Raw genomic sequence first — 209230 nt, 5'->3', positions numbered from 1 at the left:
TTGCGTCTCGGTGGGCACCGGTGCCGGGTCCACCCCGGACTCCGGGGGAAGCTCGGCACCGATCTCGAGGAGGACGTCGAAGGACGCTTCACGCGGCTCGACGTTGGCGCGGTTGCCCGAGACAGCCTCGGCGGGCAGCTCGTACCCCACCGTGAGGGGCACCTCCCGGCCCTTGGCGAGCTCGACCTCCAGGACGGGGGTCACCCCGTTCGCGTCGAGCTCGGTGAAGGAGGCTGAGCCTCCCGGCCAGCGCAGGACGAGGTCGTCGTAGAAGCTGCCCAGGTCCTCGCCGCCCGCGTGGTGCACGTCCGGGGCCGCCGGGTCGAGCAGGTCGACGTTGACGATGCTGGCGCGCAGGGTGCCCGTCGCCGGGCCGTCGTTGCGCACGAGCACCGTCCGGCTCGCGGAGTCGCCCGGCACCGCGACCGGCGTGCCGAGGAAGCTCTCGGTCGTCACCCCCGTGTAGGTGGTGCCGTCCCACGACATGTGGATCGCCTCGTCGAAGGGCGTGCCCGCGTGCGCTGCGCCCGCGCTGAGGCCGACGGCGAGCGCCGCCACGGCGACGGTGCTGAGAACTCGGCTCACGGCTGCTCCCCGGGACGGAAGGTGGTGGAGGTGAAGGTGATGGCGTGGACCGGCTCGGCGGCCGGGTCGAGCCGGGCGACGACGACGGCGTCCCACGTGTCCTCCGCCTCGACGACCGGCCCCTCGGGGGGACGGGCGCTCACCCGTGCCGTGTTGGCGTACTCGCCCACCTCCGGCGCGCCGTCGTGGCTGGCGTACAGGCACCAGTGCTCGGTCACCGGTCCGGTGCTCGTGGAGTACGTGCTCGGGACGGGGGTGGACTCGAGGCCGCTCGGTTCGGGCAGGCTCTGCGGGGAGAGCACCTCGGTGCGACAGTCGCGCGGTGAGGCGACCGGGAAGAGGGCGATGTCGGCGCTGCCGAACACCCCGCTGCCCCAGTCCTCCGGTGGGCTGACGACGTAGTGCAGGCCCTTGTTGCCCTGGCTGACGGAGTCGACCTGGACGGGGACGGCGAGCTCGCCGTCACGGACGAGCTTGGCAGCCTCCTGCGGGCCGACGGTGCGCACCGCGGTTCCGGTGGGGGCCGGCACGGTGGCGCCGGGCGCCCCGACGGCGAAGGACTGGTAGCCGGCGGCGACGGTGCCGCCGAGCGTCGCCGAGTCGCTCCACAGGGCGAGGGAGACCCCGCCGACGCCGAGGCAGGCGCCGGCGACGCCGGCGACCGCGGCCGTCAGTGCCGTGCGGTGTCGTGTCGTGGTCATGAGGCGAAGCCCTCCCCGGACCGGACCTGCTCGAGGTCGACGACGACGGTCCCGAGGTCGGTGAGCTGTGCGGCCGCGTCCGCCCCGACCCGGTCCTTCGTGCCCTCACCCAGGGTGATGGCGACCTCGACGGTGAGGACACGTCCGTCGTCGTCCAGAGCGACGAGCCGATCCTCGCCGAGCGGGACGTCGGAGACGAGAGGGTCACCGGCCGCGTCGCGCACGGAGTAGGTGGCGCGCACGCCCTCGGGCAGCACGGGCTCCCGCTCCCAGCCGACGGTGAGCCGACCGCGCATGTTGTCGCCCTCGAGCTCGGTGGTGAGCCGCTGGCTCGCGAGGAGCGAGTCGCCGGGGCGGGCGAGGAAGCTGGCGGGATCGATGCGCCGCGGCGTCCCCGGCACGTCCGGTGAGGTGTCGTGCCAGACGGTCTCACCGACCGTGTCGATGTCGAGGTTGCCGGCGGTGATGGCGCCCAGGGGCAGGTCCGCTGCGGCCTGCCAGAGGGCGACGGTGCCGCCTGCGCCGGCGGCGCCCGCGAGGAGTGCGGCGCCGGCGACGAGCAAGAGCGACCCCCGGCGCCCGCGGGCTCTGCGTGGGGTGGGACGAGTGGTCACGACTCTCCTGTGGTGATCTGCCCGGGGCCGCGGCGGCGGCCGGCACGGGAGTCTGCGATGACGAGGTAGCTGCCGTACCCGATGAGGAGGCAGGCGACCGCGGTGACGACGGCGCCGCGGTTGGGGCCCACCGCACCCGCGAGGTGGCCGACGTAGGGGACGTGGTAGACGACCCGGCCCATGACCTGCTCGGGCGAGACAGGGTCGTCGTCGGCGCCGTTCGCGTCGCCGCGGGTGATGTAGGCGGGCTCGGCGCCGAGGGTGGCACCGACGACGCGGTGCGTGACGAGCGTCGGGTCCCCCGCGACGGGCTGGAAGGTGACGACGTCACCGACCTCGTACTCCGCCTGCGGGACCGCCACGACCATGTCGCCGGGCGAGTAGGTCGGCTCCATGGAGCCGGTGAGGACCGTCAGCGCCGCACCGCCGAGCACGCGGGGGACGACGGCGACGGCGGCGGCGAGGAGGAGCAGCGCGACGAGCAGGACGGCGGTCGTCCCGCTGAGGACCGCCCGCCAGAACGTGCCGGTGGGGGCCTGCTCGGGAGCCGGGGTCGTGCCGGGGGCCGCGACGGTCGTGGCCATGGTGCTCCTTCCTCGGGGGTGGGGCGGGGGAACGGGTGGGGGCGCGCCGGGGGGTGCGTGCCCCCACCCGGGTGCGCTCAGAAGCCGCCGACGCCTCCGTCACGCACCTGCGTGAGGGTCACGTCGAAGGCCTTGAGCGCGGCCTTGGCCTCGACGAGGTCGCGCTCGGCGACGTCCTCGTCGAAGGTGACGCTGAGGACGACCTCGAGGTTCGGGGCGTCGGTCAGCGCGGCGGGCAGCGTGTGGAGCGCGGCCACGTTCTGGGAGTTGTCCGCCGAGGCGAACCGCAGCGGCTGCGCCGCGGCCAGCGGGGTGGCGTCGACGATGGTCTCGCCGTCGAGGCGCACCTCGTAGGTGGCGTGCTCGGCGAGCTCGGCGAGGAGCCGGCCGTCGCCGGTGACACCGAGCTTGTCGAGGGAGAGCTCGGCGGCGAGGTTGTCACCCTCGAGGGCCGCGCTGAGGGGCAGGGTGCCCTCGACGGTGTCACCGGGGACGATGCGGAAGGTGTCGAGGTTGATCTCGTGGTCGCCCTGGGTGCGGTCCGCCGACACGTCCTGCCACGACACGGTGCCGGCCTCGACGTCGAGGTTGCCCGCCGTGATGGCGCCACCGGCGACCTCTGCGCTGTCGTTCCACAGCGCGAAGGTCGCGCCGCCCATGAGGAGGGCCGCGCCAGCGGCTCCGGCGACGATGCCCGTGGTCTTCTTGTTCATGTTCATGTCCTTGGCTAGGTGTGATCGAACTGGAGGTTCGGTGACGGCGCGTGCGCGCCGGCACCTGACCGAGCGGAGGGCCCGGGCAGCTGGGGGGAGGGTCAGGGACGCGGGTTGACGGGCCCTGAGCCCGTGCAGACCATGTGGTCGCCGACGGCGAGGTCTGCTCGTGGGCACCGGACGACCACGCCCTGGTCGTCGGTGACGACGACGTCGGAGAGGGGGGTCTGGCCGGTGTTACGGACGGTGTAGGTCCACGTGACGGTCGAGCCGCTCGTCACCGCGGAGCCGGGACTCAGCTCGCGGGCGCCGGCGAGCTCCGCGGCGGAGGGGGCGTCCCACGCCTGCTTGAGGATCTCGACGCCCGGCTCGCGGGTCTGGGTGTTGGTGAAGGTGCACGTGACGTCGTCGCCGACGGCCACGCGGACGGTGGTGCCGTCCCCGGTGCGCGTGACGGTGAGGGGCCGTCCGTTGGCCGTGCACGTGAGGCCGGACAGGTCCCAGCCCTCGGAACGCTGTGCGGGCGAGATCCGCTCCTCGAGGCGGACGGTCGCCGCGGTCGCGTCGGGGCGGGTGAACTGCACCGTGTAGCCGACGGTGCCGGTGGGTCCGGTGACCTGCGGGCCGTTCGCCGTGAGGGTCCCGCTGCCGGCGGTGCGCGTGGCGGCGAAGGTCCACCCGGCGCCGGGCCCGGGCGTGCCGCCGTAGGGCTCGGCGACCTTGTCGACCGTGATGGTCGCCTGGCAGGTGGCCCCCTTGGCGAGCGTCTCGAGCAGGCCGGCGAGCTCGCGCCACCCGGTCTGGACGTGGTCGGCCGCGCCGGCGGGCGTGCCGGGGACGTAGGCGGTGGGCCCGGAGACGGCACGCAGGTTGAGAGCCTCGCCCTCCATCCCGTCACCGACCCCGACGGCGAGGACGCGGGTGCCCCTCGCCTTGAGCGCGTTGGCGGAGAAGATCGCCTGCTCGGTCTCGACGAGGCGGGTGACGTTGCCCGGCCCCGCGGCGGGACTGCCGGAGTAGGTGGCCATGCCGTCGGTGATGACGATGGCGAGGTCGAAGGACTGGCCGTCCTGGGCGACCTGGTGGATGCCGCGGTCCCAGTTCGTGCCGCCGGAGGCGGTGTAGGAGCTGATCCTGCTGCGGATCGTGGCGAGGTTGCCGTCGACGGGCATGAGCTCGGGGTAGTTCCTGCCCGCGGCGGACGAGGAGCGGGGCGCGTTCTGCGCGAAGGTGAACAGCGACAGACGTGAGCCCGTGCCCTCGAGCGCCTCGGCGAAGGCGATGGCGGAGGCCTTGAGGTCGCCGACGGCGCCGGCCTCGGCCACGGAGCCGGACAGGTCGAGGACGAGCGCGACGTCGATGCCCGCGTCGCAGGTCTGCGGGAGGCGGGGGTTGGCACGGGAGACCTGCCAGCGCCCGCCCGTGGCGGTGAGGTTGTCACCGGAGCTGCCGTCCATGGTGGTGGTCGCCGCGGCGTACGTGGAGCCGGCGCGCAGCTCGCGGCCCGTGCGGGCGACGTACGGGGTGGACCGGAGGGAGCCGGGGACGCCCGTGACGAGAGCGGGGTTGCTGTACCAGCCGGCGGGGGCCGACTCCTGCACCACCCAGAACTGGCGGTCCCGGTTGACGCCCGCCGGGGAGACGAGCACCTGCTCGTACGACCAGCACCCGAGGAACCAGACGGTGCACTCACCGTTGCGGTAGACGGCCTGCTGCGTCTGGGGGACGACGAAGCTGCACTCACCCTGCGCGTCGGACACGCACGTCGCCCAGCTCCCCGAGACCGGCGAGGCCGGCCCCGCGGCACCACCGTCGTGGAGGCGCAGGCGCACGCCGGCGAGCGGCCCCACGGTGGCGGCGGCGGTCCGGTCGCCGCCCACCTGGACGGTGATGACGGCCGATGTGCCACTCGCGCCCGGCACGGCGGACGGCGCGACGGACCGTGCCGTTGCGCCGGCGGTGCCCGCACCGGTGGCCGGCACGGGGGCGACCGGTGCCCGCTCGGCCGTGGGCGCCGTCGGGTCCGCAGCAGGCACCTGCTGCTCGACGGTGGGCGCCTGCTCCTCGACGGTGGGCGCCTGCTCCTCGAGCACCGACGCCGGCTCCTCGAGGGCGGGCACCTCCTCCTCGACGGCAGGCGCGGGGGCCTCGTCCGGCCCGTCCTGCTCGGGGAGCTGGACGGTCGCCGGCGTGGGCGTGACCTGCTCGGCAGCATCACCGGGCTCGCCGCTCGCGACGGATCCCGTCCCGCTGACGACGAGCGCCAGGGTGACGAGGGCCGTCAGGCCGAGGCGCGAGGTGCGCCCGGCCCGGCTGCCGGTTGTGGCTCGGTGCTTCATGGTGTCGTGCTCCGCCCGTGATCGATGATGAGGGGAAGCACACCAGCCGGGCGGACCGCTGCGGGGGCAGGCGGCGAGTGACAGGGAGAGGACCGCCGAGGGACGCGCGGGCTAGCCGCGGGGAGCCCGGGGTGCCTCGGGGTGAGAGATATGGAAGCGCACCCACGGCGCGCTCCACCAGGAAATGGCGTCATCCCGCCCAAGGAGGAGGGTGGGGCATGCTTTCGTAGGACTCACCCTCCGCTCACCCCCACCTTTGGAGGAGCGCTCTCCCGCGGCGCTCGGCAGCACGGACACCGCGCCACGGGTCGGCCCGATGTCCACATGCCGAGCAGGGATGCGCGAACGGGGCCGTCCCGAAGGACGACCCCGTTCGCCGGCCACCGAGCCGGTACGGGACTCACGCCTGGCGCCGATCACAAACGCCGTGCGATCCCGGCGGCCATGGGGGGCCGCCCGCGTCCCCACCTGCCGGGCGGAGCTGGTGGGGACGCGGTGCGGGAGGTGGTGGTCGAGTCAACGACCGCCACCAGCTGTGTCAGGCCTCCTTCCGGCGCCTGGTCGTGCCGAGGGCGAGACCGCCCGCGGACAGGAGGACCGCCAGCAGCACGGCGCCGGCGACGGCAGCGCCGGTCGGCGGCAGTCCGGGCGTACGCGGCGGGGTGATCGGACCGCAGTCCTCGGCCACGATGGTGTCGTTGCCCGTGGTGAGCTCGGCCCGGTTGAAGAACCCGCGGCCGGGGCCCTCGGGGCCGCAGACGAGGTTCCCCGCAGGGATGTCCGCATCGACCTCGACGACGAAGGTGAGCTCGTACCGCTGGACCTCCCCGGCCCCGATGGCGGCCTGCTCGAGGATCGGCCCTTCACCGTCCCACTCGAGGTCCTGCGGGTCCTGCGGGTCGGTGACGTCCCAGGCCTCCTGCTCCCGGATGGTCACGCCCTGCGCGAAGCGCGGGGTGTCCTCGAGCCGGTAGTACTTGCTCCACGGGCTGTGGGAGTTGTCGACGACCAGCGTGTAGCCCACCTCCCACCTGCCGTCGGCCCGCTCGACCGCCGAGTCGAACACCTTCTCGAGGCGCTCGTGGGTGGGCGGCACGCAGTCGCGCTCCGTGCTCTCCTCACCGTGCGCCGTGAGGGTGGCGGCGTTGAGGAACCCGCCGCCGTCGGTGCCCTCGTCGCCGGTGCACTGCGCCTCCTCGGTGCCGACGACCCCGGCGGCGACGTCCGACACGACCGTGACGACGTAGGTGTGGCTCGACTCCCCCGCCAGGGGGCGGTCGTTGGCCAGCACCGTCGTGACGTCGTCGGGCAGGGCGGTCCACTCCCCGGCGACGTCCGTGCCCTCGAGCACCCACTCGGCGGTCAGCGGCGTGATGCCCTCACCGAACTCGAGGGTGTCGGTGAGGTCGTACATGCCGCCGAGGGCCGAGTCGTTGGTGACGACGACCTCGTAGACGACCTCCCAGTCACCGTCGATCCGACCCACGGCCGAGACGACCGTCTTCTCGTGCGAAAGCTCGGGGCCGGGCACGGGGAGGCAGGCGTCGTCGTCGTAGTCGTCCGCACCGGAGGTGACGACGACCCCGTTGAACAGGCCCTGGCCGGGACCGTCCCCGCACTCGCGAGCGTCGTCCGGGACGGACGTCTCGGTGAGCCCCACCGTCACGGTGACCGTGTACGTGTGGGTGGTGGCGGGTGGCAGCGTCACGCCCGTGACGACCTCCGTCTGCGTCGTCCCGTCCCAGTCGCCGTAGACGGTGCCGTCGCGCTCGATGGTCGCGTCGACGATGTCGACCCCCTCGGCGAGGCCGAGCTCGTCGGTGAGGTCGTAGACCACCGCCTGGTCGGCGTCGGGGTTGGCGACGTCGACCGTGTAGGAGACGTCCCAGGTACCGCCGTCGCCGGCGACGAGGTCACCGGCCGTCTTCTCGACGGTCGGGGCGACCGGCTCGGCGCAGTCGCGGTCGGTGGTCTCCTCGCCGTGCGCGGCGAGGGTGGCGGCGTTGAGGAACCCGCCGCCCTCGGTGCCGTCGTCGCCGGAGCACTGCCCGGCCTCGCCGCCCACGACGCCCTCGGCGACCGCGGCCGTCACGGTGACGACGTAGCTGTCGCTGTCGCCACCGGCGAGCGGGCGGTCGCTGGCGAGGGTCGCCGTGAGCTCGTCGGGCAGGTCGCCCCACTCCCCCGCGACGCCGGTGCCCTCGAGTGCCCACTCGGCGGTCAGCGGCGTGATGCCGTCGCTGTACTCGAGGGTGTCGCTGAGGTCGTAGGCCCCGCCGACTGCCGAGTCGTTGGAGGCGACGACCTCGTAGACGACCTCCCAGGTGCCGTCGGGCAGCTGGTTCGCCGAGACGGCGGTCTTGTCGACCGACATGTCCGGGTCGGGGATCGGGACGCACGCGTCGTCGTCGTACTCGTCGTTGCCCGAGGTGATGGTGGCCAGGTTGAACAGGCCGTGCCCGGCGTCGGAGCCGTTGAGCCCGCACTCCCGCAGCCCGCCGTCGTCGGTCTCGACGACGTCGGAGAGGCTGACGGTCACGGTGACCGTGTAGGTGTGGGTCGTGGCGGCCGGCAGGAGGACGCCGGTGACGACCTCCGTCTCCGTCACGCCGTCCCAGTCCCCGTACACGGTCCCGTCGCGCTCGATGCTCGCGTCGAGGATGTCGACACCCTCGACGAAGTCGAGCTCGTCGGACAGGTCGTAGCTGAGCGTCTGGTCGGCGTCGGGGTTGGCGACGTCGATCGTGTAGCTGACGTCCCAGGTGCCGTCGTCGCCTGCGACGAGCTCACCCGCCGTCTTCTCGACCGTCGGGGCCACCGGCTCGGCGCAGGCGCGGACGGTCTCGTCCTCGCCCAGGACAGTGAGGGTGGCGGCGTTGAGGAAGCCGCCGCCCTCGCTCAGCTCCTCGTCGTCGCACAGGCCGGCCTCGGTGCCGACGACGCCTTCGGGGACGTCGGCGGTGACGACGACGACGTAGGTGTCCGTCGTGCCGGCAGCGATCTCGACGTCGGTGGCGAGCACCGTCGTCGGGTTGTCGGCCACGGGCTCGGTCCACTCGCCGCCGGCGTCGGGCTCGCCCGCCGGGAACCAGAGAGCCGCCGTCGGCGTGATCCCACCGCCGTACTCCAGCGTGTCGCTCAGGCTGTAGACGCCCGCGTAGGCCTCGGGGTTGACGACGTCGATCTCGTAGGTGACGAGCCAGCCCCCGCCCGGCAGCTGGTCCGCCGAGACCGACCGCTTGGCGACCTCGAGCTCCGGCACGCAGACCTCGACGACCTCCTCCGCGGACTGCTGCGTCTGCGCGATCCACGCCGTGTTCGTGTACTCGACGCAGGCTCCCGGTGCGCCCTCGAGCTCGAGGGAGTAGGTGAAGACTGTCGGCGTCCCGTCCGCGTTCCACGTCGCCGGCCCGAGCTCCACCGGACTGGCGGGGTCGGTCTGGTCGTCGACGACGGTGATCGTCTCGTTGATCGGCGTCTGCGCCCAGTCGCCGGGCTCGACGTCCGCGGTCCCGGTGGCCGAGGTACCCGGGGTCGGCACGGTGTCCGCCCACGTGGCGGTCGCCGTGTTGGTGCCCGAGTAGGACGGCTGGGTGACGAAGGTGCACGTGTAGCTGAGGTCGACGGTCGCGCCGGCCGCGACGAGCACGTCGTCCCCGCCCGCGACGGTGCACACCGCCCCACCGCCGACGTCGACGGTGTCGGTGACGTCAGCGGTGATGTCGAGCCACTCGTTCGGGTTGGTCACCGTGACGGTGCCCTGCATGGCCCATCCGGCGTCACTGCTCCCCGTGGGGGTCGCCGTGACGGTGTAAGCGGCGGTCGCGGTCCCGGTGGCAGGGTCGACGGTGACCGTGGTCTCGTCGGCCTCCTTGTCGATCTCCCACAGGTACATGCGGTCGAAGGACACGACGACGTTCTTCTCGACCTCCAGGTCCAGGCCGGCGCAGAGCGTGACGACCTCGGTGCTCGACTCGTTGACGACGAGGGGCGCGAACATCGGCTCGGGCGAGTTGACGATCGTGGCGGTGTTCTCGAACTCCACGCACTGGCCGGCGGTGCTCGGCCACTCGAGGTCGTAGGTGAGAACGGCCTCACCGTCGGTGGCGTCCAAGGCGTTGCCACCGGGGTAGTCGGACAGGTCGTACTCGGAGTCGGTGACGGTGACGTACCGGTCGGTCTCCGCCACGGACGCCGCCGCGAAGTCGAAGTCCGCGGTCGCCGCGCTGCTGCCGTCGGTCCCGGGGAACGCGGCGGCGTCCCAGGTCACGGTGGCGGTGTTGGTCCCCGCCGTCGTCGGCGTCGCGCCGGTCAGGTCGCAGGTGTAGTTCAGCGTGACGGAGTCACCCGCGGGAACCGTGACGTTCGTCCCCCCGGGCACGGAGCACGTCGAGCTCGGGAGGCTGTCGAGAACGGTGACCCCGGTGAAGGGGACGTCGTTGGGGTTGGTCACCACGACGGTGCCGCTCACCGTGAAGCCGGAGTCGACCGGCCCCTCGGGCGTGACCGTGACGTCGTAGGTGAAGGTGCCGTCCTCACCGGCGGGGACCTCCAGGCGGTCCTCCTCGGCCACCTTGGTGATGTCCCAGTCCCAGTCGCGGGTGAAGCTCGGCACGGCCGTCTTCGTCACGACGAGGTCGTCGTAGTCCGGCGGGACGAGGGCGTTGCGGACGGTACAGCTGACACTGTCGGCGGCGGCGACGTCGACGGTGAAGCCGAGCTCGCCGCTGTTGGTCACCGGCAGCTCCTCACCGCTCCCCGTCAGGACGCAGCGCGCGTTGTCGCCGTCGACCGGGACGAGCTCGTAGCCCGCCTGCTGCGTCTCGGTGACCGTCACGCTGCGGCTCAGCACCGTTGTGTAGTCGACCGCGAAGTTGACGGCGCTCGAGTCGCCGGTCGTCGCCGTCGTGGGCGTGACACCGTCGGTCTCGGTGCTGAAGGTCCAGCCCGCCCCACCGTCCACGACGTCGCCGTCCGCGTCCACGACCTCCTTGACGACCGTGAGCGTCCCGGCGCAGTCGGCGCTGGCGATCTCCTCGAGGGTCGCAGAGAGGTCCTCGAGGTCCGTGCGGTAGAAGTCCTCACCCTCGGTCGGGCCGGAGACGAGCGGGATGCGGACGCTCGCGCCGGGCAGGAAGGCCTCGGGCCCGAAGCCGACGAGGACGACCTGTGCACCGGTCGCCTTGACCGCGTTGGCGGAGAGGATCGCCTCGTTCACCTCGGCGATCGTCGCGACGTCGCCGGGGCCCTGGCGGTCACGGTGGAAGGTGGGCTGGCCGTCGGTGAGGAACAGCACGACGTCGTACTGCACCCCGGACTCGGCCACCTGGTGGAACGCGCGGTCCCAGTTCGTCCCGCCACCGCCGCTCGGAGTCGCCCGGTAGCCGTTGATCCGGTTGACGATCTGCTCCGCGCCGCCCGGCGTCGCGACGCTGGTCAGCGGCAGGCCGCCGTTGGTCGGGCCTTCCGCGGGCGCCTGGCTCCCGAAGGTGTAGAGCGCCACCTGCGACGGCGTACCGGTGATGGAGGCGATGAAGTCGTTGGCGGCCGTCTTGTGCTCGTCGAGGATCTCCTCGGTCTCGGTGACCGAGTTCGACAGGTCCAGGACCATCGCCATGTCGAGACCACACTGTGCCGGGGCGACGTTGTTCGCCCGGATGCTGGCCCAGGTGGGCTCCTGGACGGTGTCGCTGTAGGCGGGCGGGAGCTCGATGGTCCGGTCGTCGACCGAGTCGGCCGCGGAGACGGGACCGGCACCGAAGATGTAGGGGGTGTCGGCACTCCACTGCTGCGGCGCGGTCCAGCCCGCTGGAGCGTCGGCCTGGACGGCATAGAAGACGTCCTCCCCGCCGAGCACGCCGACGAGGTCGGCGAAGATGCCGCACTCGCCCGTGCCGTCGGTGGTGCACGAGCCGACGAGGTCTCCCTCGGGCTGCCCGCCCGGCGGGAGGTCGGTCACGCGGTAGAACTCGTAGGTGACCCCGGCCAGCGGCGTGGCCGTGGTGCTCTCGTTACCCGTCCCGGTGCGGTCGCCGCCCGACCTCACGATGAGCTTGACCTGGTCCGGACCGGGCTCACCCGGCGGCACGAGGAAGGGCGTGACCTCGAGGTCCGGCTCCTCGGCGGCCGGCTCCTCGGCGGCCGGCTCCTCGGCGGCCGGCTCCTCCGCGGCCGGCTCCTCCGCGGCGGGCTCCTCCGCGGCGGGCTCCTCGGCAGCGGGCTCCTCCGCGGCGGGCTCCTCCGCCTCGTCTGCGGTGGCCTCGTCCGTGGTCTCCTCGAGGGCGGCGTCGGCGGTCTCGACGGCGTCCGAGCTGAGCTCGCTCAGCAGCTCGGCCACCTCGGCGTCGTCCTGCGGAGCGGCCAGGGTCGCGGTGCCGCTGATGACAAGGGTCAGGCTGGTGAGGCCGACGAGAAGGGCGCGCGACCCGCGCCGCCAGAGAGGTGGTGTTCGACGGTGACGAGTAGGCATGGCGACGCTCCTTGTGATCGGTAGGGCGCTGCCAGCCCACCACCGCGTCGGCGCGCGGGCGGGGGTGAGTCAGGATGATCGTCGGCTGATCCCTGTCCGGCCAAGGGTGAGTGGCCTGTGTCACATCCCGTGTGGTTCCGCGTCGCTCCGCGGATCTGGTCTGCCGGACGGACGGAGGGCCGGGAGACGGGTGGACGTGAACGTCCACGACACACCTCGCCCGTGCCCCACACTGAGGTCGTGCACGCACAGCCACGGGTGTCGGTGGTGGTCCCCGTCCGGGACGACCCCCGGTTGTCGGCCTGCCTCGAGGCGCTGAGCCGGCAGAGCTACCCCGCCGAGCTCGTCGAGGTGATCGTCGCGGACAACGGTGACGACCCCGCCGTCCGTGCGCTCGTCGACGCGCAGCCGGGTGTCCGGTACGTCGCCGAGCCGGAGGGCGGCTCCTACACCGCCCGCAACGCGGCCGTGCTCGTGAGCACCGGTGAGGTGCTCGCCTTCACCGACGCCGACTGCCTCCCCGAGCCGCAGTGGCTCACCCACGCGGTCCGCGCCCTGGCGGACGGTGCGGACATCGTCGCCGGACGCGTCCGTGTCTACGCCCGCGACGCCGCACGCCCGCACCCCGTCGAGGCCTACGAGCTCGTCCACGCCTTCCCGCAGGAGACCTACGTGTCCCGCAGCGGCGCCTCGGTCACGGCCAACATGTGCACGACACGCGCCGCCTTCGACGCCGCCGGCCCGTTCCGCTCCGAGCTGCTCTCGGGCGCCGACATCGAGTGGGCCCAGCGGGCCAACGGACTGGGGCTGCGGACGGTCTACTGCGCACACGCCGTCGTCCACCACCCGGCGCGTGACTCCTACGCTGCCCTGCGCACCAAGCTGCGCCGGGTCATCGCCGGTCGGCACGAGCGGAACGTGCTCGACGGCCACGACGCGCCGCCCCCCTGGCCGGCCCCGCGCGCGCTCGTCCCGCCCCTGGGGGCCGTGCGACGAGCACGGCAGGCACCACAGCTGCCCACCGCCCGCGCCCGCGCCGCCTTCCTCGTCGGCGAGGTGTACCACCGCTACGTCGCCGCCTGGGTCGCCACCGAGCTCGCGTTCCGCGACCGCCTCAGGCGCCGGCGCGCGCGCGCAGCCGCTCCCGGGTGAGTGGCGTCGTCACGCTACCGGCTGGGCTCACACCCGTCGGGCTGCCGACGGCTCGGTGTAGACCTCGAGGAGGCGTCGCCCTGCGGCCGCCCACGTCACGTCCTGCGCCGTCCGTAGCGCGTTGCCGCGGAGGCGTTCGAGCATCGGGCGGTCGCGGGCCATCCGGGTGAGGTGGTCCCTCAGCTGAGGGACGTCGCCCGCGCGGTGCACGAGAGCGTTCTCCTCGTGTCGGCAGAGCTCCGTGCACGCGTCCGACACCACCGGCACGCTCCCGGACGCCATCGCCTCGATGCACACCAGCCCGAACCCCTCCTCCAGGCTCGGCAGCAGGGTGACGTCGGCGTCCGCCATGAGCGCGGGCAGGTCGTCGCGGTGACCGAGCACGTGCACGCTGGGGTGCGCGAGCCCGTCGCGGAGCACGGCGGCGTACTCGGGCATGATCCCGCCTGCGACGAGCAGCACGCCCTCCTCGGCCAGCGGGGAGTCCAGCCACGCGTCCAGTGCGAGGTGCAGCCCCTTCCGGACGGCCGCGTAGCCCGCGAAGAGCGCGGTGAACGGCCGCCCGGTGCGCTCGCGGGGCCGGGGGCCGAAGCGGTCGAGGTCCACCCCGTACGTGTGGCGGACCAGCTTGGCGGGCAGGGTGCCCTGGTCGAGGAACGTCTGGGCGACGAAGTCGGACGGGCACAGCAGCCAGTCAGCGAGGGCGAACTCCGCCTCCTCGATGCGGAGGACGTCGGCGTCGTAGGCGTGCTCGGAGCCCTTCGGCAGGACGATCCCGAGTCGCTCGCTCTCCTCGGCCACCGTCTCATAGGCGAAACGGGTGTGGGCGTTGGGGCGCTCGAGGAACGTGGGGATCCCGAGCGCACGTGCAGCCGCCAGGGTGTGCCGTGCCCCCCGGGGCCAGACGTGGACGACGTCGACCTGCTCTGCCAACCGAGGCAGCTGACGCGCGACGAGCCGGTCGTGCAGCTCACACGCCCGTGTCATCCCGAGCAGGCGGTACGGCAGCCGCACCTTCCCCCGGCTCAGCGTGGTCCTGACCTCGACAGACGGAGGGAGCGGCCGCGCGACGGAGCCGGTCAGGACGGTGACCTGCGCGCCGGCGTCGTGCAGCCCGAGCACCTGCTGCCACGCGGTGTAGCAGACGCGCCCCGCGCCCAACCGCTGCGGAAAGCTGTACAGGACCCGCAGCGCCGTGTCGCTCATGGAGCCACCTTCTGCGTCGATGCGGCCTCGCTGCGACTCCTCTCCCCCGCAGGACGCAGTCGTCCGGCGACGTCGAAGAACAGTGGCGTGGCTACGTACGGTCCCCCGTGACCCTGGACCGGTCCTCTCCGTGCGATCCCCTCGAGTCTCCACAGTGCGCCCACGGCGCCGACACAGATGAAGGTCGTCCCGACGAAAGTCGCGAAGCCGAAGGAGTCGAACGTGCCGCTCGCGAGCACTCCGGCGGGAAAGACCGCCGCGAGCGCCTGCCCGAGATGCCTGGCTTCCTCACTCGTGGCGCGGAGCCGGACACTACGAGCCAGGAAGTACGGGACGACGAAGAGGGCTAGGAGCGCCACCACACCCAGCACTCCGCCACCTACCAGCGTCCCGTAGAGCTGGTTGTCCAGCAGGATGTACCGCTCGGGAATGACCGTCCCGGCTCCGCGCCCGAGCCAGGGTCGGGCCTCGAACATGCGCTGGACGAAGCCCTGGTCGGCGATACGGTTCTGAACGCTGGGATCGTTGTCCAGATTGGTGAACAGCGAGCGGATGGTGCCGAGCACCCCGCGGTTGACGAGGTGGAAGACCGCGGTGCCGACGAGGGCGACGACCAGGACGTTGTACCTCCGCCGCCACGGCCACACCACGCCGAGCAGGATCATCGAGGCCGCGACCGTCAGCATCGCTGAGCGGGAGATCGACAGCGGGATCGCGGACGCGATGAGCACCACGGACCCCCAGTGCAGGACGCGTGCCCGGCCGGGCGGCGCGAAGAAGGCGTAGTGGAGGGCGAGCGGCAGGACGAGAGCCAGGACGACGCCGAACTCGATGTAGTGGTTGGCCGTGCCGGCCACGCGTGCGAACTCGCCGTCGCCGCGTGCGCCGACACCGATGAGTGCGGAGTTGTGCCGCAGCCCCGGGATACGGATGTACCGGGTGAGGTCGACGATCCGGAAGAACTGCAGGATGCCGACGCTCGCCATGGCGGCGGCCAGGCCCACGAGGGTGTGCAGCAACGTGTCGAGCTGCCGCCGAGAGACGAGCCCGTCCGTCACCGCGAGCGCCACCCCGACCATCGCGATGGAGAAGATCAGCCAACGGCCGGCGGCGTTCGCCTCGACCTGCGGGAGGAGCCGGTCGTAGCCGACCGCGTAACCGATGAGCTGGACGACGAGGTAGGCCGCGAGTAACCAGCGGACGGGCTGCCGACCTCCGGGCAACCGCTGAGGGCGCCGCATCCAGACGCACCAGAGGAAGGCCAGGAGGATGCCGACGGCGACGGACGGGCGCCCCACCGACCCGAGGCCGCCGATGACGAGCCGTGCGGGGATGAGGAACTGCAGAACGAGGAAGACGACGAGAAGGCCGAGGGTGCTGATCCGGCGACGCCGCAGCAGTACCGGCCGCCACTCCCCCGCGCCGGCCGGCCGGCGCAGCAGCACCGGCTCGAAGTCGAGGCTCTCAGGCCGGCGCGTACCTCGCAACGATCGCATGCTAGGCGTGGGCGTGGTCGCGGTCCCGACGCAGCTTCACCGCTTGCTCCGCGTCCTCGGGCCAGTCCGGAAGCCCCTCGGAGGTCGGTACGGACGGCAGCGCCGCGCGTGCGCGCCTGCGGGCACGACGACGGCGGACGATCCCGACGATGTCGTCGAAGAGCACTGCGACGACGAGTGCCACACTGGCTCCGAGCAGCCCAGTGACGGCCTGCACCTGGAGCTTGCCGTCGTAGACGACGGCTTGGAGGGAGGGAGCCGCGAGGACATCGAGCCCGTACTGGGCAGCGGGCGGGATCCCGGCGCTCGACTGACGCGTCTCGAGCTCCTCGACCGCGAGCCCGAAGACGTACCCGGCCGTCGCCACGGCCTGCTCGGCGTCGCCACCGCGCACGGTCACGTTCATGATCGTGCTCCGTGACTGGTTGGCCACCTCGTAGGTGGGGAGCAGCCCCTCGGCCTGCGCCCGGGCTCGCATCTCGCCGCTGTTGAGGACGATCGCGACCGCCGCGTTGGCTTGCGACTCCCCGCCGTAGGGGTTGGGCACGGGCGCCGGCGCGCTGCCGGGCGTGATGAGAGCAGTGCCGGCCACCTCGTACTCAGGCGCCACCCCTGCGCCGACGACCTGGACCGCCCCGGCCGTGAGTGCGAGGAGAGGCAGAAATATGTACCACCGGCGCAGGGTCGCCACCGTGATCCGCCAGACATCCACTGTGGCCTCCGTTGTGCGTGGTCGAGGTGGGGACGGGTGGGGACTGATGTCCCCACCCGTCGGCCACCCGGTCGGGCCAGACGGCCCTGCCGATCACGGGCGTCGGTCCGTCATCGACCCGTGGGCGGCCCTCAGCCTGTCGCTGACCGGGCGGTGCCAACGACGGGCCGAGCCATGCGGGCGCCATCCACGTCGGGAGTGGTGCCCGTCACGTGACAAGCACAGCATCCAGCCCGCCGCTCCCGCCGCGTCCCGCAGGATGACGACGAGCTGATCGGGCGGCGGAGGGTGGGGTGAGCACCAGGGTGAGCTGAGGCCGAGGGCACGAGGACGCCGGCAGCCCAGTCACCCTCGCGGCACACCTCATCCCCGTGGCGTCACCCGGCGGTCATCCTTAACGGCCCTCAACCCTCGTGCCATGTTGAGACGGCTGCTCGGGCGAGCCAACGTCGTCCCGTCCGACCGGCTCAGACTGCGACGAGCGACGGAGGGCGAACTTCTCACGTGAACATCCCTCCCCACGCCCAGCGGCCCGCCACCTCCACGCCTGCACCGGCCCAGCCGCTCTCCCGTCCCTCCCTCCTTGCGGGGTGGTCACGATGACCTTGCGCACCGACCGCTACCACGACGACGACCAGGCGCTCCCGCCCACCGCCGTGACCCGCGAGCCGCTGCGTGCGGCCCGGTCGGGCATGCCGTGGCGCTCCGCGGTCACCCGATACCTCGCCGTCCTCGCCGTGGCGGACCTCGGCCTCACCGCGCTCGCGGTCGCGCTCCGTGTCCGGCAGGAGCACGAGCCCGGCATGGTGGCGGCCCTCGCCGTCGCTGCGGGCGTGGGCTTCGTCCTGACCGTGCTGGCGTGCCGCGGCTACCGAGCGGCGTGCGCGGCCTCGACGGCCGAGGGTCTTTCCAGCGTCGTGCGCGCGGCCGGGGTCCTCGCTCTCGTCTCGCTGGTCGTCCACTACCTCGGCGTCGTGCAGGTGCCCCGGTCGCTCTTCTTCGAGGCACTCGCCCTCTCGGTCTCACTGGCCGCGCTTGCCCGCCTCCTGGCCCGTCCTGTCCTGCGGCGGCTGCGCGCGCGCGGCACCTTCCTGCGTCGCACACTCGTCGTCGGCCCGCTGGACGGTCTCAGCCACCTCTTCGACGTCCTCGACGAGGCGCAGTCCCACGGGCTCGTCGTCGTCGGGGTGTGCACGCCGACGACCGACGACATCGCCAGCCGCAGCCCCGTCCTCGGACGCTACGCCGACATCCCCGACCTCGTGCGGACCCTCGACATCGACGCCGTCGTCGTCTCGGGCGGGGCGATGGAGGCGGCCGACCTGCGCCGCCTCGGCTGGCAGCTGGCACCGCTCTCCGCCGAGCTCCTCGTGCTGCCCGCGATCGCCGAGGTGGTGCCGCGTCGGCTGCGGCTCGAGTCGCTGGGCGGGACCCCGCTGCTCGGCGTTGCGCTCACGCCTCCCCGTCCTTCGCTGTGGTCCAAGGCGGTCTTCGACCGTGTGCTCGGCGGTCTGCTCCTGCTCGCGGCCCTTCTCATCGTCGTGCCCGCCGCTGTCGCCGTGCGGCTCACCTCCCCCGGGCCTGCCTTCTTCGCGCAGACCCGCGTCGGTCTGAACGGTCGCCCCTTCACCATGTACAAGCTCCGCTCGATGTACACCGACGCCGAGGCACGCCTGGCCGAGCTGTCCGACCGCAACGAGGGCAACGGCATGCTCTTCAAGGTCCGCGAGGACCCTCGTGTGACCCGGGTCGGGCGGGTGCTGCGGCGCCTGTCGATCGACGAGCTGCCTCAGCTGTGGAACGTCGTCCGGGGTGACATGTCCCTCGTGGGGCCGCGGCCGGCGCTGCAGTCCGAGGTCGACCGCTTCACCGGGGACGTGCACCAGCGCATGCGTGTCAAGCCCGGCCTCACCGGGCTGTGGCAGGTCAGTGGCCGCTCCAACCTCTCGGTCGAGCACTCGGTGCGCCTCGACCTTCGGTACACCGACAACTGGTCGGTCCGGATGGACATCCTCATCCTGTGGCGCACGGCCCACGCCGTGCTGAGCGGCCATGGCGCGTACTGACAGCCCTCGCACCATCCCCGCGGGCACGGGGGTGGCAGGGCTCGGGTGTGTCGTCGTGCCCGCCCATGACGAGGCGGCCGTCATCGGCCGGCTCCTCCGGGCGCTCACCGCCGGCGGCGTCGACCTCGAGGTCGTCGTCGTGGCGAACGGCTGCACGGATGCCACCGCAGAGGTCGCGCGGGCGTTCCCGGGTGTCCGGGTCCTCGAGACACCGGTGCCCTCGAAGATGCACGCGCTCGCCCTCGGCGACCGGCACGTCTCCAGGTTCCCCCGCTTCTACGTGGACGCCGACGTCGTCATCGGCACCCGGGACCTGTCCGCGCTCGGCGCCGCGCTGAGTGAGCCGGGTGTCCACGCCGCGGGACCCGAGCGCAGCCTCGACCTCGCCGCCTCCAGCTGGCCGGTACGCGCGTACTACTCGGTGTGGTGCCGACTCCCCGGGGTCGAGCGCGAGCTCTACGGCCGCGGCGTCATCGCGGTGGACGAGGCCGGCCACCGGCGCATCGCCGGCTGGCGCGACACGATGGCCGACGACCTCGTCGCGGCGATGAGCTTCACCCCCGAGGAGCTGCGCGTCGTCCCCGGTGCGCACGTCCTCATCCGGCCCCCGCGAACGTACGGGGACCTGCTGCGCCGCCGGGTGCGGGCGATGACGGGCAACCGGCAGCTCGCCGGCGACCCGGACGCGCCACCGCTCCGCGGCGCCGGAGGTGGCGTGCGCACCGTGGTCGCCCTCGTCCGCCGAGACCCCGCGCTCCTGCCCGCGGTCACCGTCTTCCTCGGTACCGCAGTTCTCGCACGGGCCCGTGCCCGGTGGGCCGTGGCACGCGGCAGCACCGTCTGGCTGCGCGACGAGAGCAGCCGGCGGGTGGACCCGCCCGCCGGCCCACGCAGCACCCCCACACCCGCCGCCTCCACATCCCGAGCGGAGCGTTCCTCATGACCCGCACCACGGCCCGCAGCTGGGCTGGCGTCATCGTCCTCACCCTCCTCGCAAGCCTGGTCGGCACCCTGCCCGCAGCATCGGCCGACGACCCGCAGATCTCCTTCAGCCTCGAGCAGAAGCGCAGGTCCCCCCAGCTGCTCGACGGCGCGACCGTCGACGGTGTCATCCACCCCTTCCTCACCGCTGACGCCGGCGTCACCGCGGTCAGCTGGTGGCTCGACGACCCGACTGCCGCCGGCCAGCCGGTGCGGACGGACACGACCTCGCCCTTCGACTACGCGCCGGGTTCCACGTCCCACGCCTCGGCCCCCTTCGACACCGCGGCGTTGCCCGACGGCGAGCACACCATCACCGCACAGGTGACGACCGGCGCCGGCGTCGTGACGCGCGAGGCCACCTTCACCACGGACAACGACGTCGCTGCCCTCCTCACCACGTCGCGGTCCGATGTCGCGCTCACGAGCGTGGAAGGCGGAGCTGACACCGGCACGACCGTCGACGTGACCACCTCCGACGGCACCGCTCGCCCCTTCACCGCCACCGCCTCGGCCGACTGGTTGGCGGTGGCCCCCTCGAGCGGGACGACGCCCGCAACCGTCTCGCTCACCGCCGCGACCGGTCTCCCGGTCGGTACGCACACGGCCGAGGTCACCCTCGAGAGCCCGGACCTGCCCAGCACGGCCGTCACCGTGACGCTCACGGTGTCGGCCGCACCCCTGGAGGACTTCACGGTGATGCACGGGCAGGACGCCAAGCGCTCCAGCCCCAGCCCCCTCGAGGGCGCCGAGGTCTCGGGAGACATCTATCCCCTGCTCGCCCCGGAGACGGACGTCACCTCCACCACGTGGTGGCTGGACGACCCGCTCATGGGCGGCGCCCCCGTGCGCACCGACGGCGCGGCGCCCTTCGACTTCGCCCCCGGCTCCGTGCGGCACCGCGCCGAGCCGCTCGACACCACCACGCTGGCCGACGGTGAGCACACGATCACGGCGCGCGTGACGACGACGGACGGCGCCCAGCACGTCACGACGGCCACCTTCGTCACCAGCAACGGCTCCAACGCCCTCGTCTGGGACCCTGACTCGCTCGTCGTCGAGGCCGCTGAGGGACCGGGGGTCCAGAGCGTCGCCCTCACGGCCACCGAGGCGGGCACCGTCGCCTCGCTCAGCAGCGACGCGCCGTGGCTGTCGGTGACGTCGTCGACGGTGTCCCTCCCGGGCACCGTCGAGGTGCGGGTCGACCCCTCAGGCCTGGCTGGCGGCACGCACACCGGACGCCTCACCGCCACGGCAGACGGCGCGGTCTCCGCCGTGCTCACGGTCTCCTTCCTCGTCGACGCCGCCCCCGGCCTCGTCGTCGACCCGGGCGCCCTCTCCGTCACGGCACTCGCCGACGGCGCTCCGGTGGACGCGTCCGTGGTGGTCTCGGCCAGCGACGACTCGGCCCTGCCGCTCACGGTCTCGGCCTCCGTGCCGTGGCTGAGTGCCGACCCGTCCACGACCGCCACCCCCGCCCAGCTCACGGCCACTGCCGACCCCACGGGACTCTCGCCGGGCACGCACACCGGCGAGCTCGTGCTGTCCTCACCGGACCTGCCCGACGTCACGGTGCCGGTGACTCTCACCGTCCAGGACGACTCCCCGTTCCACGTGGTGACGGGAGTCGATGCGAAACGGCGCTCCCCCGAGGCGCTCGCCGGCCGTACGGTCAGCGGTGACATCTACGCCTTCCTCGCCCAGACCGAGGGTGTGTCGTCGACCTCGTGGTGGGTCGACGACCCCGACCGCACCGGGGCACCGCTCCGCACCGACTCGACAGCGCCCTTCGACCTCGCCCCCGGCTCCGTCACCCACGCCGCCGCACCCTTCGACACGACCCTCGTCCCCGACGGCGAGCACACGGTCACCGTCGAGGTGCTCACCGCCGACGGCACGACCCACGTGGTCCACACCGCCTTCACCACGGTCAATGACACGAACGCCCTCACGTGGGCACCGGAGGCCCTGGAGGTGCCGGCCACCGAGGGCGGTCAGGTGCAGGAACGCGAGGTCGCCCTCGAGGCCACGACGCCCGGCACCGTGGCCCAGGTCGTGAGCACCGCGCCCTGGCTCAGTGCCACGACGAGCCAGGAGACCACCCCGGCGACGGTGGACGTCCTCGTCAACCCGGCGGGGCTGTCCGCGGGGGTCTGGCACGGTGAGCTCGTCGCCACCTCGGCCGGCGCGTTCACCGCCGTCCTGCCCGTGACGCTCGTCGTCGGGGAGCCGGGCGGCTGTGCCCCCGTCTCCTGCGAGCTCATCAAGGTCGACACCCCCTACAACCTCGGCTTCCGGTACGAGGCCAAGGGCATCATCGACGTCGACGGCGTCGGCACGGGCTTCACCACCCTCCTGCCGCGGCCGGACGGTACCGAGTACCTCCGGGACCGCCTGGAGGTCGACCTCGGCGAGGGCACCCTGGACATCACGGGAACTCCAGGCTCGGTCAAGGAGAACACCCTCGACAACGCCCTCGGTGTCGGCTTCGACGGTCCGACTGCCACCACCGTCCTCACGGCCACCATCGCAGGCCCGCCCGCCACCACCCGGAAGTACGAGCAGGCCGGAATCTGGTTCGGCTACGACCAGAACCACGTCGACCGCGTCGCGCTCGTCAGCACCCCGCAGGGGTGGCGGGTGGAGCACGTCCTCGAGGTGGACGGCACCGAGGTCTCGCGGCGCAACTCCCCCTACCTCACCATCCCCTCCGACGTCCCGGTCGAGCTGTCGATCCGCGTGGACCCCGGCACCCGGCAGGCGACGGGCTACTACCGGGTGGGCGACGGCGGCCAGTCCGCCCTGCGCAGCTTCGACGTGCCGGGCGAGTTCTTCAGCTTCGACGCCGCCGGCATCGACCCGCTCATCGGCACCCGGAGCTTCGGCGGGGTCTTCGCCAGCAGCCGGAGCGCCGCGGAGCACACGGAGTTCCGCTTCTCCCAGTTCTCGGTGACCGGGGAGCACGATCCCGCGGACGTCGCCGACTACCCCTTCGACCGGTACTCCGTGCCAGTCCCCTTCCCCACGTCGATGGCCTACGGACCGGACGGCAAGCTGTACGTGCAGTCGATGTTCGGCAAGATCTACATCCTGTCCTTCGCGCCGGACGGCACCGTGAGCGACACCCAGGTGGTCTCCACGCTCGGGGCACGTCTCGCGCTCGGTCTGGCCGTCGACCCTGCCTCCACCCCGAGCAACGTCATCGTGTGGGCGGGGCACTCCTCCCCCTCGGCCGACGACGGCGAGGCGGACTCGAGCATCGTCTCGCGCCTGTCGGGGCCGGGGCTGAGCTACCGCAGTGACGTCATCACCGGACTGCCACGGTCGATCGCCAACCACGGCACCAACGCCCTGCACTTCGGTGGCGACGGGCGTCTCTACATCGCCCAGGGAGGCAACACCGGCGCCGGGGCACCGAACACGGCCAACACCGAGTTCGGTGACCGCGCCGAGCAGCCGCTGTCCGCCGCCCTCCTCGTGGCCGACGTCAAGGTGCCCGGCTTCGACGGCGACTGCGCCGACCTCAGCGACATCTACCAGTCCGGGGACTGCGACGTCGCCGTCTTCGCCTCGGGCCTGCGCAACACCTACGACTTCGTCGAGCACTCCAACGGGCACGTCTACGGGCCTAACAACGGGCTCGGCGTCGTGGGGAGCTACCCGCCCACCGCCCAGGCCCCCTGCACCGGCATGGGTGACACGCGTCCGTGGACCCAGGGCGGTCACAACCCCGGCAACCAGAACGACGTCCTCAACCTCATCGAGGAGGGGCGCTACTACGGTCACCCCAACCCCTCGCGCGGGGAGTGCGTCTTCACGGACGGCAGCTATCAGGACACCGAGCCGCTGCCTACCTACACACCGCCCATCGGCGACCTCGGGGCGAACCGGTCGGCCAACGGCATCATCGAGTTCAGCGGTGGCGCCTTCTGCGGGGCGCTGGACCACCACCTCCTCATCACCAACTACTCCGTGGGCGACGACATCACCGCGGTGACGCTCTCTGCGGACGGCCGGTCCGTGGTACGCACGCAGAGCATCGTCGGTGGCTTCACCGACCCTCTGCCCATCGCCCAGGCTCCCGACGGCCGGATCGTCGTGGGTGAGTTCGCCGGCTCCGGTGGCCGGATCACCTTCCTCACCCCGCGCGACATCGGCTGCTGGGCGGAGGAGGCACCCCTCCCCGTCGAGGTCCTCGACGCCGGGGGCGTGGCGATCGGTGACGCCCTCTACGTCGTCGGCGGCAAGGGAGCAGCCGGTCACTCCACGCGCGCCTACCGCTACGACGCGCCCGAGGGCACGTGGACCCGGGTGGCCGACCTGCCCGGGCCGGGCGTGGAGAACCCCGCCGTCACGACCGACGGCACGCACCTCCTCGTGGTCGGTGGCTCCACCGCCCCGTTCTCCGGCGCCGTTGCGACGGCCTGGTCCTACGACCCGGCGACCGACACGTGGTCGCCACTGCCGTCCATGCCCACCGCTCGCGGCGGAGCGACCGCCCAGGTGGTCGACGGCCAGGTGTACGTCGCCGGCGGCATGACCGCCGACGGCGGCTCCACCGCCGTCGTCGAGCGGCTCGACCTCGCGAGCGGGACCTGGCACGCCGCCCCGCCGCTCACCACGGCGCGGGACAACCCGGGCTCCGCCGTCGTCGACGGCGTGCTCTACGTCTTCGGTGGCCGCACGCGCCTGTCCAACGGGCAGACACCGATGGGGACGCTCGGGTCCATGGAGGCTCTCCACCCCGCGAGCGGCGGAGGCTGGGTCCCCCGATCCTCGATGCCCACGGCCCGGCGCACGATGGCAACAGGTGTCATCGACGGCCGGATCGTCGCTGTCGGCGGTGAGGCGCGACCCGACGGCCTGCCCTTCGACGCGACCGAGGTCTACGACCCGGCGACCGACGAGTGGACCACGGCACGCCGCGTCCCGACCGCCCGGCACGGCGCGGCTGCGGGCGTCATCGACGGACACCTGCACGTCGTCGCGGGCGCACAGTTCGCAGGCGCCGCCGCGAGCGCCCTGCACGAGGTCCTCACCCTGCCCTGACCCACGAGACCGAGACCGCCCACCAGGGCGCACCACACCGCACGGAAGGCGACGCATGACCACCCACAGCACGACGTCGACGAACGCCCGGCCCTCCGCGAGAGGGACACGCCTCGTCGTCGCGGGCGCCCCCCTCGACAACGACAACCGCGGTGTCGAGGCTCTCGGGACCTCTGTCGTCGCCCACCTCGCCTCCGCCGCCTCCGTCGACAGCGTGAGCGTCCTCGGTGACGGCTGGGGGGTGAGCGCCGACAGCTCATGGCCGGGAGACGCTCGGGTGGACAGGCTCGGCGTGCGCAACTCCCGACGCTGGCACCGGCGTGAGAGCTGGGCCCGCATCCGGGTCGACCGGGCGCTCGGCGGGCTCGGCAACCCGGTCGTCGCCCGGCTCGGGGCTGCCGATGCGGTCCTGGACATCAGCGGTGGGGACAGCTTCACCGATCTGTACGGTCCCCGCCGTCTCGCGACGATCTGCGCACCCAAGGAGGCCGCGGTGCGCTCAGGGCGGCCACTCGTCCTCCTGCCGCAGACGTTCGGCCCTTTCACCACGGCGGAGGGAAGGCGCCGGGCGGAGGGACTCGTGCGCCACTCGGCCCTGGCGTACGCGCGTGACGCCTGGAGCCATGAGCAGCTGCTCGACCTCGCCGGGCCGTCTGCGGACGCGACCAGGCTGCGGGAGGGCGTGGACGTCGCGTTCGCGCTGCCCGCACGCGAGCCCGCAGCGTCCGTCGTCGAGCAGCTCGACAGCCTGACCGGCGAGGTCGTCGTCGGGGTGAACGTCAGCGGACTCCTGCGTGAGGAGTCAGCGGTCGCCCGGTTCGGCCTCGCCGGGCCCTACCTCGCCACCATGACGAGCCTCGTCCGCGAGCTCGTGCGGGCAGGCGCTGTCGTCGTGCTCGTCTCCCACGTGCACGGGGTCGGCCGGAGCGAGAGCGACGACACCGCGCACGGGGCCGTGCTCGACGCCCTCGACGCCGTCGAGCGCACGCGGGTGCATCGACTCTCACCTCTGCTCCGAGCGGCCGAGCTCAAGTGGTGCATCGGACGCCTCGACTGGTTCGCAGGCTCGCGGATGCACGCGACGATCGCCGCTCTCAGTTCCCAGGTACCGGCCTTCGGGTACGCCTACAGCGACAAGACCCGCGGGGTCTTCGGCACCTGCGCCGTGGCGGAGGACGTGGTCGATGCCAGGGCGGTGGCCGGGCAGGAGGCCGTCGAGCAGGCTCTCGCGTCCTTCGCCCGCCGGGACGCCACCCGCGAGGTGCTCCGGCGCCGGGTGCCAGATGTCGTCGCGCAGGCTCGGGGGCAGCTCGACGATGTCCTCGGCGCCGTCTCGTCGTGGCGTGACGGATCCGCGGGCACGGTCGCATGATCGGCCGTGTCGCCGGGTCCATCCCGGAGGTCGTCAGCGCGCACCTGTGCACCGGTTGCGGGGCGTGCGCGCACGTCGCCGGGGACGTCCTCACCATGCACGACGTCCCCGGCGTCGGGCGCCGTCCCCTGCCGATCGCGGCCGTCAACGGCTCGCTCACCGGTGATGCGCTCACGGTGTGCCCGGGCCGGCGGCTCGAGCACCGTCCGGAGGCGCTGGAGGGGGCGCCGCTGAACGGGGAGTGGGGGCCGGTGCTCGCGCTGTACGAGTGCTGGTCCACCGACCCGGACGTGCGTCACCGCGGCTCCTCGGGCGGCGTGACCACGGCCCTCGCCGCCCACGCCGTCACCAGCGGGCGAGCGAGCGGCGCGCTCCAGGTCCAGGCCGACCCGCAGGACCCGCTGCGCAACGTCACGGTCCGCAACACCACCTACGCGACGATCACGGCGGCCACCGGCTCGCGGTACGCCCCGGCCAGTCCGTGCGAGCGCCTCGACCTCGTCGAGGAGGCCGAGGGACGCACGGTCTTCGTCGGCAAGCCCTGCGACGTCGCGGCCGTCCGGAACGTCGCGGCCCTCCGTCCTGCACTCGCGGACCGGCTCGACCTCACCGTGGCGATCTTCTGTGCAGGTACCCCGTCGACCGCGGCGACCGAGGAGCTCGTCCGCGCCCTGGGTGTGGAGACGGAGGACGTCACGTCTGTCGACTACCGAGGTGAGGGGTGGCCGGGGAACTTCCGGGTGCGGTCCGGCTCCGGTGAGGTCCGCAGCATGACGTACGCCGAGGCGTGGAACGGCACCCTGACCAAGAACCGTCAGTGGCGCTGCCTCATCTGCCCGGACCACACCGGTGAGTTCGCCGACCTGTCCGTCGGGGACCCGTGGTACCGGGAGATCGGTCCGGACGAGCCCGGCCGGTCCCTCGTCGTCGTGCGGACCGAGGCGGGCCGCGCCGCGCTGCTCGCGGCCCTCGCCGACGGCGCCCTCGACGGTGGCCCGATCCCGCTCGAACGCCTCGAGCAGAGCCAGCCGAGCCTGGCCGCCACCCGCGGTGCGGTGTGGGGCCGGGTGCTCACCATGGGGCTCATGGGCCTGCGCGTGCCGCGCTACCGGAACGTGCCGGCGTTCCGGCTCTGGCTGCGGCTGCCGCTGCGCGGGAAGGTCACCTCGATCGCCGGCACCTACCGCCGCGCCCGCCGGCGCGGCCTGCACCGACCGGAAGTGAGCGCACCATGACGCACCGCGCCGACGTCCTCATGATCACCTACCGCAGCGCCGGGTACCTCCACCTGAGCCTCCCCCGCCTGCTCGAGACCCTCGGTGAACGTGACCGCGTGTGGCTCTGGCACAACGGTGACGACGAGGCCACGCTCGAGGCGCTGCGGCCCTTCCGAGAGGACCCGCGGGTGCACCGCTTCCACCACAGCCGGGAGAACGTCCGGCTGCGTGAGCCGACCAACTGGCTGTGGCAGGAGTCCCGCGCCACCTACGTCTCCAAGGTGGACGACGACTGCCGCGTGAGCCCCGGCTGGCTCGACATCTTCGCCGCCGCGCACGAAGCAAACCCGCAGCTCGGGGTGGTCGGCAGCTGGCGCCACCCGCAGGAGGACTTCCTCCCGGACCTCGCCTCGCGCAAGACCGTCGACCTGGCCGGTGGCCACCGGCTCATGCGCAACCTCTGGGTGCAGGGCAGCGGCTACCTGCTCCCGCGAGCGCTCACGTCCTGCCACGGTGGCATCGGGGAGACCGAGTCCTTCACCGGTTACTGCCTCCGCCTCGCGCGCGCCGGCGCCGTCAACGGCTTCTACTACCCCTTCGTGCCCGAGGACCACATGGACGACCCCCGCTCGCCCCACACCCTCATCCACACCGATGCCGATCTTCAGGACCGGATGCCGCTCTCTGCCAGGGCGAACGGCGTCACCACCGTCGCCGACTGGACGGCACAGCTCGTTCAGAGTGCTCGCGTGCTCCAGACGGCGTCCCTGGACGTCCGCGCGCACTCCGGATGGAGACGCAAACTCACCTCAGTGCGCAAGCGGACCCGCCGCGTCGTCGGGAAGCCGGCTCGGTGGTGAGCGCGGAGCACATCCCCGGGCCGCCGGCTCCGGCTCCCGGTGAGGAGCCGGACATCCTGGTAGCGGTCGTCACCTACAACAGCGCCGCGATCATCGGCCCCTTCCTGCGCGCGATGCCGGCCGCCCTCCAGGGCGCGGGGCCCGCGACGGTCGTCATCGTGGACAACGACTCCCGTGACGGGACGGTGGACCTGGTGAGAGCGCTGGCTCCGTGGGCCACCGTCCTGGAACCGGGAGCCAACCTCGGGTACGGCGCGGGGATCAACCTGGCCTTACGTCGGGCTCGGCCCCGGCGAGGCGCCTACGTCCTCAACCCGGACGCTGTCCCGTCGCCCGGCAGCGTCGTCCGCCTCGTCCACGCTGTCGAGGGTGTCGACGACGTCGGAATCGCGGTCCCCCGCATCCTCGACGGACAGGGACGGCTCAAGTACTCGCTGCGCCGGGAGCCGACGATCCGCCGAGCGCTCGGCGAAGCAGTGCTCGGTGGACACCGCGCAGCCCGCTACCCCGCGTGGGGGGACATGATCCGAGATCCCGCGTACTACGTCGACGGCGCCACCGCGGACTGGGCGACGGGTGCGGCAATGTTCCTCTCCCGCCGCACCATCGACGCGGTGGGCAGCTGGGCGGAGGACTTCTTCCTGTACTCCGAGGAGACCGACTACGCCCTGCGGGCCCGGGACGCCGGCCTCCTCCTCCGATACGTCGCCTCCGCGGACGTCGTCCACCCGGGTGGTGACATGCAGGTGTCCCCGTGGCTGTGGAGCCTCGTGGCGCTCAACCGGACGCGGCTGTACCGCCGGCGGCACGGCGGCGTCCCCGGCGCCGTCTTCTGGTTCGTCGTCCTGCTCAACGAGGCGAGCCGCGCCCTTCTCGGGCGCCCCAGGCACCGGGAGGCAGCCCGGGCGCTCCTGCGGGGTCAGGTGCGTCCTGCAGCTCAGGCGCCTGCCGGCACCCGGGTGAGAGCCCGGCTCTCGTAGTCCGACAGCCAGACTCCGGCCGCCGCCACCCTGCCGAGGAGGAGGGCGGGGGCGGTGGGACCACCACTGCCGATGGCGCTCAGCTGCGCCGCCACGGCAGCCTCGTCGATGAGCCGGTGGCCGCCGGCCATGAGCAGCTCGCACAGCCGCTGCCCGTAGCGAGGCTCGGTGCGCAGCCACACGTCAGCCGGGAACACCGAGCGGCGTCGCTCGCTGCGTTCGGCGGGGCCGTCCACACCGGCGACGTCGCGAAGCGTCGCCCGCGCCAGGTGACCGCCCAGCCGGGCAGCGCGTCGCACGCCGGAGACCGGGTGGCGCCGGCTGAGGCCCACGAGCTGGTTGACGTAGGACGTCTCACCGGACCAGTACACGTGGTCCAGCGCGGCCGGTGCGTTGCCGTCGTCGCTCCTGGGGATGCGGGCGGTTCGAGGGAACAGCTCGCGGTGGACCCGCAGGTAGAGGTTGCCGTTGCGGCGCTGCTGCGGGGACAGACGCGCGGCGAGCTGGAGGAAGCGGGAGTCGAGGAACGGCGCCTCCGCGCGTATTCCGGACCGCCGGAGGGCGTTGGTGAGCATGTTGCCCCAGCGGAACTGCCGGTTGGCAATCTTCCAGTACAGGACCATGTCATCACGCGCCCCGAGGTCCCAGCGCCCCAGGGAGTCGGCGAGCGAGTCGCGCAGGAGCTCCGGTGCTCGCTGGGCGAGGTCGCCGCCGAGGAACCCGGCAGAGATTCGCGCGTCAGCGGCGTAGCGCTGCCACTGGCGGTCGAGCACTGCCCGCGGGTCGGTGAGCCCGACAGCCTTGTCGTCCCCCCACAGGGGGCCTCCGGCGAGCCCGTTGACGACAGTGCCGGTCAGCGAGCGCAGGGTGTCGACGAACCACAGCTCGTACATCTCACTTGCACTGTGCGCCCCGTCCAGTCGGTGCAACGCCTGTGCGCCTCCGGCGAGAACGGCCTCAGCCGTGACCGGTATGGCGACGTGGTCCAGGTCGAGGGCCGCGGCCACCCGCGCCGCGACCACTGGCTCGTGGGTGGGCGGAGTCCCGTAGGTGTACGTGCTGGGTCGGATGCCGATCTGCACCGCAGCCTCGACGATGGCCCTGCTGTCAAGGCCACCGCTCAGCCCGAGGGCTGTCTCCCCGGACCCACCGAAGGCGTCCGCCACGACCTCGGGCCACAGCTCGGCGAAGGAGGCGATGACGGCGTCGTCCGTCAGAGACTCGGTGGTCGGCACGAAGAGCGGGACGGCGCTGACCGACACCTCTGCGCCAGGGGCCCAGCGCAGCCGTCCCCCCGCCGGGAGCATCTGCGCGTCCCGCAGCAACGTCCGCGTCCCCAGCGGGTGGTGCATCGCGAGGTACTCCACCACTCCTTGCTCGTCCGGCTCGGGGCTCGCGCCAAGGCTGACGAGGGTCGCCAGGTGCGTCGACACAGCCACGCCGCCCGGAACGGCCGACCAGTAGCACGGGAGGAACCCCACACCGTCCGTCGTCAGCTCGACCTCGCCGTCGGCACACAGGAGGAGGCTGACGTGCCCGGCCTCGGCTCCCACCTCGCGGGCGCCTCCGGCGGCAGCGAGGCCACGCGGTGAGGTCGCGACCGTGAGGCGCGTCGACCTGCCCGCGGATCGGTCCTCCGCGAAGGTGCCTCCGGCCGGCTCCGTCGCAACGAAGGCGGCACACGCCGTCCGGCTCTCGTGCACAGTCCACCGAGTCGCTCCGGGGACTGCCGCAGCAGCGCGCTCCACCACATCCCGGCGCTGGGCGCTCAACCCCGGGCTGACGGGTCCCATGACTGCAAGAAGCTCATACGACATGTGGCACCAGCTCCGGTGGCTCAGGGACGGACGTGGCAAGGCGCAGCGTCGAGGAGACGAGGACGTCGAGGGCGTCCACGACGGGGACGGGGACCGGCAGCTTCCCGGCGACGAGGGAGATCTCGGTGCACCCCACGACGACGTGGTCCGCGCCGGCCCCCACGAGCGAGAGGGCCGCAGCGGCCAGGGCCCCGATGACGCGGTCACCGACGTCGCCTGCCTTGACCGCCTCGATCGCGGCCATCACTCCGTCCTGGGCCGGTGCCTCCAGGGGGACGACTCGAAGGCCCGCGTTCTCCAGCTCCGCCTGGTACAGGCCTGTGGCCACCGTCCCAGTCGTGGCGAGCAGCCCGACCTGACGAGCACCGAGGGCAGCGACACGGGCTGCAGTCTCCCGGAGCATGTGCACGATGGGCACGGGCACCCGCCGCTGCAGCCACTCGTGGTAGGCGTGCGCGGTGTTGCACGGGATGCACAGTACCTCGGCACCCGCGGTGACGAGGCGCTGCGCCCCGGCGTCCAGGAGCGGGCGTGGGTCCTCCCCTCCGAGGAGAAGAGCTGCAGTGCGGTCCGGGACGGCCGGGTTCGAGTCGATGACGATGTGGAGATGATCCTGGTCGCGCCGGGCCGGCGTGGAAGCGACGATGCGGCGGAACGTCTCGACCGTCGCCGCAGGCCCCATCCCTCCGAGGACACCGACCGTCCGGCCGCGCTGTGCCTCCCGCGTACCGCTCCGCTCACGCACGGCTGCCTCCGTCGTTCGTCGCGCCACGGGAGGAGTCGCTCTTCCTGCGCTTGCCGGCGATCGCCAGCAGCTCTCTCACCTCTCCACGGGCGCGCGGCCAGACAGCGAGACACAGGATCCACACCACGGCCGCCGCACCGCACGTCACGACGAGATTCCCGATGGCCGGCAGGTCGACGTTCGCGCGCACGGTGACGCTGACCAGCAGGACGGCCGTCGAGACGACGACCGGACGTGCCATCGCCCGGAACGGGTCGCCCGGCGACAGCGGGGTGTCCCGGCATGCGACGACGAAGGCCGGGACCAGGAGGAGCAGCTGCGTCACCGCGTACGAGACGGCGACCCCCGTGACCCCCCACTGGACGCCGACGACGAAGCCACCGATCGTCACAGTCCCGTTGACGACCGCCCAACCTGCGTATGCGGAGCCGCGGCCGGTACTGGTGAAGATCCATCCCGTCGTCGTCGAGACGAGCTGGACGAAGCCGGCCACGGCGAGGACCTGGAAGATCGGCGCTGCACCCGCCCACTGCTCACCGAGGACGACCAGCACGAGCTCGCGGGAGGTCACGGCCATGACGACGACGGCCGGCATGCCGGCGTGGCTGAGTCCGCTGACGGCCCGCCGGTACGCGTGCCGGTACCGCTCCGGCTGTCCTTGCAGGGAGGCCAGAGCGGGCACCATGACCGCCTGGACAGGAGTCTTGAGCTGTCGGAGGGGCAGCATGAGAAGGCTGTAGGCGCGGCTGTACAGGCCGAGGGCACTCGCGTCGAGGACCCGGCCGATGATGACGTTGTCGGCTTGGCGCGAGAGCGTGTAGCAGAGGTTCGCCACCGAGACATGAGCGCCGAATGCGAGGAGGGGCAGCGCCTCGCGCAGGCTGGACGGGCGACTCGGACGCCAGGGCACGGCCCACCAGTTCAGCGCCGTCGCGATGACGAGGGCGCTGACGTTCTGCACGACGAGCGACCACACCCCCATGCCGAGGAGTGCCGCGACCACCGCGGCCACGCTCGACAGGATGCCGGCCGCCATGTTGCGCGTGGCGATCCGGCGGAACTGCATCGCCCGGTTGAGGAGCGCGCCGTGCTGGACCGCGAGCCCCGAGAACACGAAGCCGGCGCCGAGCGCGGCGCACAGCGGGACAACCGCGGGCTCGCCGTAGAAGGCAGCGAGCGGCACGCCCGCGGCCGCCACGACCAGAGCGAGCAGCACGCCTGCGGCGGCGTTGACCCAGAACAACGCATTGACCTGCGCCCACGTGAGGTTCTCCCGCTGGACGACCGCCTGGCTCAGGCCGAGCTGCCGGAACTGCGTGACGACGACTGTGAGAGTCAGCGCCATCGCCATGAGCCCGAAGTCTGCGGGCGTGAGGAGCCGGGCGAGCACGACTGTGGTGGCGATCTGCAGCCCTGCGGACACCCAGTTGCTCATCAGCGTCCAGCTGATCCCGCGGGTCACGGTGCGCCCCAGGTCGTCACGGCGCACCGACCGGTCGAGCCACCCGTCGAGCGAGGAGGGACTGTCCGCCTGCTTCCGGTGCACGAGGAGCCGCAACAGACACCTCCTTACCTCACGACGACGACCTCCAGCGTGGGGTGTCGCTGCTACTGCCGACTAGACCGACGAGCGGGTGACAGACCGGTTCCGGCGGGGTGAGGAGGGTGGTGGTCCCGGGCGCCCACGAGCGAGCGGGCCGCCTCGAGGTGTCTCGAGGCGGCCCGCCGCGTGTGTCCGTGACGAGTGGTCGGCGCTAGCCGGCCGGGATGGGCTCGCCGGTCTCGTGCCAGACATTGCCCTTCCACATGTTCCCGCGCACACCGTCGTCGAAGCCGCTGACGACCCCGTAGCGGCCGCACGAGTCGAAGTACTCCGAGGAGAAGTGGTTGTCGATGAACCTGATGTTCCGGCCGTTGGGGTACGGCTTGGAGTCGAGGCTCCCGCCGTACGCGCAGTACGAACCCGTCGTGGCGAGGAGGTTCCCCTCGATGCGGTAGCCGTCGATCGTCCGGAAGTCGCCGTACATGGGCAGGGCCGCCGAGCAGCCGGTGCCCTCGCACTTGATGACGTTGTTCAGCAGCGCGTTGTTCGTCCCACCGTTGTTCCCGACGCCGCCGCGGTGCGCCCCGGAGTCACCGGTCCGGTCGGAGATGATGTAGGAGTTGCTGATCGTCGTGTCGTGGACGACACGCGATGCCCGTCCGACGTTGTGGATGTGGCCGCGGTCGAAGGTGTAGCCGCAGTCCGGGGAGTAGAGCGGGATGTCGTTCTCCGCGGCCCTTGCGCCGTCGATCTCGACATGCTCGAAGCGCACGTTCTCGGGGCATCGGCCGTCCGCGCCCTCCTTCACCTGCACCATGTAGGTGCCGGTGCCGTTGACGGTGACGTCCCGGACGGTGACGTTGTCGTGCGTCACGGTCAGGCGCCCGTCGATCTCGAGGCGCTCGATGACCTGACCGTCCCGGGAGCTCTCGAAGCCGCCGGTGACCCGTCGCTCGGCGTCGTAGCGCGGACCGGTCGTCTCGGGCGTGGGCCATGCTCCGTCCGTGTCTCCGGGCTCCGGCTCCGGGGTCGGCTCCGGCTCGGGCTCGGGCTCCGGCTCGGGCTCGGGCTCGGGCTCGGGCGTGGGCTCGGGCTCGGGCGTGGGCTCGGGGCTCGGCTCGGGCGTGGGCTCGGGCTTCGGCGTGGGCTTCGGCGTGGGCTTCGGACCGGGATGCTCGTCGGCGTTGAGGCTGAAGTCCTCACCGTCGACGGTGCTGTCGACGACGACGGCCGGCTTGCCCTTCTGCGACATGAAGTCGTTGCGGCAGCCCTCGAGGGCAACGCGCTCGGCGTAGTAGTTGCCGAAGGTGATGCCGTTGGTCTTGCTCGGGTTCCCGCACTCGACCGTCGTGTCGAGGATGCGGGTGTTCTTCACGTCGGAGTCGACGCGGATGCTGTGGTAACCGCCGTAGGTGACCTTGGTGTTCTTGATGGTGACGTCGTCGGCGAGGACGTGGATCATGCCGTCGACGTGGAGACCGTCGACGACGGTCCCCGGCTCGGTGATCGTCAGGCTGCCCGACGGTGCCAGCCGGACGTCGTCGGGAACCCCGACCGTCGTGGCTGCTGCCGGGCCGGACACGAGACCGATGCCGCCGACGGCGACGACCAGGCTCATGAGCGCGTGTGAAACTCGCATGTAGTAGCTCGCTCTTTCTCGGTTGCGGGACAGCGACGCGAAGGCGCCAGCCATCGGGGAAATCCGCCCGAGTCCCCCCCATGGACGTGGACCATCGTAACCAGACCGTTACCGGTCTCCGGTGGACACGTCGGCACAAAGGCCCTAATGAGGGGTGAACTGCCTGGTCAGTGCGGTGTCGTGGACCTCCTCACACTGCCCCCAGCACGAAGGTCTGCGGGGTCACGGCCGCCTGCACACGCCGCGCCATCGCGGCCCGCAGGTCCTGCGCCGTGAGCTCTCCCGGCAGTCGGCGGACCGCGAGGCCGCGGCGGTCCAGCTCGTGTGCGATGAGCTCCTGGTGGTTGTCGACGTGCTCGCCGTGCTCCTGCCGGCGCGGCAGCACGACGGGGCAGCGACCGGCGTCCAGCGCGGTCAGGCACGAGCCGATGCCGGCGTGGGCGACGACGAGGTCGGCCTCCTCGATCGCGGCATGCAGCTCCGCGGCCGGCACGTCGACCCTCGCGTCGACCGGCAGCCCGGAGGCGTCGGTGACACCCACCTGCCACAGCACCTCGGCGCCGGGCGCGAGGACCTCCGGAAGGACCCGGCACACGGCGTCGAGGGCTCGGCGGAAGCCGTAGGTCTTCATCGTGCCGAGCGTGACGACGACGCGGTCGGCCGTCGTGACCGGACGGTCCCCGACGACGTCGTAACCGTCGAAGAGCGAGCCGCGGTACTGCCACCGCTCGTCCGCCCACCGCGGGTACTGGCTGTAGGTCTGGGTCCCCGGGACCCGCGAGACGATCCTCCCGGTGAGGCTCGGCCCGTCCGCCCGGGCGGCACTCTCGATGTAGTGCGTGCGGATCCCCAGGGCGCGGGCGACGGGGAGGAAGGCAAGCGCGATCCCCGAGCCGGTGCTCACCACCCTGTCGAAGCGCCCGGTACGCAGGATCCGCCGTGCCTCCGGCATGACCCGCACGACCTCGCCGTAGCCGCGGGGCGGGATGTAGGGGACGTGGTGGACCACCTCGCCGGCAAGGAGGGAGCGGGACTGTGCCTCGTCGAACGTGGCCCACTCGACGTCGCTCAGCACCGGCCGCAGCCTGCTGCGCAGGCGCCACAGCTGCTCGAGGTGGCCACCGGTGGACGCGACGAGCAGCGTCCTGCCCGCCGGCACGCCGTCGGCCGACAGGGCGGCGCGCGCTGCCTCGGTGGGACTCACGACGACCTCCCTGGTGGATGTTCCCGTCAACCCCACCACCCACGACCTGCGCGGCGGCACGCGAGATCGGGTGATCAGCACCCGACTCTCGGGCTCGCCGGGGGTGAGAGCGCCCGGTCAGTCGTCGTCGAGCAGGGACAGCTCGCGGGCCCGCTCCAGCGCGTGCGTCCTGTCCGACACGCCGAGCTTGCGGTAGATGCGCCGCACGTGGGTCTTGACGGTGGACTCCGACAGGTACAGCCGCCGCCCGATGTGGGCGAGCGGGACGTCGGACCGCAGCTCGCGCAGCACCCGCAGCTCCGCGACGCTGAGCTGGCCGGCGCGCAGCGGCTCGGGGAACACGGTGTCGGTGTGGGCGAGACGGGGCTCGTCGAGGAACTGGCGCGCCCAGGACCCGTCGGGCGCGATCGCCTCGAGGTCGGTGCGCGGAACCGTGAGGAAGGGCAGCAGCACCTCCGTGTCGGCCGCCAGGCCCACCGCGGTGGCGAGGTCGTCAACCGCCGTCTCCCGCTGCCCGGTGCGCCAGGACGCGCACGCGTGGAGCAGGAGGAGCTCGAGCCCGACCCGGGGACGCGTGCCGGCGAAGGTGGCGCCGTTCTCGGTCAGACGCAGGGTCTCGGCGTAGGCACCTACGTAGAACGCGTGGCGCGCACGGCTCGCGTGGGTCCAGGCGCCGTCGTCGTGCGTGCCGGCGAGGAGCACGCCCGCACGGTCGAGCCGGCCCTCGGCGAGCGCGAGGTCGACCTGCAGCGCCGCCACCGAGGCCCGGACCAGCTCGGCCTGGTCCTGGCCGTGGTCGGTGGCGTGGCGCTGGAGGACGACGCGGGCGCGCTCGAAGCGCCCGTGGAGGATCTCGGCGAAGGCCGCCGCGACGCGCGTGAGCTCGAGGAGCGGGGCCAGCCCGTGCTCCCCGGTGATCGTCGGCACGGTGGGCCACGTGCTGCGCGCCAGCCGCATGCCCGCCAGCACCGTGCGGGCGAGCGGCCGGGCCACCACCTCGAGCCGGGTGGGCGTGGCGGCGAGGCCGTCGCCGTAGGTGCTCCAGGCGTCGGCGCTGCGGGTGTGGCCCAGCAGCGCCATCGCCAGCGCGGTGCCGTGCGCGGCCTCCCGCGCCGCCGCGGAGTTCCCCAGCCGCACCGCCTCCTGGCAGGCGAGTGCGAAGCCGTAGGCGGCGCGCACGCCGTCGTTGGCGTGGAGCATGGACAGCGCCCACTGCGTGAGGAGCTCGGGGATGGCCCGCTCGACGTCGGGCGGGTGCCGGGGGTGGCCGTCGTCGGCCAGCGTGCTGTCCAGCCGCCCCAGCAGGATCTGCGCGGCACCGAACGTCGGGGTGCCGTCGAAGCGCAGGGCCAGGCGCTGCGTCGTGGTCAGCGAGCGCACCGGCATCGGGCCGCCGGGGGTGAGGAGCCCACTGCGCAGCGCGGCCTCTGCCTGGTGCCCCGTGTCCCGGTCGAGCACGTAGTCATGGGCGACGACGAGCCGGGCGCTCGAGGCGACCAGCTCGCGCGGCATCGTCCGCACGGCGGCCTGGACGGCGTCGGGGTGACGGTCGAGCAGCTCGGCCCAGTGGTCCTCGAGGATCCCCAGGACGAGCGGCCACGCCTCGGCGCGCATCGCGTAGGTGAGAGCCTCCCCCGCCAGCTGCTGCTCGCGCCGGCGACGGGCGAGGAGGTCGTTGACCTCGCGGAAGCGCTCGGGGCTGTCGGACCGCAGGTTCTCCAGCAGGGCCTGGCGCAACCCCCGGGGGTAGGCGGACGTACCGTTCGCCCGGCGGTCCGTGTAGGAGCTCTGGATGACGACGTCCGCCAGCGGGAGCTGTGCCGGGTCCTCGACGAGCACCTCGAGGTCCCCCGGGCGCAGGGGGTCCGGAACGGCCAGCGTCATCAGGACGTCACGCCACTTCGCCTGCTCCTGGTCCTTGATCACCAGAGCGGTGTAGCGGGCGATGGCCGCGGAATCCGTGACGAGCCTGCCGTCGCTCGCCCGCCGGGTCTCGAGGAGCGCCGCTCGCACGAGCGCGGGCCAGCCCGCGTACTCGGCGAGAAGCTGGCTGATCTCCTCCGGGGACAGGGACAGGCCCAGGCGCCCGGCGAGGAGCGTGGTCTCCGCGGCCGTGAGGCTCAGCTCGGCGACGTCGAGCACGGCGGCGTCGACCGTCGCGGGGCCGATGCTCAGGATCGGCCGCGCCAGACGCGTCGTGACGACGAGGTGGAGCAGCTCGTGCACCTGGGCGAGCTCGACGAGCTCGGCGTCGACGTCGACGTCGGTCACCTGGTGCAGCCCGTCGATGACGAGGACGAGCCGACGGGTGAGCCGGCGCAGCTCCTGGTCGACGGTGTCGAGGTCGGGCTCGGAGGCGGGGGACGCCACGCCGGCGGCGACGAGCGCGTCGTGGACGGCCGTCCACAGCTCGGCGACACCGGTGCGCTCCGAGAGCGTGAGCCAGGCGACGGCCCTGTCGTCGAACTCACCGCTGCGCAGCCAGTAGGCGACCGTGCTCGTCTTCCCGTACCCGCGGGGCGCACGCAGCAGGACGAGCGCGGGCAGGTGGCGCACGACCGCGTCGGCGGCCGGGGTGGGGCAGAAGACGCTCGGGACTCGCGGCAGCCGGGTCCGGTGGACGCGCTCCCTCACCGCTACCGCCGCTCGCCGCTGAGGCCGCGGCTGAGGACGAGCGCCTCGTCCCTGCTCGAGGCGCCGAGCTTGCGGTAGACGTGGCGCAGGTGGGTCTTGGCGGTGTTGACCGACATACCGAGCGCTGCGGCCACCCCGGCCGGGCCCGCGCTGTCCTGGAGCGCGGCGAGCACCTGCAGCTCACGGGCGCTGAGCTCGGTCGGCACGGCGGGCGTGGACGGCACGGCGTGGGGCCGCTGGGCGTCGGTCGTGGACGCGAGGGGGCGCAGGGCGAACAGGTCGGGGTCGTTGCCGGCGAGCGCGGCGAAGATGTCCGCGTCGATGAGCGCGAAGGGACGTCGCTGCCCGGTCTCGTAGGCGATCCGCACGCCGCGGGTGAAACGGCGTCGGGCGGCGGTGCCCTGCCCGAGCCGGTAGAGCGCCGCGGCGATGATGAGCTCGTTGATGAGCCGGCTGCGTGCCGTCATGCGCCGGTCCCCGAGGTCGCGGGCGGCGACGTCGATGGCCTCCTGCTCCCGCCCCTGGGCATGGAGCAGGTAGGCGCGGGTGGAGCTGGACACGAAGCCGTCGACGAGCCGGTCGAGCACCTGCTCGGCGACGTCGACCATCCCCCCGGCCACGAGGAGCTCGACCAGCTGGGTACCGATGGTCGACTCCGCGATGCCGCCGGGCTCCAGGTGCCGCAGCGCGGCACGCAGCTGGCCGACCGCCCGCGCCTGGTCCTCCTCGTTGCCGTACACGGAGGCGTACAGGCCGCGTGCGTGGATGGCCAGCGCCCACAGCTCGTCGCGCCGGCCCGGCTCGACGATCGCCGCCACAGCCTCGTGCGCCTCCGGACGCATCCCGTCGACGGTGGCGATCGCGCGCATGATCCGACTGCCCACCCGGACGAGGCGGCTCACCTCGTCGTCGTCGCCGCCGGAGATGACGTCGGCGAGCTCGGCGTCCTCCAGGAGCCGCAGGGCGAGGTCGGTCTCCCCGTGGAAGGTCTTGGCGGTGAGCATGCCGCCGATGCCGAGCAGCCGCGCGGTGCGGTCGTCCTGCCGCATGCCGTGGTCACGGACGCGCTCGAAGGCGTACGCGGCCGCCTCCTGCTCGCCCGCGAAGACCGCGGCAAGACCGGACTGGATGAGGATGTGCACCTCGTCGGTGGTCTCCCGCATCTCCTGCCAGCGCTGCTTGACGGCCGCGTCGACGAAGTGGGCGCCCGTGGGCGTCCACTCGCTGACCTCCTCCTCGGCCGCCGGCGCCATCCGGGGCAGGTGGCGCCGGACCACCTGGAGGCGGGGGTCACCGTCGGCGATCTCGCGGGGGAAGCTGCCGGCGAGCTCGATGAGCCGGTGGGGGTGCTGCGTGAGGAGGGCGGACCACTCCTCGGCGATGATCCGCAGGGCCGTGTCCCACTCCTGGGCCCGGACCGCGTGGCGAAGCACCCCGATCGGTCCCTCCTCCTGAGCCGCGAGGGCCATGAGGGCGATGTGCACCTCCCGCTCCAGGTGCGGGTGGAGCTCGAAGGACACCCGGCGCAGCGCGTCGCGGATCGCGGGCGGGTAGGAGTACCTCAGCCCCTCCACCGTCTCGCGCTCGCGCAGCAGACCACCGACGCGCAGGTTGCGCAGCTCCCGCAGGGCGGTGCCGTCCGGGACGATCGCGCGGGCCGCCGCCGCGGAGAACTCGTCCGGCACGGCGGTGCGCATGAGGAACTCGCGCAGCGCAGTCGAGCGCACGTCCGCCAGGAGTGCCTCGATGAAGCCGTCGACCGTGCCGGCGTCGACGGCCGCCTGGTGCCCACCGACCGCGGCAGCCGCGATGCACGCGCGGACGGCGGCCGGCCAGCCCCCGAGCTCCATCGCGAGCTCGCTCGCGTCGTCCTGCGTCATCGCGACGCCGTGGAGCTCGGCCAGCGCGGCGACGTCCTCGGCCTGCATGGCGAGGTCGGCGGGGCGCACGACAGTGAGGTCGACCGAGAGCGCACCGGTGGTCTCCAGGGCCCGCAGCGAGCGGGTGGAGACGACGAGCTCGAGCGCGGCGCTGGATCGGACGAGCTCGAGGAGCTGGTCGTCGATCTCGCTGCGGCCGTCGAGGTGCCCGGCCTCGTGGTAATTGTCGACGACGAGCCGCAGCGGGTCCTCGTGCCGCAGGAGCGCACCGAGCACCGCGACGCGGTCCGGGTCCTCCCCGTCCACGTCGGGCGCCTGCCCGTCGAGGTCGGCGGCGGCCAGGGCGGCGTGCATCGTGGACCAGAACCCCGGCGCGAGGCGGGAGCCCTCGTCGAGGGGGACGTAGACGGTGGGGACACCGTCGTCCATGCCGCTGAGCCAGTCCACGAGCGCGGTGGTCTTGCCGAAGCCGCGCGGGCCGCGCAGCACTGTCAGCGGCGCGCGCGATCCCAACGCGTCCAGGATGCGCGGCGCCACGTAGGCCGCGCGACTGGCGCGTGGGAGGGGTCCGTGAACCCGCCGCCCCAGGCGATTCATGTCCTTATCATGACAGAGGCGACACGCGCACGTTCCGTGTTTCGAGCTCGGCCGTCCCGCCGTCCTCCGCGGTGAGGACCCAGACGCCGTGCTCGGTGAGCGCCACGGAGTGCTCCCAGTGCGCCGCGCGGGCGCCGTCGGCCGTGACGACTGTCCAGTCGTCGGCCAGCACGCGGGTCTCGATGGTGCCCCGGCTGAGCATCGGCTCGATCGCCAGGCACATCCCCGGGCGCAGTCGCGGACCGCGCCGCGAGGCGCGGTAGTTGAGGACGTCGGGGGGCTGGTGCATGGCACTGCCGATGCCGTGGCCCACGTAGTCCTCGATGATGCCGAGCGGCTCGTTCCCGGCCGCGACGTGCGCGGAGACGGCGTCCTCCACGGCCTCCCCGACGACGTCGAGGCGGGTACCGCCGGCCAGTGCGGCGATGGCGTCCCACATGGCCGTCCGGGTCGCCTCGCTCAGCGCGTGGTCGCGCGGGTCCCCCTCGCCGAGCACGACGGTGAAGGCGGCGTCCCCGTGCCAGCCGTCGACGACGGCGCCGCAGTCGAAGGAGACGACGTCGCCGTCGGCGAGCACCCGCTCCCCCGGGATGCCGTGGACGACCTCGTCGTTGACGGAGATGCACACGTGCGCCGGGTAGCCGTGGTACCCGAGGAAGTTCGACCGGGACCCGGCGTCGTCGAGGACCTGCCGGGCGACGTCGTCCAGCTCGGCGGTGGTCCGACCGGGCGCCGCGGCCTCCCGGAGCGCCGCGTGGATCTCGGCGACGACGAGACCCGCGCGTCGCATGACCCGGATCTGCTCCGGCGTCTTGTACTCGATGCGCTCGCGCATCAGCCGGCGTTCAGCGCGCCGAGCAGGCGCTCGGTGACCTCCTCGACGGACCCGATCCCGTCGACCCGCACGAGCAGCTCGCGCTGGGCGTAGTGGTCCGCCAGCGGCGCCGTCTGGTCGTGGTAGACCTCGAGACGACGGCGGATGACCACGTCGGTGTCGTCCGCGCGGTTCTGCTCGGCCGCCCGGCCCAGGAGACGCTGCACGACGACCTCGTCGTCGGCGGTGAGCTCGACGACCGCGTCCAGCGCCGTCCCGCTCGCCTCGAGCATCGCGTCGAGCTCGCGGACCTGGTCGAGCGTGCGGGGGTAGCCGTCCAGGAGGAACCCGTCCGTGGCGTCCTCCCGGGCGAGGCGGTCCCGGACCATGTCGTTGGTGATCTCGTCGGGCACGTACTCCCCGGCGTCCATGTACCGCTGGGCACGCCGGCCGAGCTCGGTGCGCTCGGCGACGTTGCTGCGGAAGATGTCGCCGGTGGAGATCGCGGGGATGCCGAGCGTCGAGCTCAGGCGGGTGGCCTGGGTGCCCTTGCCCGCGCCGGGCGGGCCGAGGAGGACGAGACGGCGGCTCATCGGAGGAACCCTTCGTAGTGACGCTGCTGGAGCTGGGAGTCGATCTCCTTGACGGTCTGCAGACCGACGCCCACGACGATGAGGATCGAGGTCCCGCCCAGGGCGAAGCCGACGGTGTCGGGCAGGTTGAGCGCCGCGAAGACGATGACCGGGAAGATCGCGATGAGCGCGAGGTACAGTGCGCCCGCGGTCGTGATGCGGGTGATGACGTACTGGAGGTACTCCGCCGTCGGGCGCCCGGCGCGGATGCCGGGGATGAAGCCGCCGTAGCGCTTCATGTTGTCCGCCACGTCGTCGGGGTTGAAGGTGATCGACGTGTAGAAGAACGCGAAGAACAGGACGAGGACGAAGTAGATCGCCATGTAGAGCGGCGCCGTGGGAGACAGGAGGTTGAGACTCACCCACTGCACCCAGCCCTCGCTCTGGTCGCCGAACTGGGAGAACAGGCCCGGCAGCGCGAGCAGCGAGGAGGCGAAGATGACCGGGATGACACCGGCCATGTTGATCTTGATCGGGATGTAGGTGCTCGACCCGCCGTACATGCGCCGGCCCACCATGCGCTTGGCGTACTGGACGGGCACCCGGCGCTGGGACTGCTCGACGAAGACGACGAGCAGGGTGATGACGAGGAGCAGGGCGATCACGATCGTCACGTTCGCGACACCGTTCGCGGCGCCGCCGACCGACCACAGCGCCGACGGGAAGCCGGCCGCGATCGAGGTGAAGATGAGCAGCGACATGCCGTTGCCGACACCGCGCTCGGTGATGAGCTCGCCGAGCCACATGATCAGGCCGGTGCCCGCCGTCATGACGATGATCATGATGACGATCGTCATGACCGAGTCGTTGGGGATGAGCGGGACGGAGCAGCCCGGGATGAGGTTGCCGCTGCGGGCCATCGTGATCATCGTCGTCGACTGGAGGACGGCGAGGAAGATCGTGAGGTAGCGGGTGTACTGCGTGAGCTTGGCCTGCCCCTGCTGGCCCTCCTTCTGCAGCGCCTCGAAGCGCGGGATGACCACGCGCAGGAGCTGGGTGATGATGCTCGCGGTGATGTAGGGCATGATGCCCAGCGCGAAGATCGACAGCTGCAGCAGGGCGCCGCCGGAGAAGAGGTTGACGAGGCCGAGGAGGTCGTTCGTGCTGCCGACGGCCTCGAGGCACTGCTGCACGTTCGGGTAGGACACCCCTGGGGTGGGGATGACGGACCCGAGGCGGAAGATCGCCATGATCCCCAGCGTGAAGAGCAGCTTGCGCCGCAGGTCCGGCGTACGGAACGCCTGGGCGAATGCGCTGAGCAATCTTCCTCCTGCAATGTGACGACGGCGGGCGACGTAGCTCGCGTCGGCGGTCTGGACCGCAACGTACTGTACCTGTTCCACGACGTGGCCTGTGCCACGTCCCGGGAGCGCGAACGGGCGGCCCGGTGTCCGGACCGCCCGCTCGTCGGCAGCTCAGGCCTGGGTCAGGGACCCGCCTGCTGCCTCGATCTTCTCCTGCGCCGAGGCCGACCACGCGTTGGCCACGATGTCGAGCTTGACGGTGACCTCACCGCTGCCCAGCACCTTGACCAGCTGGCCGGAGCGCACGGCGCCCTTGGCGACGAGGTCGTCGACCGTCACGGAGCCACCCTCGGGGAAGAGGGCGGAGAGACGGTCGAGGTTGACGACCTGGTACTCGACGCGGAAGGGGTTCTTGAAGCCGCGGAGCTTGGGCAGCCGCATGTGCAGCGGCATCTGCCCGCCCTCGAAGCCGGCCGGCACCTGGTAGCGGGCCTTGGTGCCCTTGGTGCCGCGACCCGCGGTCTTGCCGCGCTTGCCGCCCTCACCGCGTCCGACGCGGATCTTGGCGCTCTTGGCGCCGGGGGCGGGACGCAGGTGGTGCACCTTGAGGGTGCGCGCCTGCTCGGGAGTCTGCTTGGACTCTGCCATGGTTACTTGACCTCCTCGACGGAGACCAGGTGGGCCACCGTCGTGATCATGCCGCGAACCTCGGGACGGTCCTCACGCACGACGCTCCGGCCGATCCGGCCCAGACCGAGCGTGCGCAGGGTCTGGCGCTGGTTCTCCTTGCCGCCGATCGCGGACTTCGTCTGCGTGACCTTGAGCTGTGCCATCACGCACCGACCTTCCCGGACGCCTCGGCCTGCTTCTCCTCGCGCGCCTGGGCCTCGCCCGCCGCGCGGTTGCGCAGCATGACGGCCGGGGCGACACGCTCGAGGGGCAGACCGCGGCGGGCCGCGACGGACTCGGGCTGCTCGAGGTTGCGCAGCGCCTGAGCGGTGGCGTGCACGATGTTGATCGCGTTCTCCGAGCCGAGCGACTTGCTCAGCACGTCGTGGATGCCGGCGCAGTCGAGGACGGCGCGGACCGGACCGCCGGCGATGACGCCGGTACCCGGGGCTGCGGGGCGCAGGAAGACCACGCCGGCCGCTGCCTCGCCGGTGACGGCGTGCGGGATCGTCTTCTGGATCATCGGGACGCGGAAGAAGTTCTTCTTCGCCTCCTCGACACCCTTCGCGATCGCGGCCGGCACCTCCTTGGCCTTGCCGTAGCCGACGCCGACCGTCCCGTTGCCGTCCCCGACGACGACGAGAGCGGTGAAGCTGAAGCGACGACCACCCTTGACGACCTTGGAGACGCGGTTGATCGTGACGACGCGCTCGACGAACTCGTTCCTCGGCTCGGCGGCGCCGCGACGGCCCTCGCCCCGGCGACCGCCGGAGCGCTCGCCGCCGGCGGGGCCGGCACCGGTACCGGAACCGGTCCTGCTTCGCTGCGGTGCAGCCATCAGATGTTCCTTTGCTCTCGTACGTTCACGCTGGTCACAGGGCGAGCCCGCCCTCACGGGCGCCGTCGGCGACGGCGGCCACGCGGCCGTGGTACCGGTTGCCGCCGCGGTCGAACACCGCGACCTCGACACCGGCAGCCTTGGCCCGCTCGGCGACGAGCTCGCCGACGCGACGCGCCTTGGCGACCTTCTCGTCGTCAGACGCCCGCAGGTCGGCCTCGAGGGTCGAGGCGGACGCGATGGTGGTGCCGCTCGTGTCGTCGACCAGCTGCGCGACCATGTGGCGCGAGGAGCGGGTGACGACGAGGCGCGGACGCTCCGACGTGCCGGAGACCTTCTTGCGGACACGGAGGTGACGGCGCCCGCGAGCGGCGTTCTTGCCCTTGCCCTTGACGGACAGTGCCATCACTTACCTGCCTTTCCGGCCTTGCGGCGCACCTGCTCGCCGGCGTAGCGCACACCCTTGCCCTTGTAGGGCTCGGGCTTGCGGATCTTGCGGATGTTCGCGGCCAGCTCGCCGACCTGCTGCTTGTCGATCCCGGACACCGTGAGCTTGGTGGGGGCGTCGACGGTGAGCGTCACGCCCTCCGGCGGCTCGATGACGACCGGGTGGGAGAAGCCGAGCGCCAGCTCGACGGAGGAGCCCTTGGCGACGGCGCGGTAACCCGTGCCGACGATCTCGAGCTTGCGCTCGTAGCCCTGGGTCACTCCGGTGACGAGGTTGGCGATGAGCGTGCGGGTGAGGCCGTGCAGCGAACGCGACTCGCGCTCGTCGTCCGGCCGGGTCACGACGATCGCACCCTCGTCGTCGCGAGCGACGGTGATGGGGGCGGCGACGGTGTGGCTGAGGGTGCCCTTGGGCCCCTTGACGGTCACGACCGAGCCCTCGATGGTGACGTCGACACCTGCGGGGACCGGGACGGGGACCTTTCCGATTCGGGACATGTCTCTACTCCTTCCCGATCACCAGACGTAGGCGAGGACTTCCCCGCCAACGCCCTTGGTCTGTGCCTCGCGGTCCGTGAGGAGGCCGGAGGAGGTGGACAGGATCGCCACGCCCAGGCCGCCGAGGACTCGGGGCAGGTTGGTGGACTTGGCGTACACGCGCAGTCCGGGCTTGGACACGCGACGCACACCGGCGAGCGAGCGCTCGCGCTGGGGGCCGAACTTCAGCTGGAGCGTGAGGTTCTTGCCCACCGGGGCGTCCTCGACGTCCCAGCCGGCGATGTAACCCTCGGTCTTGAGGATCTCGGCGATGTTCTGCTTGAGCTTCGAGTACGGCATGGTCACCGACTCGTGGTACGCCGAGTTGGCGTTACGCAGACGCGTGAGCATGTCTGCGATGGGGTCAGTCATTGTCATCGGGCCTCGGCCCTTCCTCGTCGGGGTTTCCTACGGGACCTACGACGTAGTCGTTTACCAGCTGCTCTTCGTGATGCCGGGGAGCTGGCCGGCAAGGGCCATCTCGCGCAGGCAGATCCGGCACAGGCCGAACTTGCGGTAGACCGAGTGCGGACGGCCGCACCGCTGGCACCGGGTGTAGGCGCGCACCGCGAACTTGGGCTTGCGGTTCGCCTTCTGGATCAGGGCGGTCTTCGCCACGTCAGTTCTCCTTGAACGGGAAGCCGAGGTGCTTGAGCAGCGAGCGGGCCTCGTCGTCGGTCTTGGCCGTGGTGACGACCGTGATGTCCATGCCGCGCACGCGGTCGATCTTGTCCTGGTCGATCTCGTGGAACATCGACTGCTCGTTGAGACCGAAGGTGTAGTTCCCGTTGCCGTCGAACTGCTTGGGCGAGAGCCCACGGAAGTCGCGGATGCGGGGCAGGGCGATCGACAGCAGTCGGTCGAGGAACTCCCACATGCGGTCGCCGCGCAGCGTGACGTGGGCGCCGATGGGCTGACCCTCACGCAGCTTGAACTGGGCGATCGACTTGCGGGCCTTCGTCACCTGCGGCTTCTGGCCGGTGATGAGAGCCAGGTCGCGGATCGCGCCCTCGATGAGCTTGGAGTCGCGTGCCGCGTCCCCCACGCCCATGTTGACGACGATCTTGGTCAGACCGGCGACCTGGTTGACGTTCGGGTGCTGGAACTCCTCGCGCAGGGCGGTGAGGATCTCCTCGCGGTAGCGCTGCTTGAGGCGCGGGCTCGTTGCGGTGGTGGTCTCGCTCATGTCAGATGTCCTTACCGGAGCGCTTGGCGACGCGGACACGCTGCGTGCGCTCCACGCCGTCGCGCTCGACCGTCTCGGTGCGGATCCCGACCCGGGTGCCCTTCTTGGTCTCCGGGTCGACGACCATGACGTTGCTCGAGTGGATCGCGGCCTCGATGGTCTCGATGCCACCGGTCTTGGCGCCGCGGCCGGACTGGCCGACCTTGGTGTGGCGCTTCATGCGCTGGACACCCTCGACGACGACGCGGTCACGCTCGACGTCGACCTCGAGGACACGGCCCTGCTTGCCCTTGTCGCGGCCTGCGATGACGACCACGAGGTCGCCCTTCTTGATCCGAGCCATCTCAGATCACCTCCGGAGCCAGGGAGACGATGCGCATGAACTTCTTGTCGCGCAGCTCGCGGCCCACGGGGCCGAAGATGCGGGTTCCGCGCGGCTCGCCGTCAGCCTTGAGGATGACGGCGGCGTTCTCGTCGAAGCGGATGTAGGAACCGTCGGGGCGACGACGCTGCTTGGCAGCGCGCACGACGACAGCCTTGACGACGTCGCCCTTCTTGACGTTGCCGCCGGGGATGGCGTCCTTGACGGTGGCGACGATGACGTCACCGATACCGGCGTAGCGCCGGCCGGAGCCTCCGAGCACACGGATGCACAAGATCTCCTTGGCACCGGTGTTGTCGGCGACCTTCAGTCGCGACTCCTGCTGGATCATTCGATGTACTCCTGTCGTCGAGCCGGTTCTCAGCCGGGGCTGAGCCTTGCCGAACGGATGGGGGGCTGGTGGGCTACTTGGCCTTCTCGACGATGTCGAGAAGTCGCCAGCGCTTGGTCGCGCTCAGCGGCCGCGTCTCCATGATGCGGACGAGGTCGCCGACACCGGCCGTGTTGGCCTCGTCGTGCGCCTTGACCTTGCTCGTGCGACGGATGACCTTGCCGTACAGCGGGTGCTTGACGCGGTCCTCCACCTCGACGACGACGGTCTTGTCCATCTTGTCGGACACCACGTAGCCACGGCGCACCTTGCGGTCGTTGCGCTCCTGCGTGGTGGTCTCTTCGGTGTTCTCGCTCATGGCCTCGATCACTTCTCGCTGCTGGGCGCGGTGCGGATGCCGAGCTCGCGCTCGTGCACGATGGTGTAGATGCGGGCGATGTCGCGACGCACGGCCTTGAGCCGACCGTGGTCCTCGAGCTGCCCGGTGGCCGAGGAGAAGCGCAGCTTGAACAGCTCCTCCTTGGCCTTCGCGAGCTCTTCAGCCAGGGTCTCGTCGGTCATCCCGTCCAGGTCGAACGGAGTCAGGCCCTTGGAACCGATAGCCATCAGCCTTCACCACCCTCACGGCTCACGAAACGAGTCTTCATGGGGAGCTTGTGCTGCGCGCGGGACAGCGCCTCGCGTGCCAGCTCCTCGGGGACACCGGCCAGCTCGAAGAGCACGCGGCCGGGCTTGACGTTGGCGACCCACCACTCGGGCGAGCCCTTGCCGGAACCCATGCGGGTCTCGGCCGGCTTCTTGGTCAGCGGGCGGTCGGGGTAGATGTTGATCCACACCTTTCCACCACGCTTGATGTGCCGGGTCATGGCGATACGGGCCGCCTCGATCTGCCGGTTGGTGACGTACGCGGGCTCGAGAGCCTGGATCGCGAACTCACCGAAGGCGATCTCGGTGCCACCCTTGGCCACGCCGGAGCGCTTGGGGTGGTGCTGCTTGCGGAACTTGGTCCGCCGGGGGATGAGCATCTCGCTCAGGCCTCCGTTCCTGACTCGGCGGGGGCTGCGGCCTGCTCGGCAGGCGCGCCCTCGGTCTGCTCGGCCTGGCGAGGACCACGTCCCTCGGGCCGGCGGCCACGGGGACGGTCGGCGCCGCCACGCTCGCCGGCGGGGCCACGACCGCGGCCACGGGGGGTGGCGTCGGCCTGCTCGCGGGCGAACTCGCGCTCGGTCTGGTCGCCCTTGTAGATCCACACCTTGACGCCGATGCGCCCGAAGGTGGTGCGGGCCTCGAAGAAGCCGTAGTCGATGTTCGCGCGCAGGGTGTGCAGCGGCACGCGACCCTCGCGGTAGAACTCCGAGCGCGACATCTCGGCGCCGCCGAGACGGCCGGAGCACTGCACCCGGATCCCCTTCGCGCCGGCGCGCTGGGCGGACTGCATGCCCTTGCGCATGGCGCGGCGGAAGGACACGCGGCTCGCGAGCTGCTCGGCGATGCCCTGGGCGACGAGCTGAGCGTCGATCTCGGGGTTCTTCACCTCGAGGATGTTCAGCTGCACCTGCTTGCCCGTGAGCTTCTCCAGCTCGCCGCGCAGGCGGTCGGCCTCGGCGCCGCGGCGGCCGATGACGATGCCCGGACGTGCGGTGTGGAGGTCGACGCGGACCCGGTCACGGGTGCGCTCGATGTCGACCTTGGAGATCCCGGCGCGCTCGAGCCCGGAAGCCATGAGCTTGCGGATCGCGACGTCCTCGCGGACGTAGTCGCGGTAGCGCTGGCCCGGCTTGGTGCTGTCTGCGAACCACCGCGAGCGGTGGTCAGTCGTGATGCCGAGCCGGAACCCGGTCGGGTTGACCTTCTGACCCACTATCGGGTCCTCCCCTTCGTTCCAGCGGCGGATGAGCTCGCGCCGACCTTGCTGTCGTCGCCCACGACCACGGTGATGTGGCTCGTGCGCTTGAGGATCCGGCTCGCGCTGCCCTTGGCCCGGGGCCGGAAGCGCTTGAGCGTCGGGCCCTCGTCCACGAATGCCGCGCTGATGACGAGCGCGTTCTCGTCGAACGCCTCGCCGGCCTGGTCGGCCTTGACGCGAGCATTGGCGATCGCGCTCTCCACGACCTTACGCACCGTCTCGGCTGCCGCCTGAGGGGCGAACCGCAGCACGGTCACGGCCTCGGAGGCGCGCTGACCGCGGATGGTGTCCACGACGCGCCGAGCCTTGAGGGGCGTGACGCGCACGTATCGCGCCTGCGCCTTGGCTTCCATCATTCCTGCCTTACTTGTCGGATGTGCGGGTTGCTGGGTCACCAGACGCCTCAGCGGCGTCGGGCCTTGCGGTCGTCCTTGTCGTGCCCGCGATAGGTGCGGGTCGGGGCGAACTCCCCCAGCTTGTGGCCGACCATCGACTCGGTGATGAAGACCGGGACGTGCTTGCGGCCGTCGTGCACCGCAAAGGTGTGGCCCAGGAAGTCGGGCGTGATGACCGACCGGCGGGACCAGGTCTTGATGACGTTCTTGGAGCCCGTCTCGTTGGCCGTGTCCACCTTCTTGAGCAGGTGGCCGTCGACGAAGGGACCCTTCTTGAGGCTGCGAGGCATCTCGTCGCTCTCCTACTCTCAGCGCTTCTTGCCGGTGCGCCGGCGGCGCACGATGAGCTGGTCGCTCGGCTTGTTCGGACGGCGGGTCCGGCCCTCGGGCTGACCCCAGGGGCTGACCGGGTGGCGACCACCGGAGGTCTTACCCTCACCACCACCGTGGGGGTGGTCGACGGGGTTCATCGCGACACCGCGGACGGTCGGGCGCTTGCCCTTCCACCGCATGCGGCCGGCCTTGCCCCAGTTGATGTTCGACTGCTCGGCGTTGCCGACCTCGCCGATGGTGGCGCGGCAGCGGGAGTCGACGTTGCGGATCTCACCGGAGGGCATCCGCAGCTGGGCCATCGTGCCCTCACGGGCGACGAGCTGGACCGACGCACCGGCCGAGCGGGCGATCTTCGCGCCGCCACCGGGCTTGAGCTCGATGGCGTGGATGACCGTACCGACGGGGATGTTGCGCAGCGGCATGTTGTTGCCCGGCTTGATGTCGGCGCCCGGACCGTTCTCGATGACCGTGCCCACGCTCAGCTTGTTCGGCGCGATGATGTAGCGCTTCTCGCCGTCGGCGTAGTGCAGGAGCGCGATGCGCGCCGTGCGGTTGGGGTCGTACTCGATGTGCGCGACCTTCGCGGGGACGCCGTCCTTGTCGTGGCGACGGAAGTCGATGACGCGGTAGGCACGCTTGTGGCCACCACCCTTGTGACGGGTGGTGATGCGACCGGTGCTGTTGCGACCACCGCTCTTGCTCAGCGGACGGACCAGCGACTTCTCGGGCTGCGACCGGGTGATCTCGACGAAGTCGGCCACGCTCGAGCCACGACGGCCCGGCGTCGTCGGCTTGTACTTACGGATTGCCATGGGTGTCGATCCTCAATCTCTCCAGCGCGCGGCGTCAGCCGGCAACTTCACCGAAGATGTCGATGGTGCCCTCGCGCAGCGTGACGATCGCGCGCTTGGTGTCCTTACGCTTGCCGAGGCCGGTGCGGGTCCGTCGGGTCTTGCCCTGACGGTTCGCCGTGTTCACCGAGCTCACCTTGACCTGGAAGATCGCCTCGACGGCGTTCTTGATCTCGGTCTTGTTCGAGCGCGGGTCGACGAGGAAGGTGTACTTCCCCTCGTCGATGAGGCTGTAGCTCTTCTCGGAGACCACCGGGGCGATGATGACGTCCCGGGGGTTCTTGTTGTGCTCGATGCTCACTTGCCATCCTCCTCGCGCGGCGCGGCGGTCCCGAGGAACTCCTCGAGGGCGGCGGCCGTGAACACGACGTCGTCGTTGACGAGGACGTCGTAGGTGTTGAGCTGGTCGACCCAGATGAGGTGGGTGCTGGGGACGTTGCGCAGCGACTTGAGCGTGAGCTCGTCACCGCGGGCCAGCACGACCAGCGCGCTCCGCTCGGCGACGACGTTGCGCAGCGCGGCCAGCGCGGCGGACGTCTTGGGCACGTCGCTGGAGACGAGCTCGCTGACGACGTGGAGACGGCCGGCGCGAGCGCGGTCCGAGAGGGCGCCACGCAGGGCGGCGGCCTTCATCTTCTTGGGGGTGCGCTGGGTGTAGTCGCGCGGGACGGGCCCGTGGACGACGCCACCGCCGGCGTACTGCGGCGCGCGGATCGAGCCCTGACGGGCGCGGCCGGTGCCCTTCTGGCGGTACGGCTTCTTGCCACCACCGCGGACCTCGGCCCGCGTCTTGGTCTTCGCGGTGCCCTGGCGCGCGGCGGCGAGCTGGGCGACGACGACCTGGTGGATCAGCGGCACGTTCGTGGGGACGTCGAAGATCGCGGCGGGCAGCTCGGCGGAGCCGGACTTCTTGCCCGTGGCGTCCAGGACGTCGACGGTCTGGGTGTCAGCCATGGTCACGCCCCCTTCACAGCGGTACGGACGACGACGACGCCGCGCTTCGGGCCGGGGATCGGGCCGGCAACGAGCAGCAGGCCCCTCTCGACGTCGACGGCGTGGATCGTGAGGTTCTGGGTGGTCTGGCGCTTGTGGCCCATGCGACCGGCCATCCGCTGGCCACGGAACACGCGGCCGGGCGTCGAGGCCCCGCCGATCGAGCCGGGCTTGCGGTGGTTGCGGTGCGCACCGTGGGAGGCGCCGACGCCGGAGAAGCCGTGACGCTTCATGACGCCCGCGGTGCCCTTGCCCTTCGTGGTGCCGATGACGTCGACGACGGTGCCGGCCTCGAACGCGTCAGCGCGCAGCTCCTGGCCGACGGTGTAGCTGTCGGACTCGGAGGTGCGAACCTCGGTGACGAAGCGGCGCGGCGTCGTGCCGGCCTTCTCGAAGTGGCCCTTGAGGGGCTGGGTGACCTTGCGCGGGTCGATCTCGCCGAAGGCGAGCTGCACGGCGCTGTACCCGTCGGTCTCGGGGGTCCGCAGCTGGGTCACCACGTTGGTGCCCACCTGCACGACCGTCACCGGGACGAGACGTCCGGCCTCGTCCCAGACCTGGGTCATGCCGAGCTTGGTGCCGAGCAGGGCCGTGACCGGCCTGCTCGCAGCCTGCTTGGTGAAGGTAGTCATTGTGGCGAACCTCAGAGCTTGATCTCGATGTTGACGTCGGCGGGCAGGTCGAGCCGCATGAGCGAGTCAACGGCCTTCGGCGTCGGGTCGATGATGTCGATGAGGCGCTTGTGGGTGCGCATCTCGAACTGCTCGCGGCTGTCCTTGTACTTGTGCGGTGAACGAATGACGACGAAGACGTTCTTCTCCGTCGGCAGCGGCACCGGACCCACGACCGTCGCACCAGCGCGAGTCACCGTGTCGACGATCTTGCGCGCCGAGCTGTCGATGACTTCGTGGTCGTAGGACTTGAGCCTGATGCGGATCTTCTGTCCCGCCATGGCGTCGTCTAACCTCTCTCGTACCGCTCTGTTACCGTCCCCCGCGCTCGGGCGTGTCGCGCAGTGCGCACACACCTGAGCACGGCGCATCGTCGATGCGGGGCCCTTGTGCTTGCTTGTGGAGCCAGGGCTCGGGGCCCGACTCAGCCTGACACCCGGGGGCACGCCCCCAGGCAACCGGAACAGTCTGCCAGACCCGACCGCCTCATGGCGAATCGACTCCGGCCCTCACCGGTGTGTCCTTGGTCATCGGCGGGCCGTGGACCCTCCGACTGTCGGCGCTCCCGGTGCGGTCACCGCGAGCACACGCATGCCGGGCTCTCACCCGACCGGATCTACCCTACCAGCCCGCGCGCCTCCTTGACGAGGCGGGCCCCGGGTGACCTCCCGCACCGTTCCCGAGCACCGCCCTCCCCCGTCCCCCCGCCCCGCCCCGCCCCGCCACCGACGGTCGACCTGAGGTCCGGCGCGAGCTCTCCCGCCGGCAGTCGCCCCCCTCTACGGGCCCAGCGTCGCCGCTCGTTGCCTCGCCGGCCGCCCGCCGGCAGCACGGGCCGTCCCACCTCGGCTCCCGGCGGGGAGGGGCCGGTGGCGGCCGACCACCTCGGGCCTCGACGCGAGAGACGGCCGGGCGGGGATGACGAAGGGCCCGGCGAGCGTGCTCGCCGGGCCCTGCGGGTCGTGCTGGGTGCTGGGTCTAGGCCCAGCGCAAGATCACTGGAGGATCTTGACGACGCGGCCGGAGCCCACGGTGCGGCCACCCTCACGGATGGCGAAGCCGAGGCCCTCCTCCATCGCGATCGGCTGGATGAGGTCGACCGTCATCTCGGTGTTGTCGCCGGGCATGACCATCTCGGTGCCCTCGGGCAGCTGGATGACGCCGGTGACGTCCGTGGTGCGGAAGTAGAACTGCGGGCGGTAGTTCGAGTAGAAGGGGTTGTGACGCCCACCCTCGTCCTTGCTCAGGATGTAGACCTGGGCCTCGAACTTCGTGTGCGGGGTGATGGAGCCCGGCTTCACGACGACCTGGCCACGCTCGACCTCCTCGCGCTTGGTGCCGCGGAGGAGCAGACCGACGTTCTCGCCCGCCTCGGCGGTGTCGAGGAGCTTGCGGAACATCTCGACGCCGGTGACGGTCGTCTTGAGGGACTTCTCCTTGATGCCGACGATCTCGACCTCGTCGTTCACCTTGAGCGCACCGCGCTCGACACGACCGGTGACGACGGTGCCGCGACCGGTGATCGTGAAGACGTCCTCGATCGGCATGAGGAAGGGCTTGTCGACGTCGCGCTCCGGGGTCGGGACGTTCTCGTCGACAGCGGTCATGAGCTCCTCGACGGCGGCGACCCACTTCGGGTCACCCTCGAGGGCCTTGAGCGCGGAGACGCGCACGACCGGCGCGTCGTCGCCCGGGAACTCCTGGCTGGAGAGCAGGTCGCGGACCTCGACCTCGACGAGCTCGAGGATCTCCTCGTCGTCGACCATGTCGGACTTGTTCAGCGCGACGAGGACGTAGGGCACGCCGACCTGACGGGCGAGCAGGACGTGCTCACGCGTCTGGGCCATCGGGCCGTCGGTCGCCGCGACCACGAGGATCGCGCCGTCCATCTGCGCCGCACCCGTGATCATGTTCTTGATGTAGTCAGCGTGACCGGGAGCGTCGACGTGGGCGTAGTGGCGCGCCTCGGTCTGGTACTCGACGTGCGAGACGTTGATGGTGATACCGCGCTGACGCTCCTCGGGAGCGTTGTCGACCTGGTCGAACGGGGTGAACTCGTTCAGGTCGGGGTACTTGTCGTGCAGCACCTTGGAGATGGCCGCGGTCAGCGTCGTCTTACCGTGGTCGACGTGACCGATGGTGCCGATGTTGACGTGCGGCTTGGTCCGCTCGAACTTGGCCTTCGCCACTTGTGTCCTCCTGGGACTCGGGTAGTTGTCTGCTCATCGTCAGGTGCGTGTGCGCCTGTCGGGGAGCAAGCCCTACGGGTCGGTTTTGTGATGGGTACTGCTGGTCGACCAGTGGGACTTACTCGCCCCGGGTCTTCTTGATGATCTCCTCGGCAACGTTCCGAGGAACCTCGGCGTAGCTGTCGAACTGCATCGAGTACACGGCGCGACCCTGGGTCTTGGACCGCAGGTCACCGACGTAGCCGAACATCTCCGACAGCGGCACCAGTGCGCGAACGACCTTGATGCCAGTCGCGTCCGTCATGGACTGGATCATTCCACGACGAGAGTTGAGGTCACCGATGACGTCGCCCATGTACTCCTCGGGCGTACGCACCTCGACGTCCATGACGGGCTCGAGGAGGACGGGGTCCGCCCTGCGGACGCCCTCCTTGAACACCATCGAGCCGGCGATCTTGAAGGCCATCTCCGAGGAGTCGACCTCGTGGTAGGCGCCGTCGAGCAGGATCGCCTTGACACCCACCATGGGGTAGCCGGCGAGGACACCGTTCTGCATGGAGTCCTGGATGCCCGCGTCCACGCTGGGGATGTACTCGCGCGGGATGCGGCCACCGGTGACCTTGTTCTCGAACTCGTACAGCTCGCCCTCGGCGGTGTCGAGCGGCTCGAAGGTCACCTGCACCTTCGCGAACTGGCCGGAGCCACCGGTCTGCTTCTTGTGCGTGTAGTCGACCTTCTCCGCCGTGCGGCGGATGGTCTCGCGGTAGGCGACCTGCGGCTTGCCGACGTTCGCCTCGACCTTGAACTCGCGGCGCATGCGGTCGACGAGGACGTCGAGGTGGAGCTCGCCCATGCCGCCGATGACGGTCTGGCCGGTCTCGTCGTCCAGGCGCACGGTGAAGGTCGGGTCCTCCTCGGCGAGCTTCTGGATCGCGGTACCGAGCTTCTCCTGGTCACCCTTGGTCTTGGGCTCGACCGCCACGTGGATGACGGGCTCGGGGAAGGTCATCGACTCGAGGACGATCGGGGCGTCCTGGGCGCACAGCGTGTCACCGGTGGTGGTGTCCTTGAGGCCGATGAACGCGTAGATGTGGCCCGCGTGGGCCTCGTCGACCGGGTTCTCCTTGTTGGAGTGCATCTGGAAGAGCTTCCCGATGCGCTCCTTCTTCCCCTTGGTGGAGTTGAGGACCATGTTGCCCTGCGTCACCCGGCCCGAGTAGACGCGGACGTAGGTGAGCTTGCCGAAGAACGGGTGGACGGCGACCTTGAAGGCCAGCGCCGAGAACGGCTCGTCCTCGTTCGGCTTGCGGGTCAGCTCCTTCTCCTCGTCGCCGACGGCGTGACCGACCATGGGCGGCACGTCGAGCGGGGAGGGGAGGTAGTCGATGACGGCGTCGAGGATGGGCTGGACGCCCTTGTTCTTGAACGCCGTGCCGCAGAAGACGGGGAAGGCCTCGCCGGACACGGTGAGGGCGCGCACGCCCTTCTTGATCTCCTCGGGGGTGAGCTCCTCGCCGCCGAGGTACTTCTCGAGCAGCTCCTCGTCAGCCTCGGCCACGTCCTCGATGAGCGCGGCGCGGTACTCCGCCACCTTCTCGACGAGGTCGGCGGGGACCTCCTCGATCGTGTAGTCCTCGCCCTTGCTGACCTCGCCGCGCCAGGTGAGCGCACGGTTGTAGACGACGTCGACGACGCCGATGAAGTCGGACTCCGAGCCGATGGGCAGCTGCATGACGAGCGGCTTGGCCTTGAGGCGGTCCTTGATGGTCTGCACGGTGAAGTAGAAGTCCGCGCCGAGCTTGTCCATCTTGTTGACGAAGCAGATGCGCGGGACGTTGTACTTGTCCGCCTGCCGCCACACGGTCTCCGACTGCGGCTCGACGCCCTCCTTGCCGTCGAACACGGCGACGGCGCCGTCGAGGACGCGCAGGGAGCGCTCCACCTCGACGGTGAAGTCGACGTGCCCGGGGGTGTCGATGATGTTGATCTGGTTGTCGTGCCAGTAGCAGGTCGTGGCGGCCGACGTGATCGTGATGCCGCGCTCCTGCTCCTGCTCCATCCAGTCCATCGTGGAGGCGCCGTCGTGCGTCTCCCCGATCTTGTAGTTGATGCCCGTGTAGAACAGGATCCGCTCGGTGGTCGTCGTCTTGCCGGCGTCGATGTGCGCCATGATGCCGATGTTGCGGACCTTGGTCAGATCGGTCAGCACGTCAAGTGCCACAGGAGACTCTCTTCAGTCGATTGCGGGTGCAGGGCGAGGAGGCGCCGACTACCAGCGGTAGTGCGCGAAGGCCCGGTTGGACTCGGCCATCTTGTGGGTGTCCTCGCGGCGCTTGACCGCGGCACCGAGGCCGTTGGAGGCGTCGAGGATCTCGTTCATGAGGCGCTCGGTCATCGTCTTCTCACGACGGGCCCGGGCGTAGTCCACGAGCCAGCGCAGCGCGAGCGTGGTCTGCCGGGAGGGGCGGACCTCGACGGGCACCTGGTAGGTGGCGCCACCGACGCGGCGGGAGCGGACCTCGAGGGAGGGGCGGACGTTGTCCAGCGCGCGCTTGAGGACGGCGGTGGGGTCACCGTCGGTCTTCTCGCGCACACCCTCGAGGGCGTCGTAGACGATCCGCTCGGCGGTGGACTTCTTGCCGTCCCGCAGGATGCGGTTGACGAGCTGGGTGACGGTCGGGGACCCGTAGACCGGGTCGACGACGAGCGTCCGCTGAGGCGCGGGACCCTTGCGCGGCATTACTTCTTCTCCTTCTTCGCGCCGTAACGGCTGCGAGCCTGCTGGCGACCACGGACACCCTGGGTGTCGAGCGCGCCGCGCACGATCTTGTAGCGAACGCCGGGGAGGTCCTTCACACGACCACCACGGACGAGCACGATGGAGTGCTCCTGAAGGTTGTGACCGACGCCGGGGATGTAGGCCGTGACCTCGATCCCGCTGGACAGGCGCACGCGCGCGACCTTGCGGAGCGCCGAGTTCGGCTTCTTCGGGGTCGTCGTGTACACGCGGGTGCACACCCCGCGCCGCTGGGGGCTGCCCTTGAGGGCGGGCGTCTTCGACGTCGAGGTCTTGACGCTGCGGCCCTTGCGGACCAGCTGCTGAATCGTGGGCACTACGTCTCCGTCTCGGATGTGTTTCTCTGCTTGATGTTCGCCCGGCGGCGGGCCGCCGGCACGACCGTGGTCTGCTGTCGGCCCAGCCCCCCGCGCTCGGGAGTGTCGCCGGGCCTGCGGTTCACAAGCACGCACGAGGGACCCGATGTCGCGGGCACCGCCCAGTAGCGTACTCTGCCGCTGTTTCTTGCGTCAAAGCGTGGCGACTTGACGTCCGTCACGCGCGCCGTGGGGCGGCCGCGCCGCGGCCGCCCCACGGTGTGTCACACGCCGCGGAAGTCGACGCCGAAGGAGTCCGGGCCGAAGTCCAGCTCCTCGAGCATGATCGGGTCCGAGCCGCCCTGGACGAAGTCCAGCTCGCTGTAGCCCAGCTGGGAGAAGGCCTTGGCCTTCGCCTCCTCGGTCGGCTCGACGTCCACGTTCCGGTAGCGGGGCAGGCCCGTGCCGGCGGGGATGAGCTTTCCGAGGATGACGTTCTCCTTGAGGCCGAGCAGCGGGTCGCGGCGCCCGCTCATCGCGGCCTCGGTCAGCACCTTGGTGGTCTCCTGGAAGGAGGCCGCCGACAGCCACGAGTCCGTGGCCAGCGACGCCTTGGTGATGCCCATGAGCTCGGGGCGGCCGGAGGCCGGCGCCCCGCCCTCGGAGACGGTGCGGCGGTTCTCGTCCTCGAAGCGGCCGCGCTCGGCGAGCTCACCCGGCAGGAGCCGGGAGTCGCCGGAGTCGAGCACGGTGACGCGACGCAGCATCTGGCGGACGATGACCTCGACGTGCTTGTCGTGGATGTCCACGCCCTGGGAGCGGTAGACCTCCTGGACCTGGTCGACGAGGTGCTTCTGCACCGCACGCGGGCCGAGGATGCGCAGGACCTTCTTCGGATCCACCGCACCGGCGACGAGCTGGCGGCCGACGGCGACGTGCTCGCCGTCCTCGACCAGCAGGCGCACGCGCTTGGAGACCGGGTAGGCCAGGTCCTCACCGCCGTCGTCGCGGACGACGACGATCTTGCGCGTCCGCTCGGAGTCGTCGATCTTCACGCGGCCGGCGGCCTCGCTGATCGGCGCCTCACCCTTGGGGGTGCGGGCCTCGAAGAGCTCCTGGATACGGGGCAGACCCTGGGTGATGTCCTCGGCCGAGGCCGCACCACCGGTGTGGAAGGTACGCATCGTCAGCTGCGTGCCGGGCTCACCGATCGACTGGGCCGCGATGATGCCCACGGCCTCGCCGATGTCGACGAGCTTGCCGGTGGCCAGCGAGCGGCCGTAGCACTTCGCGCAGGTGCCCACCCGGGACTGGCAGGTGAGGACCGAGCGGACCTTGACCTGCGTGACCCCCGCGGCGACGAGCCGGGCGATGAGGACGTCACCGACGTCCGCGCCGGCCTCGGCGACGACGGTGCCGTCGTCGCTCGTGGCGTCCTGGGCGAGCGTGCGGGCGTAGACGCTGGTCTCGACGGTGTCGAGCAGCGAGAGGTTGCCCGAGGAGTCCGTCTCCGCGATCGGCAGCGTGAGGCCGAGCGAGGTCCCGCAGTCGTCCTCGCGGACGATGACGTCCTGGGAGACGTCGACGAGGCGACGGGTGAGGTAACCGGAGTCGGCGGTCCGCAGCGCGGTGTCCGCCAGACCCTTTCGGGCCCCGTGCGTCGCGGTGAAGTACTCGAGGACGGACAGGCCCTCGCGGTAGTTCGACTTGATCGGACGCGGGATGATCTGGCCCTTGGGGTCGGCGACCAGACCACGCATACCGGCGATCTGACGGACCTGGTGCCAGTTACCACGGGCACCGGAGGTCACCATCCGGAAGATGTTGTTGTCCGCCGGGAAGTTCGCCCGCATGGCCTGGTCGACCTCGTTGGTCGCCTGGGTCCAGATGTCGATGAGCTCGGAGCGACGCTCCTCCTCGCTGCGGCGGCCGAGGTCGTACTCGCGCTGGACCTTCTGCGCCTTCTCCTCGTAGGACTCGAGGATGTGCGCCTTGGTGTCCGGGGCGACGACGTCGGAGATCGCGATCGTGACGCCCGAGCGGGTGGCCCAGTGGAAACCGGCCTCCTTGAGGGCGTCGAGGCTCGCGGCCACCTCGACCTTCGGGTAGCGCTCGGCGAGGTCGTTGACGATCCCCGAGAGCTCCTTCTTGCCGACGACGCCGTTGACGAACGGGTAGTCGATCGGCAGCGCCTCGTTGAACAGCGCGCGGCCCAGGGAGGTCTCGAGGGTGATCGGGTCACCCTCCTCCCAGCCCTCCGGCGCCGTCCAGCCGAGCGGCGGGACGAGGTCGGTGAAGCGGATCCGCACGGTCGCGTTGATGTCGACCTCGCCGGCGTCGAAGGCCATGCGCGCCTCGGCGGGCGAGCCGAAGACCCGGCCCGCACCCGTGGCGTCGGTCTTCTCACCGGTGAGGTGGAACAGGCCGATGATCATGTCCTGGGTGGGCATGGTCACCGGACGACCGTCCGAGGGCTTGAGGATGTTGTTGCTCGAGAGCATGAGGATGCGGGCCTCGGCCTGCGCCTCGGTGCTCAGCGGCAGGTGCACGGCCATCTGGTCGCCGTCGAAGTCGGCGTTGAAGGCGCCGCACACGAGCGGGTGGAGCTGGATGGCCTTGCCCTCGACCAGCTGCGGCTCGAAGGCCTGGATGCCCAGGCGGTGCAGCGTGGGGGCGCGGTTGAGCAGCACGGGGTGCTCGGTGATGACCTCCTCGAGCACGTCCCACACCTGGGTGCGGGCCCGCTCGACCATCCGCTTGGCGGCCTTGATGTTCTGCGCGTGGTTGAGGTCCACGAGCCGCTTCATGACGAAGGGCTTGAAGAGCTCGAGCGCCATCTGCTTGGGCAGGCCGCACTGGTGCAGCTGCAGCTGCGGGCCGACGACGATGACCGAACGGCCGGAGTAGTCGACGCGCTTGCCGAGCAGGTTCTGCCGGAAACGTCCCTGCTTGCCCTTGAGCATGTCGGAGATCGACTTGAGCGCGCGGTTGCCGGGTCCGGTGACCGGGCGCCCACGGCGGCCGTTGTCGAACAGCGAGTCGACGGCCTCCTGGAGCATCCGCTTCTCGTTGTTGACGATGATCTCCGGCGCACCGAGGTCGAGCAGCCGCTTGAGGCGGTTGTTCCGGTTGATGACGCGGCGGTAGAGGTCGTTGAGGTCGGAGGTCGCGAAGCGGCCACCGTCCAGCTGGACCATCGGACGCAGGTCCGGCGGGATGACCGGGACGGCGTCCAGGACCATGCCCAGCGGCGAGTTCTCGGTCGTGAGGAACGCGTTGACGACCTTGAGGCGCTTGAGCGCGCGCGTCTTGCGCTGCCCCGTGCCGGTGGAGATGGTCTCGCGCAGCGAGTCGGCCTCGGCGGCCAGGTCGAAGGTCTCCAGGCGCTTCTGGATGGCCTCGGCCCCCATGTAGCCCTTGAAGTAGATGCCGTAGCGCGCCTGCAGCTCGCGGTAGAGCAGCTCGTCGCCCTCGAGGTCACCGACCTTGAGGTTCTTGAACCGGTCCCAGATCGTGTCGAGACGGTCGAGGTCCTGGTCGGCGCGCTTGCGGATCTGCGCCATCTCGCGCTCGGCGGACTTGCGCAGCTTCTCGCGGGCGTCGGCCTTGGCCCCGGCCTGCTCGAGCTCGGCGAGGTCCTCCTCCAGGCGCTTGGCACGGGACTCGATGTCGGTGTCGCGCTTGCGCTCGACGTCCTGCTTCTCGAGGTCCATCTCGTTCTGGAGGCTGGACAGGTCCTCGTGGCGACCGTCCTGGTCGACCTCGGTGATCATGTACGCCGCGAAGTAGATGACCTTCTCGAGGTCCTTCGGGGCGAGGTTGAGGAGGTACCCGAGGCGCGACGGGACGCCCTTGAAGTACCAGATGTGGGTGACGGGGGCGGCGAGCTCGATGTGGCCCATCCGCTCACGACGCACCTTGGAGCGCGTGACCTCGACACCGCAGCGCTCGCAGATGATGCCCTTGTAGCGCACGCGCTTGTACTTGCCGCAGTTGCACTCCCAGTCCCGGGTGGGACCGAAGATCCGCTCGCAGAACAGGCCGTCCTTCTCCGGCTTGAGCGTGCGGTAGTTGATCGTCTCGGGCTTCTTGACCTCTCCGTGGGACCAACCACGGATCTCCGATGCCGTGGCCAGGCCGATGTGGAGCTGGTCGAAGACATTGACGTCGAGCAAGGTTTCCTACTTCCTTCGGTGTGTCACCGTGTGGAATCCAAACGGGCCGGTGAGGCTGCCGTGACGACGGGCGTCACGGCAGCCGCGGCCTCTTAGATGTCGTCGACGCTGCTGGCGTCGGGACGACGCGACAGGTCGATCCCGAGCTCGTCGGCAGCGCGGTAGACCTCCTCGTCGGCGTCACGCAGCTCGATGGCGTTGCCCTCCGCGTCCAGGGCCTCGACGTTCAGGCACAGGGACTGCATCTCCTTCATGAGCACCTTGAAGGACTCGGGGATGCCGGGCTCGGGGATGTTCTCGCCCTTGACGATGGCCTCGTAGACCTTGACGCGTCCGGGGATGTCGTCGGACTTGATCGTCAGGAGCTCCTGCAGCGCGTAGGCGGCGCCGTAGGCCTCCAGGGCCCACACCTCCATCTCACCGAAGCGCTGGCCACCGAACTGTGCCTTACCGCCCAGCGGCTGCTGGGTGATCATCGAGTACGGGCCGGTGGAGCGGGCGTGGATCTTGTCGTCCACGAGGTGGTGGAGCTTGAGGATGTACATGTAGCCGACCGCGACGGGCTCGGGGAAGGGCTCCCCGGAGCGGCCGTCGAACAGACGCGCCTTGCCGTCGGTGCCGACCATGCGCTCGCCGTCACGGTTGGGCGTGGTGTGCCCGAGCAGACCGGTGAGCTCGTGCTCGTGGATGCCGTCGAACACCGGCGTCGCGACCGGCGTGCCGGCCTCTCCGCGCAGTGCGCCCTCGGGCAGGTTCTCGGTCCACGTCCCCTCGCCCTGCGGCGCCTCGGTGGCGTCCCAGCCCTGCTTGGCGACCCACCCGAGGTGGGTCTCGAGCACCTGGCCGACGTTCATGCGGCCGGGCACACCGAGCGGGTTGAGGATGATGTCGACCGGCGTGCCGTCCTCGAGGAAGGGCATGTCCTCGACGGGGAGGATCTTGGAGATGACGCCCTTGTTGCCGTGGCGCCCGGCGAGCTTGTCGCCGTCGGTGATCTTGCGGCGCTGGGCGATGTAGACGCGCACCATCTGGTTGACGCCGGCGGGCAGCTCGTCGTCCTCGTCCGCGTTGAACTCCTGGATCCCGATGACGGTCCCGGACTCACCGTGGGGCACCTTGAGGGACGTGTCGCGCACCTCGCGGGCCTTCTCGCCGAAGATCGCGCGCAGCAGGCGCTCCTCGCTGGTCAGCTCGGTCTCGCCCTTCGGGGTGACCTTGCCGACGAGGATGTCGCCGGCGCTGACCTCGGCACCGATGCGGATGATGCCGCGCTCGTCGAGGTCGGCGAGCACGTCCTCGGAGACGTTCGGGATGTCCCGGGTGATCTCCTCGGCGCCGAGCTTGGTGTCGCGGGCGTCGACCTCGTGCTCCTCGATGTGGATCGAGGACAGGACGTCCTCGGCCACGAGGCGCTGGGAGAGGATGATCGCGTCCTCGTAGTTGTGGCCCTCCCACGACATGAACGCGACGAGGAGGTTGCGGCCCAGGGCCAGCTCGCCGTCGTCGGTCGCCGGGCCGTCGGCCAGCGAGGAGCCGACCTCGACGCGGTCGCCCTCGTCGACCAGCACACGCTGGTTGTAGGACGTGCCCTGGTTGGAGCGGCGGAACTTCGCGACGCGGTAGACCTGGTTCGTGCCGTCGTCGGCGGCGACGTGGATCGCGTCGGCCGAGACCTCGGTGACCACGCCGGCCTTGCTGGCGACGATGACGTCACCGGCGTCCACGGCGGCACGGCGCTCGAGACCGGTGCCCACGAGCGGGGCCTCGCTGCGGACCAGCGGGACCGCCTGACGCTGCATGTTGGCGCCCATGAGCGCGCGGTTCGCGTCGTCGTGCTCGAGGAAGGGGATCATCGCGGTCGCGACGGACACCATCTGGCGGGCGGAGACGTCCATGTAGTCGACGTCGGCGGCCGGCACGGCGGCCATCTCGCCACTGCCCCCGCTCGCCCGGACGAGCACCTGCTCCTCGCGGAACCTGCCCTCGTCGTCGAGCTTGGCGTTGGCCTGCGCGATGACGTACCGGTCCTCGTCGTCGGCCGTGAGGTAGTCGACCTCGTCGGTGACCTGGCCGTCGGTGACCCGGCGGTACGGGGTCTCGACGAAGCCGAAGGGGTTGATCCGGGCGAAGGTCGCGAGCGAGCCGATGAGGCCGATGTTCGGGCCCTCAGGGGTCTCGATCGGGCACATGCGGCCGTAGTGCGAGGGGTGGACGTCACGGACCTCCATCGCCGCGCGGTCACGGGACAGACCACCCGGGCCGAGGGCGTTGAGACGACGCTTGTGCGTCAGCCCGGCCAGCGGGTTGTTCTGGTCCATGAACTGCGACAGCTGCGACGTGCCGAAGAACTCCTTGATGGAGGCGACGACCGGCCGGATGTTGATGAGGGTCTGCGGCGTGATCGCCTCGACGTCCTGCGTGGTCATGCGCTCGCGCACGACGCGCTCCATCCGGGACAGACCCGTGCGGATCTGGTTCTGGATGAGCTCGCCGACGGAGCGGATGCGGCGGTTGCCGAAGTGGTCGATGTCGTCGGTCTCGACGCGCACGGCGACCTGCTCGCCGTCCCGCTCGACGGTGTACTCCGTCTCGCCCTTGTGCAGGGCGAGGAGGTAGCGGACCGCGGCCTTGATGTCCTCGACGCGCAGCACCGACTCGGTGAGGTCACCACCGGTGCCGAGCTTCTTGTTCACCTTGTAGCGGCCGACCTTCGCGAGGTCGTAGCGCTTGGGGTTGAAGTAGTAGTTGTCGAGGAGGTTGCGACCGGCCTCGACAGTCGGCGGCTCGCCGGGGCGGACCTTGCGGTAGATGTCGAGCAGGGCCTCGTCCTGGGTGCTGACGTTGTCCTTCTCGAGGGTCTCCAGCAGGACCGGGTACTCGGCGAACTCCTCGCGGATCTCCGACTCGGTCATGCCCAGCGCACGCAGGAAGACGGTGATCGACTGCTTGCGCTTGCGGTCGATACGGATGCCGACCGCATCGCGCTTGTCGATCTCGAACTCGAGCCAGGCGCCGCGCGAGGGGATGATCTTCGTCGTGAAGATGTCCTTGTCGGACGTCTTGTCGGCGCTGCGCTCGAAGTACACGCCCGGGGAACGGACGAGCTGGGAGACGACGACACGCTCGGTGCCGTTGATGATGAACGTGCCGCGCTCGGTCATGAGCGGGAAGTCGCCCATGAAGACCGTCTGCGACTTGATCTCGCCGGTCTCGTAGTTGGTGAACTCCGCCGTGACGAACAGCGGGGCGGCGTAGGTGAAGTCCTTCTCCTTGCACTCCTCCGGCGTGTACTTCGCCGGCTCGAAGCGGTGGTCGTTGAAGGAGAGGGACATCGACTGGCCGAAGTCCTCGATCGGGGAGATCTCCGCGAAGATCTCCTCCAGGCCCGAGGTGCGAGGGACGTTCTTGTCGCCCTGCTCGATGGCAGCGGCGACGCGGTCGCGCCACGCCGGGTTGCCGAGGAGCCAGTCGAAGCTCTCGGTCTGCAGCCCGAGGAGGTCGGGCGCCTGGAGCGGCTCCTGGATCTTGGCGAACGAGACACGGCGCGATGCGAGCCGTGTGGCGATGTCTTCAGCGGTGGGAACAGAAGAGGTGCGCGAGGCAGCCAAAGGGGGTCCTTCCCTGCGAATTGTGTGCACACTGCGCTGTCGGGACTGTCTCCTCGTCGCGTCGACCCGGCACGGGTACGATGGCGGCAGACAGGCAGGCAGAAGTCAGCGCAAAGCGACAGCATACACACGTGCGCAGGGCTATGTCCAGCGCACCGTCGCGCTGTGGGCCCTGGTTCGAACCGACGCCGCTCACCATACGCCATCGCTTGGGGCGGGAGAAGTCAGGACGCGCCGGGAGATCCCGGGGACGCCGACGGCCCGGCACCCCGAGGGGTGCCGGGCCGTGACGGGCCGTGAGGCCGGTGTCAGTGAGAGGTCACTTGACGGAGACGGTGGCCCCGGCGCCCTCGAGGGCCTCCTTGGCCTTGTCCGCGGCGTCCTTGTCGACGCCCTCGAGGACGGCCTTGGGAGCCGAGTCCACGAGGTCCTTGGCCTCCTTGAGGCCGAGGCTCGTGAGCGCGCGGACCTCCTTGATGACCTGGATCTTCTTGTCGCCGATCGCGTCGAGGACGACGTCGAACTCCGTCTTCTCCTCCTCGGCGGCGCCGGCGTCGCCGCCGCCGGCCGGGGCGGCCGCGGCAACGGCGACCGGAGCAGCGGCGGTGACCTCGAAGGTCTCCTCGAACTGCTTCACGAACTCGGAGAGCTCGATGAGGGTGAGCTCCTTGAAAGCCTCGATGAGCTCGTCGGTGGTGAGCTTCGCCATGGTGGCGTCCTTCCTGGTTGTTCTGCCCTGTGCTGTCTACTGCGTGGAGCAGGGTGGGGTGGGGGTACCGAAGCCTCAGGCGGCGTCGGCGGCCTGCTTCTCGCGCAGGGCCTCGATGGTGCGCGCGGCCTGGGTGGCCGGCGCGGTGAACATGTACGCAGCCTGGTAGAGCGCTGCCTTGAACGCGCCAGCCGCCTTGCCCAGCAGCACCTCACGGCTCTCGAGGCTCGCGAGCTTGTCGACGTCCTCCGCCGACAGCATGCGGCCCTCGAGGACACCGCCCTTGATGACGAGCTGGGGGTTGCTCTTCGCGAAGTCGCGCAGACCCTTGGCCGCGTCCACGGGCTCACCCGTGACGAAGGCGATCGCGGTGGGACCGGAGAGCTGGTTCTCGAGCTCGTCGAGTCCCGCCTCCTTCGCCGCGATGGCGGTCAGCGTGTTCTTCACGACGGCGTAGCTGGCATTGGTGCCGAGCGAGCGGCGCAGCTCCTTGAGCTGACCGACGCTGAGCCCGCGGTACTCGGTGAGCACGACGGCGTTTGCCTCACGCAGCTGCTGCGTGAGCTCGGTGACTGCCGCCACCTTGTCAGGCCTCGCCATGGCCCTCCTTCTCGGTCGTGCCGCCGGAGGATGAGGTCGAGCAACAAAAAAGCCCCGCGCAGGGTGTGCACGGGGCGCGTCGCGAGACGGCGTCACATGATCACCTGCGCTGGCTCCGCTGCTGCGGACTTCGACCCGTCATGGCTGACAGGGGACCGGCGGTCTTGGGCAGAGGCAACAGTACCCCGGCACCGCCCCGCGGTCCAAGCCCGGGTGCGCCGGTGTGCCGCACCCCACAGATGCAGCAGCGCCCCGGTCCTCGCGGGCCGGGGCGCTGCTGACGTGCTCTCAGGTCAGGACGGGGTGTCCGTGGTGAGGTTGCGCGTGAGGGTGGCGTCGAGCGGGATGCCCGGGCCCATCGTCGTGGCCATGGTGGCCTTGGAGATGTACCGGCCCTTGGCGGAGGCCGGCTTGAGCCGCAGCACCTCGTCGAGGGCGGCGGCGTAGTTCTCCACCAGCTGCTCCTCGGTGAAGGAGGCCTTGCCGACGATGAAGTGGAGGTTGGAGTTCTTGTCGACGCGGAACTCGATCCGCCCGCCCTTGATCTCCGTCACGGCCTTGGCGACGTCCATGGTCACCGTGCCGGTCTTGGGGTTGGGCATGAGGCCACGGGGTCCGAGCACGCGGCCGAGGCGGCCGACCTTGCCCATGAGGTCCGGGGTCGCGACGGCGGCGTCGAAGTTCGTGTAGCCCGCGGCGACCTTCTCGATGAGCTCGTCGCCACCGACCTCGTCGGCACCGGCAGCCTCGGCCTGCGCCGCACGCTCGCCGACGGCGAAGACGAGGACGCGGGCCGACTTGCCCGTGCCGTGGGGCAGGCTGACGGTGCCGCGCACCATCTGGTCCGCCTTGCGGGGGTCGACGCCGAGACGGAAGACGACCTCCACGGTCTGGTCGAACGTGGTCGTCGCGTTCTCCTTGGCGAGGCGCACGGCCTCGAGGGGGGCGTAGACCTGGGAGCGGTCGATCTTCTCGGCCGCCTTGCGGTAGTTCTTGCTGCGCGTGGTCATGCTGCTTCTCCTAGTGTGAGCAGTCGTGGTCTGCGGGTCCGCGCCGGACCCTGCCACGTGGCGCCGAGGCGCCTGGAACGACGGACGCGGGGAGCGCCCTGGCGTCTCAGTCCGAGACGGTGATGCCCATGGAACGGGCGGTGCCGGCGATGATCTTCGCGGCGGCGTCGACGTCGTTGGCGTTGAGGTCGACCATCTTGCCCTCGGCGATCTCACGGACCTGGGCCATCGTCAGGGTGCCGACCTTCGCGGTGTGCGGGGTGCCGGAACCCTTGGCGACGCCGGCGGCCTTCTTGATGAGCTCGGCGGCGGGCGGGGTCTTGGTGACGAAGGTGAACGAGCGGTCCTCGTACACCGTGATCTCCACGGGGACGACGTTGCCACGCTGCGACTCGGTCGCGGCGTTGTACGCCTTGCAGAACTCCATGATGTTCACGCCGTGCTGGCCCAGCGCGGGGCCGATGGGCGGCGCGGGGGTCGCGGCGCCGGCCTGGATCTGGAGCTTGATCAGGCCTGCAACCTTCTTCTTGGGAGGCATGGTGCGTCCTTATGTTCCTGGGCGTCGGTGACCGCCGACGCCGCCTTGCGGGTCCGGCGCAGCAGGAAGCGTGCGCCGGGGAGCCGTCCGCTCAGATCTTGGCGACCTGCGAGAACGACAGCTCGACCGGGGTCTCCCGGCCGAAGATCGACACGAGCACCTTGAGCTTCTGCTGCTCCGGGCTGATCTCGGAGATCGTGGCCGGGAGGGTCTCGAAGGGCCCGTCGGTGACGGTGACGGACTCGCCGACGGAGAACTCGACCTCGATCGGGGTGCTCGGGGCACTCCCGCCGGCCGCGGCCTTGGCCGTCTCCTTGGGGGCGAGGGTCGGGGCGAGCATCGAGAAGACCTCGTCCTCGGTCAGCGGCACCGGCTGGTGCGTGTGGCCGACGAAGCCGGTGACACCGGGCGTGTGGCGCACCGCGCCCCACGACTCGTCGGTCAGGTCCATGCGCACGAGCACGTAGCCCGGGATGCGCACCCGGGTGACGAGCTTGCGCTGGGAGTTCTTGATCTCGACGACGTCCTCCATCGGGACCTCGACCTGGAAGATGTAGTCCTCCATGTTGAGGCTCTGGATGCGGTTCTCGAGGTTCGCCTTGACGCGCTTCTCGTAGCCCGCGTAGGAGTGCACGACGTACCAGTGGCCCGGCTGCAGCCGCAGCTCGCGACGGAACTCCTCCTCGGGGGAGACGTCCTCCGCGTCCTCGGCGTCGTCCTCGACGACGGCCGAGTCCTCGGCCGGGGTCGAGTCCTCGCCGGCGGCCGCACCCTCCTCCACGGCCGCGGGGGTCTCGGCCTCCGCACCTGGCAGGTCGTTGGGGATGTCGTCAGGAGCCTCGTCCTGGGCCGTGTGCTCCACGGTCTCCTCAGTCACGGGGTCACCAACTTTCTTGCGTCGTAGTTCGATGCTGCGGGGGGCGGTCTCAGCCGCCGAACACCCACAGCGCCAGTCGCCCGAAGCCCAGGTCGACAAGGCCCACGTAGGCCATGATCGCCAGCACGAAGACGATGACGACGACGAAGAACGTGAACAGCTCGTTGCGGGTAGGCTTGACGACCTTCTTCAGCTCGGCGATCACCTGGCGGACGAACAGCGCGATCCGGGCGAAGAGACCACGCTTCTTGGTCGCCCCGGCCCCGTCGCGGCCGGCACGCTCGGGCTTGCCCGAGGTCGTGCTCGCGGACTCACTCACAGGCGGTCTTCCTCACTGGTCTGGGTGTCGTTACCGAGGGCGCCGTACCGACGCCGCTGCTGCAGGGCAGGAGGGACTCGAACCCACAACCGCCGGTTTTGGAGACCGGTGCGCTACCAATTGCGCCACTGCCCTTCGCGGCCCCGTCCCCGACGGACCGTCGCAGCGCGCGGTCCAGCGGGTGGTCGAGAGCCACCAGGGATCGAGTGTACGCGTCCGGGGCCGCTTGGTCGAATAGGGTCCCGGGTGACGCTCGTCGCGGGACCTCGTCCGCGGGGCGGGCGGCCCGGGGACGGCATCCACGAGCCGTGCCACCATAGCCGGGTGAGCGAGCACACGAGCACCCCGAGCACCCCGTCCCCCACGCGCGTCTCCGCCCGGCTGGCGGCGATCGCCGAGAGCGCCACGCTGGCGGTCGACGCGAAGGCGAAGGCACTCAAGGCCGCCGGGCGGCCGGTCATCGGCTTCGGCGCCGGCGAGCCGGACTTCCCCACCCCGCAGTACATCGTCGACGCTGCCGTCGCCGCGGCGCAGGACCCGGTCAACCACCGCTACTCCCCCGCCAAGGGGCTGCCCGTCCTGCGCGAGGCCATCGCCGCCAAGACGTTGCGCGACTCCGGCTACGAGATCTCCCCGGACCAGGTCCTCGTGACCAACGGCGGCAAGCAGGCCGTGTACCAGGCCTTCGCCGCGATCATCGACCCGGGTGACGAGGTCCTGCTGCCCGCCCCGTACTGGACCACCTACCCGGAGGCCATCGCGCTGGCCGGCGGGCGCGCCGTCGAGGTCGTCGCCGGCTCCGACCAGGACTACCTCGTCACGGTCGAGCAGCTCGAGGCGGCCCGCACCTCCCGCACCAAGGCGCTGCTCTTCTGCTCGCCGTCCAACCCCACCGGCGCGGTCTACTCCGCCGAGCAGACCGCCGCGATCGGCCGCTGGGCCCACGAGCACGGCGTGTGGGTCATCACCGACGAGATCTACGAGCACCTCGTCTACGACGACGCCGTGTTCACCCCCGTGCTGCGGGCCGTCCCCGAGCTCGCCGACACGACGATCGTCCTCAACGGTGTCGCCAAGACCTACGCGATGACCGGCTGGCGCGTGGGCTGGATGGTCGGCCCGAGCGACGTCATCAAGGCGGCGACGAACCTCCAGTCCCACCTCACCTCGAACGTCGCCAACGTCTCCCAGCGTGCTGCCCTCGCCGCGGTGTCCGGCGACCTCAGCGCCGTCGCCACGATGCGCGAGGCCTTCGACGAGCGCCGCCGCACGATGGTGAGCATGCTCCGGGAGATCGAGGGCATCGAGGTCCCCACCCCGCGGGGCGCGTTCTACGCCTACCCGAACGTCGAGGGCGTCCTGGGGCGGACGATCCGCGGCCGTACGCCGCAGACCTCCGCGGAGCTGGCCGCGCTCATCCTCGAGGAGGCGGAGGTCGCCGTCGTGCCCGGTGAGGCCTTCGGTCCCAGCGGGTACCTGCGCCTGAGCTATGCGCTCGGGACCGACGACATGGTCGAGGGCATCCGGCGCATCCAGGAGCTCCTCGCCTGAGGACACGGTGGGAGAGGCCCGGGCGAGCTGCCCGGGCCTTTTCTCATCCCTGTCTCATGCCGGGCCCCGATACTGACCACGTGAGCACCCGCCGTCGTCGTCCCCTCACGGTCCGCACCCGCATCCTCGCGACCGTGCTGGTGCTCAGCACGCTCGCCCTCGCCGCGGCCGGGGGGACGGCGTGGGGGCTGCAGCGCATCCGCGTGGACGGTGACATCGACGAGGCCCTCGACCGGACGATCACCGAGCTTCGCACCCTGGCGGAGACGGGCGTCGACCCGGACACCGGCCGGGCCTTCCGGGACTCCGACCGCCTGCTGTACACGATGATGAGCCGCGAGGTGCCGGCGACGAACGAGGGCATGATCGCCTTCATCCGGGACAACGTCCGCTACCAGACGCAGGACATCGGGGTCCCCCTCGCCCTGGACCCCGAGCTCGTCCACGCCGTCTCGGACGCCTGGCAGCTGGACCGCGTCGTCATCGACACGCTGCGCACCTCCCAACGGGAGTACCGCTACGCCGCCGTGCCCGTCCAGGTCGGGGACTCGGCGCCGGGCGCGATGCTCCTCGCCTTCGACCGCGACGCGCAGCAGGCGGAGGTCGGCGCGACCTTCCGCACCTACGGCCTGGTCGCCGCCGGCTCGCTGCTCGTCCTCGCCGTCGTCGCGTGGGTGCTCTCCGGCCGCCTGCTGCGGCCGCTGCGGACGCTGCGCGAGACGGCGGAGCAGATCAGCGTCACCGACCTGTCCCGCCGCATCCCGGTGGACGGCACGGACGACCTGTCCGAGCTCGCCCGGACGTTCAACGACATGCTCGGCCGGCTGGAGACGGCCTTCGGCTCCCAGCGTCAGCTGCTCGACGACGCCGGGCACGAGCTGCGCACGCCGATCACCATCGTGCGGGGCCACCTCGAGCTCATGGACCCGACCGACGAGCAGGACGCCACCGAGACCCGGGCGCTCGCGCTGCGCGAGCTGGACCGGATGCACCGGCTGGCCGACGACCTCGTCCTGCTCGCCAGGTCCGAGGCCCCCGACTTCGTCCGGACCGAGCCGACGGACGTCGGCACGCTCCTCGACAACGTGCTCGACCAGGCACGGCAGCTCGGCAACCGACGCTGGCGGGTGACGACGCGTGCCGAGGCCGTCGTCGACGTCGACCCCGAGCGCGTGACCCAGGCCCTGCTCCAGCTCGCCGCCAACGCGGTCAAGTTCTCCGACGACGGCAGCACCATCCGCCTCGGCTCCCGCCTCGAGGACGACTGCCTGACCCTGTGGGTGGAGGACGAGGGCATCGGCATCCCGCCCGAGCAGCAGGACCGGGTCTTCGAGCGCTTCGCCCAGGTGACAGGACCGCAGCGACGCCCGGCCGGGGGCTCGGGCCTGGGCCTGTCGATCGTCGCGGCCATCGCCGCCAACCACGGGGGGCGGGTCGTCGTCGCCTCCGCCCCGGGAAAGGGGTCGCGCTTCACCCTCGTCCTGCCCGCGCCCGGCGCCCAGCCCGCCCTCATCCCCGACGACGAGATCGTCGTCGACCCCGACGAGGTCGCCGCCGAGGGCGCCGGCCAGGACGGAACCCGCTGATGTCCCAGATCCTGATCGCCGAGGACGAACCCGGCATCTCCTCCTTCATCACCAAGGGCCTGCGCGCCGCCGGGTACGCCTCGACGGCCGTGACGACCGGACAGGAGGCGCTCGCCCTCGCGCTGGCCGGGGACGTCCAGCTGCTCGTCCTCGACATCGGCCTGCCGGACATGGACGGCTTCACCGTGCTGCGCCGCCTGCGGGAGGCCGGCTCGTCCCTGCCGGTCATCATCCTCACGGCTCGCACCTCGGTGGACGACACCGTCGCCGGGCTCGAGGGCGGGGCCGACGACTACATGCCCAAGCCGTTCCGCTTCGAGGAGCTCCTCGCCCGGATCAGGCTGCGCCTGCGCGCGCCGGAGCAGAGCACCCAGGCGACCAACGTCCTCTCCTTCGGTGACCTGTCCCTGGACCTGCGCACCCGGCACGCGACGGTCGCCGGCCGGGAGGTCGAGCTGTCCGCCCGCGAGTTCTCCCTCGCCGAGACCTTCCTGTCCCACCCGGGCCAGGTGCTCAGCCGTGAGCAGCTGCTCGACCGGGTGTGGGGCTACGACTTCGACCCGGGGTCCAACGTCGTGGACGTCTACGTCCGCTACCTGCGCAAGAAGGTCGGCGCCGAGCGCATCGTCACCGTGCGTGGCATGGGCTACCGCCTCGTCGACACCACCCGCTGAGAGGGTCGCTCCCCGCGCGTGCACCTCGCGCGGAGGAGCCGGCCCCGCTGCGGGGCCGGCTCCTCGGCGCGTGACGGCGTCAGTCGGCGGAGTCGGCCGACGCCGGGCTCCCCGCGCTCTGGGCGCTGGCAGGGCTGGGCGCGCTCGCGGGGCTGGGCGGGGTGGCCGGGCTCTGGGCGCTCGCGGGGCTCGGCGGGGTGGCCGGGCTCTGGGCGCTCACCGGGCTCGGCGGGGTGGCCGAGCTCTGAGCGCTCACCGGGCTCGGCGGCGTGGCCGGGCTCTGAGCGCTCACCGGGCTCGGCGGGGTCGCGGGTGACTGCGCGCTGACGGCCGTCTGGGCCGTGAGGGCCGAGCCGGCGGTGGGCGAGGCCGGGTCGGTCGCGCGGGCGTCCGCCTCGGGCCGGGTCGGGGCCCCGGCCGTCGGCGCGTCGGTCGCGGCGGCGGCGACGTCGATGCCCGCCCCCGCGGCGGTGGCGGAGTCCTCAGCGCTCGCACCGACCACGCTGCCGCCGATGAGCGCAACGGCCCCGAGCGCTCCGGTGACGATCCAGCTCCTGCGTGTGCTCATCCTTCATCTCCTGTCGTCGGCCGCCGTGGCGGGCTGTGGCACCTACTCAACCGGCGGTGGGTGAGACGACGAGGAGCAGGAGATGAGGTGACTCTCATCAGTCGCCGGAGTCGGCCGACGGGGCGCTCTGCGGGCTGGCGGGCGAGACGGGTGAGGGGGCCGTGACGGGGCTGGGGGCCGAGACGGCGGTGGGTGCGCTGACCTGGGTGGGCTGCTGGGCGGGCTGCGTGACCGGAGCCTGCGTGCGGGCAGGAGCCTGGGTACGGGCGGGGGCCGGCTCGGGAGCCGGCTCGCCGGCGGCGGGCTCACGGGCAGGGAGCGTGGAGGCCGTCTTGCGCGGCGGCTCCGCCGGGGTCGCGGCAGACGGTACCGAGGCGGCCGTCAGCGTCGTCGCGGCGCTGCCCGCGGCAGGCGACGCAGGGTCGGTCGCGCGGGTGTCGGGGCCCACCTGTGCGGAGGCCTCCTCGTCGCCCACCCGCACCGCGGGAAGCGTCTGGCTCCCCGGTGGCTGGGTGACGGTCAGGGCTGCCCAGCCCGCCCCACCGAGGCCCAGGGCCCCCAGCACACCGGTCGTGACCCACCGTCGGACGCTCATCGTCAGCCCCTCCTCGCGCGGTGCGCACCGCACCTGGCCCCAGCCCACCGCCTGCACATGAGAGGCGGAGGAGCGCCGGATGAGAGGACTCTCATCCGGCGCCGGCGAGCCAGCCCTCAGCCTCCGCCAGCCGTCCCTCGGCGTCGGTGCGCCAGTCCACCGCACCCGCGCGCCGCGCGCCGGCGACGAGCGAGAGCACCACCCCCGCCGCCCGGGCTCGCAGGGCACCGGGGTCCACCAGGCGCTCGCACTGCTCGGTCCACGTCCGCAGCACGGCCGGCACGCCCGGGTAGGTGCGCGGGGCGAGGTGCGGCAGCACGCTCACGTGCGCGAGGAGGCAGGCGAGGTCGTCCACCCGGTGCCCGGGGCCGAGGGAGTCGACGTCGAGCAGGGTGCTGACGCTCCCGTCGGTCATGAGGAGGTTGGCCTCGTAGAGGTCCCCGTGCGTGGGGACGACGGGCCCGGCGTCCGTGCTCGCCAGCGCGGCGGCGACGCCGTCGGCGAGGGACTCGATGCGGGCGCGGTGCTCGGGCAGCACCACGCTCGCCGCATGGGCGTAGTGCCCGGCGCGCTCGGCCCAGGCCGGCCGCAGCGGCAGCTCGAGCGCGGCGCCGGGCAGGCGGTCGAGGACGCCGACGACGTCCTCGAGGACGGCTCGTGCGCGCGCCGGCTCCATGCCGCGGGCCAGCGCGCTCGCCAGCGAGGTGCCGCGGCCCGCGCGGATGACGAGCAGCCCGTCGGCGTCCTCGTGCAGCACCTCGGGGGCCGGGACGCCGGCGGCGGTGAGCATCCGGTGGCGCGTGGCGAGCTGGCCCAGCGCGCGCGGCCGCACGACCTTCGCGTACACCTCCCCGTCCGTGAGGCCCGCTCCGCGCGCCCGCACGACGGCGCGGCGCAGTGGCCGGTAGGCGAGCAGCTCGACCGTCGGCTGCCGGTCCGTCCCGAGGCGCTGGGCCAGCCCGGCCGGCGAGCACGCCGCGGCGAGCGCCGGGAGCTCGGGGTCGGCGGGGTGACGCCACACGTGCACGACGCTGCCGCCGCTCTCCAGGCGCACGAGCCCCTCGCCCGCCGGAGTGGTGACCCGACCCGTCGTCGCGCACAGGTAGTCGTCGGGGCCGTCGCCGCCGGTGCGGACCGTGTAGCCGACCGTGACGCCGGCACCTGGCCGGTGGTGGACCGTGTGGACCCGCCAGGGGCCCAGCGTGGCGCCCTCGGCCGAGAGCGCCGCCCCCAGCACCTCCCCCGCCCCGGGGCCGGTGAGCAGGGCGACGTCGTCCCGCTCGGCCTGCGACACCGCCTTGTCCATGGGAGACAGTCCACCACGGCGGGGCGGGGCGCCGCCGCCCGTCCCCGCAGCCGGGTCCGTGAAAGACTCGGGCCGTGCGGGACCTGACGACGCTGCCCAAGACCCACCTGCATCTCCACTTCACCGGATCGATGCGGCCCAGCACCCTGGCCGAGCTCGCCACGGACGCCGGGATCCGTCTCCCCCCGGCCCTGCTCGACGGGCAGGCCCTGCGCGTGCCCGCCGGGGAGCGCGGGTGGTTCCGCTTCCAGCGCCTGTACGACGCCGCCCGCGCCGTCGTGCGCACCGAGGCCGCGATGCGGCGGATCGTGCGGGAGGCCGCCGAGGACGACGCCGCGGAGGGGTCCCGACGCCTGGAGATCCAGGTCGACCCGACGTCCTACGCCCCGTTCGTCGGCGGGCTCACCCCCGCGCTGGAGATCGTCCTGGACGAGGCGCGGGCGGCGAGCCGGACGACGGGGGTGGAGGTCGGCGTCGTCGTCGCCGCCTCACGCACCCGCCACCCGCTCGACGCCCGCACCCTGGCACGGCTCGCGGTGCGCCACAGCGGCGACGGCCCGGGCGAGGTGATCGGCTTCGGGCTGAGCAACGACGAGCGTCGCGGGGACACGAGCGAGTTCGCCCCCGCCTTCACCATCGCGCGCCAGGCCGGGCTCGCGAGCCTGCCCCACGGCGGTGAGCTCCTCGGTCCCGACCACGTCCGCTCGGTCCTCACCCACCTCGGGCCCACGCGACTGGGGCACGGCGTGCGGCTCGCCGACGACCTCGCGCTGCTCGAGAAGGTCAGCGAGGCGGGGATCGCGCTCGAGCTGGCCCCGGCCAGCAACGTCGCCCTCGGGGTCTACCCCACGGCCGCGGACGTGCCGCTGCGCACGCTGCACGAGGCGGGGGCCCGGATCGCGCTCAGCGCCGACGACCCGCTCCTGTTCGTCTCCCGGCTCACCGACCAGTACCGCATCGCGCGGGAGGACCACGGCATGGACGACGCCGCCGTCGCCGAGCTGGCCCGCGGGTCGGTGCGCGCGAGCCTGGCCGCGGAGTCGAGCAAGCGGCACTGGCTGGCCGAGATCGACGCCTGGCTGGCGTCCTAGAGCGACACGCCGAGCAGGACGGGCTCGGGGACGAGGTCGACGCCGAAGCGCGCGCGGACGGCGTCGCGCACCGTGCGGGCGAGCTCGACGACGTCGGCGGCGCTCGCCTCCCCGCGGTTGGTCAGGGCCAGGACGTGCTTGCCCGAGACAGCGGCGCGCCGCGGGTCGCCCTGGCCGCGCTCGACGCCGGCGCGGGAGATGAGCCAGGCGGCGGAGGTCTTGACCAGGCCCGGGACGGCGGGCGGGGTGGCGCCGAACACCGGCCGGGAGCGGTCCTCCACCGGGAACCGCGGGGCGTCCGGCGGCAGCAGCGCGTCGGCCTGCTCCACGGTGAGCACCGGGTTGGTGAAGAAGGAGCCGGCCGACCACGAGTCGGGGTCGGCGTCGTCGAGGACCATGCCCTTGCCGCGGCGCAGCTCGAGCACGGCCCGCCGCACCTCGGCGGCCGGCGCCCGGGCGCCGATCTCGACGTCGAGCGCGCGCGCGAGCTCGGCGTACCGCACGGGCGCCGAGGTGGAGCCGAGCGCGAGCTGGAAGCCGACCTCGAGGACGACGTACCGCCCGGTAGGGCCCCAGGTGCGTCCGCCGCCCGCCCGGGTGTCGGTGAGGGAGCGCTTGAGCACGCTCGTGCGGTAGCCCAGTCCCAGCTCGCTCACCACGAGCGTGCGGGTGCGCCGCTCGAGCCGGTCGTAGACGCGCACCGTCTCGAGGGTCTCGGCGACCTCCTGGCCGTAGGCGCCGACGTTCTGGACGGGGGTGGCGCCGGTCGAGCCGGGGATGCCGGACAGGGCCTCCACGCCGCGCCAGCCCTCGGCGACCGCGGTGGCCACGACGTCGTCCCACGGGTGCCCGGCCGGCACGGTGATCGAGACGCCCGCGCACGCGTACTGCGACTCGGTGCGGATGCCGCGCCGGGCGTCACGCACGACGACGCCGTCGAAGCCGTCGTCGGAGGCGAGGAGGTTGGAACCTCCGCCGAGCACGAGGAGCGCACGGCCCCGCTCGTCGGCCTCGCGCACGGTGTCGACGAGGTCGGCCTCCGAGGTCGCCTCGACGAGGCGGGCCACCGGCCCACCGACACGGAAGGTCGTCAGCTCACCCAGGGTGGGCGGCCCGGCCAGGGGCTGCTCGGTGCTCACCGGACCAATCTAAGCGCGGCCGGGCGCCGGCGCGTCCAGCGCGCCGTCCTGCGCGAGCGGACGGGCGGCGCGGCTGACGAGGAAGGCGACGGCGAGCGGCACGGCGATCGCGAGCATGGCCCGCCGGTAGCCGACGTGCTCGGCGAGCAGACCGAGAAGCGGTGGGCCGCACAGGAAGGCCGTGTAGCCGATCGAGGCGACGACCGAGACGCGGGTGGCCGCCCGCAGCGGGTCGTCGCCGGCCGCGCTCATGCCCGCCGGGAAGCCGAGCGCCGCGCCCAGGCCCCACAGCGCGCCACCGAGGAGCGCGAGCCACAGCACCGGGGAGAGGGCGAAGAGAAGGAGGCCGACGAGGGCGAGGACGGTCGTGCCGCGCAGCACCGCCACGCGTCCGAAGCGGGCGAGCAGCCGCTCCCCCGCCAGCCGCATGACGGTCATCGCCGTGACGAAGACGCCGAAACCGAGGGCCCCGACGGCGTCGGACGTGCCGAAGCCGTCGACCACGCCGAGGGCGAGCCAGTCGTTGGCGGCACCCTCGGTGAGCGCGAAGGCGAGGACCATGACGCCGACGAGGATCGTTCGCGGCTCGCGCCAGCCGCCGAGCGCGGCGGCGAGGCGCCGGCGTCGCCCCGTCTCGAGGGGCGCGGGTGTGAAGGGCAGGAAGCCGCGGCTGGCGGCCACGCCACCGACGGCGACGGCGGCGGCCACGACCGCAAGGTGCGCGATCACGGGCACCCCGAGGAGCGCCGCGGCCGCCCCCAGGACGGCCCCCGCCACGGTGCCGAGGGAGAAGCCCGCGTGGAAGCGCGGCATGATCTCCCGGTCGATCTCGTGCTCGACGAGACCGCCCTCGAGGTTCATCGCGACGTCCCAGGCGGCGATCCCCATCTGCGCGACGAGCAGACCGACGGCCAGCAGCGGGACGGCACTCGAGAGCAGTCCGGCAGCGACGACGGCGAAGCCCGCGACCGCGACCACCACCCCGCCACGGACGGTCAGTGCGGCACCGGCGCGCTGGGCGACCGCTCCGCCCACGGGCAGGGCCAGCAGCGAGCCGACCGAGCCGACGAGGAGGAGCGCGCCCATCTGGCCGGGGCTGAGCTCGAGCGCGTCCCGGACGGCGGGCAGGCGCGAGACCCAGCTGGCGAAGAGGAAGCCGTTGAGGGCGAAGACGCCGAGCACCGCACCGGTCGCCCGCCGGCCGGCGGGCGAGACGGTGGCGCTCACCTGGGCCGGACCACTGCCTGGGCCTTGGCGAGCACCGTGACGCCCGCGGCGCGCGCCGTGAGGTCGACGCGCACGGTGCCGGCCGCGGCGTCCAGGGCCCCGACCTTCCCGGTCACCTCGAGCTCGACCTCACCGGGGTCGGGCACGACGATCGGGCGGGTGAAGCGCGCCCCGTAGTCGACGACGGCGCCGGGGTCGCCGGCCCAGTCGGCGACGGCCGCCGCGGCCAGGCCCATCGTCGCCATCCCGTGGGCGATGACGCCGTCGAGGCCGACCTCCCGGGCGACGCGCTCGTTGTAGTGGATCGGGTTGAAGTCCCCGGAGGCACCGGCGTAGCGGACGAGGAGCGCGCGGTCGACGGCGTAGGTGCGGGTGAACAGCTCGTCGCCGACGGCGAGGGTGGACAGGTCCATCAACGTCCCTCCCCGCGCACGGCGAGCGTCGAGCGGACCGTCGCGACAGGCGCTCCGGCGCCGTCGGCGATCTCGGCCCGGGTGCTCACCATGGCGATACCGGCGCGCTCGGTGATCGAGTCGACGTGGACGGTCGTGCGCAGGGCGTCGCCGGCGACGATCGGGCGGTGGTGGGTGAAGCGCTCCTCGGCGTGCACGACGCGGGAGAAGTCGATCCCCGACTCGGGGTCGGCGACGTAGGCCTGCTCCGCGCGCTGGGCGAGGACGACGGCGAAGGTGGGCGGCGCGACGACGTCGTCGTAGCCGAGCTCGCGGGCGGCGGCAGGGTCGGTGTGCACGGGGTGAGTGGCACCGGTGGCCGCGGCCATCTCGGCGATCTTCGCGGCGGAGACGCGGTAGGTCTCGCTGGGGGCGTACGAACGCCCCACGAGCGTCAGGTTGACGCTGGTGGGGCGGCCGGGGCTGTCGTTCACGCGGTCAGCGTAGACCGGTCAGCGGGTCTCGCGGTGGATCGTGTGGCGGTTGTCGCGCGGGCAGTACTTCTTCACCTCGAGCCGGTCGGGGTTGTTCCGCCGGTTCTTGTTGGTGATGTAGTTCCGCTCCTTGCACTCCTCGCAGGCGAGGGTGATCTTCGGACGGACGTCGCTGGACTTGCTGGCCACGGTATTCCTCGCGTTCATCGGGGCTCCGGGGCCCCGGAGCCGTGTCGTTCAGTAGCGGGGGCGGGACTCGAACCCGCGACACCACGATTATGAGCCGTGTGCTCTAACCACCTGAGCTACCCCGCCATGATCGTCGACCATGGCCGGCACGCCATGTTACGTGACGCACGACGTGGACGTCGATCGGAGCCCCGAAAGGGAATCGAACCCTTGACCTTCTCCTTACCATGGAGACGCTCTGCCGACTGAGCTATCGGGGCGGCGCTGACAACCGTACATGCTCGGGGCGGCTCGGCGAAATCCGTGAGGCGTGGCCTGCCTCACGTCACCGACCGACCGTCGCGACCGACGACGACGGCCCGGATCCACCGGATCCGGGCCGTCTCACGTGGCGGGTGCAGGATTCGAACCTGCGAAGCATTCCGCGGCTGATTTACAGTCAGCTCCCTTTGGCCGCTCGGGCAACCCGCCTTGGTCCGTGCAGGACCGAGTGGAACAATACCAAGCCGGAGCGGGTGCTCCCAACCAGCGGCCCGCGTGATCCACCTCGCACCCAAGGAGACCCACCGATGGCAGCGGACTCGTCCTTCGACGTCGTGAGCAAGATCGACCGCCAGGAGGTGGACAACGCCGTCAACCAGGCCGCCAAGGAGATCTCCCAGCGCTACGACTTCAAGGGCGTGGGCGCCGCGGTGGAGTGGAGCGGCGAGGACGCGATCCTCATGAAGGCCAACTCCGAGGAGCGGGTCCTCGCGGTGCTCGACGTCCTCCAGAGCAAGCTCATCCGCCGCGGGGTGTCGCTCAAGGCGCTGGACACCGGGGAGAACGAGCCGCAGGCCTCCGGCAAGGAGTACCGCCTCGTCGGCACCCTCAAGGAGGGGCTGAGCTCGGAGAACGCCAAGAAGATCACCAAGCTCGTCCGGGACGAGGGCCCCAAGGGCGTCAAGACGCAGATCCAGGGCGACGAGGTGCGCGTCTCCTCCAAGAACCGCGACGACCTCCAGAACGTCATCGCGCTCCTCAAGGGCGCCGACGACATCGACGCCGCCCTGCAGTTCGTCAACTACCGCTGAGCGCCCGCAGCGCCCCCTCCCCCCGGCGCGCACACCGCCGCCGCACCCTGCGCCCGTCGAGCCCACTGTGCGCCCGGTCGACCGGGCGCACAGTGGCGCGAGAGGCGCACAGTCGCGCGAGAGGGCGCGGCAGACGGCGCGCCAGGGGGCGCGCCGCCACGACCGCCGCTCAGCGGTAGCCGGCCATCCGCTCCAGCCGGGCGATCCGCTCGGCCATCGGGGGGTGGGTGGCGAAGAGCTTGGTCATGCCGCGGCCCCGGAAGGGGTTGGCGATCATCATGTGCGAGACGTCCTCGAGCCGCGGCTCGGGCCGCAGCGGGGCGGCCGCCGTGCCGCGCTCGAGCTTGGCGAGGGCCGAGGCCAGGGCCATCGGGTCGCCGGTGAGCTGGGCGCCGTCCTCGTCGGCGTCGAACTCGCGGGTGCGGGAGATCGCCAGCTGGATGAGCGAGGCGGCGATCGGGGCGAGCAGCGCCGTCGCGATCATCGCCAGCGGGTTGCCGCCACGGTCGCGCCCACCCCCGAAGAACAGGAGGAACTGTGCCGCGGAGGTGATGAGGCCGGCGATGGCCGCGGCCACCGACGAGGTGAGGATGTCGCGGTTGTACACGTGCATGAGCTCGTGGCCCAGCACCCCGCGCAGCTCGCGCGCGTCGAGGATCTGCAGGATGCCGGCCGTGCAGCACACCGCGGCGTTGCGCGGGTTGCGGCCGGTGGCGAAGGCGTTGGGCTGGACGGTGGGCGAGACGTACAGCCGCGGCATGGGCTGGCGCGCCGTCGTCGAGAGCTCACGGACGATCCGGTACATGACCGGCGCCTCCGCCTCGGAGACGGGACGGGCGCCCATGGCGCGGATCGCCAGCTTGTCGGAGTTCCAGTAGCTGTAGAACGTCGTGCCGACGCCGATGAGGGCGAAGACCCAGATGAAGGCGCCCGAGCCGGTGCCGCTGGAGACGAGGCCGCCGATCCCGAGGAGAACGGCCCACATGACGCCGAAGAGCGCCGCGGTCTTGACCCCGTTGAGGTGCCGTCGACCGCCGTCCATGCTCAGCTCTCCTCCCCCCGCGACACACGGGTCATCTCGTCCCTGGGCACGACCTTGACGCGCTCGCGCCCCTCGGCCTCACCGAGGGAACGCTCGTAGGCGTCGAGGAGTTCCCAGCCGGACCAGCTGGTGGTCGGCACGCCGCGCTCCTCGAGAGCGGCGATGAGCGCGTCGGGTTCGGCCGGCGCGGCGCCCGCCGCGATGCGCCCGGACTCGACGTCGGCGACGAGGTGGCCGATCGTCTGCTGCGCGTCGGACTTCGTCGACCCGATGAGACCGACCGGCCCCCGCTTGATCCAGCCGGTGGCGTACAGGCCGGTGACGATCTCGCCGTCCTCGTCCAGGACGCGGCCCTCGTCGTTGGGGACGACGCCCGCGACGTCGTCGAAGGCGACGCCGTCGAGCGCGGAGCTGAAGTACCCGACCGCCCGGTAGACGGCCTGGACCGGGGTGTCCACGAAGGTGCCGGTGCCGCGCACGGTGCCGTCCCCCACGAGCTCGGTGCGCTCGGTGCGGATGCCCTCGACGCGGTCGGTGCCGAGGATCTCCACCGGCCGGTGGAGGAAGTGGAGGTGGATGCGCCGGGAGGCGGTGAGCTCCTCCGGGTCGCGCAGCGTCCAGTCCGTGAGCGTCTTGACGACCTGCTTGGTCTGGTTCGTCGAGCGGATCGCGGCCTCGGAGCCCTCGTCGAACTCGAAGTCCTCCTCGTAGACGATGACGTCGACGTCGGGGACCTTGCCGAGCTCACGCAGCTCGAGGGGGGTGAACTTCACCTGGGCGGGACCGCGGCGGCCGAAGACGTGGACGTCGGTGACGGGGCTCTGGCGCAGGCCCTCGACGACGTTCGCGGGGACCTCGGTGGGCATGAGGTCCTCGACGTGCTTGGCGAGGATCCGGGCGACGTCGAGCGCGACGTTGCCGACGCCGAGGACGGCGACGCTCTGCGCCTCCAACGGCCACGTGCGCGGGACGTCGGGGTGGCCGTCGTACCAGGAGACGAAGTCCGCGGCGCCGTAGCTGCCGGGCAGGTCGATGCCGGGGACGGGCAGCGGGGCGTCCTTGTCGGCACCGGTGGAGATGATGACGGCGTCGTAGTGGCGCCGCAGCTCCTCCATCGAGACGTCCGTGCCGACGTCGACGTTGCCGATGAGCCGGATGTCGCCGCGGCCGAGGATCTTCTGCAGCGCGACGATGATCTGCTTGATGCGCGGGTGGTCGGGGGCGACGCCGTAGCGGACCAGGCCGAAGGGGGCGGGGAGGCGCTCGTAGAGGTCGATGGAGACCTCGAGGCCGGCCTTGGACAGGATGTCGGCGGCGTAGATGCCGGCCGGGCCGGCGCCGATGAGCGCAACGCGCAGTGGCTTGGTCACAGGGCCTCGTCTGGTCGAGAGTGCGGGCAGGGAAATCCGCCGTCCAGTCTAAGCGCTCCGCACACACCCCTCCGCCCCTCCCCCCAACTTCGCGATCAGTGACCTGAGCGACCGGAGAACGGGCGCCTCCGGCGGACAGCGCACCAGCTGCGACAGTGGGGGTGGGGGTTAGGCGAGGCGGTCGACCATGAGGCCGGCGAAGTCCTTGAGCGCTTCCTTCACCGCACCCTCGGGCAGGGGGGCGAGCTCGGTGACGGCGTCACGCGCCCACTGGCGGGCCAGCTCACGGGCCTCCTCGAGGACGTCGTGCCCGCGCAGCTGCTCGACGGCGGCCCGCAGCGCGGAGTCCGAGCCGAGGTCGCTGGCGAGCCGCTCGAGCACCGCGGCGCCCTCGGCGTCGATCCTGCCCTCGGCGGCGCGGCGCTGCAGGAGGAGCACCGGCATGGTGGCCACGCCCTCCCGCAGGTCGGTACCGGGCGTCTTGCCGGTGGTCGCGGAGTCGGAGGCGAGGTCGATGACGTCGTCGGCGAGCTGGAAGGCCACGCCCACCTTCTCGCCGTACTGCTCGAGCACGCCCGCCAGCTCCTCCCCCGCACCGCTGAAGACGGCGCCGTACCGGGCGGACGCGGCGATGAGGGACCCGGTCTTGTCCGCCAGCACCTGGATGTAGTGCGCGATCGGGTCCTCCCCCTCGCGGGGGCCGAGGGTCTCGTGCAGCTGGCCCAGGCACAGTCGCTCGAAGGTCTCGGCGTGCACCCGCACCGCGTCGGCCCCCAGGGACGCGACGAGCTGGGAGGCGCGGGCGAAGAGGAGGTCGCCGGTGAGGATCGCGACCGAGTTGTCCCACACGGCGTGCGCGCTCGGGGCACCGCGCCGCAGGGCGGCGGAGTCCATGACGTCGTCGTGGTACAGGGTGGCGAGGTGGGTGAGCTCGACGGCGACGGCCGCCCGCACGACCTCCTCGCGTCCGGCGGTGCCGAGCTCGGCGGTGAGGAGGGTGAGGGCCGGGCGCAGGCGCTTGCCGCCCGCCGCGGCGAGGTGCTGCATGGGGGCGTCGACGAGCTCGTCGGCGCCCGTGACGGCCTGGCGCAGGCGGTCCTCCACCTCACCCATGTGGGCGAGGAGACGGTCGCTGAGCTCGTCGTCGCCGAGCTGGAACATGGACGTGGTCACGGCAGGAACGTCGCCGCCTGCTGGGCGAGGTCGAGCACCGGGCCGGGCACGACGCCGAGGAGGACCGTGCCGAGCGCGCAGACCGCGATCGCCACCGAGGTCAGGCCCTCGGAGCGGACCACGGCCGTGCGCTCGCCGTCGGGCTCGGTGAAGAACATGAGCACGACGAGGCGCACGTAGAAGAACGCGGCGGCAGCACTGGCGAGAACGGCGAGGACGACGAGCACGGTGGCCCCGCCCTCGACACCCGCGGCGAAGACCGTGAACTTCCCGATGAAGCCGCCGGTGAGCGGGATGCCGGCGAAGGACAGGAGGAACAGTGTCATGGCCAGGGCCAGGCCCGGGCTGCGTCGGCCCAGGCCCGCCCACTGGGACAGGTGCAGGGCCTCGCCGGTGACGTTGCCCTCCGTGTCACGCTCACGCACGAGCGTGACGACGGCGAAGGCACCGACCGTGGCCAGCCCGTAGGCGAGCAGGTAGAAGAGCACGGAGCTGATGCCGTCCTGCACGAGGGCGAGGACCCCGACGAGGACGAAGCCGGCGTGGGCGATGGAGGAGTACGCGAGCATCCGCTTGACGTCCGTCTGGACGAGCGCGATGACGGTGCCCACACCCATCGTGAGGATGGCGACCCCCCACAGGAGCGGCTCGAGGTCCCAGCTCAGGCCGGGCACGACGACGTAGACGAAGCGCAGCAGCGCCCCGAAGGCCGCGACCTTCGTGGCGGCCGCCATGAAGCCGGTGATGGGGGTCGGGGCGCCCTGGTAGACGTCCGGGGTCCACATGTGGAAGGGCGCCGCGCCGACCTTGAAGAGCAGGCCGACGATGAGGAGGACCGAGCCGGCGAGCAACAACCCGTCCATGCCGCCCGTGCTCGGGACGGCGACGGCGAGCTCGGAGAGCCGCAGGCTGCCGGAGAAGCCGTAGAGCAGGGCCGCGCCCATGAGGAAGAACGCCGAGGAGAAGGCACCGAGCACGAAGTACTTGAGCGCGGCCTCCTGGGACAGCAGGCGGCGCCGGCGGGCCATGGCGGAGAGGAGGTAGAGCGGCAGCGAGAGGACCTCGAGCGCGACGAACATCATGAGGAGGTCGCCCGCAGCAGGGAAGAGGAGCATGCCGCCGGTCGCGAAGAGGACGAGCGGGAAGACCTCGGTCTGGCTGAGGCCCGCGCGCTGCGCCTCCGCCTCCTCGGGGCTGCCCGGCCGGGTGCCCACCTGGGCGGCGAAGGCGTCCTCACCCCACTCGGAGCGGTCCGCGATGACGAGCAGGCCGATGAGCGCGACGATCGCGATGATGCCCTGGGCGAGGAGGGCGGGGCCGTCCTCGATGAGGCTGCCGCCGGCCACCTCCTGGGGACCGTCGACGGTCACGACCGTCCAGCGCCAGACGACGGCGACGAGCGCCCCGGCGATCGCCAGGGCCGAGAGAGCGACCTGGGTGCCCCGGCGTGCCCGGCGGGGCACGAAGGCGGCGACGAGGATGCCGAGGAGGCCCGCGCCGAGCACGATGAGGACGGGCGTCAGGGCTGCCCAGTCGATGTGCGGTGGGACGAAGTTCACTGCTCGCTCCCCTCGGCGCCCGCGGCTGCGGCGTCGTTCGATCCGTCAGGTCCTGCCACAGCGGCGGAGTCCAGCGCGCTGGGCTGCTCGATCGCGGCCTCCTCGGCCACCGGCCGCACGACGTCCATGACCGGCCCGGGCACGAGACCCAGGGCGAGCATGCCGGCGACCAGCGGGGCCACGACCCACTTCTCGCGGGCGCCGAGGTCCGGCAGCGCCGCGAGGGTCTCGTTGCGCGGTCCGGTGAACATCCGCTGGTAGGGCAGCAGGACGTACAGGGCCGCGATGATGACGGCCAGCACGGCGAAGACCGCCGCGACGACGTTCACCCGGAAGGTGCCGAGCAGGACGAGGTACTCGGGCACGAAGCCCGACAGTCCCGGCAGCGCGATGGTCGCCAGGCCGGCGACGAGCCAGCTGCCCGCGAGCACCGGGGTCACCCGCTGCATGCCGCCGTACGCGGCGATCTCCTGCGTGCCACCGCGCTGGGTGAGGAAGCCGGAGACGAGGAACAGTGCCGCGGTCGAGACGCCGTGGGCGACCATGTAGAGCATCGCGCCGGTGAGGGCGACCTCCTCGCGCACGAAGATGCCCAGGACGATGAAGCCGAAGTGGGACACCGAGGTGAAGGCGATGAGCCGCATGACGTCGCGCTGCCCCACGGCGACGAGTGCGCCGTAGAGGATCGAGACGACCGCGAGCACGATGATGACCGGTGCCGCCCAGCGGGAGGCCTCGGGGAAGAGCGGGAGGCACAGCGCGAGCATCCCGAAGGTGCCGACCTTGTCGAGGACGCCGACGAGGAGTGCGGACGTGCCGGGCGAGGCCTGCTGCGCGGCGTCGGGCAGCCAGGTGTGGACCGGCCACATCGGCGCCTTGACCGCGAAGGCGATGAAGAAGGAGATGAAGATCCACCGCTCGGCCCACACGCCGAGCTCGGTGCCGGCGAGGGTGTCGATGAGGAAGGCCTGCTCCCCGCCGGGGCCCATGACGCCGAGGGCGATGACGCCGACGAGCATGATGAGGCCGCTGGCCAGGGAGTAGACGAGGAACTTGATCGCGGCGTGGCGGCGCTTGGGGCCGCCGTAGTTGCCGATGAGGAAGTACACCGGGACGAGCATCGCCTCGAAGACGACGTAGAAGAGGAAGACGTCGCGGGCGGAGAAGACCGCCACCATCGTCGCCTCGAGGAGGAGCACGAGCGCCACGAAGCCGGCCTGCCGGCGCGCGACGACCGCCCCCTCGGGCACGATCTCCTGCTCCCGCCAGGCGGCGAGCAGCGCGAGCGGGACGAGGAGGACCGACAGGCCCACCATCGTCAGGCCCAGCCCGTTGATGCCGACGGCGTAGGAGACGCCGAGCTGCGGGATCCAGGAGAGCTGCTCGGTGAACTGCTGCTCCGCGGCGGCGCCGAGGTCGAAGCCGGTCGCCATGACGACGAAGCCGGCGAGCACGACGAGCGAGACGACGAGGCCCACGGTGCGGGCCACCCGGTGGAGGGCGGGCACGAGCCAGATCACCGCGGCCGCGACGAGCGGCACGACGATGAGCAGGCTCAGCCAGGGAAGGTCACTGATGTTCTGCATTGGTCGCTTCCTCCAGCTCAGCCGCGCGAGGCCAGGACGACGGCAAGGGCGGCTACGACACCGACGAGCATGATCGCGGCGTAGGAGCGGATGTAGCCGGTCTGCAGGCGGCGCAGCCACCCGCCGGTCCCGGCGGTGCCACGGGCCAGGCCCATGACCGCGCCGTCGACCACGGCGGAGTCCCCGTAGACGAGGGCGCGGGTGAGGTACTGCCCCGGGCGCATGAACACTCCTTCGTTGACGGCGTCCTGGTAGAGGTCGCGGCGGGCGGCGCGGGTGAGCACCGAGCCGCGGGGGGCCTCGACCGGGACGGTGGACGCGGCGTACTGGCGCCACGCGAGGAAGACACCGATCGCCATGAGGACGACCGTCGCGCCCATGATGACCGGGATGGGCAGCACGGGGTCGTGGTGCTCGGCGTGCCCGGTGACCGGCTCGAGCCAGGTGACGAAACCGTCGCCGAGCGCGAGCAGCGCGCCGAGGGCGACCGACCCGACGGCGAGGATCACCATGGGCACCGTCATGAGCAGCGGGGACTCGTGCGGGTGCTGCTTCTCGCCCTCGCGGGTGGGCGCCCAGCGCTCCTTGCCGTGGAAGGTCATGAAGAACAGGCGCGACATGTAGAAGGCGGTGAGCCCGGCGACGAGCAGCGTGACGGTGCCGAAGACCCACGGGCGCCAGCCCTCGCCGACGAAGGCGGCCTCGATGATGAGGTCCTTGCTCCAGAAGCCGGACAGGCCCGGGAACCCGATGATCGCCAGCCAGCCGGCGCCGAAGGTGAGCCAGGTGATCTTCATGTGCCTGGACAGCGCGCCGAAGCGGCGCATGTCGACCTGGTCGTCCATGCCGTGCATGACCGAGCCGGCGCCGAGGAACATCCCGGCCTTGAAGAAGCCGTGGGTGACGAGGTGGAAGATCGCGAACGCGTAGCCGATCGGGCCCAGGCCCGCGGCGAGCATCATGTAGCCGATCTGGGACATCGTCGAGGCGGCGAGCACCTTCTTGATGTCGTCCTTGGCGGCACCGACGACCGCCCCGAAGACGAGCGTGATCGCACCGACGATGACGACCACGAGCTGCGCGGTGGGCGCACCGTCGAAGACCGGGGCCGAGCGCACGATGAGGTAGACGCCCGCCGTCACCATGGTGGCGGCGTGGATGAGCGCGGACACCGGCGTGGGGCCGGCCATCGCGTCGCCCAGCCAGGCCTGCAGCGGGAACTGGGCCGACTTGCCGCAGGCGGCGAGGAGGAGGAACAGGCCGGTGATCGTGAGGATCGTCGTGCTGGCACCCTGCGCGCCCTCGAAGACGCCCTCGAAGTCGACGGCGCCGAAGGCGGCGAACATCGTCATCATCGCGAGGAGCAGGCCGACGTCGCCGACGCGGTTCATGACGAAGGCCTTCTTCGCCGCGACGGCGTACTCCGTGCGGAAGTTCCAGAAGCCGATGAGGAGGTAGGAGGCCAGACCCACGCCCTCCCAGCCGACGAAGAGGAGCACGTAGGAGTCGGCGAGGACGAGCAGGAGCATCGCCGCGACGAAGAGGTTGAGGTAGGCGAAGAAGCGGCGACGGTCGACGTCGTGCTCCATGTAGGCCACCGAGTACACGTGGATGAGCGTGCCGACGAAGGTGACGAGCATGACGAAGGTCATCGACAGCGGGTCGATGCGCAGCCCGGCGTCCACCGTGAGGTCACCGGCGGGCAGCCAGGTGAACAGGTGCAGCCCCATGACCCGCTGCTCGGGGTCCAGCCCCAGCAGCTGGACGACGACGAGGAGGCCGACGACGAAGGAGCCGGCCGAGGCGAGCACGCCCAGCCAGTGGCCCCAGCCGTTGGAGCGGCGTCCCGCGAGCAGCAGCACGGCGGCACCGACGAGCGGCAGCGCGACCATGAGCCACGCGTAGGAGGCCGCCCCGCCTGCCGCGGCGGCGTCCACCACGTCAGTGGGCACGGTCAGTGCCGGAGTTCCCAGCATTAGCACGTTGCTCCCCGTCAGTTCTTGAGCAGGTTGACGTCGTCGATGGACGCCGACCGGCGGGTTCGGAAGATGGAGACGACGATCGCCAGGCCGATGACGACCTCGGCGGCGGCGACGAGCATGACGAAGAAGGCGAGGACCTCACCGTGCAGGTTGCCGTGCCACCGGGCGAAGGTGATGAGGGTGAGGTTCGCGGCGTTGAGCATGAGCTCGACCCCCATGAGGGCGATGATGCTGTTGCGCCGCAGCAGCACCGCGACCGCCCCGATGGAGAAGAGGATCCCGGACAGGACCAGGTAGTTGACCAGGCTCATCGCTGCTCCTCCTGCTGGTCCGCCACGCGGGCGCGCTTGGTGTCGGTGTCCTCGGTGCTCTGGCTCGTGGGCACCTCGCCGTCGACGGTCTCGGTCCCCGGCGCGGGTGTGGTGCCGGGCATCCCCGGCATGCCGGACTGGGTGACGCTGCGCGCGCCCAGGTCACCGGCGTGGGAGCTGGTGGACGTCGCGAGCTCCGCGGCGAGCTCCGGGCTGACCGAGGCGATGCTCCGCTGCTGGCCGCGGATGCGGAGCACCCGGGGCACGGACTCGTCGATCGGCCTGCCGTCCGCCCCGAGCGCCGGGACGTCGGCGGCGTTGTGCCGCGCGTAGACACCGGGGGCCGGCAGGCTGCGGATGCGGCCGCCCTCGGCGGCGTAGGCCGCCATCTTGGCCTCGGCGACGTCACGCTGGGTGCTCCTCTTGCGCAGCCGCTCGGCGCGCGTGAGGACGACCGCGCCGACGGCGGCCGTGACGAGCAGGACGCCCGCCGCCTCCATCGCCACGACGTAGTCGGAGAAGAGCAGCCGAGCCACACCCACCGGGTTGGTGTCGGCGTTGGCGGCCTCCAGGCCGCGCGGGGCCGGCAGGGCGGCGCGCAGGCCGACGGCGGCGACGAGCGCGATGAGCCCGGCGCCCCCGACGAAGCCGATCCACCGCTGCCCCTTGAGCGTCTCGACGACCGAGTCGGAGGCGTCGACACCGACGAGCATGAGGACGAAGAGGAAGAGCATCATGATCGCGCCGGTGTAGACGACGATCTGTGCCACGCCGAGGAAGATGGCCTCCTGGACGATGTAGAAGCCGGCCAGGGCGATCATGACGAAGACGACGCACATGGCGGCGTACATGGCCTTGCGGGCGAAGAGCAGGCCCAGGGCCGCGAGCACCGCGAGGGGCGCGACGACCCAGAAGAAGACCTGCTCCCCCGTGCTCGTGACGCCGGTCTCGGCCAGTGTCATCGGGAGGATCATGCGGAGGCCCCCTCGACGGGACGCGCGGTCTGCAGGCTCTCGTCCTCGGGACGGTTCTTGCGCACCCACTCGACCTGGCCCTCGGTGGGCCCGGTGACCTCGCCGCGGTAGTAGGTGTCGTCGTCGGCGCCCTCGACCATCGGGTGGGGCGGGGCGAGCATGCCCGGCATGAGCGGGGCGAGGAGGTCCTGCTTCTCGTAGATCATGCCCTCGCGGGTGGGGCCGGTGAGCTCGTAGTCGTTGCCCATCGTCAGCGCACGCGTGGGGCAGGCCTCGATGCAGTACCCGCAGAAGATGCAGCGCAGGTAGTTGATCTGGTAGACGCGGCCGTAGCGCTCCCCCGGGGAGTACTGGGCGTCGGGGCTGTTGTTGGCGCCCTCGACGAGGATGGCGTCCGCCGGGCACGCCCAGGCGCACAGCTCGCAGCCGATGCACTTCTCCAGGCCGTCCGCGTAGCGGTTGAGCTGGTGGCGGCCGTGGTAGCGCGGCTGCGTCGGCACCTTCTCGAAGGGGTACTGCTCGGTGACCGTGGGACGGAACATCGAGGAGAAGGTCACGCCGAAGCCGGCGACGGGTGCGAGGAGCTCCCCGATCGGACCCTTCTTGTCGGGCTGGTAGTCCATCGGGAGGCGCTTGCCGACCTCCCCCCGGCGCTTCGCGGGCTTGGCGAGCTGCTTGCGCAGGTTCTCCTTGCCGGGCTCGTGATCCTGCCGCTTACTCATCGGTGGCCTCCTGTGCGGGTGCCGACTTGGTCTGGGTCGCGGTGCCGGCCTGGGCCAGGCGGCGCCGCGGGGAGGGCGGGAGCTGCTGGCCGGGCATCGGCGGCACGGGGAAGCCACCGGCGAAGGCGTCGAACTCCGAGTCGACGACGACGCCGTCGGCGCCTGCGGGGGCCGCCTCCTCGGCGTCGGGCTCCTTCTTCTTCTCCGGCCACACGAGGGTGAGGACGAGGACGACGACGAAGAAGCCGGCGAGGACGAAGAGCATCGTGCGCAGGTCGACGTCCGCGAACTGGAGTAGTCCCTGGACGACGGCGACTGCGACGAGCCAGACGAGGGCGGCGGGGATGAGGATCTTCCAGCCGAGGTTCATGAACTGGTCGTAGCGGAAGCGCAGGAGCGTGCCGCGCAGCCAGAACATGAAGAACATGACGAGCCAGATCTTGGCGATCAGCCACAGCGGCGGCCACCAGCCCTGGTTGAACATGCCGTCGTTGATGGCCGACAGCGGCCAGGGGGCACGCCACCCACCGAGGAAGAGCGTCGCGGCCACCGCGGAGACGTTGAACATGTTGATGTACTCGGCGAGGAAGAACCACGCGAACTTCATCGAGGAGTACTCGACCATGTGGCCGGCGACGAGCTCGCCCTCCGCCTCGGGCAGGTCGAAGGGCAGGCGGTTGACCTCACCGACCATCGACACGAGGTAGATGACGAAGGCGGGCAGCAGGATGATCGCCCACCACACGCGGGTCTGGGACTCCACGATCTGGGACGTCGAGGCCGAGCCGGCGACGAGGAAGACCGAGGCGAGCGCCAGCGCCATGGCCAGCTCGTAGGAGATCACCTGCGCGGAGGAGCGCACCGCGCCCAGCAGCGGAAAGGTCGAGTTCGAGGACCAGCCGCCCAGGACGATGCCGTACACGCCCAGCGCGGTGATGCCGAGGATGTAGAGGACCGACACCGAGGAGTCGGCCAGCTGGAGCGGGGTCTCGATCCCGAAGATCGACACCTCCGGCCCGAAGGGGATGACCGCGTAGATGAGGAAGGCGCACAGCGCGGCGATGAACGGCGCCAGCAGGTAGACGAAGCGGTCGGCTCCCTTGAGGTTGATGTCCTCCTTGAGGAGCAGCTTCATCGCGTCGGCCGTCGACTGGAGCAGGCCCATGGGGCCGTGCACGTTGGGGCCCGGTCGCGTCTGCATGCGGGCCAGGACCTTGCGCTCGGCCCAGATCGCGACGAGCACGAAGACGAGCAGCATGACGATGATCGCCACCGCCTTGATCACCCAGATCCACCAGGTGTCGTTGCTGAAGTCGGCGGTCGGGGCGGCCGTGGGGTCGCTGACCACCATGGGCGCGAACATCATCGCGTCACCTCCAGGTCGACGAGGGAGCCGGCGCCCGCGCCGAGCATCTCGTGCACGTGGGACCCCGGGGAGTTCTCCGGGACCCAGACGACGTCGTCGGACATCGTCGTGACGGCCAGCGGCAGGGTGATGCTACCGGCCGGACCGCGGACGGTGACCGCGGCCCCGTCGACGGCACCGAGGCGGGCCGCGCGGGCCGCCGAGAGACGCAGCACGGGGCGGTGGGCGGTGCCCGCGAGGTGCGGCTCACCGTCCTGGCCGCGGCCGGCGTCGAGCTGGAGCTTCCAGGTGGCCAGGACCGCCTGGTGGTCCCCCACCGCGGGGGCGGCCGCGGCGGCGACCGGTACGGGGACGGGAGCCTGGGCGGGCTGCCAGCCGGCGAGCTCGGTGAGCTGGGCGTGGACGTCGGCGAGCGTGCCGCAGCCCAGGCTCGTGCCCATCTCGGCCGCGAGGGCGTCCAGCACGCGCTGGTCGGCCATCTGGTGGGAGACGAGCACCTGCCCGAAGGGCCGGCGACGACCCTCCCAGGTGACGAAGGTGCCGCCCTTCTCGACGGGCGGGGCGACCGGCAGCACGACGTCGGCGTGCTCGGTGACCTCGCTGCGCCGCACCTCGAGCTGGACGACGAACCCGGCGGCGGCCAGCGCGCGTCGGGCGAGGGCCGGGTCGGGCAGGTCGCGCGGCTCGACGCCGCCGACGAGGAGGCCGCCGAGGCGTCCGGCCGCGGCGTCCTCGAGGATGGCGGGCAGGTCGCGTCCGGCCGCGGAGGGCAGCCGGTCGGCGCCCCAGGCGGCCGCGACGTCGACGCGGGCCTCGGCGTCGGACACGTGCCGTCCGCCGGGCAGCAGGCCCGGCAGCAGCCCTGCCTCGACGGCGCCACGCTCACCGGCACGGCGCGGCACCCAGGCCAGGCGCGCACCGGTGCGGTCGACCAGACGCTCGACGGCGGTGAGCACCCCCGGCAGGGCACCGGCACGCTCGCCCACGAGGACGACGGCTCCGGGCTCGGTGAGGGCGGTCGCCACCGCGGCGGCGGCCACCTCGCTCGAGTCGGGCGTGATGCCGTCCAGCACGGCTGCCTCGGCGCCGGGCGCGGCGGGCAGCAGCGAGGCACGCAGCTTGGTCGTGCCGCGGGTGGCGAAGGGCGCGATCGTGCTGACCGCGACGGTGCCGGCGAGCATCCCCTTGCGCAGGCGCAGGAACATCGTCCCGCTCTCCTCCTCCGGCTCCAGGCCGACGAGCAGGACGTGCCCGGCGTGCTCGAGGGCGGAGAAGGTGACGTCCATCGGGGCGCCGGCGACCCGGCGCGCGAGGAAGTCGGCCTCCTCGGCGGAGGAGGGACGTGCCCGGTGGTCGACGTCGTTGGTGCCGAGCACGGTGCGCGCGAAGCGGGACCACGCGTAGGCGTCCTCGAGGGTGAGACGGCCGCCGGGCAGGACACCGACGCCACCGCTCTCGCGGGCGCGCTCGAGGCCCCGCGCGGCCAGGTGGAGGGCCTCGGACCAGCTCGTCTCGACGAGCTCGCCGGTGTCCTCGTCCCGAACGAGCGGGTACTCCAGGCGGTCGGCTGCCGACTGCCAGGTGTAGGCGAAGCGGTCCTTGTCGGTGATCCACTCCTCGTTGACCTCGGCGTCGTCACCGGCGACGCGGCGCACGACGACGCCGCGACGGTGGTCGACGCGGATGGCCGAGCCCCCGGCGTCGTGCTCGGCGACGGACGCCGTCGAGACGAGGTCGAAGGGGCGCGCGCGGAAGCGGTACGTCGCGGACGTCAGCGCACCGACCGGGCAGATCTGGATCGTGTTGCCCGAGAAGTAGGAGGAGAACGGGCGGCCGGTCGTGTCGGTCTCGGCCACGCCGACGGGGCCGGCGGAGAGGCCGACGAGGACACCGGGCTCCCCCTCGACGGGCCCGCTGAGGTCGCGGTCCGTCACGTGCTGCGCCTCGCCGCCCTCGTAGGCGAAGTCGAGGACGTCGGCGTCGAAGGTGCCGATCTGCGAGCCGTGCGTCGCGTGGACGTCACGGCCCGGCGTGCCACCGCCGCGCCCCTGGAGCGCGATGAACGGGTCGCCGGCGATCTGGTCGGAGAAGCGGGTGCAGCGCTGGCACAGGATGCAGCGGTCACGGTCGAGGAGGATCTCGCTGGAGATCTTCAGCGGCTTGGGGAAGGTCCGCTTGATGTCGACGAAGCGGCTGGTGGCCCGGCCGTTCGTCATCGCCTGGTTCTGCAGCGGGCACTCCCCGCCCTTGTCGCAGACGGGGCAGTCGAGCGGGTGGTTGACGAGCAGGAACTCGATCATCCCGTGCTGCGCCTTGTCGGCGACGGCGGAGGTGTGCTGGGTGGCGACGACCATGCCGGGGGTGGCCTCGAGCGTGCACGAGGTCTGCGGCTTGGGCATCGCGCGGAGGTTCCCCTCGCGGTCCGGGGTGGAGACCTCGACGAGGCACTGGCGGCAGGCGCCGGCCGGCTTGAGCAGGGGGTGGTCGCAGAACCGCGGGATCTGGATGCCGACCTGCTCGGCCGCCCGGATGACGAGCGTGCCCTTGGGGACGTCGACCTCGACACCGTCGATGGTGACGGTGAGGAGGTCGCGCTGCTCCGTCGTCGCGGGAGTGGAAGCCGTCGTCGTCATCGGGCACCTACTTCGGAGAACACGGCCGAGGCCTCGTACGGGAAGAGCTCGCGGGCCGGGGTGTGGGTGCCGGCCTCGAACTCCGAGCGGAAGTGCTTGATGCCGCTCTGGATCGGCACGGCGGACGCGTCGCCGAGCGCGCAGAAGGAGCGTCCGGCGATGTTCGCCGAGACGTCGAGGAGGAGGTCGATGTCGGTGGGCAGTCCCTTGCCGGCCTCGAGCCGGTGCATGACCTGCTTCATCCAGTACGTGCCCTCGCGGCAGGGGGTGCACTTGCCGCAGGACTCGTGCTGGTAGAAGTCCGTCCAGCGCGACACGACGCGGACCACCGAGACCGTCTCGTCGAAGACCATGAGCGAGCGGGTGCCGAGCATCGAGCCGGCCGCCCCCACGGACTCGTAGTCGAGCGGGACGTCGAGGTGCTCCTCGGTGAGGATGGGGCTCGAGGAGCCGCCGGGGGTCCAGAACTTCAGCCGGTGGCCGGCGCGGATCCCGCCGGCCATGTCGATGAGCTCGCGCATCGTGATGCCCAGCGGCGCCTCGTACTGCCCGGGCCGGGCGACGTGCCCGGACAGGGAGAACAGTCCGTGGCCGGCGGACTTCTCGGTGCCCATCGAGGTGAACCAGTCGGTGCCGCCGCGCAGGATGCCGGGGACCGAGGCGATGGACTCGACGTTGTTGACGACCGTCGGGCGGGCGTACAGGCCCGCGACCGCCGGGAACGGCGGCTTGAGTCGCGGCTGGCCGCGACGGCCCTCGAGGGAGTCGAGCAGCGCCGTCTCCTCACCGCAGATGTAGGCGCCGGCGCCGGCGTGGACGGTGATCTCGAGGCTGTAGTCGCCGTTCGGGCCGAGGTTCGTCCCGATGAGCCCCGCCTCGCGGGCCTCGCGGACCGCGGCCAGGAGCCGGCGGTAGACGTGGACGACCTCGCCGCGGAGGTAGATGAAGGCGTGGTTGCCGCCGATGGCGTAGGACGTGATCGCCACGCCCTCGATGAGGGCGTGCGGGTTGGCCATCATGAGCGGGACGTCCTTGCAGGCGCCCGGCTCGGACTCGTCGGCGTTGACGACGAGGTAGCGGGGTCCGCCGTCGGGAGCCGGCAGGAAGGACCACTTGAGGCCGGTGGGGAAGCCCGCGCCGCCGCGGCCGCGCAGGCCCGAGCCCTTGACGGCCTCGACGACGTCGCCCGGCGCCATGTCCATGGCCGTGGCCAGGGCCCGGTAGCCACCGCGGGAGCGGTAGGTGTCCAGGCTCCAGGAGCGCTCGGCGTCCCAGATGTCCGACAGGATCGGAGTCAGCTGCGTCTGGCTCACTGCTTGCCCTCCTCGGCCGTGGCGCCCTCGCCGGCCGGGCCACGCTTGCCCGCCGGGTCGGTGTCGTCAGGGGTGGACGGCGGGCGCTCGGCGCTGCCGTAGGGATTGGGGACGGTGCCGCCCTCGACGGCGCCGCCGTCCTGGGGCTGGTCGATCGCGGGTGCCGTCCAGCCGCGCTCCCGGGCCAGGTGGAGGCCGGTGAGGGTCGCCGGTCCGGCGCCCACACCCTCGTCGGCGCGGCCGTCCTCGAAGCCTGCGAGGACGTGGGAGATCTCCTTGAAGGTGCCGACGGTGGCCGCCCCACGGGTGGGGCTGACCGGCCGGCCGGCCCGCAGCTCGTCGACGAGCTCGACCGCCGACGTCGGGGTCTGGTTGTCGAAGAACTCCCAGTTGACGACGACGACGGGCGCGTAGTCGCAGGCCGCGTTGCACTCGACCTGCTCGAGGGTGATGACGCCGTCCTCGGTGGTCTCGTCGTGGCCGATGCCAAGGTGCGCGGAGACCGTGTCGTAGATGATGTCGCCGCCCATGACGGCGCACAGCGCGTTGGTGCACACCCCGACCGTGTACTGGCCGTTGGGGTGGCGCTTGTACTGCGTGTAGAACGTCGCGACGGCGGAGACCTCGGCGCGGGTGAGCCCGAGGAGCTCGGCGCACAGCGCGATGCCGCGGGCGCTGACGTAGCCGTCCTCGGACTGGACGAGGTGCAGCATCGGCAGCAGGGCCGAGCGTGCCTGCGGGTAGCGGGAGATGATCTGCCCGGCCTCGCCGCGCAGCCGCTCCTCCACCTCGGGTGCGTACGTGGTGACGACGCTCATCAGCGGTCCACCCCTCCCAGGACAGGGTCGATCGAGGCCAGCGTGACCACGACGTCGGCGAGCTGGCCGCCCTCGCTCATGATCGACGTCGACTGCAGGTTGGAGAAGGACGGGTCGCGGAAGTGCGCCCGGTAGGGCCGCGTCCCGCCGTCGGAGACGAGGTGGACGCCCAGGACACCGCGCGGGTGCTCGATGTTCTGGTACACCTGCCCGGCCGGGACGCGGAAGCCCTCGGTGACGAGCTTGAAGTGGTGGATGAGCGACTCCATCGAGGTGCCCATGATCTCGCGGATGTGGTCCAGGGAGTTGCCCTGGCCGTCGCTGCCGATCGACAGCTGCGCGGGCCACGCGACCTTCTTGTCCGCGACCATGACCGGCCCGGGGGTGGCCTCGAGGCGCTCGAGGACCTGGTCGATGATCTTCATCGACTCGTAGCACTCGGCCCAGCGGACCCGCACCCGCCCGAAGGCGTCGCAGCTGTCGTCGGTGATGACGTCGAAGTCGTAGGTCTCGTAGCCGCAGTAGGGCGCGATGCGGCGCATGTCGAGCGGGTAGCCCGAGGCCCGCAGCGCGGGACCGGTGAGCCCGAGGGCCAGGCCCGCGGCGAGGGAGATGTGGCCGACGTCCTCGTGACGCAGCCGGTAGATCGGGTTGGCCATCGTGAGGTCCTGGAGCTCACCGATGTCGCGGCGCACCTTGGGCAGCAGCTCGCGGACCATCTCGATGGTGTCGGCCGGGATGTCCTGCGCCACGCCGCCGGGGCGGATGTAGGCGTGGTTCATCCGCAGGCCGGTGATGTGCTCGAGGATCCGCAGGATCTCCTCGCGGCCACGGAAGCCGATGGTCATCATCGTCGTCGCGCCGAGCTCGTTGCCGGCCGTGGCGATCGCGACGATGTGCGAGGCGATGCGGTTGAGCTCCATGACGAGGACGCGGATGAGCGTGGCCCGCGCCGGGATCTCGTCGGTGATGCCGAGGAGCTTCTCCACACCGAGGCAGTAGGCGGCCTCCTGGAACAGCGGGGCGACGTAGTCCATGCGGGTGCAGAACGTCACGCCCTGGGTCCAGTTGCGGTACTCCATGTTCTTCTCGATACCGGTGTGCAGGTAGCCGGTACCGACGCGCAGCTCGTTGACGGTCTCACCCTCGATGTCGAGGATGAGCCGGAGCACACCGTGGGTGGAGGGGTGCACCGGGCCCATGTTGACGACGATGCGCTCCTCGCCCAGGCGCTCGGCCTCGGCGGCGATGGCCGCCCAGTCCCCGCCGTCGGCGGTGAACTCGGGGCCGGTCTGCGAGTCGAGCGCAGGCCCGGTGGCGTGCAGGTTCGTGTGCTCGGCCATCAGCTGTAAGACCTCCGGGTGTCGGGCGGCGGGATCGTCCCGCCCTTGTACTCGACCGGGATCCCGCCCAGCGGGTAGTCCTTGCGCTGCGGGTGGCCGACCCAGTCGTCGGGCATCGCGGTGCGCGCGAGGGAGGGGTGGCCGTCGAAGACGATCCCCATGAGGTCCCAGGTCTCCCGCTCGTGCCAGTCGTTGCCCGGGTAGATGTCGACGATCGTCGGCACGTGCGGGTCGGCGTCGGCGACGGCGACCTCCAGGCGCAGCTGGCGGCTGTGGGTGAGGGAGATGAGGTGGTAGACGGCGTGGAGCTCGCGGTCCACGTCGGCCGGGAAGTGGACGCCGGAGACGCCCATGCACAGCTCGAAGCGCAGGTCCTGGTCGTCACGCAGCCACTGCGCCACGCGGCGCAGGTGCTCGCGGGCGAGGAAGATCGTCAGCTCGCCGCGGTCGACGACGACCTTCTCGATCGCGCTGTCCGGGTCGACGCCGTCGGCCTCGAGGAGCTCGACGAGGATGTCGACGACCTCGTCGAACCAGCTGCCGTAGGGCCGCTCGGCGGCCGGCGGCATCGCGACGGTGGCGACGAGGCCACCGAAGCCGGAGGTGTCGCCGCTGCCGTGGACGCCGAACATGCCGCGCCGGACGTCGATGACCTCCAGCTCGCGGCGTCCGCCGACGGGGCCGGCGGGGATGTTCTGGCCGCCGGCCTCCAGCGCCGCCTCCGTCGTCGACTGTGCGCCCGTCTCGCCGTGGCCCGGCTTGACGACGTCGGCGGCGGACCTCTTCTCGTCCTCGCGCTCGCTCACGCCAGCAGCCCCTTCATCTGGTGGGTGGGGGTGGCGGCCAGCGCCGCCTCCTCCGCCGCACGGGCAACGGCCTCACGGTTGGCACCGAGGGGCTCGTGCTTGACCTGGTCGTGCAGCGCCATGATCGCGTTGATGAGCATCTCCGGACGCGGCGGGCAGCCGGGCAGGTAGATGTCCACGGGAACGAGGTGGTCGACACCCTGGATGATCGCGTAGTTGTTGAACATGCCGCCGCTGGAGGCGCACACGCCCATCGAGATGACCCACTTGGGGTCCGACATCTGGTCGTAGATCTGCCGGACGACGGGGGCCATCTTCTGGCTGACGCGCCCGGACACGATCATGAGGTCGGCGTGACGCGGGGACGCGCGGAAGACCTCCATGCCGAAGCGGGAGATGTCGAAGCGCGGGGTGCCGGCGGCCATCATCTCGATGGCGCAGCACGCCAGACCCATGGTCACCGGCCACATCGAGCCCTTGCGGGCCAGCCCGACGGCCTTCTCCACGGTCGTGAGCATGAACCCCGCTGGGAGCTTCTCTTCCAGACCCATGTTGTCCTCCTCAGTCCCACTCAAGGGCGCCGCGCCGCCACTCGTAGGCGAAAGGCACGGTGATGATGGCGATGAACGCGAGCGCGGCGACGAGACCGAAGGCAGCCAGCTCGCTGAAGGCGATGGCCCACGGCACGAGGAAGATGACCTCGACGTCGAAGACGATGAAGGTCATGGCCACGAGGTAGTACTTGATGGGGAAACGGCCGGCGCCGGTCGCGCGCGGGGTGGCCTCCACACCGCACTCGTAGTTCGCGACCTTGACCCGGTTGTAGCGCCTGGGGCCGATGACCGCGCTCGCCGCGAGGCCGCCGATCGCCAGCGCGGCGGCTACCGCCGCCATGATGAGGATGGGGACGAAGGGGTTCATCGTGCCTCCGTGGTTGCTCGGTGCGCGGTGGGTGTGGCCCCCCGGCTCGGGTGTCCGTGTCGCTGCCTCACGATGCGGGCACCGCCCTGCTCAGTGCCGCGATGAGCCTATCCATCCAGTCCCCGTCGCGACGGTCGAAGCCGTCCGACAGGAGCTTCATGACGAAACGCATGAGGACGGGTCGTGGCAGACCGTACTTCACGCAGGCCCGCATGATCTCCGGGCGCTCGATGAGGCGGGCGAAGACCTGCCCCATCGTGAAGTAGCCGCCCAGCTCGTCGGCGAGGATCGCGGGGTAGGTCCGCAGCGCCTTCTCCATCGCGTAGGGCGTGGTCCGGGCCAGCGCCTGGGACACGACGTCGGCGGCGATCCGGCCCGACTGCATCGCGTAGGCGATGCCCTCGCCGTTGAAGGGGGAGACCATGCCACCGGAGTCACCGACGAGCAGCATCCCCTGGGAGTAGTGCGGCTTGCGGTTGAAGGCCATGGGCAGGGCGGCGCTGCGCAGCTCGCCCACCTGGTTCTCCGGCGTGAACTCCCACTCCGCGGGGGCGTTGCGCATCCACGTCGCGAACAGGCCCTTGTAGTCGAGCTTGGTGGGCTTGGCGGTGGAGCTGAGGGAGCCGAGACCGACGTTGACGGTTCCGTCGCCCAGGGCGAAGATCCAGCCGTAGCCGGGCATGAGGTTCGAGCGGCCCGGCTCCCCGTCCCACAGCTCCAGGTGCGACTCCATCATCGGGTCGTCGTGGCGGGGGCTGCGGAAGTAGGTGCGGATCGCGACGCCCATGGGGCGGTTGTCGTTCTTCTCGAGGCCCATCGTCGTGGCCAGGCGCGCCGAGACGCCACCGGCGTCGACGACGATGCGGGCACGGTAGGAGCGCTCCTCCCCCGTGCGCCGGCCGGTCGCGTCCACCGAGCGGGTGGTGACACCGAGGATGCGGCCCGACCGCTCGTGGCGCACCGGACCGGTGACGGCCACACCCTCGAGCAGCCGCGCACCGCTCGCGACGGCGTGCCGGGCGAGCGTCTCGTCGAGGTTCATCCGCGAGCGCGCCAGGCCGTAGGACGGCATCTCGGCGAGCTCGGGCCACGGGATCTCGATGCGGTGCCCGGCGCCGTAGGTGCGCAGGCCCCAGTTGCGGATCCACCCGTCGGACTCCTCGGTGGGCACGCCCATACGGATGAGCTCGGCGACCGCCCGCGGGGTCAGGCCGTCACCGCAGATCTTGTCGCGGGGGAAGGTCGCCTTCTCGAGGAGAAGGACGTCCATCCCGGTCTGGGCCAGGTAGTGGGCGGTGGCGGAACCGGCGGGACCTGCGCCGACAACGATGACGTCGGCGTCATCGTGGGCTGCGCGCACGTCACCTCTCCTGGTTCGTCGTGGTGCTCAGCGGCGTCCGGACCGGACGCCGTGGTGCTCCAGCAGTCTACAAAGTTCGCGACGCGCGAACCGCTTAGGGTGACCTAACCAGGTGCGGGACGCCCGCCCTGGGAGAATGCCCCCATGAGCCGAGCCGACCTGGACAAGCAGCCGCGTGAGGTGGCGAGGATGTTCGACGCCGTGGCCAAGCGCTACGACGTCACCAACGACGTCCTCTCCCTGTGGCAGGACCGGCTGTGGCGCGTGGCCACCCGGCGCGCCGTCGCTGCCGAGCCGGGCATGCGGGTCCTGGACCTCGCGGCGGGCACCGGCACCTCCAGCGAGGCCTACGCCGACGCCGGCGTCGCCGTCGTCCCCTGCGACTTCTCCACCGGCATGGTCGGCGTGGGCAAGCGCCGCCGGCCGGACCTCAGCTTCGTCGCGGGTGACGCGACGAGGCTGCCGTTCGCCGACGAGTCCTTCGACGTCGTGACGATCTCCTTCGGGCTGCGCAACGTCGTCGACACCGACCTCGCGCTGCGCGAGATGCGGCGCGTGACGCGGCCGGGCGGGCGCCTGGTGATCTGCGAGTTCTCCCGGCCCACCTTCGGGCCCTTCCGCGTGCTGTACAGCTTCTACCTCACCCAGGTGCTGCCCCGGGTGGCCCGCCTGGTGTCCTCCAACACCGACGCCTACGGCTACCTCGCGGAGTCGATCACCGACTGGCCCGACCAGCGCGGCCTGGCCGCGCTGGTGGCCGGCGCGGGCTGGCGCTCGGTTGGCTACCGCAACCTCTCCGGCGGCATCGTCGCGCTCCACCGCGCGACCCGCTGAGGACACCCGCGATGTCGTCCGCACCCGCCGGTGACGCGGCGAGCGTCCCGCTGCTCGCCCGCACCGTCCCCATCGCCGACCCCGGCGACCTCCTCGACCTCCTCCCCCGGCCCGACGTCGCCACGACGGCGAGCTGGGTGCGCCGCGGTGACGGGCTCGTCGGGTGGGGGGTGGCTGCCCGGGTGGAGACGTCCGGGGCGACCCGGATGATCGACGCCGACGCGTGGTGGCGCCGGACGGCAGCCGCGATGGTCGTGCGCGACGCCGTCGGAGTGCCGGGCACCGGACCGGTCGCCTTCGGCTCCTTCGCCTTCTCCCGCCGCTCGCAGGCGGGTGGCACGCTCGTCGTCCCGCGCGTCGTCGTCGGGCGCCGCGAGGGCCGCAGCTGGCTGACCGTCGTCGGCCCGGCGGGCCTGGGACCGACACCCTCGCTCGCCCACAGCCGCGGCGACGTCGTGCCGGTCACCGCCCCCGGCGAGGTGACCTTCGCCGACGGCGCCCTCACGAGCGCGCAGTGGGAGGAGGCGGTGGCCGAGGTCGTCGCCGCCATCCGCGCCGGCACGGTGGAGAAGGTCGTCATGGCCCGCGACGTCGTCGCCCGCACGAGCGCCGACGTCGACGTCCGCCACCTCCTGCGCAACCTCGCCGACCAGTACCCCACGTGCTGGACGTTCGCCGTCGACGCGCTCGTGGGCGCGACGCCCGAGCTGCTCGTGCGGCGTGACCAGGGCCTGGTGGCCTGCCGCGTCCTCGCCGGCACGATCCAGCGCACCGGGGACGACGCCGCGGACCTGCGTCACGCCGCCGAGCTCGCCCGCTCCTCCAAGGACCTGGCCGAGCACGAGCTCGCCGTCCAGTCCGTCGCCGAGGCGCTGGGGCCGTACTGCTCGAGCTTCAACGTGCCCGACTCGCCCTTCGTCCTCCACCTGCCCAACGTCATGCACCTGGCCAGCGACGTGACCGGCGTCGTGGACCGCCAGACGTCCCCGAGCTCGCTCGCCCTCGCGGCGGCGCTGCACCCGACGGCCGCCGTCGGCGGCACGCCCACGCCCCGCGCCGTCGAGGTGCTGGCCGAGTCGGAGCGGATGGACCGCGGCCGCTACGCCGGCCCGGTGGGCTGGATGGGCGCCGACGGCGACGGCGAGTGGGGCATCGCCCTGCGCTCCGGTGAGGTGACCGGCCCGCGGTCCGTGCGCCTGTTCGCCGGCTGCGGCATCGTCGCCGCCTCCGACCCGGCGGCCGAGGTCCGCGAGTCGGAGGCGAAGCTCACCCCCATGCGCAGCGCCCTCACCACCTGACACCGCCCCCCAAGTTCGCCACTGGTGAGCTCGACGACCCCTGAGGGGGCACAAGCGTCAGTCAGCTCACCAGCTGCGACGTTTCGGGTGGGGGGCCGGGGGGCGGTCAGGCGCTCGGGGTCTGCCTTGTGGCGAGCGTCACGTCGACCTGTGTCAGCTCGCCGTCGCGGGCGACGTCGAGGGTGGCGGCGTCCCCGGAGGTGTACTGACGGACGTAGCCGGTCAGCGCGGCGGAGCTGTCGACGGCGCGGTCGTCGATCGCGGTGATGACGTCGCCGCGCCGCAGGCCCGCCTCGGCGGCGGGTGAGCCCTGCTCGACCTGCTCGACCCGGGCGCCGGCCCGGGTGACGCCGTCGACCTCGACGGTCGTGTCGGTGAGCCCGACGCCGAGGAAGGCGTGCTCCACGCTGCCGTCCTCGACGAGCTGCTGCGCGACGTCGGCCGCCTGGTCCACCGGGATCGCGAAGCCCAGCCCGATGCTGCCGGACTGTCCCCCGCCGCCGGAGAGCGTGGCGATCGAGCTGTTGATGCCGATGACCCGGCCCTGCGCGTCGAAGAGCGGCCCGCCGGAGTTGCCCGGGTTGACCGCCGCGTCGATCTGGACCGCGTTCGTCACGACCGACTCGGTACGGCTCTGGGTGACGACCGGGCGATCGAGGGCGGAGATGATGCCGGTGGTCGCGGTCGAGTCGAGCCCCAGCGGGTTGCCCATCGCGAGGACGGCCTGCCCGACGGCCAGCTCGGCGGAGCTGCCGAGGGTGGCCGGGGAGAGGTCGGCGGGCGGGTCGACGAGGCGGACGACGGCGAGGTCGGTCGTCTCGTCCTGGCCCACGAGCTCGGCCTCGTGGAGGCGGCCGTCGGCGAGCGAGACGGTGATCGAGCGCGCGCCGTCGACGACGTGGCTGTTGGTGAGCACGTGCCCCTCGTCGTCGATGACGACGCCGGAGCCCTGCCCCTGCCCGGACGCCGTCACGACGTCGATGGCGACGACGGACCCGCGTACGGCGGCGGTGACCGCCTGCCAGTCCGGGGTGGCCGACGTCGAGCTGGCGGGGACGACCTGGGTGGGGGCCGCCGTCGTCGGGGTGTCGAGGCCGGGTGAGTCGAACGCACCGGTGACGGTGGCCGTGCCGAGGCTCGCGAGGAGCGCGGCGGTCGCGGCGGTGCCTCCGAGGGCGGCCCAGCCGCGGCGGCGGCCGTGCGGGAGCACCCGGACCGCACGGCGCTGGGCGAGCTCGTCGACGAAGGGCACACGGGTGGCGGGGTCGGGGGCGGGGAGGGGCGAGGTGCCCAGGAGCATGGCGTCGACCTCCGCCTGCTCGCGGGCGGCCCGCTCGTCGCGGGCGATGTAGGCGTCGCGTCGTGCGTCGCCGGTGCTTCCGAAGTCGGTCATGGTGGTCCTCCTGGGTCTGCGTCCACGACCTAGGGAACACCGCGGACCTTGCCCGGCTCTGGGTGGCACCTGGGAGCTTCCTGGGCAGCGCGCCGGGACCCCGGCGCGGATACGATCGGGGCCGGACGACCGGGCGAGGAGGACGGGTGCGACGGACCAGGCGGCACCGCGTCGAGCGGCTCTCCGTCGACGGCACCAGCCGCCCGCGCAGCGACGTCCTCGCCGGCGAGGAGCCGATGGAGCTGCGGGTGGACGGCAGCGCGTGGACGGTCACCATGCGCACCCCGGGCGACGACTTCGACCTGGCCCTCGGCTTCCTCGTCTCCGAGGGGGTGGTGTGGGACGCGGAGCAGGTGGCCGCGGTCGGCTACGGGCCGGGGGTCAACCCCGACGGCACCCGGAGCTACAACGTCGTCGACGTCCACCTGTCCCCGGGGGTCGCCCCGCCGGGCACCTCCCACGAGCGCCACGTCTACACCTCCAGCGCGTGCGGCATCTGCGGCACGTCGTCGATCGACGCCGTCACCCGCGCCTCCCGCTTCCCGGTGGCCGACGACGTCCGCGTGCCCCTCGCCGAGCTGCTCGCCATGACCGACCGCCTCCGCACGGAGCAGCGGCTCTTCGCCGAGACGGGCGGTGTCCACGCGGCCGGCCTCTTCGCCGTCGACGACGACGGCCGGGCCGAGCTGCTGTGCCTGCGCGAGGACGTCGGCCGCCACAACGCCGTGGACAAGGTCGTGGGCTGGGCGCTGCGCGAGCGGGGGCTGCCGCTGCGCCGGTGCGTGCTCCAGGTCTCCGGCCGGGCGTCCTTCGAGCTCGTGCAGAAGGCGCACATGGCGGGGATCGCCGTGCTGTCCGCGGTGAGCGCGCCCTCGGCGATGTCGGTGGAGCTGGCGGCCGGGGTGGGGATGACGCTGGTGGGCTTCAGCCGCGGTGACTCCGCCAACGTCTACGCCGGCCGCGAGCGCATCCTGCCCTGACCGGTCGCCCGCGCCCCTCCCCAGCCCGGGTCGTCCTCTCCGATCATCCGTCGCCCGTCCTGGCGCGTCGGGAGGAGCAGGACGTGCGACGCGTCGTGGCCCGCGCGGCGCTCAGGCCGACTGGGCGTCGCGGTCCTCCGCCTCGACGTCGTCCTCGGGGCGGCGGGGCCGGGTGCGGTGGGAGAAGTAGAGACCGAGCGCCGCGAGCGTGAGGCCACCGATGAAGTTGCCCACGAGCACGGGGACCTGGTTCCACACCCACCAGTCGTCGATCCCGATCGGGGCCCCGAGCATCATCCCGGAGGGGATGACGAAGAAGTTGACGACGGCGTGCTCGTAACCGAGTGCGAAGAAGGTGAGGATCGGCATCCAGATCGCGAGGATCTTGCCGGTGGTGCTCGTGGACGAGAAGCCCATGATGACGCCGAGCGCCACGAGCCAGTTGCACAGCACCGCGCTGAGCGTGGCCCAGCCCAGGCCGGCCACCGGCCCGGCCTCCTCGTACCGCAGCGTCTTGTCGACCGCGAGGTCGACGAGGGCGCCCGCGGTGGGCTCGTCGGCGATCGTGCCCATGCCGGTGAGGACCGCGGTGATCATCCAGGCGGCGGCGAGGCCGCCGACGAGGTGGCCGACGACGAGCCACCAGAACACGCGCAGGCACGCCGCGACGCTGATGCGTCGCTCGAGCACGGCCATCGGCACGATGCCGAAGGCCCCGGTGACGAGCTCGAGGCCGACGAGCACGACGAGGGTGAGGCCGATGGGGAACACGACCGAGCCGAGCACCGGGACGCCGGTCTCCACCTGGACCATGACCGCGAGGGTGGTCGCGGCACCGAGGAGGTAGGTGGCGAGGACGGCGCGCAGCACGAGCTGCCACGCGGGCACCCCCGCCTTCTTCTCGCCGGCCGGCCCGATGGCATCGACGATGCCGAGCGGCGCGACGGCGTCACTCACCGCTGCCCTTCCCCCCGCGGGGTGAACCGCACCTCCTCGCCGCGGTCCACTCGCTCGCGCTGGGGCACCACCGTGTACTTCGGGTCGCGTGCCGAGGCCTGCCCCGCCTCGAAGACACCCATGCGGGTGCAGAAGGACCCGGCCGCCAGCGCGACGCCACCGAGCACGCCCACCCACCGGCGCCGCCCGCCGAGCAGCGCCCCGAGCGCGCCGGCGGCCGTCAGCGCCTTGGCGGCCCGCATGTACCGCCCGCCGGCGCCGGTGTGGAGCGGTTCCGCCATGATCCCCATCGAGCGCTCCATCACCCGCTCGGCGACGAGCTCGACGACGGCGCCCGCCGCGGCCAGCCGCCGGGCGGGCCCGGCCTGGGCCGCGGGGGTGGTCACCATCGCCATGCCGCCGGAGGCGGCGGCCGCGGACGCGCAGAAGACGAACGGCAGCTCGCGGTAGGCGGCCTTCCACGTGGGCGTGGAGGTGTCCGAGAGCAGCACGGCGGTGTAGGCGGCCACCGGCGGCGCGGTGAGCGCCGCGAGCACGCCCGTGGGGCCGCTGACCGTGCGCAGCAGCTGCACCGCGCGGGAGTCGAGGGGGGTGAGCCGAACCATCTCGTCGAGGGCCACGATCCCGGCGGGGGCGCCGTAGAGGCTGAGCAGCCAGGTCCCGACGGACATCGGGGAGGTGAGCTTGACGGTCCGCAGCATGTTGAGGAACCGCTCGGGCCGACCGAGGTCGCTCACCAGGGCGCCGAGGCTGACGGCCAGCGCACCGGCCGCCGTGAGCCGCCCCGCCTGGCGCAGCGCCGGTCGGCCGGTGAGCTGAGCGCCGGCCGCGAGCAGCGACGAGCCGGCGGCCACCCCGCCCGCGAACATGTACAGCGGGATGCGCACGTCCCACGGTGCGGGCTTGACCACCTGGCGCCCGTAGTAGGACGTGAACTCGGCCTCGGGCACCGGCTGCTCGTCGGAGCGGTCACGGCGGGTGCGGGGACGGCGCCCGCCGACGTGCGTCGTCGTCATCGCTTCCCCAGGAAGGCGAGCGCCGCACCGGCGAGCAGTGCCCCGGCGGCCGCGGTGGCGCGGTTGAACATCTGCGGCAGGTCGCGGGTGGGGACGACCGGGTCGGGCGGCAGGCCGTACACCTCCGGCTCGTCGAGGAGGAGGAAGAAGGCGCCCGTGCCACCGACGCCGTCGTTGGGGTCGTGGCCGTAGAGACGGGCCTCGGCCACGCCCTGCTCGTGGAGCTCCGCGCGGCGCCGCTCGGCACGCTCACGCAGCTCCTCGACGTCGCCGTACTGGATCGACTCCGTGGGGCAGGCCTGCGCGCACGCGGGCTGCAGGCCGTCACCGAGGCGGTCGTAGCACAGCGTGCACTTCTGGGCGATGCCGACGTTGAGCGCCCCGGCGGGCCCGCGACGTCGCTCGATGACCCCGTACGGGCAGGCCGGCACGCAGTACCCGCAGCCGTTGCACACGTCGTCCTGGACGACGACGGTGCCGAACTCGGTGCGGAAGAGGGCGCCCGTGGGGCACACGTCCAGGCACCCGGCGTGGGTGCAGTGCTTGCACACGTTGGAGGACATGAGCCAGCGGAAGTCGGCCTGCGCCCCCTCCTCGTCCGCCATCTGGGGCCCGGTACCGTCCGGGCCGCCCGTGTCGGTCTGCGGTCCGGACGCGACGGTGCCGGGCGGCATGCTCGCGCCCTGGCCGCCGGTGGGGGCGGGCGGGCCGCTGCCGGGCATGCCGAGGTTGACCGTGGGCCGCTGCTGCTCGATGAAGGCCACGTGACGCCAGGTGTTGGCGCCGAGGGCGCCGGTGTTGTCGAAGGACTGGCCGAGGAGGTCGAGATCCTCCCCGCCGGGCACGAGGTTCCACTCCTTGCACGCGACCTCGCACGCCTTGCAACCGATGCAGACGCTCGTGTCGGTGAAGAAGCCCTTGCGCGGGGGTGGGTCCTCGTACCCGGCGTCGAGCGCCGGGTCGACCGGCCCGAACAGGCTGTTCGCCATCATGGGCTCCCTTCGGCTGGTCCGGCTGGTGTGTCCTCGGCGACGTCGGACCGGCGGACGGCGCGCGGGTCGGCCGTGACGATCGGCCGCGCGACGTCCGTGCCGGCGCGGGACCGGTAGCCCTGGAGCATCTCGAGCAGGGCAGGGCCGCGCGGACGACGCCCCGGCAGGATGTCGCAGGTGCCCGCCTTGGTCTCCTGGATGAGGACGTTGGGGTCCAGGCTGATGCCGAACAGGTCGTTGGCGGCGTCACCGGTCACCAGCCCCCGGCTGCCCCAGTGGTAGGGCAGCCACACCTGGTGGACGGTGCGGCCCGAGACGCGCAGCGGCCGGAGGCGGTCGGTGACGACGACACGGCCCTCGACGGCGGCGCGCGCGGTGACGACGTGGCACCAGCCCAGGTGCTCCAGCCCCCGCTCCCGGGCCAGTGCGGGTGACACCTCGACGAACATCTCCGGCTGGAGCTCGGCGAGGTACTCCAGGGTGCGGCTCATGCCGCCGGCGGTGTGGTGCTCGGTGAGCCGGCTCGTGGTGAAGACGATCGGGAACACCTCGCTGCCACCACCCGGGGGGCTCGGGTTCATCGGGTTGATCGGCTCGCGGTACTCGATGCGGGTGGGGTTGGCCTGCTGGCCGTACAGGGTGTTGTGGAACGGCGACTCGACCGGCTCGTAGTGCGTGGGCAGCGGCCCGTCGACGAGCCCGGAGGGGACGAACAGGGCGCCGCGGCCGTCACCCTGCATGATGAAGGCGTCGGTGCCGTCGATCGCCTCGACACCCGTGGCGCCGGGCTCGTGGCGGTAGGACGGGGGCTTGGTCCTCTCGAAGTCGGGGACGTCGTGGCCGGTCCACTCCCCCTTCTCCTCGTCCCACCACACGTAGGCCTTGCGCTCGCTCCACGGCCGGCCCTCGGGATCGGCAGAGGCGCGGTTGTAGAGGATGCGGCGGTTGGCGGGCCACACCCAGCCCCACTCGAGGGCGACCCAGTCCTGGTCGCGGCCGGGCTTGCGCCGGGCGGCCTGGTTGACGCCGTCGGCGAAGACGCCGGTGTAGATCCAGCAGCCGCCCACGGTGGTGCCGTCGGCGCGCAGCTCGGTGAACGTGGACAGCGGGCGGCCGGTGGCCACCTCGTAGCCGTTGATCTCCCTGAGGACGGCCTCGGCGCTGGGCTCGTCGTGCTCGCCGTGCACCGGGTAGTCCCAGGCGAGGTCGAGGAGCGGGCGGTCCCGCTCGACGTTCCCCTCCGCCAGGCGCTCCCTCATGATCCGGCCCAGGTGGTAGAAGAACCACAGCTCCGAGCGGCGGTCGCCGGTGGGCTCCACCGCCTTCTCCCGCCACTGGAGCATGCGCTGGGTCTGGGTGAAGGTGCCCTCCTTCTCCACGTGGGAGGCGGCAGGCAGGAGGAAGACCTCGGTGGGGCACTCCTCGGTGACGATCTCCCCGGTCTCGATCTCAGGGGCGTCCTTCCAGAAGCTCGCGCTCTCGATCTCGTAGAGGTCGCGGACGACGAGCCAGTCGAGGTTCGCCATGCCGAGCCTCTGCGCCTTGCCGTGGGCGGAACCGACGGCCGGGTTCTGGCCGAGGAGGAAGTAGCCCTTGACCGTGCCCTCGATCATGTCCAGCACCGTGCGGTAGGTGCCGTGGTCACCGCTGATGCGGGGCAGGTAGCTGTAGGCGAAGTCGTTCTCGGGCGTGGCGTGCTCGCCCCAGTAGGCCTTGAGGAGGCTGGCGGCGTAGGCCGAGGCGTTGCCCCAGAAGCCCTTGGCGCCCGGCATCGACATGCTCTCCACCCAGCTGGTGTAGTCCGGGTGGGACGAGGCGTTGGGCATCTCGAGGTAGCCCGGCAGGAGGTTGAACAGGGTGGGGATGTCGGTGGAGCCCTGGATGCTCGCATGGCCGCGCAGCGCCATGATCCCGCCGCCCGGCCGGCCCATGTTGCCGAGCAGCAGCTGGAGGATGGATCCGGTACGGATGTACTGGGCGCCGACGCTGTGCTGGGTCCACCCCACGCTGTAGACCAGCGCCGTGGTCCGCTCGCGCCCGGACGCCGCGACCCAGGCCTCGGCCACCTCGTGGAACTGCTCGGGCGAGATGCCACAGGTCTGGGCGACGAGCTCGGGGGTGTACCGGGAGAAGTGCCGCTTGAGGACCTGGTAGACGGTGCGCGGGTGGCGCAGGGTCTCGTCGCGCTGCAGCTCCTCGGGCACGGGCATGCCGTGGGACTCGTGCTGCAGACCCGAGGCGGTGGCCCGGTCCTCGGCGACCTCGTCCTCGTCCTCGCCCGCGCCCTCCGCGCCGGCGTACTGCCAGGTCGAGGTGTCGTAGGTGCGGGTCTCGGGGTCGAAGCCCGAGAACAGGCCGTCGAGGTCCTCGGTGTCGAGGTAGTCCTCGGAGACGATCGACGCCGCGTTCGTGTACGCGAGGACGTACTCGCGGAAGTCGAGCTCGTTCTGCAGGACGTAGTTGATGATCGCGCCGAGGAACACGATGTCGGTCCCCACCCGGATCGGCACGAAGGTGTCCGCGAGCGCACTGGTCCGCGTGAACCTGGGGTCGATGTGGATGACCGTGGCGCCGCGCCGCTTGGCCTCCATCACCCACTGGAAGCCCACGGGGTGGGCCTCGGCCATGTTCGAGCCCTGGATGATGATGCAGTCCGCGTTCGCGAGGTCCTGCTGGAAACCGGTCGCACCGCCCCGGCCGAAGCTGGTCCCCAGACCGGGGACCGTGGCGGAGTGTCAAATACGGGCCTGGTTCTCGATCTGCACCGCGCCCATCGCGGTGAAGAGCTTCTTGATGAGGTAGTTCTCCTCGTTGTCCAGGGTGGCGCCACCGAGGGCCGCGATGCCCATGGTGCGGCGCAGGTGACGCCCCTCGGCGTCGGTCTGCTGCCAGGTGTCGGCACGCGTGGCGAGGACGCGGTCGGCGATCATCTCCATCGCCGTGTGGAGGTCGAGGTCCTCCCACTCGGTGCCGTAGGGGCGCCGGTAGCGGACCGTCTCCAGGCGGTCGGGGCTGGTGACCAGGCTCTTGCTCGCCGAGCCCTTGGGGCACAGCCGCCCGCGGGAGATCGGGCTGTCGGGGTCGCCCTCGATCTGGACGACCTTCTCGTCCTTGACGAAGACCCGCTGCCCGCAGCCCACGGCGCAGTAGGGGCAGACGCTGCGGGCCACGCGGTCGGCGGTGGCGGTGCGCGGGGTGATCTGGTCGGTCTTGCGGGAGCGGGCGGCCTTGCCCCGGCCCAGCACGTCCGTGCCGGTCAGCTGCCGCAGCACCGGCCAGCCGAGGAATGCCGCCATCGTCGCCCCCTCCGTGATCCCGGTCACCGTAGCGCGCCCGTCCGACATGCGCACGGGATCGGGTTCAGCGCACGCGGACCGTCCACTCCTGGGCGGGGACGAGCTCCCCGACGACGGGGTGGCCGGGCAGCTCCCCGACGACGAGCAGACCCCCGGAGGTCTGGGCGTCGGCGAGCAGGACGAGCTCGTCGTCGTCGACGTCGGACAGGAGGTGGGGCCGCACCCAGTCGAGGTTGCGGCGGCTGCCGCCGGGCACGTAGCCGGCGGCGAAGGACTCACGGGCGCCGCCGACGTAGGGGACCGCGGCCGAGTCGACGACGGCGCTGACGCCGCTCGCCCGCGCGAGCTTGTACAGGTGGCCGAGCAGGCCGAAGCCGGTGACGTCGGTGGCGGCCCGGACACCGGCCGCGAGCGCCGCCGTCGAGGCGTCCCGGTTGAGCGTCGTCATGACGGCGATCGCCTCCTCGAAACGCTCCCCGGTGGCCTTGTGCCGGTTGTTGAGCACGCCCAGGCCGAGCGGCTTGGTGAGCGTGAGGGGCAGTCCGGCGCGGCCGGCGTCGTTGCGCAGGAGGCGGTCGGCGTCGGCGATGCCGGTGACCGCCTGCCCGTACTTGGGCTCGGGGTCGTCGACGCTGTGCCCGCCGCCGAGCACCGTGCCGGCCTCCGCGCACACGGCTGCTCCCCCGCGCAGCACCTCCGCGGCGACGTCGAAGGGGATGCGGTCGCGCGGCCACGCGAGGAGGTTGACGGCGACGAGCGGGGTGCCGCCCATCGCGTAGACGTCCGAGAGCGCGTTGGTCGCGGCGATGCGACCGAAGTCGTAGGGGTCGTCGACCACGGGGGTGAAGAAGTCGGCGGTGGCGATGACTGCCCGGGTGCCGTCGATGCGCACGGCCGCGGCGTCGTCGCCGTTCTCGATGCCGACGAGGAGGTCGGGGTGGGTGCTCGGCGGCAGGCCCCCGAGGACCCGTTCGAGCTCCCCGGGCGGGACCTTGCAGGCGCAACCACCACCGGAGGCGTGCTGGGTGAGGCGGAGCTCGGGGTACGTGGCGGTGGTCACACCCTCCAGCCTAGGTCTCCCGGGGCACGGCCGACCACCTGCGCACCGGCGCGCGGCTGGCTAGGCTGCACCGCGGAGGCGTACCTCGTCTGGTGACGGGCGCGGTCTTCAAAGCCGTTGTGGTCGAGGACCTCGGCCAGGCGGGTTCGATTCCCGTCCGCCTCCGCCACCGACCCAGGGAGATCCGTGGTGCCCGATCCTCGGCGCGCGACGCCGCGCACCGACGCCGTCCTCGCCGACCCCGCACTCCTGGCGGCCGCCGAGCGCCTGGGCCCCGCGCTCGTCAAGGACGCGGCACGCCGCGCGATCGAGCAGTGCCGGCAGGGGCGGGTCGAGCCGGGCGACGTCGTGACGGCCGCGCTCGCCCTGCTCCCGACGACGGCGACGACGGTCCGCCCGGTCGTCAACGCGACCGGGGTGCTCGTCCACACGAACCTCGGCCGCGCGCCGCTGTCCGCGGCGGCCGTCGAGGCGCTGACGGAGGCGGCGGGCACGACCGACGTCGAGCTCGACCTCACGACCGGGCGGCGCGGCCGGCGCGGGCGCGGTGCCCTCGAGGCGCTGGCCCGGGCGGTGCCCGACGCCGGCGCCGTCCACGTCGTCAACAACGGGGCCGCGGCGCTCGCGCTCGTCACCCTCGCCCTCGCGGCGGGGCGGGAGGTCGTCGTCGCGCGCGGGGAGCTCGTCGAGATCGGGGACGGCTTCCGCATCCCCGAGCTCCTCGAGTCGGTCGGCGCCCGGCTGCGGGAGGTCGGCACGACCAACCGGGTGCGCCTGGCGGACTACGCGGCCGCCGTCGACGGCGGGGACGTGGCCTTCGTGCTCAAGGTCCACCCCTCGAACTTCGAGGTCACCGGCTTCACCTCGAGCGTGCCGGTCGAGCAGCTGGCGACGCTGCCCGTGCCCGTGGTCGCGGACATCGGCTCCGGCCTGCTGGCGCCCCATCCGCGGCTGCCGCAGGAGCCCTCGGCCTCCGCCACCCTGCGGGCGGGCGCGACGGTCGTGACGGCCTCGGGCGACAAGCTGCTCGGCGGTCCCCAGTGCGGGCTGCTGCTGGGGCAGGCGGAGCTCGTCGAGGGGCTGCGGCGGCATCCCTTCGCCCGGGCGCTGCGGGTCGACAAGCTCACCCTCGCCGCGCTCGAGGCCACCCTCACCGGCCCGGTGCCGCCCGTCCCGGCCGGTCTCGAGACGGACGCGGCGGCGTTGCTCGAGCGGGCCCGGCGGATCGTGGCGGCCCTCGGGCCGGACGTCGGGGCCGAGGCGGTGCCGAGCGTCGCCGCGGTGGGCGGGGGCGGCGCACCCGGGGTCGAGCTGGCCAGTGCGGCGGTCGCCGTCGACGCCGGCTGGGCAGAGCCGCTGCGGACCGGCCCCACGCCCGTCCTCGGCCGCGCCCACCGCGGCCGTCTGCTCCTCGACCTCCTCGCGGTCCCGCCGTCGCAGGACGACGCCGTCGTCGCGGCGGTCCGGGCGGTCGCCGCGGGAGGGGCGTGATGCACGTCGTCGCGACGGCGGGGCACGTCGACCACGGCAAGTCGGCTCTCGTCACCGCGCTGACCGGCGCGCAGCCGGACCGGCTGGAGGAGGAGCAGCGGCGCGGCCTGTCCATCGAGCTCGGCTACGCGTGGACGACGCTCCCCGGCGCCGGCGAGGTCGCCTTCGTCGACGTCCCGGGCCACGAGCGCTTCATCAGCACGACCCTCGCGGGGCTCGGCCCGGTGCCGGCCGTCCTGTTCGTCGTCGCGGCGGACGACCCGTGGATGCCGCAGGCGACCGAGCACCTCGCCGCCCTCGACGCGCTCGGGGTGGAGCACGGCGTCCTCGCCGTCACGCGCGCCGACCTCGCCGACCCCGACCCCGCCCGCGAGCGCGCCCTGGCCGAGCTCGCGACCACGTCCCTGCGCGGCGCCCCCGCGGTGACGGTCTCCGCCCGCACCGGCGAGGGGGTCGAGGAGCTGCGCGCCGCCCTCGCCACCATGCTCTCCGCGCTGGCCCGGCCGCCGGCGCAGGAGCCGGTGCGGCTGTGGGTGGACCGCAGCTTCTCCATGCCGGGGGCCGGCACCGTCGTCACCGGCACGCTGCCCGCCGGGCGGGTGCGTCCCGGGGACGGGCTCGCCTCCTCCCGCGGCGGGCACCGGGTCCGGGCGGTGCAGTCCCTGGGTCGCCCGGTCGAGGAGGCGCAGGGGCCGGCGCGCGTGGCCCTCAACGTCTCGGGGCGCGTCGAGCGGGGTGCGGTCCTCGTGGCTCCGGGGGCTTGGCACCACACCGAGGTCGTCGACGTGCGGCTGGGCGAGGTGCGGCTGGGGACCGGTGAGCCGCCGCAGCGCCCGCTGCTCCACCTCGGCTCGACGGTGCTCAGCGTCCACCACCGCCCGCTCGGGCCCGGGCTCGCCCGGCTGACCGCCGAGCGGCCGCTGCCGCTGCGGGTGGGAGACCGGGCGCTGCTGCGGGACCCCGGCACCCGGCGGCTGTGGGCCGTCACCGTGCTCGACCCCGCTCCCCCGCCGCTCCAGCGCCGGGGCGCCGCGCGGCTGCGGGCCGATGCTCTGGCGGCGGCCCACGGTCAGGCGGACGTCGCGGCGGAGGTCGCGCGGCGCGGCGTCGTGGCCGTCGAGCTGCTCGCCCGGATCGGGGTCCCCGTGGGCGCGGTCCCGACCGGAGCCGTGGCGGCCGGCGGGTGGCTCCTCTCGGCCGAGCGTGCTGCTGCCGCGGCGCGGGCGGCGCTGGAGGTGGTGACCGAGCACGCGAGCGCCGCGCCGCTGGAGCCGCCGCTCACCGTGGCGGCGCTGGCCGAGCGGCTGGGGCTGCCGACGACGGAGCTCGCGGCCGCCGTCGTCGGGGACCCGCTGCGCCTCGAGGCCGGCCGTGTGCGGCTGGTGGGCGACGACGACGTGCCCGCCGACGTCCGCGCCGCGGTCTCGGCGCTCCACGAGCGGCTGGACGGCTCCCCCTTCGCGGCCCCCTCGGCGGACGAGCTGCCCGCGCTCGGGCTGAGCCCCAAGGTGCAGGGCGCCGCGGTGCGGGCGGGCCTGCTCCTGTGCCCGGCACCGGGCGTCGTGCTGCTCGCGGGGGCCGACGACCTCGCCGCTGCGCGGCTGGGCGAGCTGGCCCAACCCTTCACGGTGAGCGACGCCCGCGGCCACCTCGCCACGAGCCGCCGGGTGGTGCTCCCGCTCCTCGCCCACCTCGACCGCACGGGCCGCACCCGCCGCCTGCCCGACGACCGCCGGCGAGTCACCGGGCGCTGAGCCACCAGCGGTCGCCGACGGCCGGGGGATGCCGCATGCTCGGTGCTGCTGCCCCCACCGCGACGAAGGACACCATGCCCCACCACGACGACCCCCGGGAGTCCGACGAGGGGCTCACTCCCTCGAGCCCGTCCGCCCGCTACCAGACGCTCCGCCGCTGGACGCTGTCCACGGCCGACGGGATCCGCACGGTCCGCCAGCAGCTGCGGGCGGAGCTCGGCCTCGGCGACTCCCCCTCGGGCACCCTGGGGACCGTGCCCGAGCGCATGATCCTCGTCGCCTCCGAGCTCGCCGCGAACGCCATCGAGCACGGCCGCCCGCCGACGATCGTCACCCTGGGTCGCGACGGCAGCCGCTACCTCCTCGAGGTCGCCGACCACGACCCCTACTCGGTGCCGGTCCTCGCCGGGCACCGCGCCCCCGGGGCGGGTGGCTTCGGGCTGCAGATCGCCCGGCGGGTGGGTCAGGACGTCGGCTGGTACACGACGGGCACGACCAAGCACATCTGGGTGACGTTCTCACCCCACGACTAGGCGCCCGGCGCCTGCTCGCGCCGGACGGCGTCGCTGACGCGGGCCGCGAGACGTTCGCGCTGCTGCCGCAGCTCGCTGCGGTCCAGCACCACCTCGACGACGGACCTGCCGGCGACCGGCGCGGTGAGGACCGCGCCCAGCTCCTCCAGGCCCCCGACCGCCGTGTGCCGGACGCCGTAGCCGGCGCACAGCGCCGCGACGTCCACCTCCTGCGGCGTGCCGAAGACCCGCTCGAAGGTGGCCGCCCGCTCGGGGGCGCCGTGCTCGAGGGTCGCGAAGATCGCCCCGCCGCGGTCGTTGAGGAGCACCACCTGGAGGTCCACCTCCTCCTCGAGCGTGCCGCGCAGCAGCGCCCCGGCGTCGTGGAGGAAGGTGAGGTCACCGAGCACCGCGCGGACGGCGCCGCCCGTGGCGAGCGCGAGCCCCGTCGCGGTGGCGACCGTGCCGTCGATGCCGGCCAGTCCGCGGTTCGCGACGACACGCATCCCCTCGGGCAGCGCCGGCACGGCGAGGTCCCAGTCGCGCACCGTCATCGACGAACCGAGGACGAGCGTCTCCCGCCCGCCCTCCGCGTGGGCAGCCGCTGCCGCCGCGGCCACGGCGCGGGCCACGCCCAGCCCGTCCAGCTCCCCGTGCGCGGCCAGCACCCGCTCGGCAGCGGCTCCGGACCGCTGCCACCGCGCCAGCCACTCGCCGTCGTCGTCCCCGGGGAGGACGCGCACCCCGCCCGCGACCCGCGCGGCGGTGCCGGCGACGTCGGGCCACACCGCACCGGTGGGCGCGACGACGACGACGTCGACGTCCGGGCGGGCGAGCAGCGCGCTGACGGGCCGCGAGAGCGTGGGGTGGCCGAGCACGAGGACGCGCTCGACCTCCTCGCCGAGCTCGGTGAGGAGGAGGCGGTAGGCGGCGACGGCGTGCGAGCCGGTCCGCGCGCCCGAGGTCGGCTCGGCGAGCAGCGGCCAGCCGCCCGCCTCGGCGAGACGTGCCGCCACCGGCCCCGCGCCGTCACCGGCGACGACGACGGTGCGCCCACCCGCGGGCACGTCCACGGTGCCTCCCGGCCCGCGGACCGCGACGACGTCACGCCGGGCGGGCGGCTCCCCCGGCCGCCAGGCGGCACCGGGGACGAGCGGGTCACGGAAGGCGACGTTGAGGTGCACCGGCCCCGGGTCACCGGAGCGGGCACCGCTGGCGGCGGCGAGCGCCCGGACGACCAGCTGGCGCGAGGCGGCCGGGGGCGTGTCCGCGGGCAGGTCGGCCTCCCAGCGCGGGGCGGCGGCGAAGAGGCCGACCTGGTCGGTCGTCTGGCTCGCTCCGGTGCGGCGCAGCTCGTGGGGGCGGTCGGCGCTGAGGACGACGAGCGGGACGCCGCTGTGCGCCGCCTCGAGGACGGCCGGGTGGAGGTTGGCGACGGCCGTGCCGGACGTCGTGACCACCGCCGCGGGCACCCCGTCGGCGCGGGCCAGGCCGAGCGCGACGAAGCCGGCCACCCGCTCGTCCACGCGCACGTGCAGCCGCAGCCACCCGGCGTCGTGCGCGGCGAGGAGCGCGTAGGCGAGCGGGGCGCTGCGCGAGCCGGGGGCGAGGACGACGTGACGAACCCCGCCGCTGACGAGAGCGGTGACGAGCTCGCGGGCGAGGAGCGCGGCAGGCGCCTCGGCGTTCACCGGCTCGCTCCCGCCAGGGCGGCGACGTCGGCGAGCCGGGCGCCCCACCGGCGGCTCACGTCCGGCGGGGCCGCGACGGCGGCGAGGCTGGCCTCCGTCGGGGCAACGGTCGTCACGGGCAGGTAGCCGCCGTGCGGGACGAGCGGCTCGGGGACGGTGTCCCGCTCGAGGAGGCGGACGGTGCCCAGGCCACAGGCGTGGTGGAGCTCGGGCAGGGCCGCGGCGAGCGCGACGCCCGCGGCGATGCCGACCGAGGACTCCAGGGCGGAGGACACGACGACCGGCAGCCCGACCTCCTCGGCCAGCCGCAGGCAGGCGCGCACGCCGCCGAGCGGCTGCACCTTGAGGACGACGACGTCGGCCGCCTCGGCCCGCCGCACGGCGAGGGGGTCCGCCGCGCGCCGGATCGACTCGTCGGCGGCGATGGGGACGTCGGTGCGGCGGCGCAGGGCGGCGAGGTCCGCGACGGTGGGGCAGGGCTGCTCGGCGTACTCCAGGCCGCCGGCGGCACGGTCGAGGAGGGCGAGCCGCGCGAGCGCGGTGTCGAGGTCCCAGGCGGCGTTGGCGTCGATGCGGACGAGCCCGCCGGGGCCGAGGGCGTCGCGGACGGCCTCGAGCCGGGCCTGCTCCTCCCCGACGTCCTGGCCGGGCTCGGCGACCTTCACCTTGGCCGTGCGACAGCCGTCGCTCGCCGCGACGATCGCGGCGGCCTCCTCGGGCCCGACGGCGGGGACGGTGACGTTGACGGGGACGCGGTCCCGGACGGCGGAGGGCCAGCCGAGCTCGGCGGCCTCCAGAGCGGCCGCGAGCCACGGGCGCGACTCGGCGTCGTCGTAGTCCCAGAACGGGGAGAACTCCCCCCAGCCGGCCTCGCCGCGCAGCAGCACGCCGTCACGGGTGGTGAGGCCGCGGAAGCGGGTGGTCATCGGGCTGGACCAGACGGCGACGGGCGGCGGGACGGCACGGCGCCCGGGCGAGGAGGTCACCTCCCGAGGATAGGCCGGGCGGCGCTACCCGAGCAGGACCAGGGCGGGACCGCACGCACCGGACCTTCAGAGGACGAGGCCGAGCAGGCGGCGGGCCTCCGCGCGCGGGTCGCGGCCGTCGCTGAGGGCGGCGAGCACCGCGCCGTCGACGACCGCGAGCGCCACCTCCGCCACGCAGGCGCTCCCGGCGGCGGTGAGGACACGGCCGACGGCGGTGCGGATCGTCTGCCGCCCGTCGCGGTAGGCCGCGGCGACGGCCGTGCTGCGCCCGGCGCCGGCGAGCTGCTCGTAGTGGCCGCGCACGCCCGCGGGCGGGGGCAGGAGGGCGTCACAGAGGAGGTCGAGAGTCTCCTCGCGGTCCGGCCGCGCCTCCTCGGCGCGCTCCGCAGCCCACTCGGCCTGCTCGGCCCACAGCTCGGCGATGAGCCGGGCGCCCTCACCCCGCAGCTCCTCGAGGTCGCGGAAGTAGTACGTCGTCGCGGACAGTGACGCACCGGCCCGCGCAGCCACGCGCCGGTGGGTCACCTGCGCCGGGCCCTGCTCGAGGATGAGCGAACCCGCCGCCTCGACGAGCTCGGCCCGCCGCCGCGGACCCCTGCCCTGCTCGCCCGCCGGGTCACTCACCGCTGGTCACCGCCCCGGGGGCGGTGGCCGTGTCCGCCACCGCACTGTCGGCGCTCAGCTGGAGGCCGGCGATCCCGGCGATGACGAGGGCGATCGAGACGATCTTGAGCACCGAGACGCCCTCGCCGAGCCACACCATGCCGATCGTCGCCGTGACGGCGGCCCCGATGCCGGTCCACACCGCGTACGCGACACCGACCGGCAGCGAGCGCAGGGCGTACGCGAGCCCGAGGAAGCTCAGGCCTGCGAGGAGGACGAACCACACGCTCGGCCAGAGCCGGGTGAAGCCCTCGGACGCCTTGAGGGCCAGTGCCCACCCGGCCTCGAGGAGCCCCGACGCCATCAGCACGACCCACGCCATCCCACACCTCCAGTACACGCGTACCACGAACGGCACGAGCGTACCGGCAGAGCGTGCCGCGGAGGACGCCGCCTAGGCTGGTGCGCATGAGTGAGCCCGTGCCGACCGACCAGCCCTTCGACCCGAGCGCCTGGCGCCCGGTGGAGGGCTTCGACCTCACCGACCTCACCTACCACCGCGCGGTCCGCGACGGTCGGGACCTGCCCGCGGTCCGCATCGCCTTCGACCGGCCCGAGGTCCGCAACGCCTTCCGCCCGCAGACCGTCGACGAGCTCTACCGCGCCCTCGACCACGCGCGGATGACGTCCGACGTCGCCGCCGTCATCCTCACCGGCAACGGGCCCAGCCCCAAGGACGGCGGCTGGGCCTTCTGCTCCGGCGGGGACCAGCGCATCCGGGGGCGCGACGGCTACCGGTACGAGACGGAGGACGCCGACCCGCTGGCCGGGACCGCGCAGCGCCGCGAGCAGATCGACCCGGCCCGCGCCGGCCGGCTGCACATCCTCGAGGTCCAGCGCCTCATCCGCACCATGCCGAAGGTCGTCATCGCCGCGGTGAGCGGCTGGGCGGCCGGCGGCGGGCACTCGCTCAACGTCGTGTGCGACCTGTCTCTCGCCTCCCGCCAGCACGCCCGCTTCAAGCAGACCGACGCGAACGTCGGCTCCTTCGACGCCGGCTACGGCTCGGGCCTGCTGGCCCGCCAGGCCGGGGACAAGCGTGCCCGCGAGATCTTCTTCCTCGCCCGCGAGTACTCCGCCGAGGACGCCGAGCGCTGGGGCGTGGTCAACGAGGTCGTCGACCACGCAGACCTCGAGTCGACGGCGCTGGAGTGGGCACTCACGGTCGCGGGCAAGTCACCGCAGGCGATCCGGATGCTCAAGCTCGCGTTCAACATGGTCGACGACGGCCTGGCCGGACAGCAGGTCTTCGCCGGGGAGGCCACCCGCCTGGCGTACATGACCGACGAGGCCGCCGAGGGACGTGACGCCTTCCTCGAGCGCCGCGACCCCGACTGGTCACGCTTCCCGTACTACTACTGACACAAAAAAGCGGCTGTACCCGCAGCGCCCGGGCCCTCCATCCCTGTCAGCCGCTGCGGGTACAGCCTTGTACGTGCCGCGTCGCGCAGGCCTCCACTCCTGCGTGAAGCGGGCACGCCCCCCGTTACCGTGCCTGCCACACCCCCTACGACATCGGAAGAAGCTCGTGGAGCGCGGTCACAGGAACAAGCATGCCGTTCCTCACAGTGCCGAACCATCGGTCACCAGCACCGATTCGGGCGGATCGCCGTCCTGCCCGGGCATGACGCCGATCTCCCCCTTTCGCACGACCGCGCTCAGCGCTGGACGTCGACCCCGCCCCGGTCGACCGGCACGAGCTCGACCCACGTCGTCCCGGGCGCGAGCGCGACGTCGTCGCCGGCGGCCGTCGTGAGGGTGACGGGCTCCCCGAGCGCCGCCTTGGACCAGGTGGCGGGCACGACCCGTCCGCCGGAGGCCACGAGCGCCTCGCCGGTCCCCGTCATCACCGTCTCCGGGACGGCGTCGCCGGACTGGTCGCGGCCCTCGGACGCGACGACCTCCACGCGCATGACGACGACGTTCTCCGCACCGAGGACGTCCCCGGCCACCGACGTGGCGGGCTCCCCCGCCTCGTCGCGCAGCCAGCGGTCCGCGCCGCCGTCCCAGGTCCAGCCGGGCGAGGTCTGCGGGAAGCTCAGTCGCAGCGCGGTGGCCGGCTCGCCCTCGAGGACGGCGGTGGCCTCCTCGCCGTCGGCCGCGAAGCTGAACTGCTCGGGCGGTGGCTCGGCCGCCTCCGCCTGGGTGAGCAGCTCGGGCAGACGGCCGTAGAGGTTGTGGGGCGCGCGACGGTCGGCGCTGCGGAAGAAGCCGGCGTGCCCGGCGTCGTGGGAGATGAGCTGGACGCCCGCCTCCTGGACCGAGCCGAGGAAGAGCGGCTGGCCGCCGGAGATGACCTGCGGTCCGCCGAGCGGGGCGACGATGCCGGCGTCCATCGGCCGCACGGAGCGGATCGGCCCGACGACCTCGGGGAGGCGGGAGTGGAAGACGGCGTTGAAGCGGGTGATGCCGCCCTCGACCATCTCCTCCCACACGACGTCGGCCTCCTCCAGCCCCGTCTGGGGGCGCGCCATGGCGGTGTTCTCGACCTTGACGGCCACGGCGGGGCGCTCCTCGGCGTCCTCGCCGGGCACACCGGTGAGCGGCCACGTGGGGACGGCCTCGGCCGTGGGTGCGACCGTCGTCGGGGCGGGGCTCGGCGTCACGGTCTCGCGCGGCGCCGAGGAGGCGCAGCCCGTGAGCGCGAGTGCCGCGAGGGTGAGTGCCGCGAGCCGGCGGTGCCGTCCTGCCATGTCGTCCTCCCTGTCGGTTCCGGGGGCTCACGGTACCCGCGCCGGAGCCATAGCCTGGCGGCATGAGGTCCCAGGACGGCCGCCCGGCCACCGTGCTGCCCGGGGGCACCGGCGTGCCCGCCGTGACCGCCGTGCTCGCGTCGTTGCCCGCGGCGCTGGACGGCACGGCACCGGCCCTGCGGGTGGTGGACCCGGAGGCGCCCGTGCCGCCCGCCCCCACGGCACCCGCCGGGGTCGCGGCCCTCGTCGCGACCTCGGGCTCGACGTCGGGCACCGGCCACCTCGTCGCGCTCGACGGCGCCGGGCTCGTCGCCTCGGCCCGCGCCACCTCCGCACGGCTCGCCGGCCCCGGGCAGTGGGTGGCCTGCCTGCCGGTCCACCACGTCGCGGGCCTCCAGGTGCTCGTGCGCTCGGTCGTCGCGGGCACCGAGCCTGTTGTCCTCGACACCTCCGCCGGGTTCCGCGCCGGTGACCTCGCGGCCGCGGTGCGCCGCCTGCGCCCGGACGTCCCGGGCTACCTCTCCCTCGTCCCCACCCAGCTGGCCCGCGTCATGGCCGACGAGCACGCCGTCGCCGCCCTCCGCGGCCTCGCGGCGGTCCTCGTCGGCGGCGCCCGCACCGCCGGCGCGCTCCTCACCGCCGCCCGGGACGCCGGTGTGCCCGTCGTCACGACCTACGGGATGACGGAGACGGGCGGCGGCTGCGTCTACGACGGTGTGCCGCTCGACGGCGTCGACGTCGAGGTCGACGCCGGGGGAAGGATCTGGCTCGCGGGTCCCGTCCTCGCCCGCGGCTACCTCGACGACGACGCCGCCGACCGCGACACCTTCCGCGAGCGCGACGGACGTCGCTGGCTGCGGACCAACGACCGCGGCTCCCTCGCCGGAGGCACCCTCACCGTCCTCGGCCGCCTCGACGACGTCGTCCTCTCCGGGGGGCTCAACGTGTCCACCGCCGCGGTGGAGCAGGCGCTGGGCGAGCTGCCCGGGGCCGGGGAGTGCGTCGTCGTCGGTGTCCCCGACGAGCACTGGGGCGCGCTCGTGACGGCGGTCGTCGTGGGTGACGGCGTGCCCGGCCTGGAGCAGGTGCGCGAGCACGTCGCGGCGAGGCTGGGACGCCACCACGCGCCGCGGGCGCTCGTGCGGCTGCCCGAGCTGCCGCTGCGGGGGCCGGGCAAGGTCGACCGGCTGACGGCCGCCCGGCTGGCCGCCGAGCTCCTCGCCGTGGAGGACCACCGGACCGAGCGCATGCGCTGAGGGCGGATATTCTGGTCGCCGTCCCCCAGCAAGGAGCTCCATGGCCACGTTCGCCGACTGGGTGGAGGGCGCGCGTGTCCGCACGCTCCCCGCCGCCGCAGCCCCCGTCCTCGTCGGCACCGGCGCCGCCTACGACCTGGGCTCCGGCTCCGTCCTGCGCGCCCTGCTCGCCGCCGGCGTGGCCCTCGCCCTCCAGGTGGGCGTCAACTTCGCCAACGACTACTCCGACGGCGTGCGGGGCACCGACGACGTCCGCACCGGCCCCCCGCGCCTCACCGGCTCGGGCGCGGCACGCCCGGGCACGGTACGGCGCGCGGCCTTCGCGTCCTTCGGGCTCGCGGCGGTGCTGGGCCTGGTGCTCTGCGCGCTGGCGGGCACGTGGTGGCTCGTCGCGGTGGGCGCGCTGTGCGTCGTCGCGGCCTGGTACTACACCGGCGGCCGCAACCCCTACGGCTACCGCGGCCTCGGCGAGGTGGGCGTGTTCGTCTTCTTCGGGCTCGTCGCCACCCTGGGCACCACCTACACCCAGGCACTGGCCGTGTCGTGGGCGGCGCTGGCAGCGGCGGTGGGCATCGGGCTCATCGCCTGCGCGCTGCTCATGGTCAACAACGTCCGCGACATCCCCACCGACACCGTCGCGGGCAAGCGCACGCTGGCGGTGCGCCTCGGGGACCGCCGTGCGCGCCTCGGCTACGTCGCCATGGTCGCCGTGCCGCTCGTCCTCGCCCTCGCCGTGGCCGCGGCCCACCCGTGGGCGCTGCTCACCCTCCTGCTCGTGCCGCTGGTCGTGCGCCTGGCGCGGGTGGTCCTCGGCGGGGCCCAGGGGCGCCAGCTCATCGTCGTGCTGCGCGACACCGGCCTCCTCGAGCTCGGCTACGGCGTGCTCCTCGGCCTGGGGCTCCTCCTCTAGTCGGTCCGGCGGTCCTCGCCGTCGACGATCGCGTCCTCCTCGGCGGCGTCCTGGGCGATGGCCTCGTCCAGGGAGTCCGCCGTCCGGCGGCGGCGCTCGGCGATGACGGCGGCCGCGGCGTCGGCCTGGCGCGGCAGCAGCAGGTAGGACAGCAGCGCCCCGACGACGACGGCGACGACGGCGACGAGCCAGCCGCGTAGGCCGAGCAGCCACAGGAGCGCGAAGGCGCCGGCGATCAGCGCGAGGCGCAGGAGCGTGTAACGCAGGATGGGCACGCGACCAGCCTACGTCGCCCTCACGGCCCGCCCCCCGGCGAGTCCCTCCACGACATAGGCTGGAGGAGACATGCTGAGATTCCTGTTCATCGCCCTCATCGCCCTCGTCGTCTACGCCCTCGTCGACTGCGTCCGCACCAACAACGCCGACATGCCCGGCGGACTGCCGAAGGCGCTGTGGGCCATCCTCATCGTCGTCTTCCCCGGCGCCGGCGCGCTCGCGTGGCTCGTGGTGAGCCGGGCGACCCGGCAGGCCGCGGGCCAGGTCCGCGGAGGCAGCGCGCCCGTCGGCCGCCCCTCACGTCCCGGCCCGCGCCGGCCCGCGCCGCGCCCGCTGGCCCCGGACGACGACCCGGAGTTCCTCGCCGGTCTCGGCCGGCAGCAGCCCGCCGAGCCCCCGGCGCCCGAGCCGACCACCGACGAGGACGCCGAGGACGAGGACGGACAGCCCGGCCCCCGCCGCTGACCACCACCCCTCCCTCGGCGGGCGCGGACGCCCTGCCGCTGGCAGGCTGGCCCCGGGACCGGACCCCGTAGGGGGCTCACCGACGCGCCGTGGGAGGGGACGTGCCGGAGTTCGAGCTGGCGACCATCGATCTCGTCATCATCGGGGTCTACGTGCTGGGCATCATCGCGATCGGCTACTGGGCCGGGCGCAGCACGACGACCTCCGGCGACTACTTCCTCGCCGGACGGGGCATGGTCTGGCCGCTCGTCGGCTTCTCCCTCATCGTCACCAACTTCTCCGGCACCCAGTTCCTCGGCCTGGCGGGCGCCGGTTACGACACCGGGATCGCGGTGTGGAACTACGAGTGGATGGCCACGCTCGTCCTCATCGTCTTCGCGGTCCTCATCCTGCCGATCTACCTGCAGTCCAAGATCAGCACCGTCCCGGAGTTCCTCGAGAAGCGGTACGACCGGCGCTCGCGCTACGCGTTCTCCGGCTTCACCGTCGTCACCGGGATGCTCATCGACTCCGCCGGCGGCATGTTCGCCGGCGCGCTCGTGCTCAACCTGCTGTTCCCCAACGTGCCCCTCATGGTGCACATCGTCATCATCGCGCTGCTCGGCGGGGTCTACGTCATCCTCGGCGGGCTCAAGGCCGTGATGATCACCGACACCATCCAGGGCATCCTGCTGTTCCTCGCCGCCGGCGTCATCTTCGTGATCGTCTTCGCCCAGTTCGACTTCAACTGGTCGGTCTTCCCCGAGCTCGCTCCCGGGGACGACTTCTCCCTCGCCCGCCCGGCCGACGACGACTTCCTCCCGGCACCCGGCATCCTCACCGGAGCCGTCTTCCTGGGGTTCTACGTGTGGATCTCCAACCACGTGGTCGTCCAGCGGGTGCTGGCCGCGAAGAACCTCGACCACGGCCGCTGGGGCGCGCTGTTCGCCGGTCTCATGCAGCTGCCGCTCCTCGTCCTGCTCGTCTTCCCCGGCATCCTCGCCCGCGACGTCTTCCCGGACCTCGACAACCCCGACCTCGCCTGGCCCTCACTCATCTTCGAGTACCTGCCCGTCGGCCTGCGCGGCCTGGTGGTCGCCGCCCTCATCGCGGCGCTGATGTCCACCCTCGACTCCGTGCTCAACGGCGCCGCGAGCCTGGTGGTCAACGACTTCGTCAAGACCCGGGACAAGGAGTACAGCGAGAAGACGCTGCTGCGCCTGAGCCGCGTGCTCGTCGGTGTCCTCATGGTCATCGCCGTGCTCTGGGCACCGGTGATCCTGTCCTTCGACACCCTCGTGGAGTACTTCCAGTCCTTCCTCGGCTACGTGACGATGCCCTTCGTCGTCGTCCTCCTCGGCGGCATCTTCTGGAAGCGGGCCACCGCCTCAGCGGCCTTCTGGACCATGGTGGTGATGACCCCGCTCGGGGCCGCCGGATTCGTGAGCGGCGAGATGCTCGAGCTCCACGGCGTCCACTTCCTCTACGCCACCGGCATCATGGTCGTCGCGAGCGCCGCCGTGCTGACGGCGGTCTCGCTGCGTCAGCCCGCACCGGACCCGGCCGCGATCGCCGAGGTCACCTTCGACCGCCGCACGTGGCGCGCGGAGAGCACGGAGCTGCGCGAGAAGCCCTGGTATCTCAACTACCGGTGGCTGGCCCTGGGCCTGCTCGTCCTCACCGTGGCCGTCGTGGTGCCGTTCGTCTGAGCCGAGGCCCTAGAAGGCGTAGCCGTGGACCGTGTCCGCGAAGAGGTTGACGACGTAGTAGTTGACGAGCAGCAGCCCGAAGCCGGACAGGCCCAGGTAGGCGGCCTTGCGCCCGTCCCACCCACGCGTCGCACGAGCGTGGAGGTAGGCGGCGTAGACGACCCACACGACGAAGGTGCCGACCTCCTTGGGGTCCCAGTTCCAGGGCCGGCCCCACGCGTGCTCGGCCCAGATGGCACCGGCGATGAGCGTGAAGGTCCACAGGAGGAAGCCGACGGCGTTGAGCCGGTAGGCGAGGCGCTCGAGCTCGGCGGAGCCGGGCAGCACGTCCGACAGCCGGCCCCAGAAGCCGCGGTCGCGCTCCGCCGGCGCGGTGTCGGCGGCCACGGTGCCGGAGCCACCGGCGAGCGCGACGGCGGGCTTCCGCTCGACCACCGCGCGCGTCGCCTCCCCGCGCGCCTTGACCAGCTGGACCACGGAGATCGCGGCGCCCACGGAGAAGACGCCGATGGCCGCCGTCGCGACGGAGACGTGGATGACGAGCCAGTAGTGGTCCAGCGCCGGGCGCACGCCGTCGGCCTCGATGTACAGGACGGAGACGGCCAGGCCGAGCGCGAGGAGCACCGGGGTGACGACGAGCGCGCCGAGGTAGCGCAGGTCCCGCCAGCGCTGGACGAGGAGGAAGGTCGTCACCGCGACGAAGGTGAAGACGATCGAGAACTCGTACATGTTCGCCCACGGCACGCGGCCGGCGGCGATCCCGCGGGTGACGACGCCGGTCGCGTGCAGGGCCAGGCCCGCCCACGTCGTCGTCATGGCCACGCGGACCGCCTTGCGGGGGCGGTCGGCCGGGCCACCGTCACGCAGGGCGGACAGGTCGATGCCGAAGGCGACCATCGCGATGCCGTAGGCGGCCATCGCGCCGTAGATCGCCAGCAGGCTCAGCTGGCCGAGGTCGTTCACGTGTCCTCCTGAGACGTGGGCGCGGCGGCCCGGACTGCGGTCATGACGCGCTCGAGCTCGGGCTCGAGACCGGGGTCGTCGCCGCGGGCGAGCGCGGCCGCCTCGACAACTGTACGTCCGTCCTCGTCCGTGCCGATCTTCACCCACAGGCGGCGGCGAGGCGCGAAGAGCGACGCGGACAGCCCGGCCATGGCGAGGAGCGCGGAGACGAGCAGCACGGTGAGCGAGGGGTCGTAGCGCAGGTCGAGGGCGGCGAAGCGCGGCAGGGAGTCGAAGGTCACGGTGCCCAGGCCGTCGGGCAGCTCGACCTCCTGCCCGGGCTCGATGAGGATCGTGGCCGGCTCCTCGCCCACCGTCACCGGGGTCATCCCCTCGGTGTCGAGCTCGTAGACGTTCTGCGGGACGCCGTCGTCCAGGCCGAGGTCACCGGTGTAGACGTCGAGGACGACGAGGGGCGCGTTGGGCTGCGGGTGCACCGAGCGTGCGCCCGCCTCGTCGACGACGGCGCTGGGCAGCAGGTACCCGGTGAAGCCGAGCTGCTCGAGCCCCGGCGAGACGTCGGGGACCTTGACGACGCCGCGGGAGGTGTAGAAGTCGTCCTCCGGCAGGAACGGCACCGGCTGGGAGAAGGCGACCTCGCCCTCGGCGTCCCGCACGGTCAGGTGCGGGGCGTAGCCGTTGCCCGCGAGGTAGATGTTCGCGCCGGCCGCGGTGACGGGGTAGTTGACCCGGATGGTGTCGCTCCGGCTCTCACCGTCCGGCCGGGTGATGGTGACGTCCGCGGCGAAGTCACGCGCCTGGGCGTCCCAGGTGAACTCGGAGGTGAGCTCGTCGAGGGTGACGGTGAAGGGCTCGAGGTCGTCGGTGTCGACGAGCGTGCCGGGGGTGAAGGAGTCGTAGTCGACGAGCGCGTTGGCGAAGGAGCGGCCCTCGACGACGACGGCCTGCCCGCGGTAGCTGAGCATCTGACCGGCGCCCAGGGCGACGAGCACGCCCACCAGCGAGAGGTGGAAGACGATGTTGCCGGTCTCCCGGAGGTAGCCGCGCTCGGCACTGATCCCCTCCGCCGTCCCGGCGACCCGGAAGCGCCGGCCCAGGGCGCGACGCACCGCGCGGGCGACCTCCTCGGCGGACGCCGTGGTCGTGTGGGTGGCGTGGACGGGGAAGCGGCCCAGGCGGCGCGGCACCCGCGAGGGCGCGGCCCGCAGCGCCCGCACGTGGGCACGCGTGCGGGGCAGGATGCAGCCGACGAGCGAGACGAACAGCAGCAGGTAGATCGCGGCGAACCACGGGGCGCCGTAGACGTCGAAGAGGCCGAACCGCTCCAGCCACTCCGCGGCGCCGGGGTTGTCGGCGTAGTAGGCGGCCACCGCCGCCGGGTCCTGCGGCCGCTGCGGGAAGAAGGCCCCCGGCAGCGCCGCGAGGGCGAGCAGCATGAGGAGGAGCAGGGCCACCCGCATCGAGGTGAGCTGGCGCCAGGCCCAGCGCAGCCAGCCGCGGACGCCGATCCCGGCGGGGGCGGAGGCCGGCGCCGGTGCGCCGTCGGCCTCGTCCATCGTGCGCAGGCCCTCGGGGCGGTAGCTCATCACACCACCGTCACGAAGCCGGCGACCAGGCCCTGCACCCAGCTCGCGAAGTGCCCCCACAGCCCGGTGACGAGCGCGAGGCCGACGAGGACGAGCATCGCGCCACCGACCCGCATGATCGTCAGGCGGTGGCGGCGCAGGAAGCCCAAGGCGCGCGTCGTGCGCGAGTACAGCAGCGCGATGACGACGAACGGCACGCCCAGGCCCAGGCAGTAGGCGGCGGCGAGCAACGCACCGCGGGCGGGGTCGCCCCCGTCCAGGGACAGGAGGAGCACCGCGGAGAGGGTGGGGCCGATGCACGGGGCCCAGCCCAGACCGAAGACCACGCCGAGCAGCGGCGCGCCCCACAGCCCGGCCCGGGGGCTGAGGTGCAGCCGGCGGTCACGCTGGAGGAAGGGCACGGCGCCCATGAACGCCAGGCCCATGAGGATGACGACGACGCCCATCACCCGGGTGATGACGTCCAGCCACGGCGCGAGGGCCACCCCCAGCGCCCCGAAGACGACGCCGAGGAGCACGAAGACGGCACTGAAGCCGAGGACGAACAGCAGCACGCCGAGGAGCAGGCGCCCCTGTCCGGTGCGCGCGGCCGTCGCCGTCGTCGTCCGGCCGGTCTCTCCCGGCGCCTGGCCGAGCGTGCCGGCCATCCCGCCCAGGTAGCCGACGTAGCCGGGGATGAGCGGCAGGACGCAGGGGGAGGCGAAGGAGATCGCGCCGGCCAGGAGCGCCACGGGCACGGCGGCGAGCAGCGAGCCGCTCAGGACGGTGGCCTGGAAGGTCTCGGCGATGCCGTCCCAGCTCACCGGGCCGCCTCGGCGAGGACGTCGTCGATCATGCCGCGCACCACGGCGGCGTCGATCTGTCCGAGGACACGGCCGGCCACCCGGCCCTCGGCGTCGAGCACGACCGTCGTCGGCATCGCCTGGAGGGGCACGACTCCCTGGAGCGCCGCGACCCCGCGGGCGGCCTCGTCGTGGAGGCTCGGGTAGGGCACCTCGAAGCTGCGTTCGAAGGCCTGGGCGGTGGCGGCGTCGTCGCGCGGGTTGACGCCGAGCAGCCGGACGCCGTCCTCGGCGTAGTCCGCGTGGATCGCGGCGAGGTCGGGCGCCTCCGCGCGGCACGGTGGGCACGCGGCGTACCAGAAGTTGAGGACGACGACGTCGCCGCGCCAGTCGGCGAGCGCCACGTCCGCGCCCTCGTAGGTGGTGCCGGCGAGCTCGACGGGGCCGGTGCGCTCACCCTGCTCCCACGTGGTCCACGAGCCGTCGCCGGCCTGGTAGCCCGCCCCGGTCGTGTCCTGCGGCGTGTCCGACGCGGGGGCGCAGCCGGCCAGGGTCAGCGCGGTGAGCGCGAGGGCGGCCAGGGCCCGTGCCGCCCGCCTCATGCGCGGCCCTCGGCGTCCGCGCGCGGGATCGCCGCACCGGAGGCGCCGGGCAGGAGGTCGAGGGCACCGGCGACGAGGTCCGCGGCCGGCTCCCAGTAGGCCAGGCCCACGAGCCGGGGACCGTCGAAGGTGAGGGAGGTGAGGGAGGCGAGGGAGCACTGCCGCTTGCGCGGGTCGTGCCACAGCGGCCGGCGCTCGAGGAAGAGGCGGGTGACCCAGATGGGCAGCTGGTGGCTGACGAGGAGGGCCTCGCCGCCGTCCTGCGCCTCGAGGCGGCGGCGGGTCTCGCCCACGGCGGCCGTCATCCGGGCGACCTGGTCGCGGTAGGGCTCGCCCCAGCTGGGCCGGGCGGGGTTGACGTAGCGGCGCCAGTAGCGGGGGCTGGCGAGCCGGGCCCGCTGGCTGCCGACGGTCGTGCCCTCGAAGTCGTTGGCGGCCTCGATGAGGCGCTCGTCGGTGCCGACCTCGAGCCCGAAGGCCTGAGCCGTGGGACGTGCCGTCTCCTGCGCGCGCTGGAGCGGGGAGGCGAGGACGAGGCGGAGGTCGTGCCCGTTGCCGTGGAGGACCTCGGCCACCCGCCGCGCCATCTGCTGCCCACGGTCGGACAGGCGGAAACCCTCGAGCCGGCCGTACAGGACGCCGCCGGGGTTGTGGACCTCGCCGTGGCGCAGGAGGTGCACCGTCGTTCGGGACATGCCCCTAGTGTCGCAAACTCCGCGGCTGCCAGGTCCCCGGCCCCCTGGCACCAGCGGTGAGGTCCGTCCCACCCCTCGGCACGGGAAGGGGGACGGCCTTGCACACCGGCGCCGACCCGTTTATGGTTGAACAGTCAAGTACGTCTGCATCAACCTGGAGGTCCACCCCATGACCCTCGCACCCGGCACCTACACCATCGACCCGTCGCACACGGAGGTCGGCTTCACCGTCCGTCACGCCGGCATCTCCAAGGTCCGCGGCCAGTTCACCGAGTTCGCCGGCGACATCACCGTCGCCGAGAGCTTCGCCGACTCCGCGGTCAACGTGACGATCCAGTCCGGCTCCGTCGACACGCGCGACGAGAACCGTGACAACCACCTGCGCTCCGCCGACTTCTGGGACTCCGAGAACAAGCCCACCTGGACCTTCTCCAGCACCGGCGTCGAGGGCAGTGGTGAGGAGTTCACCGTCCACGGCGACCTCACCATCAACGGGGTGACCAAGCCTGTCGCCCTCGCGGTCGAGTACAACGGCGCGGCGACCGACCCCTTCGGCAACAAGCGGGTCGGTTTCTCCGCCACCACCGAGGTCTCCCGCAAGGAGTTCGGCCTCACCTGGAACGCCGCCCTCGAGACCGGCGGCGTGCTCGTCGGCGACAAGATCCGCATCGCCATGGAGATCTCCGCGATCGCGGGCTGACGCTCCCCGGACCCCGCCGAGAGCTGAGCTCGTCCCCGGACGAGCTCAGCTCTCGGCGCTGTGGGGAGGACGGGGGGCGGCGAGCGCCGTCCGCACGCGGACGGGGTCCAGCTGCCAGAAGCCCTGGACGGTGCCGTCGACCTCGACGACGGGCACGTACTCCCCGTAGCGGGCCTGCAGCTGCGGGTCGGCGTCGACGTCGACCTCCCGCCACGGGACCTGCGCACGGTCGCACTCCGCGACGACGACGGCACGCGCCTCGTCGCACAGGTGGCAGCCGGCACGGGAGTAGAGGACCACTCGGGACTCGGGCACGCGCCGATCCTACGTGCGGCGCCCTAGGCTGGGGACGTGCACGCGACGACGGAGGGTCCCGGACGTGACGGCGCCGTGGTCGCAGCCTTCTTCGACGTCGACAACACGATCATCCGCGGGGCCAGCGCCTACCACCTGGCCCGCGAGCTGTACCGGCGCGACTTCTTCGGGCTGCGCGACATCGCCTTCTTCGCCGGCCACTCGGTGCGCTACTTCCTGCTGGGGGAGGACGTGCGGCGCATCGCCGCGGTGCGGTCCCGGGCACTGGGCATCGTCCGCGGCCGGACCGTCGCCGAGATCATCTCGATCGGCGAGGAGGTCTACGACCAGGTCCTGGCCAACAAGATCTTCCCCGGCGCGCGAGCCCTCATCGAGGAGCACCTCGCCGCGGGGCACGAGGTCTGGCTCGTCTCCGCCACCCCCGCCGAGATCGCCGACCTCATCGCCGGGCGGCTCGGTGCCACCGGCGCGCTGGGCACCATCGCCGAGCACGAGGACGGTGTCTACACCGGCGAGCTGCGCGGCAACATGCTCCACGGGGAGGGCAAGAAGGCCAACGTCCTGGCCCTGGCGCAGGAGCGGGGCATCGACCTCGCCCGCAGCCACGCCTACGGCGACTCGGTGAACGACATCCCGCTGCTCTCGACCGTCGGCTCACCGTGCGCGATCAACCCCGAGCCGCGGATGCGGCTGCACGCCGTGGACGCGGGCTGGCCGGTGCGCGACTTCCGCCGCCGGCGCCGGGACGTGAAGAAGGACGTGCGCACGGGGGTGCGGGGCGCCGGCTGGGCGGGGGCGGTGTGGGCGGCGACGGCCGTGCTGCGCGCCCTGCGCCGCCGGCTCATCGGCTCGTAGGAGGCCGGACATGCGCCAGGCCCGGCAGTCTGCCGGGCCTGGAGGCGATCACTTCTTGTTGCGACGCTGGTGGCGCGTCTTGCGAAGCAGCTTGCGGTGCTTCTTCTTCGACATACGCTTGCGGCGCTTCTTGATGACAGAGCCCATGGGACCTCGCAGTGCTGTGGGTGGTGCCGGATGGTGGCGCGCGGGACTACACGCTGAACTCGGCGAGTCTACCGCCTCCGCGTCCTCCTCGCGGCTCTGCGACGCAGGTCACCCCGGGTAGCGCCCGCCGGCGGGTATGCGCTTGCGCGGGTGGACGACGCTGCCGGCCCCCACCAGGGTGACCTCGCCGTCCCCGCCGACCTCCGCGCGACCACGCACGCGCGCCCCCTCGTCGACGACGCTGCGCCGCACCGTGGCGCCGGGTCCCACCCGCACGTCGTCGAGGAGCACGGAGTCGACGACCTGTGCGCCCGGCGCCACCTGCACGCCCGGGGCGAGGACGCTGCGCCTCACCGTGCCCTCGACGACGACCCCGGGCGAGAGCAGGGAGTCCTCGACCTGCCCGCGGGCGTGGACCCGGGCGCCGACGTGCCGCTGGGCGGGGGTGCGGACCGGCCACGCCGGGTCGTCGAGGTCGAAGGGAGGCTGCTCGAGCAGCTCCATGTGGGCCGACCAGTAGGCCTCGACCGTGCCGACGTCCTGCCAGTAGGCGGTGTGCCGGTACTCCGCGGCGGCGCCACGGCCCACCATCGCCGGCAGGACCTGCTCGCCCAGGTCGCCCAGGCCGTCCTCATCGGCCTCGTCCGCGTAGGTCTCGAGCGTCGTGAGCAGGGCGGCGGGTGTGAAGGCGAAGACCTCCGTCGTCACGATCCGCGTGGGTGGGTCGTCGGGCTTGAGGAGGTAGTCGGTCACCCGTCCCTCCTCGACGCGGACGACGCCGTAGCGCGAGCAGTCGCCGTCGTGACGGGTGGTGACCATGGTGACCTCGGCGTCGCCGGCGACGTGGCGCGCGACGACGTCGGCGTAGTCCATCCGGTAGACGGCGTCGGCGGAGGCGACGACGACGACCTCCGGGTCGTGCTCGCGGATGCGGTCGGCCTTGCGCCACAGCGCGTCGGCCGTGCCGGCGTGCCAGCCCTCGCGCTCGTCACCGCGGTGGGGCCCCAGGAGCATGAGCCCGCCGCGGGAGCGGTCCAGGTCCCAGGGCCGGCCACCCGCGAGGTGCTGGGTGATCGACTCGGGCTCGAACTGCTCGAGGACCCACACGTCCCTCACCCCGCTGTTGGCGGCGTTGGACAGCGGGAAGTCGATGAGCCGGTGGCTGCCACCGAAGCGCAACGCCGGCTTGGCGCGGTGCTCGGTGAGCGTCTCCAGCCGGGATCCCGCGCCGCCGGCCAGGACGATGAGCAGGGTTCGGGTGAGCGCCATCGCGTGATCGTCTCGCGACCACGCCCCGCGCGCGAGGGCAGGCTCAGCGGGCCTGGGACTCCGGGGACCAGTCGCCGATGCCACTGCTGAGCATCTCCTCGACGGCCAGCTGCGGGACACGGAAGGAGCGGCCCACCCGGACGGCGGGGATCTCCCCGGCGTGCACCATGCGGTAGACGGTCATCTTCGAGACCCGGAGGAGCTCGGCAACCTCGGCCACGGTGAGGAACCGCGGTGCCTGTTGCTCGGCCATGTCCACCTACCTGTCATTTTTGGCGCGTTCGCGCGGAGATACGCGACGACTCTAGAGCCTCGGGCCCCATTTGGGAAACGTTCCGTCCACCTAGGTGAGATGCGGATCGAGCCCGTGGAGCGGGAACACCGCGCCGCGTGTGGCCATGACGGCACGGTCGACGGCGTCGTCGGGGTTGTAGCCCGCGGACCACGGGCGGTAGGCGGCGTCGACGTCGTCGGTCATCCGCTCCGGAGGCTCGACGTCGGCCAGGCCGGTGACGTCCGCCCGCCACGACTCGGGCACCGCGGTGGACGGGTCGAGGGGACGGCCGGCGACGACGGCGGCCAGGTGCGCCCACACCCGCGGCACGACGCTGACCACCTCGTAGCCCCCGCCGCCGGTCGCCACCCAGCGGCCACCGGCGTGCGCGTCGGCGAGCTCGGCCATGAGGAGGGCCGCCCGCCGCTGCGCGTCCACGGAGACGACGAGCTCGGCGAGCGGGTCCAGCCCGTGGGAGTCGCAGCCGTGCTGGGTGACGAGCAGCTGGGGGCGGAACTCCGCGACGAGCGGCGCGACGACGGCGTCGAGGACCCGCAGCCAGCCGGCGTCTCCGGTGCCCGGGGGCAGCGGCACGTTGACCGCGCTCCCGCGCGCGGCGGGCCCCCCGAGGTCCTGGGCGTAGCCGGTGCCGGGGAACAGGGTGCCGGGGTGCTGGTGGACGGAGATCGTCAGCACGCGGTCGTCGTCCCAGAACGCCCGCTCGACGCCGTCGCCGTGGTGGGCGTCCAGGTCGACGTAGGCGACCCGCTCCGCGCCCGCGTCGAGGAGGGCGGCGACGGCCACGGCGACGTCGTTGTACACGCAGAAGCCCGACGCCCGGTTCGGCATCGCGTGGTGCATGCCCCCGGCGAGGCTGAGCGCGCGGTCGGTGCGACCCGCCCAGACGGCGCTCGCGGCGGCGAGGGTGGAGCCGGCCACGCGGGCCCCGGCCTCGTGGATCTGCCCGAAGATCGGGTTGTCCGTCTCCCCGAGCCCGCGGGCGGGGTCCGACCGCCCCTCCCCCGCCGCGCGGACGGCAGCGAGGTAGCCCTCCTCGTGGACGCGCAGCAGCGCAGCGTCCTCGGCGGGGGCGACGTCCGTGACGGTGAAGGCGTCGAGCAGGCCGAGGTCGGCCAGCAGCCGGTGCGTCAGCGCCAGGCGGAGAGGGGCCATCGGGTGGCCGGCGCCGAAGTTGTACTCCAGCAGGTCCTCGCTCCACGGGAGCAGCGGCTTGGGCATGCTTCACGGTAGCGCGGGCCTGCGTCTGGCAAGGTGAGCGGGTGACAGCTGCGAGGACGGCGCGCGCGCCCTGGCCGAGCCGGGCGCTCGGGGCCCTGCGCGACGCCGTCGACCACGTGGCGCGCCACTCCCCCGCACGGCTGGCGCTGCTGGTCTTCGCGGCGATCATCGCCGTCGTCACCGCGCTGCTGTCGCTGCCCGCGGCGACGGCCTCCGGGGAGCGCGCCCCCTTCGTCGACGCGCTCTTCACCGCGGTCTCCGCCGTCTGCGTCACCGGGCTGACGACCGTCTCGACCGCGACGTTCTGGTCCGGCTTCGGGCAGGCCGTCATCCTCGTCGGCGTGAAGATCGGCGGCCTCGGCGTCATGACGCTCGCCTCGATCCTCGGTCTGGCCGTCTCCCGGCGCATCGGCCTGACCCAGCGGCTGCTCGCCGCGTCGGAGACGAAGACGACGCGCCTGGGAGAGGTCGGCACGCTCGTGCGCGCCGTCGTCGTCGCCTCGCTCGCCGTCGAGCTCGTGCTCTTCCTCGTCCTCCTCCCCCGTTTCCTCGCGCTGGGCGAGGAGCTGGCCGCGGCCTCGTGGCACGCCGTGTTCATGGCCCTGTCGATCTTCAACAACGCCGGCTTCGTGGTCCTCGAGGACGGGATGGAGCCCTTCGTCGGCGACTGGTGGATGTGCCTGCCGATCATCATCGGTGGCGCCGTCGGCGCCCTCGGCTTCCCCGTGATCCTCAACGTCGTCGGCCGGGTACGCGGGGAGCGGCGGCTGTCGCTGCACACGAAGCTCACCGTCGTGACCTACGCGCTGCTCGCCGTCGGCGGCTCCCTCGCCTTCGCGCTGTTCGAGTGGGGCAACGCCGCCACGATCGGGCGGCTGCCCGTCGCCGACCGCGTGCTCGCCTCGCTGCTCGCCGGTGTCAACTCCCGGTCCTCGGGGCTGAGCACCGTCGACCTCGGTGCGGCGAGCGACTCGACGTGGTTCGTCACCGACGCGCTCATGTTCGTCGGCGGGGGGTCGGCGTCCACCGCGGGCGGCATCAAGGTGACGACCTTCGCCGTGCTCGTCCTCGCGATCGTCGCCGAGGCCCGGGGCGACCGGGACGCCGAGGCCTTCGGCCGGCGGGTCGGCACGACGACGATCCGCCTCGCCGTCGCCGTCGCCTTCCTCGGCTCGACACTCGTCGGTGTCGGGACGCTCCTCCTCCTCCACTTCACCGACCACCACCTCGAGCTCGTGCTCTTCGAGGTCATCTCCGCCTTCGCGACCGTGGGACTGAGCACCGGGATCACGCCCGGGCTGCCCGACGCCGCCCAGTACGTGCTCGCGGCGCTCATGTTCGCCGGCCGGCTGGGGACCGTGACGATGGCCGGTGCACTGGCGCTGCGCCAGCGCCGCCGGGTCATCCGGATGCCCTCCGAGCCGCCGATCGTCGGTTGAGCCAGGCACACTGGGGACCGACAGAAGGGACGGGACGCACATGGCGCAGCGGAACCTGCCGCGCACGGGCGCGGTGCTCGTGATCGGGCTCGGACGCTTCGGCGCGGCCCTCGCGGCGACGCTCGAGGACATCGGACGGGAGGTCCTGGCCGTCGAGCGGGACGAGGACCTCGTCTCCCAGTGGTCGGGACGGCTGCCGGTCGTCGAGGCGGACGCGACGAACCCCGACGCCCTCGAGCAGCTGGGTGCGCAGGAGTTCTCCGTCGTCGTCGTCGGGGTCGGCACGTCCCTCGAGGCGAGCGTGCTCATCACGGCCAACCTCGTCGACATGGAGATCCCCCAGATCTGGGCGAAGGCGACCTCCGGGGAGCACGGACGCATCCTGCGGCGCATCGGCGCGCACCACGTGGTCTACCCCGAGCACGACGCCGGGCAGCGGGTCGCGCACATGGTGTCGGGCCGGATGCTCGACTACATCGAGATGGAGGACGGCTTCACCATCGTCAAGATGCGCCCGCCGCGGGAGACGCAGGGCTTCACGATCGGTGAGTCGCAGATCCGCGCCCGCTACGGGGTCACCGTCCTCGGCGTGAAGTCCCCCGGCGAGGCCTTCGAGTACGCGACCGAGACCACCCGCATCAGCCCCGGTGACACGATCATCGTCTCCGGCGACTCGAGCCTGCTCGAGGCCTTCGCCGCGCGCCCCTGACGGGCGCTTCGTTGCCCGCGCCTCGCGCCCCGTTCCCTAGGATGCGTGTGAGCGCTCACGCCCCGGTGGCGCCAGGAAGGACGACGACGTGACCACCCCCGGAGGAGAAGTCCTCACCCTCGCCGCAGGCGACTACCGCGCGACGGTCGTGACCGTCGGTGCGGGCCTGGCCGGGCTCACCTGGCGCGACCGCCACGTCGTCGTCGGGCACGACCCGGGCGAGCTGCCGGTCGGCTACCTCGGCAAGACCCTCGTGCCGTGGCCCAACCGCGTGACCGGTGGGCGTTACGAGTTCGCCGGCGAGGCCCACGAGGTGCCCGTCAACGAGCACGAGACCGGCGCCGCCCTCCACGGGCTGCTGTGCTGGGTGGCCTGGGACGTCGCCTCGGCCGCCGAGGACGAGGTCACCCTGTCGACCGAGCTCGCGCCCCGCTACGGCTACCCCTTCTGGCTCCGCTCGACCGTCACCTACCGCCTCGACGCCGCGACGGGCCTCACCGTGAGCATCACCTCGACGAACCTCGGTGACGCCCCGGCGCCCTACGGCGCCTCCTCCCACCCCTACCTCAGCTGCGACCTCGCGCCCGTCGACGAGTGCACGCTCACCGCTCCGGGCGCGCGGGTGCTCGAGGTCGACGAGCGGCTCGCGCCCGTGGGGCTGCGGGACGTCGCCGGTGACCTCGACCTGCGCGAGCCCCGCCCGCTGGGCGGGCGCCGCGTCGACCACGCCTACACCGGCCTGCCCGAGGGGGGCTGGACCGTGACGCTCGAGCACCCGGGCACCCCCTTCCGCGCCCGGATGCACGCGGACGCACCGTGGGTGCAGGTCTACTCCGGGGAGAAGGTCGACCGGCGCGGGGTCGCGGTCGAGCCGATGACCTGCCCGCCGGACGCCTTCAACTCCGGCACCGACCTCGTCGTCCTCACCCCCGGCGAGGCCCACACCCTGACCCTGCGGATCGACGCCGTCCCCACCGCCTGAGCAGTGCCCGGGCCGCCGTGTCGGAGGCCCGGGCTACCGTCACCCCATGGCTTCGACCAAGACCCAGCGTCCCGCCTACCGCTGCACCGAGTGCGGGTGGAGCACGGCCAAGTGGGTGGGCCGCTGCGGGGAGTGCCAGGCCTGGGGCACCGTGAGCGAGGCGGGCGCCCCCGCCGGCAGCCGCGCCCCCTCCCCCGCCCGGCCCGCCGTCGCCGCCCAGCCCATCGGTGACGTCGACGTCGACACCGCCCGGGCCCGGCCCACCGGCGTCGGTGAGCTCGACCGTGTCCTCGGTGGCGGGATCGTCCCCGGCGCCGTCGTCCTCCTCGCCGGTGAGCCCGGCGCGGGCAAGTCCACCCTCCTCCTCGACGTCGCCGCCCGGGCCGCCGAGCACGGCACCGGCTCGGTCCTCTACGTCACCGGGGAGGAGTCGGCGAGCCAGGTGCGCCTGCGCGCGGAGCGGATCGGGGCGATGGCCGAGCGCCTCCTCCTCACCGCCGAGAACGACCTCGCCACCGTCCTCGGCCACATCGAGGCCGCCGAGCCCTCCCTCGTCGTCGTCGACTCGGTCCAGACCATCTCCTCCGCCGAGGTCGACGGCGCAGCGGGCGGGGTGAGCCAGGTGCGCGAGGTCGCCGCCGCGCTCATCGGGGCGGCCAAGCGCCGCCACGTCCCCGTCATCCTCGTCGGGCACGTGACGAAGGACGGCTCCCTCGCCGGCCCGCGGGTGCTGGAGCACCTCGTCGACGTCGTGTGCCAGTTCGACGGTGACCGTCACTCCCGGCTACGGCTGCTGCGGGCGACGAAGAACCGCTACGGCCCCACCGACGAGGTCGGGTGCTTCGAGCTCACCGACACCGGCATCAGCGGCCTCGCCGACCCGTCCGGCCTCTTCCTCTCCGAGTCGCGCTCCACCCCGGTGCCGGGCACCTGCGCCTCCGTGAGCCTCGAGGGCCGCCGGCCCATGCCCACCGAGATCCAGGCGCTCGTCGCCGCGAGCTCGCTGAGCAACCCGCGCCGCACCACGTCCGGGCTCGACGGCTCGCGCACCGCGATGACCCTCGCCGTCCTCCAGGCCCGGGTCAACCTCGACCTCACCGGGCGTGACGTGTACGTCTCCACCGTGGGCGGGGCCCGGGCGGTCGAGCCGGCCGTCGACCTCGCCGTCGCGCTCGCCATCACCTCGGCCGCCGCCGACCGGCCCCTCCTGGGTGGCGTCGTCGCCATCGGCGAGGTCGGGCTCACCGGGGACGTGCGGGCCACGGTCGGCGTCCAGCGGCGGCTGAGCGAGGCCGCCCGGCTCGGCTTCACCATCGCCCTCGTCCCCCGCCACGGCGCGGACCAGCTCAAGGCCGTCCCCGGGGTGTCGGTGCTGCCCGTGGCCAACGTCCACGAGGCGCTGCTCGCGTCCCTGCCCGGGTCCACCCCGCCCGCCCCGGAAGGGACCGAGCACCACGTCCGCGCCGTAAGATGACGTCCGGGGCGTGCGTGCGGCGCTCCGCCCCGCGACCCGAGGAGAACCAGGTGCCTGACAAGGCCGACACCCTGCTGCGCGCCACCCTGCAGGCCGTCGCACCGGGCACCGAGCTGCGGGACGGTCTCGAGCGCATCCTGCGCGGACGCACCGGCGCGCTCATCGTCCTCGGCTACGACGACCTCGTCGAGACGATCTGCTCCGGTGGCTTCGACCTCGACGTCGAGTTCTCCGCCACCCGCCTGCGCGAGCTGGCCAAGATGGACGGCGCCGTCGTCGTCGACTACGCGCGCCAGCGCATCCGCCGCGCCAACGTCCAGCTCATGCCGGACACGAGCGTCGAGACGAGCGAGTCCGGCATGCGGCACCGCACCGCCGAGCGGGTGGCCAAGCAGACCGGCTACCCCGTCATCACCGTGAGCCAGTCGATGCGGATCGTCGCGCTCTACGTCGACGGTGTGCGGCACGTCGTGGAGGACTCCAGCGCCATCCTCTCCCGCGCCCACCAGGCGCTGGCCACCCTCGAGCGCTACAAGTCCCGGCTCGACGAGGTCTCCGGCACGCTGGCGGCCCTGGAGATCGAGGACCTCGTCACCGTCCGCGACGTGACGACCGTCGTCCAGCGCCTCGAGATGGTCTCGCGCATCTCCACCGAGATCGACGGCTACGTCGTCGAGCTCGGCGCGGACGGGCGGCTGCTGTCCCTCCAGCTCGACGAGCTCATCGGCGGCCTCGCCCCCGACCGCGAGTTCATCATCCGCGACTACAGCGCCCGGGCCGCGGACAACGTCGCCGGCGTGCAGGCGCGGCTGGCCGCGCTGACCTCCGCCGAGCTCATCGAGATGTCGGCGATCGCCCGCGCGCTCGGCATCGGCGGGCCCGACGGCCAGTCCCTCGACGACCCCCTCAGCCCCCGCGGCTACCGGATGCTCTCCCGCATCCCCCGCCTGCCCTCCGCGGTGGTGGCGGCGCTGGTCGAGCACCTCGGACCGCTCCAGAAGCTCCTCGCGGCGAGCACCGAGGACCTCCAGCAGGTCGACGGCGTCGGGCCGCAGCGCGCCCGGTCGGTCCGCGAGGGCCTCTCCCGCCTGGCCGAGTCCTCGATCCTCGAGCGCTACGTCTGAGCCGTCCCCGGCTCAGCCCAGGGTGAAGACCTCGGCATCGCCGAGCGGAGCGCCGTCGAGCGCGACGGCGAGCCGGTAGGTGCCCGGGCCCACCTGCGGCTGGTCGCCGGGGCAGCCCTCCGCGGAGCGGTGACCGTCCCAGCTCACGGTCACGGGCGTCGCGGAACCGGTGTCGAGGAGGAGCTCCTCGGTCGCCTCACCCGCGCAGTGCGCCGAGGACCACACGGCGTCCGTCCCGGAGCCGACCTCCGCCACGAGCGTGCCGGGCCCCACGTCGACGAGGCAGGGCACCTCGCCGGTGTTCCGCATGCTCATCTCGACGCTCACACCGGTGCCGGCCGGCTCCACCACGACCTCGGCCGTGACGTCCTCGGCGGCGCAGACCGCCACGTGCCCGGGCGAGGGCGGCGGTGACGGCGTCGCGACCTCCTCCGCGGCGGCGGGCTCGGGCGGGGCGTCGGCCGCCGCGTCGCGGCCGCCCAGCAGGGTGGTGACGCCCCACACGACGCCGGCCACGACGAGGAGCAGGAGGAGCAGCGCCACGACACGGCGGCGCCGGTAGACGGCGGCCGAGGGCCGTGCCGGCCGCCGCGTCGGGTCCGGGCTCGAGCTCACACCCCGACGGTAGGCACGTCCGGGCGCGCGGTGCGGACGGCACGCCGGGACGGGGCACACTGGTCGCGATGCTCACCGACCTCCACGCGACGGTGGCCGACTGGTACACCGCCCACGCCCGCGACCTCCCGTGGCGACGCCCCGGCACGACGCCGTGGGGCGTGCTCGTCAGCGAGGTGATGTCCCAGCAGACCCCGGTGGCACGCGTCGCTCCGGCCTGGGAGGCGTGGATGGGGCGGTGGCCCGAGCCCGCCGACCTCGCCGCGGCCGCACCGGCGGACGTGCTGCGCGCCTGGGACCGGCTGGGCTACCCGCGCCGCGCGCTGCGACTGCGCGAGTGCGCCGAGCAGCTCGTCGCGCGCTTCGACGGGGCGGTGCCGCGAACGGAGGAGGAGCTGCTCAGCCTGCCGGGTGTCGGCGCCTACACGGCCGCCGCCGTCGTCAGCTTCGCCCACGGCGGCCGCGCGCTCGTCCTGGACACGAACGTGCGCCGCGTCCTCGGCCGCGTGGTGGCGGGCCGGGCGCTGCCGCCACCGGGTCTCACCGCCGGGGAGCGGGTGGGGGCGGCGGACCTGCTGCCCGCGGACGCCGCCACCTCCGTGCGCTGGAACGAGGGCGTCATGGAGCTCGGGGCGCTCGTGTGCACCGCGCGCGCCCCGCGGTGCACCGCCTGCCCGCTCGTGGAGCGGTGCCGCTGGCGGCGGGCCGGCGCCCCGCCGGCCACCCACGCACGACGCCGGCAGGCGTGGCACGGGACGGACCGGCAGGCGCGGGGCCGCGTCATGGCCCGGCTCCGGGAGCTGCCCGACGGCCGCACGCTGGGTACCGAGGAGCTGCTCGCCCCGCTGCGCGAGGGCGCGGCCGACGTCGCGCAGCCGGACCGGGCCCTGGCCTCGCTCCTGGCGGACGGTCTGGTGACGGAACCGTCCCCCGGTCGCTGGACGCTGCCCGGCTGAGCTACGGGGCCTCGTACCCGGCGTCGGAGCACATCTCGGCGAACGTCTCCTGCGCCGCGGCCCCCTCCGTGACGTCGATCGTGGTGAGGTCGGGGAAGGCCGGCTCCTCACCCTCCGGCACCTCCTGCTCGCGCGCCTCGTTGACCGCGGCGACGGCTGCCGTGAAGGGGGCGGCGATCTCGGCGAGGACGGGCACCGTCTCGGGGTGCGCGTCGCGGGTGAGCTCCCGCAGCCGCTGCTCGAGCGCGTTGATCTCGGTGTACGTCGCGGCGTCGGTCACCTGGCCGGAGTCGAGGGCCACACGAGCCGCCTCGGCGCGCTCGGCGAGCGGCGTCCCGGTCCCCTCGTAGAAGGCCTCGCACGTGGCCACCTGCTCGGCGTCTCGCTCCTCGGCGTCGGTCGGCCTCTCCTGGGACTCCTCGTCGTTGGTGCCACAGCCCGCGGCGAGGGCAAGGAGGAGCACGGCTGACAGTGCGGAGGCGCGGCGTCTCATGCCACGAGGCTACGAGCGTGCGCGGTGCCCCGCGCGCCGGGCGGGGCGTTCCCGCAGCCGTCGCCGACGGCGGCTCGCACGACCGGAGGGACCGGCGGGCCGGCACGACTCTCGGGACTCGCGGGGAGCGACGTAGGGTGCCGGGGTGGAGAGCCTCTCGGTCCCGCCGGACGTCCGGCTGGCACGCACCGTCCGTGCCCTGCGTGACGCCGTCGTCGGCTGCGGTGCCGCCTGCCTCGGCCTGGCCGTCGTCGCCGCGGCGATCCTCGCGCTCAGCGGCTCCGACCCGCTCCTCGCCGGTCCGACCCTCACCATCCTCGGCGGCGGGCAGCTCCTCGCCCTCGTGGGCGCTGCCGTCGCCGCCCTCGGGCTGCGCGGGGCCCTCGTCGGCCGCCCGCTCGCGGACGTCGTCGGGGCGACCCGGGCACGGCTGCGCCGGGTCGTGCGGGCCACCCTCGTGTGGAGCGTGGGCGCGGCGGTCGGCTGGGCGCTGGCCGACCCCGCCCGCACCGTGCTCTTCCTCGCGCTGGGCGCGGTGACCGCCCAGCTCGCCGTCGTCGTCCTCGTCCTGCGCCGGCGCCTGCCCCGCGAGCACTGAGCCGTGGCCCCGCCGACGCTGCACGCCTCGCTGCCCGAGCTCGTCGACCGGGCCCGCGCAGTGCTCGGCGACGGCGCCCCGCGGCGCCTCCTCGGGCTCGCCGGGCCGCCGGGAGCCGGGAAGTCGACGCTGGCCGCCGGCCTGGTGGCCGCGCTCTCGCCCCGGGCGGTGCTCGTGCCGATGGACGGGTTCCACCTGAGCAACGCCGTCCTCCGCGCGCTGGGCCGTCGCGGCCGCAAGGGAGCACCGGACACCTTCGACGCCGCCGGCTACGCCCACCTGCTGCGCCGGCTGCGCGACGTCGAGGCGGGCACCGTCTACGCCCCGGACTTCGACCGCGACCTGGACGAGCCGGTGGCCGCGGCCGTCGCCGTCCCCCCGCAGGCCGGTCTCGTCGTCACCGAGGGGAACTACCTCCTGCTCGACGACGGCGCGTGGCCCGCCGCCCGCTCGTGCCTCGACGCCGTCTGGTACCTGGAGCTGCCCGACGAGGAGCGGCGCCGCCGGCTGCGGGCGCGCCACGAACGGCACGGCATGGACCCGGCCTCGGCGGCGGCGTGGACGGAGGGCACCGACGAGCCCAACGCCACCCTCGTCCGCGCGGTGCGGGACCGGGCAGACCTCGTCGTCGTCCTCGAGGACTAGAGCTCGAGGAGCATGCGGGAGTTGCCCAGGGTGTTGGGCTTGACCCGGGCGAGGTCGAGGAACTCGGCGATGCCGTCGTCGTGGGACCGCAGCATCTGCGCGTAGACGTCGGTGCCCACCGGGGTGCCCTCGATGACCTCGAAGCCCATCCGCTGGAAGAACTCGACCTCGAAGGTGAGGCAGAAGACGCGCCGCAGGCCCAGCACCCGCGCCCGCTCGATGAGCGCGCTCAGCACGTGCCAGCCCACGCCGCGCCGGTGGTGGTCGGGGTCGACGGCGAGCGTGCGGACCTCGGCGATGTCGTCCCACATCACGTGGAGTGCGCCGCAGCCCACCACCTGCCAGCTGCCGTCCTCGCCCGGCAGCTCGGCGACGAGGAACTCCTGGATCGCCTCGAAGTAGCTGATGAGCTCCTTGGCGATGAGGATGCGCTCCTCCGCGTACGGGGCGACGAGCTCGTAGATGCGCCGGGCGTCCGACGGCAGAGCGGGCCGCACGATGACCGAGGGCCGCTCGGTCCCCTCGGGGAAGGCGCCGCTCGTGCTCATCGCCCGATGATGGCACGGCCCGCCCGCGCGCCGGGTCAGGCGCCACGCCACGGCTCCCCGTCCGGACGGACCCCAATACTTGAACAGTTCCAGTTTGCTGCCCTAGTGTTGCCCCATGCCCACCGACCACGCCGAGCTGCTGCGCGCCGCCGACCTCCGGGTCACCGCTCCGCGTCTCGCGGTCCTGGCGGAGGTCGAGGCGCACCCCCACGCGACGGCGGAGGAGATCCGTCGTCTCGTCAAGGAGCGTCTCGGGACGGTGTCCACCCAGGCGGTCTACGACGTCCTGCACGCCCTGACGGACGTGCGTCTGCTGCGGAGGATCGAGCCGGACGGGTCCCCCGGCCGCTTCGAGCTCTTCCGTGAGGACAACCACCACCACGTGGTGTGCCGGACGTGCGGCGACATCGGCGACGTGCCCTGCGCCGTCGGTCATGCTCCCTGCCTCACGGCGAGCGACGACCACGGCTTCTCGATCGACGCCGCCGAGGTCGTCTACTGGGGCACCTGCCCCGCCTGTCGCACCCAGTCCTGAGACCCGAGTCGGCACGCCGTGCCGACGCACGCACACAAGGAGAATGAATGTCCGCGGACAACAACCCGCCGCTCACCACTGCCGCCGGCGCCCCCATCTGGGACAACGACAACGCCGTGACCGCCGGCCCCCGTGGCCCGATGCTCCTCCAGGACGTCTGGTTCCTCGAGAAGCTCGCGCACTTCGACCGTGAGGTCATCCCCGAGCGGCGCATGCACGCCAAGGGCTCCGGCGCCTGGGGCACCTTCACCGTCACGCAGGACATCACCAAGTACACGCGCGCCGCCCTGTTCTCCGAGGTCGGCAAGCAGACCGAGATGTTCGCCCGCTTCTCCACCGTGGCCGGTGAGCGCGGTGCGGCCGACGCCGAGCGCGACATCCGCGGCTTCTCCCTGCGCTTCTTCACCGAGGAGGGCAACTGGGACATGGTCGGGAACAACACCCCGGTGTTCTTCCTGCGCGACCCGCACCACTTCCCCGACCTCAACCGCGCCGTCAAGCGCGACCCGCGCACCAACATGCGCTCGGCGGAGAACAACTGGGACTTCTGGACCAACCTCCCCGAGGCCCTGCACCAGGTCACCATCGTCATGTCGGACCGCGGGATCCCCGACGGCTACCGCCACATGCACGGCTTCGGCTCGCACACCTACTCCTTCATCAACGCGCAGAACGAGCGCTTCTGGGTGAAGTTCCACTTCCGCACCCAGCAGGGCATCAAGAACCTCACCGACGCCGAGGCTGCCAAGCTGGTCGCCGAGGACCGTGAGTCGGCCCAGCGCGACCTCTACGAGGCCATCGAGCGCGGCGACCACCCGAAGTGGACCTTCTCCATCCAGGTCATGCCCGAGGCGGACGCGCAGAGCTACCGCTTCCACCCCTTCGACCTCACCAAGGTCTGGTCGAAGAAGGACTACCCGCTCATCGAGGTCGGCGAGTTCGAGCTCAACCGCAACCCGGAGAACTACTTCCAGGACGTCGAGCAGGCCGCCTTCACCCCGGGCAACGTCGTCCCCGGCATCGGCTACTCCCCCGACCGCATGCTCCAGGGCCGCCTGTTCTCCTACGGCGACGCCGCCCGCTACCGCCTGGGCGTCAACCACCACCAGATCCCGGTGAACTACCCCCGCGCTGCGAGGGTGGTCAACACCTACCACCGCGACGGTCAGGGCCGGGTGGACGGCAACCACGGCAGCACCCCGAGCTACACCCCCAACAGCTACGGGCGCTACCAGGCCGACCCCTCCTACGCCGAGCCCACGCAGGCGGTCGGCAGCACCGCGCACCGCTTCGACTACCGCGAGGAGGACCACAACTACTACGAGCAGCCCGGCAACCTCTTCCGGCTCATGAGCCCCGAGGAGCAGCAGCGGCTGTTCGCCAACACGGCCCGCGCCATCGACGGCGCGTCCGAGGCCACCGTCGAGCGGCACATCCAGAACTGCACCCTGGCCGACCCGGCCTACGGTGAGGGCGTGCGCCGCGCGATCGAGGCGCTCGCGGCAGGGACGCTCGACTCGCTCGAGGCGAACCCGAACAACGAGCCGGCGCTGACCCAGTCCTGACCCTCACCGGGCTGACGGACAGCGGCGAGGCCCGGGCGACCTTCACGGTCGCCCGGGCCTCGCGACGTTCCTAGCCCAGGAGGTGCGAGCGCCCGAACATCTCCGCGGCGGCGCGGGCGCTCGGGGTGCCGGCGTCGAGGTCCGCGCCCGCCTCGCGGAGCGCCGTGACGACCTCCTCCTCGCCCTTGAACAGGGCACCGGCGATCGGGGACTGGTCGCGCGCGTTGCGCAGGTCGACGTCGGCGCCGCGCTCGGCGAGCGCCCGGACCGTGCCCGCCCGCCCGTGGTACGCGGCGAGCATGAGCATCGTGTTGCCCTCGGAGTCCTGGACGTCGACGGGCAGGCCGTGGTCGACCAGCTCGAGCACCTCTGCCGTCCCGCCCTGTCGCGCCAGCTCCATGGCCATCGCGACGACTCGCGCTGACTGCTCGTCGGAGAGTTCCATGCCCGCCACTGTAGGCGGCGGGGCTGACGTCGGCTGCTCGTCCCGGTAGCGTGCTGCAGGACGGAAGGAGCCCCGCATGACCGGTCCCGAGGACCTCGAACGTCTCGGCTGGCAGGCCCTGTCGAGCGGTCCGGAGAGCGCCGTCGCCTTCTACGACGACGTTCTCGACGACGACGTCCGCATGCTCTTCCCCGGCGGCCTGCTGCTCGCCGGGCGGGAGCAGGTGCTCGAGACGATGGGCGGTGCACCCTGGGACTCGCACCGCCTGACGGACCTGGACGTGCTCCGTCCCACCGAGGACGTCGCCGTCGTCAGCTACGGCGTCGAGGCGGAGCGCACGGGAGCGGCCTACTCCGCCCTCGTCGCGAGTGTGTACGTGCGGCGCGACGGCGGCTGGCGGCTCGTCAGCCACCAGCACACCCCGCGCTGATCAGTCCGGGACGGGACCCAGCAGCGCTCCCGCCCACGCCCGGTGGACCGACTCGTCGTCGCTCGGGTGGAAGATCCCGGCGAGGACGTCGCGGTAGAGGCGGGAGAGCTCGCTGCGGCTGAAGTAGGCCGAGCCGCCCGAGACGCGCACCGCCTTCTCGACGACGTCCTTGGCGGTCTCCGTGGCGCGGGTCTTGACGGCGGACAGCTGCGGCAGCCAACGCGCGCCGCGGTCCACCTGCTCGTCGACGTCTCGGGCGATCTGGGCGATCTGGGGGTAGATGCCGTCGAGCTGGATCGCGGCGTCGGCGAGCCGGAAGCGGATGTCGGGGTCGTGGGCGTAGGGGGCGCCTCCGGCGGCCATCGAGCGGCGCCTGTGCACGGTCTCGACGGCGACGTCGAGCGCCCGCTCCGCGATGCCGGTGTAGACGCTCGCGAGGAGGATCTCGAAGGCGGCGAAGATCCCGAAGACGAACGGGTCCGTCGTCGGTCCGGGCTCGAGGCGGCGAACGATGCGCTCGGCCGGGGCGTGGGCGCCGGCGAGGACGGTCGTGCAGGACTGCGAGGCGCGCATCCCCATCGCGTCCCAGTCCTCGCGGACCTCCACGCCGCCGCCGTCGCGGGTGACGAAGCCCCACACGTTGCGGTCCTCCCCGCCGGTGCGGTCCGTGCCGAAGGTGCCCAGGCGTGTCCACGCCGGCGAGAAGGAGGTGAAGATCTTCGTGCCGTGGAAGGAGTAGCCGCCCTCGCCGTCGGGCACGGCGTCGCTCGCCGAGCCGAACAGGACGAGGTCGTTGCCGGCCTCGGAGACCCCGAAGGCGAAGATCTCCCCGGCGGCCGCCTCCTCGAGGACGAGGTCGCAGGAGTGGTCGCCGCGCGCCCGGACGATGCGTGCCACGGCCACCCACACGTGGTGCATGTTGACCGCGAGCGCCGTGGCCGGCGCCGCGCCGGCCAGCCGCATCTGCTGGCGGGTCATCTCCTCGAGGCTGAGTCCGGCGCCGCCCATCTCGGTGGGCACCATCGCGGTGAGGTAGCCGGCCTCGACGAGCTCGGCGAGGTCCTCGGTGAAGAAGGCGTTCTCGCGGTCGTAGCCGGCGGCGCGGCCGCGGATCCGCTCGAGGAGGGCATCGGGGAGCAGGTCGGTGGTCATGACGTGAGCCTAGGGTCAGCCGGTGAACCTCTTCCGGTGGACGCGTCGAGGGGCTACGTTCTAGCACCATGGCCGGTGACGCGACGACGCGTGGCGGGGGCACCTGGGCACGAGTGCTCGGCGCGCTCGTGGTCGTCGTCGTGCTCGGGCTGCTCGCCTGGGGTCTCCTGCGCGAGGACGGCGCCACCGACCCGACCGGCGCGCCGTCGCCGACCGGTGGCGGCTGCGCCCAGCAGCTCACCGTCCCGGTCACCACCACCGCGGACTTCGCCCCCGTCGTCGTCGCGGCCGCGGACCGCGTGGAGGACGGGGACCCGTGCACCACCTACTCCGTCACCACGAGCCCGTCGGCGGACACCGCGGAGCAGATCCGAGGCGGCACCGTCCTGTCCCGGGTGTGGATCCCCGACTCCGACGTCTGGGTCGAGCGGGTCAACCAGGACCCCCGCGCCCCTGCGCTCACCGTGGGCGCGACCCTCGCCACGACGCCGGCCCTCATCGCCGTGCCCACCACGCTGGCGGAGTCGGCGGGGGTGGACGGGCCGCAGCCGTGGCAGGAGATCCTCTCCGGGCCCCTCGCCCCGCGCATCGCCGACCCCATGACGTCGAGCGCGAGCCTGCTCCTGCTCCACTCCGCCCAGACGGCGCTGGCCGGCACCCCCGAGGGTGACCGGCTGCTCGGTGCCGCGATGATCCAGATGTCCCGGCTCGTCGCCGACCCGTACGAGCTGGTCACCTGGGCGGGCGAGGACGTCGAGGGGGCCAGCGCCGTCGTCGCCACCGAGCAGCAGGTCACGCAGCAGCGGTCCGCCACCGTCGCGACACCGCTGGAGGCGCTCGTCCCGGCGGAGGGCACCGCCTCCCTCACCTACTCGTGGGTGCCGCTGCCGGGCACGGACAACGGGGTGGGCATGCGGGAGGCGCTGGCCGCGCTCGAGGAGGCCCTCACCGGTGAGGCAGGCGTGGCGGACGTGCGGGCGGCGGGTTTCCGGGCCCCGGGTGACGACGCCGTCCCCGACCTCCCCGGCGTCCCCGCCGGGGCGGCCGGAACCCTGCCCCCACCGGGGACCGCGGACGCCGACGCCGTCGTGACGCTGTGGCGCACCGTCGCCGTCGACATGCGCATGCTCGCCGTCATCGACGTCTCCGGCTCGATGCTCCAGCCGGCCGGCGACCAGACGAGGATCGCCCTCGCGGGCGCCTCCGCGCAGACCGCGATGAGCGTCTTCCCGCTCACCTCCCAGGTGGGGCTGTGGGTCTTCTCCACCGACCACCCCGGCGGCACCGACTGGACCGAGCTCGCACCGATCGAGCCGCTCCACGCGGAGAGCGGGGCCGGCACGCACCGCGACACGCTCCTGGAAGCGGCCGCCACGCTGTCCGAGCACGCCCGACCGGGCGCCGACACCGGCCTGTACGACACCGTGCTCGCGGCCTACCGGCAGGTCCAGGAGAGCTACGAGCCCGGGTACGTCAACTCGGTCGTCCTGCTCACCGACGGCGTCAACGAGGACGACGACGGCATCTCTCTCGACGAGCTGCTCGCCGAGCTGCAGGAGCGCATCGACCCGAGCCGTCCGATCCCCGTCATCACCGTCGGCATGGGCGCCGGCGCCGACGAGGAGGTGCTGCGGCTCATCGCGGCCCAGACCGGCGGCCGCAGCTACCTCGCGCGCAACCCCGCCGACATCCGCACCGTCTTCGTCGACGCGCTGACGCACCGGCCGCGCCCCGGGTAGCCGACGGGCCGACCGGCCCTCCCGCGCACCGCTGCCCTACGCTGTGCCCCATGTCGACGCCGACGGTGTGGGGCGAGGGCGAGCGGGTCGTGCTGGTCCACGGGTCGCTGGCCACCGGCCCCGAGGAGTGGCTCGAGCAGCGGCCGCTCGCGGACGAGGGTTTCGAGCTCGTCGTGCCGACCCGCCGGGCCTACGCCTCACCGGGCCCCGGTGAGGACTTCCTCAGCGACGGTGAGGACGTCGCACGGCTCCTCGGCGACGGCGCCCACCTCGTCGGCCACTCCTACGGTGGCCTCGTCGCGCTCGTCGCCTCGCACCTGCGGCCCACCGCCGTCCGGTCCCTCGTGCTGGCCGAGCCACCCCTGTTCGCGGCTGCCGCGGACCACCCCGCCGTCGCCGGCCTGGTCGAGTCGCTGCAGACGCTCCTGTCCAGCGACGTGGACGACCGGGCGTTCCTCGGGCAGTTCCTCCGCCACGTCGGCACGCCGGAGGAGGAGCTCCCGGCCGAGCTGCTCGCCCGGCTCGAGACGATGGTGCCCGCGCTGCGGCACGCCCGTCACCCGTGGCAGGGGGAGGTGCCGCTCACGCACCTCGCCGCCGCACCGTTCCCCACGGTCGTCGTCTCCGGGCGCCACGACGAGCCCTTCCACGCCGTCTGCCTCGCCCTGGCCCGGGACCACGGCGCGCAGCTGCGGGTGGTCGAGGGCGCCGGGCACGAGGTCCAGCTGACCGGCGAGCCGTTCAACGCCGTCCTGCGAGACCTGTAGCGCGGCGGCTGAGCAGTGCCGGCGCGCAGCCGGGTGCCCGCCGTGCTTCGGTAGGCACAAGGGGGTGGACGATGACCTCGCAGCAACCAGGCACCCCGCGGCCCGGGCGCCGCCCGTCGCGGCGCTTCATGCTGGGCAAGGCGCTGCGCGACTTCATGGCCGACGAGTGCCTGGACCGGTCCGCGGCGCTCACCCTCTTCTCCGTCCTGGCGATCCCCCCGCTCGTCATCATGCTCACCTCGGTGCTCGCCCTGGCGGGCCAGGGCCCGGCGAGCACCGACACGATGCTCGAGATCGTCGGTCAGCTCGCCCCCGACGAGGACGCCCTCGACGTCATCAGCCAGCCCGTCCGCTCCGTGCTCGAGCACCCGGCCGCCGGGTGGACGCTCGCGCTCGGCGTCGCGTCCTCGCTGTGGATCGCGGCCGGCTACGTCGGCTCCTTCGGCCGGGCGATGAACCGCATCTACGGTGTCGAGGAGGGACGCCCCGCCCTGCGGCTGCTCGGCTGGCACCTGCTCACCACCCTCGTCCTCGTCGTCTTCGCCACGCTCGTCACCCTGTTCGCCGTCGTGTCCGGCCCGGTCGCGCGTGCCGTCGGGCAGACCCTGGAGGTGGAGGCGTCGGTCACCGTGTGGGAGCTGGCCCGCTGGCCGATCGTGCTGCTGGCGGGGCTCGTCGTCATCTCCCTGCTCTACTTCACGACGCCGAACGTCCGGTACCAGCGCTTCCGGCTCGTCTCCCCCGGCTCGCTCCTGGCCCTGGGCATCGCGCTCGTCGCCTCCTTCGGCTTCCAGCTCTACCTCCGGCTCGCCGGGTACTTCGAGACGACCTACGGCGCGACGCTGGCGGGCATCGTCGTTCTCGTCCTGTGGCTGTGGCTCATCAACATCTCCCTCCTGCTGGGGGCCGAGCTCGACCGCGAGCTGGCACGGGCCCGCCAGCTGGTGAGCGGCGTGGAGGCCGACCGCACCATCCAGGTGGACGTGCGCGACGAGCGCGCCAGCCACCGCGCCGCGGCCCGTCGCACCGCCGACGAGGCGCGGGCCCGCAGCCTGCGGGAGTCGTGGGCGGACGGGCGCGAGTAGCCGCCACGTCACGCCCTGGTCCCGGTCCGGTCACGGTTCGGCCACACCGGTCCCACCCGGCGCCCCGAGTGGCTACGGTCCGGTCATGAGACTCCTGCGGACAGCGGTGTTCGGCCTGGTGGTCCTGCTGGGCCTCGTCGCCTGCTCGGGCGGTGGGTCCGACTCGTCCGACGGCGGCGGCGCTCAGAGCGGGGCCGACACCGCCGACATGGCCGTGGCGGAGGTCGCCGACGCCGCGACGGGCCCGCGCGAGGTCGTCACCACGGGCTCCCTCTCGCTGGTCGCCGCAGACCCGCTGACGGCGATGGACGACGTCGTCGGCCTCGTCGAGGCCGTGGGCGGGTACGTCGAGGAGCGTGCCGAGAACGCGGCCACCGACGAGGCCGAGGCCTCCGGCTGGCTCACCGTCCGTGTCCCGGCCGCCGAGCTCACCGCCGTGCTCGACGGCCTGGAGGCGGTCGGTGAGACCCGGGACGTGTCGATCAGCTCCGAGGACGTCACCCGCCGGGGCCGCGACCTCGACGCCCGCATCGCCGCGCTGCAGACCTCCACCGAGCGGCTCCTCGGCCTCATGGCCGAGGCCGACTCCAGCGAGGCGCTGCTCGCGGCGGAGGACGCGCTGAGCGAGCGGCAGGCCGAGCTCGAGTCGCTGCAGGCGGAGCGCGCGCACCTCAGCGAGCAGGTGGCGATGGCCTCGCTGCACGTGACCATCGACGCGGACGGTCCCGTCCAGCTGGCCACCGGTGGCTTCGTCGGGGGCGTGCAGGACGGCTGGGGAGCCCTCGTCGGTCTCGCCGGCGGGCTGCTCGTCGTGCTGGGTGCGCTGCTGCCCTGGATCCTCGTCCTGGGAGTGCCGCTCGCCCTCGTGGGCGTGCTGCTGCGCCGCCGCCGGCGCCGGGCGCCGGCGACGGCTTGAGCGCAGTCGTCAGAGGCGCTTGACGAGCGGGAAGGTGATCGTCTCGCGGATGCCCTGCCCGGTCAGCGCCATGAGGAGACGGTCGATGCCCATCCCCATGCCACCCGCCGGGGGCATGCCCTGCTCCATCGCCTGGAGGAAGTCCTCGTCCAGGACCATCGCCTCCGGGTCGCCCGCCGCGGCCACCAGCGCCTGCGCGGCGAAGCGCTCGCGCTGGACGACGGGGTCGACGAGCTCGGAGTAGGCAGTGGCGAGCTCGAAGCCCCGCACGTACAGGTCCCACTTCTCCACGACGCCCGGCACCGAGCGGTGCTCGCGGGTGAGCGGGGAGGTGTCCACGGGGTAGTCCCGCACGAAGGTCGGGGCGTGGAGGTGGTCGCCCACGAGGTGCTCCCACAGCTCCTCGACGACCTTGCCGGGGGTGTGGTGCGGGGCGACGGGCACCTCGAGCCGCTCGGCGTGGCGGGTCAGCTCCTCCAGCGAGGTCCGCGGGGTGACCTCCTCGCCGAGGGCCGCGCTCAGCGAGGGGAACAGGGACAGCTCGTCCCACTCGCCCCCGAGCTCGTACTCGCTGCCGTCCGCCAGGCGCACCGCCGTCGTCCCGAAGGCGTCCAGCGCCGCCCGCTGGACGAGGTGGCGGGTGAGCTCGGCCATCGTGTCGTAGGAGCCGTAGGCCTCGTACGCCTCGAGCATGGCGAACTCCGGGGAGTGGCTGGAGTCGGCCCCCTCGTTGCGGAAGTTCCGGTTGATCTCGAAGACGCGGTCGATCCCACCGACGACGGCCCGCTTGAGGAAGAGCTCGGGCGCGATGCGGAGGTAGAGGTCGACGTCGTAGGCGTTCATGTGGGTGACGAAGGGCCGCGCGGTGGCGCCGCCGGGCTGCACCTGCAGCATCGGCGTCTCGATCTCGAGGAAGTCGCGCTCGTCGAGGTTGCGGCGCAGCGACCTCACGACGGCGGCGCGGGTGCGGACCATGTCGCGCGCGGCCGGCCGCATGATGAGGTCGAGGTGGCGGCGGCGCACCCGCCCCTCCTCCGAGAGCGCGACCTGCTCGCCGTCCTCGCTCTCGTAGGTCTTGGGCAGCGGGCGCAGGGACTTGGCGGCCAGCCGGTAGGAGTCGGCGAAGATGCTCAGCTCCCCGCGGCGGGAGGCGATGACGCGGCCGTGGACGAAGAGGTGGTCACCGAGGTCGACGTCGGCCTTGAAGGAGGCCAGCGCCTCCTCCCCGACCTCCGCGCGCGAGAGCATCGCCTGCAGCCGGGTGCCGTCCCCGCTCTGGAGCGTGACGAAGCACAGCTTGCCCGTGTTGCGCAGGTACATGACCCGCCCGGCGACGCCGACGACGTCGTCGGTCTCCTCCCCCGCCTCGAGGCCGGCGTGCGCCGAGCGCACGGCGGCGATCGTCGTCGTCACCGGGAGCGTGACGGGGTAGGGGTCGACGCCCGCGGCCAGCATCCGGGCGCGCTTCTCGGCGCGCACACGCACCTGCTCGGGAACGTCCTGGTCGATGTCCTCGGGTGCCGGCACGGTGGGGGTCGTCTCACTCACCCCCCGATCCTATCCAGCGGCGCGTCGGGGCCGGGGCCGGCGCTATCCTCGTGCGGGACGCGCCGGGCCGAGGCGGCGCACGAGGGGATGGGCGATGACCGCGACGAGCAGCGGCGCGACGGGCGACGCAGAGGCCGGTCCCGGCGCCGACGAGCTCAGCCAGCCCGGACTGTTCGACATCCCCCCGGGTGCCCGGCGCACCCCCGTGCGGGTGGTGCTTCTCACCGGTCCGTCCGGCTCGGGCAAGACCTCCCTCACGGGCCGGCTCGGTCTGCCGGTCGTCTCGCTGGACGACTTCTACCGGGACGGCGACCACCCCGAGCTGCCCCGCCGGTACGGGATCGTCGACTGGGACGACCCGCGCAGCTGGGACCGCGAGGAGGCGCTCGCCGCGCTCCTCGAGATCGCCCGTACCGGCCGCGCCGAGGTGCCGCTCTACGACATCCCGACCAACCGGCGCACGACGACCACCCAGTTCGACGCCGGCAGCAGCCCGATCGTGCTCGCCGAGGGGATCTTCGCCGCCGAGCTCATCGCCGAGTGCCGCGACGAGGACATCCTCGCCGACGCCCTGTGCCTGTGGCGCCCCCGCCTGCAGACCTTCTGGTTCCGGCTCCTGCGGGACCTCGGCGAGGCCCGCAAGCCCCCGCTCACGCTCCTGCGGCGTGGCCTCAACCTCGCCCGCATCGAGCCGGGCATGGTCGCCGAGCTCGAGCGCCGCGGCGCCCGCAAGATGCGCGTGGCCGAGGCCGAGCAGTACATCAGGACGCTCGCCACCCCCCACAGGCCGTGACGGGCCCCCGGGGGCTCAGGTGAGCAGGGCCGTGATCGCGAGGATCACCGGGACCGAGCCGATCGTCGAGAGGAAGATCGCGTCCCGCGCGAGGACGACGCCGCGGTCGTAGCGGCTGGCGAGGACGAAGACGTTCTGCGCGGTGGGCAGCGCCGCGAGCACGGCGACGGCGTAGAGGGCGGTGTCCTGCAGCCCCACGGCCAGGCCGATGAGGTAGGCGAGGGCGGGCTGGACGAGGAGCTTGAGCCCGACGACGAGCACGAGCTCGCGCGCCGGGGAGCCCGCCCCCGGCCTGGGCCCCAGGCGCAGGGAGACGCCGTAGGCGAGGAGCATCGCCGGCACCGCCATCCCGCCGAGGAGGTCCACCGGCGCCCGGACGACACTGGGCAGCTGCAGGCCGGTGAGCGCGAGGACCAGCCCGAGCAGCGCGCCGAGCATGAGCGGGTTGCGGACCGTGCGCAGGGCGAGCGTGCGCACACCCGTCCCGCCGCCCACCGTCGTGCGGTCGAGGACCGCGAGGGCGAGCGGCTGCAGCAGCACGAGCTGGAGCAGGATGACCGGGGCGACGAGCGCGGCGTCCCCGAGCACGTACGCGGCGACCGGCAGGCCGAGGTTCCCGGCGTTGACGTACATCGAGCACAGCGCGCCGACGACCGTCTCCGGCGCCGGCCGTCGGGCGACCACCCGGGAGAGCGCGAGGTAGAGGACCAGCGCACCGGCGACGGCGCCCCCGGTGGCGACGAGGTTGGCCGAGAAGACGGCGCGGACGTCGGCGTCGGCGACGACGGTGAGCAGGAGCGCCGGGCTGGCCACCCAGAAGGCCAGCCGGACGAGCATCGTCTGGCTGGCGTAGCTGAGGAAGCCGACGTGGGCGAGGACGGCGCCGAGGGCGATGAGCGCCGCGAGCGCGGCGAAGCCCTCGAGGACGCCGGTCACCTCAGCGTGGCCCGGTGACTGCCTCGGCGCGGTAGTCGGCGAAGGGGACGCCGCTGGGCTCGACGGGGTAGGGCACGTCGTCGGCGGCGTCGGGCAGCTGAGCCGGCTCCTGGCCGACGTCGAGGATGCGGTTGTGCTCGTCGACGAAGACGACCGACGGCTCGTAGATGCGCGCGTCGGCGTCGCTGAGCATCCCGTAGGCGATGAGGATGACGAGGTCGCCGGGGTGGACGTGGTGGGCGGCCGCCCCGTTGATCTGGATGTCGCCCCCGCCGCGCTCGCCGGGGATGACGTAGGTGGTGAGCCGCGAGCCGTTGGTGATGTCGACGACGTCGACCTGCTGGCCGGGCAGCAGGTCGGCCGCGTCGAGGAGGTCGGCGTCCACGGTGATGGACCCGACGTAGTGGAGGTCGGCCGCCGTCACGGTGGCGCGGTGGATCTTGCCGATGAGCATGGGTCGCTGCAGCGAGCTGGGCGCTGGCATCGTCACTCGTCCTTCCAGAGGTCGAGAATCGTGTTGTCGATGAGCCGGGTGCTCCCGACCCAGGCGGCGACGACGAGCAGGCAGGGCCCGCTCGCGCCCGCGGACACGGGCTCCATCGTCTCAGGGTCGACGAGCTCGAGGTAGTCGAGGCGCACGCCGGGCTCGGCGGCGAGGTGCTCCCGCGCGGCGGCCAGCACCTGCTCCGCCCCGGCGCCGGCGGCCGCACGGCCCGCCTCGAGGGCGGCGGAGAGGGCCAGGGCGGCGGACCGGTCGGCGTCGCCGAGGTAGGCGTTGCGGCTGCTCATCGCCAGCCCGTCCGGCTCGCGGCGGATCGGCACGCCGACCACCTCGACGTCGACGTCCAGGTCGCGCACCATCGCCCGGACGAGCGCGAGCTGCTGGGCGTCCTTCTGGCCGAAGAGGGCCACGTGCGGCCGGGTGAGGTGGAGGAGCTTGAGGACGACGGTGAGAACACCGCCGAAGTGCGTGGGCCGGGTGGCGCCCTCCAGGACGGACGCGAGCGGGCCCGGGTCCACCCGCACGCGGGGGTCACCGTCCGGGTACATCATGTCCGGGCCAGGCGCGAAGACGACGTCCGCGCCCACGCTCGCGAGCATGGCGAGGTCCGCCTCGAGGTCCCGCGGGTAGGCGTCGAGGTCCTCCCCCGGCGCGAACTGGAGCGGGTTGACGAAGATCGTCACGACGACGTGGTCGGCGCGGCGGCGGGCCTCGCGCACGAGGTCGAGGTGCCCCTCGTGCAGGGCCCCCATCGTCATGACGACGGCGCGGGTGCCGCGCTGCTGGTCGAGCACCTCGCGCAGGTCCGCCCGGGTGCGCACGAGCACGGGCGACGGCGCGGGCTCCGCGGCTGCGTCGTCGCCGGCTGCGGGGTGGGAGGTGGCCTCGAGGGCCGGGGTCTCGGCGACGGCGTCGAGCAGCAGCTGGGCGGCGGAGTCGGTGAGCCGGCCCGCGGACCAGGCCCGCTGCGTCGTCACCCGGGACAGGGTGCGGTAGGCCGGCGGGAGGTCGCTGAGGCCGGCATCCTCGGCAGCAAGGGCCACCAGGGTGGCGACGTGCTCGGCGACGGTGCCGGCGTCCCCCCGGAGGACGGGGCCGGTGAGCGCGAGCTCACCGTCACGCAGGGTGCCGTCGAGGGCCGCGGTGAGGAGCGGGCCGAGGTAGAGCCCCGGCTCGTCGACGCCGGCGCGGCCGAGCACGCGCATCGCCTGGGTCACGAGGGTGACGAGGTGGTTGGCACCGTGCGCGAGAGCGGCGTGGTAGAGCGGGCGCGCCGCCTCGGGCAGCGCCACGGGCTCACCGCCGATCTCGACGACCAGCGCCTGACCGATCGGCAGCACGGGGCCGGGAGCGGTGACCGCGAAGGGGCAGCCGACGAGACGGGCGAGGTCGATGCTCGTCCCGGTGAAGGTCATCGCCGGGTGCAGGGCGACGGGGATGGCTCCGGCGCGCTGCGCGGGCGCGAGGACGTCGGTGCCGTAGCGGCCGGCGGTGTGGACGACGATCTGGCCGGGCTGCCAGCCGCCGGTGTCGGCGATGCCCTGGACGAGGCCGGCGAGGGCGTCGTCCGGGACGGTGAGGAGGATGAGCTCGGCGCGCTCGACGACGTCGGGGACCTCGAGCACCGGGACGCCGGGCAGGAGGGCGTCGACCCTGTCGCGGCTGTCGTGGGACACCGCGCTGGCGCCGACGACGGTGTGACCGGCCGCCCGGAGGGCACTGGCGAGCACCGCGCCGACGCGGCCGGCGCCGACGACGCCCACGCCGAGTCGTCCGGGGCGGGACGACGGCGGGACGTCTCCAGGCACGCTCGCGGTCACCGCGCCATTATCTCCCCGCCCGCCGACGGCGCGGCGGTGACGTCCGACACCGGCGGCTCAGCGCGCGTGAGGTGGGCCCTCGACGGGGGTGCCGGCGGGCGGCGGAGGTGCGGCGGGGCGAGGGTCGAGCGGCGCGCCCGCGGGCGGCGGCAGCGGTGCCGGTGCACGGCCCGGCGCCGGCGTGGGGACGCCGGCGGGCGGCGGCATCTGGACGGGGGCACCGGCCGGCGGCGCCTGGACCGGCACGCCCGGGCCAGGTGCCGACGCGTCCGGCGCACCGCCGTCGGGCCGGCCGGCCGGCTCGAGCAGGCCGACGCGGCGCATCCACTCCTCGGGGGACTCGCGGTGCCGAGCAGCACGGGAGCGCTCGGAGGCCTCGCCGAGGAGCGCGAGCGCCGTCAGCTGCTCCAGGTGGTGCGCGGTGGTCGCGACGGACCCGCCGACCGTGGCCGCGACGACGTTGGCGATCCCGGCGCGGCGCTCGAGCGGGCCCTGGCTGAGGGCGAGGGACTGGGTGCGCTCGTGCGGGACGATCGCGAGCGCCCTGCTGAGCCGGCCGCTGCGCATGAGCACGGCGCTCTCGGTCAGCTGGATGCCGTTGCGGCGCCAGGAGATCGGGTCGAGCCAGCGGGCGCTGCGGGGGCTCGTGGTGAATCCGGCGGCCTCACCGGACCCCTCGAGCGCGGCGTCGATGACGGCCTGCGGGTCGGCCACGCCAAGGTCCGGCAGGACGAGCCACAGCGCGGTGAGGGCGTCCCCGCGGGAGCCGACCGGCAGCAGGACGTTGCCCGTCGTCGCCTCCATCTGGTTCTCCAGGCCCCCGTACCCGGCGACGTTGACCTCCACGCGCCACCAGCCGCGCCGCCGCCACAGGAGGGGCTGCTTGAGCCCCACCGTGTGGATACGGCCCGGCGGGACCGTCTGGGTGCGCTGCTCGAGCAGGCCGTAGCGCAGCCGGATCCCGTCCGGGGAGATCGCGGCACGGAAGTTGAAGCCGCCGGTGAAGCGGCCCCACAGGTAGGTGCCCCAGCCGATGACGCCGGGCAGCACACCGGCGAGCGGTGCGAAGCTCTCGGCGATGATCGCCGCGACGAGGAGGCAGGCGAGCACGAGGACGAGCGCGATCATCGACCCCGAGAGCATGAGCGAGCCGACGAGCCGGCCGGTGGGGACGGTGAGCAGCTCCCGCTCGACGTCGGGCCGTGCGGGTGCCGGGGCGGGAGCGGCGCCCGGACCAGCGGGCTCACCGCCCGCCGGAGGTGCCGGCGTCGTCGTGACGCGGTCGGCGACCCGGTCGAGCACCTCCCGACGCAGCCGCTGCGCCTCCTCCTCCTTGAGGAAGGCGAGGACGACGGACGAGCCGCCCCCGCCCGCCGTCTCGATCTTGAGCTGGGCCAGACCGAAGAGGCGCGCGAGAAGCGGCTGGACGACGTCCACCGCCTGGATCCGGTTGAGCCGCGCGTGGCGCTGCTGGCGGAAGAGGATGCCGCTGTGGAGGAAGACGGCGTCGCGCCCGACGGCGTAGCGCATCATCCGCCACGACAGCACCGAGTAGGTCGTGAGGACGAGGAGGAGCAGGAGGACGGCGCCGCCGCCGATGAGCAGGACGAGGGTCCAGTTGACGGTGTCGCGGTCCTCCCACACCTCGGCGAGGAGCTGGGTGTTCTGCCAGATCAGCACCGCGAAGAGCGCGACGATGACCTTCCACGCGTTGAGGACGGGCGTGACCTTGTGGACGCGCCGCCAGTCGACGTGCTCCTCGGGGGCCGGCTGCTGCTCGGTGCTCACAGCCCTGCCAGCCTCGACTCGCCGCGTTCGCTGAGCCGGTCGCGCAGCCGCGAGGCCTCCTCCGGCGGCAGGCCGGGGATCGAGGCGTCGGTCTGCGCGGACGCGGTGTGGAGCTGGACCTTGGCGACCTTCGCCCACCGGTCGAGCGGGCCGGCCTGGACGTCGACGTACTGCATGCGGCCGTAGGGCACGACCGTGAGCTGGCGGAAGAGGATCCCCTTGCGGATGAGCAGGTCCTCGTCGCGCTCGGCGTAACCGATGGAGCCGACCTGCCGCGGGATGAGCCAGCCGAGCCACACGACGAGCAGGACGAGCACGCCGATCGGGACGGACCACCACCAGCCGGGGAAGAGCACGGCGAGGACCACGAGCACGACGAGCGGCAGACCGAGCCACACGGCCGCGGAGATCAGCCGCACCTTCGTCAGGCCTCGGGAGACGGGCGTGAAGCTCAGTCCCTCGGGCGCGAACGGGTTCCGTGCCGTCCCCTGCCAGCCAGGTGTGTCACTCATCGTGGTCCTCTCGTCGGTCAGCACGCAGAGCCTCCCACACCGCACCCTCCCCCTTCACCCACCCCCAACGTCGCAGGTGCGGGTCGACGAACGGTTGTGCGCGGCAGGGCGTCGGTCGACCGACCACGTGGTCAGCTGTGCGGCCGCCCGTCGGTGCTCCACAGCGGCTCCGGACCCTGCGACGCGTCGTCGAGGCTCTCGAGTCCCGCGGGGTGCGGGTGCCGCGCGTTGAGCGACGCCCTGCCGCCCGCAACCGTCAGTCAGCTCACCAGCTGCGACGTCCGGGCGGGGGTCAGGCGGGTTCGGGGTCGTCGTCCGGGGGGAGGCGGCACCAGTGCTCGACCACCAACGCCACTGTCAGGAGAGCCAGGGCCGCCACGCCTGCGGCCCCGGACCACACGGCGTGGTCGCGCAGCGCCGGGGCGGAGATGTTCGTCCAGGCGACGGCCACCTGGGCGGCGAAGTAGCCGGTGAAGGCGGCGCCGCACAGCGAGCACGCCTTGGCGAACATCGCGACGCGGGCCGCGCGCAGGTGGTCCATGCCGGTGGTGCGCCCCTCTGCGAGGCGGCGCACCGAGCGGCCCAGGAGGAGCAGGACGACGGCGACGACGGCGAGCACCAGCCACGTCTGCGACGCCACCGGCACCACCGTCCCGGCGCGCGTCTCGAGGACGGAGAGCCCGAGGTAGGAGACCGCGCCCACGACGACGCCCGTCGCGACGATCGTCTGCCAGCTCGTGCCCCGCATCAGCCCCACCACTCCTCGGCCACCCAGTCGACGGGTCCGAGGCCGGCCGCGAGCTCCGCGACCGGCCCGTGCCCGGGCAGCTCGGCGTCCGGCTGCACCCGCGCCCACGGCGCGAGCACGAAGGCGCGCTCGTGGGCCCGCGGGTGGGGCAGGGTGAGGTCGGCGTCCTGCCAGGTGAGCGCGCCGGCCGCGACGAGGTCGAGGTCGAGCGGCCGGGCGCCCCAGCGCTCCCCGCGCACCCGCCCGTGCCCCAGCTCCACGCCCTGGCACAGCGCGAGCAGCTCACGCGGCGGCAGGTCCGTGCGCAGGACGGCGACGGCGTTGAGGTAGTCCGGCTGCGGGCCGGCACCGGGCAGCGTGAGGGCCGGTGAGCGCAGCAGCGGGGAGACCGCGGCGACCGTCACGCGCGGGTGGTGCGCGAGCTGGGTGAGGGCCGCCGCGAGCGTGGCGCGCACGTCCCCGAGGTTCCCGCCGAGGGCCAGGACGACCTCGCGCGCGCCGTCGGCGTCGTCGGCCGTGCGATGGACGTGGACGGTGACGTCGGCGAAGGGGACGGGGACCGGTGCCTGGGGCTTGTGGACGGTGACGTCGACGGCGAGCACCCGTGGGTGTGCGAGCACCCGCTCGGCGATGGCCGCGGCCACCGTCTCGACGAGGTCGACGGGCGGCCCGGCGAGGACGTCGACGACCTCGCGTGCCACCTCCGCGTAGTTGACCGTCGCGGAGAGGTCGTCGCCCTCGGCGGCCGCGCGGGTGTCGAGGTGGAGGACGACGTCGGCGCTGAACTCCTGGCCCAGCTCCCGCTCGGCCGCGAGCACGCCGTGCCGGCCGCGGGCACGCAGCCCGGTCAGCGTGATCCGGTCGGTCATGACGCCCCCCTCGCGGCCGCGAGCGCCTCGCCCACCCGCACCGCGTCGCGGTTGCCGGGCACCTCGTGGACGCGCACGCCCCAGGCCCCGGCCGCGGCGGCGAGCGCGGAGACGGCCGCCGTCGCCGCGTCACGGGCGGCGGGCGGCGCGGGGGTGCCGTCGTCGTCGGCGAGCAGGGTGCCGAGGAAGCGCTTGCGGGAAGCGCCGACGAGCACCGGGTGGCCGAGCGCCTGGAGCCGGTCGAGGTGGGCGAGGAGCTGCCAGTTGTGCGCCGCGTCCTTCGCGAAGCCCAGCCCGGGGTCGAGGACGAGCGTCCCCGGGTCCACCCCCGCGGCGAGCGCCACGTCCACCCGCGCCGCGAGCTCGGCGCACACGTCGGTGACGACGTCGTCGTAGACGGCGCGCTCGTTCATCGTCGCCGGGTCCCCGCGCCAGTGGCCGAGCACGTAGACGGCGCCGTGGCGCGCGGCCACCGCGAGGATCTCGGGGTCGGCGAGCCCCCCGGAGACGTCGTTCACGACAGCTGCTCCCGCCCGCAGGCAGGCCTCGGCCGTCTCCGCGTGGACCGTGTCGACGCTGACGACGGCGCCCTCGGCGGCGAGCTCGGCCACCACCGGCAGCACCCGGTCGATCTCGACGGCGGGCGGGACGCGCTGCGAGCCGGGCCGCGTGGACTCCCCACCGACGTCGAGCACGTCGGCGCCGTGGGCACGCAGCTCACGGGCGTGGCGGAGGGCGGCGTCGGGGCGGTCCCAGCGACCGCCGTCGGAGAAGGAGTCGGGCGTGACGTTGACGACGCCCACGACGAGCGTCCGGCCGACCCCGCCGAGCTCGGCGGCACGTGCTCCCAGGCTGCCCACCGGCCCAGGATAGGGGGCGGCCACGGTCAGCGGCGGGGCGCGATGAGGCTCATCGCCTCCGCGCGCGTGGCGGCCTGGCGCATCTGGCCCCGGACCGCCGAGGTGATCGTGCGGGCGCCGGGCTTGCGGACCCCGCGCATCGACATGCACAGGTGCTCGCACTCGATGACGACGATGACGCCCTGCGGGTCCAGGTGCGTGACGAGCGCGTCGGCGATCTGCGAGGTGAGGCGCTCCTGCACCTGCGGCCGGCGCGCGAAGGTCTCCACGAGCCGGGCGATCTTGCTCAGCCCGGTGACCCGGCCCTGGTGCCCGGGGATGTACCCCACGTGCGCGACGCCGTGGAAGGGCAGCAGGTGGTGCTCGCAGGTGGAGTACACCTCGATGTCACGCACGAGGATCATCTCCTCGTGGCCGAGGTCGAAGGTCGTCGCGAGGATCTCGGCCGGGTCGGTGCGCATCCCCGCGAAGATCTCCTGGAGAGCGCGCGACACCCGGGCGGGGGTGTCGCGCAGGCCCTCGCGGTCCGGGTCCTCCCCGACGGCGACGAGCAGGTCACGCACCGCCGCACGGACACCCTCGGCGTCGTAGGGGCGCAGCTCGGCCGGGGCCGCCTGCTCCTCGCCCATCACACGCCCTCGGCCGGGCCGCCGACCTGTCCCGACGACGGGACCTCGCCCAGCCCCGGGCCCTCGCCGGCCGCGGCCGCCTCGTCCTGGGGCAGCATGCCGTCCTCGCCGGTGCGCTGCTCGGCGGGCGTGCGGACCGGGGGACGGTCGGACACGGTCCGGTTGACGGAGGAGAGCCACACCGGCCGGGGGTCGCGCTTGGTGATGGGCGCGAAGACGGCGGCGAGCTCCTTCTCGTTGAGCGTCTCGTGCTCGAGCAGCTCCAGGACGAGGTGGTCCAGGACGTCGCGGTACTCGTGGAGGATCTCCCACGCCTCGTCGTGCGCGGAGTCGATGAGGCGGCGGACCTCCTCGTCGACGATGCGGGCGATGTCCTCGGAGTAGTCGCGCTGGTGGCCCATGTCGCGCCCGAGGAAGGGCTCACCGGTGTCGCTGCCGAGCTTCACCGCGCCGATCCGGTCGCTCATCCCGTACTGGGTGACCATCTTGCGGGCCAGGCCGGAGGCCTTCTCGATGTCGTTGGAGGCACCGGTGGTGGGGTCGTGGAAGACGATCTCCTCGGCCACGCGCCCGCCCATGGCGTAGACGAGCTGGTCGAGCAGCTCGTTGCGGGTGGTCGAGTACTTGTCCTCGCTCGGCATGACCATCGTGTAGCCGAGCGCACGGCCGCGGGGAAGGATCGTCACCTTGGTCACCGGGTCGGTGTACCGGAGCACCGCCGCCGTCAGGGCGTGACCGCCCTCGTGGTAGGCGGTGATCTTCTTCTCCTTCTCGTTCATCACCCGCGTGCGCTTCTGCGGCCCGGCGATGACACGGTCGATCGCCTCGTCCAGCGCGCGGTCGTCGATGAGGTCCGCGCCGGAGCGCGCGGTGAGAAGAGCGGCCTCGTTGAGGACGTTGGCCAGGTCCGCACCGGTGAAGCCGGGGGTGCGCTTGGCGACCATCTCGAGGTCGATCTCCGGGACCATCGGCTTGCCGCGCGCGTGGACGCGCAGGATCGCGGTCCGGCCCTGGAGGTCGGGGGCCTCGACGGTGATCTGGCGGTCGAAGCGGCCCGGACGCAGGAGGGCGGGGTCCAGGATGTCGGGGCGGTTGGTGGCGGCGATGAGGATGACGTTGGTGTTGACGTCGAAGCCGTCCATCTCGACGAGCATCTGGTTGAGCGTCTGCTCGCGCTCGTCGTGCCCGCCGCCCATGCCGGCGCCGCGGTGGCGGCCGACGGCGTCGATCTCGTCGACGAAGATGATGGCCGGGGCGTTGGACTTGGCCTGCTCGAAGAGGTCGCGCACCCGGGAGGCGCCGACACCGACGAACATCTCGACGAAGTCCGAGCCGGAGATCGAGTAGAAGGGCACCCCGGCCTCACCGGCGACGGCGCGGGCGAGGAGCGTCTTGCCGGTGCCGGGCGGGCCGTACAGGAGGACACCCTTGGGGATCTTCGCGCCCACCGCCTGGAACTTCGTCGGGTCGGCGAGGAACTCGCGGATCTCCTGGAGCTCCTCGACGGCCTCCTCCGCGCCGGCGACGTCGGCGAAGGTGACCTGGGGGTTCTCCTTGCTCACCATCTTGGCCTTGGACTTGCCGAACTTCATCATCCCGCCGCCACCCTGCATGCGGGACAGGAGGAACCAGAAGACGCCCAGGAGGATGAGCATCGGCAGCAGGAGGCTGAGCGCGGAGGACCAGAACGAGGGGCGGGGCACCTCGGAGTTGAAGCCCTCGGCCGGGTCGGCCGCGGCGATCGCGTCCATGACGGTCTCGCCCTGCGGGGTGGCGTAGTAGAAGGCGACGAGGTCGCCCTTGTCCTCGAAGTCCTCGCTGAGGACGAGCTCGACGCGCTGCGTGGTGTCGGTGACCTCGGCCTGCTCGACGGTCTCCCCGGCGAGCAGCTCCAGGCCGTCGGAGGTGTCGATCTCCTCGGGGCTCTCCCCGGTGAGCATGGAGGCGCCGAGGTAGGCGAGGACGAGGACGAGGACGACCCACACGATGGGGCCGCGCAGCAGCTTCTTGGCGTTCATCGGTGGCGGCGCGACGGCCGGGTCCCTCCTGGTCGATCGATCATCGTTTGACGTTACACGTAGGGTCCGCGCAGGCGGGTCCGTGTTCGCCCAGGGCGGGACCGCCGCCCGGGACGTGCCGGGCGGCCACGCACGGGAGGCTCAGCCGTTGTAGACGTGGGGCGCGAGGGTGCCGACGAAGGGCAGGTGACGGTACTTCTCGGCGAAGTCGAGGCCGTAGCCGATGACGAACTCCGGCGGGATGTCGAAGCCCACGTACCGGACGTCGACCTCGACCTTGGCCGCCTCCGGCTTGCGCAGCAGGGTGGCGATCTCCACCGACGCCGGGCCGCGGCTGCGGAGGTTCGACACGAGCCAGGAGAGCGTGAGCCCGGAGTCGATGATGTCCTCGACGATGAGCACGTGGCGCCCGTGGAGGTCGGTGTCGAGGTCCTTGAGGATGCGCACCACGCCGGAGGACTTGGTGCCCGAGCCGTAGGAGGAGACCGCCATCCAGTCCATCTCGATGCTCGTGTGCAGGCGGCGGGAGAGGTCGGCCATGACCATGACGGCCCCGCGCAGCACCCCGACGAGCAGGAGGTCCTTGCCGGCGTAGTCGGCGTCGATCTCGGCCGCCATCTCGTCGAGGCGCGCCTCGATCTGCTCCTTGGACAGCAGGACCTTCTCGAGGTCGTCTCCCATGTCGCTGGCGTCCACGCGCACTCCCTCACTCACCTGCGCCGCGCTGGCCGCGGCGGCCGAAGGTCAGCCTGCCACACCGACGCCCGGCGGTGACAGCGCCGGGCAGCGACAGCGGGCCCTGACCACGGTAGTCCGTGACCAGCGCCTCGAGCGCCGCGACGTGGGTGGCGGTGAGCGCGCCGGGCGGGCACCCCGCGGCCGTGGCGGCCCGGTGGAGCACCCGTCCCCGCAGGGCGGGGTGCGCCCCCTCGAGCACGACGACGTCGAGGCTCACCTCCCCGGGCCCGTCCGTCCGGGTCCCGCCCCCCTCCCCCGCCGACGGCGCGAGGCCGGCGCGCGTCCCGAGCTCGGCCGCGGCGGTGGCGAGGTAGTCCTCGTCCTCCCGCAGCCGACGCGCGGTGCGGGCCAGCGCCTCGGGGACGCCCGGGCCGAGCGCCTCCTCCAGGGCGGGCAGGACGTGGTGGCGGACGGCGGAGCGGCGCAGTGGTCCACCGTCCGCGCGGCGCCAGGGGCCGTCGGGTGAGTTCGTCGGGTCCTGGGCCCAGGGCAGCCCGAGGGCCGTGCAGACCGCCTCGGTGTCCCGCCGCCGCAGGCCGAGCAGGGGACGGCGCCACCGTCCCGCGGCGGGGGCCATCCCGGCCAGCGAGCGGCCACCGGACCCTCGGCCCAGGCCGAGGAGCACCGTCTCGGCCTGGTCGTCGAGGGTGTGCCCGAGCAGCACCGCTGCCGCCCCGCTCGTCGCCGCGGCGTCGTCGAGCGCCGCGTAGCGTGCCGTGCGCGCGGCGGCCTCCGGGCCGCCGGACCCGCCGACGTCGACGCCGAGCACCTGGACCGGTGCCAGCCCGAGCCCGCGGCACGCGTCCGCCGCCTCCCGGGCGACCCCGTCGCTGCCGCCCTGCAGCCGGTGGTCGACGACGACCGCGCCCGCCCGCAGTCCCGCCCGCGGGGCGACGAAGGCGGTCGCTGCGGCCAGGGCGAGGGAGTCGGCTCCGCCCGAGCAGGCGACGAGCACGAGGGACCCCGCGGGCAGGTCCGCGAGCGCCGTCCGGACGGCGGTGCGGGCGGCGGCCACCGCCGGGGCGGGCCCGGCCACGGCTCAGCCGTGGACCCGGCGCACCCAGGCGGTCGGGTCGGCGATCTCGGCGGGGGTCGGCAGGTTCTCCGCGGCCGCCCACACGGCGTTGAGCCCGTTGTGGCCCACCCGGTGGACGACCCCGCGGACGAAGTCGGCGCCGTTGCGGTACTGGGCGATCTTCGCGTCCATCCCCATGAGTCGACGCACGACGACGTCCAGGGTCCCGGTGCCCTCGCGGCGGCGCTCGAACTGGGTGCGGATGCGGGCCACGGAGGGCAGCACGCGGGGCCCGACGGCGTCCATGACGACGTCGGCGTGGCCCTCGAGCAGCGACATGACGGCGACGACCTCCGCGAGCCGCTCGCGCTCCTCCTCGGTGAGGACGGCGTCCACGAGCGGGCCGGCGAGTGCCTGCGCCGTCGGCGTCTCACCGCGCGGGGTGGTGACGGCCTCGACGACGGAGCGCAGGGTGCGCGCCAGGCGCTGGCCCCCACCCTCGGGGGAGGCGATGGAGGAGACGGTCGCGGTCATCCGCTCGGCGAGGTGGCCGGCGAGCCAGGGCGCGGCGGAGAACTGGACGGCGTGGGTCTGCTCGTGGAGGCAGACCCAGCGGCGGAAGTCGAGGGCGTCGAGGTCGAGCTCGCGCTCGACGTGGAGGATGTTCGGCGCGACGAGGAGGAGGTAGCCCGGCTCCTCGCTGCCACCGGCGCTGGTGAAGGGGTCGAACTGGCCCAGCACCTTCGTCGACAGGTAGGAGAGCATGACGCCGAGCTCCTCGCCGCCGAGGCGCGCGGCACCGGGCAGCGTGGTGGGCGGGAGCAGGTCGCCCACGAGATGGCGGAACATCCCGATGTTGGCCTCGGCCCAGCGCGCCCGGTCCACGACGTAGACGGGGCGCCGGGCGGCCTGCGCGGCGGCGTCGTCCAGGCCGGTGATGTCGGCGACGTGGCCCGGCGCCTCCCGCGCAGAGGTGTGGAGCACGGTGACCAGGCCACGGGCCTCGGCGCGCCCGGCGCGAGGTCCGGGCCGGGACAGCACGGCGGCACGGTGGCGGGCCGCCCGCCAGTCGATGGGAGAGCTCATGCGGTCACGCTATCCCGCGCACCGGTCGCCGGCGCAGCGCCGTCCCCGATCGTCGCAGCTGGTGGGTCCGGCGACGCCTCCGGGCGCTGCGGCGTCGGCGGAGCCACCAGCTGCGCAGTGCGGAGACGCTAGCCGCACGCGCAGGTGGTGACCTCGGCGGCCCACTCGTCGATGGCGGCGCGGGCCGGGCCCACGCCGCCGAGCTCGAGCTCGTCGGCCACGACGGCGAAGACGAGCAGCCGGCCCCGGACGTCCTGGACGAGACCGGTGAGGCTGACGGCCGTGGTGAGCGTGCCCGTCTTGGCCCGCAGCACCCCGGCCGCCGGGCCCATCGGCCGTGACCTCAGCGTGCCCTCGAGGCCGGCGGCGGGCACGCCCGTGACGGCGCCGCGCAGCTCGGGGCGCTCCATCGCGGTGGTGAGGACGTCCGCGAGGACGTGCGCCGGGACCTGGTTCTCCACGAGGAGACCGGAGGTGTCGGCGAGGGTGACGCCGTCGGTGTCGATCCCGAGCCCGGCGAGCCGGTCGACGACGGCGCGGGCGGCGCCCGCGAAGGTGGCCTCCTCGCCGTCGGCGACGGCGACGAGCCGGGAGAGCACCTCCGCCACCGAGTTCTCCGACACCGCCAGGGTGTGGGCGACGACGTCGCGCAGGGGCGCGGACTCCACCGCTCCCAGCTCCTGGCCGTCCGCGGGGGCGACGGCACGGACCACCTCCCCGCGGACCTCGACGCCCTCGGCGCGCAGCGCGTCCGCGAAGGCGGCGCCGGCCGCGAGGGCCGGGTCCTCCCGGTACCCGCCGCTCGGGTCGACGCCGGCCCGCACGGCCAGCGGCTGGACCGGCATGACGAAGTCGAGGTCGATACCGCCCCACCCGGGGGCGTAGAGCGGGCCGGTGAACAGGGAGTCGTCCACGGCCACGCTCACCTCCTGCCCGGCGAGCGCCGGTGCGGCCTGGGCAGCGAGGTCGCGCAGCGAGGCGCGGCCCACGACGTCGCGCGGGTTGGCCTCGCCGTCGGTGAGGAGGATGTCCCCGCCGCCGACGAGCACCACCTGCCCGCCCTCCCCGGCCACCGCCGTCGTGCGCAGGACGTGGCCGGGGCCGAGCGCGTCGAGCGCCGCGACGGCACCGAGGAGCTTGACGGACGAGGCGGGGGTACGCGGCCGGGAACCACCGACGTCGACGAGCACCTCCCCGGTGAGGGCGTCCTCCACGACGACGCCGACGTCCCCGCCGGTGCGCTCGTCGGCGACGAGCGCCTCGCTGAGCTCGGTGAGCCGCTGCGCCGACGGCACCTGTGCCTGCGGGTCGAGGCCCGGCACGAGCGGCGCGGCCGGCGCGGCGGTCGGCTCCGGGAAGGGAGCGGGTTCGGGGACCGGCGGCCGGGTGGTGAGGACACCGGGGACGAGGTCGGCGGCGTCGGCCGCGCCGTAGCCGCCCACGAGGAGGAGGAGCAGGGTGGTGACGGCGGCCGTCACCCGCCGCCTGCTGCTCGACGCCACGCCGGCCGCCACCCTCCTGCGCCACGTCGTGGCCGCGTTCTGCGAACTCGTAGGTCAGACTAGTGCCCGGTAACGACATGAGCGCACCCCCGGTCCCGCACCCCGGCGAGGCTCCGGCGCCCAGGAGAAGAGGTCAGGCAGTGGAGTTCGACGTCACGATCGAGATCCCCAAGGGGAACCGCAACAAGTACGAGGTGGATCACGAGACCGGACGGATCCGCCTGGACCGGATGCTCTTCACCTCCACCCGTTACCCCGACGACTACGGCTTCATCGAGATGACCCTCGGCGAGGACGGGGACCCCCTGGACGCGCTCGTCCTCCTCGAGGAGCCCACCTTCCCCGGCTGCCTCATCCGCTGCCGCGCGCTGGGCATGTTCCGCATGCGTGACGAGGCCGGCGGTGACGACAAGGTGCTGTGCGTGCCCACCGGTGACCAGCGCGCGTCGTGGCGCACGGACATCGAGGACGTCAGCGAGTTCCACCGCCTGGAGATCCAGCACTTCTTCGAGGTCTACAAGGACCTCGAGCCCGGCAAGTCCGTCGAGGGCGCGCACTGGGTGGGCCGCGAGGAGGCGGAGGAGGAGATCCGCCGCTCCTTCCAGCGCGCCAAGGACTCCGGCTACTACGAGCACGCCGACCCGCACGGGCCGGGTCAGGCCGAGTAGCTCAGACCCGCCCGCCGTAGGGCAGGACGTTCGGCCAGTACATGGGGACGAGCTCGACGTTCTTGCCCGGCGACGGCGCGTGCAGGCGCATCCCGCCACCGGCGTAGATCGCCACGTGGTAGATCCCCGAGGCGGCACTGTTGTTGGAGTAGAAGATGAGGTCGCCGGGCTGGAGCTGGTCGACCGGCACACGGCTCGTGGCCGCGTACTGCGCCTTCGTCGTGCGCGGCAGGGAGATCCCGGCGCGGGCGAAGGCGGTCTGGGTCAGGCCCGAGCAGTCGTAGCCGTTCGGCCCGGCGGCGCCCCACACGTAGGGCTTGCCCAGCTGCGTGCGGGCCCAGTCCAGGGCCGCACGCGCCCCGCTCGACGACGACGGTGGCGGCTGGGGTGCCGGCTCGGGCTTCGGTTCGGGCTTGGGCGGGGCGGGGGTGGTCGGCTCGGGGGCCGGGCGCGTCGGCTCCGGCGCGGGCCGCGTCGGCTCCGGCGCGGGTCGGGTGGGCTCGGGTGCCGGCCGGGCGGGCTCGGGCGCGGGCCGGGACGGCTCGCTCTCGGGCCGCGACGGCGCGGGGGCGGGCTGGGCCGGAGAAGCGGGCCGCTCGTTGGCGCGGGACGCGGTGTCCTGCTCGCGCGCAGCCTCGAGCGCCGCGGCACGGGCGACCTGCGCCTCACGGCGGCGGCGCTCCTCGTCCTGGGCGTCCTGGCGCTCCCGCTCGAGCTCGGCCGTCGTGCCGCGCTGCTCCGCGAGCTGGGCGATGAGCCCCTCGCGGCGGTCGGCGGACAGCGCGAGCTGGGTCTCGGCTCCGCTGGCGGCGGCGCGGGTCTCCTCGGCAGCCGCGGCGAGCGCCGCCGTCGCGTCCTGCTGCGCGGCAGCGGCCTCGTCGGCCCGGCGCTGGAAGGTGGCGGCGACGAGCTCGGTCGCCTGGAACCGCTGCAGCGTCTCGTCGGCGCGGGTACCCATACGCTCGGTGGTGGTCGCGCGCTGCATGGCGTTCTCGAAGCTGTCGGCCGACAGGAGCGGCTCGATGGGCCCGAGGGCGCCGGGTCCGGAACGGTAGGCGGACATCGCGATGCGCCCGATCTCGGTGCGCTGCTGCTCGACCTCCGCCTGCGCGGTCTCGGCGGCCTCGCGGGCCTCGTCGGCGCGGGCGGTCGCCTCGTCGAGGGCCTCCTGCGCGCCGAGGTAGTCCTCGTTGGCCAGCTGGGCGCGCACCGTCGCGTCCTCGAGCTGGGTGGCCAGGGTGGCGAGCTCGACCTCGAGCTCGGCGATGCTCGAGGCAGTGCGCCCCTCGGCCTCGCGGGCGGTGGCGATGTCCTCCTCGCTGGGCGGCTCGGCCGTGGCCGAGCTGACGAGCACACCGCTGGTGAGCGCGAGCACGGCGACGGACACCGCTGCCTGTCGCCGACGGTCCAACCAGCCCACAGTGCCTCCTCTGCCGCCCGCTCAGGCGGCCTCACGCAGCGCCGGGTGCGGCACCGACGGACACGCTAGCGCGTCAAACCTCAGAACGGAACACCCGTAACACCAGTCCCACGAGTCACAGCCATGTCATTCCTGCCCCACTCACCGCACCCCACCCTCGCGAGCGCTGAGCTGTTACCGCACCCCACCCTCGCGAGCGCTGAGTTGTTACTCCGCCCCAGAGCCTCGCGAGCGCTGAGTTGTTACCGCACCCAGAGCCTCGCGAGCGCTGAGTTGTTCCTCGCATCCCAGAGCCTCGCGAGCGCTGAGTTGTTCCTCGCGAGCGTTGAGTCGGTACTGGAACCCACGCCCTTCACGCGCTGAGGAACTGTGCACGCACTCTCCGACACAAGCCCTCCGCGCCTGACCTTCCACCCGCCCCGTAACAACTCAGCGCTCGCCGGGACGCGGCGCCAACAACTCAGCGCTCGCCGGGACGCGGCGCCAACAACTCAGCGCTCGGCGGGGAGGGGTGGGGCCGCCGTGTCCAGCTCCGTCCACGTGCTGGACGGGCCGCGTTCCCGGGTCCGCTGCGCGAGACGCCCCTTCTCAGCCGCTCCGGGCCTTCCTAGGCTCCCCAGCATGAGCCGACGAATGTGCACGTGACACCGCGCACCGTTGCCATGCCCGCCGCCCCCGGCGCCAGGCCCCCGTGCGCCACCGCCCCCTCCGCGGGACCGGCGTGACGGCAGGGAGCCGGCTCGCCCCCGCTCCCCCACACCCTGGAGAACTGACATGACCGAGTCCACCTGGTCCTTCGAGACCAAGCAGATCCACGCGGGCCAGCAGCCCGACCCCGCCACCGGTGCGCGCGCCCTGCCGATCTACCAGACCACCTCCTACGTCTTCGACAGTGCCGAGCAGGCCGCCAACCGCTTCGCGCTGGCCGAGCTCGGCCCGATCTACACCCGCATCACCAACCCGACCCAGGGCGCGGTCGAGGACCGCATCGCGGCGCTCGAGGGTGGCGTGGGCGGGCTCCTCGTCGCCTCCGGCCAGGCCGCGGAGACCTTCGCGATCCTCAACATCGCCGAGGCCGGCGACCACGTCGTCGCCAGCCCCAGCCTCTACGGCGGCACCTACAACCTCCTGCGTCACACGCTGCCCAAGTACGGGATCACGACGACGTTCGTCACCGACCCCGACGACCCCCAGGCCTGGCGCGACGCGGTCCAGCCGAACACCAAGCTCTTCTTCGCCGAGACCATCCCCAACCCCAAGCAGGACGTCCTCGACATCGAGACCGTCTCGGGGATCGCCCACGAGAACGGCGTGCCGCTCGTCGTGGACAACACGGTGGCCACGCCCTACCTCATCCGCCCGCTCGAGCACGGCGCGGACATCGTCGTCCACTCGGCCACCAAGTACCTCGGCGGCCACGGCACCTCGATCGCCGGCGCCATCGTCGACGGCGGGCGGTTCGACTGGTCCGCCGACCCGGAGAAGTACCCGAACTACAACACCCCCGACCCGAGCTACAACGGTCTGGTCTACAAGGACCTGGGAGCCCCCGCCTTCATCCTCAAGGCGCGCGTCCAGCTCCTGCGCGACATCGGCGCGGCCGTCTCCCCGTTCAACGCCTTCCTCATCGGCCAGGGCATCGAGACGCTCTCGCTGCGCATGGAGCGTCACGTGGCCAACGCCCAGCGCGTCGCCGAGTTCCTCGAGCAGGAGGACCAGGTGACCAAGGTCGGCTACGCGGGCCTGCCGTCCTCCCCGTGGCACGAGCGCGCCCGGCACTACGCCCCCAAGGGCGCCGGCGCCGTGCTCACCTTCGAGCTGGCGGGCGGCTACGAGGCGGGCATCGCCTTCGTCGACGCCCTCGAGCTGCACTCCAACGTCGCCAACATCGGCGACGTCCGCTCCCTCGTCATCCACCCGGCGTCCACGACCCACTCCCAGCTCGACGAGGCCGCCCTCGCCGCCGCCGGCGTGAGCCCGGGCCTCGTGCGCCTCGCGGTCGGCCTCGAGCACATCGACGACATCCTCGCCGACCTGCAGACGGGTCTGCGCGCCGCGGCCGCGGTCTCCCAGGCAGCCGCGGCGGTCGGGGGCGAGTAGGACCGTGTCCCCCGAGGAGCGCCGCCCGCACGCGGTGAGCGGTCAGGCCACCGCTCACCGCGTGCGGGCACGCCTCGACTCCGAGGCGCTCCCCGCCACCGGGGCCTGGCGTCCCGAGCACGGGCCCGGGCAGCGGCAGTTCCTCGACATCGGCTCGCTCCACCTCGAGGCCGGTGGCCGGCTGCCCGCGGTCACGCTGGCCTACGAGACGTGGGGCGAGCTCACCCCGGCCCGCGACAACGCGGTGCTCATCTGCCACGCGCTCACGGGGGACGCGCACGTCGCCGGTCCGGCCGGCCCGGCCCACCCCAGCCCCGGCTGGTGGTCGGCCGTCGTGGGACCGGGCCTGGCGATCGACACCGACCGCTGGTTCGTCGTCGCCGTCAACGTCCTGGGCGGCTGCCAGGGCTCCACCGGGCCGTCCTCGCCCGCGCCGGACGGCACCCCGTGGGGCAGCCGCTTCCCCAGCGTCACCGTCCGCGACCAGGTGGCCGCCGAGCTCGAGCTGAGCGACCGGCTGGGCATCGGGCAGTGGGCGCACGTCGTCGGCGCCTCCATGGGCGGGCACCGGGTGCTCGAGTGGGCCATCACCGCCCCGTCCCGGGTCCGCTCGGCGGCGGTCATCGCCTCAGGCGCGCAGACGACGGCGGACCAGATCGCGTGGGCGCACGCCCAGATCTCCGCGATCGAGCTCGACGGGAACTTCCGCGGCGGCGACTACTACGACGCCCCGCCCGGACAGGGTCCGCACGCCGGCCTCGCGCTGGCCCGCCGCATCGCCCACACGACCTACCGCAGCGCCGAGGAGCTGGAGGGCCGCTTCGGGCGTCTCCCTCAGCACGCCGAGGAACCGCTGCTCGGCGGTCGCTTCGCGGTCCAGTCCTACCTGGACCACCACGGCACCAAGCTCGCCCAGCGCTTCGACGCCAACAGCTACCTCGCCCTCACCCGCTCGATGCTCACCCACGACGTCGGCCGCGACCGCGGCGGGGTCGAGGCCGCGCTGGCGGAGGTGACGGCGGACGTCCTCGTCATCGCCGTCGAGTCCGACCGCCTGTTCCTCCCGCACGAGTCGGAGCGCATCGCCGCCGGCGTGCCCGGCTCCGGACCGGTCCGCTACCTGCGCTCGCCCTACGGCCACGACGGGTTCCTCATCGAGCACGACCAGGTCACCCGGCACCTCGGCGGCTTCCTCAAGCAGGTCGCCCGGTCCTGACGCGTGCGCCGCGCGTCCGTCCGGGCGACCATGGGCGGGTGCCGAGCATCCCCTTCCTGCGCCCGACCCCCGACGTCGAGGACGCCCCCGAGGAGGAGGGCCGCTACGACCCCGACGCCGCCCTCGGTGAGCTGCCGGTCGCGCCCGTGGGCCGCTGGGGCCCGGACGTCCTCGGCGACGGCTTCACCGCCCGCACCGTCGAGCTGCTGCCGGACGAGGACGGTCCCGTCGTCGCCACCGTCGTGCGCTACCGGCCCGAGGACGACCCGGACGGGCCACCGGCCGCCCCGCCGCGTTTCGTCATGCTCCACCTGCACGGGTGGAACGACTACTTCCACCAGCGCGAGCTCGCCCGCCGGTGCGCCGCGGAGGGCGCCGCGTTCTACGCCCTCGACCTGCGCCGCTACGGACGCAGCCTGCGCCCCGGTCAGCTCCGCGGGTACGTCGAGTCCCTGTCGACCTACGACGAGGAGATCCACGCCGCGCGCGCTCTCATCCGCGCCGACCACCCCGACCTCGGCGACGTCGTCCTCATGGGTCACTCGACCGGCGGCCTCACCGCCGCGCTGTGGGCCCACCGCCATCCCGGTGCGCTGCGTGCCCTCGTCCTCAACGCCCCGTGGCTGGAGCTGCAGGGCTCGTGGATCCTGCGCACGCTGGGGCACCCGGTCATCGAGACCCTCGCCCGCTACCAGCCGACGGCGGCCCTGCCCCTCAGGGACCTCGGCTTCTACAGCCGCATCCTCGCCGGGCGGGCGGGGGACGCGACGGACGGCGAGGACACCCTGCCCGAGCTCGGCCCGGAGCAGCTGACCGACCCCGCGCACACCGGCTGGCCGCTCGAGCCCGCCTGGCGCACGACCCCCAGCGCCCCGATCCGTCCCGGCTGGCTGGCCGCCGTCCTCGCCGGCCACGGTCAGGTGGCGGCCGGCCTCGACATCACCTGCCCGGTGCTCGTCCTCGTCTCGGACAAGTCACTGTTCGGGCCGAGGTGGTCGGAGCAGATGCGCGGCGCGGACACGGTCATCGACGCCGAGCTCACCGCGCGCCGCGCGCTCGGGCTGGGGCCGCTCGTCACGGTCGCGCGGGTACGCGACGCCGTCCACGACGTCCTGCTCTCCCCCGCCGCGGTCCGCGGCTGGGCCTACGAGGAGCTCACTCGCTGGCTGCGCGCCTACGCCGACGCCTGAGCCCCGAGCCCGCCCGGCGGCGCCCGCGCGCGCGGAGGGCGCGCAGCTCCTCGCGCGCCTCGTGCAGGCTCGGCCCCTCCTCGCCGAAGCGCCACGCGTCCCACGCGCCGGCGGTGACCGGCTCGCCGGCGACGGCGCCGGCCGCGGCCTCGGGCGCCCCGAAGGAGCGGCCCTCGACGACGATCCACCCGTCGGTCCGGAGCGTCGCCTCGCCGCGGCCACCGTCACGGGTCCACACCAGGGTGGCCGGCCCGCCGAGCATCTCGCCGATGCCGAGCAGGTCCTCGTCCGGGGCGGCCGGCTGCCCGGGCCCGGGCGTGGGCTCGGCGTGCTGGCCCGACGCGGCGCCCTCGGGCGCCGCGTGTGCGGGCTCGGCGGGTGCGGGGTCCGCGGCCGCCGGAGCGGCGGCACGACGGCCGTGCGCCGGCCTCGCGGGTGCCGGCACGTCCTCGGCGGGAGGCGGCTCGGGCAGTCCGGGGGACGACGCCTCGAGGGCGGCGACCGTGCGGCCGGGCAGCAGCCACGGCAGCGGGGCGACGGGCACGCTGACCTCGGTGACGTCGAGGAAGAGCCGACCGCTCGACATCACCCGGACCGCGAGCTCGTGGACGACGACCCCTGCCCCGGCGAGCGCGTCGAGGGCCTGCCGGGCGTCGTCGTCGATCTGCGCGGCGACGACGTGCACCCGGGCGGTGACGACCGTCCCGACCGGCTGCGACTCGCGGAAGGCGTTCCAGTCCCGACGGAAGGCACCCACGCCGGTGGGGTAGCTGCGGGCGACGTCGATCCAGCCGCGCTCGGCGGAGTGACCGGCCCGTCCGAGGGCGGCGACGAGGGCACGGGCGTCGAGCCGCTCGAGCACCTCGACGCTGACGACGTGGCCGGCGGGGTCCATCGCGGTGAGGCGCGGGGCGCCGTCGTCGTCCTGCCAGGTGACGGGGAAGACGGGCAGCCGGAGCATCTCCAGGACCTGTGCCCGGACGGCGTCGAGCACGGCGGGGTCGACGGGGTCGGTGACGGCGTGGCCGATCTGCGCCGGGATCAGCTGGCCGGCCTCGAACTCGAACAGCGGCATACTCGACCTGAACTCTCGCGTGGGGACCGGGGTCATCTTCTCATGCCACCCCCGCCTCTCAAGGGCTCGCGGGGCCCCTCGAAAGGACGGTTCTCAGCGCCTCCCCGGCCCGTGCCACCGACAGCGCGCGGACCGCCGGGAGCGCAGGGGGTCAGCGGCGCTCGCCGGCGAGGAGCTGGGCGAGGTGGACGCCCTGGCGGCCGGCGAGCTGGGCGGCCTGCGTCCGGCAGGAGTAGCCGTCGGCGAGGTAGACCGCCTCGGGTCCGGCCTCCCGCAGCGCGGGGAGCAGCGCGTTCTCCGCGACCTGGACGGAGACGTCGTAGTGGCCCTTCTCCATGCCGAAGTTCCCGGCCAGCCCGCAGCAGCCGGCGAGCCGGGTGACCTGCGCGCCGGCCCTGGCGAGGATCGCGGCGTCGGCCTCCCAGCCCATGACGGAGTGGTGGTGGCAGTGCGGCTGCGCGACGACCTCGACACCCTCGAGCGACGGCGGCTGCCACTCCTCCCCCGGCCCGAGCGGCGCCGGGGCGGTGAGGAGCTCGGCCAGGGTGTGGGTGCTCTCGGCGATCATCCGCGCGCGAGGGTCCTCGGGGAAGAGGTCGAGGAGGTCGTCGCGCAGGACGCCCGTGCACGAGGGCTCGACACCGACGATCGGGACGCCGTTCGCGGCGAAGGGCGCGAGGACCGACATCGTGTGCTCGAGCTGGCGGCGTGCGCCGTCGAGCTGGCCGGTGGAGATCCAGGTGAGGCCGCAGCACGCCTGCTCGTCGGGCACGACCACCTCGTACCCCGCGTCGCGCAGCACCCGCACCATGGCACGGGCACCGGCACCGTCGAGCGTCTCGGAGAACGAGTCCGCCCACAGCAGCACCCGCCGCCGCTCCGCCTGGTCCCACCCGGCCGACGTCTGGACGCCGGACGTGACGTCGTGCTTCGTGGCCCACCTGGAGAAGCGCTCCGTCGCGAACGACACCATCTGGCGCCTGGTGTCCATGCCACCGGCCCGCATCACCAGCCTCGCCACGGGGCGCACGCCGAGGACGGCGTTGACGAGGCGCGCGACGGCGGGCACACGGGTGACGAGCCCGGCCCAGCGCGGCAGCCAGCCGAGGGCGTAGTGGTTGACCGGCCGCAGCCGGCCCCGGTAGCTGCGGTGGAGCACCTCGGACTTGTACCGCGCCATGTCGACCCCGGCCGGGCAGTCGCTCGAGCAGGCCTTGCAGGACAGGCACAGGTCGAGGGACTCGTGCAGGGCGGGGCTGCGCACGTCGGCCACGAGGGTGCCGTTGGCCAGCTCCTGGAGCATGCGCGCCCGGCCGCGGGTCACGTCCTTCTCCTCGTGCGTCGCCCGGAAGGACGGGCACATGAAGCCGCCGGCCGCGGAGGTGTCGGCACGGCACTTGCCCACGCCGGTGCAGCGGTGGGCCGCGGTGGTGAGGTCCCCGCCGTCCTCGTGGAAGGTGAAGCCACCGGCCACGGGCAGCAGCGGCCGGGCGTGGGGACGCCGCAGGTCCGCGTCGAGCGGGCGCGGGCGCACGAGCACGCCCGGATTGAGCTGCTCGGCCGGGTCGAAGAGCGTCTTGACCTGCCCGAAGAGGTCGATCGTCCCCGGGCTGTACATGAGCGGGAGCAGCTCGCTGCGGGCGCGGCCGTCCCCGTGCTCGCCGGACAGCGACCCGCCGTAGGAGGTGACGAGCTCGGCGGAGGCGACGAGGAAGTCGCGGGACGGCCTGATGCCGTCGGGCGTGTCGAGCGGCAGGTCGATGCGCACGTGCATGCAGCCGTCGCCGAAGTGGCCGTACAGGAGGCCGTCGACCCCGTGGTCGGCCATGAGCGCCTCGAAGTCGCGCAGGTAGGCGCCCAGCTTCTCCGGCGGGACGGCGGCGTCCTCCCAGCCGGGCCAGCCCTGCGCGCCGGACGGCGTGCGCCCGCCCAGCCCGGCGCCGTCGGCGCGGATCCGCCACAGCGCCTCGGCCTGCGGGCCGGCCGGCACGACGGCGACGGCGTCGGTCCCGGCGTCCGCGGCGAGGCGGCGCGCCCGGTCGAGCGCGTCGGCGTCGTCCTGCCCGCCGACCTCGACGAGGAGCCAGCCCGCGCCGCGCGGCAGCTCGGGGACGGCCTGCGGCCCGTGGTGGCGGCGCACGACGTCGACGAGCCGGGCGTCGATGCCCTCGACGGCGAGCGGGTCGTGGGCGAGCAGCGCGGGCACGGCGTCCGCGGCGGAGGCCATGTCCGGGTAGCCGAGCGCGACGAGCACCGGCGCGCTGGGCACGGGGACGAGGTCGACGGTGGCCCCGAGCACGGTGACGAGCGTGCCCTCGGTGCCGACGAGCATCTTGGCGAGGTCCGCCCCGTTCTCGGGCAGGAGGTGCTCGAGGCTGTAGCCGGAGACCTGCCGCTTGAAGCGGCCCAGCTCGGTGCGGATCGTCGCCAGGTTGGCCCGGACGAGCCCGTCCAGGCCGGGCACGGCGTCGAGGCTGCCGCGCCCCGCGGTGAAGGACCGGCCGGTGCCGTCGACGACGTCGAGGCCGGAGACGTTGTCCGCGGTGCGGCCGTAGGCGACGGCGTGCGGCCCGCAGGCGTTGTTGCCGATCATCCCGCCGAAGGTGGCCCGGTTCTGGGTCGAGGGGTCGGGCCCGAAGCGCAGCCCGTGCGGCTTGGCGGCGCGCTGCAGGTCGGACATGACGACACCCGGCTCCACGCGCGCGGTGCGAGCCTCGGGGTCGAGCTCGAGGATGCGGTTGACGTGGCGGGAGAAGTCGATGACGACGCCGGGGCCGATGGAGTTGCCGGCGATCGACGTCCCGCCGCCGCGCGTGGTGACCGGTGCGCCCAGCCGCCGCGCGGTGTCGAGGGCGGCGCGCGCGTCGTCGACGTCGCGGGGGATGACGACGACGTCGGGCACCACCCGGTAGTTCGAGGCGTCGGTGGAGTACAGACCGCGGTGGAGCGTGTCGTCGTGGACGTCGCCGTCGACGGCCCGGCGCAGGGAGGCGACGAGGTCGGTGCGCTGGTCGGTCACGAGGTCGGTCACCCTCCGATCCTGCCACCTCTACCGCTGCACGGGCCGCACCGTCCGTCAGGTGCGGGGACCCAGGTGCCGCTCGGTCGGCCCGACGTAGGCGGACAGCGGCCGGATGAGCGCGTTGTCCGCGGCCTGCTCCATGATGTGCGCCGTCCACCCGGTCACGCGTGCCGCGACGAACAGCGGCGTGAACGTCGCGGTGTCGAAGCCCATGAGGTGGTAGGCGGGCCCCGAGGGGTAGTCGAGGTTGGGCCGGATGCCCGTGCGGGCGACCATCGCCGCCTCGATCGCGTCGTAGAGCGCGAGCAGCTCCTGGTTGCCGGTGCGCTCGACGAGCCGGTCCAGGGCCGCCTTCATCGTCGGGACCCGCGAGTCGCCGTGCTTGTAGACACGGTGACCGAAGCCCATGACCTTGCGCTTCTCCGCGAGCGCCCGGTCCACCCACTCCTCCGCGCGTCCCGCCTCGCCGACCTCCTCGAGCACCGCCATGACCGCCTCGTTGGCGCCGCCGTGCAGCGGCCCCTTGAGCGCGCCGATCGCGCCGACGACGGCGGAGTACAGGTCCGCGCCGGTGGAGGTGATGACCCGTGCGGTGAAGGTCGAGGCGTTGAAGGAGTGCTCGGCGTAGAGGATGAGGGAGACCCGGAAGGCGTCGACGACGACGGGGTCGGGCACCTCCCCGAAGGTCATGTGGAGGAAGTTCTCGATGAACCCGAGGTCCGGGCGGGGTGCGACGAGCTCCTCGCCGCGCCGGCGACGCTGGTCGTAGGCGATGACGGCCGGGATCTGGCTGAGCAGGCCCACGGCCTTGCCGGCGTCCGCCGCGCGGTCGCCCACGCGCCGGTCGTTCGCCCCGAGGACGCTGACGGCGGTGCGCAGGACGTCCATCGGGTGTGCCGCCGTCGGGACGAGGTCGACGGCGGCCCGTACCCGGTCCGACAGTGCCCGCTGGGCGCGTCCCTCCCCCTCGAAGGCGACACGCTCGAGCGGTGCGGGCAGCTCGCCGTGCCACAGGAGGTAGGCGACCTCCTCGAAGGTGCAGCGCTCGGCCAGCTCGGGGACCGGGTAGCCGCGGTAGAGCAGCGAGCTGGTCTCCGGGTCGACCTCCGAGACGGCCGTGGTGTCGGCGACGACGCCCACCAGGCCCTTGCGGATCTCTTCGCTCATGGCTCGCTCCCTTGCGGCGTTCAGAGTCGGAAGTTGTAGACGTCGGCGTCGAAGTGCGTGTAGGAGGAGTAGTCGAGCAGCTCGTAGAGCCGGGCGCGGGTCTGCATCGCGGGGACCTCCTCGCGCAGCGAGCCGTCGCGGCGCAGCGTGTCGAGCCCGCGCTCCGCCGCGCCCATGGCGAGGCGGAGCAGGGAGACGGGGTAGATGACCATCCGCACCCCCGCCGCGGCGAGCTGGGCGGTGGTGAAGAGCTCGGACTTGCCGAACTCGGTCATGTTGGCCAGGACCGGGACGCCGACGGCGGAGGCGACGGCCTCGAACTCCTCGAGGCTGGCCATGGCCTCGGGGAAGACGGCGTCCGCCCCCGCGTCGACGAGCGCGCGGGCACGGTCGACGGCGGCGTCCAGGCCGTCGACGGCGCGGACGTCGGTGCGCGCGACGACGAGCAGGCCGGGGTCGCGGCGGGCGTCGACGGCGGCCCGGATGCGGCGCAGCGCCGTCCCCTCCTCGACCACCTGCTTGCCGTCGAGATGGCCGCACCGCTTGGGGTTGACCTGGTCCTCGATGTGCAGACCGGCTACCCCGGCGTCCTCGAGCACCTGGACCGAGCGGGCGACGTTCATCGGCTCGCCGAAGCCGGTGTCGGCGTCGACGAGTGCGGGCAGCTCGGTGACGCGGGCGATCTGGCCGCTGCGCGCGGCGACCTCGCTCAGCGTCGTCAGCCCGATGTCGGGCAGGCCGAGGTCCGCGGAGAGGACGGCGCCGGAGATGTAGACGCCGTCGAAGCCGCGCTCCTCGATGAGCCGGGCCGAGAGCGGGTTGAAGGCCCCGGGCAGCTCGAGGAGGTCCTCCCCCGCGAGGCGCCGCCGCAGGGCGGCGCGCTTCTCGTGGGCCGGGGTGGTCGCGTGGAGCATCAGAAGATCCCCTCGGGTGCGGTGACGGACGCGAGCAGCGCGGGCGGGGCGGTGACGGTGAGCCCGCCGAGCTCCTCGGCGGTGAGCCCGGGCAGCCGCTGCGCGACGTCGAGGAAGCGCTCGACCTCGGCGGGCTCGAGCACCCCCTCGGCCAGGGTGCGGAACTTCCCGACGTACTGCTCGCGGCCGAAGGGACGCGCACCGAGCGGGTGGGCATCGGCGACGGCGATCTCCTCGACCACCCGGGTGCCGTCGGCGAGGCGGATCTCGACGCGTCCGCCGAAGGCCTTCTCCGCCGGGTCGGGCGAGTGGTAGCGACGGGTCCACCCGGGGTCCTCGGCCGTGGTCACCCTGCGCCACAGCTCCACGGTGTCCGGGCGGGCGACCCGCTCGGGGCGGTAGGACTCGACGTGGTGCCACGTCCCGTCCTGGAGGGCGACGGCGAAGATGTAGGGGATCGAGTGGTCGAGGGTCTCGCGGGACGCGGCCGGGTCGTACTTCTGCGGGTCGTTCGCGCCGGAGCCGATGACGTGGTGGGTGTGGTGGGAGGTGTGGATGACGATCGCCTCGACGTTCGCCGGGTCGCGCAGCTCGGGCCGCTCCCGGTGGAGCCGGCGGGCGAGGTCGATGAGCGCCTGGGACTGGTACTCCGCGGAGTGCTCCTTGGTGTAGGTGTCCAGGACCGCCCGCTTCGGTGCTCCGGGGGCCGGCAGCGGCACCGCGTAGTGGGCGTCCGGGCCGTCGAGCAGCCGGGCGATGACGCCGTCCTCCCCCTCGTAGACGGGGGTGGGCGAGGTCTGGCCGCGCATGGCGCGGTCGACCGCCTCGACCGCCACCTTGCCGGCGAAGGCGGGCGCGTACGCCTTCCACGTGGAGATCTCGCCCTTGCGGGACTGCCGCGTCGCCGTCGTCGTGTGCAGCGCCTGGCCGACGGCGTGGAAGATCGTCTCGGCGTCGAGGCCGAGGAGCGTGCCGAGCCCGGCGGCGGCGGACGGCCCGAGGTGGGCGACGTGGTCGATCTTGTGCTGGTGCAGGCTGATCGCGCGGACGAGGTCGACCTGCACCTCGTAGGCGGTGGCCAGGCCGCGGACGACGTCGGCCCCGGTGAGCCCGCGCCGCGCGGCCGTGTGCTGCGCGACGGCGAGGAGGGGCGGGATGTTGTCGGCCGGGTGGGAGTAGTCGGCCGCGAGGAAGGTGTCGTGGTAGTCGAGCTCCCGGACCGCCACGCCGTTGGCCCACGCCGCCCACTCGGGGCTCACCCGCTCCTCGGTGGGGCAGCCGACGACCGTGGCGCCCGGCCGGTAGGGGTGGGCGAGCGCCTGCGCGCGGGCGGCGACGACGGGGGCCCGGGTGAGCGACGCCGTCGCGACCGCGGCGTTGTCGATGACCCGGTTGACGATCATCTCGGTGACGTCGTCGGGGACGGGGACCGGATCGGTGGCGAGCTCGGCGATCTTCCAGGCGAGCTGCTCCTCGCGCGGGAGGTTCGCGGCGCTCGGGTGGACGCGAACGTCGTGGGTGACGAGCTCGGGCATGGTCATACTCTCCCCTGTCGGGCCGTCCCGCGTCACGGGTTGCGGCGACCGAGCCGCTCGCTGGCCGTCACAGCCAGCGCGGCAGCGCGGGCAGCTCCCCCGTCGAGGACTTCAGCCCGGCGCCGCCCCGCCCGGTGAGCCACTGGGCGAGGTCGGCCGCGCTCCCGGAGATCGTGGGACCGGGAGAGCCGACGCTCGTCGGCCGGTCGCGGTCGGTGGGGTGGAGGACCATGTCGACCGCCTCACCCCGGGCTTCCCAGCCCTCGAGCACGTCGGTGGTGAGCCGGTCGACGACGGCGGGCGGGACGTCGCGGAACGAGCCGCCGGCGGCGAGGTCGACGCCGTGGATCCACACCTCGCGGGCGCGCATCCACACGGTCTCCCGGGCACGCAGGCGCCGCCCCTGCCGGGTGCGGACCTCGGCCTCCCACGCCTCGGCCGGGAGGCCGCGCCAGTCACCGTCGAGCGCGTCGCGGCTCTCGGCGTAGAGCCGACGCAGCTCGCCGAGCGGCAGCGCGGCACCGCGGGCGATCTCCGCGTCCCGGGCCTCCTCCGACGGGTACATCGGCGTCTCCTCCCCGGTCCGGGCCCAGTGGCACAGCCGGCGCAGCGCCTCGGCGTTGGACGCGACGTGGGCGACGACGGCCCCGCGGGTCCAGGCGGGGAGCAGGCTGTCCCCGGCGAGGTCCTCCTCGCCGAGTCCCGCGAGCTGCCGGGCGAAGTAGTCCGAGCCGCTGCGGACCCACTCGAGGTCCGTGTCGAGGGGGCCTCCGGTCATCGCCGTCCTCCCTCGATGCCTCGGTCCGGGGTGCGCAGCACAGGGCGCATGTCGACCTTCCCCTCTCGTGTCGTTGTCGCAGCGTGCCCCGGCTCGGGCGGCACCCGCAACGGTCCTGTCCGCACTACGCCGTCGCGTCCTGCCCCGCCATGACCGCCGCGCGCCCCGCCTCGAGCCGTGCGACCGGCACCCGGTACGGCGAGCAGGAGACGTAGTCGAGCCCGGCGTCGTGGAAGAAGTGGATGGACTCCGGGTCGCCGCCGTGCTCGCCGCACACCCCGATGTGCATGTGCGGCTTCGTCGCCCGGCCCCCGGCCACCCCGGCCCGCACGAGCGGGCCCACGCCCTCGCCGTCGATCGTCTCGAACGGGGAGATGCGCAGCACCCCGTTGGCGAGGTAGCGGGAGAAGAACGCCGCCTCGACGTCGTCGCGGGAGAAGCCCCACGTCGTCTGGGTGAGGTCGTTGGTGCCGAAGGAGAAGAAGTCCGCCTGCTCCGCGATCCGGTGGGCCGTCAGCGCGGCGCGGGGCAGCTCGATCATGCAGCCGATCGGCAGGTCGAGGAGCATGTCCGCGGCGCGGCCCTCCTCGGCGAGCACCCGCTCGGCCTCCTGGCGCACGAGCTGCAGCTCCCGCACCGAGCCGACGAGCGGGACCATGATCTCCGGGCGCGGGTCCGCGCCCTCGCCGCGGAGCCGCGCGGTGGCCTGGGCGACGGCCCGGACCTGCAGGGCGAAGAGCCCGGGGACGACGAGGCCCAGGCGCACGCCGCGCAGCCCGAGCATCGGGTTGGACTCGTGCATCCTGCGGACGGCCGTGAGCAGCCGCTCGCGCCGTTCGTCGTTCTCCCCTCGCTCGGCCGCGAGCGCCACCTCCACGGAGAGCTCGGTGAGGTCGGGGAGGAACTCGTGCAGCGGCGGGTCGATGAGCCGGATCGTCGCCGGCAGTCCGTCCATCGCCCGCAGGATCTCGACGAAGTCCTCGCGCTGGAGCGGCAGCAGCGCCTCCAGCGCGGCGTCCCGCTCGTCGTCGTCCGCGGCGAGGATGACGCGCTCGACGAGCTCGCGCCGCTCCCCGAGGAACATGTGCTCGGTGCGGCACAGGCCGATGCCCTCCGCGCCGCGCTCGCGGGCTCGGCGGGCGTCCTCGGCGGTGTCCGCGTTGGCGCGCACGTGCAGGCTCCGGGCGGCGTCGGCGTGGCTGAGGATGCGGTGGACGGCCTCGACGAGCTCGCGGGTCTCCTCGTCCGGGGCGGCGGCCCGCCCGGCGTCCAGCCCCTCGGCGATGTAGGTCATGGCCGGGGAGTCGACGACGGGCACCTCACCGAGGTAGACGCGGCCCGAGGTGCCGTCGATGGCGATGGTGTCACCGGCGTGCAGGGTGCGGCCCCCCACGCGCAGCTCGCGGCGGGCGGCGTCGACGTCGAGCTCGTCGGCCCCGACGACGGCGCAGGTCCCCATCCCGCGCGCAACGACGGCCGCGTGGGAGGTCTTGCCGCCGCGGGCGGTGAGGATCCCGGCGGCGACCATCATCCCCTGCAGGTCGTCGGGGTTCGTCTCGCGGCGCACGAGGACCACCTTCGCCCCAGCCTCGCTGCGCTCGACCGCCTGGGCGTTGTCGAAGACGATCTCCCCCACCGCCGCACCCGGGGAGGCAGCCATCCCCGTGGTGAGGAGCTCGGTGTCCGCCTCCGTGTCGAACTGCGGGAAGAGCAGCTTGCCCAGCTGGGCACCGGTGACCCGGGCGATGGCCTCGTCCATGGTGATGAGGTCCTCGTCGACGAGCTGGGTCGCCACCCGGAAGGCCGCGGCGGCGGTCCGTTTGCCCACCCGGGTCTGCAGCAGCCACAGCGTGCCGTCCTCGATGGTGAACTCGATGTCGCACAGGTCCCGGTAGTGGGTCTCCAGCCGGCGCATGGCCTGGCGCAGCTCGGCGTAGGCCGCGGCGTCGAGCGACTCGAGCTCGGCGAGCGGCACGGTGTTGCGGATCCCGGCGACGACGTCCTCTCCCTGCGCGTTGGGCAGGTAGTCGCCGTAGACGCCGGAGTGGCCCGTGGAGGGGTCGCGGGTGAAGCACACACCGGTGCCGGAGGTGGGCCCGAGGTTGCCGAAGACCATCGCCTGGACGTTGACCGCCGTGCCGAGGTCGTTGGGGATGCCCTCCTGGCGGCGGTAGAGCACGGCCCGGTCGGTGTTCCACGAGCGGAGCACCGCCTCGATCGCCATGTCGAGCTGCTGGCGCGGGTGCTGCGGGAAGTCCGCCCCGGACTGCTCACGGACGACCGCCTTGTACGTCGCGACCAGCCCACGCAGGTCCTCGGCGGACAGCTCGGTGTCGTCCCGCACGCCGCGCTCGGTCTTGAGGTCCTCCAGGGCGCCGGAGAAGAGCTCGCCGTCGATGTCGAGCACCGTCCTGCCGAACATCTGCAGGAGCCGCCGGTAGGAGTCCCAGGCGAAGCGCTCATCACCGGTGACGGCGGTCAGGCCCTGCACCGAGGCGTCGTTGAGCCCGACGTTGAGGACGGTCTCCATCATCCCGGGCATGGAGAACTTGGCGCCCGAGCGCACAGAGACGAGGAGCGGCTCGTGGAAGTCCCCGAGGCTGCGTCCGAGCGTGTCCTCCATCTCCCGCAGCGCGAGGGTCACCTCCACCCGCAGGTCCGGCGGGACGTGCCCGTCACGCATGTACGCACGGCAGGCCTCGGTGGTGATCGTGAAGCCCGGCGGCACGGGCAGGCCCAGCCTGCTCATCTCGGCCAGGTTCGCCCCCTTGCCACCGAGCAGGTCCTTCTGGTCCATCCCGCCTTCGCTGAAGCGGTACACGTACTTCGGCATCATCGCCTCCGGTGGTCCCCCGCGGTTCCCCGGCACCGCGGACGTACGTCCACTCTAGCGAGGCCCGGCCCCATCCACCGAGGGTTCCCGCGTGCGACCGGACCGGGCCCCTGCGACCCTGAGGCATGCCCGAGATCACCGTCACGGACGTGCCCGCACGGCACCGCTACGAGGCGACGGCGGGCGAGGACCTCCTCGGCGTCGCCGTCTACGAGCGCGACACCGGCGTCCTCGTCCTCACGCACACGGTCGTCGAGCCGTCCGCCGAGGGGCAGGGGGTGGGCTCGGCGCTGGCGAGCGCCGCCGTGGAGGCCGCCCGCGCCCAGGGCCTGAGGGTGGTGCCGGACTGCTCCTTCATGGCCGCGTGGATCGACGAGCACCCGGAGTACGCCGACCTCGTCGACGAGCGCACCGACTGACCGGCACCGCCCCGGCCGGCCCTCCAACCGGCCGGGACGACGCCCTTCGTGACGTCCTAGGACGCCAGCTCGTGGTCGGCCACGGCCAGGACCCGCCAGGTGCGTCCCTCGGCGTCGCTCAGCTCGTAGGCCGGCAGCAGGAGGCTGCCCCCCTCGTCGGTCCAGTGCTCGATCAGGCCGGGCTCCGCCGTCGTGATCGTCACGTCGGTGACGGCCCACGGGAGCGGTGCCCCGGCCGCGGGCGGCGGAGGGGGCGGGTCGTCCCAGCTGCGCCCGTCCGGCTCGGGCGCCGGCATGATCGAGACGTCCCCGGACCACACCTCGCTGCCGCCGAAGCGCGGGTCGGCGAGCCGCTCGACGGCCTCCGCGGGGCTGACGACGTCGTACTCGCCGAGCTCGACGACGGGCGCGAGCGGGCCGGAGAAGGACAGGACCTCACCGTCGACGACGTCGGCGTACCAGCTGTGGCCGCTCGGCATCCCGCCGACGACGTGGTGGGCGACGACGCTCGTCGCCCCGGCCCAGGACTCCTGCTCGACGTACTCGGCCGCCTCGGGGTCCAGCCCGAGCGCGGCGAGCGTCTCGTACAGCACCCCGGCCGGCCCGTCCGGCGCCGTCCCCTGCGGTGCGACGGCGCTCGGCTCCTCGCCCGGCCCGGGCGCACCGACCGCGGGGCGCGGCTCGACGACGGACGTCGCGGCGTCCCCGTCCCCGCTCGCGGCGGCGTCCCCGCCCTCGGCGGGGCCGTCGTCCGTCGGCATCTCGGCGGGTGGGACGTCCTCGAGGCCCTCGTAGAGCGCGGGGTCGTTGTAGTGGGCCGTGACGGCGGCGTCCGGCCCGACGTTGAGCGTGGGTCCGCTGCCGTCGACCGGTCCGACGTTCCACCCGCCCTCCAGGCGGGGCTCGCCCTCGACGCCGAGGACCTCGGCGACGCGGACGGCGGTCTCCTCGGTGAAGGTGCCGGCGCCGTCGAAGGCCCAGGCCGTCGCGGTGCCGCCGGCATCGCTCAGGCCCTCGGCGGTGAAGGTCATCCGCTCCCCGCCGAGGCCGCCGGGGAAGGACGTGTCGGCGGAGGACATGCTCTCGGTGGACTCGCCGACGGCCGTGCGCCCGGCCGGAGCCGTCGCCGTCGTGTCCGCCGCCGGGCCCTCCGTCGCCCGCCCGATCCCGTACCCGGCGCCGCCGACGACGAGCGCGCCGGCGGCGACGGCGGCCACCGCCGCCCACCGTGGACGGGCGCGTCGCGCCGCGAGCTCGTCGCCGCGCCGCTCAGCGGTGAGGGCGGCCAGCCGGCCGCCGTCGGGCTCGGCTCCGGCGGCGGGGTCGGCGCCGCGCACCCGGGAGACTGCCTCGTCCTCGTCCATGGTGACCTCCGGTGGGTTGCTCCTACCCCTCCTGTGTGGCGAGCCGCCCGGTTCTTGCGCCGCCGGTGGCAGGCTGGTGCCCATGCCCTGCGCCCTGCACTCCTCCGCCCTCGCCGTGCTCGAGCCGTGGCAGGCGCCCACGCCGCGCCAGGAGCAGCTGCGTGAGCGCTACGTCGCCCACCTGCGGGCGCAGCCGCTCGGCGTGCTGCGCGAGTGCTACCCCGACCACCTGACGGCGAGCACCGTCGTCGTCTCGGCCGACCGCCGCCAAGTCCTGCTCACCTTGCACCGCAAGGCGCAGCGGTGGTTCCAGCTCGGAGGACACGTCGAGCGCGGCGATCCCACGCTCGCGGCCGCCGCGCTGCGCGAGGCGCGCGAGGAGTCCGGCATCGACACTCTCGTGCTCGACCCGGTGCCGGTCCAGCTCAGCGCGCACCCCGTCCCGTTCTGCGACCCGCGCGGCGGGGTGACGCACCTGGACGTCCGCTTCGTCGCGACGGCACCTGCCGGCGCCGCGCACGCCGTGTCCGCCGAGTCCCTCGACGTCGCCTGGTGGCCGGTGGACGAGCTGCCCGACCCGCAGCCGGACATGGTCGAGCTCGTCGCCCTCGCGCTGGCCCGGCTGGGCTGACGCCGGCGACGGCGGCGTCAGTCCGGCCAGGCCGCGGCCAGGCGGGCCCGGGCCCGGGACAGGGCGGCGTCGGCGCCGCCCCGGGAGATGCCGAGCACCTGCGCCAGCTCGGCGCCGCCCAGCCCCTCCCACGCGTGGAGGACGAGGATCTGCCGGTCACGCTCGCTCAGGGCCGCCAGCGCGAGACGGACGTCGTCGTCGGCGACCGCCGCCAGGGCGGGGTCGCCGTCGTCGTCACGTGCGTCGGGAAGCTCGTCCACGGGGACGGGGAGGAGCTTCCTGCGGTGGTTGGCGAGGACGTAGCCGGCCGTGCGGTAGAGCCAGGGCAGGACGGCCTCGCCCGGGACGTCCTCGCGGCGGCGCCAGGCGGTGGCGAGGACGTCGGCCGTGAGGTCCTCGGCGTCCGCGGCCGGCGCGCGGCGCACGAGGTAGCGGTACACGGCGGTCGCGTGGTCACGGTAGAGCCCCTCGAACCACGCGTCGTCGCGCACAGCGCCCCTCTCGTCGGATGCCACCACCCTGCCTGTGTCCCCTGCCGCCCCGATCTTGCACGGCCGCGGGCAGGACAGACGAACGCCCCGCGGGACCGGTGTCCCGCGGGGCGTCAGGAGCCGGTTCTACTTGAAGGCGTCCTTGACGTTCTCGGCGGCCTGCTTGAGGCTGCCCGTGCTCTGGTCCTTCTGACCCTCGGCCTGGAGGTCCCTGTTGTCGGTCGCGTCGCCGACGGCCTCCTTGATCTTGCCCGAGGTCTTCTCCGTCGAGTTCGCGATCTTGTCGTCAGTGCCCATGGAGGAGCTCCTTCCGTCGCGGAGACCGGTTGGCGGCCTCTCTACCACCCACCGTAGGTGCGCCGTGGGCAGGGCGCACGGGGAGGGCGGGACCTGCGACACGGCCCCGGACGCACCACAGCCCGCCACCGTCGGACGGTGGCGGGCTGCGGCGGGGTGCGCAGTCAGTGATGACGGTGCGCGGTCACCTCACGTCAGAGGGGGCGGACATTCTCCGCCTGGGGGCCCTTGGGGCCCTGAGTGGTGTCGAACTCGACCTTCTGGTCCTCGTCGAGCGAGCGGTAGCCGCTCGTGGCGATGGCGGAGTAGTGGACGAAGACATCCGCACCCCCGCCGTCGGGAGCAATGAAGCCGAACCCCTTCTCGCCGTTGAACCACTTCACGGTGCCAGTAGCCATGCAAACTCCTCGATAAAAAAGCCCCGGCCGATGCCGAAGCAGTTCCCACCATAGCGCCAGTGGGGCGACAGTGCGAGGCCTACGGCGGTGGAATCTGCCGAGTGCCTGCTCACGGACGCACGAAGGCCCGGCAACCCGCAGGTTGCCGGGCCTCGTGGCGCCGTTCGTCAGGCTCCGGGCTGCAGCTGTCCGCCGCCACCAGCGCCGCCGCCCTGGGGGGCGGTGGGCATCTGGCGCTGCTCCACGGTGGTCGTGCCGCCGACGGCGACCGGCTCGGGCGTGGCGATCTCGCCCTCGTCGAGCCCACGGAAGAGGAACTCCCCGAGCACACCCTCACCCGCGGCGTCGACCTCGATGGTCTGGCCGGTGTGGATCTGGCCGTAGAGGATCTTCTCGGACAGGACGTCCTCGATCTCCCGCTGGATCGCGCGGCGCAGCGGCCGGGCGCCCAGGACGGGGTCGTAGCCCCGCTCGGCGAGCAGCACCTTGGCCGCGTCGGTCAGGCGGATCGCCATGCCCTGGTTGCGCATGCGCGCGTCGAGCTGGGCGATCATGAGGTCGACGATCTGGACGATCTGGTCCTGCGTGAGCTGCGGGAAGACGATGGTGTCGTCCACGCGGTTGAGGAACTCGGGCCGGAAGTGCTGCTTGAGCTCCTCGTTGACCTTCGTCTTCATCCGCTCGTAGTCGTTGGACAGCTCGCCGCTCGCCTGGAAGCCCGTCTGCACGCCCTTGGCGATGTCCCGGGTCCCGAGGTTCGTCGTCATGATGATGATGGTGTTCTTGAAGTTCACCACCCGGCCCTGGGCGTCGGTGAGGCGGCCGTCCTCGAGGATCTGCAGGAGCGAGTTGAAGATGTCCGCGTGGGCCTTCTCCACCTCGTCGAACAGGACGACGGAGAACGGACGGCGGCGCACCTTCTCGGTGAGCTGGCCACCCTCCTCGTAGCCCACGTAGCCGGGGGGCGAGCCGAAGAGCCGGGAGACGGTGTGCTTCTCGGAGAACTCGCTCATGTCGAGCTGGATGAGCGCGTCCTCGTCGCCGAAGAGGAACTCCGCGAGCGCCTTGGCCAGCTCGGTCTTCCCGACGCCGGTGGGGCCGGCGAAGATGAAGGAGCCGCCGGGGCGCTTGGGGTCCTTGAGGCCCGCGCGGGTGCGTCGGATCGCCTGGGACAGCGCGGTGATCGCGGCCTCCTGGCCGATGATCCGCTTGTGGAGCTCCTCCTCCATGTGGAGCAGCTTGGAGGACTCGGCCTCGGTCAGCTTGAAGACCGGGATGCCGGTCGACATCGCCAGCACCTCGGCGATGAGGTCCTCGTCCACCTCGGCGACCGTGTCCAGGTCACCGGACTTCCAGGCCTTCTCGCGGTCGACCCGGCGCGCGGAGAGCTGCTTCTCGTCGTCGCGCAGCGAGGCGGCCTTCTCGAAGTCCTGGTCGTCGATCGCCGACTCCTTCTCGCGGCGGACCTCGGAGATCTGCTCGTCGAGCTCACGGAGCTCCGGCGGGGCGGTCATCCGGCGGATGCGCAGGCGCGCGCCCGCCTCGTCGATGAGGTCGATCGCCTTGTCCGGGAGGAAGCGGTCGGACACGTAGCGGTCGGCCAGCGTCGCGGCGGCGATGAGCGCCTCGTCGTTGATGGAGACGCGGTGGTGCGCCTCGTACCGGTCACGCAGACCCTTGAGGATCTCGATGGTGTGGGCCACGGAGGGCTCGTCCACGAGGATCGGCTGGAAGCGGCGCTCGAGGGCGGCGTCCTTCTCGATGTGCTTGCGGTACTCGTCCAGCGTCGTGGCGCCGATGGTCTGCAGCTCACCGCGGGCGAGCATCGGCTTGAGGATGCTCGCGGCGTCGATCGCGCCCTCGGCCGCACCCGCACCGACGAGGGTGTGGATCTCGTCGATGAACAGGACGATGTCACCGCGGGTGCGGATCTCCTTGAGGACCTTCTTCAGGCGCTCCTCGAAGTCACCGCGGTAGCGGGAGCCGGCGACGAGCGAGCCGAGGTCCAGGGTGTAGAGCTGCTTGTCGCGCAGGGTCTCGGGCACGTCCCCGCGCACGATCGCCTGGGCCAGGCCCTCGACGACGGCGGTCTTGCCGACACCGGGCTCGCCGATGAGGACGGGGTTGTTCTTCGTGCGGCGCGAGAGCACCTGCATGACCCGCTCGATGGGCTGCTCGCGTCCGATGACCGGGTCGAGCTTGCCCTCGCGGGCGGCCTGGGTGAGGTTGCGGCCGAACTGGTCGAGCACGGCGGAGCCGGAGGGCTGGCCCTCGGCGGGGCCGCCGGCCGCGACGGCCTCCTTGCCCTGGTAGCCGGACAGCAGCTGGATGACCTGCTGGCGCACGCGGTTGAGGTCGGCGCCCAGCTTGTTGAGCACCTGCGCCGCCACACCCTCACCCTCGCGGATGAGGCCGAGGAGGATGTGCTCGGTACCGATGTAGTTGTGGCCCAGCTGGAGGGCCTCGCGCAGCGAGAGCTCCAGGACCTTCTTCGCGCGCGGCGTGAAGGGGATGTGGCCGCCGGGGGCCTGCTGGCCCTCACCGATGATCTCGGTGACCTGCTGCCGCACGCCCTCGAGGGAGATGTCGAGCGACTCCAGCGCCTTGGCGGCGACGCCCTCGCCCTCGTGGATGAGGCCGAGCAGGATGTGCTCGGTCCCGATGTAGTTGTGGTTGAGCATCCGTGCCTCTTCCTGGGCAAGGACGATCACCCGACGGGCTCGGTCGGTAAATCTCTCGAACATCAGGGCTCCTTCGAGGCGGCGTGGCCGGGTGCTCCCAGCCGGGCAGCGTTCATCGATGCTAACGGCGGGCCTCGCGCGAACCTGCCCGTGTTCGCCAGGGGCGTGACTCCATCGTCCTCCTCCACAGGCGCCCGCGCCTGTGGGCCCCGCTGCGGCACCATGGTCGCCATGCGTATCGAGGCCGTGCAGGGCGACATCACCACCCAGGACGTCGACGCCGTCGTCAACGCCGCGAACTCCTCCCTCCTGGGCGGGGGCGGGGTCGACGGCGCGATCCACCGGGCCGCCGGGCCGCGGCTGCTCGAGGAGTGCATGGAGCTGCGGCGCACCGAGCTGCCCGACGGCCTGCCGGTCGGCCGGGCCGTGCCGACCGCCGGCTACGATCTGCCGGCCCCGTGGGTCATCCACACCGTGGGGCCGAACCGGCACCGCGGGGAGACCGACCCGGCCCTGCTCGCCTCCTGCTTCACCAGCGCCCTCGACGTCGCCGACGCCGTCGGCGCGCGGAGGGTGGCCTTCCCCGCGGTGGGCGCCGGGGTCTACGGCTGGGACGCCGCCGAGGTCGCGCGCGTGGCGGTCGACGCGGTGCGCGGATGGAGCGGCGGCGTCGAGCTGGTGCGGTTCGTGCTGCTGGGCGATGACGTGCTCGCCGCCTTCGCCGACGCCCTCTCGGCGCCCTGACGCGACGGTCAGACGTCGAGGACGATCGTCACCGGGCCGTCGTTGACCAGGGACACACGCATGTCGGCGCCGAAGCGACCGGTCTCGACGCGCACCCCGCGCTCGCGCAGGGCGGCGACGACGGCGTCGACCACCGGCTCGGCCACCTCGGCCGGGGCGGCGGCGTTCCATGACGGACGGCGGCCCTTGCGGACGTCGGCGTGGAGGGTGAACTGGGAGACGACGAGGACGGGCGCGCCGTCGTCGAGCACCGAGCGCTCCTCGCGCAGGATCCGCAGCTCGGCGACCTTCCGGGCGGTGCGCGCGACCTGCTCCGGTCCGTCGTCGTGCGTGACGCCGACGAGCGCGACGAGGCCCGGCCCGGTGAAGCCACCGACCTGCTCGCCGTCGACGTGGACCGACGCGCCGTCGACCCGCTGCAGGACCGTCCTCATCAACCGCCCCCGCCGCGCCGTCCGCGGCCGTAGCCGCTGACCGCGGGCTTGACGTCGGTGAGGTAGATCGCGGCGGGGATGACGAGGATGATCGAGAGGAAGCTGCCCGAGAGCGGCCCGAAGGGCGGCAGCGCCACGAAGCCGAGCGCGACGTTGACCACGAGCACGAGCAGCCAGAAGTTCTTCGTCCGCTTGCCCGCGTAGGCGAAGGCCTGGGCGGGCTGGCGCAGGCAGTGCGCGAGCGCCCACACCTCGACGGCGAAGGCCGCGAGGGCGAGGGCGAGGAAGAGGTAGAACTGCAGACTGCCGATGATTCCCACCGCGCGAGTCTACGAGACCCAGCCTCGCCCGCAGCCCTAGCGGGCGAGGAGGTGGCTGGCCTCGGCAGCGCTCAGCCCCGAGGCCTGGAGGAGGTCGCTGGTGAGGGAGCGCATGAGGATCACCAGCGTCTGCAGGTGCCAGCCCGGGTCCTCGACGTCGTCCGGGTCGAGCTCGCCGGTGACGAGGGTGAGCACCTGGGCGGCGTCCGCGGTGCTCCCACCGCTGCCGAGCGCCTCACCCAGGCGGAGGGCGCCGACGGCGAGCCCCTCGAGGGCCTCGCTCACCCGGTCGTCCTGAGCGCCCTGCTCGACGGCGGCCAGGCCGCGGCGGGCGATGACCCGCGCGTTGCGCATGGCCCGGTCGGCGAGGGTGCTGGCCCGCTCGAGACGGGCCAGCTCGGGGAGGTAGCGGCGCGCCGCTGGGGAGATCCGCGCCGACTGGAGGGCGTTGCGCACGACCGAGGCCCAGTCGTCGAGGGTGCCCTGGGTGCTGCGCCCCAGGGCCAGGGCGTCACGCATCAGCTCGGGGTCCCCCGCCCGCAGCCCTTTGCCGAGGGTGCCGAGCAGGTGCGAGAGGTCGGAGAGGCTGGCGGCGGCGAGCTGCCGCGCGCGGCGGCGGGCGTCCTGCGGGGTGAGGATCGCGACGAGCAGGGCGAAGGAGCCGCCGACGAGCGCGTCGGTCCACCGGCCCGTCGGCCCGTCGATGGCGGCGACCGGCAGCGCGACGATGACGATGCCCTGGACGCCGGCCTGGATGGTGAGCATCGGGCCACGGTCGACGAACCGCGCGAGCAGGGCGCCGACGACGATGACGAGCATGATCTGGAGAACGCCGGTGTTGAAGACGTAGGCGACGAGCTCCCCGAGCGCGACGCCGAGCGCCACCCCGAGCGCCAGCTCGGCGACCTTCCGCACCTCCCGGTCCGCGCTGAAGCCCAGGCACACCCAGGCGGCGATGGGCGCGAAGAACGGCTGGGCGTGCCCGAGCCAGTAGTGCGCCACCGCCCACGAGAGGCCCGCGGCGACCGCCGCGATGACCACGGGCAGGGCGGCGGCCCGCACCCGGCGACGTCCGCCGCGCAGCCGCTGCCGCACGAGGACCAGCAGTCGGCGCAGGTCGAGGCGGTCCTCGCGTCCCTCGGCTCCGCTCATGGGCTCAGGCGCGCGGCCGCCGGCGCAGCTCCTGGCCCGGGCGCCCGGCCGGGCGCCCCGCGGCCTCACCGGTCACCGGGACGATGACCTCCTGGGCCGCGGCGATGCCGTCGACGACGAGCTCGGCGTCGGCCGGCAGCGAGCGCTTGACGAGCGCGAGAGCGAGGGGCCCGAGCTCGGCGTGCCGCACGACGCTCGTCACGAGACCGACGTCCCTGTCCCCGTGCAGCACCCGGGCGCCGGGCTCCGGCGTCAGGTGGTCCGAGCCGTCGAGGTGGAGCATGACCAGGCGGCGCGGGGGCCGTCCCAGGTTGAACACGCGCGCGACGGTCTCCTGGCCGCGGTAGCAGCCCTTGTCGAGGTGGACGCCGGTGCGCAGCCAGTCGAGCTCGTGCGGGATCGCGCGCTCGTCGACCTCCCGGCCGAGGCGGGGGCGCCAGGCCTCCACCCGCAGCGCCTCCCAGGCCCACGTGCCGGCGAGCCGCAGCCCCGAGGCGTCGACGACGTCGCCCAGGCGGGCGCGGTCGACCAGACCGAGGGAGCGGCGCAGGTGCCGGCCGGGGTGCTCGTCGTCGGGCGGTCCGTAGCTGGTGCCGCCGGGCGCCGTCGTCGGCCACGGGTCGTGCCAGGTGAGCACGTGCCCGGGGCCCGCCGCGACGGCCTGCCACCCGTCACCGCACGTGCCGAGGACGGCGGTGTGCTCGGTGACGTCGGTGACCTCCACGCGCAGCATGAACCGCATCCGCTCGAGGAACGCGACGAGCGGTGCCGCGTGGTCGCCCTCGGTGACGAGCCAGGCCCGCTCGCCGTCGTCGGCCACGGCGGCGGCGTGCTCGATGCGGCCGTGGGGGTCGAGGAGGAGCAGCTCACCGGACCGGCCCGGGGCGAGGTCGAGGAGCAGCTGTGTGCTCAGCGTGTTGAGCCAGCTCAGCCTGTCGGGGCCGGAGACCGTGACGACACCGAGCTGGGACAGGTCGACGAGGCCCAGGCCGCGCTCGAGGGCGCGCTGCTCCTGGGCGGGGTGGCCGTAGTGGAGGGCGACGCCGGCGTCCGGTCCGCCGCCGGCGACGGCCCCGGGCCGGGAGAGCAGCGGGCTGGTCATGCCTGCTCCTGTCGGCTCAGCCGCCCGGAGGCGTAGGACTGCAGCTCGTGACCGAAGGCGGCGAGCTCCTCGACCCACAGCAGCTCACCCTGGACGAGCCCGTACATGCGGCTGCTCGCGGCGACGTCCGGGGCGCTGGCCGTGCGCACGACGGCGTCGCTGACGATGTCGATCCGGGCCGGGCGCACGGTGCCGACGTAGACGACGACGTGCCCGGTGGGCTGCGCCACGAGCACCTCGATGTCGGTGCTGCGCTGGCCCGAGCCCTGCTCGCCGTCGCCCGGCTCCTGCGCCGCCGGCGTGGCCCGCCAGTAGGCCGTCTCGGTGGCCCACACCTCGGCCTTGGCCAGCAGGTCGGCGCCGACGGCACCGGGCATCTCCTGCGAGACGGACGAGGAGTGCTCCGGGTCCACCGCCCACAGCGTGCTCGTGCAGCGCAGGTAGGGACCGCCGTCGTGGTCGAAGGTCATCTCGTGGACGAGGGGCTGCTCTGGCACACCCGGGTAGGCCATGACGCCGTAGCCGCGCCAGGATCCGACGAGCCAGGCGAGCGGGTAGACCTCCGGGGCCAGGCCCTCGGGAAGAGTGAAGGTGGCCATGCCCCGATGCTACGCGGTCGGCCGCGGGCGGCTCGTCCGCGCCCTCAGGCGAGCAGCAGGCTGCCGAGCATGAAGGTCGGCGCACCGGCGAGCATCGGGGGCAGCGCGGCGGCCGCGAGGGCGGGCAGCGGGCGGGTGGAGGCCGGGAAGCGGCCGAGGACGAGGTGGACGACCGAGGTGAGCACCCCGGCGACGAGTCCGCTCGCCCCTCCCACGAGCGGGCCGACGTCGGGCAGGAGCGCGCCGGCGAGCAGACCGGCGCCGCCCGCGACGACGGTGGCGAGCCCCGGGACGAGCCGGGGGCCCAGCGGCAGGGCCGTGCAGGCCGCCCCGGCGGCGAGCGCGGCCGCGGCGGTGACGACGACGGCGGCGGCCGGCCGGGCGTCCCCGAGCGCCGGCCACATCGCCGCGGAGCCGGCGACGACGCAGCCGGTCACCGTGGCGGCCACGGACTCCACGAGCCGCGGGCGACCGTCCCGCCGCAGCATCTCCTGGAGGAAGCTGCCCGCGACCGCCAGCCCGAGCACGACGGCCACACCGTCGACGGACCCGGTGCCCGCGACGACGGCGAGCGCCGCCACACCCGTGGCGGCGATGACGATGCCGGGCCCCGTCGTCACCGGCAGACCGGCGAGCCGGGGCCACCCGGCGGCCACGAGAAGGGTGGTGAGGCCGACGACGACGAGGAGCGGCCAGTGCCACATCCCGCTGAGCGCGAGGACGGCGGCGAGGGCGGCGGTGGCGACCCCACGGGTCGAGCTGCCCATCACGACCCGGCCCCGACGGGGGTGAGTCGCTGCAGGAGGACGGGGTGGGCGGGCACCCTCCGAGTCTGGCAGATCGAGCAGTGACGTCGGCGGCACCCCGGTTCCCACTAGTGTGTCCCCGACCAGGAAGGGGTGCGATGGCCACTCTTGTCGTCCTGACACGTGAGCCGACCGGTGCGGCCTCCGTGCTGCCCTCGCTCGCCCTGCTCGACCACCGGGTCGCGGCGGTGCCGCTCGCCGCGGACTCGCTCGTCGACCCAGCAGATGCCGACGTCCTCGTCGTCGACGGCCGCCAGGAGCTCGCGGCGGCCCGGTCGGTGTGCCAGCTCGCGCGCAGCACCGGGCTGCAGATCCCGCTGCTGCTCGTCCTCACCGAGGGCGGGCTCGCCGCCGTCACCCCGGCATGGGGGTGCAGCGACATCGTGCTCTCGACGGCCGGGCCGGCGGAGCTGGAGGCACGCCTGCGGCTCCTCGGCAGCCAGGTCGCGGCAGCGGAGCCGGCGGGGGACGTCCTCGAGGCCGGCGAGCTCGTCATCGACACCGCCGCCTACTCGGCGCGGGTGCGCGGTCAGGCGCTCAACCTCACCTACAAGGAGTTCGAGCTGCTGCGGCACCTGGCGCAGCACCCGGGGCGGGTCTTCACGCGGGCGCAGCTCCTCGACGAGGTGTGGGGCTACGACTACTACGGCGGCACGCGGACCGTCGACGTCCACGTGCGGCGGCTGCGGGCCAAGCTCGGCGCGGAGCACGACCAGCTCATCGGGACGGTGCGCAACGTGGGGTACCGCTTCGTCCTGCGCCCGACCGTCGACTGACAGGACGCGCCGGGCTCCCTGCCCTACGATGGACGCAGACGTCGGGTCGCGAATGCCCCGGGCTCCAACACAAGCCGCCACGAGCGGCCTTCGCGCCGACTGGCGCTTCGCGGCCCGGCGTCGCCTCACCTCCCGCCCGTCGCTGGGCCGGTCGCAGGGTTCGCTAGGGTGTTCCGGGACTTCGGCCGCCCCCGGCCGTCCCGCCACCCCCCTCGTCTCGTTCACCCGGAGGTAGAACACCATGTCCCTGCGCCGTCCCGTCCTCGCCGTTGCCGCCACCCTCGCGCTGGTGGGAGCTGCCGGGTGCACGGCCGACTCCGTGCTCGACCTCGAGGTCGGTGACTGCCTCAACCAGAGTGACCTGGAGGGCGAGGAGGTCAGCTCGGCGGCTGCCGTCGAGTGCACCGAGGAGCACGACGCCGAGATCTTCGGTGAGCACGTCTTCTCCGGCGACGACTACCCGGGCGTGGACACCGTCCAGGCGGAGTCCCAGGAGACCTGCCTCGCGGAGTTCGAGGAGTTCATCGGGCTGCCCTACGAGGAGTCCGCGCTGCCCTTCACCATGCTCTACCCCTCCGAGCAGAGCTGGAACGACGCCGACGACCGCACCACGCTGTGCATCGTCGTCTCCGACGAGCCGCTGACCGAGTCCCTCGAGGGCTCCAAGATCTGACGCCGCCACGAGGACGCCCCCGGGAGCCGAGGCTCCCGGGGGCGTTCGCGTCGCGGGACGTCGCAGCCGGTGGACTGCTCAGCCGAAGCGGCCGGAGATGTAGTCCTCGGTCGCCTTGTTCTTCGGGGCGGCGAACATCTGCTCGGTGGCGTCCATCTCGATGAGGCGGCCGGGCTTGCCGGTCCCGGCGATGTTGAAGAAGCCGGTCGTGTCCGAGACGCGGGCGGCCTGCTGCATGTTGTGGGTGACGATGACGATCGTGTACTCGGACTTCAGCTCGGCGATGAGGTCCTCGATCGCGAGCGTGGAGATCGGGTCGAGCGCCGAGCAGGGCTCGTCCATGAGGAGCACCTGCGGCTGCACCGCGATGGCGCGGGCGATGCACAGGCGCTGCTGCTGGCCGCCGGAGATCGAGGAGCCCGGCCGGTCGAGGCGGTCCTTGACCTCCTCCCAGAGGTTGGCACCACGCAGCGCCCGCTCCACCAGCGCCTCCTGGTCGCTCTTGCTCATCCGCTTGTTGTTGAGCTTGACCCCGGCGAGGACGTTGTCGGCGATAGACATCGTCGGGAAGGGGTTGGGTCGCTGGAAGACCATGCCCACCTGCCGGCGGACCTCCACCGGGTCGACGTCGTCGCCGTAGAGGTCCTGGCCGTCCATGAGCGCGTGCCCCTCGACGCGGGCACCGGGGATGACCTCGTGCATGCGGTTCAGGGTCCGCAGGAAGGTCGACTTGCCACAGCCGGAGGGGCCGATGAGCGCGGTCACGGCGCGGGGCTCGATGACCATGTTGACGTCCTGGACGGCGAGGAAGTCCCCGTAGAAGACGTTGAGGTCCTTGACGTCGATGCGCTTAGACATGCGTGGTCCTTGAGGGTCGTGCGGGCAGGAGACGTCGGTGCGGGTCGCGCATCAGCGGACTCCCTTGGGCGAGAAGTACCTGCTCACCAGGCGGGCGACGAGGTTGAGCAGCATGACGATGATGATGAGGGTGAGCGCCCCGGCCCAGGCACGGTACTCACTGGCGCCGCCCTGTGCGTACTGGCGGAAGACGTACACGGGCAGGGTGGCGATGCGGCCGTCGAAGGCGTCGTAGTTGACGGCGTTGGTGATGCCGACGGTGATGAGCAGCGGGGCCGTCTCACCGATGACGCGGGCGATGGAGATCATCACGCCGGTGGTGATGCCGGCGATCGCGGTGCGCAGGACGACCTTGACGATGGTCAGCCACTTCGGCACGCCGAGGGCGTAGGAGGCCTCGCGCAGCTCGTTGGGCACGAGCCGGAGCATCTCCTCCACCGAGCGCACGACGACGGGCGTCATGAGGACGGCGAGGGCGATGCCGCCGATGAGGGCCGACTTGTACGCCGGCCCGAAGAGCACGAGGAAGACCGTGAAGGCGAACAGTCCGGCGACGATCGAGGGGATGCCGGTCATGACGTCGACGAGGATCGTGATGGCCCGCTTGACGCGGCCGGCGCCGTACTCGACGAGGTAGATCGCGGTGAAGATGCCGAGCGGGATGGAGATGACGGCGGCGATGCCCGTGACGTACAGCGTGCCGATGATCGCGTGGTAGGCGCCTCCCTCGGTCATCTGCCCGAAGATCCCGACCATGTCGGTGGTGAGGAACTCCCAGCTGAACGCCCGGACGCCGCCGCTCACCACCGTCCAGATGAGGGACACGAGCGGGACCATGGCGAGCACGAAGGCGAGGGTCACGAGCGTCGTGGCGAGGCGGTCCTTGGCCCAGCGTGTCCCCTCGACCTGCCAGGACACCGCGACGACGGCGATGACGTGGACGATCGCGCCGAGGAAGACGACGCCGGCGACGGTCGGGGTGCCGCCGATCCCGAGGATCGCGGCGGCGACGGCGAGGGAGACCGCGAGGACGGCCCACGGCGCCCACGCGGGCAGCCGGCGGGTCTGGTGCAGGGCGACGGGCGTCGTCGTCATCAGTTGGCTCCCGAGAACTCGGCGCGGCGCGCGATGACCCACCGCGCGAGGAGGTTCACGCCGAAGGTGAGGACGAAGAGGATGAGGCCGGTGGCGATGAGGACGTCGACGCCGGTCCCGGAGGCCTCGGGGAACTGGCTGGCGATGTTCGCTGCGATCGACTGGTGCTGGCCGGGCTGCAGGAGGTTGAGGTTGATGAGGAAGCCGGGCGAGAGCACCATGAGCACCGCCATCGTCTCTCCCAGCGCGCGGCCCATGCCGAGCATGGCCGCGGAGATGATGCCCGAGCGCCCGAAGGGCAGCACGGCCTGCCGGACCATCTCCCAGCGGGTGGCCCCCAGGGCGAGGGAGGCCTCCTCGTGCAGCCGCGGGGTCTGGAGGAACACCTCACGGATCGTCGCGGTGATGATCGGCAGGATCATGACGGCGAGGACGAGCCCGGCGGTGAGGATGTTGCGGGCCGGCGCCTGGTAGTCCGCGAACAGCGGGATCCAGCCCAGGTGCTCCGAGAGCCACGCGAAGAGCGGGTCGATGACCGGCTGCAGCCACTGGATGCCCCACAGGCCGAAGATGACCGAGGGGATCGCGGCGAGGAGGTCGACGAGGTAGCCCAGTCCCTGCGCGAGGCGGCGGGGGGCGTAGTGGGAGATGAACAGCGCGATCCCCACGCTCAGCGGGACCGCGACGACGAGCGCGATGACCGAGGAGAGGACCGTGCCGAACAGGAGCGGCGCGACGTACTCCCACAGGTTGCGGCCCTGCATGAAGCCGACCTCGGCGAGCTCGTCGCGGGAGGCGACGAGGGCCGGCCAGGCGCGCACGAAGAGGAAGATCGCGACGGCGGCGAGGATGACGAGAATCACCAGGCCGGCGCCCGTGGAGATGCCGGCGAAGAGCCGGTTGCCCAGCTTGCCGGGGGTCCGCCCGGCGCGAAGGGCCGGGGGGGAGCCAGGCGGGGTCTGGGGCGGTGCGGCGGTTGCCACGTGTCCTCCGAGAATCGGACGGCGTGCGGACGTGCGTCGGGCGGGCCGGCGTCACTGCACCGGCCCGCCCGTCAGGTTAGCCGGTCAGCCGGCAACCGTGATCTGCTCGAGGGCGGCGGTGACCCGCTCGCGCAGGTCGTCGGAGATCGGCGCGGAGCCGGCGACGTCGGGCTGGGCGGCCCGCTCCTGCCCCTCGGGGCTGGCGACGTACTCGAAGTACGCCTTGACGTTGGCGGCGTCCGCCTCGTTCTCGTAGGTCGAGCAGGCGATCGAGTAGGAGACGAGGACGATCGGGTAGGTGCCCGACTCGGTCGTGTCCCGGGCCAGGTCGATCGTCAGGCGCAGGTCGGTCGCGCCCTCGGCGGCCGGGGAGGCGTCGATGACGGAGGCGGCGGCCTCCGGCGAGAAGGGCACGTACTCCTCACCGACGCCGACGGCGACGGTGCCCATGCCGTCCTCGACGCGCGAGGCGTCGATGTAGCCGATGGCGCCCTCAGCGCCCTGGATGACGTCGACCACGCCGGAGGTCTGGGCGCCGGACTGGGTGCCCGGGATCGGCCAGGTCTCGATGGGCCCGTAGGTCCACACGTCGGGGGCGACGACC

193 protein-coding genes, 5 tRNA genes and 3 pseudogenes are annotated in these 209230 nt (G+C 72.9%); 52 read left to right on the top strand and 149 right to left on the bottom strand.

The window, feature by feature from the left end:
• The 7 genes and pseudogenes from DSZ44_RS10540 to DSZ44_RS10510 form a co-directional block, all read right to left on the bottom strand.
• Positions 1-585 (bottom strand): annotated as a pseudogene (locus DSZ44_RS10540) (hypothetical protein); the annotation flags it as partial.
• On the bottom strand, positions 582-1286 hold the full coding sequence (locus DSZ44_RS10535; protein WP_110852571.1) for a SipW-dependent-type signal peptide-containing protein: 705 nt from the start codon (positions 1284-1286) through the stop codon (positions 582-584). The pseudogene DSZ44_RS10540 and the gene DSZ44_RS10535, both read right to left, overlap by 4 nt.
• Positions 1283-1900 carry an alternate-type signal peptide domain-containing protein gene (locus DSZ44_RS10530; protein WP_181424605.1) on the bottom strand — a complete coding sequence of 206 codons (618 nt, stop codon included), beginning with the start codon at positions 1898-1900 and terminating at the stop codon, positions 1283-1285. Before DSZ44_RS10530 ends, DSZ44_RS10535 begins: the two co-directional genes overlap by 4 nt.
• On the bottom strand, positions 1897-2484 hold the full coding sequence (locus DSZ44_RS10525; RefSeq protein ID WP_110852569.1) for a signal peptidase I: 588 nt from the start codon (positions 2482-2484) through the stop codon (positions 1897-1899). The genes DSZ44_RS10530 and DSZ44_RS10525 overlap by 4 nt, the downstream gene beginning before the upstream one ends.
• 77 nt (positions 2485-2561) lie before the next feature.
• Complete coding sequence (locus DSZ44_RS10520; RefSeq protein ID WP_181424604.1) at positions 2562-3197, bottom strand: alternate-type signal peptide domain-containing protein; 636 nt, start codon at positions 3195-3197, stop codon at positions 2562-2564.
• A gap of 101 nt (positions 3198-3298) precedes the next feature.
• Complete coding sequence (locus tag DSZ44_RS10515) at positions 3299-5536, bottom strand: CLIPPER-2 domain-containing protein (RefSeq protein ID WP_110852567.1); 2238 nt, start codon at positions 5534-5536, stop codon at positions 3299-3301.
• Between the two features lie 538 nt (positions 5537-6074).
• Positions 6075-12005 carry a vWA domain-containing protein gene (locus DSZ44_RS10510; protein ID WP_146237521.1) on the bottom strand — a complete coding sequence of 1977 codons (5931 nt, stop codon included), beginning with the start codon at positions 12003-12005 and terminating at the stop codon, positions 6075-6077.
• A gap of 240 nt (positions 12006-12245) precedes the next feature.
• On the opposite strand from DSZ44_RS10510, the gene DSZ44_RS10505 reads away from it, so the two are divergent.
• Positions 12246-13157, top strand: coding sequence for a glycosyltransferase family 2 protein (locus DSZ44_RS10505; protein WP_181424603.1), 912 nt, complete (start codon positions 12246-12248; stop codon positions 13155-13157).
• A 27-nt stretch (positions 13158-13184) separates the two neighbouring features.
• On the opposite strand, the gene DSZ44_RS10500 is transcribed toward DSZ44_RS10505, so the two are convergent.
• The 3 genes from DSZ44_RS10500 to DSZ44_RS10490 are packed head-to-tail and all read right to left on the bottom strand — an operon-like array spanning position 13185 to position 16571.
• Entirely contained in the window at positions 13185-14363 is a 1179-nt protein-coding gene (locus DSZ44_RS10500; RefSeq protein WP_110852564.1) for a glycosyltransferase family 4 protein, read from the bottom strand.
• Positions 14360-15850, bottom strand: a complete 1491-nt coding sequence (locus DSZ44_RS10495) for an O-antigen ligase family protein (RefSeq protein WP_146237520.1) — start codon at positions 15848-15850, stop codon at positions 14360-14362. The genes DSZ44_RS10500 and DSZ44_RS10495 overlap by 4 nt, the downstream gene beginning before the upstream one ends.
• Positions 15851-15860: 10 nt before the next feature.
• Entirely contained in the window at positions 15861-16571 is a 711-nt protein-coding gene (locus DSZ44_RS10490) for a hypothetical protein (protein WP_110852562.1), read from the bottom strand.
• Positions 16572-17170: 599 nt separating this feature from the next.
• On the opposite strand from DSZ44_RS10490, the gene DSZ44_RS10485 reads away from it, so the two are divergent.
• Genes DSZ44_RS10485 through DSZ44_RS10455 form a run of 7 tightly spaced genes read left to right on the top strand, consistent with a single transcriptional unit; the run spans position 17171 to position 29096 of the window.
• Positions 17171-18637 carry a sugar transferase gene (locus DSZ44_RS10485; protein WP_110852561.1) on the top strand — a complete coding sequence of 489 codons (1467 nt, stop codon included), beginning with the start codon at positions 17171-17173 and terminating at the stop codon, positions 18635-18637.
• Positions 18624-19580, top strand: coding sequence for a glycosyltransferase family 2 protein (locus DSZ44_RS10480; RefSeq protein ID WP_110852560.1), 957 nt, complete (start codon positions 18624-18626; stop codon positions 19578-19580). Before DSZ44_RS10485 ends, DSZ44_RS10480 begins: the two co-directional genes overlap by 14 nt.
• Entirely contained in the window at positions 19577-24667 is a 5091-nt protein-coding gene (locus DSZ44_RS10475; protein ID WP_110852559.1) for a Kelch repeat-containing protein, read from the top strand. Before DSZ44_RS10480 ends, DSZ44_RS10475 begins: the two co-directional genes overlap by 4 nt.
• A gap of 55 nt (positions 24668-24722) precedes the next feature.
• On the top strand, positions 24723-26039 hold the full coding sequence (locus DSZ44_RS10470) for a polysaccharide pyruvyl transferase family protein (protein ID WP_110852558.1): 1317 nt from the start codon (positions 24723-24725) through the stop codon (positions 26037-26039).
• Positions 26036-27274, top strand: coding sequence for a Coenzyme F420 hydrogenase/dehydrogenase, beta subunit C-terminal domain (locus DSZ44_RS10465; protein WP_110852557.1), 1239 nt, complete (start codon positions 26036-26038; stop codon positions 27272-27274). The genes DSZ44_RS10470 and DSZ44_RS10465 overlap by 4 nt, the downstream gene beginning before the upstream one ends.
• The gene (locus DSZ44_RS10460; protein ID WP_110852556.1) at positions 27271-28116 is read left to right on the top strand and encodes a glycosyltransferase; all 846 of its coding nucleotides are present in this window, start codon (positions 27271-27273) and stop codon (positions 28114-28116) included. Before DSZ44_RS10465 ends, DSZ44_RS10460 begins: the two co-directional genes overlap by 4 nt.
• Positions 28113-29096 (top strand): glycosyltransferase, encoded by a 984-nt coding sequence (locus DSZ44_RS10455; protein ID WP_220035158.1) that lies wholly within the window; start codon positions 28113-28115, stop codon positions 29094-29096. Before DSZ44_RS10460 ends, DSZ44_RS10455 begins: the two co-directional genes overlap by 4 nt.
• Here the strand turns inward: DSZ44_RS10455 and DSZ44_RS10450 are convergent.
• The 44 genes from DSZ44_RS10450 to DSZ44_RS10235 form a co-directional block, all read right to left on the bottom strand.
• Complete coding sequence (locus DSZ44_RS10450) at positions 29054-30649, bottom strand: asparagine synthase-related protein (protein WP_181424602.1); 1596 nt, start codon at positions 30647-30649, stop codon at positions 29054-29056. The genes DSZ44_RS10455 and DSZ44_RS10450 overlap by 43 nt on opposite strands.
• A gap of 253 nt (positions 30650-30902) precedes the next feature.
• Positions 30903-31658: a cysteate racemase gene (gene cuyB / locus DSZ44_RS10445; protein ID WP_220035157.1), complete on the bottom strand. Its 756-nt coding sequence runs from the start codon at positions 31656-31658 to the stop codon at positions 30903-30905.
• A complete protein-coding gene (locus tag DSZ44_RS10440) occupies positions 31651-33216 on the bottom strand; it encodes a lipopolysaccharide biosynthesis protein (RefSeq protein ID WP_110852553.1) in 1566 nt (521 codons plus the stop codon). Before DSZ44_RS10440 ends, cuyB begins: the two co-directional genes overlap by 8 nt.
• Before the next feature lie 196 nt (positions 33217-33412).
• Positions 33413-34840 (bottom strand): hypothetical protein, encoded by a 1428-nt coding sequence (locus DSZ44_RS18285; protein ID WP_181424601.1) that lies wholly within the window; start codon positions 34838-34840, stop codon positions 33413-33415.
• 190 nt (positions 34841-35030) lie between these two features.
• Positions 35031-36044, bottom strand: a complete 1014-nt coding sequence (locus DSZ44_RS10430; RefSeq protein WP_220035156.1) for a glycosyltransferase — start codon at positions 36042-36044, stop codon at positions 35031-35033.
• 117 nt (positions 36045-36161) lie between these two features.
• The gene (locus tag DSZ44_RS19030) at positions 36162-38678 is read right to left on the bottom strand and encodes a helix-turn-helix transcriptional regulator (protein ID WP_110852552.1); all 2517 of its coding nucleotides are present in this window, start codon (positions 38676-38678) and stop codon (positions 36162-36164) included.
• A 2-nt stretch (positions 38679-38680) separates the two neighbouring features.
• On the bottom strand, positions 38681-41071 hold the full coding sequence (locus DSZ44_RS10420) for a helix-turn-helix transcriptional regulator (protein ID WP_146237519.1): 2391 nt from the start codon (positions 41069-41071) through the stop codon (positions 38681-38683).
• A 91-nt stretch (positions 41072-41162) separates the two neighbouring features.
• Positions 41163-41990: a type I methionyl aminopeptidase gene (gene map / locus DSZ44_RS10415; protein ID WP_110852550.1), complete on the bottom strand. Its 828-nt coding sequence runs from the start codon at positions 41988-41990 to the stop codon at positions 41163-41165.
• Entirely contained in the window at positions 41990-42562 is a 573-nt protein-coding gene (locus tag DSZ44_RS10410; RefSeq protein WP_110852549.1) for an adenylate kinase, read from the bottom strand. The genes map and DSZ44_RS10410 overlap by 1 nt, the downstream gene beginning before the upstream one ends.
• The gene (gene secY / locus DSZ44_RS10405) at positions 42559-43863 is read right to left on the bottom strand and encodes a preprotein translocase subunit SecY (RefSeq protein WP_110852548.1); all 1305 of its coding nucleotides are present in this window, start codon (positions 43861-43863) and stop codon (positions 42559-42561) included. The genes DSZ44_RS10410 and secY overlap by 4 nt, the downstream gene beginning before the upstream one ends.
• A gap of 153 nt (positions 43864-44016) precedes the next feature.
• The gene (rplO, locus tag DSZ44_RS10400; RefSeq protein WP_110852547.1) at positions 44017-44493 is read right to left on the bottom strand and encodes a 50S ribosomal protein L15; all 477 of its coding nucleotides are present in this window, start codon (positions 44491-44493) and stop codon (positions 44017-44019) included.
• A gap of 2 nt (positions 44494-44495) precedes the next feature.
• Positions 44496-44678: a 50S ribosomal protein L30 gene (gene rpmD / locus DSZ44_RS10395; RefSeq protein ID WP_110852546.1), complete on the bottom strand. Its 183-nt coding sequence runs from the start codon at positions 44676-44678 to the stop codon at positions 44496-44498.
• Positions 44678-45352 (bottom strand): 30S ribosomal protein S5, encoded by a 675-nt coding sequence (gene rpsE, locus DSZ44_RS10390; protein ID WP_110852545.1) that lies wholly within the window; start codon positions 45350-45352, stop codon positions 44678-44680. The genes rpmD and rpsE overlap by 1 nt, the downstream gene beginning before the upstream one ends.
• 34 nt (positions 45353-45386) lie before the next feature.
• Positions 45387-45758 carry a 50S ribosomal protein L18 gene (gene rplR / locus DSZ44_RS10385; protein ID WP_110852544.1) on the bottom strand — a complete coding sequence of 124 codons (372 nt, stop codon included), beginning with the start codon at positions 45756-45758 and terminating at the stop codon, positions 45387-45389.
• On the bottom strand, positions 45758-46297 hold the full coding sequence (gene rplF, locus DSZ44_RS10380) for a 50S ribosomal protein L6 (RefSeq protein ID WP_110852543.1): 540 nt from the start codon (positions 46295-46297) through the stop codon (positions 45758-45760). Before rplF ends, rplR begins: the two co-directional genes overlap by 1 nt.
• Positions 46298-46315: 18 nt before the next feature.
• A complete protein-coding gene (gene rpsH / locus DSZ44_RS10375; protein WP_110852542.1) occupies positions 46316-46714 on the bottom strand; it encodes a 30S ribosomal protein S8 in 399 nt (132 codons plus the stop codon).
• Positions 46715-46768: 54 nt separating this feature from the next.
• Positions 46769-46954: a type Z 30S ribosomal protein S14 gene (locus DSZ44_RS10370; RefSeq protein ID WP_110852541.1), complete on the bottom strand. Its 186-nt coding sequence runs from the start codon at positions 46952-46954 to the stop codon at positions 46769-46771.
• A 1-nt stretch (position 46955) separates the two neighbouring features.
• Positions 46956-47522: a 50S ribosomal protein L5 gene (rplE, locus tag DSZ44_RS10365; protein WP_110852540.1), complete on the bottom strand. Its 567-nt coding sequence runs from the start codon at positions 47520-47522 to the stop codon at positions 46956-46958.
• 1 nt (position 47523) lies between these two features.
• A complete protein-coding gene (gene rplX, locus DSZ44_RS10360; protein WP_110852539.1) occupies positions 47524-47865 on the bottom strand; it encodes a 50S ribosomal protein L24 in 342 nt (113 codons plus the stop codon).
• 1 nt (position 47866) lies between these two features.
• Positions 47867-48235, bottom strand: a complete 369-nt coding sequence (gene rplN, locus DSZ44_RS10355; protein WP_110852538.1) for a 50S ribosomal protein L14 — start codon at positions 48233-48235, stop codon at positions 47867-47869.
• A 73-nt stretch (positions 48236-48308) separates the two neighbouring features.
• On the bottom strand, positions 48309-48593 hold the full coding sequence (rpsQ, locus tag DSZ44_RS10350) for a 30S ribosomal protein S17 (RefSeq protein ID WP_110852595.1): 285 nt from the start codon (positions 48591-48593) through the stop codon (positions 48309-48311).
• Between the two features lie 8 nt (positions 48594-48601).
• A complete protein-coding gene (rpmC, locus tag DSZ44_RS10345; protein WP_110852537.1) occupies positions 48602-48841 on the bottom strand; it encodes a 50S ribosomal protein L29 in 240 nt (79 codons plus the stop codon).
• A complete protein-coding gene (rplP, locus tag DSZ44_RS10340) occupies positions 48841-49260 on the bottom strand; it encodes a 50S ribosomal protein L16 (protein WP_110852536.1) in 420 nt (139 codons plus the stop codon). The genes rpmC and rplP overlap by 1 nt, the downstream gene beginning before the upstream one ends.
• 5 nt (positions 49261-49265) lie before the next feature.
• A complete protein-coding gene (gene rpsC, locus DSZ44_RS10335; RefSeq protein WP_110852535.1) occupies positions 49266-50096 on the bottom strand; it encodes a 30S ribosomal protein S3 in 831 nt (276 codons plus the stop codon).
• Positions 50096-50494 (bottom strand): 50S ribosomal protein L22, encoded by a 399-nt coding sequence (gene rplV, locus DSZ44_RS10330; protein ID WP_110852534.1) that lies wholly within the window; start codon positions 50492-50494, stop codon positions 50096-50098. The genes rpsC and rplV overlap by 1 nt, the downstream gene beginning before the upstream one ends.
• 50 nt (positions 50495-50544) lie before the next feature.
• Positions 50545-50826 carry a 30S ribosomal protein S19 gene (gene rpsS, locus DSZ44_RS10325; protein WP_110852533.1) on the bottom strand — a complete coding sequence of 94 codons (282 nt, stop codon included), beginning with the start codon at positions 50824-50826 and terminating at the stop codon, positions 50545-50547.
• An 18-nt stretch (positions 50827-50844) separates the two neighbouring features.
• Entirely contained in the window at positions 50845-51681 is an 837-nt protein-coding gene (gene rplB / locus DSZ44_RS10320; protein WP_110852532.1) for a 50S ribosomal protein L2, read from the bottom strand.
• Between the two features lie 34 nt (positions 51682-51715).
• Positions 51716-52021 carry a 50S ribosomal protein L23 gene (rplW, locus tag DSZ44_RS10315; RefSeq protein ID WP_110852531.1) on the bottom strand — a complete coding sequence of 102 codons (306 nt, stop codon included), beginning with the start codon at positions 52019-52021 and terminating at the stop codon, positions 51716-51718.
• Positions 52018-52674: a 50S ribosomal protein L4 gene (gene rplD, locus DSZ44_RS10310; protein ID WP_110852530.1), complete on the bottom strand. Its 657-nt coding sequence runs from the start codon at positions 52672-52674 to the stop codon at positions 52018-52020. The genes rplW and rplD overlap by 4 nt, the downstream gene beginning before the upstream one ends.
• A gap of 2 nt (positions 52675-52676) precedes the next feature.
• Positions 52677-53345 carry a 50S ribosomal protein L3 gene (gene rplC / locus DSZ44_RS10305; protein ID WP_110852529.1) on the bottom strand — a complete coding sequence of 223 codons (669 nt, stop codon included), beginning with the start codon at positions 53343-53345 and terminating at the stop codon, positions 52677-52679.
• A gap of 11 nt (positions 53346-53356) precedes the next feature.
• Positions 53357-53665 (bottom strand): 30S ribosomal protein S10, encoded by a 309-nt coding sequence (rpsJ, locus tag DSZ44_RS10300; protein ID WP_110852528.1) that lies wholly within the window; start codon positions 53663-53665, stop codon positions 53357-53359.
• 714 nt (positions 53666-54379) lie between these two features.
• Positions 54380-55573 carry an elongation factor Tu gene (gene tuf / locus DSZ44_RS10295; protein ID WP_110852527.1) on the bottom strand — a complete coding sequence of 398 codons (1194 nt, stop codon included), beginning with the start codon at positions 55571-55573 and terminating at the stop codon, positions 54380-54382.
• 118 nt (positions 55574-55691) lie between these two features.
• On the bottom strand, positions 55692-57794 hold the full coding sequence (gene fusA / locus DSZ44_RS10290; protein ID WP_110852526.1) for an elongation factor G: 2103 nt from the start codon (positions 57792-57794) through the stop codon (positions 55692-55694).
• A 48-nt stretch (positions 57795-57842) separates the two neighbouring features.
• Positions 57843-58313, bottom strand: a complete 471-nt coding sequence (rpsG, locus tag DSZ44_RS10285; protein WP_110852525.1) for a 30S ribosomal protein S7 — start codon at positions 58311-58313, stop codon at positions 57843-57845.
• Positions 58313-58687, bottom strand: coding sequence for a 30S ribosomal protein S12 (gene rpsL, locus DSZ44_RS10280; RefSeq protein WP_110852524.1), 375 nt, complete (start codon positions 58685-58687; stop codon positions 58313-58315). The genes rpsG and rpsL overlap by 1 nt, the downstream gene beginning before the upstream one ends.
• A 263-nt stretch (positions 58688-58950) precedes the next feature.
• Positions 58951-62841, bottom strand: coding sequence for a DNA-directed RNA polymerase subunit beta' (locus DSZ44_RS10275; protein ID WP_110852523.1), 3891 nt, complete (start codon positions 62839-62841; stop codon positions 58951-58953).
• 92 nt (positions 62842-62933) lie between these two features.
• Positions 62934-66449 carry a DNA-directed RNA polymerase subunit beta gene (gene rpoB, locus DSZ44_RS10270; RefSeq protein ID WP_110852522.1) on the bottom strand — a complete coding sequence of 1172 codons (3516 nt, stop codon included), beginning with the start codon at positions 66447-66449 and terminating at the stop codon, positions 62934-62936.
• Positions 66450-66768: 319 nt separating this feature from the next.
• On the bottom strand, positions 66769-67158 hold the full coding sequence (gene rplL, locus DSZ44_RS10265) for a 50S ribosomal protein L7/L12 (RefSeq protein ID WP_110852521.1): 390 nt from the start codon (positions 67156-67158) through the stop codon (positions 66769-66771).
• Positions 67159-67233: 75 nt separating this feature from the next.
• Positions 67234-67758: a 50S ribosomal protein L10 gene (gene rplJ / locus DSZ44_RS10260; RefSeq protein WP_110852520.1), complete on the bottom strand. Its 525-nt coding sequence runs from the start codon at positions 67756-67758 to the stop codon at positions 67234-67236.
• A 293-nt stretch (positions 67759-68051) separates the two neighbouring features.
• Positions 68052-68768 (bottom strand): 50S ribosomal protein L1, encoded by a 717-nt coding sequence (gene rplA, locus DSZ44_RS10255; protein ID WP_110852519.1) that lies wholly within the window; start codon positions 68766-68768, stop codon positions 68052-68054.
• Positions 68769-68874: 106 nt separating this feature from the next.
• Positions 68875-69306 carry a 50S ribosomal protein L11 gene (rplK, locus tag DSZ44_RS10250; protein WP_110852518.1) on the bottom strand — a complete coding sequence of 144 codons (432 nt, stop codon included), beginning with the start codon at positions 69304-69306 and terminating at the stop codon, positions 68875-68877.
• Between the two features lie 91 nt (positions 69307-69397).
• Positions 69398-70183, bottom strand: coding sequence for a transcription termination/antitermination protein NusG (gene nusG, locus DSZ44_RS10245; protein ID WP_110852517.1), 786 nt, complete (start codon positions 70181-70183; stop codon positions 69398-69400).
• 49 nt (positions 70184-70232) lie between these two features.
• Entirely contained in the window at positions 70233-70502 is a 270-nt protein-coding gene (gene secE, locus DSZ44_RS10240; RefSeq protein WP_110852516.1) for a preprotein translocase subunit SecE, read from the bottom strand.
• Positions 70503-70564: 62 nt separating this feature from the next.
• A tRNA-Trp gene (locus DSZ44_RS10235) sits at positions 70565-70637 on the bottom strand.
• Between the two features lie 189 nt (positions 70638-70826).
• Here DSZ44_RS10235 and DSZ44_RS10230 point away from each other — a divergent pair.
• The 3 genes from DSZ44_RS10230 to DSZ44_RS10220 all read left to right on the top strand — a co-directional run bounded on the left by DSZ44_RS10230 (position 70827) and on the right by DSZ44_RS10220 (position 74313).
• Positions 70827-72053 carry a pyridoxal phosphate-dependent aminotransferase gene (locus tag DSZ44_RS10230; protein ID WP_181424600.1) on the top strand — a complete coding sequence of 409 codons (1227 nt, stop codon included), beginning with the start codon at positions 70827-70829 and terminating at the stop codon, positions 72051-72053.
• A gap of 80 nt (positions 72054-72133) precedes the next feature.
• Positions 72134-73639 (top strand): sensor histidine kinase, encoded by a 1506-nt coding sequence (locus DSZ44_RS10225; RefSeq protein WP_258369402.1) that lies wholly within the window; start codon positions 72134-72136, stop codon positions 73637-73639.
• Positions 73639-74313, top strand: coding sequence for a response regulator transcription factor (locus DSZ44_RS10220; protein ID WP_110852513.1), 675 nt, complete (start codon positions 73639-73641; stop codon positions 74311-74313). The genes DSZ44_RS10225 and DSZ44_RS10220 overlap by 1 nt, the downstream gene beginning before the upstream one ends.
• Before the next feature lie 79 nt (positions 74314-74392).
• Here the strand turns inward: DSZ44_RS10220 and DSZ44_RS18075 are convergent, their stop codons facing one another.
• From DSZ44_RS18075 to DSZ44_RS18960, 3 genes are all read right to left on the bottom strand, one after another.
• Positions 74393-74881: a hypothetical protein gene (locus DSZ44_RS18075; protein ID WP_146237518.1), complete on the bottom strand. Its 489-nt coding sequence runs from the start codon at positions 74879-74881 to the stop codon at positions 74393-74395.
• Between the two features lie 97 nt (positions 74882-74978).
• Positions 74979-75476 carry a hypothetical protein gene (locus tag DSZ44_RS10210; protein ID WP_146237517.1) on the bottom strand — a complete coding sequence of 166 codons (498 nt, stop codon included), beginning with the start codon at positions 75474-75476 and terminating at the stop codon, positions 74979-74981.
• A gap of 91 nt (positions 75477-75567) precedes the next feature.
• Entirely contained in the window at positions 75568-76782 is a 1215-nt protein-coding gene (locus DSZ44_RS18960; protein ID WP_110852510.1) for a phosphotransferase, read from the bottom strand.
• A 74-nt stretch (positions 76783-76856) separates the two neighbouring features.
• On the opposite strand from DSZ44_RS18960, the gene DSZ44_RS10200 reads away from it, so the two are divergent.
• Entirely contained in the window at positions 76857-77873 is a 1017-nt protein-coding gene (locus DSZ44_RS10200) for an adenosine deaminase (protein WP_110852509.1), read from the top strand.
• Here DSZ44_RS10200 and DSZ44_RS10195 read toward each other — a convergent pair.
• The 8 genes from DSZ44_RS10195 to DSZ44_RS10160 form a co-directional block, all read right to left on the bottom strand.
• Positions 77870-79012, bottom strand: a complete 1143-nt coding sequence (locus DSZ44_RS10195; RefSeq protein ID WP_220035155.1) for a UDP-N-acetylmuramate dehydrogenase — start codon at positions 79010-79012, stop codon at positions 77870-77872. The genes DSZ44_RS10200 and DSZ44_RS10195 overlap by 4 nt on opposite strands.
• A 9-nt stretch (positions 79013-79021) precedes the next feature.
• Entirely contained in the window at positions 79022-80239 is a 1218-nt protein-coding gene (locus DSZ44_RS10190; RefSeq protein WP_110852507.1) for an MFS transporter, read from the bottom strand.
• On the bottom strand, positions 80236-80652 hold the full coding sequence (locus DSZ44_RS10185; RefSeq protein WP_110852506.1) for a MaoC/PaaZ C-terminal domain-containing protein: 417 nt from the start codon (positions 80650-80652) through the stop codon (positions 80236-80238). Before DSZ44_RS10185 ends, DSZ44_RS10190 begins: the two co-directional genes overlap by 4 nt.
• Positions 80652-81125, bottom strand: a complete 474-nt coding sequence (locus DSZ44_RS10180; RefSeq protein WP_258369401.1) for an FAS1-like dehydratase domain-containing protein — start codon at positions 81123-81125, stop codon at positions 80652-80654. The genes DSZ44_RS10185 and DSZ44_RS10180 overlap by 1 nt, the downstream gene beginning before the upstream one ends.
• Before the next feature lie 18 nt (positions 81126-81143).
• Positions 81144-81332: a 50S ribosomal protein L33 gene (rpmG, locus tag DSZ44_RS10175; protein ID WP_110852505.1), complete on the bottom strand. Its 189-nt coding sequence runs from the start codon at positions 81330-81332 to the stop codon at positions 81144-81146.
• A gap of 34 nt (positions 81333-81366) precedes the next feature.
• A tRNA-Met gene (locus tag DSZ44_RS10170) sits at positions 81367-81440 on the bottom strand.
• Positions 81441-81501: 61 nt separating this feature from the next.
• Positions 81502-81574 (bottom strand) — tRNA-Thr (locus DSZ44_RS10165).
• A 129-nt stretch (positions 81575-81703) separates the two neighbouring features.
• Positions 81704-81785, bottom strand: a tRNA-Tyr gene (locus DSZ44_RS10160).
• A 98-nt stretch (positions 81786-81883) separates the two neighbouring features.
• Here DSZ44_RS10160 and DSZ44_RS10155 point away from each other — a divergent pair.
• Positions 81884-82387 carry a YajQ family cyclic di-GMP-binding protein gene (locus tag DSZ44_RS10155; protein WP_110852504.1) on the top strand — a complete coding sequence of 168 codons (504 nt, stop codon included), beginning with the start codon at positions 81884-81886 and terminating at the stop codon, positions 82385-82387.
• A gap of 169 nt (positions 82388-82556) precedes the next feature.
• On the opposite strand, the gene htpX is transcribed toward DSZ44_RS10155, so the two are convergent.
• The 18 genes from htpX to DSZ44_RS10065 form a co-directional block, all read right to left on the bottom strand.
• Entirely contained in the window at positions 82557-83429 is an 873-nt protein-coding gene (gene htpX, locus DSZ44_RS10150; RefSeq protein ID WP_110852503.1) for a zinc metalloprotease HtpX, read from the bottom strand.
• Positions 83430-83431: 2 nt separating this feature from the next.
• Positions 83432-84799: an FAD-dependent oxidoreductase gene (locus tag DSZ44_RS10145; RefSeq protein ID WP_258369400.1), complete on the bottom strand. Its 1368-nt coding sequence runs from the start codon at positions 84797-84799 to the stop codon at positions 83432-83434.
• A 168-nt stretch (positions 84800-84967) separates the two neighbouring features.
• A complete protein-coding gene (locus DSZ44_RS10140) occupies positions 84968-85972 on the bottom strand; it encodes a polyprenyl synthetase family protein (protein ID WP_373681248.1) in 1005 nt (334 codons plus the stop codon).
• Complete coding sequence (gene nuoN / locus DSZ44_RS10135) at positions 85969-87531, bottom strand: NADH-quinone oxidoreductase subunit NuoN (protein ID WP_110852502.1); 1563 nt, start codon at positions 87529-87531, stop codon at positions 85969-85971. The genes DSZ44_RS10140 and nuoN overlap by 4 nt, the downstream gene beginning before the upstream one ends.
• A complete protein-coding gene (locus tag DSZ44_RS10130; protein ID WP_110852501.1) occupies positions 87528-89117 on the bottom strand; it encodes an NADH-quinone oxidoreductase subunit M in 1590 nt (529 codons plus the stop codon). Before DSZ44_RS10130 ends, nuoN begins: the two co-directional genes overlap by 4 nt.
• 17 nt (positions 89118-89134) lie before the next feature.
• The gene (nuoL, locus tag DSZ44_RS10125) at positions 89135-91093 is read right to left on the bottom strand and encodes an NADH-quinone oxidoreductase subunit L (RefSeq protein WP_110852500.1); all 1959 of its coding nucleotides are present in this window, start codon (positions 91091-91093) and stop codon (positions 89135-89137) included.
• 17 nt (positions 91094-91110) lie between these two features.
• Entirely contained in the window at positions 91111-91410 is a 300-nt protein-coding gene (gene nuoK, locus DSZ44_RS10120; RefSeq protein ID WP_110852499.1) for an NADH-quinone oxidoreductase subunit NuoK, read from the bottom strand.
• Positions 91407-92372, bottom strand: a complete 966-nt coding sequence (locus tag DSZ44_RS10115) for an NADH-quinone oxidoreductase subunit J (RefSeq protein ID WP_110852591.1) — start codon at positions 92370-92372, stop codon at positions 91407-91409. The genes nuoK and DSZ44_RS10115 overlap by 4 nt, the downstream gene beginning before the upstream one ends.
• A gap of 8 nt (positions 92373-92380) precedes the next feature.
• On the bottom strand, positions 92381-93106 hold the full coding sequence (gene nuoI / locus DSZ44_RS10110; protein ID WP_110852498.1) for an NADH-quinone oxidoreductase subunit NuoI: 726 nt from the start codon (positions 93104-93106) through the stop codon (positions 92381-92383).
• Positions 93099-94469 (bottom strand): NADH-quinone oxidoreductase subunit NuoH, encoded by a 1371-nt coding sequence (gene nuoH / locus DSZ44_RS10105; RefSeq protein WP_502530286.1) that lies wholly within the window; start codon positions 94467-94469, stop codon positions 93099-93101. The genes nuoI and nuoH overlap by 8 nt, the downstream gene beginning before the upstream one ends.
• Positions 94469-97105 (bottom strand): NADH-quinone oxidoreductase subunit G, encoded by a 2637-nt coding sequence (locus tag DSZ44_RS10100; RefSeq protein ID WP_110852496.1) that lies wholly within the window; start codon positions 97103-97105, stop codon positions 94469-94471. Before DSZ44_RS10100 ends, nuoH begins: the two co-directional genes overlap by 1 nt.
• A complete protein-coding gene (gene nuoF, locus DSZ44_RS10095; protein ID WP_110852495.1) occupies positions 97102-98418 on the bottom strand; it encodes an NADH-quinone oxidoreductase subunit NuoF in 1317 nt (438 codons plus the stop codon). The genes DSZ44_RS10100 and nuoF overlap by 4 nt, the downstream gene beginning before the upstream one ends.
• Complete coding sequence (gene nuoE, locus DSZ44_RS10090) at positions 98415-99236, bottom strand: NADH-quinone oxidoreductase subunit NuoE (RefSeq protein ID WP_110852494.1); 822 nt, start codon at positions 99234-99236, stop codon at positions 98415-98417. Before nuoE ends, nuoF begins: the two co-directional genes overlap by 4 nt.
• Positions 99236-100579: an NADH-quinone oxidoreductase subunit D gene (locus DSZ44_RS10085; RefSeq protein ID WP_110852493.1), complete on the bottom strand. Its 1344-nt coding sequence runs from the start codon at positions 100577-100579 to the stop codon at positions 99236-99238. Before DSZ44_RS10085 ends, nuoE begins: the two co-directional genes overlap by 1 nt.
• Entirely contained in the window at positions 100579-101292 is a 714-nt protein-coding gene (locus DSZ44_RS10080; RefSeq protein WP_502530285.1) for an NADH-quinone oxidoreductase subunit C, read from the bottom strand. Before DSZ44_RS10080 ends, DSZ44_RS10085 begins: the two co-directional genes overlap by 1 nt.
• An 89-nt stretch (positions 101293-101381) precedes the next feature.
• On the bottom strand, positions 101382-101936 hold the full coding sequence (locus DSZ44_RS10075) for a NuoB/complex I 20 kDa subunit family protein (RefSeq protein ID WP_110852491.1): 555 nt from the start codon (positions 101934-101936) through the stop codon (positions 101382-101384).
• A 10-nt stretch (positions 101937-101946) separates the two neighbouring features.
• A complete protein-coding gene (locus DSZ44_RS10070) occupies positions 101947-102306 on the bottom strand; it encodes an NADH-quinone oxidoreductase subunit A (RefSeq protein WP_110852490.1) in 360 nt (119 codons plus the stop codon).
• Between the two features lie 67 nt (positions 102307-102373).
• Positions 102374-103666, bottom strand: coding sequence for a geranylgeranyl reductase family protein (locus DSZ44_RS10065; protein ID WP_110852489.1), 1293 nt, complete (start codon positions 103664-103666; stop codon positions 102374-102376).
• Positions 103667-103810: 144 nt separating this feature from the next.
• Here DSZ44_RS10065 and DSZ44_RS10060 point away from each other — a divergent pair, with 144 nt between their 5' ends.
• Positions 103811-104500 carry a demethylmenaquinone methyltransferase gene (locus DSZ44_RS10060; protein WP_110852488.1) on the top strand — a complete coding sequence of 230 codons (690 nt, stop codon included), beginning with the start codon at positions 103811-103813 and terminating at the stop codon, positions 104498-104500.
• A gap of 11 nt (positions 104501-104511) precedes the next feature.
• Positions 104512-105798: an isochorismate synthase gene (locus tag DSZ44_RS10055; RefSeq protein ID WP_110852487.1), complete on the top strand. Its 1287-nt coding sequence runs from the start codon at positions 104512-104514 to the stop codon at positions 105796-105798.
• 106 nt (positions 105799-105904) lie between these two features.
• On the opposite strand, the gene DSZ44_RS10050 is transcribed toward DSZ44_RS10055, so the two are convergent.
• Entirely contained in the window at positions 105905-107191 is a 1287-nt protein-coding gene (locus DSZ44_RS10050) for a S1C family serine protease (protein ID WP_110852486.1), read from the bottom strand.
• A 146-nt stretch (positions 107192-107337) separates the two neighbouring features.
• On the opposite strand from DSZ44_RS10050, the gene fdhD reads away from it, so the two are divergent.
• Positions 107338-108171 carry a formate dehydrogenase accessory sulfurtransferase FdhD gene (gene fdhD / locus DSZ44_RS10045; protein WP_258369398.1) on the top strand — a complete coding sequence of 278 codons (834 nt, stop codon included), beginning with the start codon at positions 107338-107340 and terminating at the stop codon, positions 108169-108171.
• A gap of 111 nt (positions 108172-108282) precedes the next feature.
• On the opposite strand, the gene DSZ44_RS10040 is transcribed toward fdhD, so the two are convergent.
• The 5 genes from DSZ44_RS10040 to selD all read right to left on the bottom strand — a co-directional run bounded on the left by DSZ44_RS10040 (position 108283) and on the right by selD (position 115492).
• Positions 108283-109128, bottom strand: a complete 846-nt coding sequence (locus DSZ44_RS10040; protein WP_110852485.1) for a formate/nitrite transporter family protein — start codon at positions 109126-109128, stop codon at positions 108283-108285.
• Entirely contained in the window at positions 109125-110144 is a 1020-nt protein-coding gene (gene nrfD, locus DSZ44_RS10035; protein WP_110852484.1) for an NrfD/PsrC family molybdoenzyme membrane anchor subunit, read from the bottom strand. Before nrfD ends, DSZ44_RS10040 begins: the two co-directional genes overlap by 4 nt.
• Positions 110141-111136 (bottom strand): 4Fe-4S dicluster domain-containing protein, encoded by a 996-nt coding sequence (locus DSZ44_RS10030; protein ID WP_110852483.1) that lies wholly within the window; start codon positions 111134-111136, stop codon positions 110141-110143. Before DSZ44_RS10030 ends, nrfD begins: the two co-directional genes overlap by 4 nt.
• Positions 111133-114432 carry a formate dehydrogenase gene (gene fdh, locus DSZ44_RS10025; protein ID WP_258369397.1) on the bottom strand — a complete coding sequence of 1100 codons (3300 nt, stop codon included), beginning with the start codon at positions 114430-114432 and terminating at the stop codon, positions 111133-111135. The genes DSZ44_RS10030 and fdh overlap by 4 nt, the downstream gene beginning before the upstream one ends.
• Before the next feature lie 64 nt (positions 114433-114496).
• Positions 114497-115492 carry a selenide, water dikinase SelD gene (gene selD, locus DSZ44_RS10015; protein ID WP_110852481.1) on the bottom strand — a complete coding sequence of 332 codons (996 nt, stop codon included), beginning with the start codon at positions 115490-115492 and terminating at the stop codon, positions 114497-114499.
• 74 nt (positions 115493-115566) lie between these two features.
• Between selD and DSZ44_RS10010 the strand changes: the two genes are divergently transcribed.
• The 4 genes from DSZ44_RS10010 to DSZ44_RS09995 all read left to right on the top strand — a co-directional run bounded on the left by DSZ44_RS10010 (position 115567) and on the right by DSZ44_RS09995 (position 119270).
• Positions 115567-115661: transfer RNA gene (locus DSZ44_RS10010), tRNA-Sec, on the top strand.
• 20 nt (positions 115662-115681) lie between these two features.
• Positions 115682-116983 (top strand): L-seryl-tRNA(Sec) selenium transferase, encoded by a 1302-nt coding sequence (gene selA / locus DSZ44_RS10005; protein WP_110852588.1) that lies wholly within the window; start codon positions 115682-115684, stop codon positions 116981-116983.
• A complete protein-coding gene (locus DSZ44_RS10000; RefSeq protein WP_110852480.1) occupies positions 116983-118737 on the top strand; it encodes a SelB domain-containing protein in 1755 nt (584 codons plus the stop codon). Before selA ends, DSZ44_RS10000 begins: the two co-directional genes overlap by 1 nt.
• Before the next feature lie 35 nt (positions 118738-118772).
• The gene (locus tag DSZ44_RS09995; protein ID WP_220035151.1) at positions 118773-119270 is read left to right on the top strand and encodes an ATP-binding protein; all 498 of its coding nucleotides are present in this window, start codon (positions 118773-118775) and stop codon (positions 119268-119270) included.
• Here DSZ44_RS09995 and menD read toward each other — a convergent pair.
• From menD to DSZ44_RS09975, 4 genes are all read right to left on the bottom strand, one after another.
• Positions 119267-120940 carry a 2-succinyl-5-enolpyruvyl-6-hydroxy-3-cyclohexene-1-carboxylic-acid synthase gene (menD, locus tag DSZ44_RS09990; protein ID WP_110852479.1) on the bottom strand — a complete coding sequence of 558 codons (1674 nt, stop codon included), beginning with the start codon at positions 120938-120940 and terminating at the stop codon, positions 119267-119269. The genes DSZ44_RS09995 and menD overlap by 4 nt on opposite strands.
• On the bottom strand, positions 120937-121926 hold the full coding sequence (locus DSZ44_RS09985; RefSeq protein WP_258369396.1) for an o-succinylbenzoate synthase: 990 nt from the start codon (positions 121924-121926) through the stop codon (positions 120937-120939). The genes menD and DSZ44_RS09985 overlap by 4 nt, the downstream gene beginning before the upstream one ends.
• Positions 121927-121992: 66 nt before the next feature.
• Positions 121993-122550: a TetR/AcrR family transcriptional regulator gene (locus tag DSZ44_RS09980; protein WP_110852478.1), complete on the bottom strand. Its 558-nt coding sequence runs from the start codon at positions 122548-122550 to the stop codon at positions 121993-121995.
• Positions 122543-122911, bottom strand: a complete 369-nt coding sequence (locus tag DSZ44_RS09975) for a DMT family transporter (protein WP_110852477.1) — start codon at positions 122909-122911, stop codon at positions 122543-122545. The genes DSZ44_RS09980 and DSZ44_RS09975 overlap by 8 nt, the downstream gene beginning before the upstream one ends.
• A gap of 86 nt (positions 122912-122997) precedes the next feature.
• Here DSZ44_RS09975 and DSZ44_RS09970 point away from each other — a divergent pair, with 86 nt between their 5' ends.
• Entirely contained in the window at positions 122998-123951 is a 954-nt protein-coding gene (locus DSZ44_RS09970) for a 1,4-dihydroxy-2-naphthoyl-CoA synthase (protein ID WP_110852476.1), read from the top strand.
• A 296-nt stretch (positions 123952-124247) separates the two neighbouring features.
• On the opposite strand, the gene DSZ44_RS09965 is transcribed toward DSZ44_RS09970, so the two are convergent.
• Positions 124248-125282 carry a DUF3048 domain-containing protein gene (locus DSZ44_RS09965; RefSeq protein ID WP_110852475.1) on the bottom strand — a complete coding sequence of 345 codons (1035 nt, stop codon included), beginning with the start codon at positions 125280-125282 and terminating at the stop codon, positions 124248-124250.
• A 62-nt stretch (positions 125283-125344) separates the two neighbouring features.
• Here DSZ44_RS09965 and DSZ44_RS09960 point away from each other — a divergent pair, with 62 nt between their 5' ends.
• A complete protein-coding gene (locus tag DSZ44_RS09960; protein ID WP_110852474.1) occupies positions 125345-126538 on the top strand; it encodes an AMP-binding protein in 1194 nt (397 codons plus the stop codon).
• A 40-nt stretch (positions 126539-126578) separates the two neighbouring features.
• A complete protein-coding gene (locus DSZ44_RS09955; protein WP_110852473.1) occupies positions 126579-127448 on the top strand; it encodes a 1,4-dihydroxy-2-naphthoate polyprenyltransferase in 870 nt (289 codons plus the stop codon).
• On the opposite strand, the gene DSZ44_RS09950 is transcribed toward DSZ44_RS09955, so the two are convergent.
• Complete coding sequence (locus DSZ44_RS09950) at positions 127445-127723, bottom strand: DUF4229 domain-containing protein (RefSeq protein ID WP_110852472.1); 279 nt, start codon at positions 127721-127723, stop codon at positions 127445-127447. The two genes, DSZ44_RS09955 and DSZ44_RS09950, sit on opposite strands and share 4 nt — an antisense overlap.
• A gap of 70 nt (positions 127724-127793) precedes the next feature.
• On the opposite strand from DSZ44_RS09950, the gene DSZ44_RS09945 reads away from it, so the two are divergent.
• Positions 127794-128189: a PLD nuclease N-terminal domain-containing protein gene (locus DSZ44_RS09945; protein ID WP_110852471.1), complete on the top strand. Its 396-nt coding sequence runs from the start codon at positions 127794-127796 to the stop codon at positions 128187-128189.
• A 101-nt stretch (positions 128190-128290) separates the two neighbouring features.
• The gene (locus DSZ44_RS09940) at positions 128291-129877 is read left to right on the top strand and encodes a sodium:solute symporter family transporter (protein ID WP_110852585.1); all 1587 of its coding nucleotides are present in this window, start codon (positions 128291-128293) and stop codon (positions 129875-129877) included.
• A 9-nt stretch (positions 129878-129886) separates the two neighbouring features.
• Here the strand turns inward: DSZ44_RS09940 and ccsB are convergent, their stop codons facing one another.
• The 5 genes from ccsB to DSZ44_RS09915 are packed head-to-tail and all read right to left on the bottom strand — an operon-like array spanning position 129887 to position 134505.
• Positions 129887-130840 carry a c-type cytochrome biogenesis protein CcsB gene (gene ccsB / locus DSZ44_RS09935; protein ID WP_258369395.1) on the bottom strand — a complete coding sequence of 318 codons (954 nt, stop codon included), beginning with the start codon at positions 130838-130840 and terminating at the stop codon, positions 129887-129889.
• Positions 130837-132426, bottom strand: a complete 1590-nt coding sequence (resB, locus tag DSZ44_RS09930) for a cytochrome c biogenesis protein ResB (RefSeq protein WP_110852470.1) — start codon at positions 132424-132426, stop codon at positions 130837-130839. The genes ccsB and resB overlap by 4 nt, the downstream gene beginning before the upstream one ends.
• Complete coding sequence (locus DSZ44_RS09925) at positions 132426-133229, bottom strand: cytochrome c biogenesis CcdA family protein (RefSeq protein ID WP_110852469.1); 804 nt, start codon at positions 133227-133229, stop codon at positions 132426-132428. The genes resB and DSZ44_RS09925 overlap by 1 nt, the downstream gene beginning before the upstream one ends.
• Positions 133226-133810, bottom strand: coding sequence for a TlpA family protein disulfide reductase (locus DSZ44_RS09920; RefSeq protein WP_110852468.1), 585 nt, complete (start codon positions 133808-133810; stop codon positions 133226-133228). Before DSZ44_RS09920 ends, DSZ44_RS09925 begins: the two co-directional genes overlap by 4 nt.
• Positions 133807-134505 carry a histidine phosphatase family protein gene (locus DSZ44_RS09915; protein ID WP_110852467.1) on the bottom strand — a complete coding sequence of 233 codons (699 nt, stop codon included), beginning with the start codon at positions 134503-134505 and terminating at the stop codon, positions 133807-133809. Before DSZ44_RS09915 ends, DSZ44_RS09920 begins: the two co-directional genes overlap by 4 nt.
• 169 nt (positions 134506-134674) lie before the next feature.
• Here DSZ44_RS09915 and DSZ44_RS09910 point away from each other — a divergent pair, with 169 nt between their 5' ends.
• Positions 134675-135205, top strand: coding sequence for a YceI family protein (locus DSZ44_RS09910; protein ID WP_110852466.1), 531 nt, complete (start codon positions 134675-134677; stop codon positions 135203-135205).
• A 45-nt stretch (positions 135206-135250) separates the two neighbouring features.
• Here DSZ44_RS09910 and DSZ44_RS09905 read toward each other — a convergent pair whose 3' ends face one another.
• Positions 135251-135520: a glutaredoxin family protein gene (locus DSZ44_RS09905; RefSeq protein ID WP_258369394.1), complete on the bottom strand. Its 270-nt coding sequence runs from the start codon at positions 135518-135520 to the stop codon at positions 135251-135253.
• Positions 135521-135556: 36 nt separating this feature from the next.
• Between DSZ44_RS09905 and DSZ44_RS09900 the strand changes: the two genes are divergently transcribed.
• Positions 135557-136375: an HAD family hydrolase gene (locus DSZ44_RS09900; RefSeq protein ID WP_309146709.1), complete on the top strand. Its 819-nt coding sequence runs from the start codon at positions 135557-135559 to the stop codon at positions 136373-136375.
• Positions 136376-136423: 48 nt separating this feature from the next.
• Here DSZ44_RS09900 and DSZ44_RS09895 read toward each other — a convergent pair whose 3' ends face one another.
• The 4 genes from DSZ44_RS09895 to DSZ44_RS09880 form a co-directional block, all read right to left on the bottom strand.
• Positions 136424-136522, bottom strand: a complete 99-nt coding sequence (locus DSZ44_RS09895; RefSeq protein ID WP_005504750.1) for a 30S ribosomal protein bS22 — start codon at positions 136520-136522, stop codon at positions 136424-136426.
• A 108-nt stretch (positions 136523-136630) separates the two neighbouring features.
• Positions 136631-137791, bottom strand: coding sequence for a glucose-1-phosphate adenylyltransferase family protein (locus DSZ44_RS09890; protein ID WP_110852464.1), 1161 nt, complete (start codon positions 137789-137791; stop codon positions 136631-136633).
• 43 nt (positions 137792-137834) lie between these two features.
• Complete coding sequence (locus DSZ44_RS09885; RefSeq protein ID WP_110852582.1) at positions 137835-138044, bottom strand: helix-turn-helix domain-containing protein; 210 nt, start codon at positions 138042-138044, stop codon at positions 137835-137837.
• A 90-nt stretch (positions 138045-138134) separates the two neighbouring features.
• Complete coding sequence (locus tag DSZ44_RS09880; protein WP_110852463.1) at positions 138135-139304, bottom strand: acetoin utilization protein AcuC; 1170 nt, start codon at positions 139302-139304, stop codon at positions 138135-138137.
• Positions 139305-139345: 41 nt separating this feature from the next.
• On the opposite strand from DSZ44_RS09880, the gene DSZ44_RS09875 reads away from it, so the two are divergent.
• The 5 genes from DSZ44_RS09875 (at position 139346) to disA (ending at position 145032) form a co-directional block, all read left to right on the top strand.
• Positions 139346-140743: a TrkH family potassium uptake protein gene (locus tag DSZ44_RS09875; RefSeq protein WP_110852462.1), complete on the top strand. Its 1398-nt coding sequence runs from the start codon at positions 139346-139348 to the stop codon at positions 140741-140743.
• Between the two features lie 40 nt (positions 140744-140783).
• Positions 140784-141452, top strand: a complete 669-nt coding sequence (locus DSZ44_RS09870; protein WP_110852461.1) for a potassium channel family protein — start codon at positions 140784-140786, stop codon at positions 141450-141452.
• 88 nt (positions 141453-141540) lie between these two features.
• Positions 141541-142434, top strand: a complete 894-nt coding sequence (locus DSZ44_RS09865; protein WP_110852460.1) for an aldose-1-epimerase — start codon at positions 141541-141543, stop codon at positions 142432-142434.
• A 46-nt stretch (positions 142435-142480) separates the two neighbouring features.
• Complete coding sequence (gene radA / locus DSZ44_RS09860; RefSeq protein WP_110852459.1) at positions 142481-143908, top strand: DNA repair protein RadA; 1428 nt, start codon at positions 142481-142483, stop codon at positions 143906-143908.
• A 50-nt stretch (positions 143909-143958) separates the two neighbouring features.
• Positions 143959-145032, top strand: a complete 1074-nt coding sequence (gene disA, locus DSZ44_RS09855; RefSeq protein ID WP_258369393.1) for a DNA integrity scanning diadenylate cyclase DisA — start codon at positions 143959-143961, stop codon at positions 145030-145032.
• A 12-nt stretch (positions 145033-145044) separates the two neighbouring features.
• Here the strand turns inward: disA and DSZ44_RS09850 are convergent, their stop codons facing one another.
• Positions 145045-145647, bottom strand: coding sequence for a hypothetical protein (locus DSZ44_RS09850; protein WP_110852457.1), 603 nt, complete (start codon positions 145645-145647; stop codon positions 145045-145047).
• A 68-nt stretch (positions 145648-145715) separates the two neighbouring features.
• On the opposite strand from DSZ44_RS09850, the gene DSZ44_RS09845 reads away from it, so the two are divergent.
• The gene (locus DSZ44_RS09845) at positions 145716-146603 is read left to right on the top strand and encodes an HhH-GPD family protein (RefSeq protein ID WP_110852581.1); all 888 of its coding nucleotides are present in this window, start codon (positions 145716-145718) and stop codon (positions 146601-146603) included.
• Position 146604: 1 nt separating this feature from the next.
• Here DSZ44_RS09845 and DSZ44_RS09840 read toward each other — a convergent pair whose 3' ends face one another.
• Positions 146605-147096, bottom strand: a complete 492-nt coding sequence (locus tag DSZ44_RS09840) for a hypothetical protein (protein ID WP_146237516.1) — start codon at positions 147094-147096, stop codon at positions 146605-146607.
• A gap of 145 nt (positions 147097-147241) precedes the next feature.
• Here DSZ44_RS09840 and DSZ44_RS09835 point away from each other — a divergent pair, with 145 nt between their 5' ends.
• Together DSZ44_RS09835 and DSZ44_RS09830 are read left to right on the top strand one after the other, a co-directional pair.
• Positions 147242-147694, top strand: a complete 453-nt coding sequence (locus DSZ44_RS09835; protein ID WP_110852455.1) for a hypothetical protein — start codon at positions 147242-147244, stop codon at positions 147692-147694.
• 3 nt (positions 147695-147697) lie between these two features.
• The gene (locus DSZ44_RS09830) at positions 147698-148339 is read left to right on the top strand and encodes a nucleoside/nucleotide kinase family protein (protein WP_258369392.1); all 642 of its coding nucleotides are present in this window, start codon (positions 147698-147700) and stop codon (positions 148337-148339) included.
• Here DSZ44_RS09830 and DSZ44_RS09825 read toward each other — a convergent pair.
• Positions 148336-148887, bottom strand: a complete 552-nt coding sequence (locus DSZ44_RS09825) for an amino-acid N-acetyltransferase (protein ID WP_110852454.1) — start codon at positions 148885-148887, stop codon at positions 148336-148338. The genes DSZ44_RS09830 and DSZ44_RS09825 overlap by 4 nt on opposite strands.
• A gap of 115 nt (positions 148888-149002) precedes the next feature.
• Here DSZ44_RS09825 and DSZ44_RS09820 point away from each other — a divergent pair, with 115 nt between their 5' ends.
• Together DSZ44_RS09820 and DSZ44_RS09815 are read left to right on the top strand one after the other, a co-directional pair.
• A complete protein-coding gene (locus DSZ44_RS09820; protein WP_110852453.1) occupies positions 149003-149422 on the top strand; it encodes a Fur family transcriptional regulator in 420 nt (139 codons plus the stop codon).
• A gap of 47 nt (positions 149423-149469) precedes the next feature.
• On the top strand, positions 149470-150987 hold the full coding sequence (locus DSZ44_RS09815; protein WP_110852452.1) for a catalase: 1518 nt from the start codon (positions 149470-149472) through the stop codon (positions 150985-150987).
• Positions 150988-151057: 70 nt separating this feature from the next.
• On the opposite strand, the gene DSZ44_RS09810 is transcribed toward DSZ44_RS09815, so the two are convergent.
• Entirely contained in the window at positions 151058-151432 is a 375-nt protein-coding gene (locus tag DSZ44_RS09810; protein WP_110852451.1) for an ankyrin repeat domain-containing protein, read from the bottom strand.
• Between the two features lie 76 nt (positions 151433-151508).
• On the opposite strand from DSZ44_RS09810, the gene DSZ44_RS09805 reads away from it, so the two are divergent.
• Entirely contained in the window at positions 151509-151862 is a 354-nt protein-coding gene (locus DSZ44_RS09805) for a nuclear transport factor 2 family protein (RefSeq protein WP_110852450.1), read from the top strand.
• On the opposite strand, the gene DSZ44_RS09800 is transcribed toward DSZ44_RS09805, so the two are convergent.
• A complete protein-coding gene (locus tag DSZ44_RS09800) occupies positions 151863-153014 on the bottom strand; it encodes an acyl-CoA dehydrogenase family protein (RefSeq protein WP_110852449.1) in 1152 nt (383 codons plus the stop codon).
• A 68-nt stretch (positions 153015-153082) separates the two neighbouring features.
• Here DSZ44_RS09800 and DSZ44_RS09795 point away from each other — a divergent pair, with 68 nt between their 5' ends.
• The 4 genes from DSZ44_RS09795 (at position 153083) to DSZ44_RS09780 (ending at position 157521) form a co-directional block, all read left to right on the top strand.
• Entirely contained in the window at positions 153083-154753 is a 1671-nt protein-coding gene (locus tag DSZ44_RS09795; protein WP_110852448.1) for a VWA domain-containing protein, read from the top strand.
• A 50-nt stretch (positions 154754-154803) separates the two neighbouring features.
• Positions 154804-155520: an alpha/beta fold hydrolase gene (locus DSZ44_RS09790; RefSeq protein ID WP_110852447.1), complete on the top strand. Its 717-nt coding sequence runs from the start codon at positions 154804-154806 to the stop codon at positions 155518-155520.
• Between the two features lie 71 nt (positions 155521-155591).
• Positions 155592-156605: a YihY/virulence factor BrkB family protein gene (locus DSZ44_RS09785; RefSeq protein ID WP_110852446.1), complete on the top strand. Its 1014-nt coding sequence runs from the start codon at positions 155592-155594 to the stop codon at positions 156603-156605.
• Between the two features lie 85 nt (positions 156606-156690).
• Positions 156691-157521, top strand: a complete 831-nt coding sequence (locus tag DSZ44_RS09780; protein WP_110852445.1) for a DUF4349 domain-containing protein — start codon at positions 156691-156693, stop codon at positions 157519-157521.
• A 9-nt stretch (positions 157522-157530) separates the two neighbouring features.
• On the opposite strand, the gene lysS is transcribed toward DSZ44_RS09780, so the two are convergent.
• The gene (lysS, locus tag DSZ44_RS09775; protein ID WP_258369390.1) at positions 157531-159069 is read right to left on the bottom strand and encodes a lysine--tRNA ligase; all 1539 of its coding nucleotides are present in this window, start codon (positions 159067-159069) and stop codon (positions 157531-157533) included.
• A gap of 94 nt (positions 159070-159163) precedes the next feature.
• On the opposite strand from lysS, the gene DSZ44_RS09770 reads away from it, so the two are divergent.
• Positions 159164-159862, top strand: coding sequence for a uridine kinase family protein (locus DSZ44_RS09770; RefSeq protein ID WP_258369389.1), 699 nt, complete (start codon positions 159164-159166; stop codon positions 159860-159862).
• 15 nt (positions 159863-159877) lie between these two features.
• On the opposite strand, the gene DSZ44_RS09765 is transcribed toward DSZ44_RS09770, so the two are convergent.
• The 15 genes and pseudogenes from DSZ44_RS09765 to dacB form a co-directional block, all read right to left on the bottom strand.
• The gene (locus tag DSZ44_RS09765; RefSeq protein ID WP_110852444.1) at positions 159878-160798 is read right to left on the bottom strand and encodes an AEC family transporter; all 921 of its coding nucleotides are present in this window, start codon (positions 160796-160798) and stop codon (positions 159878-159880) included.
• A gap of 1 nt (position 160799) precedes the next feature.
• The gene (gene panD, locus DSZ44_RS09760) at positions 160800-161282 is read right to left on the bottom strand and encodes an aspartate 1-decarboxylase (RefSeq protein WP_110852443.1); all 483 of its coding nucleotides are present in this window, start codon (positions 161280-161282) and stop codon (positions 160800-160802) included.
• Positions 161283-161284: 2 nt separating this feature from the next.
• Positions 161285-162109, bottom strand: a pseudogene (gene panC, locus DSZ44_RS19090) (pantoate--beta-alanine ligase); the annotation flags it as partial.
• 93 nt (positions 162110-162202) lie between these two features.
• Positions 162203-163120: pseudogene (locus DSZ44_RS19085) on the bottom strand (Rossmann-like and DUF2520 domain-containing protein); the annotation flags it as partial.
• Between the two features lie 57 nt (positions 163121-163177).
• A complete protein-coding gene (locus DSZ44_RS09750; RefSeq protein WP_181424599.1) occupies positions 163178-164908 on the bottom strand; it encodes a PH domain-containing protein in 1731 nt (576 codons plus the stop codon).
• Positions 164905-165420 (bottom strand): PH domain-containing protein, encoded by a 516-nt coding sequence (locus DSZ44_RS09745; protein WP_110852577.1) that lies wholly within the window; start codon positions 165418-165420, stop codon positions 164905-164907. The genes DSZ44_RS09750 and DSZ44_RS09745 overlap by 4 nt, the downstream gene beginning before the upstream one ends.
• Positions 165421-165712: 292 nt before the next feature.
• Complete coding sequence (locus tag DSZ44_RS09740; protein ID WP_146237515.1) at positions 165713-166168, bottom strand: DUF3180 domain-containing protein; 456 nt, start codon at positions 166166-166168, stop codon at positions 165713-165715.
• Positions 166168-167037, bottom strand: coding sequence for a 2-amino-4-hydroxy-6-hydroxymethyldihydropteridine diphosphokinase (folK, locus tag DSZ44_RS09735; protein WP_110852440.1), 870 nt, complete (start codon positions 167035-167037; stop codon positions 166168-166170). The genes DSZ44_RS09740 and folK overlap by 1 nt, the downstream gene beginning before the upstream one ends.
• A complete protein-coding gene (gene folP, locus DSZ44_RS09730; protein ID WP_110852439.1) occupies positions 167034-167897 on the bottom strand; it encodes a dihydropteroate synthase in 864 nt (287 codons plus the stop codon). The genes folK and folP overlap by 4 nt, the downstream gene beginning before the upstream one ends.
• Before the next feature lie 26 nt (positions 167898-167923).
• Positions 167924-168526: a GTP cyclohydrolase I FolE gene (gene folE, locus DSZ44_RS09725; protein WP_110852438.1), complete on the bottom strand. Its 603-nt coding sequence runs from the start codon at positions 168524-168526 to the stop codon at positions 167924-167926.
• Positions 168526-170544 carry an ATP-dependent zinc metalloprotease FtsH gene (gene ftsH, locus DSZ44_RS09720; protein WP_110852437.1) on the bottom strand — a complete coding sequence of 673 codons (2019 nt, stop codon included), beginning with the start codon at positions 170542-170544 and terminating at the stop codon, positions 168526-168528. The genes folE and ftsH overlap by 1 nt, the downstream gene beginning before the upstream one ends.
• Before the next feature lie 141 nt (positions 170545-170685).
• Positions 170686-171240 carry a hypoxanthine phosphoribosyltransferase gene (gene hpt / locus DSZ44_RS09715; RefSeq protein WP_181424598.1) on the bottom strand — a complete coding sequence of 185 codons (555 nt, stop codon included), beginning with the start codon at positions 171238-171240 and terminating at the stop codon, positions 170686-170688.
• A gap of 10 nt (positions 171241-171250) precedes the next feature.
• Positions 171251-172318, bottom strand: a complete 1068-nt coding sequence (gene tilS / locus DSZ44_RS09710; RefSeq protein WP_110852436.1) for a tRNA lysidine(34) synthetase TilS — start codon at positions 172316-172318, stop codon at positions 171251-171253.
• Positions 172319-172321: 3 nt separating this feature from the next.
• Entirely contained in the window at positions 172322-173383 is a 1062-nt protein-coding gene (locus DSZ44_RS09705; RefSeq protein WP_110852435.1) for an Rv3626c family coenzyme F420 biosynthesis-associated protein, read from the bottom strand.
• Positions 173384-173511: 128 nt separating this feature from the next.
• Complete coding sequence (dacB, locus tag DSZ44_RS09700) at positions 173512-174885, bottom strand: D-alanyl-D-alanine carboxypeptidase/D-alanyl-D-alanine endopeptidase (protein ID WP_181424597.1); 1374 nt, start codon at positions 174883-174885, stop codon at positions 173512-173514.
• A 140-nt stretch (positions 174886-175025) separates the two neighbouring features.
• Between dacB and DSZ44_RS09695 the strand changes: the two genes are divergently transcribed.
• Positions 175026-175553 (top strand): inorganic diphosphatase, encoded by a 528-nt coding sequence (locus DSZ44_RS09695; RefSeq protein WP_110852433.1) that lies wholly within the window; start codon positions 175026-175028, stop codon positions 175551-175553.
• A 1-nt stretch (position 175554) separates the two neighbouring features.
• Here DSZ44_RS09695 and DSZ44_RS09690 read toward each other — a convergent pair whose 3' ends face one another.
• Positions 175555-176964 (bottom strand): C40 family peptidase, encoded by a 1410-nt coding sequence (locus DSZ44_RS09690; RefSeq protein ID WP_146237514.1) that lies wholly within the window; start codon positions 176962-176964, stop codon positions 175555-175557.
• 783 nt (positions 176965-177747) lie between these two features.
• On the opposite strand from DSZ44_RS09690, the gene DSZ44_RS09680 reads away from it, so the two are divergent.
• The 3 genes from DSZ44_RS09680 to DSZ44_RS09670 are packed head-to-tail and all read left to right on the top strand — an operon-like array spanning position 177748 to position 181479.
• The gene (locus DSZ44_RS09680) at positions 177748-179073 is read left to right on the top strand and encodes a bifunctional o-acetylhomoserine/o-acetylserine sulfhydrylase (protein WP_110852430.1); all 1326 of its coding nucleotides are present in this window, start codon (positions 177748-177750) and stop codon (positions 179071-179073) included.
• Between the two features lie 4 nt (positions 179074-179077).
• Positions 179078-180289 (top strand): homoserine O-acetyltransferase MetX, encoded by a 1212-nt coding sequence (gene metX / locus DSZ44_RS09675; RefSeq protein WP_110852429.1) that lies wholly within the window; start codon positions 179078-179080, stop codon positions 180287-180289.
• 38 nt (positions 180290-180327) lie between these two features.
• Complete coding sequence (locus tag DSZ44_RS09670) at positions 180328-181479, top strand: alpha/beta hydrolase (RefSeq protein WP_258369387.1); 1152 nt, start codon at positions 180328-180330, stop codon at positions 181477-181479.
• On the opposite strand, the gene DSZ44_RS09665 is transcribed toward DSZ44_RS09670, so the two are convergent.
• The 7 genes from DSZ44_RS09665 to ppdK form a co-directional block, all read right to left on the bottom strand.
• Positions 181445-182554 carry a hypothetical protein gene (locus DSZ44_RS09665; protein WP_110852428.1) on the bottom strand — a complete coding sequence of 370 codons (1110 nt, stop codon included), beginning with the start codon at positions 182552-182554 and terminating at the stop codon, positions 181445-181447. The two genes, DSZ44_RS09670 and DSZ44_RS09665, sit on opposite strands and share 35 nt — an antisense overlap.
• A gap of 151 nt (positions 182555-182705) precedes the next feature.
• Positions 182706-185585, bottom strand: a complete 2880-nt coding sequence (locus tag DSZ44_RS09660; RefSeq protein WP_110852427.1) for an FAD-binding and (Fe-S)-binding domain-containing protein — start codon at positions 185583-185585, stop codon at positions 182706-182708.
• Positions 185586-185630: 45 nt separating this feature from the next.
• Positions 185631-186743, bottom strand: coding sequence for a bifunctional 2-methylcitrate synthase/citrate synthase (locus DSZ44_RS09655; RefSeq protein WP_110852426.1), 1113 nt, complete (start codon positions 186741-186743; stop codon positions 185631-185633).
• Between the two features lie 20 nt (positions 186744-186763).
• On the bottom strand, positions 186764-187657 hold the full coding sequence (prpB, locus tag DSZ44_RS09650; protein ID WP_110852425.1) for a methylisocitrate lyase: 894 nt from the start codon (positions 187655-187657) through the stop codon (positions 186764-186766).
• Entirely contained in the window at positions 187657-189192 is a 1536-nt protein-coding gene (locus tag DSZ44_RS09645; RefSeq protein WP_110852574.1) for an MmgE/PrpD family protein, read from the bottom strand. Before DSZ44_RS09645 ends, prpB begins: the two co-directional genes overlap by 1 nt.
• A 67-nt stretch (positions 189193-189259) precedes the next feature.
• Complete coding sequence (locus DSZ44_RS09640) at positions 189260-189970, bottom strand: maleylpyruvate isomerase family mycothiol-dependent enzyme (RefSeq protein WP_110852424.1); 711 nt, start codon at positions 189968-189970, stop codon at positions 189260-189262.
• A gap of 124 nt (positions 189971-190094) precedes the next feature.
• Positions 190095-192803 carry a pyruvate, phosphate dikinase gene (gene ppdK, locus DSZ44_RS09635; RefSeq protein WP_110852573.1) on the bottom strand — a complete coding sequence of 903 codons (2709 nt, stop codon included), beginning with the start codon at positions 192801-192803 and terminating at the stop codon, positions 190095-190097.
• Between the two features lie 125 nt (positions 192804-192928).
• On the opposite strand from ppdK, the gene DSZ44_RS09630 reads away from it, so the two are divergent.
• The gene (locus DSZ44_RS09630) at positions 192929-193222 is read left to right on the top strand and encodes a GNAT family N-acetyltransferase (RefSeq protein ID WP_110852423.1); all 294 of its coding nucleotides are present in this window, start codon (positions 192929-192931) and stop codon (positions 193220-193222) included.
• A gap of 56 nt (positions 193223-193278) precedes the next feature.
• On the opposite strand, the gene DSZ44_RS09625 is transcribed toward DSZ44_RS09630, so the two are convergent.
• Positions 193279-194586 carry a hypothetical protein gene (locus DSZ44_RS09625; RefSeq protein ID WP_110852422.1) on the bottom strand — a complete coding sequence of 436 codons (1308 nt, stop codon included), beginning with the start codon at positions 194584-194586 and terminating at the stop codon, positions 193279-193281.
• Between the two features lie 82 nt (positions 194587-194668).
• On the opposite strand from DSZ44_RS09625, the gene DSZ44_RS09620 reads away from it, so the two are divergent.
• Positions 194669-195217 (top strand): NUDIX hydrolase, encoded by a 549-nt coding sequence (locus tag DSZ44_RS09620; RefSeq protein WP_110852421.1) that lies wholly within the window; start codon positions 194669-194671, stop codon positions 195215-195217.
• A 17-nt stretch (positions 195218-195234) separates the two neighbouring features.
• Here DSZ44_RS09620 and DSZ44_RS09615 read toward each other — a convergent pair whose 3' ends face one another.
• The 4 genes from DSZ44_RS09615 to DSZ44_RS09600 all read right to left on the bottom strand — a co-directional run bounded on the left by DSZ44_RS09615 (position 195235) and on the right by DSZ44_RS09600 (position 199147).
• Positions 195235-195708 carry an RNA polymerase sigma factor gene (locus tag DSZ44_RS09615; protein ID WP_110852420.1) on the bottom strand — a complete coding sequence of 158 codons (474 nt, stop codon included), beginning with the start codon at positions 195706-195708 and terminating at the stop codon, positions 195235-195237.
• Positions 195709-195834: 126 nt separating this feature from the next.
• Positions 195835-196005 (bottom strand): CsbD family protein, encoded by a 171-nt coding sequence (locus DSZ44_RS09610; RefSeq protein WP_110852419.1) that lies wholly within the window; start codon positions 196003-196005, stop codon positions 195835-195837.
• 194 nt (positions 196006-196199) lie between these two features.
• Complete coding sequence (locus tag DSZ44_RS09605; protein WP_110852418.1) at positions 196200-196403, bottom strand: cold-shock protein; 204 nt, start codon at positions 196401-196403, stop codon at positions 196200-196202.
• Positions 196404-196570: 167 nt separating this feature from the next.
• The gene (locus tag DSZ44_RS09600) at positions 196571-199147 is read right to left on the bottom strand and encodes an ATP-dependent Clp protease ATP-binding subunit (RefSeq protein ID WP_110852417.1); all 2577 of its coding nucleotides are present in this window, start codon (positions 199145-199147) and stop codon (positions 196571-196573) included.
• Positions 199148-199315: 168 nt separating this feature from the next.
• On the opposite strand from DSZ44_RS09600, the gene DSZ44_RS09595 reads away from it, so the two are divergent.
• Entirely contained in the window at positions 199316-199828 is a 513-nt protein-coding gene (locus DSZ44_RS09595; protein ID WP_181424595.1) for an O-acetyl-ADP-ribose deacetylase, read from the top strand.
• Between the two features lie 8 nt (positions 199829-199836).
• On the opposite strand, the gene dtd is transcribed toward DSZ44_RS09595, so the two are convergent.
• Genes dtd through DSZ44_RS09565 form a run of 6 tightly spaced genes read right to left on the bottom strand, consistent with a single transcriptional unit; the run spans position 199837 to position 204202 of the window.
• The gene (gene dtd, locus DSZ44_RS09590; RefSeq protein ID WP_110852415.1) at positions 199837-200262 is read right to left on the bottom strand and encodes a D-aminoacyl-tRNA deacylase; all 426 of its coding nucleotides are present in this window, start codon (positions 200260-200262) and stop codon (positions 199837-199839) included.
• On the bottom strand, positions 200262-200582 hold the full coding sequence (locus DSZ44_RS09585; RefSeq protein WP_110852414.1) for a DUF2516 family protein: 321 nt from the start codon (positions 200580-200582) through the stop codon (positions 200262-200264). Before DSZ44_RS09585 ends, dtd begins: the two co-directional genes overlap by 1 nt.
• Positions 200583-200618: 36 nt before the next feature.
• Positions 200619-201734: an FUSC family protein gene (locus DSZ44_RS09580; RefSeq protein WP_110852572.1), complete on the bottom strand. Its 1116-nt coding sequence runs from the start codon at positions 201732-201734 to the stop codon at positions 200619-200621.
• A 4-nt stretch (positions 201735-201738) separates the two neighbouring features.
• Positions 201739-202836 carry a CAF17-like 4Fe-4S cluster assembly/insertion protein YgfZ gene (gene ygfZ / locus DSZ44_RS09575; protein ID WP_110852413.1) on the bottom strand — a complete coding sequence of 366 codons (1098 nt, stop codon included), beginning with the start codon at positions 202834-202836 and terminating at the stop codon, positions 201739-201741.
• Positions 202833-203435: a heme-binding beta-barrel domain-containing protein gene (locus tag DSZ44_RS09570; protein ID WP_110852412.1), complete on the bottom strand. Its 603-nt coding sequence runs from the start codon at positions 203433-203435 to the stop codon at positions 202833-202835. The genes ygfZ and DSZ44_RS09570 overlap by 4 nt, the downstream gene beginning before the upstream one ends.
• Before the next feature lie 44 nt (positions 203436-203479).
• Complete coding sequence (locus tag DSZ44_RS09565) at positions 203480-204202, bottom strand: hypothetical protein (protein WP_110852411.1); 723 nt, start codon at positions 204200-204202, stop codon at positions 203480-203482.
• Positions 204203-204339: 137 nt separating this feature from the next.
• Between DSZ44_RS09565 and DSZ44_RS09560 the strand changes: the two genes are divergently transcribed.
• Both DSZ44_RS09560 and DSZ44_RS09555 read left to right on the top strand, forming a co-directional pair.
• Positions 204340-205017: a winged helix-turn-helix transcriptional regulator gene (locus tag DSZ44_RS09560; RefSeq protein WP_110852410.1), complete on the top strand. Its 678-nt coding sequence runs from the start codon at positions 204340-204342 to the stop codon at positions 205015-205017.
• Between the two features lie 241 nt (positions 205018-205258).
• Positions 205259-205690, top strand: a complete 432-nt coding sequence (locus DSZ44_RS09555; protein ID WP_110852409.1) for a septum formation family protein — start codon at positions 205259-205261, stop codon at positions 205688-205690.
• Positions 205691-205768: 78 nt separating this feature from the next.
• Here DSZ44_RS09555 and pstB read toward each other — a convergent pair whose 3' ends face one another.
• The 4 genes from pstB to DSZ44_RS09535 all read right to left on the bottom strand — a co-directional run.
• Positions 205769-206548 carry a phosphate ABC transporter ATP-binding protein PstB gene (gene pstB / locus DSZ44_RS09550; RefSeq protein ID WP_110852408.1) on the bottom strand — a complete coding sequence of 260 codons (780 nt, stop codon included), beginning with the start codon at positions 206546-206548 and terminating at the stop codon, positions 205769-205771.
• Positions 206549-206599: 51 nt separating this feature from the next.
• Positions 206600-207643, bottom strand: coding sequence for a phosphate ABC transporter permease PstA (gene pstA, locus DSZ44_RS09545; protein WP_110852407.1), 1044 nt, complete (start codon positions 207641-207643; stop codon positions 206600-206602).
• Positions 207643-208626 carry a phosphate ABC transporter permease subunit PstC gene (pstC, locus tag DSZ44_RS09540; protein WP_110852406.1) on the bottom strand — a complete coding sequence of 328 codons (984 nt, stop codon included), beginning with the start codon at positions 208624-208626 and terminating at the stop codon, positions 207643-207645. The genes pstA and pstC overlap by 1 nt, the downstream gene beginning before the upstream one ends.
• Before the next feature lie 84 nt (positions 208627-208710).
• Positions 208711-209230, bottom strand: a 520-nt coding sequence (locus DSZ44_RS09535; RefSeq protein ID WP_181424594.1) for a substrate-binding domain-containing protein, incomplete at its 5' end; no start/stop codon positions are given.

It is taken from the genome of Georgenia satyanarayanai (assembly GCF_900116375.1).
Taxonomy (GTDB): domain Bacteria; phylum Actinomycetota; class Actinomycetes; order Actinomycetales; family Actinomycetaceae; genus Oceanitalea; species Oceanitalea nanhaiensis.
This window is presented reverse-complemented; position numbering and strand designations above follow the sequence as displayed.

Excerpts from the sequence above, each read along its gene's own strand:
- DSZ44_RS18285 (WP_181424601.1), bottom strand. The coding sequence starts at position 34,840 with ATGCGAGTTTCACACGCGCTCATGAGCCTGGTCGTCGCCGTCGGCGGC.
- DSZ44_RS10460 (WP_110852556.1), top strand. The coding sequence starts at position 27,271 with ATGACGCACCGCGCCGACGTCCTCATGATCACCTACCGCAGCGCCGGG.
- DSZ44_RS10465 (WP_110852557.1), top strand. The coding sequence starts at position 26,036 with ATGATCGGCCGTGTCGCCGGGTCCATCCCGGAGGTCGTCAGCGCGCAC.
- DSZ44_RS10510 (WP_146237521.1), bottom strand. The coding sequence starts at position 12,005 with ATGCCTACTCGTCACCGTCGAACACCACCTCTCTGGCGGCGCGGGTCG.
- pstA (WP_110852407.1), bottom strand. The coding sequence starts at position 207,643 with ATGACGACGACGCCCGTCGCCCTGCACCAGACCCGCCGGCTGCCCGCG.
- DSZ44_RS10055 (WP_110852487.1), top strand. The coding sequence starts at position 104,512 with ATGTCGTCCGCACCCGCCGGTGACGCGGCGAGCGTCCCGCTGCTCGCC.
- ppdK (WP_110852573.1), bottom strand. The coding sequence starts at position 192,803 with ATGCCGAAGTACGTGTACCGCTTCAGCGAAGGCGGGATGGACCAGAAG.
- DSZ44_RS09640 (WP_110852424.1), bottom strand. The coding sequence starts at position 189,970 with ATGACCGGAGGCCCCCTCGACACGGACCTCGAGTGGGTCCGCAGCGGC.
- DSZ44_RS09800 (WP_110852449.1), bottom strand. The coding sequence starts at position 153,014 with ATGACCACCGACCTGCTCCCCGATGCCCTCCTCGAGCGGATCCGCGGC.
- DSZ44_RS09570 (WP_110852412.1), bottom strand. The coding sequence starts at position 203,435 with ATGGCCACCTTCACTCTTCCCGAGGGCCTGGCCCCGGAGGTCTACCCG.
- ygfZ (WP_110852413.1), bottom strand. The coding sequence starts at position 202,836 with ATGACCAGCCCGCTGCTCTCCCGGCCCGGGGCCGTCGCCGGCGGCGGA.
- rplN (WP_110852538.1), bottom strand. The coding sequence starts at position 48,235 with ATGATCCAGCAGGAGTCGCGACTGAAGGTCGCCGACAACACCGGTGCC.
- nrfD (WP_110852484.1), bottom strand. The coding sequence starts at position 110,144 with ATGACGACGACGCACGTCGGCGGGCGCCGTCCCCGCACCCGCCGTGAC.
- DSZ44_RS09955 (WP_110852473.1), top strand. The coding sequence starts at position 126,579 with ATGGCCACGTTCGCCGACTGGGTGGAGGGCGCGCGTGTCCGCACGCTC.
- DSZ44_RS10060 (WP_110852488.1), top strand. The coding sequence starts at position 103,811 with ATGAGCCGAGCCGACCTGGACAAGCAGCCGCGTGAGGTGGCGAGGATG.
- DSZ44_RS10485 (WP_110852561.1), top strand. The coding sequence starts at position 17,171 with ATGACCTTGCGCACCGACCGCTACCACGACGACGACCAGGCGCTCCCG.
- DSZ44_RS09895 (WP_005504750.1), bottom strand. The coding sequence starts at position 136,522 with ATGGGCTCTGTCATCAAGAAGCGCCGCAAGCGTATGTCGAAGAAGAAG.
- DSZ44_RS10500 (WP_110852564.1), bottom strand. The coding sequence starts at position 14,363 with ATGAGCGACACGGCGCTGCGGGTCCTGTACAGCTTTCCGCAGCGGTTG.
- DSZ44_RS09770 (WP_258369389.1), top strand. The coding sequence starts at position 159,164 with ATGACCGCGACGAGCAGCGGCGCGACGGGCGACGCAGAGGCCGGTCCC.
- DSZ44_RS10000 (WP_110852480.1), top strand. The coding sequence starts at position 116,983 with ATGCACGTCGTCGCGACGGCGGGGCACGTCGACCACGGCAAGTCGGCT.
- DSZ44_RS09785 (WP_110852446.1), top strand. The coding sequence starts at position 155,592 with ATGACCTCGCAGCAACCAGGCACCCCGCGGCCCGGGCGCCGCCCGTCG.
- DSZ44_RS09560 (WP_110852410.1), top strand. The coding sequence starts at position 204,340 with ATGGCCACTCTTGTCGTCCTGACACGTGAGCCGACCGGTGCGGCCTCC.
- DSZ44_RS18075 (WP_146237518.1), bottom strand. The coding sequence starts at position 74,881 with ATGAGCACACGCAGGAGCTGGATCGTCACCGGAGCGCTCGGGGCCGTT.
- pstB (WP_110852408.1), bottom strand. The coding sequence starts at position 206,548 with ATGTCTAAGCGCATCGACGTCAAGGACCTCAACGTCTTCTACGGGGAC.
- DSZ44_RS10515 (WP_110852567.1), bottom strand. The coding sequence starts at position 5,536 with ATGAAGCACCGAGCCACAACCGGCAGCCGGGCCGGGCGCACCTCGCGC.
- rplO (WP_110852547.1), bottom strand. The coding sequence starts at position 44,493 with ATGGCAGAGTCCAAGCAGACTCCCGAGCAGGCGCGCACCCTCAAGGTG.
- rpsJ (WP_110852528.1), bottom strand. The coding sequence starts at position 53,665 with ATGGCGGGACAGAAGATCCGCATCAGGCTCAAGTCCTACGACCACGAA.
- DSZ44_RS09565 (WP_110852411.1), bottom strand. The coding sequence starts at position 204,202 with ATGGGCAGCTCGACCCGTGGGGTCGCCACCGCCGCCCTCGCCGCCGTC.
- DSZ44_RS10050 (WP_110852486.1), bottom strand. The coding sequence starts at position 107,191 with ATGACCGACTTCGGAAGCACCGGCGACGCACGACGCGACGCCTACATC.
- rplE (WP_110852540.1), bottom strand. The coding sequence starts at position 47,522 with ATGAGCGAGACCACCACCGCAACGAGCCCGCGCCTCAAGCAGCGCTAC.
- DSZ44_RS10185 (WP_110852506.1), bottom strand. The coding sequence starts at position 80,652 with ATGGACCTGTCCACCCTCGCCGTCGGCGACGAGCTGTTCACCCGCACC.
- DSZ44_RS10535 (WP_110852571.1), bottom strand. The coding sequence starts at position 1,286 with ATGACCACGACACGACACCGCACGGCACTGACGGCCGCGGTCGCCGGC.
- DSZ44_RS10030 (WP_110852483.1), bottom strand. The coding sequence starts at position 111,136 with ATGATGGCGAACAGCCTGTTCGGGCCGGTCGACCCGGCGCTCGACGCC.
- DSZ44_RS09625 (WP_110852422.1), bottom strand. The coding sequence starts at position 194,586 with ATGGACGAGGACGAGGCAGTCTCCCGGGTGCGCGGCGCCGACCCCGCC.
- rplK (WP_110852518.1), bottom strand. The coding sequence starts at position 69,306 with ATGCCTCCCAAGAAGAAGGTTGCAGGCCTGATCAAGCTCCAGATCCAG.
- rplF (WP_110852543.1), bottom strand. The coding sequence starts at position 46,297 with ATGTCCCGAATCGGAAAGGTCCCCGTCCCGGTCCCCGCAGGTGTCGAC.
- resB (WP_110852470.1), bottom strand. The coding sequence starts at position 132,426 with ATGAGCTACCGCCCCGAGGGCCTGCGCACGATGGACGAGGCCGACGGC.
- rpsS (WP_110852533.1), bottom strand. The coding sequence starts at position 50,826 with ATGCCTCGCAGCCTCAAGAAGGGTCCCTTCGTCGACGGCCACCTGCTC.
- DSZ44_RS10115 (WP_110852591.1), bottom strand. The coding sequence starts at position 92,372 with ATGACACTGGCCGAGACCGGCGTCACGAGCACGGGGGAGCAGGTCTTC.
- DSZ44_RS09630 (WP_110852423.1), top strand. The coding sequence starts at position 192,929 with ATGCCCGAGATCACCGTCACGGACGTGCCCGCACGGCACCGCTACGAG.
- rpmG (WP_110852505.1), bottom strand. The coding sequence starts at position 81,332 with ATGAACGCGAGGAATACCGTGGCCAGCAAGTCCAGCGACGTCCGTCCG.
- DSZ44_RS09790 (WP_110852447.1), top strand. The coding sequence starts at position 154,804 with ATGTCGACGCCGACGGTGTGGGGCGAGGGCGAGCGGGTCGTGCTGGTC.
- DSZ44_RS10470 (WP_110852558.1), top strand. The coding sequence starts at position 24,723 with ATGACCACCCACAGCACGACGTCGACGAACGCCCGGCCCTCCGCGAGA.
- nuoE (WP_110852494.1), bottom strand. The coding sequence starts at position 99,236 with ATGAGCGTCGTCACCACGTACGCACCCGAGGTGGAGGAGCGGCTGCGC.
- prpB (WP_110852425.1), bottom strand. The coding sequence starts at position 187,657 with ATGCTCCACGCGACCACCCCGGCCCACGAGAAGCGCGCCGCCCTGCGG.
- DSZ44_RS09600 (WP_110852417.1), bottom strand. The coding sequence starts at position 199,147 with ATGTTCGAGAGATTTACCGACCGAGCCCGTCGGGTGATCGTCCTTGCC.
- DSZ44_RS09680 (WP_110852430.1), top strand. The coding sequence starts at position 177,748 with ATGACCGAGTCCACCTGGTCCTTCGAGACCAAGCAGATCCACGCGGGC.
- DSZ44_RS09605 (WP_110852418.1), bottom strand. The coding sequence starts at position 196,403 with ATGGCTACTGGCACCGTGAAGTGGTTCAACGGCGAGAAGGGGTTCGGC.
- DSZ44_RS09815 (WP_110852452.1), top strand. The coding sequence starts at position 149,470 with ATGTCCGCGGACAACAACCCGCCGCTCACCACTGCCGCCGGCGCCCCC.
- radA (WP_110852459.1), top strand. The coding sequence starts at position 142,481 with ATGGCTTCGACCAAGACCCAGCGTCCCGCCTACCGCTGCACCGAGTGC.
- DSZ44_RS09705 (WP_110852435.1), bottom strand. The coding sequence starts at position 173,383 with ATGAGCTCTCCCATCGACTGGCGGGCGGCCCGCCACCGTGCCGCCGTG.
- DSZ44_RS09945 (WP_110852471.1), top strand. The coding sequence starts at position 127,794 with ATGCTGAGATTCCTGTTCATCGCCCTCATCGCCCTCGTCGTCTACGCC.
- folE (WP_110852438.1), bottom strand. The coding sequence starts at position 168,526 with ATGGGCGAGGAGCAGGCGGCCCCGGCCGAGCTGCGCCCCTACGACGCC.
- DSZ44_RS09780 (WP_110852445.1), top strand. The coding sequence starts at position 156,691 with ATGAGACTCCTGCGGACAGCGGTGTTCGGCCTGGTGGTCCTGCTGGGC.
- DSZ44_RS09995 (WP_220035151.1), top strand. The coding sequence starts at position 118,773 with ATGCTCGGTGCTGCTGCCCCCACCGCGACGAAGGACACCATGCCCCAC.
- folK (WP_110852440.1), bottom strand. The coding sequence starts at position 167,037 with ATGACCGACCGGATCACGCTGACCGGGCTGCGTGCCCGCGGCCGGCAC.
- DSZ44_RS09885 (WP_110852582.1), bottom strand. The coding sequence starts at position 138,044 with ATGGCCGAGCAACAGGCACCGCGGTTCCTCACCGTGGCCGAGGTTGCC.
- DSZ44_RS09555 (WP_110852409.1), top strand. The coding sequence starts at position 205,259 with ATGTCCCTGCGCCGTCCCGTCCTCGCCGTTGCCGCCACCCTCGCGCTG.
- DSZ44_RS10100 (WP_110852496.1), bottom strand. The coding sequence starts at position 97,105 with ATGACGACGACGGCTTCCACTCCCGCGACGACGGAGCAGCGCGACCTC.
- nuoL (WP_110852500.1), bottom strand. The coding sequence starts at position 91,093 with ATGCTGGGAACTCCGGCACTGACCGTGCCCACTGACGTGGTGGACGCC.
- DSZ44_RS09820 (WP_110852453.1), top strand. The coding sequence starts at position 149,003 with ATGCCCACCGACCACGCCGAGCTGCTGCGCGCCGCCGACCTCCGGGTC.
- DSZ44_RS09890 (WP_110852464.1), bottom strand. The coding sequence starts at position 137,791 with ATGGCGCTCACCCGAACCCTGCTCATCGTCCTGGCCGGCGGCGCGGGA.
- map (WP_110852550.1), bottom strand. The coding sequence starts at position 41,990 with ATGCGCGAGCGCATCGAGTACAAGACGCCGGAGCAGATCCGGGTCATG.
- rpsQ (WP_110852595.1), bottom strand. The coding sequence starts at position 48,593 with ATGAGCGAGAACACCGAAGAGACCACCACGCAGGAGCGCAACGACCGC.
- DSZ44_RS09655 (WP_110852426.1), bottom strand. The coding sequence starts at position 186,743 with ATGAGCGAAGAGATCCGCAAGGGCCTGGTGGGCGTCGTCGCCGACACC.
- DSZ44_RS10155 (WP_110852504.1), top strand. The coding sequence starts at position 81,884 with ATGGCAGCGGACTCGTCCTTCGACGTCGTGAGCAAGATCGACCGCCAG.
- DSZ44_RS10475 (WP_110852559.1), top strand. The coding sequence starts at position 19,577 with ATGACCCGCACCACGGCCCGCAGCTGGGCTGGCGTCATCGTCCTCACC.
- DSZ44_RS09745 (WP_110852577.1), bottom strand. The coding sequence starts at position 165,420 with ATGAGTGACACACCTGGCTGGCAGGGGACGGCACGGAACCCGTTCGCG.
- rpmD (WP_110852546.1), bottom strand. The coding sequence starts at position 44,678 with ATGGCACAGCTCAAGGTCACGCAGACGAAGTCCGCGATCGGCGGCAAG.
- rplL (WP_110852521.1), bottom strand. The coding sequence starts at position 67,158 with ATGGCGAAGCTCACCACCGACGAGCTCATCGAGGCTTTCAAGGAGCTC.
- DSZ44_RS09915 (WP_110852467.1), bottom strand. The coding sequence starts at position 134,505 with ATGTCCCGAACGACGGTGCACCTCCTGCGCCACGGCGAGGTCCACAAC.
- rplV (WP_110852534.1), bottom strand. The coding sequence starts at position 50,494 with ATGGAAGCCAAGGCGCAGGCGCGATACGTGCGCGTCACGCCCCTCAAG.
- rpsE (WP_110852545.1), bottom strand. The coding sequence starts at position 45,352 with ATGGCTGCACCGCAGCGAAGCAGGACCGGTTCCGGTACCGGTGCCGGC.
- DSZ44_RS09810 (WP_110852451.1), bottom strand. The coding sequence starts at position 151,432 with ATGGAACTCTCCGACGAGCAGTCAGCGCGAGTCGTCGCGATGGCCATG.
- DSZ44_RS09795 (WP_110852448.1), top strand. The coding sequence starts at position 153,083 with ATGGCCGGTGACGCGACGACGCGTGGCGGGGGCACCTGGGCACGAGTG.
- DSZ44_RS18960 (WP_110852510.1), bottom strand. The coding sequence starts at position 76,782 with ATGGACAAGGCGGTGTCGCAGGCCGAGCGGGACGACGTCGCCCTGCTC.
- rpmC (WP_110852537.1), bottom strand. The coding sequence starts at position 48,841 with ATGGCTATCGGTTCCAAGGGCCTGACTCCGTTCGACCTGGACGGGATG.
- htpX (WP_110852503.1), bottom strand. The coding sequence starts at position 83,429 with ATGGACGGCGGTCGACGGCACCTCAACGGGGTCAAGACCGCGGCGCTC.
- DSZ44_RS09970 (WP_110852476.1), top strand. The coding sequence starts at position 122,998 with ATGAGTGAGCCCGTGCCGACCGACCAGCCCTTCGACCCGAGCGCCTGG.
- DSZ44_RS09805 (WP_110852450.1), top strand. The coding sequence starts at position 151,509 with ATGACCGGTCCCGAGGACCTCGAACGTCTCGGCTGGCAGGCCCTGTCG.
- DSZ44_RS10410 (WP_110852549.1), bottom strand. The coding sequence starts at position 42,562 with ATGAGCCGCCGTCTCGTCCTCCTCGGCCCGCCCGGCGCGGGCAAGGGC.
- dtd (WP_110852415.1), bottom strand. The coding sequence starts at position 200,262 with ATGAGGACGGTCCTGCAGCGGGTCGACGGCGCGTCGGTCCACGTCGAC.
- nuoI (WP_110852498.1), bottom strand. The coding sequence starts at position 93,106 with ATGAGTAAGCGGCAGGATCACGAGCCCGGCAAGGAGAACCTGCGCAAG.
- DSZ44_RS09645 (WP_110852574.1), bottom strand. The coding sequence starts at position 189,192 with ATGCCCGAGCTCGTCACCCACGACGTTCGCGTCCACCCGAGCGCCGCG.
- DSZ44_RS10210 (WP_146237517.1), bottom strand. The coding sequence starts at position 75,476 with ATGAGCGTCCGACGGTGGGTCACGACCGGTGTGCTGGGGGCCCTGGGC.
- DSZ44_RS10075 (WP_110852491.1), bottom strand. The coding sequence starts at position 101,936 with ATGGGTCTGGAAGAGAAGCTCCCAGCGGGGTTCATGCTCACGACCGTG.
- DSZ44_RS10085 (WP_110852493.1), bottom strand. The coding sequence starts at position 100,579 with ATGGCCGAGCACACGAACCTGCACGCCACCGGGCCTGCGCTCGACTCG.
- DSZ44_RS10520 (WP_181424604.1), bottom strand. The coding sequence starts at position 3,197 with ATGAACAAGAAGACCACGGGCATCGTCGCCGGAGCCGCTGGCGCGGCC.
- DSZ44_RS09620 (WP_110852421.1), top strand. The coding sequence starts at position 194,669 with ATGCCCTGCGCCCTGCACTCCTCCGCCCTCGCCGTGCTCGAGCCGTGG.
- DSZ44_RS09965 (WP_110852475.1), bottom strand. The coding sequence starts at position 125,282 with ATGGCAGGACGGCACCGCCGGCTCGCGGCACTCACCCTCGCGGCACTC.
- DSZ44_RS09840 (WP_146237516.1), bottom strand. The coding sequence starts at position 147,096 with ATGAGACGCCGCGCCTCCGCACTGTCAGCCGTGCTCCTCCTTGCCCTC.
- DSZ44_RS09825 (WP_110852454.1), bottom strand. The coding sequence starts at position 148,887 with ATGAGCACGAGCGGCGCCTTCCCCGAGGGGACCGAGCGGCCCTCGGTC.
- DSZ44_RS09960 (WP_110852474.1), top strand. The coding sequence starts at position 125,345 with ATGAGGTCCCAGGACGGCCGCCCGGCCACCGTGCTGCCCGGGGGCACC.
- rpsG (WP_110852525.1), bottom strand. The coding sequence starts at position 58,313 with ATGCCGCGCAAGGGTCCCGCGCCTCAGCGGACGCTCGTCGTCGACCCG.
- rpsH (WP_110852542.1), bottom strand. The coding sequence starts at position 46,714 with ATGACAATGACTGACCCCATCGCAGACATGCTCACGCGTCTGCGTAAC.
- DSZ44_RS09880 (WP_110852463.1), bottom strand. The coding sequence starts at position 139,304 with ATGCCCAAGCCGCTGCTCCCGTGGAGCGAGGACCTGCTGGAGTACAAC.
- DSZ44_RS09910 (WP_110852466.1), top strand. The coding sequence starts at position 134,675 with ATGACCCTCGCACCCGGCACCTACACCATCGACCCGTCGCACACGGAG.
- rplA (WP_110852519.1), bottom strand. The coding sequence starts at position 68,768 with ATGACCACGCGCAGCAAGAACTACCGCAAGGCGGCCGAGAAGATCGAC.
- DSZ44_RS10525 (WP_110852569.1), bottom strand. The coding sequence starts at position 2,484 with ATGGCCACGACCGTCGCGGCCCCCGGCACGACCCCGGCTCCCGAGCAG.
- rplX (WP_110852539.1), bottom strand. The coding sequence starts at position 47,865 with ATGGCTCGGATCAAGAAGGGCGACCTCGTGGTCGTCATCGCAGGCCGC.
- rplC (WP_110852529.1), bottom strand. The coding sequence starts at position 53,345 with ATGACTACCTTCACCAAGCAGGCTGCGAGCAGGCCGGTCACGGCCCTG.
- DSZ44_RS09870 (WP_110852461.1), top strand. The coding sequence starts at position 140,784 with ATGGCGCAGCGGAACCTGCCGCGCACGGGCGCGGTGCTCGTGATCGGG.
- DSZ44_RS10070 (WP_110852490.1), bottom strand. The coding sequence starts at position 102,306 with ATGAACCCCTTCGTCCCCATCCTCATCATGGCGGCGGTAGCCGCCGCG.
- rplR (WP_110852544.1), bottom strand. The coding sequence starts at position 45,758 with ATGGCACTGTCCGTCAAGGGCAAGGGCAAGAACGCCGCTCGCGGGCGC.
- nuoH (WP_502530286.1), bottom strand. The coding sequence starts at position 94,469 with ATGTTCGCGCCCATGGTGGTCAGCGACCCCACGGCCGCCCCGACCGCC.
- DSZ44_RS09610 (WP_110852419.1), bottom strand. The coding sequence starts at position 196,005 with ATGGGCACTGACGACAAGATCGCGAACTCGACGGAGAAGACCTCGGGC.
- DSZ44_RS09920 (WP_110852468.1), bottom strand. The coding sequence starts at position 133,810 with ATGAGGCGGGCGGCACGGGCCCTGGCCGCCCTCGCGCTCACCGCGCTG.
- DSZ44_RS10480 (WP_110852560.1), top strand. The coding sequence starts at position 18,624 with ATGGCGCGTACTGACAGCCCTCGCACCATCCCCGCGGGCACGGGGGTG.
- rplJ (WP_110852520.1), bottom strand. The coding sequence starts at position 67,758 with ATGGCGAGGCCTGACAAGGTGGCGGCAGTCACCGAGCTCACGCAGCAG.
- DSZ44_RS10220 (WP_110852513.1), top strand. The coding sequence starts at position 73,639 with ATGTCCCAGATCCTGATCGCCGAGGACGAACCCGGCATCTCCTCCTTC.
- DSZ44_RS10130 (WP_110852501.1), bottom strand. The coding sequence starts at position 89,117 with ATGCAGAACATCAGTGACCTTCCCTGGCTGAGCCTGCTCATCGTCGTG.
- ftsH (WP_110852437.1), bottom strand. The coding sequence starts at position 170,544 with ATGAACGCCAAGAAGCTGCTGCGCGGCCCCATCGTGTGGGTCGTCCTC.
- DSZ44_RS09975 (WP_110852477.1), bottom strand. The coding sequence starts at position 122,911 with ATGGCGTGGGTCGTGCTGATGGCGTCGGGGCTCCTCGAGGCCGGGTGG.
- DSZ44_RS09845 (WP_110852581.1), top strand. The coding sequence starts at position 145,716 with ATGCTCACCGACCTCCACGCGACGGTGGCCGACTGGTACACCGCCCAC.
- rplB (WP_110852532.1), bottom strand. The coding sequence starts at position 51,681 with ATGGCAATCCGTAAGTACAAGCCGACGACGCCGGGCCGTCGTGGCTCG.
- DSZ44_RS09740 (WP_146237515.1), bottom strand. The coding sequence starts at position 166,168 with ATGCGGGGCACGAGCTGGCAGACGATCGTCGCGACGGGCGTCGTCGTG.
- rplD (WP_110852530.1), bottom strand. The coding sequence starts at position 52,674 with ATGGCTGACACCCAGACCGTCGACGTCCTGGACGCCACGGGCAAGAAG.
- DSZ44_RS09580 (WP_110852572.1), bottom strand. The coding sequence starts at position 201,734 with ATGAGCGGAGCCGAGGGACGCGAGGACCGCCTCGACCTGCGCCGACTG.
- DSZ44_RS09595 (WP_181424595.1), top strand. The coding sequence starts at position 199,316 with ATGCGTATCGAGGCCGTGCAGGGCGACATCACCACCCAGGACGTCGAC.
- panD (WP_110852443.1), bottom strand. The coding sequence starts at position 161,282 with ATGCCAGCGCCCAGCTCGCTGCAGCGACCCATGCTCATCGGCAAGATC.
- DSZ44_RS09665 (WP_110852428.1), bottom strand. The coding sequence starts at position 182,554 with ATGCCGCTGTTCGAGTTCGAGGCCGGCCAGCTGATCCCGGCGCAGATC.
- rplP (WP_110852536.1), bottom strand. The coding sequence starts at position 49,260 with ATGCTCATCCCCCGGCGGACCAAGTTCCGCAAGCAGCACCACCCCAAG.
- nuoK (WP_110852499.1), bottom strand. The coding sequence starts at position 91,410 with ATGAGCCTGGTCAACTACCTGGTCCTGTCCGGGATCCTCTTCTCCATC.